Source organism: Pantoea coffeiphila (genome assembly GCF_016909495.1).
GTDB classification, from domain to species: Bacteria; Pseudomonadota; Gammaproteobacteria; order Enterobacterales; family Enterobacteriaceae; genus Erwinia; species Erwinia coffeiphila.
In genome coordinates, this window is the sequence record NZ_JAFBFW010000007.1 from 1 (window position 1) to 228,173 (window position 228,173).

The window sequence follows — 228,173 nt, forward strand, 5'->3', positions numbered from 1 at the left end:
TGCTACGAAATCGGCTGGTCGCCTGTGATGGTGGCAAATCTTGGTGGCGGCGGCACCCCGGCCTACGGGTGTCAGGCGGTGTACTACTTCCCGTACACCTCGCGTAACGCGTTGCAGATTCGGAAGGTCAACGGCAAGCGGGGCGGGATAGAATCGCACATGAGTCCGCTGTCATCTGATCCGGGTGTCAGCACGTCAGTGACAGTGTATTACGGCATTTCAGACGGAGACTATAACGGCTACTGGTCGGGAGATACGGCTGATGCGTCAGTGCGCGCAACGCTGAACGCTATTGGCTGTATCGCTATCGACCCGGTGAATTATGGATTTGCGGTCACGCACATGATGGACTGCCGACATACCGGCAGCGGAACACCCCGTAAGCCGGGCACCAATGCACCGGTTAATACCACAATAGTAAATTAATAACCCTGCCAATCATCGTATTAGTAAAAACACCCCACCACCAACTTGATCCCTCCCCGAAAATGATAATACTGTATGTATATACAGTCATCGTTTAACGGGAGGGCGTCATGCCTCGCTACTATGAAATCCCCATCGCATTCAGAAACAGCATCGTTCATGAGCCTGGCGGCCGCCGCATCGTTCGCACCACGGACTTTGTGCGCGAGCTGGCAGCGCTCAACCATCACTGGTCGCTGAAGGAAGCCAACCTCTGGATCGAAAATTACCAGCACGGCTTTAAAGACATCTCAACTGAAGAGGGTGAGCACCGGACATTCTTTTTCTTTAACTCGAATAACGGGAGGATCTGATTATGGGCTTTCCATCACCGGCAAAGGATTACATCGAGACGCGGATTGACCTTAACGAGTTGCTGGTTTCGCACCCATCCTCGACGCTGATTATCAATGACGTGGGGCGCGTGGTGATCGTTGACCGGTCGCTAAGAGCAGGCCAGGGTGACACAGTGGCTTTTGAGTTGTTCGGGGAAGGGCAGCTCGGAAAGTTGTCGGGCAGGGCACTGATAACGGAGGACGGTGAGGCGATCGAGGGAGATGCGCTGGACGAGGTGACGATTATTGGCCGGGTAACTCACATCGCGCTGGAAATCACGCCGGAACATCGGCCAACGATCTGAGCGAAAAATAGCGTCGCGTACAAAACCCTGTACAGAATTGGGGTGGTTTTCTGATTAACTTTTAAAAATCAGTTAATTGAAAGTGGTGTTTAGTAATCGTGGAAGAGGAAGGTAGGCTGTGCGCGATCGTTTTTCAAAGTTTATATCCGTTCACTTTTGTTCATATGGCCCTGAGCGATGCAGAACGATGTTTCAGATATGGTAAACCATTATCCCCCTGCTCTGAAGTGACGAATGCCGCCGTTCACCGCCGAAGAAAAAATGCGACCACGCATTTCCAGACTGTCGCACGCTATACTGTGTTACCAACTCTCGCCTGACGGACGGTTAAGCGTTACACTGAAGCAGGGTTACTGTCTGAAATCGGGGAATAAATTGCCTGTAAATCTGTTAGCCATTCCGCCCGTTGCGTTGAGCAGCTCGAAAGCCGCTGGCATCCTGTTGATTAATGAAGGGCCGGGCCCGGTGCGGTCAAAAGCCCTGTACACCCAGGGTGACCGCGATCTGCAACAAATGGCGTCGATGACTAAAATATTGACCGCAATGGTTCTGGCGGACCTGAAACCTGATTTAACCACGCTGCTGACCCGCACCGATGCTGATTCCGCGCTGGGTTCTGGCGCAAACCTCAACGTCAGTGAATCCATCTCGGTGAATGATGCTTTCTATAATCTGATGCTGCCATCCTCCAACGTGACTGCCAATATGATTGCCAGAATCTGGGGCGGAAAACTGCTGCAGGCCGAAGGGATAACCGACTACACCGACAGACAGGCCTTGGTGCGCTGGGTTCGCCAGATGAATGCGAAATGCCGTTCTATCGGCATGGGATCGGCTCTGTTTACCACGCCTTCCGGGCTGGGAAACAATCATGCCAGCGTGATCGGTGCCCTGAAAATGGTGGCACGCGCCACGCGCTATCCGATGATTATGCGCAGCTGGAAGACGCAGAACTACCGTCTGAAAGTGTTTGGCGATACCCCGCGTATTGAAACCATCTCAAACACCAACAACCTGCTGTTCTCCGATCTGGAAGTGATTGGCGGTAAAACCGGCACGCTGGCGCCAATCTACAACCTGGCCTGCGTGGTATCGATGCCGAACAACCAGCTGCTGCTGGTAGTTACGCTGGGTGCTGAGCGGGCGGAAGATCGCTTTACCGACTGCAAGGCGATGATCGATGCGGTGAAAGTGCAGTACCAGACGCCGAAAGCCAGCTAGTGCGCTAATTCTCTGATTATTCATATTTTCTTGCAATTTAATTACACTTTGCCACGCGATATCTCGTACAACATCCGCAGTTTTTGTTGGTTAATTCGAGGATTTAGCGGTGAAGAAGCGTCAGCTTGGAAGTGTATGCCTGGTTTTATTACTGAGTACGGTTGCCCGTGCTGAAGATCTCCCCGCAGAGAACGCTCTGGCGTTCCCGCTTACCCCTCCGGCTATTGATGCCGCCTCCTGGGTACTGATGGATGCCACCACCGGGCAAATCCTGACGGCCGGTAATCCGGATGAGCGCCGCAACCCGGCCAGCCTGACCAAGCTGATGACCGGTTACGTGGTGGATCGCGCCATCGATAAAAAGCGCATCAGCCGCGATGATATTGTTACCGTCGGTAAAGATGCCTGGGCTGCCGGCAACCCGGTATTTAAGGGCTCCTCGCTGATGTTCCTCAAACCTGGCGATAAAGTCACCGTGCGCGATCTCAGCCGGGGAGTGATTATCGACTCCGGCAATGATGCCTGCGTGGCACTCGCCGACTACGTGGCGGGCAGCCAGTCCAGTTTTGTCGATCTGATGAATCAGTACGTGGGCAAATTAGGCATGGCTAACAGTCATTTCGAAACCGTTCACGGGCTGGATGCCCCGGGTCAGTACACCACCGCTCGCGATCTGGCGATCCTGTCCCGGGCTATTATTAGCGGCGAGCCGGACTTCTATCAGATGTACAGTGAAAAATCGCTGACCTGGAACGGCATTACCCAGCAGAACCGTAACGGCCTGCTGTGGGACAAAACTCTGCACGTGGACGGCCTGAAAACCGGGCATACCGAAAGCGCAGGGTTTAACCTGATTGCCTCCAGCGTTGATGGTCAGCGCCGTCTGATCGCGGTGGTAATGGGCGGGAAAAGTCCGAAAGGGCGTGAGGAGCAGGCTCGCAAGCTGCTGACCTGGGGGCAGAGCAACTTTGATACCGTGCAGCTGTTCCATGCTGGAAAAGAGATCGGCCATGAAAAAGTGTGGTACGGCAGCCCGCGCAGCGTTCCTCTGGGCAGCGAAAAAGATATTTACCTCTCCCTGCCGCGTGATGAAGTTCAGAAAATCAAAGCGCGCTATGTGGTTGAAAATAAAAATCTGGAAGCGCCGCTGAAGCTGCACGAGCAGGTTGGCACCATTCAGCTGGTGGACGGCGATAAGCTGCTGACCAGCTATCCGCTGGTAACTCTCCAGTCGGTAGAACAGGCCGGCATTTTTACCCGCATCAGCGATTACATTCAGCGTAAGCTCTAAAAAGTGACGTCGCCGATCCGCCCGCTTACAGCGCTAAACGCAGCCGCGGCTCTTCATATCGCCATTTGCAATCTGTCCTGGTTTTAGCGGGCAGATAACTGTATTTATCAACGCAGTATGCAAGAATGGAAATGAATTGTTTCCATAAAATTGAGAATGGTGATGTTAAAAGATCTGCGTGATGTGGCATTGTTCAATGCAATAGCCAGTGGCGGAACATTATCGGCGGCCGGGCGTCAGCTCGGGATCTCGCTGGCCGTCGTCAGCAAACGGCTGACGCAAATGGAACAGCAGCTTGGCGTAAGGCTGTTTCACCGTACCACGCGGCATGTTTCGCTGACCGATGAAGGGCTGGTTTTTGCTGAACATGCGGCGCGGTTGCAGCAAGAGCTGGAGGCGATTGACAGCGCACTGGCCAATCGCCTGGGGCGTGCCAGCGGGACCCTGCGGATCACCGCATCACACAGTATGGGGCAGCGCTGGCTTGCGCCGATCCTTAATGAATTTATGATTGAGCACCCCGGAGTTAAGCTCCAGCTGCATCTTAGCGACCGGGTTATCGATCTGGCAGCCAGCGGCTATGACCTGGCAATCCGCTACGGTGCGCTGGCGGATTCCCGGCTGGTGGCGCGGGAGCTGGTTGGCAATCGGCGGGTGCTGTGTGCCTCGCCGGGCTATGCGGCAAGGCATGGCCTGCCGCAAACGCTGGAAGAGTTGAGCGCCCACTGCTGCATCGTTACCGGAGATGCACCGATGACCGAGTGGCGTTTTGGCAGCGATGAAGAGCAGCGCAGCGTGCCGATAAATTCACGGCTGCAGGTCAACACCGGAGAAGCGGCGCATGCGCTGGCGCTGAATGACGCGGGGATCGCGATGAAATCAATCTGGGACGTCGCAGGAGACCTGCGTGATGGGCGTCTTCTGACGGTTCTGGGGGACTATCCGCTACCTGCGGCACCGCTGCATGCCATCTGGCTGAGTGGTCTTCACCAGCCGCCGCGAGTCAGGCTGTTTGTTGAGAAACTCAGACTGCAACTGGCGCAGCACTGGAATGATTTTTAACCCGAGACATGTGAGGTCCCGGGTCTACGCTGGCGCGGCGGTCATATTCCGCTGCGCCGGACATCGTAACACCACAACGCGAAAAGGAATGAAATGTGATGAGAGTAGAAATACAGGAGTTACCGGCCAGTCAGATGGCGGGATATCGGCTTGAAGGTGCGTGGGAAATGACCGTTCCGCAGGGTTTTTCCCGACTGAGCGAGTGGGTAAACCGCAATCGACTGAAGGGCGAATGGCTGGCGGTTTACCATGGTAATCCACAGCAGATGTCGGTAGATCAGCTCAAAGTGGACACCGGTATCAGCGTGTCTACAGAGTTTATTTTACCGCTCGACAGTGAAGGTGTGCAGCTGCGACCGATTCCGGCCGCGCGTTACGCCGTATCACATGTGCAGGTCAGGGATGGTGATTTTACCAAACCGTGGCGTAAGTTTTTTGATGACTGGCTACCGGGCAGCGGTTATCAGCAGGCGGAAGGTCCATGCTACGATCGATATCTGAACGATGGTTCTGAAACCGGCATCTGGGAATTCCTGATTTGCGCCCCGATTGAAAAGCGCCAGGCTTGATGTGAATTTTTTATTGGAATTTTGTAATTAAATTGCACACAAAAAAACCAGTGCGTTAAAGTTTTGCTACCGTGCGGTAATCACAGTGGTTAATGTTGTTTACCGCACGGAAATGGCCTGAAAAACTGTCTAAAATCAGCCATGTCCGTCTGTCCATCTTCCGCGCTTCAGGTATTATTAGCCGCTATTTCTGATCTTTTTCGGAGCCTGTTTTGCGACCCGACACGCCGCTTTCGGCCCTGCATTTTAGCGTTTATCGCAACTACCGTATTGTTCACGGCATTCGCATTGCCGTGGCCTTTGTGCTCACCTTTCTGCTGGTGCGTCTGCTGGATATTCCGGAAGGCAGCTGGCCGCTGATCACCCTGGTTGTGGTGATGGGGCCAATCTCATCCTGGGGCAACGTGTTTCCTCGCGCGGTGCAGCGTATAGGCGGCACGATATTTGGCTCCATCTCCGGATTGATAGCGTTGAAGCTGGAACTGTTCAGCCTGCCGGTGATGCTGGTGTGGTGTGCCGTCGTGATGTTTATTTGCGGCTTCCTTACGCTGGGTAAGCATCCTTATATGGCGCTGCTGATCGGCATTACCCTCGCCGTGATCTGCGGGGGTACGCCGGGAGATATCCATTCCGCGCTCTGGCGTGGCGGGGATGTCATTCTCGGCTCACTGCTGGCGTTACTGTTTACCAGCATCTGGCCGCAGAAAGCCTATACCCACTGGCGCATTCAGCTGTCTGATTCCCTGCTGGAGACGGCAAAAATCTATCATGCCGGCTTTTCGCCAAATCTGGTCGAACAGCCACGCCTGACGCGCCCGCTACAAAGACTGTTGGGCAAGGTGGTGAAAATGCGCTCGCTGATCGATCCGGCCAGTAAGGAAACGCGCACGCCCCGCTCGGTATTCGAAGCCATCCAGACCCTTAACCGCAATATCGTTTGTACCCTGGAGTTGCAGTTAAACGCCTGGTGGGCCTCGCGGCAAAGTCATCTTATTCTGCTTAATGCGCCAACCCTGCGGCGCACGCAGCAGATGACGGAAGATATGCTGCGCACGCTATCGAAAGCCATCGTTGACGGCAACACTGAGCAAATGGCGGCCAACAGTGCAGAACTGGCATCAATCAGTCGCGAACTGCGCCAGCTGATCGCCGAAGCCGGCGGTGATGAACAGGTGGAAACGCCCATTCACGGTTATGTCTGGCTGAGCCTGGAAATGGCTCGTCAGCTGGAGCGACTGTCCGAGCTTTTGCGCCTCGCGCTGCGAAAATAAAACGATTCAGCAACTACTTACTGCGGGATGCTCAGCGCCAGGGTAAGATAGTGCTATTCGGTTGAGCAGATTTAACATTGCCATCGGCAGCGGTGTGCCGCTAAGCTGGTAGCCACGACAGTGATGCCTGTGCAACAGGCCCAAAAGAAAGGTGTCTTCATGGAAAATGCAAAGCAATCATTTCAGGACGTACTGGAGTTCGTGCGTATGTTCCGTCGCAAAAACAAACTGCAGCGTGAAATCGTCGATAACGAAAAGAAAATCCGCGACAACCAGAAACGCGTGCTGCTGCTTGATAACCTGTCCGAGTACATTAAGCCGGGCATGAGCGTAGAAGCCATCCAGGAAATCATCGCCAGCATGCGTAGTGACTATGAAGACCGCGTTGATGACTACATCATCAAGAATGCTGACCTGTCGAAAGAACGTCGCGACCTGTCGAAAAAACTGAAAGCGATGGGCGAGCCGAAGTAACGCCCGGCGAAAGGTGGAACCGTTCTGCGGTCTTCACCGATACTGTTTCAGAGGCCACTATGCATATAGTGGCTTTTTTTTGCCTGGGGGAAGGGCTACGGCTCCGAACCCTGTGCCAGAACGCGCGCCAGGCGGCGAAGTTCTGCGGCGACTTTAGCACTCCCGTTTTTACCATTGAACACCGGCGCAGTGCTGTTTCGCACCACCAGCTCCGTAGTAAAGATTTCACCCGCCCTCGGGTTTTGTGGCTGCTCCACGCGACTGATTAACCAATCAACGCTGCGCGCTCCCAGCAGACGCATGTCCTGGCGAACCGTAGTCAGCGGTGGCTGATACCAGGCACTGTCGGCGGTATCGTCATAGCCCACCACTGAAATCTCTGTCGGAACCACGATGCCGCGCTGATGCAGCGCCTGCATGGCACCCAGAGCCATCTGATCGTTGGCGACCAGCAGTGCCGAGGGTAAATCCTGGTCGGCCAGCTGCATGACCGCCTGAAAGCCCGAGCTGGCGCTCCAGTCTCCAAACAGTTCGGCCTGCGCAACCAGCTGATGCTGTTGCAGTACCTGCCGCCAGGCATCTGCCCGCGCGCGCGCAGCAACCGATGACGATGGTCCGTTGAGCAAGACAATGCGGCGATGTCCCAGCGCCAGCAGGTGCTCTGCGCCCTGGCGTGCTCCGGCTCGTGCGCTAAAACCGCAGCTGGACACCGGCGCTTCTTCCGCCACATCAAGGAACAGGCAGGGCAGGGAACCGGCCATCGTTTCAATCTGCTGCGCCGCATCGGTTTCCAGCGGCAGATTAATCAGCAACGCATCTACCCGCTGCGCCAGCAGATCGCTGACCGCCGCCTGTGCACCGTCCGCACCTGCCATTGCCATGACCAGATGCCATCCCAGCTGACTGGCACGCTGCTGCATCGCCGAGGCAATCTGCGCCGGAGCCAGCAGCGCCAGATCGCTGGTCGCCAGCCCGAGTGTGCGGGTGTTCTTTCCAGCCAGCTGCTGGGCAACGCGATTTGGCACATAGTTAAGTGCAAGCATCGCAGCCTCAACCCGACTGCGGGTCGATTCGGCCACCTGGCTGGAGTGATTCAGCACCCGGGAAACGGTCTGATAGGAGACGCCGGCTGCCTGAGCAACATCATCCAGCGTCACGGAACGGGATTTCATGATTAGCTCCTTTAAAGATGGCGCAGTGTAACAGTAAACACCGTGGCTCTGTTGACCTCCGGTTTAATTAATTCTGGCTCTGCGCCATATAATCAGCCGTCAGAAGCTCACTATTTATCCCGCAGTCATTAACGTGATTACACTTTATTTAGACAACGGCGGCGTGCTGGAAGCCGGTTCTCGCTGCAAGGAAATAAGGATATCAAATGTCTGAACGCCCACTCTCACACGATATGGTGATTCGCTCGCTGGCGATGCGCCACTGGAACGAAACCGTCGATGATGCTCGCGCCGTTGATGCGCTGGAACAGGGGAAAGTGTTATTTCTCCCCTCGCTGGCTTTCCCGCTCAGCACGGAAGAACTGGCGCTGTTAACCCCGGATCTGGTCGATCCTAAACGCAAAAATATCAGTTTTAATGCGCAAAACGGCAAGCTGAACGGCGTTGCTCAGGCGGAGAAAAAACCGCAGGTGCAGGCACTGCTGCAGCGTCATCATGATTATGCCTGCCAGCTGGTCAGCAGCCTGCTGCCGGAATACAAATCAGCGCTGCATTCGCCGGTTAACTCGCTGCGCCTGCATCCGATCGCCGTCTGGCGCGACGCCACATCATGGCGAAAGGATGATACCCGCCTGCATGTCGATGCGTTCCCATCACGTCCCAATCACGGCGAGCGTATTCTGCGTATCTTCACCAATATTAATCCACACGGTGAAAGCCGCTGCTGGCGCGTAGGGGAACCTTTCCCCGTGCTGGCCAAACGCTTTATGCCACGCCTGAAGCGTTTTTCACCGTTCAGCAGCTGGTTGCAGAATCGCCTTGGTATCACCAAAAGTTATCGCAGCCATTATGATCATCTGATGCTGCAACTGCACGACACCATGAAAGGTGACGAGAACTACCAGCAGCAGGGGCCGCAGGTCACGCTGGAACTGCCCGCGGGCAGCAGCTGGATTTGTTTTGCCGATCAAACGCCCCATGCGGCGATGAGCGGGCAGTTCATGCTGGAGCAAACCTTCCTGCTGCCGGTGGCGGCGATGAAAAACCCCGATAATGCGCCGCTTAAAATTTTGCAGAAACTCACTCAGCGAACCCTGGTCTAACCCTTAATGGTGCAGGCGCAGGTCTGCACCCCCCCTGTAAAGTACTTTGAAACATAAAAAGACTTTGCATAACTCGCCTGCTTTAACCATCATAAATAAGTCCTCTCTCTCCCTGATAAAAAAGCTGGAATGACCTTGCAAAACCTCAGAGTTTCTCTGCAGCAGGCTATTCAACGTACCGCGTGGTATCCCAAAAGACGCTCCTGGCGAGTGTTGTTCTGGCGTGAAGTCACACCGCTGGCCGTCCCGATTTTTTTTGAGAACCTTTGCGTTCTGCTGATGGGGGTGCTCAGCACCTTCCTGGTGAGCTGGCTGGGTAGTGAAGCGATGGCCGGTGTTGGCCTTGCGGACAGCTTTAATATCGTGATTATCTCCTTTTTTGCCGCCATCGATCTCGGCACCACGGTGGTGGTAGCTTTCAGTCTCGGCAAGCTGAATCGGGAAAGAGCGGTAGCGGCCGCCCGCCAGTCGCTGGTTATCATGACAATTTTTGCGGTACTGCTGGCGATTGCCATCGAGTTTATCGGGCCGCAGATTATCGACCTCATTGCCGGTAAAGCGGAGCCGGAAGTTAAAGCGCTGGCGCTCTCCTATCTGCAAACCACAGCGTGGAGCTATCCGGCGGCGGCCATTGCGCTGATCGGCTGCGGCGCACTGCGCGGAGCGGGTAATACCAAAATTCCGATGCTGATTAACGGCGGGATGAATATCCTTAATATTGCCATCAGCAGCGTGCTGATTTACGGCTGCTTCTCATGGCACGGGCTGGGGTTTATCGGTGCCGGGCTGGGGCTGACCATTTCCCGCTACATCGGCGCGGCGGCGGTGATTTATGTGTTGGTGATTGGCTTTGTCCCGGCGCTGAAAATATCACTTAAAAGCTATTTTACCCGGTTGAACCTCGGCATCGTGCGTGAGGTGTTGGGTATCGGCGTTCCCGCCAGCATTGAGTCTGTGTTATTCAACGGCGGCAAGCTGCTCACTCAGATTTTTGTTGCTGGCATGGGGACAGACGTGATTGCCGGCAACTTTATCGCCTTCTCAATCGTGTCGCTGATTAACCTGCCGGGTAACGCACTGGGTTCCGCCTCGACGATTATTGTCGGTACCCGGCTTGGGCGCGGTCAGCTGGGCCAGCCGGAGCGGCTGCTGCGTTACATCTTCTGGCTGTCGAATATTGGCCTTTGTACGTTGGCTCTGCTGACGGTGCCGTTTGCCGGTGTGCTGGCGGCGTTTTACACCCAGGACCCGCAGGTGATCCACGTGGTGAAAATGCTGGTATGGCTGAATGCCGCCTTTATGCCGTTCTGGGCTGCATCGTGGGTGCTGCCGGCCGGGCTGAAAGGCGCGCGCGATGCGCGTTACACTATGTGGGTGTCGCTACTCAGCATGTGGGGTGGGCGCATCGTTGCCGGGTATTTGCTCGGGATTGTACTCGGCATGGGTGTGGCCGGGATCTGGCTGGGCATGGCGCTGGACTGGATCATTCGCGGGGTCTGCTTCCGCCGCCGCTTTAACAGCGGTCGCTGGCTGTGGAAGTATCGCCCGGTCGCGAAGTAACGTTCCGACCCGGGTAAACCCGGCAGTTTTCGACCCAAAACGCACAGATTGTTACTTTTTACCGCTCGTCTTAGCAGATTGCTGCTTGCGATGAAGATATATCATAGATATATTTTTATGCGTTAATACGAATCATTACCAGTTCAGCCATTGCCAAAAATGTGGAGAACGTTATGACAGTCACATCGGTAACAGAAACAGCACAGGCAGCATCACGAACTCAGCTGACCATCACCCTTACGGGCGCGCGCAATGCTATCGCTGCCGCACAGCAGAAAGCGCTGGAAAACGGCTGGCATATCAGTGTGGCGGTGGTTGACCATGCCGGTCAGCTGGTGGCACTGGAACGCAGCGACAGCGCGATAGGCATCAGCCCGGATGTGGCGATCGGCAAGGCGCGGACGGCTGCGCTGCTGCAGGCTCCTTCACAGGAATTTGAGCAGTTTATCAACAGCGGTCGGCCAAGTTTTCTGGCCACGCCCGGCGTCACGCCGCTGGAGGGCGGGGTACCCGTCTGGCTGAACGGAATGGTGATTGGTGCCGTTGGCGTTAGCGGGGCGCACGGTGCCAATGATTCGCTGGTGGCGGAAACCGCCGTGCTGGCAGTTAGCGTCTGACGCATACCCCGATTACACATCATCTATTGCTCCCGGCGGGCGTTGCCTGCCGGTGTTACGTTGCCGGATCTCAACCGGTAGCCCAAGGAGAATAATCTTGTCCGAGAATAAAAGCCGCGCGCCGAAGCGCGTACGTAATGAACTGCGCTTCCGTCAGATTACGGTGGCAGCAAAAACGCTTGTTGCTGAAAATTTCTGGCGTATTGATTTTATCGGTGACGACCTGGCCGGGTTCGTTTCGCCGGGTTTCGACGACCATATCAAAGTGTTCTTCCCGGATGCCGCCACCGGCGAACTGCATCTGCCGGAAGTGACATCCGACGGCGTGGTGTGGAAAGAGGGCATCCGCCCGGTTTCCCGCGACTATACGCCGCTGTGGTTTGACGGCGTGGAAAAAACGCTCACTCTGGACTTCTATATCCACGACGGCGGCGTCGCCAGCAGTTGGGCGGCACAGGCACAGGTCGGCGACCCGCTGGCAATTGGCGGCCCGCGCGGCTCGATGATCGTGCCGGAAGATTATGCCTTCCAGCTTTACGTCTGTGACGAAAGCGGCCTGCCAGCGTTCAAGCGCCGTAAAGAAACCGTGCAGGGCGGGGTGCGTAAACTGTTTGCCTTTGCTGATGAAGCCAGCGGTAGTCTCTATCTGGACGGACTGAACGGCATCGATGTCAGCTGGCTGGGCAGCGGCAATATGCACGGCGATCGTCTGCTGGCGCTGATTAGCGAACTCGACAGCATGCAGCTACCGCACGATGATTACTTTATCTGGCTGACCGGTGAAGGCGAAGCGGTAAAACAGCTTAATGACTACTTTGTCCTCCAGCGCGGCTGCGACGACAACTTTGTGCGTGCCGTAGCCTACTGGCACCAGAAGTAACCCTGTGGGCCGCCGCGCCGGTTGTGTTTCGCCGGGTGGCGGTCTACTATCATCCCCCTTATTTTTCCGCACGGGCAGGCGATGAAACGACCGCAATTTCCCTTTACTTCCTCAGACAGCGAACCTCGTACCGCCTGCGTCAGCCAGCGCAAAAAGCGCCGGGAAAAAATGCTCGACGGCAGCGATATTCGCCTGCTGGTACTGCATTTTCTCAGCCAGGGTGATGCCCATGGCTACGAGCTGATTAAAGCTATTGAGGATTTGTCGAAAGGGGAATACACGCCCAGCCCGGGAATAATCTATCCCAGCCTGACGCTGCTGGAAGAAACGGCGATGATTGCCGCCATCGATCCGCAGGCGGCGCGTAAAGCCTATCGACTGGAGCCGCAGGGCCGCGACTGGCTACAGCAAAATCAGTCCGACTTGGTTACCATCGTGCAGCGGCTTTCCTCACTGGCGGTGCTGGTGCATAACCGCAGCGTGCCGGAAGTCGAACGGGCGATCCACAATATGAAAACCGCGCTCAACTCTCGGCTGTCACAGCAGGATATCTCGCAGGAAACCCTCTACGCGATCGTTGATGCGCTGGACGAGGCGGCGAAAAAGATCGAACGCAGCTAGTTTAGTTGCCAGAGCCAAAGCCAGAGCCAGAGCCACAGTCAGAGCCTGCATGTCAGGCATCGCTGGCTTTGCAGGTAAATGCATGCCACATCCCCCATCGGCAGTTCCGCCCAGCTATCTACCCGGTGTATGCAGATTGCCGTTGCCGCCGGTGGCCCCCTGTTGATGATGTCTGCCTGTTGCCTGTTGCCTGTTGCCTGTTGCCTGTTGCCTGTTACCTGTTACCTGTTAGTCGGAGTGCGGATTCCGAGCGATCATCGTTGCCCGTATCCGTGCGCATATGCATGCGAAACACGGCCCTTGCGCGTAGGAGAGAGAGCGCTCGCCACCGATCCTTCACCGCGTTGTCTATTCGCGATCCATTATTTAAATCCGTTTCCTAATCTATTTTTACCCACACTGAGTTTTGTATTGAAATAATTGTGAGGAAATTGTGTAGAGAGTGAAAGTTTTTCGAAAGCAGGTATCTGGTTTATTTAACGGTCTTAACGCTATTCTGCGAAATTAATTATTCTTAATAATAAAGTGAACTTTCTGCTCGGTGCTCTATTGATAAAGATAATCATTCCTATTAATATCCCGCCGCCTTAAAAATATAATAATATTAGTGAAACTTAACTAAGTTCGTATTCTTTTTATCGAAGCAATTCGTGAGCCAATACTAATAACAAGCTAAGGGTAATTAAATGCTCACCACGTCAAAATTACAGGGAATCAGTGCGCCGGTAATGAAATGGGCGGTGCTGGCCGCAGCGATTCACTGTGCCTGCGGCTATGCGCAGGCTGAAACTTCTGCTACAGCGAATACCGCAGCAGAAATCAGCAATGAACAGGGCACCATGACCGTTACCGCCCAGGCTCCGCTTCAGGGTGGCAGCAAAACCACCATTACCGCCGAGCAGATGCAGAAGAACGGCACTACCGATTTCGGTTCGGTAATGCGTTATCAGCCGCTGATTAGCGCAACGGGCGTGAGCGGCGGTTCCACCGCAGGGAAAAGCGGCTTCGACCGCAGCGGCTACACCGGATTTAATATTCGAGGACTGGAAAGCAACCGCGTTGGTTTAGACGTGGATGGTATTCCGTTGCCGGATGCGACCGGGCGCAGCTACGTCAGCCGCGCGGGATTAAATACCTTTGGTATTGGCCGGGATTATATCGATCCTTATATGTACGGCAGCGTGGATATTGATGCTGGTGCCACTTCCGTCGATCAGCCAAATACCTCTATTGGTGGTAACGTCTCGTTCCGCAGTAAATCAGCGGATGATTATCTTTCCCCGGAACGCTCCACCTGGTTTGGCTACCAGAGTGATTACGACTCTGCCACTCGCGGCTGGCATAACGGTATTACCGCCGCAGCTGGCGACAGTACTCTGCGTGGCGTTTTCGTGCTTAGCCGCCGCGACGGTCAGCAGACCAGCAACAACAGCGATGAAGTTAGCGCTTATCCGGCTAACTGGCACTCGACTGCGCTGATGACCTCCGGGATCTGGCAGCCGAACGACGAACACAAATTCAGCGCCACGCTGGACTACTATCACAAGGTTAACCACACCCATTACGATACCTGGAACACCGCAGGGACCAGCACCATCGGCGACAGCCAGCAGCAGAGCGATACCCGTCGCTGGGGCGTGAGCCTGGCGGATGAGTACACCCCGGACAACGGTTTTGTTGACAGCCTGTCGAGCCGCGTTTACTACCAGCACACCGAGGCGCATGACAATACCTACATGCCAACCGACAGCAGCGGCACCATGCAGCATGTCTACTCGGACTACAACGTTGATACCTGGGGCTTTGACACCCACGGCAATAAAACGCTTGGCCGTCACGATCTGAGCGCCGGAATCAACGGCCGCATCACCGACACCGAGCGTCCATTCCGGCAGGACCCGGCACCAAGCGTCTACAGCGTGATCATGCAGCCGCAGGCCGACAGCCGCAGCTACACCGCCGGTGGATTCGTACAGGATAAGATCAACTTCGATCTGAACGGCAGCCGTTTCGCGGTGATCCCGGGCGTGCGTGCGGTATATCAAAATACCAAGCCGCAGAACCTGTCCAGCCTGACCACCGGCAGCACCGTACTGACCGCATCTGAGCTGGAAACTCTGTATGGCTCGGCGAACAGCGACAGCCAGATCCTGCCGTCGCTGATGCTGCAATACGATCTGACCCCGCAGATGATCACTTATCTGCAGTACAAGCGCGGCGCGCAGTTTGCTAACGCCAGCCAGCTTTACGGTTCATGGAACCTGGGTTCATCCTATGCCGGTACCGCGCAGTACGCGCTGATTGGTAATCCGGATCTGGAAACCGAAACCAGTAATAACCTGGAGTGGGGCGTGAAGGGCAACGTAACCGACGGCGTAATGCTGAACGGTTCCCTGTTCTACAACACCTACAAGAACTTTATCGCCTACAGCCGTTACACGCGTTCCGGCAGCCCGGATAAGTTCACCAACGTACCGTCGAACATTTACACCATTTATCAGGCTGAAAACCGCGATAAGGCCTACATCTGGGGCGGAGAGCTGAGCAGCAAGGTGAACTTCGGTACCTGGTTCGAAGAGGTTAACGGCCTGAGTGCCACCTTTGCTCTGGGCTACAGTGAAGGTAAATCCAAGTCCAGCTACGACGGCGACAAATATGTTGATATCGACAGCGTAGCACCGATGAAAGCGGTGGTCGGCATGGCGTGGGACGATCCGGCTAAGCGCTACGGTGCGGCGGTGGTGGCGACCTTCGTGAAGGGCAAGCAGGCCAGCGCAACCAACCGCGAAAGCTACACCAACAGCGGTACGGCGTTGACCGATTCCAGCACTGAGTACAATCGTATCCCTGGCTACGGCATGGTGGATATGACCGCGTACTGGCAGGTGGCGAAGAACGTGAAGCTGAGCGGGGGTATTTATAACCTGACCGATCGTAAATATTGGGATTATCTCAGCAGCCGCGATCTGACCGGCAGCACGGCTCAGGATGCCTACGAGAAGGCATTGGCAGTGATGCCTGGCCGTACGTTCCAGGCGGGGATTAACGTCGATTTCTGATGATGTCGGTCAGTTATCGGGTTAGGTCTTTGCTCGTTTAGTGAAGTTTGAAGCCGCTATCTCTTTTGGGATGGCGGTTTTTTTGTGTGCGATAACGAGGATGTCGGTATCGGTGCCGGTGCTTCGTTGCTTCGTGCCCGGGTGATTTCGGCCCGGCCTCTGCGGTTACCGGGCGGTCCTCGCGTCGCGCCGTGCGCGATGCCTTCGGTTGCGGCTCTGTGCCGTCATGGCTTGTTGCTTCGTGCCCGGGTGATTTCGGCCCGGCCTCTGCGGTTACCGGGTGGTCCTCGCGTCGCGCTGTGCGCGATGCCTTCGGTTGCGGCTCCGTGCCTCCCGGACCGGCCTGGAGCGGGCGTCCTGCCCGCGCCACGCCTGACGCCAACGTCCTGTTGGCGTCTCCTGGCACGTAGCCTCCACCTCAGCTCTGTGGATTACCCGGTAACCGCAGAGGCCGGGCCTTTAATACATTGTGCTGGCTGCTTAATTCCCGATTCTCCTCTTGAAGTGACAGGCTTCTAATCCTGAAAGCGATTGGATAAGCGGACGCTTTTTAAATAACTGTGGAGATAAACCCTGGATCTACTTTGCTGGATCTCGAAAATCGAAGTTGTGAGTTCTGAGTTCTGATTCCGGAATTGATCGCTGCAATCGTCGTTCGCCTTTTTCTACCAGACAACACTAAAGCAAAAAGCTGACGGGGTGTTCCCCAGAACGGGCAACCCCCAACGCTGAACGGAGAGAAGAGGACTGGATTCACTTTTCAGGCAACGCGGAAGTCAGAAAGCAGGCTGGTTGTGCCCCCGGTCGGACAATCCGCAGCGCTGAGCGGAGGGAGGAAGCCAGGATTCGCCTGCAAGGACGCAGGCGAAAGGCCCAGCCGCGCAGGACGCGCGTCTGGGCCGGTCCGTCAGGCTGACGATCGAAGCGAAGGCACCGCAAAGCGGCGCGAGGACCGTCCGACCGGGGGCACAACCAGCCAGCACCAACACCAGACTTTGCAAACGACCCTGCAAAAAAGTCTGCGCCAATATCTGACTTTACAAACGGCCCTGCACAAATGTCTGCGCTGTTTAATCAGCTAAACGATAACGCGCCAGCCAGTGCGCATACGGCGCAGGCAGCACCCACGACGGATCTTCAACGTTCAGCTTCTTCGCCAGAGAATACGGATAATGCGGATTCGCCAGATGTGCACGGCCAATCATCACCAAATCCATCTGCTGCTCGGCAATCACCCGCTCCGCCACTTCCGCCTGCTCCACGCCCCAGGACGACGCCACCGGCAGGCCCGCCTCACGACGTACCCGCTCGGCAATCGGTGCCAGGAAGCCCGGACCCCACGGAATGTTGGTTTCCGCAATAGTAAAGCCCACGCTCACGTTCAGCAGATCCAGCCCGCCCTGATGCATCAGGCGCGTCAGCTCAATCGACTCGCTCAGCGTCTGCTCGTCCTGGCCATCAAACTCCAGCACGCCGAAACGGGCTGTCAGCGGCAGATTCTCCGGCCACACCTCACGAACGGCGGCCAGGGTTTCCAGCAGGAAGCGGCTGCGGCCGGCAAAATCGCCGCCGTAAGCGTCGGTGCGCTGGTTGGAATGCGCGGAGAAGAAGCTCTGCGCCAGATAACCGTGGGCAAAATGCAGCTCCAGCCACTCAAAACCGGCATCGCGCGCGCGGCGGGCGGCGGCAACGAAGTCACTTTTCACCCGGTTAATATCATCCAGCGTCATCGCCTGCGGTACGTTTGGCAGATGATGGCCGAACGCAATCGCGGAAGGGGCAATGGTCTGCCAGCCGCGGCTGTCGCCTTCGGCAATATGATCGTCGCCTTCCCACGGACGGTTAGCGCTGGCCTTGCGACCGGCGTGACCAATCTGAATGCCAGGGACGGAACCCGCCGCCTTAATCGATGCTGCAATACGCGCCATGCCTTCAGCCTGCTCATCGTTCCACAGCCCGGTACAGGCCGGAGTAATGCGGCCCTCCGGTGAAACGGCGGTGGCTTCCACAATCACCAGACCCGCGCCGCCACGGGCGATCGCCGGATAGTGAACCTGGTGCCAGTCGTTAGTCAGGCCGTCAACGGCGCTGTACTGGCACATTGGCGGCACTGCAATGCGGTTACGCAGCGTAACGTCTTTCAGTTTAAATGGGGTAAAAAGCGCGGACATAGAAAACCTCAGTCATAGACGATCGAAGAACACGTGGCCTGTCGATAAGTGGCGATCACGGTAAGCGATGGCCACCGATAATCACTAAGCCGTATGTGCGATACGCACTGGCCGATCACAGCGTGCTGGCGTCCAGCTCCAGAGTGGTAAACAGCAGGGAACGCAGCCAGCGGTGGCCGGGATCGCGATGGCTGCGTTCATGCCAGACCAGGGTTTTACTGAAGCCCGCCACCGCGACCGGAGGCGGCACCCACACCAGACCGTCGGCAGATTCTGCCAGCCTGCACGGCACCACGGCAATCAGATCGCTGCTGCGCAGGATCTGCGGCAGCACCAGAAAACTGTTTACCGCCAGCGTTACCCGCCGATGACGACCGATTGCGGCCAGCGCCTGGTCGGTCGCGCCGCGAAACTCGCGACCGCTGTGCGAAACCAGCGCGTGGTCCAGCGCACAGAAGCTATCCAGCGACAGCGCACCGTGCCGCAGGGCAGTGTGGTCCGGGCGCAGCAGGCAGACGTACTGCTCGTCAAACAGATGGCGAGCGTGCAGATCGGCAGGCGTGGTGTCCGGGGTGAGCAGCGCCATATCAATTTCGCCGCGCTCCATTTGCACCGCCAGCCGATCGTTTTCCACCGGCTGCACGCTCACCTGCACGCCGGGAGCCTGCTGGCGCAGTGCGGCAATAAACGGCACCGCCACCGCGCTCAGCGCATAATCGGTTGCGGCAATGCTCAGCGACATCTGCGAACTGGCCGCATCAAAGACCTGCGGCTGCAACAGCTGGTCGATATCACCGAGGATCTGTTTGACCGACGCGGCCAGCGCCAGCGCCCGCAGCGTCGGGTTAATGCCGTGCTGGCCACGGGTAAACAGCGGATCGTCAAAATGCTCGCGCAGGCGGTTGAGCATGGCGCTTACCGCCGGTTGAGTGAGCGACAGGCGCTGGGCGGCCCGCGTCACGCTGCGTTCATCCAGCAGCGCATCCAGCGTTTTTAACAGATTCAAATCCAGCGTACGTAGGTTGCTGCTCATCGGTTCCCCGGCGGTGAGTGGGTCAGATATCAGAAATTATAATATCTGAAATAAAAAATGCTGATTGGTTTTATATCACCGTGCCGCACATCATGCAGTGGTTTTCGGCAGGCGCATCCCGCGCTCTGGCCGACCAGACTCACCGAGAGGCAGCATCATGAACGCAATTCACTGGCCGCAGGGCTACATTCCTGGCTTCAGCGACAACTTCGCCAGCAACGAAATGATTATTACCGGCGTCAGCGTCGCGGCGCTGTGGGACAAACTGATCGATACCGCCGCCTGGCCGGTTTATTACAGCAACGCCAGCGACATTCATTTCCACAACGGCAGCGGCCCGTATTTGACCGAGGGGACACGTTTCCGCTTCACCACGTTCGGCTTTGTGGTGGAAAGCGAAGTTAACGAGTTCGTCGCACCGGAAACCGGCAGCGCGGCGCGCATTGCGTGGCACGGCTGGTGCGGCGAGGGCGACAGTCGGCTTGACGTGCATCATGCCTGGCTGATTGAGGCGTTGCCGGGTGGCCGCGTGCGCCTGCTGACCCAGGAAACCCAGAACGGCAAACCGGCGGTTGAGCTCGCTAACGCCCGACCTGACCCGATGATCAACGGCCATCAGCAGTGGCTGGACGGAATGATCGCCGCGGCGCGAGCGTAATAAGCGAATCCTATCTGACGATAAGCGTAACCTTGCGGGTGCCGCGGCGGAATTCCGCTAGTTTATTAACGTTCTGAACCCTACGTTAATAAGGATGCCCGCAATGAAACAACAGATACTGATTATTCAGCCGCTGATGCCCGCGCTGAGCGAAATGCTGCACCGCGACTACCAGTGCCATCGTCTGTACGAACAGCCCGATGCGGCGGCCTGGCTACAGCAGCACGGCCAGGCTATTCGCGCGGTCGCCACCCGGGGCGACGTCGGGCTGGCGGCGGAGGTGATGGCCGCGCTACCGGCACTGGAGGTGATTGCCGTCTTCGGCGTGGGCACCGACGCTATTGATCTGGCCGCCGCCCGCGATCGTGGGATTACCGTGACCGTCACCGCCGATATTCTGACCGACGACGTCGCCGACCTTGCGCTGGGGCTGATGCTCAGCGTCTCGCGGCAGATCGTGGCACAGGATGCCTTCCTGCGCGCGGGCGAGTGGGCAAACCGACCGCCGGTGCTGGGCAGCAAACTCAGCGGCAAGCGCGTCGGCATCCTCGGGCTGGGGCGCATCGGCTCGGCGATTGCCCGACGCTGTGCCGCCTTCGATATGTACATCGGCTACTGCAACAGCCGCCAGAGTGATGAACCCGGCTGGCAGCGCTTTAGCGATCTGCATCAGCTGGCGCTGTTCAGCGATGTGCTGGTGCTGGCGGTGCCTGGCGATGCGCGTAACTATAAGGTGGTCGATCGCGAAGTGCTGAACGCGCTGGGATCGCAGGGCGTGCTGATTAACGTCGCGCGCGGGGCGGTAGTTAATGAAGACGACCTGATCGCCGCGCTGGAAAATCACACCATCGCCGGAGCGGGGCTGGATGTGTTCGAAGGTGAACCGGCGATTGACCCGCGCTTTTTCGCGCTGGAAAATACGGTGCTGACACCGCATATCGCCAGCGCCACCGCCGAAACGCGGCAGGCGATGGCGCAAAACGTGGCGGATAATCTGGCTTCGTGGTTCGCTCACGGCAAAGCCATTACGCCGGTTGCATAACGAAAAAGGCACCCGCTATGGGTGCCTGTTATCAATGCAGGATAGTGTTCTTTTACCGCCTAGAATCGCCCGTCAATAATCTCCACCTGCTTGCTCTTCAGCGTTTCATCAATCCAGCCGCGCTCCAGCTCGCCGCGCTTCGCCAGCTCGAAGTTGCGTTCGTCGACGATCAGATACGCCTGCGCCGCTTCCAGAATCTGTGCCGCATCGCCGTGAGGGATGACGATCACCCCGTCGTGATCGCCGAGAATGATGTCACCCGGTGACACGTGAATATTGCCGCAGGCGATCGGCACGTTGATTTCACCCGGGCCATCTTTATACGGGCCGCCGGGCGTGATGGCGGCGGCATAAAGGTGGTAATCCATCTTGCCGATGCCTTCGATATCGCGGATCGGCCCATCCAGCACCAGCCCCTCAATGCCGCGCTGGCGGGCCCAGGTGGTCATCACTTCGCCCATCAGCGCCTGGCTGCGATCGCCCTCGTTGGAGACCACAATCACATCGCCTTTACCGGCCATATCCATCGCCTTGTGCAGCATCAGATTGTCGCCGGAGCGGGCCTTAACGGTGACCGCCAGGCCGCACATCACCGCGTTACGCGGCGCGCTCATCAGGCGAATTTCGCCGGACAGCGCGGGCAGGCGGCTCATGCAGTCTGCCACCACGGCTGCGGGCAGCGCGCGGAACGCTTCGACGTAGCCGGCGGCTTCAAGATTACGTTGTAAGAAAATACGGTTTCCTGCGGACATAGCGATTCTCCTGATCGATTATTTCAGCTGGCTGACGGCGGCGGCAATCTGGGCGGCCCCGGCCTGAAGCGTGGCAAGGTCTGTGGCAATAGAAAGTCGGAAGTAGGGCGAAAGTCCGTAGGCGGCACCGGCAACAACCGCCACGCCCGCGCTCTCCAGCAGCCACAGCACCACCTCACTGTCGTTTTTCAGCACCTGACCCTGCGCGGTGGTTTTACCCAGCAGCCCGCCGCAGTTGACGTAAAGGTAGAACGCCCCTTCCGGCACGCGGCAGCTCAGGCCCGGCACGGCATTCAGGCGGGCGGCGATGTCGTCGCGGCGCTGGCGATACACTTCGCGGCTGTGGGTGATAAAGCCGGTGCCGCTGTTCAGCGCGGCTAAGGCGGCGGCCTGGCTGACCGAGCTGGCATTGCTGGTGGACTGCGATTGCAGCGTGCCCATCGCGGTAATCAGCACTTTTGGCCCGGTGGCATAGCCGATGCGCCAGCCGGTCATGGCATAGGTCTTCGACACGCCGTTCACCACCAGCGTACGGTCGGCCAGGCGCGGCTCCACCTCCAGCAGATGGACGTTCGGGCTGTCGTCGTAGCGCAGATGCTCGTAAATATCGTCGGTCATAATCGCCAGATGCGGATAGTCCAGCAGCACATCCGCCAGCGCGCGCAGCTCGGCGCGGCTGTAGCTGGCACCGCTTGGATTGGACGGCGAATTGAGGATCAGCCAGCGGCAGCGGCTGGTAATCGATGCCCGCAGCTGCTCGGCGGTCAGGCGGAAACCGGCTTCTTCCTGGCAGGTAATCACCACCGGACGGCCGTCGCAGGCCAGCACCATATCCGGGTAGGAAACCCAGTACGGCGCGGGGATCAGCACCTCGTCGCCGACTTCCAGCGTGGCGGCCAGCGCGTTGAAGATCGCGCTCTTCGCGCCGTTAGTGACGATAATGTCTTCCGGCTTCACCGTCAGATGATTCTCGCGCAGGAACTTGGCGGCAATGGCCTCGCGCAGCGCGGGGGTGCCGTTATTCTGCGTGTAGCGGGTTTCGCCGTTGCGGATCGCGGCGCAGGCCGCCTCGCAGATTTCCGGCGGGGTGGCGAAATCAGGTTCACCGACCACCAGGTTAATGATGGCTTTACCTTCACGCTTCAGGGCGTTGGCGCGATCGGACGCGCTGCTGCTGGGAGAAGGTTTAATACGCGTAACGCGGGCGGCAATGCGGATAGCACTCATGATCACTCCAGTCTGTTCCGGGATGTCTCTACGTTACGAATAAGCGGCGGGCGACGGTTAAGAGGAGTTTGTTCTGATTCAAGAGCAAAAGCTTATGGATGGGGCCCAACGATAAGTAAAACTCCCCGCAATGGTGCAGAACGCTGCTGAAAGCAAACGCTTGATAAATGGATGGATAGCGAAATAACACGATCTATCTCACTGTTTTACATATTAACTTTTTAGCTGTCCGGCTTTGCGGGGCAGTTAACACTCAGGCTGGTCCGGATCTTGCTACACTTCCGTTCACTTTTTCTTAACATTCTGTCCGGTGACGAGAGGTATGACTATGAATCTCAGGCGGCTACGCTACTTCATCAAAATTGTCGACGTCGGCAGTTTGACCCAGGCGGCCGATATTCTGCATATCGCCCAGCCAGCCCTCAGCCAGCAGCTGGCTTCGCTGGAAAGCGAGGTCAAACAGCAGCTGCTGATCCGCACCAAACGCGGCGTTACGCCGACCGAAGCGGGCAGCATTCTTTATGCTCACGCCCAGGCGATACTGCGCCAGTGCGAGCAGGCGCAAAGCGCCATTGACGGCGCGGGCCTGGCGCTGAGCGGACAGGTGTCCGTCGGGCTGGCACCGGGTACCGCCGCCTCGCTGCTGGCGCTGCCGCTGATGGAGGAGGTACGTAAACAGCATCCCGGCATCCTGCTCTACTTTAACGAGAGCTTTGGCACCACCCTCAGCGAGCTGATCATGAGCGGGCGCATGGATATGGCGGTGCTGTACGGCAACCGTCAGATCCACGGACTGGCCTTTATTCCGCTGATGAAAGAGGATCTCTATCTGGTGACGCCGCAGAGCGAAATCAGCTTCGGTAAAACCGTCACCCTGGAGCAGATCGCCCATCTTGAGCTGTTCCTGCCGCGCCCGTACAACATCATGCGCAAGCTGGTTGACGAAGCCTTCGTGCAGAAAAACCTCTCCTATAAAGTGAAGTGCGAAATCGAATCGGCCACCACCCTGGCGCAGGCGCTGGAGGGCAACCTTGGCGCGACCATTCTGCCGGAGTCCATCGCACGCAATATGGTGAAACAGTCCCGCGCGCGGATGTCGAAAATCGTTGAGCCGGGCATTCAGGCACCGCTGTCGTTCTGTACCTCCGATCATCTGCCGCTGTCCCAGCCTGCCGAAGCGGTGAAGAAAATCCTGCTGTCGCTGATGGCCGAACGCACCCACGACAACCGACCGCTGACCCTGGTCAGCTGACATCACATAGCGGCCACCAGCCCGTTTCGACGGGTGGCCGCAGTCACCACGCCGCCGTTTTTCAGTAATAAGTCTGCCTTATCCCCCTAAAGCGAAACCCTCTTACAGACCGCCTGAAACGGCGGGATACAGTGTGGCTATCGCATTTTTCCGTTAGCGGATATGAAGTTGAGGATGAGGAATGGACCCAGCACGTCAGTTACAGGCTCCGCAAATCAGCTGGCTCGGCACCCACGCGGTGCTGTTTGAAGCCCCCGGCGAGATCACCCTGGAAAACCAGCAGCGCATCTGGGCGCTGGCCGATTACGCCAGCGGGCTGGCCGCCATTCGCGGTGTGGTGCCGGGCATGAATAACCTGATGATGGTGTTTGGCCCGCAGATGAGCGGCGGTGAACAGCTGTTCGATCGTCTGCGCCAGCAGTGGCAGCGCGGCGAAAGCAAAACCTTCTCCGGCCGGGTGATTGAGCTGGATGTGACCTACGGCGGCGAGCCGGGGCCGCATATCTGCGACGTGGCCGAACACACCGGCATGACCATTCAGGAGATCGTGCAGCGCCACACCGAACCGCTCTACCCGGTGTATGCCCTCGGCAGCCATCCGGGCTACTGCTACCTCGGTAATATGGACCCGCAGCTGGCAACGCCGCGCCGCGCCAGCCCGGTACAGAGTATTCCCGGCGGTTCGGTCTCCATCGGCGGCGTACAGACCGGCGTTTCTGCCTCTCCCGGCCCCAGCGGCTGGAACACCATCGGCCGCACCGATTTCGTTTTCTTTGATGCCCACGCCACACCGCCGGTGCGGCTCCATCCCGGCGACAGCATTCGCTTCCGGGTAAGCAGGGTACTGGCATGATCGTTATTGAACGCACTACCGCGCTGTCCAGCGTGCAGGACGAAGGCCGCTTCGGCGCACTGCACTACGGTGTGGGAACCGCAGGCGTGATGGACCCGCTGGCGCTGCGGCTGGGTAACGCGCTGCTCGGCAACCAGCCGGACGATGCGGTCATTGAGATCCCGCTGTTCCCGTTCCGCCTGCGTTTCACCCGCGACTGCGCGTTTGCCATCAGCGGCGGCGACAGCCCGGCGATGCTCGGCGATCGGCGTATTCCGGCCTGGTGGGTGGCGCAGGCGAGAGAGGGCGAAGTGCTGACCCTGCACGCGTCGCGCTTCTCGGCGCGCAGCTATCTCCATCTGCCCGGCGGCGTTGACGTGCCGCAGGTACTGGGGTCGCGCAGCACCCAGCTCAGGGGTGAGTTTGGCGGCTTCCACGGTCGTGGATTACAGCAGGGCGACAGCCTGAGCGCCGCCCGCGATGCGTATCGGGGCGCGGTGGACTTCGGCATTGCCTCGCCGCGCCTGAGCCTGTGCGACAGCCCCGACGGCGTGCCGCAGATCCGCGTGCTACCCGCGGCGGAGTACGGCGCGTTTACCGCCGAGTCGGTGGCGCGTTTCTGGCAGCAGCAGTGGCGCGTTTCACCGCAGAGCAACCGCTACGGCTACCGGCTGGACGGCGAAGGGCTGGTGGCGAAAGCGCCGCTGGAGATGCGGTCGCACGGCATTATCCCCGGGGTGATTCAGGTGACCCACAGCGGCCAGCCGATTATTCAGATGCGCGACGCCCAGCCGAGCGGCGGCTACCCGAAGCTCGGCACGGTGATCGACGCCGATATGTGGCTGCTGGGCCAGGTGCCGGTGGGCAGCAACGTCCAGTTTGTTGAGGTGAACTGGACGCAGGCCGACGAGGCGGAACGTGACCAGCAGCGGTGGCTGGCGGGGATCTGCCAGCGTATTGACGACTACCGCCGCTGCCCGCTTTAACCGCAAGGAGAGAAGATGCCGACCATTCGTGAACTACAGGCCATTACCCGCCGTCTGCGGCGCAGTGGCATAGACAGTATTGAGATTAAAGGCGACGGCTACAGCGTGCGTATCCGCTGCGGCGCTGAAGAAGCATCGTGTCGCGGTGCGTATTCCGCCAACGGGGCGATCCCCGAGGGGCTGGCGGCCTGTCCCGCACCAGCCGGATACGCCGCATCCGTCGGCGATCCCGCTTCTCCCGCCCCGGCTGATGCCGCACTCGCATTCCATACAGCACCGTCAGCTGTGGCTGCTTATCCGGCATCTCCACCGCCCAATATCGTTGAGCTGGGCGCGCCGATGCCGGGGCGCATCTGGCTGCAGGACCCGCTGACCGGCAAGAACATTGCCGCCGACGGGCGCACGGTGAAAACCGGCGATCTGCTGGCGCTGGTTCAGGCTGGGCCGATCTGCCTGCCGCTGCGGGCCGGGGCCGACGGGCTGCTGGATGAGTATACGGTCGCGCAGGGCGATCGGGTGGAGTACGGCCAGCCGGTGGCCCGCATAGTTAAAACGGAGGCAGCGCAATGAGAAGCATCGATTTAAACGCCGACCTTGGCGAAGGCTTTGGCGACTGGCGCATCGGCGATGACGCCGGGTTGATGGCGCTGATCAGCTCCGCTAACGTTGCCTGCGGCTTTCACGCCGGGGACGCGTCGATTATGGCCAGCAGTGTGGCGCTGGCAAAACGCTATGGCGTGGATCTCGGGGCGCACGTCGGCTTCCCCGATTTAGCCGGATTTGGCCGACGGCGCATGCAGATCGACACGCAAACCCTGGCGCACTACGTCACCTATCAGCTCGGCGCGCTGGCCGCTTTTGCCCGCGTGGCGAACTACCCGCTGAGCCACATGAGCTTCCACGGTGCGCTGGGCAATATGGCTGCCGAGGACGAGTCGCTGGCGAGGCCGCTGCTGGCGGCGGTGAAGGCGTTTGACCCGAATCTGATTATCAGCACCACCGCCGCCAACGCGGTGGAGCGCTGCGCCCGCGAGCTGGGGCTGCGCGTGGCCTGCACGTTTCTGGCCGACCGCGCCTATCAGGCCAACGGTCTGCTGGTGCCGCGCGGCACGCCGGGCGCGGTGATCCACGACCCGCAGCAGGTCAGCCTGCGGGTGATCGATCTGCTGAAATCCGGCTGCGTCACGGCGATTGACGGCACGCGGCTGCCGATGGCGGTTTCCTCGATTTTAATGCACGGCGACACGCCAGGCGCGCTGGCGCTGATTGAACAACTGCGGGCTGATATTACGGCTCAGGGCGGAGAAATTCGCCCGATATCGAAACATTTCATTGAATAAACAGAGAGATAACTTAGATTATCTGGCTCTATAAGATCGGCTTATTGCCACAAAGACTTTACCTCTTACCCCTCGGCGCGGTGAGGGGATACAGTCAAAGACAGAGCAAAAATAACAACAGGAGAAGTCAATGCCATTTTCAGATTATAAAACCGCACTGGTGACCGGCGCTTCCGCCGGAATGGGTGAAGCCATCGTTGAGCGTCTGTGCCAGGAGGGTATCGTGGTTCACGCGGTGGCCCGCCGTCATAACGAACTGGAACAGCTGGCGGCGAGAACCGGCTGTATTCCTCACGCCATCGACGTTTCCGATGTGCAGGCACTGAATGACCTGTGCCGCGACCTGCAGATCGACATTCTGGTGAACAACGCCGGGGTGTCCCATCCGGGCTCGATTCTGCAATCGCAGGAGTCGCAGATTGAAACCCAGGTCGACGTTAACCTGCGTGCGGTACTGCACCTCTGCCGTCTGCTGGTGCCGGGTATGGTCGAGCGCGATCGCGGCCACGTGATTAACATCACCTCCATCGCCGCCATCTACAACTTCGGCGGCAACTCGATTTATCACGCCACCAAAGCGGGGGTGCACGCGCTCTCACGCCAGCTGCGCGTGGACTGCTATGGCAAACGTGTGCGTATCACCGAGATCTGTCCGGGCCGTGTCGCCACCGATATCTTCGGCAATGTGACCGGGGATAAAGAGGCTGCGCGCCGCGAGTTTATCGACGGCTTCGAGCTGCCGACGGCGAAAGATATCGCCGATACCGTGGCGTTCGCCATCTCTGCGCCAGTGGCGGTGAATATCGGCAACATCGAAATCACCCCGACGCTACAGGTACCGGGCGGTCTGTCCACCATGCGCCCCGGTGATGTTGCGCGTTAATCTGAGCTGAGTGAGGGCGATCGACGATGAACGGTTCACTTGATTTTAGCGTCATTCTGCACGGCCAGTACGGACAGATGATCGTCGATGGCGTCGCGTTAACGCTGAAGCTGGCGGTGGGTTCCTGGCTGCTGGCGATGATCCTGGCGATGGTGCTGGTGGTGATCCGGCTGACTCCGCTGAAGCCGCTGCAATGGCTGGTGGCGGCTTACGTCTCCTGGCATCGCAATGTGCCCACGCTGATCCAGCTGATGATTTGGTACTTCGCGGTGCCGACGCTGCTGCCGGAGTCCGCGCAGATCTGGCTGAACGACTACAACGCGGAGTTTCTGTTCTCGATGGTGGCGCTGGGGCTGTGCCAGGCCGCTTACTTCTCGGAGGATATTCGCAGCGGCCTGCGCGCCACGCCGGACGGCCAGCGCGAGGCGGCACGGGCGCTGGGCATGGGCTATGTCCAGTCGATGCGGCTGATTATCCTGCCGCAGGGCATCCGTAATGCGCTCCCTGCGTTGATTAACCACACGGTGCTGCTGTTTAAAAATACCAGCCTGGCAATGGTGATCGGCGTGGCGGATCTCACCTACGTCACCCGCGAGATCGAAAACTACACCTTCCGCACCTTTGAAGCTTATCTGGTTTCGACGCTCTGTTACCTGTTCTTCTCCCTGCTGTTGATGGCCGCCGGTGCGCTGCTGGCACAGCGTTTCCACCGCGTCTACGCGAGGTAAGCTGAATGAGTGAAATGCTGACGATTTTACAGCAGAACGGCATGCTGTTCCTGATGGGCCAGTATCCCAACGGCCCGCTTGGCGGGGTGCTCTGCACGCTGCTGGTGTCGCTGATGGCGATTGTGCTGGCGCTGCCGCTGGGCGTGCTGCTGGGCGTGGCGCGTATCTCGCCGTATCGCATTCTGCGCTGGCCTGCCACCGCCTGGGTCTATGTGCTGCGCGGCGTGCCGCTGCTGATGGTGATCTTCTGGACCTACTTCTGCGTGCCGCTGCTGCTGGGCCACACGCTGAGCGGCTTCGGCACCATGCTGGTCACGCTGGTGATCTATGAAAGCGCCTATATTGCCGAAATTGTCCGCGCCGGAATTCAGGCGCTGCCGCAGGGGCAGTACGAAGCCTCTCGTGCGCTGGGGATGAGCTACACCCGCACCTTCCGGCTGGTGATCCTGCCGCAGGCGCTCTACAACATGCTGCCGAGCCTGGTCAGCCAGCTGGTTTCGATTATTAAAGACAGCACCCTCGGCTACGTGATCAACGTACCGGAGCTGACCTTTGCCGCCAATCAGGTGAATAACCAGCTGCTGACCAAGCCGTTTCAGGTGTTCGCGATTGTGGCCATCAGCTACTACATCATCTGCTTCAGCCTGACGTGGCTGGCCGGTTATCTGGAGCGGCGCATTGCCGCTAAAAGACGCGGCCCCGCCGTCAGCACGGCACCACAGCGCGCCGCGCTGCTGGTCAACAAACCCGCTATCGAGGAGTAAGGCATGAATCCGATTATTCGCTTTAACCAGGTTAATAAATGGTACGGCGCCTATCACGCGCTCGCCGACCTCAATGCGGAAGTGAACAGCGGCGAGGTGGTGGTAGTCTGCGGACCGTCCGGCTCCGGCAAGTCCACGCTGATCCGCACCGTTAACCGGCTGGAGCCGATCCAGCAGGGGCAGATCGTCTTCGACGGTCTGGATATTCACGGGGCCAGCACCCAGCAAAACCGGCTGCGCGCGCGTATCGGCTTCGTCTTTCAGAGCTTTAATCTGTTTCCGCACCTGTCGGTGATCGACAACGTGATGCTCTCTCCGGTGAAGGTACTCGGCGAGCGGCGCAGCGAGGCGAAGCAGCATGCGCTGGCGCTGCTGGAGCGGGTGGGGCTGGCGCACAAGGCGAACGCCTGGCCCGCGCAGCTCTCGGGCGGTCAGCAGCAGCGCGTGGCGATTGCCCGGGCGCTGGCGATGAAGCCGCCGGTGATGCTGTTTGATGAACCGACTTCGGCGCTGGACCCGGAAATGGTTGGCGAGGTGCTCAACGTGATGCGCAGCCTGGCGAACGAGGGGATGACCATGATGTGTGTGACTCACGAAATGAACTTTGCCCGTGAGGTGGCGGATACCATCTGGTTTATGGATGAAGGAAAAATCCTGGAGAAAGCCGCGCCGGAAACCTTCTTTAACCGCCCACAGCATCCACGCGCGCAGCGTTTCCTCACCGACCTGCGTCAGCACTGAAATCGAAACGGAGCCTGAAACCATGAGAAAAATTACTACACCGCTGCTGTCACTCTGTCTGCCGTTAATGCTCAGTGCCGCACTGCCCGCCAGTGCCGATACCCTTGCCGATATCAGCAGCCGCGGCCAGCTGAACTGCGGCGTGTATGCCGACGTGCCGCCGTTCTCCTCGCCGGATGTCAAAACCCGCCAGCTGGCCGGGATGGATGTTGACCTGTGCAACGCGCTGGCGCAGCAGCTGGGGGTAAAAGTCAACCTGATGCCGGTATCGGTGGAAGCACGCATTGCGGTGCTGACCACCGGTCGGGTTGACGTGCTGATTGCCAACCTCGCCTACACCAAAAGCCGCGCCGCACAGATCCAGTTCAGCGATCCGTACTACATCGCTAAAGAAGTGCTGGTGGTGAAGGAAGCCAACGCGGCGAAAACCCGCGCCGATTTCAAAGGCAAACGCCTCAGCTCCACCAAAGGCTCCACCTCCGAGCAGTCGATCCGCCTGGCGCAGGCGAAGCCGGTCACTTTCCAGGATACCGCTTCGGCGTATCTGGCTTTGCAGCAGAATAAATCGGTGGGCTTTGTCACTAACGGCATGACCGCCACCCAGCTGGTTAACCGCGCCAAAGCCGACGGCGTTAATCTGGCGATCCTGAAAGAGCCGATGGCGCTGGAGCCGGTGGCGGTAGGGATGCAGAAGGGCGACGAGGCGCTGCTGGCTAAAGTGAACGACAGCCTGGCGAAGATGGAGCAGAGCGGAGAAATCGATACCATCTGGAACCGCTGGCTGGGGCCGGACACCGAATACAAAATGGTGCGTGAGGATAAGGTGCAGCCGCTCAGCCAGCTGAAGTTTGAGGCGCTGGAGTAAAGTTTGTATTTGCACTTCTGTTTGCCGCGCGGAGTAAAGTTTACATCTGTCCGGCGGCCTGAAGTTCTGGGACAACGCTCACCTTTTCCCTCAGTGCTAAGCAAAGGGTGACGTTTTATCTCTGCCCCCCGGCCAGCTGGCGGGCAGAATCTATACGGGTCGCGGACAGTGCCGCTACGTCGGTCAGCAGCGCAATCAGCGCGGTCGACGGCGGCAGATGACCGGCGATATTCCGCCGCGCCTTGGCGATAATCTCCGCTTCGTCCATCGGGCGATCGGCGCTGCCGAGCGGCGTATAGCGCTCCTGCTGTACGCTGGCTCCGCTACGATGATGCACGATAACCCGCGCCCCCGGCTGCCGTGCCGGGCCGCACATGCGCTCACTAAACGCGTCATCAATCTGCGCCGTCACCTTCGCCACTAGTGCCGACATCTGCGCCGATCCGCGCGTCTGCGGGCTGTACCACTCTGCGCCCGGTGGCAGGCGCAGCGCAACGGCGGCCAGCGTCCACGGCAGGCTGAACTGGGCGTCGGTGGCGTTGCGCGGCGCACGGTCCATCATATCGTCAACCAGCCGGGGGAAAGTCTGCACCTCGATGTGTTCAATCTCATCGGCCCGCCAGCCGGTCTGTGCCATCACGGCGTCCATACTTTCCAGCGCGCAGGCCAGCCAGCGGCAGGCCGGATAGCGCTTAAAGCTGCCGAATCCGGCATACCAGTGCTTGCCTAACTCCGTGGTAAGAACGTCAGGCCGGAAGCGATCCGAGCCGATCATCCGCCAGAACCCTTGCTCACCGTCCAGTACATCCCGGCTGCCGCTGATGCTGCAGTGGGCCATAATCGCCGCCTGCACGCCCGCCTGCGCCGCCGGGGCCACCGCGTCCTTCAGCGCCAGCAGCGGGCGCTGCTGCCAGTTGTACTTATGCAGGCTGGGCAGGGGGGTCAGCGCCGCCGCCAGTCCGACGGCATGATGCAGCCGCTCCGCGTCCAGTTCCAGCAGCAGTCCGGCGACCAGCGCCGCGCCAATCGACTGATGCTGCGCCACGCCGTACACCTGATTAAAGCGCGCCACCGACGGCTGGATCGCCTGAATCAGCCGGTTGTTAACCTCAAAGCCAACGGTCAGGGCGGTAATCAGCTCCGCCCCGGCGATCGGTGATTCGCGCAGATCCAGCGCCGTCAGCGCCGCCGCCACCAGCGTTGCGCCGGGGTGGCCCAGCCCTTTGCCGTCGATCTCCACGCCGTCGTCGTGATCCAGGCCGTTAATCAGACTGGCGTTAGCGAAGGCGGCGGCCAGCGGACTAAAGCCGTCGGCCTGGCCGAACACAAAGCTGCCGCCGCTGCCGGCGGAAAGTTTTGCGGCGGCGAGGATTGGCTGCATCACCGGGCTGTCGCAGGCCGCCCAGCCGCAGGCGAGGGCGTCAAGCAGATGCAGGCTGACTTTATGTTGGATGGATTCAGGGATGTCCTGAGCGCGAAGCGCGGTGGCAAAGGCCACCAGCTCGCCGGTTACGGAAGTTGTCATAGCGATTAACGTTTAAAATAGCGGGTACGGATCTTTCTCTCGGCGTAGCTCGCCAGCAGGGAAAGGGGAAGAATGGTCACCACGAAGAACAGGGCGACAAAGGTCAGCGTTTCCAGCGGGCGGAAGGTGGCGGTACTGAGCCTCTGCCCCTGATAGAGCAGTTCGCCGGTGGCGATATAGCTGGCCAGCACCGAGTTCTTAATCGACATCACGCACTGGCTGACAAATGCGGGCAGTATGCGTAAAAACGCCACCGGTCCGGTCACGCGCAGCAGCACCTTCAGCGGCGTCATGCCCACCGACAGCCCGGCTTCCACCAGCCCGTGATCGACCGACTGTAAACCTGAGCGAAAGATCTCGGCAAAAAACACGCTGCCATATAGTGCTATCGCCAGCACGCAGGTCCAGTAGGAGGAGAAGGTCAGGCCAAACAGGATCGGCAGGCAGTAGTAGGCCCAGACGATCAGCACCAGCGGCGGCACGGAGCGGACCACTTCAATCAGCCCCTGAGCGGGGAAGCGCACCAGACGGCTGGACGCACCGCGCAGCGGAGCGAGGATCATACCGCCGATAATGCTCAGCGTGACCGATGCCGCGACGATTTTGCCGGTCATCAGCATGCCGTCCAGCAGAATGGCGTGATATTGCAGCAGGACGGAGAAATCCCAGTGATAAACCGGCATCAGAGAATGTCCTCCGCAGACACCCCGGAAAGGGTCATAAAATTACGGATCTGCGTATGGCTATCGTCCGCCCAGATCTGCTGCGGCGTGGCTTCGTCGACCAGCCTGCCGCCGTCCAGCAGCAAGAGTCGGCTGCACACCTGTAGCGCGAAACGCATTTCGTGGGTCACCACAATCAGCGTGGTGCCGCTTTTAGCCAGTTCGGCAATCACCGCCAGTACTTCGCCGACGGTTTCCGGGTCCAGCGCGGAGGTCGGTTCATCAAACAGAATCACCTCCGGCTCCATCGCCAGCGCGCGGGCGATAGATACCCGCTGCTGCTGCCCGCCGGAAAGCTGCACCGGGAAGCTGTGGGCCTTATCGGCCAGCCCTATCCGTTCCAGCAGCTGCATGGCGCGGGCGCTGGCCTGCTGTTTCGGCTGCTTCAGTACCTGTACCGGGCCTTCAATGACGTTTTGCAGCACCGTGCGGTGCGGCCACAGATTGAAATGCTGAAACACCATTGCCATTCTGGCGCGCTGGCGGGCGAGAACCCGGCGGCTAACCGGCCTGCGCGACGTGCCCTGAAAGCCGATCTCCTCATCCGCCAGCCGGATATAGCCGCCGTCCGGCGTTTCCAGCATATTCAGGCAGCGCAGCAGCGTGGATTTCCCCGCGCCGCTGCGGCCAATCAGCCCGATTACCTCCGAGGGGCGAACCTCGAAGGAGACATCATCGATAATGGTATTTCCGGCGAAGGACTTTTTCAGCCCGTCGACTACCAGCAGCGGTGCAGAGACGTTATTACGCATTACTTCTGCGTCGCCGACAGGGTGTATTTCTTCCAGATGGCGTTCAGCGTGCCGTCTTTTTCCAGCTGTTCCAGACGGCTATCCAGCCAGGCCTTCAGCTCGGGGCGCTGCTGGCGCAGGCCGATATTGGTCGGCTGCTCTTTCACCGGCGTGGGGATAATCACCGTACCCTGATGCCGCTTGCTGACGTACTGCGCCATCTGGATATCGTTGTTGACCACCGCATCCGCGCGGCCGCTCTCCATCTGCAGCAGCATATTGTCGCTGTCCGGTACGATGATCCACTGCGCTTTCGGCGCCTGCGGCTGCAGCAGCGTTGCCGCCGCCGAGCCGTCAATCGCCGCCAGCTTCACGTCCGGGCTGTTGATGGTGTCCCACTTTTCGAACTTTTTGGTCTCTTTTTGCAGGGTCAGAATGCCCATCTGGTGTGAACCCATTGGACGGGTAAAGTCGGCGGCTTTGGCTCTTTCCGGCGTTTTATTAAAGCCGCCTAAAATATCGAAACGGTCCGACTGCAAACCGGCCACGGCGGTGCCCCATTGCGTATCGACGTACTCGATTTTAATATCGGTGCCCTTAGTCAGCGCCTGCACCACATCGGGAACCAGTCCGACCCACTGATTGGTCAGCAGATCCTTCTGATACCACGGCGGGGCGTTGACCGCGCCCACGCGCAGCGTGTGGGAAGGCAGAATGGTGTCAATGCTGACGGCATCCGCCGCCGAAGCCTGACCGAAAAAGAACCCTGGTATCAGCAAAAACGCCGACATCAAACGTGATGTAAAAAGTTTCATTTTATACTCCTGAGTGAATATAATTATGGATTCTATAACCCGTAGTGCATATATCCCAAATGCATAATACGCATATCGTTAGCAGGTTTATTCATGACGCCGAAGCAGATGGAAGTGTTCATCCACGTGGTCCAGTCGGGTTCGGTTACCGCCGCCGCACAGCAGTTAGCCATGTCCCAGCCCTCGGTCAGTAAAAGCCTGGCCCTGACCGAACAGCAGATGGGTTTCAGCCTTTTCGACCGCTATAACGGCAAGATGCAGCCGACCGCAGAGGCCGCCCAGCTGTATGAGGAAGCGCTGCGCGTGCATCAGGATCGGGTGCGGTTCGACCGCTTCGTGGAACATCTGCGCCGCTACCGCGTCGGGCAGCTGCGGGTGTGCGCCACCCCGGCGCTGGCGCTGAACCTGCTGCCGCAGGCGCTGGCCCGCTTTCGCGAGGCGTTCCCGGACTTCGGCGTGGTGGTCGATATGTGCGTCAATCATGAAATCGAACAGGCGGTTGAAGAGGGGCGCTACGATCTTGGCTTTGTGGTTAAACCGGGCCACGGCGCGCCGGACGATCCGCTGCGGGTGAGCGCAGGGGAAATGGTCTGCGTGCTGCCGGAAGGGCATCCGCTTGCGCAGCAGGTGGAAGTGAACTGGCAGGACATTGCCCCGCACGAGCTGATCTTTATCACTACCGATACCCGGCTGGTGGCGATGATTGCCGAGGTGGTGCCGGAGTTTCGCCAGCGGCAGGTGGCGGCGGTAGAAACCAACCGCTACAGCATGGCGATTAATCTGGTGAAGCACGGCGGCGGTGTGACCATCGTGGATCGCTTCTCGCTGCTGGAGATCGATACCCGGGGGCTGGCGGTGCGGCCTTTCCGCCCGTCGCTTGAGGTTTCGGTTATGGCGGCGGTCACGGCGCGGAGCCTGGGGTCGCGCCCGGCGGAGGAATTTATTGCCGCGATGAAGGGGCTGATGAACTGAACTCAGCCCCGTTAGCGGGTTAACCTCAGAACCAGGTTTCCAGCTGGGTGCCGAACATCAGCGAACCGCCGCTGTGATAGCCCGCGTTGCCGAAGGTATCGGTTGAAGAGTAGTTATCCAGATTTTTGTCCCAGTTCATCCAGGTGACGAAGAAACGGATCTCCGGCCGCTCGAAGAAGTCGGTGACGTTCTGCATTTTAAAGGTCGGCGCGAAGGTCAGCTTGTAGTAGCTGCCGGACACCGGCTTATTGCCGTTAAAGCCCTTCGGATCGATGTCCATATACTGATAGCTGGCCTCGTACTGTAGCGCAAAGTTCTGATTGATCTCCTGAATCAGCCGCGAGTTGAGCGTAACCCAGTCATAGTGGTCGGATTCGATGTAGCGGCTGTTGCTGCTCTGCGCCACCAGCAGCGGGGCAATGCTCAGCCTGTCGCTCAGCCGGGTCATGCCGTAGGTGGCGAACTTCACCGTCCAGGCATCGTCGATCAGATAGCCATCCGATCCCGGCCCGCGCACCTCGGCCCCCAGCCCCTTACCGTACAGCAGCACGGTTTTGGTCGAACCTTCGTTAAGGCCGTAGAAGCTGTCGCCGTGCCACGCCAGCATGGTGTTGAAGCCGTGCGAGGCGGCATTATCCTGCGCCAGACCGTCGTTGATCCGCTTGTCGTTCTCCTTCGAGTACAGGCCGTTCAGCATCCACTGCCAGCCGCCGACGCGGTTGTTCAGCGAGAAGGTGTAGTTCTGGATAAAGGTATTATCGGCCCCGGTCATGTTGTTGTATTCAACGTTTTCCATCGCGTCGATGTCGTTGAAGTTACGCCCGTAAACCGACAGGTTGGTTTTCACGTCGCCGAAGAAATTCACGTCGTAAATCCCCGCACCGGTGCCGATCAGGTTCATCATGTCCGAGTCCAGCCAGTGGATATCGAAGTTGTCCCGGTCCTCGCGCTTGCCCGCCCACAGCGTTGAGCCGCTGAATGCGCCGGTGAAGGTGGGCAGATCGCTCATCTCCACAAACGCCTGGCGCAGGTTCATCTGGCCGTTAAACGCGCTGTCGGTGTTATAGGTTTTGTCCCACTCGGCAATTTTCATGTAGTAGCGGAAGCTCGAATCGTTGGCGTAGTGGCGCTTGTAGTCGAAGTCGGCGGTGACGTAGGTGTCGGCTTCGTTACCCAGGCGGCCCACGCTGCCGCCGGTGCTGCCCGCGGGCGTCAGTGAAGGACCGACGGTGGTGGTGGTGCCCTGTTTGCCGCTCAGGATGCCGGTGCGGGCGTAGCCGCCGAATTTAATTTCGGTATCGTCACTAATAATATCACTCTTGCTATTTTTATTTTTTAATTCCGCATCGCTGGCTCGTTTCTCCGCGACGGCTATTTTATTTTCAGCCTGCGTTAATTTATTTTGTGAAAGTTTGAGCTCCGCCTCGACTTTTTCCAGTCGGGCGTTAATTTCCGCCAGGGTTAATTCAGCTGCGTGCGCAGGTAAAGTACAGGCCAGGGTACAGAAAGTAAGAAGTGCTATTTTCATCATTTATACCTGTGAGTCACCCTGCTCCGAATATCAGTATTCAGGGCATAGGGGTTGCCATTAATAAGGTTTACAGCAAAGGATTACGGCAAAGGGTTTATGGCAGCGGTCTGCGATTTATTATCGTTTTTTATTATCCACCCTGACCAACAGCAGCGTGCAGATAAAGGCGAAGACGGCCACGGCCACGCCGACGGTGATATAGGTAATAAACTGATAGCGGTCATACAGGTACATCAGCGGCGACAGCAGTACCGCCAACCCGTAGGAGTTCGCTTTAATCGACAACAGGGAGAGCACCATGCCGCCCAGCGCCGAGCTGCACAGCATTACCGCAATGGCCCGCATACCGGACTGCATGACGATACCAAACAGCGCAGGTTCCGAAACGCCCAGCAGCTGTGTCACGGTTGCCGAGATCCCGGCGGTCTTAAACGCCACGTTTTTCGACTTCAGGGAGATCGCCAGGCACACGGCGGCGTTGGCGAAGCCGTACATCGCGCAGACGGTAATCAGTGGGTTGAAGCCCGTACCGGCGATCAGCGAGGTTTCAATCATTATGAACATATGGTGCATGCCGGTCATCACCGCAATCGGATAGATAAAGCCGATCAGCAGACCGCCGATACCGGCAGGCAACGCGAGGAACTGCTGGATAGCCATCACCGCATAGTGCTCAAAGCCGTGCACCAGCGGGCCGAGCACCAGCAGCGCAATCGCCACGGCGCAGAGGATCACCAGGAACGGGGTGAAGATCAGATCCATCGAGTCAGGCATAATCCGGCGGAAAACCTTCTCCAGCTTCGCACCGATAATGCCGGTGATCAGCGCGGTCAGTATCGATCCCTGATAGCCGACCAGCGGAATAAAATCGAAGAGATAAATCGGCTGCGCGTTACCGTAGGCCACCGAATAGGCGTTGGGCAGGGCGGGGGAAACCAGCATCAGCCCGATCAGGAAACCGATAATCGGCGTACCGCCAAACTTCTTAAACGCCGACCAGCAGATAAACGCCGCAAGGAACGCAAACGCCGTATCGCACAGCACGGTCATCAGGGTGGTCACCGAAGCGGGCAGAGCGAGGGTGCTGGCACCAAACCACGCCAGCACCGTATCGTTAAACAGCACGCCCTTCAGCCCGAGGAACAGGCCCGTTGCACCCAGCACCGGTACGATCGGCACAAACACATCCGAGAGGTGGCGGATACCCGCCTGTAGTGAGCTGCTGCCCTGGCGGCTCATTTCATCCTTGCTGACTTCACTGATATTAAACGCCTGCATAAACTCGGCGTAAACCTTATTCACAATTCCGGTGCCGAGAATAACCTGATATTGCCCCGAGTTGAAAAATACGCCTTTGACTTCATCGACGTTTCTTATTTTTTCATCGTCTATCAGGCCGCGATCTTTTATCTGTAATCGCAGGCGGGTGGCACAATGGGTTGCAGAAATAATATTTTCCCGGCCAATGATATTCACCAGTTCAACGGCAATGTTTTTATATTTATTCATGTTGGGTGGTTCCCTTAATAAGAATGCTTTGATAAGGCTTTAATGATGAGCTGAGCTGCGGATAGTTATTAACGATAATATCGCCCTCCGGTATTTTATAATCAACTGCGTGGTGACTGAGGTTAGTGACAGAAGTAAAGCATTCACTCGCCGTGCGGCGCTGATAGCTGATGATTTCCGGCGAGGCGGTTTCCAGCGGGATAAAATCGCCCCAGATCAGCGCATCGGAATACGCTTTGCGCAGGCGAATCAGCTGCTGGTAGAAGGCAAACACCGAATCCGCATCCTGCTGCTGCGCGGCGGCGTTAATCAGTGCATCCTCTGCCGACAGCGCCAGCCAGGGTTTCGCCCCCTGATTAAATCCGCTGTTCACCGAGTTGTCCCACGGGAACGGCGTGCGCGAGTTGTCCCGCGAGCGGTGATTGACGAACGCCAGCGACTGCCGCTCGGAGAAGCCTTCCGCCAGCGCGCGATGGTAGTTATCAATGCTGGAAATATCGTCGAATTCGCTGATATCGCTGCGGCAGAAGTTGGTCATGCCCAGCTCCTGGCCCTGATAGATGTACGGCGTGCCGCGCAGGAAGAAGTACATCGCCGCCAGGCATTTCGCCCCGATATCGTTCTGATAATCCGGGTGAACCAGTTTCGACAGCGCTCGCGGCTGGTCGTGATTCTCAATAAAGCTGGTGCCCCAGCCGCACTGCGCAAAGGCGCTCTGGCTGTCGAACAGCGCCTCGCGAAACTCGGCTACCGTCCAGTCGCGGCGGCGGAACCACTCCGAGCCGTTTTCCACATCGATATCCGCCGCGTGGAAGTCAAAAATCATATCGAAGTAGCCGTTCTTGCCGATAAACTGGCCGTACTCCGCATAGGGAACGCCCGGCGCTTCGCCGACGGTAACGCAGGCATAGTTATCAAAGGTGTTTTCCTTCAGCTCGTTCAGAAACACGTCAATGCCGGGGCGGTTGCGCGCCTTGCTTTTGATCGACCCCAGCCCGTCAACGCCGTCGACCGGCACGGAGGCGTAGTCGGCATCTTTCTTGATAAAGGTAATCGCATCCACGCGGAATCCGGCCACGCCTTTCTCCAGCCACCAGTTAATCATCCGGTAAATCGCCTCGCGCATCTGCGGATTTTCCCAGTTCAGGTCGGGCTGCTTCTTGTGGAACACGTGCAGGTAATACGTCTCTTCCCCCGGCACTTTTTCCCACGCGCTGCCGCCGAAAATCGAGCGCCAGTTATTCGGCGGCAGGCCGTTGACCGCCGGGCGGAACAGATAATAATCGCGATAGGGGGAATCCGCATCGGCCAGCGCCTGCCGGAACCACTGATGCTCATCGCTGGTGTGATTCACCACCAGGTCGATCATGATTTTAATCCCCAGCTCGGCGGCTTTGTCGATCAGCGTATCCACATCGCGCATCTCGCCGAACTCCGGGTTCACCGCGTAGTAATCGGCGATGTCATAGCCGTTATCGGCCATCGGCGACAGATAAAACGGCGAAATCCACAGCATCGTCACGCCCAGCGACTGCAAATAGGGCAGCTTTTCGATAATCCCCGGCAGATCGCCAATCCCGTCGTTATTACTGTCCTTAAAGCTCCTTGGATAGATTTGGTAAATCACGGATTCCTTCCACCAGCGATTATCCTGGCCTGCTTGCTGCTTTAACATGTCCACCTCTGTGATGTGGTATCGATACCACATTGTGATAAAAAAATTTACGCCGACTTTCTGAGCACCAGTTCCGCTTTCAGATCGTCACTGTTGTAGCGGTAGGGTTTACCCGCGATAAGGGCAATCAAATATTCCACCGAGAACTGCCCCAGCTTGTCTACCGGCTGGTTCACCGTGGTAATCGGCACGCTGACCATTTCGGAAACCGGCAGGTTATCGAAACCGACCACCGCGATATCCTGCGGCACCCGAATGTCATGGTTGGTCAGCCAGGTGACCAGGCCGCAGGCCACATCGTCACTGCCGGTAAACACCACGTCGGGCCGTGCGGAAGGGGGCAGCGCCGCCAGCTGTTCCGCCAGGCGGATGCCGTCTTTGTAGGTGTGCAGCCTGCGGAAAATCAGCGCGTCATCAACGGTTCTGCCCGCCACCGCCATCGCCTTCAGAAAGCCCCGGTTACGGCGCTCGCCGTGGCCTTTTTGCAGGAAATCACCGCCGGTGCAGTAGGCGATTTTCTGGTAACCCTGTTCCAGCAGATAGCCGATGGCGCTAAACGTTGCTTCTTCATCATCCACCCGCACCACCGGCAGAGTCGAACCGTCCACGCGGGTGTTGCACAGCAGAATAGGGCCGTGCTGCTGATATTTTTCCAGCACCGCTTTATCGCTCTCCACCGAGCAGAGGATCAGGCCATCAATAATCTTTTTCTTCAGCAGGTCGAGGCAGTTGGCCTCTTCCCCCACGCTATCGTGGTTCTGCACGATCAGCACCGAATAGCCGTTTTTGCGCGCCGTTACCTCCAGTGCATCCACCAGATTGGCGAAAAAGGGGTTGGTGATCCGCGACACCAGAATGCCGATGCGGTGCGACTTCACCCCGCGCATCTGCTGGGCGGCGGTGCTTGGCTCGTAGTCCAGCGCCTTCATCGCCGCGAGGATACGCACTTTCTTATCTTCGGAGATGTAAGGGTGATTGTTCAGAAAGCGCGAGACGGTAGTGACCGACAGTCCGGCGTGCTCTGCCACATCTTTAATGGTTGCAGTCATAATGTATGAAATCGATATCAGAATGCCGCTACGCTATTTTTTAGCGGCAGTATTGTCAATCGCAACCTTCCAGAATTTGATCGCAATCACATGAAAGCGGTCAGAAATTTCCAGAAGGCGGCAAAGGAGGTGCGGTGTGAAGTGAAAGTTGCGAGCCAGATCGCATTACTGCATTCCGGAGATTGCCAGCCTGCACCGGCTCTGCTGATAATCGCCACGCAACGAGCTTTACAGGTTGCCGTGATTTTTATTAAGGCGTGTCACTGGTAAAGCAGGCAAGACCAAAATAAAAATGCTCCTCCACCGCGAGGCGCATTTTTTATTTTGGTCTTTTTTTTTGGTTTTTTTCCGGGGAAAACAGTGGATTATAAACAGCTCGCCCATCAAATCCTGTCGCTCGGCGGCGGCAAAAACAACATCAGCAGGCTCACCCACTGCGCGACGCGGCTGCGCATGGAATTCAACGATCGCGCCAAAGTTGACGCGCAGGCGATTGAAAAACTGCCGGGGGTGATCGGCGTGGTGGAAAGCGGCGGCCAGTTTCAGATTGTGGTCGGCAATCAGGTGCAGCAAACGTATCGCACGCTGATGTCGGAAATCGGCACGCTGAACGCGCAGCCCGCTGGCGGAAGCACGGCGGCGAAAAAAAGCGGCATCTTCAGCCAGATTATCAGCGTGATCTCCACCACCTTCACCCCGGTGATCCCGGCAATTACCGGCGCGGGGATGATCAAGGCGCTGCTGGCGATCCTCAAGCTTTGCGGGGTAATCAGTGCCAGCAGCACCACCTATCAGCTGCTGGATACCATTGCTGACGCCGCGTTCTTCTTCCTGCCGGTGCTGCTGGCCTACGGCGCGGCGATTAAATTTGCCTGTAGCCCGATTCTGGCGATGACCATCGCCGGGGCGCTGCTGCACCCGAACCTGGCACAAATGCTGGCAAAAGGTGGCGACATTACCTTTATCGGCATTGATGTGCGGCTGGCGGACTATGCCGGTTCGGTGCTGCCGATTATTTTCACCGTCTGGCTGATGTCGTGGGTGGAGCGCTTCGCGGAGAAAGTCTCGCCGTCGATGCTGGTGTTCTTTATCAAGCCGATGATTGTTCTGCTGGTGACGGCACCGCTGGCGCTGGTGGTGGTGGGGCCGTTTGGCATCCTGCTTAACGATCTGGTCGCTGCGGGCGCGGCGGTGATTAACGGTAAGGCCAGCTGGCTGATCCCGATGCTGATGGGCGGTCTGCAACCCTTCCTGGTGATCACCGGCACCGCGTGGGCGATGACGCCGATTGCCACCGCCCAGCTGACCCGCCAGGGCTTTGAAACCATCAACGGTCCCGGCATGCTGGCTTCCAACATTGCGCAGGGTGCGGCGACGCTGTGTGTGGCGCTGAAAACTAAAAATAAAGATCTGAAGCAGCTGGCGTCTTCCGCCGGTTTCACCGCGCTGCTGGGGATCACCGAACCGTCACTGTACGGCGTAACGCTGAAGCTGAAGCGCCCGCTGATTGCCGCGATGATCGGCGGCGGCTGCGCCGGAATTTATGCCGGGCTGAGCGGCGTTGTGCGCTATGCGTTTGTTTCGCCGGGCCTGGCCGCGCTGCCCGCATTTATCGGCGACAATCCGATGAATATCGTGCATGCGCTGATCACCTGCGCCATCGCCATCGTGGTGACCTTTGCGCTGACCTGGTTCCTCGGCTTTGACGATCCGCAGCCGGAAGGGGGGGATGATTTATCGCCTTCTGATGGCACCCCTTCAGCCGGGGCGAAACCTGCCGTTAGCGGAGCATCTCCGGTGTCCAGGGCAGCAGTATCAGGTTCCGCTACAGCCGAATCGGGACAGGCCAGCTCTACGACAGCGGCTCACCTGCAGTCGGAAACGCTGCGCAGCCCGCTCAGCGGCCGTATTGTGCCGCTCTCCTCGGTGCCGGACGACGTCTTCTCCCTCGGCCTGCTGGGCCAGGGCGTGGCGATTATCCCGGATCGCGGCGTGCTGCTCTCCCCGGTAGCGGGGGAAGTGGTGACCTTCCTGCCGTCTAAGCACGCGGTGGGCATCAAATCGGATGAGGGGGCAGAAATTCTGATTCATATCGGTATTGATACGGTCAATCTGGCCGGTCAGCACTTCACCTCTTCGTTACAGGTTGGCGACCGCGTCAGCCCGGGTGACGAACTGGTGAGCTTCGATCTGGCGGCGATTATTGCCGCCGGTTATGACCCGATCACCCCGGTACTGGTGGTCAACAGCGAGGGGTATCGGGCGGTTGAAGCCCTTGCTGACGGCCAGATCGCCACGGGGGCCGATCTGCTGGCCCTGAACAGTCAACACGGAGAGACCACAGCATGATTTATCGTCAGACAGCACCGTTTCCAGCCGATTTTTTATGGGGCGCTTCGACCTCGGCCTATCAGGTTGAGGGCGCGTGGAACGAAGACGGCAAAAGCCCGTCGGTGATTGATATGTGTCAGCACGCGGCGGAAACGGCGGATTTTACCGTGGCCAGCGATCACTATCATCGCGTGATGGAGGACATTGCGCTTTTCGCCGAGCTGGGGCTGAAGGCCTACCGCTTCTCGATTGCGTGGACGCGCATCCTCCCCGGTGGCGTCGGGGAAGTGAATCCGGCCGGGCTGGCGTTCTATGAACGGCTGATCGATGAGCTGAACCGCCACGGCATTGAACCGATCGTCACCCTGTACCATTTCGATCTGCCGTGGTGCCTTGAGCAGCAGGGCGGCTGGAACAACCGGGCAACCATCGACGCCTTCGTGGAGTACGCGCGTACGCTGTTTACGCACTTTGGCGAAAAGGTTCGCTACTGGCTGACCATCAACGAACAGAACACCATGATCCTCCATCCGGGGGCGATTGGCCTGCCGGAGGGCGGCGTAATGCCCACGGCAAAATCGCTGTGGCAGCAGAACCACCATATGATGCTGGCCCAGGCGCAGGTGATGGCGCTCTGTCACCGCCTGCTGCCGACGGCGAAAATCGGCCCGGCGATCAACACCACGTCGATGTATGCGGAAACCTGTAAACCGGAAGACGCCATTGCGGCGCATAACTGGGAAACCCTGCGCGGCTGGAATTTCCTCGACGTGGCGGTGCACGGCCGTTACAACTCGCTGGCCTGGCGCTACCTGCTGGACCGCGATATTGCGCCGGAGGTTGCGGAAGGGGATGCGGCGATCCTGCTGCAGGGCAGGCCGGACTACGTGGCAATCAACTACTACTCCACGGCCACCATCGCCGCCAGCCGTGGCGACGCTTCGGATATCAGCGCCCGCGCCGGGGATCAGCAGATTATGCTGGGCGAACCCGGCGTGTATCGCGCGGCGGAAAATCCTTTCGTTGGCAAAACCCAATACGGCTGGGTGGTCGATCCGGTGGGGCTGCGCCTGACGCTGCGCAAAACCTGGGAGCGCTACAACCTGCCGATCCTGATCACCGAAAACGGCATCGGCGCGCCGGACGAGCTGGAAGCGGGTGAGGTGATTAACGACGACTACCGCATTGACTTTTTACGCCAGCATATTGCGCAGCTTCAGCTGGCGCTGGCGGATGGCGTTGAGGTGATCGGCTACTGTCCGTGGTCGGCGATTGATGTGGTCAGCACCCATCAGGGCTACGGCAAACGCTACGGGTTTATCTACGTTAATCGCGGCGAGCACGATCTGAAAGATCTGAAGCGCATTCGCAAGCAGAGCTTCGGCTGGTATCAGCAGGTGATTGCCAGCAACGGGCAGAGCCTGTAAAACAACACGCAGCAGACAATGGCCGGGTGGCAACAATGGAAAAAATGACGGTAGTGAAGGTACTGAATAACAGTCTGGTGTTAGCCAGTACCCCCGGCCATGAAGATGTGATTGTGATGGGTAAAGGGCTGGGCTTCAGCAGCCGGCCCGGCGACGTTCTCGATCCGCAGAAAATTGAGAAAATCTATGCGGTGCAGAACAGCCAGGCCGCACGCGATTATCTGCGGGTGATTGAGAATTCGCCGGAATATCTGCCGCCGCTGGTGCAGTCGCTGATCGACCAGGCTAACGTCGGGCTGAACGGTCGCCTCAGCGAGCAGCTGTTCTTCACCCTGATGGATCACCTCAGCTTTGCCATTGAGCGTTTCCACAAGGGCATTGCCATCCAGAACCGGCTGCTGTTTGAGGTTAAACGCTTTTATCCGCGTGAATTCGCGCTGGCACAGCAGGCGGTCAACACGCTGAATCAGCGGCTGTCCATCACCCTGCCGGAAGAGGAGGCGGGCAATATCGCCTTCCATCTGGTGAACGGGCAAACCGACGTGCTGAATATGGAATCCACGCTGCTGTCGGTGAAGATGCTGAAAGATATCTTTAACATCATCAAATATCATTTTCGCGTGGAGATCGATCGCGACTCGCTGAACTATCAGCGTTTTCTGACCCACCTGCAGTTCTTCATCCAGCGGATGATCGAACGGCGGCAGATCGCCACCAAAGACGATTTTATCTTTGAACAGGTTCGCGGCGAGTACCCCGACCACTATCGCGCCAGTCAGCTGATCGCCGAGTATGTGCTGAATCTGTTGCAGGTGACCCTGACCAGCGACGAACTGCTGTACCTGATGATCCATCTGGTGCGGGTGGTGCCACCGGCAGGGGAGCTGGCCGACGACTAACATGATTCAACCGCACGGCCGGTTTACGATGTTTTGCCGATGCGCGATACTCAGAACTCCTTCTTTTCAGTCCGACAGGACCGGCAGACACGAACAGGACCGCAACGTGTACTTCGAAAAACGGAACAGGATCTATCATCTCTTTATCGCGGGAATGTGCCTCTGGCTGGTCTGGATGATGGTCTGCCTGTGGCTGACGCGCCGGGTCTGGCTGCGCGAAGGGGAGTATAACGGGCTGATAACCGTCTCCGTGGCCTGCGGTATCGGGCTTTTTGCTGCGTGGCGGCATTTTCTCCGTGGCCCGGAGGTGGATGAAGGCAATGTGGCGCTGCTGAAAACCTTTGCCGGTGTGACCGTATTTGCCTTCATTACCCTGTTTAATGTGCCGGATATGTGGGTATATCTGACCGCCAGCCGTCCGGTGCAGAGCGAAGTGGCGTATACGGTGGAGCATCCCGGCCCCGCCAGTTCGCGATTCAGCCGCTGCCCGGCGGGGATTCGTTACTATGATGTAGACCTGCGGCGTCATATCGAATTCTGCGCCAGCGACAGTGACATTCCGCCCGCGGCCCGCGCGCTGCGGGTGGAGAAGCGGCTCGGTAACCTCGGCGGGTATATTGTCAGCTACCGGTTTATCTGACTCGTCGGTTACGCGAGGCGGCTAAACGCTGTCGCTCAGAAAGCGTTCCTCCAGCGTTGCCTCCAGCGCCAGCATTGACGCCTCGGCGTGCTGCATATGTGCATACATAATCGCTTCCACCTCTCCGGCGTCCTTGCGGCGCATCGCATCGATCAGGCGGCGCTGGAAATCAATCCCGATCCGGCGGTCTACCGGCTCCGGGCGCTGATAAATATCTTTGCATACCGCCAGGTCTTTCAGCAGCCGCTGCAAGAAGTGGCAGAGAAACGCCAGCAGTACGTTATCGGCATAGCTGGCGACCACGCCGTGAAAATCCAGCTCCGCCATGCGCTGGGCCCAGCGCTCGTCTTCATCGGCCGGAGGATGGTCGTAAACGGCAATCAGCTGATTTAATCGCGCAAAACCGGCTTCGTCGATGGCGTGAATCGCGCTGACGGCGGCAATTGGTTCCAGCGCTTTGCGCAGGGCATAGATATTGCCGATGGACAGCTCGCGGGTGAACAGATAGTTGGACAGCAGGCTCATGGCGCGGGTCTCGGTCATCGATTCGATAAACGCGCCGCCGCCCGGCCCGGTTTTGGTGCGGATCAGCCCCTGCACCTCCAGTGATTTCAGCGCTTCACGCACCGTGCCTTTGCCTGCGGCGTAGTGCTGAGCCAGATCTTTTTCCTGCGGCAGCCGGTCGCCCGGCACCAGGTTTTCGCGAATAATGGTTTCTTTAATCGCATCGACAATTTCGTCGGTGCGCTTGCGGCGCGGAGCGTCCGGGGTGTCCTGGGTCATCAATTATTCCTTCACAGACGGGGGGCGCTGGCCAGCAGACTCTGCGTGTAGCGGTGCTGAGGTGAACGGAACAGCGTGGCGTTATCGGCACATTCTACCAAATCTCCGTGATACATCACCGCTACCCGATCGGCAATCGATTCGACCACCGCCAGATCGTGGCTGATAAACAGGTAGGAGAGGCCAAACTGTTCTTTTAACTGCTCCAGCAGCAGCAGAACCTGCGCCTGCACCGACACATCCAGCGCGCTGACCGGTTCATCCAGCACCAGAATGCGCGCTTCGGCGGCCAGCGCCCGCGCCAGCGCCAGCCGTTGGGCCTGCCCGCCGGAAAACTCGTGCGGATAGCCAATCAGCGCATCGGCGGGCATTTTCACCGCCTCCATCAGCTCCAGCATCCGCGCTTTTCTTTTGGCGCTGCCGTAGCCGCACAGCGCTTTCAGCGGCACGTCCAGCGTGTCGGCGATGGTTTTTCTCGGGTTCAGCGAGGCGACCGGGTCCTGAAAGACATACTGGATCAGCCGACCGTTCTCTTTCGCGCTGCGCCCCGGGCCTGTCTCGTTACCCATCAGGCGAATGGTGCCGGATGTCGGCGACTCCAGCCCGACCAGCATGCGCGCCAGGGTACTTTTTCCCGAGCCGCTTTCGCCCACTACCGCCAGCGTTTCCCCGGCGGCAAGATGCAGTGAGATCCCTTTCACCGCCTGCACCTGATGAGCCGCCGGGCTGAACCAGCGCGCGGCGTGGCCGAAGGTTTTCGTCAGGTTTTCCACCTCAATCACGTTGCTCATACGCGCTCCTGTTGGGGCTGGCTGCCGGGGTAAAGTACCGCGACCTGGCGCAGGAAATCACGCCCCTGGCCTGCTTTCGGCACGCTGGCGATCAGCCGCCGGGTGTAATCATGCTGCGGATTTGCCAGTACGGTGGCGGTATCGCCGCTTTCTACAATTTCGCCGTGGCGCATCACCGCCACCCGGTCGCAGATCTGCGCAATCACGCCGAAGTCGTGGGTGATAAACAGCAGCGTCAGCCCGCGCTGGCGGCGCAGGTTTTGCAGCAACTCAAGAATGCGCGCCTGCACGGTAACGTCCAGCGCGGTGGTCGGTTCATCGGCGATGATGATCTCCGGGTCGTTCGCCAGTGCCATCGCGATGCCCACGCGCTGGCGCTGGCCGCCGGAAAGCTGATGCGGCCAGGCGTTAAAGCGCGCGGCGGCATCGGGAATGCCGACGTCCTCCAGCAGGGCCACTGCTTTTTGCCGCGCCTCGCTGCGCGAAAGCGGTCTGTGCGCTTGAATCGCCTCAACGATCTGGTCACCGATACGCAGCTGCGGATGCAGCGTGCTCAGTGGGTCCTGGAAAATATAGGCCACGCGCGCGCCGCGCCGCTGGCGCAGGGCATCAGGGGAAAGCGACAGCATCTCTTCGCCGCCAACGTACACCGCGCCGCCGCTGATTTCCCCCGGCGGCGAGGCCAGCAGGCCCATGATTGACAGTGCGGTAACGCTTTTGCCCGAGCCGCTTTCGCCAATCAGCCCCAGGCATTCCCCGCGTTGCAGATGGAAGCTGATGCCCTTTACCGCCTGCTGAGTCTGTTTTCCGGCGCGGAAGCTGACCTTCAGATCCACCACCTCCAGCAGTGCGTCTTCGGTTTTTGCCGCCGGTACGGCAGGGCGGGTGACGGTGGTGACCGCCTGCGCACGCTGCAGCACGCCGGAGCGCAGGCGCGGATCGAGCAGGTCGCGGATGCCGTCGCCCAGCAGGTTAAAGCTCATCACCAGCAGGAAAATCATAATTCCCGGCACCAGCGATACGTGCGGGGCGCTGAACATCTGTGCGCGACCCTGGCCGAGCATGGAGCCGAGGTCGGCATCCGTCGGCTGGGTGCCGAGGCCGAGGAACGACAGCCCGGCGGTTTCCAGAATCATCCAGCCGATGGTGGTGGACATGGTCACCACGATCACCGGCATCACGTTGGGCAGCACTTCGGTAAACAGCACCGACGCGTGGCTTTTGCCGGAGAGTCGCGCCGCCTGCACGAAGTCGCGCTGGCGCAGGCCGACGGTCAGGCCGCGAATATTACGGGCGAAGAAGGGAATATTGACCACGGCGATGGCGTACAGCGCATTCAGCAGCCCCGGCCCCAGCACCGCAACAATCGCCAGCGCCAGCAGAATATAGGGGAAAGCCATAAGCATATCGATCAGCCGCATCAGCAGGCTGTCGGTGCGGCCGCCCGCGTAGCCCGCCAGCAGGCCGATCAGCGTGCCGAACAGCGCGGCCAGAAGCGTGGCGCTGATGCCCACCGCCAGCGACACCCGCGTTCCCCAGACCAGTCGCGAGAGCACATCGCGCCCCAGCGGATCGGTGCCCAACAGGTGCCCCGGCGACAGCGGCGGCAGCAGGCGCTGCAGCAGGTTGGTGGCATCCGGGTCGGCCAGCGGCAGCAGCGGCGCGCAGAGGGCAACGATCGCCGTCAGCAGCAGAATAATCAGCCCCAGCGTCGCCAGGCGGTTCGCCAGCAGCAGCGACCAGAGCGACGGGCGGTGGCGCGCAGAGGGCGCCGTCAGGATCTGGCTCATGATTTTAACCTCGGGTCGAGAAGCGCCTGCAGGATGTCGGCGCACAGGTTGATCAGCACATAGACCGCGGCGGCCACCAGTACGCCGCCCTGCACCAGCAGCAGATCGCGGGTGGCAACGGCTTTCACCAGCATCGCGCCCAGTCCCGGCCACTGGAAGACGGTTTCAATGTACACCGCGCCGCCCAGCACAAAACCGGCCTGAATGCCGATGACCGGGATCACCGACACCAGCGCCATGCGAAAGGCGTGGCGGTAGATCACCTTCGACTCGCTCAGGCCGTTGGCGCGGGCGGTACGGATAAAGTCCTGGCGCAGCACTTCCAGCATTGCGGTGCGGGTCAGGCGGGCGATCACCCCGGTGGCAACAATCGCCAGAGTAATGGCGGGCAGCGCCAGGTGATGTAGCAGATCCAGCCAGTCACCGCCGCCCCAGATGGCGAACATCCCTGAGGCCGGGAACCACTGTAGCTGTACGGCGAACAGCATAATCATCAGCAGGCCGATCCAGAACGAGGGCATGGAAATCCCCACCAGCACGCACAGGGTGATCAGCCGGTCGCCCCAGCCGAACTGGCGCAGCGCGGAGGCAATCCCCGCCAGCAGTCCGAGCACGGTACTCAGCAGCAGCGCGCTGCCGCCGAGGATCAGCGTGGCCGACAGCCTTTGCAGGACCTCGTCAATCACCGGGCGATTCAGCACGTAAGAGCGGCCAAAGTCGCCGTGCAGGATGTTGCCGATCCAGATCAGATACTGTTGCCACAGCGGCTTATCCAGCCCGAGATCGCGGGTGATGCGTTCGACGTTTTCCGGCGTGGCCCAGGCCCCCAGCAGTGCCTGGGCCGGATTGCCGGGGATCATCGCCATAATCAGAAAGACGATCAGCGAAAGCCCAATAAAGATGGGAACGATCGCCAGGACGCGTTTTAGCGTGTAGTGCCACATAGTCAGGCTCCTGCGTCGGCGTTACTGTTTGGTCACCCGGTTGAGTAACAGGTTAAAGTTCGGTTGCAGGGAAAAATGGTTAATGCGCGTGGAGGTCACGGCGTTCTGCTTCCAGTTGGCGACAAACAGCCACGGCGCATCGTTATGCACGATCTGCTGCACCTGGCGGTAAAGCTGCCCGCGCTCGGCGTTATCGGTGGTCAGACGGGCTTTTTCCAGCAGCGCATCTACCTGTGGATTGCTGTAGTAGCCCGAGTTAAAGCCGCCTTTTTTTGGCCAGGCTTCCGTGCGCAGGGTTAAAAACGGCAGCGTATCCGGGTCGTTGGTCATCCACGCCATTTCTGCCATATGGGTCTGCGGCGTCAGCCCGGCGTTGACCTTCGACAGATAGGTGTTCCATTCATAAGTTTCAATTTTTACGTTCAGCCCGACCGCTTTCAGATCGGCCTGAATGGCGGTGGCCATCGGCACCGGGTCGAGCATTCCCGATCCCCCTTCGGTGACGTAGAAGGTCAGGGTTGCACCTTCCGCTCCCGCTGCTTTCAGCAGATCGCGCGCCTTCTGCGGGTCGTAGGGATACGCCTTCACGTCGGGATTCGCCGCCCAGCTGAACGCCGCCGGGATCGGGCCGTCGGCCACGTCTGCCGAACCCTGGAGAATATTGTCGACCAGCGACTGCTTGTTCACCGCGTAGTTCACCGCCTGACGCACGCGGACGTCGTTAAACGGCGGTACCTGGGCATTCAGCATCACGTACCAGACGTGTGGGCCGGTGGTTTCATACAGACGGAAGCGTTTGCGCTTCTCTGCGAACAGTTTCACCGTATCCGGCGGCACTTCGACCATTGCGTCGATCCCACCCGAAAGCATTTCCGCCACGCGGGTATTGCCGTCGGTAATCGGCCGGAAGACCACGGTGTTAACCGCCGGTTTGCCGTCCCAGTAAGATGCATTCGCCGTCACCACCACGCGCTGGTTGGCCCGCCATTCAGTAAACTGAAACGCCCCGGTTCCCACCGGATGACGGCCAAAATCCTTACCGTATTTTTTCACTGCGGCCGGTGAAACGATCAGCCCCGTCGGCGTGGCCAGATTGGAGAGAAACGGCGCGAAAGGTTCTTTCAGGTGAAACACCAGCGTCTGTTCATCCGGGGTGTCAATGGACTGAATGCTGGAGAAGAAAAACGACAGCGGGAACGGGCCGGTATCGTGCCACGGGTTCTTCTCATCAATCATGCGATCGAAGGTAAACTTTGCGGCCTCGGCATTAAACGGCGTGCCGTCGTGGAAGCGCACGTTGTCGCGCAGATGAAAACGGTAGGTGAGGCCATCCGGGCTGATCTCCCAGCGGGTGGCCAGCGCCGGTTCGATATCCAGTTTGCCTTCGCCGTTGCGCACCAGTCCGTCATACATATTGACCAGAATACGCGAGTCGTTAGCGGCAGTGGCTACCTGCGGATCGAGCGATTGCGGCTCGGCCACCTGGCCTATCAGCAGCGCATCGGCGGGCGTGGCGGCCTGGGCCTGCGGTAAGCCGAGCAGCGGGCACAGCAGCAGGGCACTTCTGATTAAAACCTTGATTCGTCGCGTACTCAGCATGGTGGCCTCTTCTGCTTCGGGGAGTGAATTCCGGTTGTCCTGATTATTATTTATGCGTATAAATAGAGTTTATTGCAATAATTTATCCATATAAATTTAGTCTGACCCTGCGACTGGAGCTGACATGACTTTCTCAATCGTCGCGCGCGATCCGCGCACCGGCGCATTCGGTGCGGCCACGGCCACGGCCGGTCCGGCGGTCGGCGCGCTGGTGATCCACGGTGCCTCGCGGGTGGGGGCGATTGCTACCCAGGCGATGACCAATCCGCTGTATGGCATTCAGGGCATTGCGCGCTTGCGTGAAGGATTTACCGCCACCGAAACGCTGGCGATGCTGCTGCGGGAAGACCCGGAAGCGGCACGCAGGCAGGTGATGATCGTGGATCGCAGCGGCAGCGTGGCGCACTGGAGCGGCCCGCTGTGTGGCGTGTATGCCGACAGTCTGTCGGTGAACGACGGCGCGGTCGGGGGGAATTTACTGCTTAATGCGGAAACGCTGGCGGAGATGCGCCGGGAATACCAGCTGCGCAGCGAGCTGCCGTTTGCCGATCGTTTGCTGGCGGCGATGCGTGCCGGGGCGACGGCGGGCGGCGACAGGCGCGGCATGCATTCGGCAGCATTGAAAATCTGGTACGACCGCGAATACCCCGACGTTGACGCCCGCGCCGACTGGTCCGCCGCACCGCTGGATACTCTGCAGGAGGTGCTGCACCAGCTGCGTCAGCCGCTGTTTGCCGGGTTCTTTGCCGAGATCCCGAAAGGGGACCCGCAGTAAAAAAACAGAAAGGTTGTGATGGAGAGGAGATTATCCAAACAGGTACTTCGCCACGGCAAGGCTGACGCCAGCCACCGCGATGATGGTGGTTGCTAACCATTTCGTCTGGCTGGCAATTTCATTTTGCATATCGGTTCTGATTAGCTGTACATCTTCTTTTGTGGCGAAGCTCTTCGATCGCTCAGAGAGCGTTGCCACATCAACACGAATCTTTTCCATCATGTCCTTGTCATCCACGTCCTGTTCTCCCTTACATGGCTTCGCTGCCTGGTAAATTAATCTCGCTCGCACTTAGATGTGATTATTCTTTAACCGATTCTGCTGCTGTCAGGCGAGTTTTGCAAGACGATGGTTTTCCAGATTGAAGGAGTGCAGCAATGCCTCGCCGGTATCCCTTTCAAAGATCGATAACAATCTCCCCGGAGTGGCTGCGCGAACAGCACAGCGCGATATGCTGCGTAGGGGCAGTTTTTTCCTGTTCGGATTGCACGGTATCGCGGTGATCGATAATGCCGTCGATGACCGGCGTCAGGCAGGCACCGCACAGGCCCATCTCGCAGGAGAGCGGCACGGCCACGCCGTTTTCCATCAGCACCTGAGCAATGCTCTTATTTCCCGGTACCGGCCAGCGTTCCCCGGTTGACCCCAGCGTGACGGTAAACGTGCCGTCCTGCATTCCCGCCGCAGCCGGGGCAACGGGTTGGAAGGCTTCGCTGTGGATCTGCTCTGCCGCCCAGCCTTTCGCCCGTGCGGTTTCCGCCACCGCAGTCATAAAACCCTGCGGCCCGCAGGCGTAAAGGTGTTGATTGCCCAGCGGTGCGGCAATGGCCTGTGCCAGCCGGTGGCGCGGGCTGCCGCCTTCGTCGGAGCAGTGAACGGTACACAGCGCCTCACTGCCGCTTTCCAGCAGTTCAGCGATAAACGCGGCGCTGCGGCGGCTTTTGACAAAGTAGTGCAGTTCAAAAGGCGTGCCTGCCGCTTTAAGCCGCAACGCCATGGCATACAGCGGGGTGATGCCGATCCCCGCTGCCAGCAGCAGCACCCGCCCGGCAGGATGCAGGGGAAACAGGTTGCGCGGGGCTGAGATCATCAGCCGCTGGCCGGGGCGCAGCGTGTCGTGAATATAGCGCGATCCCCCGCGTGATGCCGCTTCACGCGCCACGCAGATCAGATAGCGGTTCGCCTCACCGGGGCCGGTCAGCGAATACTGACGGATCAGTCCGCAGGGCAGGTGGAGGTCGATATGCGCACCGGGCTGCCACGCCGGCAGCGGCGCAGCACCGGTGCCGACCAGGCTGACGGCCAGACTTTTGTCGCCCTGGCACCACAGGCCATCGACCCTCGCTTCCAGCATCTCATTCATCGCAGCCTCCGGTCAGACGAGGAAAAATTCGCCAAAGCCCATTTTTTTCAGGCCGCGACGGTAGGCAATCGAACTGCGATCGGCGGGAATATGCGCCTCCAGGGTCAGATCCAGCGGCAGTCTTTCCGGGCGCTGGGTCTCCACCATCAGCCGGTCCTCCTCAAACACCCGCAGGTTGAAGGCGTGCACGTCCTCCACCGGCACGTGCAGATCGACATTGCGGGCGATCGGCGCAAACATCCGCGTAACCCTGGCCGACACCGGCGACGCGGCGTTCATAATCACCATTCGCTCCTCGCCCGGAAAATGAATGGTCAGCGTGGCGGTAAACGGCAGGTGCATTTCAAAATGCCGCAGCCACTGGAAGTCTTCCGGCGCACGGTATTCCGAGTGCGGCGCGTAGTTGCTGACCGAACTCCAGTAGTCGGCAACGAAGCCGAACGGCGTGTCCTGCGGTTTGTAGTCCGGCACCAGCTGGTTGTCGGCGTCGGCAAAGGTATCGGTGTGTACCCAGGCAAAGTGGGCAACGTCCAGGAAACCTTCTACCTGGCGACCGGCGAAGCCGTTGACCTCAAAGCCCGGGCAGTTGATCTGCTGGTAACCCTCTGCATCCCAGAGCGGCATGGTCGGCAGCGGCGGCGGGTTTTCAGCATCAAAGTCCAGGCAGGTCCAGATCAGTCCGTAGCGCTCTTCCACCGCATAGCTCATCAGGTTGAGCTTGGCCGGCACCGGCTGGTCCGGGCTGGACGGAATGCGGTTACAGCGGCCGTCTTCGCCGAAGCGCAGGCCGTGGTACGGGCAGATAATCCCTTCCTCATCGTGAAAACCCAGCGTCAGCGGTACGCCGCGATGCGGGCAGACGTCACGTGCAACGACCACTTTGCCCTTGATACGATAGATCACCAGCTGTTCGTCCAGCAGCGTGGCTTTCACCGGCGCGGCGTCGATGTCGCACGCGCGGGCTACCGGGTGCCAGCATTTCGCCAGCTTTAGCCAGTCATCCGGTTCGAAGGTGCAATGCGCGGGGGGAGTGGGTTTGTGCGTGTTCATCGTTGGCCTTCCTGCTCACAAAAAATACTGGTTTAGTTGTTGTGGGTTTATTGTTGTCATATTAGGGTGTACGCATCCATCAGCATTAATTCACCAGGGTGTTGCAAAAAGGAGTACAGGTGCCGCATGAGTCCGTTTTCACGTTTTGCGCTCTACTTTGCCGAAGTGGCCCGCTGCGGCAGCCTGCGCCGCGCGGCGGAAAAGCTGCATATTTCCGCCTCGGCGATTAACCGCCAGATCCTGCAGGCTGAAGAAGAATTTGGTACGCCGCTGTTTGAACGCCTGCCGGAAGGGCTGCGGATGACCACGGCGGGGGAGCTGCTGTATGACAATATTCTGCGCTGGCAGAAGGAGTTTCGCCTGACCCGGCAGAAGTTTGATGAGCTACAGGGGCTGCGGCGCGGGACGGTCAACGTCGGGCTGGTGCAGGCGCTGGCCGAAGGCAGTTTTGCCAACGCGCTGTCCGACATCATCGCCGACTGCCCGTGGCTGGAGCTGGTGTTACAGGTGGCCGACAGCCATACGGTCAGCCAGCGAATACGCCAGGCCGATCTCGATTTCGGGCTGATCCTCGATCCCGAAGGGCAGGCGGGGCTGAGCGTGCTGGCGTTTGCCGAGCTGGAGATGGGCATGGTGATACGCGCGGATCATCCACTGGCATCCTCCGGGCGCATTTCGCTGGGCGAGCTGAGCGGCGAGCGCCATATCCTTCCCGGCGCGCCGCTGATCGTTCACGAGCGGGTGGCGATGCTCTACCGCCACCACGATTTTGCACCGGCGAACACCATCAGCTGTAATGATATTCGGCTGATCAAATCGCTGCTGCTGAAGGGCAGCGGCGTAACGGTGCTGAGCCTGCTGGACGTTCATGATGAAGTGAAGCGCGGCCAGCTGGCGTTTGTGCCTTTGCGCGGCACGCTGCTGCGGCCGCTGACGCTGGCGCTCTGTACCGCCCCTTCGCGGCAGCTTTCGCGCCCGGCGCAGATGGCGATTCAGAAGCTGACGGCGGTGCTGGAGGCGATGCAGCCCACAGCCGAAACCTGAGTAGCGTCAGCCCAGCGGCCCGCCCTGGATGGTTTCGCACATGCCGTTGATAATGCGTTCCCCGGTTTCCTCCTTCAGTTCCTGATACCAGGCATGGGTGAGCGCCATATCCTTGCCGTGGGTGACGTCGCAGCGCTTGCGCGCCTTGAGCACCAGGTCACGCACGCGGTCGCAGCGCTGCGCTTCATATTCGCGCAGCGCCGATTCGATATCGCGGTGCTCGCGGAAAACGGCACCGAGCACCACCGCATCCTCCATCGCCGCGCAGCCGCCCTGGCCGATATCCGGCGTGGTGCTGTGCCCGGCGTCGCCCAGCAGCGCCACTTTCCCGCGCACCAGCCGGTCAAACGGCTCGATATCGTGGATTTCAATGCGGTTGGTGGTTTCCGGGTTCAGCGCCGCGATAAGCGTCTGCACCGGTGCGGCCCAGCCGCTGAAATAGCGGCTCAGATCGGCGCGTAGCGTCGTGCGATCCTCCGGCAGCCCTGCCGGGAGCGGCACGTCAAAGAAGAAGTAGAAGCGCCCGTCGGATACCGGCATCAGCGACACGCGCTTGCCTTCGCCCACGAAGGTGGTCCACTGTTCGGCAGGGGCAATGGCTTCATCGATCTGCACCAGGCCGTTCCAGTTGACGTAGCCTGCGTAGCGGCGCTCCGGCGTGTAGCCCAGGACATAAGGCCGCAGCGCCGAGTGGCTGCCGTCGGCGGCAATCAGAAAATCGCCGTGGGCCGAGGTGCCGTCGGTAAACCAGACGGTCACCCCGTCGCTGTTTTCTTCGGTGTGGGTCACCCGCTTGCCGAACTGCACCCGATCGCGCCCCCAGAAATCCAGCATCTCGCGCTGAAGTTCAGCACGGGAAACCGGGCAGGGGCGTCCGCCGGTGCGAGAAATCAGCGGGGCGAGGCTGAACTGGGTGAGCACCTCACCGCGCAGATGATCCTGATAGGCCATGGAACGCAGCGGCCCGCCAAAAGTTTCAATAATCTCGCCCATGCCGAGGTGGTGCATGCACTTTACGCCGTTAGGCCAGATGGAAATCGCCGCCCCCACCGGTTTGATCTCTTTTACCGCTTCGTAAACTTCGCAGTCGATCCCTGCGTTCTCCAGCGCAACCGCTGCGCTCAGGCCGCCAATGCCGCCACCGATAACTAATGCTTTCATTTTTCTCTCCTGTTCAGGCTTCGTTATGGGGTTCAGCAATTTGCGTACCAGGTCAGCAAAGGCGCTGGCGGCGGCGTTTCTATCGTAAGCAGGCGGTGTTGTGCCTCTTTTTAGTGCGATACATCGCAGTCTCTGCTTTATCGTGAATCAATAATTTCTTACCTGGTCATCAGGAATCTAACGTTTCATTCGGATGCGGTGATTTACAGGCAGATAAAACGACGATATTGGTGAATTTATCTTATTGAAATTGCGTTGGTAATCGGCCGGAAAACAAATTATCCGCGCCGTTTTGGCGACTCTGGTCTGGTTTATGCAATGTGCTGATATCGCTTATTCGCAACGGGATGCAACAACCATGGCTGATGAAAAGAACGACACGCTGATTTACGGACTTGAGCAGAAGATCCCACCGCTTCCGGCGTTTTTCAGCGCGCTACAGCACGTGCTGGCCGGGCTGGTGGGGATTATCACTCCGCCGCTGATTATTGGTGCCACGCTCGGGCTGGGTGACTGGATGCCATATCTGATCAGCATGTCGCTGCTGGCCTCCGGCATTGGTACGTTTCTTCAGTCCAATCGCGTTTGGGGCATCGGGGCGGGGATGATCTGTATGCAGGGCACCAGCTTTGCCTTTCTCGGCGTGGCGATTGCCGGTGGCATCTGGGTCAAAGGCCAGGGCGGCGGACCGCAGGATATTATGGCCATGCTGTTTGGCGTGAACTTCGTTGCCGCGCTGGTGCCGGTGATCGTCAGCCGCTTTATCGAACCGCTGAAAAAAATCTTCACCCCGATTATTACCGGCAGCGTGATTGCGCTGATCGGCATCAGCCTGATTAAAGTCAGCGTAATCAACTGGTGCGGCGGCGAGCAGTCGCAGGCGTTCGGCAGCATGAGCAATATCGCCCTCGGGGCCGTTACGCTGGGCGCGATCGTGCTGCTGAGCTGCGCGAAGAACCGCTGGCTGCGCCTCTCTTCGGTGGTGGTGGGCATCGCCGTCGGCTGCGTTGCCGCCGCGCTGAGCGGGAATTTTCACCTGTCCGGCATTGGCGACACCTGGTTCCGTCTGCCGTCGCTGTTCCCGTTTGGCTTCCAGTTTAACAGCGCCATTTTCCTGCCGATCGCCTTAGTGTCGCTGGTGTGTATTCTTGAAGCGGTGGGCGATCTGACGGCTAACTGCCTGATCTCGAAACAGTCGATTGACGACGGCGCGTTCCGCTCTCGCCTGAAGGGCGGCATTCTGGCCGACGGCATCAGCTGCATGATTGCCGCTATGCTGTGTGCGTTTCCCAACACCACCTTTGCGCAGAACAACGGTGTGATCCAGATGACCGGCGTCGCCAGCCGCTACGTTGGCCGCTATATTGGGGTGATTCTGATCCTGCTGGGGCTGTTCCCGCCGTTTGGTGAGATCCTGCGGCAGATCCCCACGCCGGTGCTGGGCGGCGCGACGATGGTGATGTTTGGCTGCGTGGTGGCGGCAGGTATCCGCATTATTACCCAGGTGCCGTTAAACCGCCGCGATATGTTGATCGTCGGTCTGGCATTTGGCTTTGGCCTGGGCGTGGAGGCGGTTCCGGCGTTTCTCGCCCACTTCCCGCCGATTATCGGCAACCTGTTTGGCTCGGCGGCGACCAGCGGCGGGCTGGTGGCGATTGTCCTTAACCTGATTATCCCCGAAGAGAAAACCGCCGCGCCGGTCGCGGCAGCAAGGAGCAGTAATGACAGCGCTGAGTCACTTTAATCATCTTTCACCGCCGCAGGCGCTGGCCCTGATTGCGCCTTGCGTGGCAATCCCGGCGTGGTGCGAAGCCGTGGTTGCGGCACGCCCGTACGCCAGCCGCGAATCGCTGCTTGGTGCTGCACAGCAGGCGTCGCAGAGCTGGGGGGAAGCGGAGCTGAATCAGGCGCTGAGCGCCCATCCGCGCATCGGCGAAAAACCCTCCGGCAGCCAGGCGCACGCCGCACTGTCGCGGCAGGAGCAGGGAGCCGTTAACGACCAGGACTCGCAGCTGGCGCTGGCGCTGAAGGCGGGTAATGCCCGCTATGAGGCACGCTTTGGCCGGGTGTTCCTGATCCGCGCCAAAGGCCGCAGCGGCGAGGAGATCCTGGCCGCGCTGGCGCAGCGTTTGAACAACAGCCACGCAGAAGAAGTACAGGCGGCGCTGGAAGCGCTGCGCGAAATTACCCTGTTACGACTGGAAGGAGCAATAAGCGAATGACCACCCTCAGCACCCATATTCTGGATATTTCCACCGGTAAACCTGCCGCAGGCGTGGCGCTGCGGCTTGAGCAGGGCGAGCAGGTTATCGCCAGCGGGCTGACCAACGCCAACGGACGGCTGGGCGACTTCGCCCCCGCGCCGCTGCCGCCTGGGCGCTACCGGCTGGTGGCGGAAACCGGCGACTGGTTTGCAGCAAAGGGGCTGGAAACGCCTTTCCCCTGCGCGCAGATTGATTTCGTTATTCCAGCTGCGGCGGACGATCACTACCATCTGCCGTTTCTGATTGCCCCCGGCGGCTGGTCCACCTATCGCGGGAGCTGATCGGGCGGCGATCTACTCCGAAACGCAGGGCGATCGCCCTGCGTTTCAACGGCGGCAGCGACCAGGATTGCCGCTGCCGCCTGCTCCCGGCTCAGGCCGTTATCCGCGATATCCTCTGATTGAAATGGAGATCTACCGTAAAAATTTTTTTGCCGGGTTAAAATATTGCTCTCAATGAAAAACATAATAAATTTCATTGGGTTAATGTTTTTCTTCAATGAAAGCAACGTGTTGGAAAAGGGGGGCCGGTCAGGTTATTATCGCTTTCGGCAAACCGATACCAACGCCTTTCATAACACCTGTCTCTGGAAAGCGAAAAGTTTACGCGTTTCATTTTTGGTTATTAAAAACTAAAAAAGTAATTAAATTTTTAACAGATGAGGTTTCATTTTTCACTAGTCTGTGGGGGATGTATGACTGTTTTTATCAAAGAACTTTTGTCGGCATGCGATCGCGAATATTCCAAATTCCGGTCGGGAACGCTGAAAGAATATGATGCTGCTGTTTATAAACGCGTTGGCGACTACTGGAAAGCCATCAATATAGATAATATAGATGGAAAAACGCTGTCAAAAGATAAACACGGGAAGTTTTATAATCCGGCATGGTCATCAGCCTTTGTTTCTTTCGTTGTTAAAAATGCCGGTGCGGGCGATCTGTTTAACTACTCCTCGGCGCATTGCCATTATATCGAATCGGCAAGGAAGGCCCGGCAAAATGGGACTAAAAGCGCTTACTATGCTGTTTCACCGGATTCTGATATTCCCTCACCGGGTGATATTATTTGCTCGGGCCGAGAATATGCGAGCGAATACAGTTTTGAAAATGCCGAGTTGGCGTATAAAACGGACAGTTTCTACCCTTCACACGGTGACGTGGTTATTTATGTTAATCGGGAACAGGGATACCTAATTACCATCGGTGGAAATGTCGGTAATTCCGTAAAACAGAAGAAAATACTCATCGATGAAAAAGGGTTTTTAGTAGACAGAGTGGATGGTAATAATCTTTTACCGTGGCTGGCTCTGTTGAAATGTCAGCTGTGAAGGATAACGGAAGATAAGCGATTATGCTTATTCTGGGCCTGTAGCAATCGGTGAACCGTGATTGAGCTGTGCCTTCCCCCTCGGCAGCATCCCGGCGGGGAAGGGCCTCGCGATATCCGTATCAGCAAACCCCGTCCGGGCATCAGTTCATGATTATCATCACAGTTCCTTCAGAGGGAACTTGAGCCTGGCGGGATGATTCGTTATAACAACCCCTGGACGTTATCAGATAACACTGAGCGAAACCTGATCGCATTGAAACCGTAATGGCTTCAATGCAATCAGGTTTTTTTTTGTCTTTTTTATGAAAAAGGTCACGTGAAAGATGGCTGCAATGATAGTCGATAAGATTCTGAGCAATAACGCGGTCCTGCTGATCAACGCCAGGCATGAAGAGGTGGTGGCGATCGGGCGCGGTATTGGTTTTGGTAAAAAGCCAGGGGATACGGTGGACGCCAGCGAGATCGAAAGCCAGTTCGTGAAAAAGTCCGAGGGGCTGGCGGATGTGTTTGCGCAGTTGCTGGCGGAGATCCCGCCGGCGAACCTGGCCGTGACCCAGCGTATTATCAACCTGGCGCAGCAGCGGCTGGCGATCACCGTGCAGGACACGCTGTTCCTGGCGCTCAGCGACCATATTAATTTCGCCATTCAGCGCCACAGCAACGGCCTGGCGATTAAGAACTTCCTGCTGTGGGATATCAAACGTTTTTACGCCGAGGAGTTTGCCGTCGGACTGGAAGCGCTGGGGCTGATCGAGCAGGCGCTGAGTATTACGCTGCCGCAGGATGAGGCGGGATTTATCGCCCTGCATCTGGCCAATGCCAAAAACAACAGCGATATGCAAAGCACCATGGACAGTGCGACCATTATCAGGGATGTACTGAGCATTTTGCAGTACGATTTCAAGCTGACCTGGGATGAAGACTCGCTGGACTACCAGCGCTTTGTTACCCATCTGAAATTCTTCGCTCTGCGGCTGTTGAATCGTAAAACCGTGGCGCACGGCGACGACAGTATCTATCAGGGCATTACCGAAATGATGCCGAAGGCCTGGGCCTGCGCAAAGAAAATCTGTCACTACGTGGATAAAAACTATGGCTGCCAGCTCACCACCGATGAGGTGATGTTTCTGACCATCCATATCAATCGCCTCAGCGGCGGTTAAACTGATTTACAGGTCTTACTTCAGGGCGTAACTGAACCAATCAGGCGAAACCTGCTTCAGCAACGACATCTTACGATGCCGGTGCTGAGCAGGTTTTTTTGTTTTCAGGCCTGCACAGCAGGCACGCAGTTAAATGAGTCATAAAGGAGAAGGTAACGATGAATATGGCATTCCCGGAAGGATTTTTGTGGGGCGGTTCGGTAGCGGCCAACCAGGTTGAAGGCGCATGGAATGAGGGTGGGAAGGGCGTTTCCACCTCCGATCTGCAACCGCAGGGCATCCACGGCAAGGTCGTTGAACGCGACGCTGACAGCCGCGGCGTGAAAGATCAGGCCATCGATTTCTATCACCGCTACCCGGAAGACGTGAAGCTGTTTGCCGAGATGGGCTTTAAAGTGCTGCGCACCTCCATCGCCTGGACGCGTATCTATCCCGAGGGCGATGAAACCCAGCCAAATGAAGAGGGGCTGGCGTTTTACGACCGCCTGTTTGATGAAATGGCGCGCTACGGTATCCAGCCGCTGATCACGCTGTCGCACTATGAGATGCCTTACGGGCTGGTGAAAAAGTACGACGGCTGGGGCGGCCGTGAAGTGATTGCGCTGTTTGAACGCTATGCGCGCACGGTTTTCACCCGCTACCGCGATAAGGTGAAATACTGGCTGACCTTCAACGAGATCAATATGGCGCTGCACGCACCGTTTACCGGCGTCGGGCTGGCGGGGGAAAGAAGCAAGCAGGAGATCTATCAGGCAATCCATCATCAGCTGGTGGCCAGCGCCCGCGCGGTGAAGGCCTGCCACGAGATTATCCCGGATGCCAAAATCGGCAGCATGCTGCTGGGCGGGATTCGCTACCCGATCACCTGTAAGCCGGAAGATGTGCTGAAGGCGCAGAGCGTGAATCGCGACTGGCTGTTCTTTGGCGACGTACAGGCGCGCGGGGCTTATCCGGCGTGGATACAGCGCTTCTTCCGCGAAAACGACATTGCGCTGAATATTACCACGCAGGACGCCGCTGACCTGAAAGAGACGGTCGATTTTATCTCCTTCAGCTACTACATGAGCGGCTGTGCGGCGGCGCAGCCGGAGCTGTATCAAAGCTCGCGCACCAATATCATGAAGATGATCCCCAACCCGCACCTGCAAAGCTCCGAATGGGGCTGGCAGATCGACCCGCAGGGGCTGCGCTTCCTGCTCAACGAACTGCACGATCGCTACCTGAAGCCGCTGTTTATTGTGGAAAACGGCCTGGGGGCGAAAGACGCTCCGGCGGCGGATGGCTCGATCCAGGACGATTACCGCATCCAGTATCTGCAGGCGCATCTGGTGCAGGTGAGGGAAGCGATTGAAGACGGCGTTGAGCTGATGGGTTACACCAGCTGGGGGCCGATCGATCTGGTCAGCGCCGGTACTGCGCAGATGTCGAAACGCTATGGCTTTATCTACGTTGACCGCAATGACGAAGGCAACGGCACGCTGGAGCGCCGCCGTAAGAAAAGCTTTTACTGGTATCGCGATGTGATCGGCAGCAACGGGGCCAGCCTGAGCGATCCCGTCTAGACCGCGTTAAATTGCGTTGCCCGGGCACCCTGTGTGCCCGGGCGTGCTGCCGCTACGGCGTTACGGTGACGATTGCGCGGCGGTAGGCGAACAGCGACGGCGTGCCGTCATCCTGCACCTGCAGAATGATATGGAACGGCGTCGCTGTTTTCACCGCTGGCGCGGTAAAGCGGAGTGCCTCGCGTTCGGTATCCTCCAGCTTGAGGTCCGGGCTAAAGTGGATATTCATCGTGGTGGCGGTCGGTTCTTTGTACTGCCACCAGCGGTAGCTGAGCCGGTTATTATCCACATCGTGCGACCCCTTCGCCGACAGCTCTACCACTTCACCCGATTTCACTTTCAGCTCGACGATCCCCTGTCCCGGCTGCCCGTTCAGCACCAGCTGCGGATTGTGGTTGGCCTTTTTCACGTCCGGGGTCACGCTCCACTGCATGCGCGCGGCAAAATCATTTTGATACGCCTCGCGCCAGCGCCAGATGGTGGCACTGGCGGTGCGGTGGCTTTTGCCATCGACGCCGGTGACGGTATCGGAGGTGCTGGTGCGCAGCCCGCTGCGGCTGTCGGGCGTGACCGCCGCATAGCGCCCGCCCCAGCCGCCGTACTCCGGATGTTCCGGCGCGTTCAGTCCGTTTTGCAGCAGGTAGAGGAACGAAGGCGTATCGCCTTCCATGGTGTATTCAATGGCCGGATAGGCCGCGCCCAGCGGTCCCTGATTGCGGATGTTGCGGGCCAGCCAGTCGTTGTTGACCCGGCTCATATCGCCGCCTTCGGCAAAGCGCGACGACATGCCGCTCCAGGTGGCGATGAAGTAGTCATTCCAGGCGTGAATGCTGGTGATATAGCGCAGGGCAGGGAACTGCGCCCGTATCCATTCGCCGGTATTGTCCTGATCGGAGATCGCATAAACGCGGATTTTACTGACGAACGCCTCAACCTCTTCCGCGCTGCGGGTGGCGCGCACGTCGTACAGCGCCTGCGCGAGATCCACCGCGCCGCCCCAGACGTCGATCCACAGCGGGCGCGGGTCAGATTTATCCACCGACTTGATAATCAGCGCCGACGCCTCGGTAGATTTCCCCGCGCCAACGTAATCCATACCGTAACCGGCGCGACCGGCCCGCACCACCGATCGCAGTGCTTCGGCGCTCGGATAGCCTTCCGCGTGCCTGCGCAGATTCGGTAGCGCCTGCGCATAGGCGTCGATGCGTTTGTGCATCATCTCCGGGTTCACCCGGTCTCGCAGCCATGTTGAGGTGGTGGCTATCAGCCCCTCCACGTTAAATTCGTTGCTGTACACCAGGAAGCGCACCAGCGACTGCGAGTCGTCCGGCTCATTGCCGATATCGGACAAAATCAGAATGCGCGTTTTCTGCTGTCCTGCCTGTGCCTGCGTTTGTTCCTTTTGCTGCGTCGCTGCCTGTTCTGCTGCGGCGAGGGCGCTGGTGCTGGTGAGGGTACAGGCGAGCATCGCGCCGAGTAGTGGATTTAACCGGGCCATCATCGTTCTCCGTTGGGGATCGCCAAAAACAAAAAAACCTGCTTTCCGTTGCCGGGTAAGCAACAGAAAGCAGGTTTCGCCGAATGATCAGTAACGTCCTGAGGGCGTAGTTATAAGAACAGGGCTCGGCCGGGGCAATCACTATTCCTGATAAATGTGATGCAGCCGCCGTATTTAATTCTTTTTCACCGCGTGCAGAATGAAAATTTAGTGATGACTTTCACAAAACCGAATATATCAGTGGAATTTCTTCAGCGGTATTGTTAAAAGAAGGGCGTTCGTCAGGACGTGACCAGAATTCTCTGGGCGAGACCTGGATAAAGCAGTGTGTTTTTTCACACTATTTTATCCAGGTTTTTTTTTGCTTTTTTTCCTGCTGGCCAGCGGATACAGGCAACGATCGTAAACGCACTGCAATGACTGTCGTCGATAAAACGGGAATTATTATCATGAATACTGAAGTGCTGGCAGGAAATATACTCAAGCTGGTGGGTGGGGAGAACAACGTTGCCTCGCTGGTGCATTGCGCCACGCGGCTGCGCTTTAAAATTATCGACAACACCAAGGTCAATCAGCCGGAGCTGGAAGCGCTGGACGGCGTGATCACCGTGGTGAGAGGCTCCGGCCAGCTGCAGGTGGTGATCGGTAACCGCGTGCCGGACGTGTTCCGCGCAATCGGTGCCATCTCCGGGCTGCTGGACGACAGCAAAAGTAACAAGGCGGCACCGGAGCAGCAAAACAGCGCCTCGGTACTCGGCCGACTGATCGATCTGGTGTCGGGAATTTTTACTCCGCTGCTGGGCGCGATGGCCGCCGCCGGGGTATTGAAAGGCGCGCTGGCGATTGTGCTGGCGGCAGGCTGGATGACCAGCAAAGAAACCACCTACATTATTTTGCATGCGGCCTCGGACAGCCTGTTCTATTTCCTGCCGATGCTGCTGGCGATTACCTCCGCGCGTAAATTTGAAACCAACGTATTTGTTGCGGTGTCGATTGCCGGTGCGCTGATTTATCCCAGCATCCAGCAGCTGTTTACCGCCGGTAATCCGGTGACCTTCTTCGGCCTGCCGGTGATGATGATGAAATATACCGGCACGGTGATCCCGATTATTTTCAGCGTCTGGCTGATGTCGATTCTGGAACGCTTCCTGAACCGCCATATCCACGAAAGCGTGCGTAATATCCTGACGCCGTTCTTCCTGCTGACGCTGATGGTGCCGCTGACTCTGATGACCATCGGGCCGGTTGGGGTTTCGGCGAGCGAGGCGGTGGCGTCACTGTTTGTCAGCATCTACGGCATCAATCCGATTATTGCCAGCGCGCTGATGGCCGCATCGTGGCAGATTTTGGTGATTTTCGGCGTGCACTGGGGCTTTGTGACGGTCTTTATCAACGATATTTCGGTGATGGGCCACAGCTATCTGAAGGCGGCTTCCAGCCCGTCGGTGTTTGCCCAGTCCGGCGCGCTGCTGGCGGTGATGCTGCGTACCAAAGATAAAAAGCTCAAGGCGCTGGCGGGAAGCAGCTTTATCGCCTCTCTGTTCGGCATTACCGAGCCGGGTGTTTACGGTGTGACCCTCAAGCTGAAAAAGCCTTTTGTCTGCGCGGTGATCGCTGCCGGATTCGGCGGAGCCATCGCGGGCTATGCCAAAAGTTCCGCCATTTCCATGGGCATGCCGGGCCTGCTGACCCTGCCTATCTTCTACGGCGAAGGCTTTATCGGCTTTATTATCGGCTGCGTGGTGGCCTTTGCCGCCAGCCTGGTGCTGACGCTGCTGGTGGGGTTCGATGACCCGGCGCTGAAGACCACGGCTCAAACCGTACCTGCCGCGCCTGCTCCAGGGGAAAAACGTACCGTGAGCACGGAAACTTCTGCGGCAGCAACGGTAGCAACGGCGGCACCGGCGGCACAGGTGGTCAACGAGCAGATCGCCGCCCCGATTTCCGGCACGGTGATCCCGCTGACGGCGGTCGATGACAAGGTTTTCTCCTCCGGGATTGTCGGCCAGGGCTTCGCCATTGTGCCGGATGAAGGACGGGTGTACTCCCCGGTGGATGGCCATATCGCCAGTACCTTCGCCAGCGGCCACGCCATCGGCATTAACTCCACCGGCGGCGCGGAGATCCTGATCCACGTGGGTATCAATACCGTGCAGCTGGAAGGCCAGCATTTCCAGATGCAGGTGAAAGAGGGCGATGAGGTGAAAAAGGGCCAGCTGCTGCTGACCTTCGATCTCGATGAAATTAAGAAAGCGGGCTATGACACGGTGACGCCGGTGATTGTCACTAACAGTGAAGCGTGGCGTGAAATGCAGATTAGCGATAAACCGCATTCTCGCTCTGGCGAACCGGTGATGGCGCTGTCGCTGTAATGAATTAACGCGCAGTAGAAATAAAGTCAGTAGCGGCGTTGGGCTGTCGCCGTCGTTAATAAAACAACATTGATGGTTAATTCAAACTATCCCTTCAGGACGTGACTGATTTAATTCAGGCGAGACCTGCAACCGGCGGAAATACACTCCGCTGGCGGCGGGTCTTTTTTTTTGCGGGGATGCAATACCCTGGGGTAATAATGAAAGCGAAACAACTGAATTATAAAAAAACGATGATCGCGGCGGCGCTATTCTCTTGCTACGCCGTCAGCGGTGAAGCCGTGGCGCAAAAACTGACGCTGGAACAGCGCATGGAAATGCTGGAGGCGCAGCTGCTGGCCACCCAGCAGAAACTGCAGGCCTACGAGGATAAGGAGCAGGCGCAGGCGGCGGCATCTGGTTCAGATGCGGCAAGAATTACTGGTCGTGCTTCAGCGTCATCCGGTTCACCGGCGGGTTCTGCTGCCTATGCGGCCTCGTCTGCGGGCAGCGTTGCTGCTGGCGTTCCGGCAACCTCTGCGCCCTCTGTCGCACGGACCGCCTCCGCCGAACCGCTGGAGCTGTCGCCGGACACGCTGAAGCAGATCAGCAAATATGTGCAGGACGACACCGGCTTTAAATACTCCGGCTATTTCCGCTCCGGCTGGGCCAGCACCACCAACGGCGGGCCGAAGTCCTGGGGCGTGGGGTCGCTGGGGCGCTTTGGTAACGAATACGACGGCTGGTATAACCTGTCGCTGAAAAAACGCGCCTGGCGCGAGGGTGATAAATCCATCTGGGCTAACGTGCAGTTTGAGGGCGATTTAGGCTTAACCCAGAGCAATGAATCCTTCGAAAAGGGCATGTCCGGCGGCGGCATGGGCAAGCTCAGCAAGCTGTACGTTGAGGGTAACGGCCTGCTGCCGTTCGCGCCGGAAGCCTCGGTGTGGATCGGTAAACACACGCTGCCGCAGTATGAAATTCAACTGCTGGACTGGAAAAGCAACCGCACGCTTTCCGGCGCGGGCATCGGGATTGAGAACTGGGCGATGCCGGTGGGAGCGCTGAGCATGGCGCTGACCCGCAACGACATCGATAACTACAGCACGGTATGTGCGGCGGGTTCCTCAACCTGTAGCGATACCACCCAGGTTAACGTCAATATCGCCGAAGTTCGCTATAAAAACCTGCCGATAACCGACGGCGTGACACTGGAGCTGGGGGCGAAATACGCCTTCGCCAATCAGACCGATGAACAGAAAGAGGCGCAGGCGGATAACGACTACTACAAGGTCAAATCCTCCTGGCTTGGCCAGGCGATTCTGCGTAATCCGCTGCTCAACGGCACCAACGAACTGACGCTACAGGTGGCCGATAACTCGCTGGCCAGCCAGTTTATGAATATCTCCAGCGCCAACCCGGATTTTGACTACAACAGCTCCTACTACGGCATTCACAGTGACGGTATCGGCTGGCGACTGGTCAGCCAGGGCGAGTTTTACCTGAGCGACAAGATCATCATGGCACACGCGCTGGTCTACGGTCGCGGCCACGATCTCTACTCCACTTACACCGGCGCACACACCGACTTCGAAACCGCGCGCGCGGTGATCCGCCCGTCGTGGATCTGGAGCCGCACCATGCAGACCGCGCTGGAGCTGGGCTACTTTAACCAGCAGAACCGCGCCAACAACCTCAGTTTTGATGAGTCCGGCTATAAGGTGACGCTGGCGCAGGTCTTTAAGGTGGATACCAGCATCCTGAACTCGCGCCCGGAAATCCGCCTGTACACCACCTATCTTAAGGCGCTGGAAAACGAGATCGACAGCACCACCTTTAATGACGGTAAAGATTATCAGATTAGCTTCGGCGTGCAGGCTGAAGTGGTGTTCTGATTTTCGGACCGTCGATGCTTACAAATTAGAGTAAGAAACGATGCCTCCTGCGCAATCGGTAGGGGGCATTTTTTATATATGGCGCAATTTCATTGAAGACAGGCCTACCTGTTTACACTGCACTCCGACTACGTTTTCACTTCCTGACTTCCTGACTTCCTGACTTCCTGACTTCCTGACTTCCTGACTTCCTGACTTCCTGACTTCCTGACTTCCTGACTTCCTGACTTCCTGACTCCCTCAGCCGTTTATCCTTTTCGTTTATCACTGATTCATCACCGTGCAGTCCTGTTCACCCGTGGTGCATCCGTCGAAAGTGAGAAGAAAAACTGCAGGGTTGAACACACTTTTCGTAAGAAAATTGTAAAAAGAGTAAATGAATATTCACCCACTCCCTTTTTTTACACTAACGTTACAGCGTGGCTGCGCTGGACGAGTTTTGCATAGGGATTGCATAGTTATTCATTTCAATGCGTTGATTTCCCGTAACAAAACCTCGCTCCATCCCCTTTATGCACTCTCTGGCACGATCGATGCTTTATCCCGCAGGCTGGAAACGTGCCTTTAAATCACAATAACTCACAGGGTAATGGAATGTTTAAGAAACTCGCCGTGGCTTTAGCTCTCCTCTCGGCTCAACAGGCCGGTGCTGCCGTTGAATATGGCGACTACGCCAAAGAAACCCTCGATACATTAATCCACGATTATCCCGGTCGATATCGCGACACCGATAACTTTGTCGGCGCGGCACAGTGGATGGAGGACCGCATGTCTCCAGGTTATAACGTTCTCCGCCAGGATTTTACCTGGACCGTGCGGGGCCAGACCCGCGCCTCGCAGAACGTGATTGCTTACAATAAAGGTTTGCAGGATGACTATATTGTTACCGGCGCGCACTTCGACTCCTACTACGGCAGACCGACGCTGGAAGCGCTGGACGATAACGCCTCGGGCGCGTCACTGCTGACCGAAATTGCGCATAACCTGAGCGGCATTCAGACCGAGCGCACTCTGGTCTTTGCGGCATTTGGTGCGGAAGAGGAGGGGCTGCGCGGATCGGCGGCGATGGTTAAAGAGCTGGAGGCCAACAGCCTGACCGGCAACCTGAAAGGGATGATCAACATGGACAGTATGATCACCGGGGATATGCTCTATGCCCACGCCGGGGATAACAGCGTCAGCAATCCGGCGCTGACCAGCCTGCGCGACCAGCTGTTCCGCATATCCGAAGAGCTGGGCGTGAAGCTGTATACCAACCCGGGGCTCGATCCGCAGTATCCGGCGGGAACCGGCTGCTGTAGCGACGGCGACAGCTTTAATATTCTCGACATTCCGGTGCTGTACCTGGAAGCGACCAACTGGGACATCGGTGATAAAGACGGCTATACCCAGACCACTAATCCGGCAGTACCGGGCGGGGCAACCTGGCACAGCCCGGCCACGGATAACGAAGAATTCCTGACCAGCGTGTTTGGTCAGGAAAGAATTACCCAGCGCCTGCACGACGTGTCGTTAATCCTCACCCGGCTGCTGCTTGAGTGGTCCAATACCGACCTGCTGTACTCCGCATCCTCCGCAGGCCAGCTTCAGCGCGTGGTGGAAGAGAGCCTGCGCCGTCAGCATCAGAGCCTGAACGATCTGCACGACGGTCGCCGTCAGCTGCTCAGCCTGCAGCCTCGTGAAGCGGGCACGTGGGGAGGTGCCGTCGGTATTGAAGGCCAGTCTACCCCGGCGGATGGTTTTGATACTGTGCCGCAGGGGCGCGCGCAAAATACCATGGCCTATGCTCTGGTTGACTACCAGTTCAACGATCGCGCCGTGCTGGGATCGAGCCTGAGCTATCAGCGTAATAAAGATAAACTGGAGCGTGACGGATCGGTGAAAGGGGACACCTGGCAACTGGGGGTTTATGGCCAGCTGACCTTCGATAACCCGCTGTGGCTGACCGGTGACCTGTCTGCCGGGCGCGCCAGCCTCGACACCCGCCGCTCGGTGTATATCGAATCAGGCGATGGCCTGGCGCTGCTGGACCACACGCTTAACGGCCATACCAACGCCAACTTCTACGGCGGTCGGGTGAACGGTGGCTATGACTTCACCTTTGCTCAGCTGCGCACCGGGCCGTTTGCCGGACTGGACTACACGCACTATTCGGTTGACGGTTTCAGCGACCGCGAAGATCTGCGCACCGCCGTGGACTACCAGAAGCAGGATTTCAACTCGCTGGAAGCCTCGCTGGGCTGGAAAATTTCCTCATCATTCAGCGTTGCGCAGCATCAGACCTTACTGCCGTACGCGCATCTGTCCTGGGTGCGTGAACTCAGCGACGGCGTGAATGACCAGTTCAGCATTCGCGACCGGGCTGAAGGGGGCCTGCGCAGCGTGAGCATCGGAGCGCCGGACAAGAGCTTTGGCCGGGGCGGCGTGGGCGTGCAGTGGCTGATGGGCGATAACCTGTCGCTGTATACCGACGTCAGCAGCCGGTTCGCTAATTCTGACGGTGCGCAAACCCAGTACACCGTGGGCGGCGCGTTCCGCTTTTAACTGATGTGGCTGGTGTGAGGGGCGGTTCCTCTGTGGGATCGACATCGCGCGATGATCCGTTTGCGATGTTCACAGCTTCTCCACCAGCGTTTTTAACTGCGCAATCACCTTCTCTTTCTCATCGTCAGTTTCCCCGCTGTAAGGGCGGGTTGACTGGCGGATGATCAACCGCGTCGGCAGCAGCTCGCGGATCTTGATCTGCGGCGCGGCCATCAGCTGGATCAGCCTTTCCACCGCGCGTTTCCCCAACACATTGAAATCCTGAGCCACGGTGGTTAACGGCGGCTGGAAGTAGAGGCTGTCCGCCGTATCGTCATAGCCGGTGACCGAAACGGCCCGGCTGCCGGTGCGATTGAGCTGTGCCAGTGCGCTAAGCACCCCGAGCGCCATTTGATCGTTGGCTACCACCATCGCGCTGATCCGTGGATGCTGGTGCAGCAGTTCAAAGGTTTTCTGCCAACCGCTGGCGGCGCTCCAGTCGCCAAATACCGTCACTGCGTTGGCGATCCCCAGCCGGTGCAGCGCTTCACGCCAGCTGCTCAGGCGCATACGGGCGGAGACGGAGCTTTCCGGCCCGGCCAGCAGGCCGAACTCCCGATGCCCGGCATCCCACAGGTGCTGCACGCAGGCACCGCAGCCGTCGCGGTGATCGAAACGCACGCAGCAGACGTCGCTCTCCGGCGAGACATCCAGAAACAGGCAGGCAATATCGCTGTTTTCCGCCGCCAGCCGCTCCGCCACGCTGCTTTCCAGCGGCAGGCTGATAATCGCCCCGCGAATATGCTGAGCGCGGAACTCATTTAGTCGGTCCTGCAGCGACGAAAAATCGGCCTGAACCGGCATCGCAATCGACACTTCCAGCTGGTGCGATCCGGCGTAGCTTTTCACCGCGGCGGCAATTTGCGACGGCGCGTGCAGCGTCAGCGAGGCGGTAATCAGCCCAATCGACGGCGCGGATTTCCCCGCCAGCAGCTGCGCAGAACGGTTCGGGACATAGTGCAGCGCCTGCATCGCGCGGATCACTTTCTCACGCGTGCGTTCGGCCACTACCGCCGGATTATTCAGTACCCGGGAAACCGTCTGCTGGGAAACGCCGGCCTCGCGTGCGACATCTTCTAACGTTGCCAAATGGCGCTGCATGCGGCGCTCCTTATTGCGGTAAAGGTGAATGTCGTGCGCTAACATTTTATGTTTAACGAACGACAAAAAGCAGCCGTTTTCCCGGCGTTTCGTGACGGCGGGCGGGTTTCATTTTCGCCGTTATTGCGGCATTAACGAAAATATCTGATAACGAAATCATTCATGTCTGACGGGCGACATTTTAGTTTAGAAGCGGCTGCTGACTGAGACGGGATAACAATAACGGTTAACGATGTACTTCCAATAATAATCGGTGGCAGAAGCCCCCAACCCTACAGGAATAATACGGGACATCACCATGAAACTTTCTGAACTTGCCCCACGTGAACGGCACAACTTTATCTATTTCATGCTGTTCTTTTTCTTCTACTACTTCATCATGTCTGCCTACTTTCCGTTTTTCCCCGTGTGGCTGGCGGAAGTTAACCACCTGACCAAAACCGAAACCGGGATTGTTTTCTCCTCGATTTCCCTGTTTTCCATTGTCTTCCAGCCGGTGTTCGGCCTGATTTCCGATAAGCTCGGGCTGCGCAAGCATCTGCTGTGGACCATTACGGGGCTGTTAATCCTCTTTGCGCCGTTCTTTATCTTCGTGTTCTCACCGCTGCTGCAGATGAACATCATCGCCGGTGCGCTGGTGGGCGGGATCTACCTGGGGATGGTGTTTTCCAGCGGTTCCGGCGCGGTGGAGGCGTATATTGAACGTGTCAGCCGCGCTAACCGCTTTGAATACGGCAAGGTCCGGGTTTCAGGCTGCATCGGCTGGGCGCTGTGTGCCTCTATTACCGGCATTCTGTTCAGCATCGACCCGAATATTACCTTCTGGATCGCCTCCGGATTTGCGCTGATCCTCGGCGTGCTGCTGTGGGTATCCAAACCCGAGAGCAGCAACAGCGCCGAAGTCATCGACGCGCTGGGCGCGAATCGCCGGGCGTTCTCAATGCGCACCGCCGCCGAACTGCTGCGGATGCCGCGCTTCTGGGGCTTTATTGTTTACGTGGTGGGCGTGGCCAGCGTGTATGACGTGTTCGACCAGCAGTTCGCCAACTTCTTTAAAGGCTTTTTCTCCAGCCCGCAGCGCGGCACCGAAGTGTTTGGCTTCGTCACCACCGGCGGGGAGCTGCTCAATGCGATGATCATGTTCTGCGCGCCGTTTATTATTAACCGCATCGGTGCCAAAAATGCCCTGTTAATTGCCGGGCTGATTATGTCCATGCGCATTCTGGGGTCGTCCTTTGCCAGCTCGGCGGTGGAGGTGGTATTCCTTAAGATGCTGCATATGTTTGAACTGCCGTTTTTACTGGTCGGCACCTTTAAGTACATCTCATCGGCGTTTAACCCCAAGCTTTCCGCCACCCTGTTCCTGATCGGCTTTAACTTATCGAAACAGCTATCCGGCGTGGTGCTCTCGGCGTGGGTAGGGCGGATGTACGATACCGTCGGCTTCCACCAGGCGTATCTGACCCTGGGCTGTATTACGCTGAGCTTTACGGTGATTTCCATCTTCACCCTTAAAGGCAGTAAAACGCTGCTGCCAGCAACGGCGAAGAACAGCGTGGCGTGAGAGGGAAGGGCTGCCATGGAGGGCGGGCCTTTGTGCGTACTGAATTAGTCTTTCGCGTAATCCTCTTGCCTTCGGCGCTGCAAAGCTTTGGAAGCCGTGCCGCACTTTCCCTTCCTGAAACGTCATAACTCTTTGAGCCGGTGGTGAAGTTTTCTATCATCGGCTTTCTTTGTCATGGACTCAGCTCCTGCTTGATAACAGGCTAAACGAAGGAAATTACACAATGGAATTGATTAATAATTGCGCACGCATCGCCGACAATGTTATATTTAAATATAATTTTTGGAGGTGTTCTATGCATATTGCTCGCCTGAAAAAGGTTGGAGGCTCCGTCATGCTGGCGGTTCCTCCTGCCGTGCTTAAAACGCTGGGGCTGACTACCGATAGTGAAGTCGGCATGACCATTGATAATGGCCGCCTGATTATTGAACCCCAGAAACGACCGCATTATTCCCTTGATGAGCTGCTGGCGCAGTGCGATCCACACGCAGAAATCAGCGAAGAGGATCGGGAATGGGTTAATGCCTCAGCCCTGGGTAAGGAGGTCCTGTAAATGGACAGGGGAGAAATCTGGCTCGTCTCTCTCGATCCCACTGCGGGGCATGAACAACGCGGAACGCGGCCGGTGCTGATTGTTTCACCCGCCTCGTTTAACGCCTTCACCCGGCTCCCCGTCGTTGTGCCAATCACCAGCGGCGGTAACTTCGCCCGCACGGCAGGCTTCGCCGTTTCTCTGGATGGTGCGGGAACGAAAACCACCGGCGTGATCCGCTGCGACCAGCCCAGAACCCTTGATATGGAAGTGCGTAACGGTAAACGCCTGGAGCGTGTACCCGAGGTTATTGTCAATGAGGTGCTGGCGCGGCTGGAGGCGATTCTTGGGTGATGTTTTGGGGTGGGGAAAGTGGAGTACATCCAAAAGCCTGCTCAGGGGAACTTGAGTGGGTTTCTTTTTATGTGATGGCTTTTGAGTGGGATTTTTTGCCTGGTTAAGGAGGGCGTTGTTTGTTCGCTGGAAGGTGATCCGGGCACAGAGGATTGAAGAGTGGGGGAATAAGTGAAGAGTTGTTTAGAGAGAACGGTTAGTCCGCTATGTGCCAGGAGCGGACGTTGTGAATGTGAAAGTGCAGCACGTCGAATATCTTATGTTAGCTGTCCGCTACATCCTGTAGATGAACGTGCTGACTTGATTAGATCTGGCGCTTACTCGTTCAAGATAGGGAGCTTTTTAAGAAACTCTTTAAGATTCCAGGCATCCCACGGCAGATGTTCGGTAATACCTATAATCACAATTTCTGTTTCAGCAGAGACATCACGGATGATTCTGAGCGTCTGAGCAAGATTCAGTTTTCCAACCGGATATACTGCCTGCCAGTCAAACTCAGGTTCAGGCTCCGCGAACAGCAGCGAACGGAAGACGTCCGGATTAAGGACGTCCAGGTCCAGATGAACTGCCAGTTTGCGGATGTTCTGTTCTTTTATCCAGCGAGTGATCCTGTCACTATTTTCATAAAGCTCTTCAGGTCGGGCAATCTGCAGACCAAGATCGCTAATAACGGACGATTCCTGCTCCGTCAGCCCTTCTTCAATCAGACCAGCATACATGACGCGCGAGGGGGTTACCGGGATCTTTACTTTTGAAGCAAACTCCGGATCGCCACCGCCTAAAAGATTGCCCAGTACCATGGTATGGCCGTTGGTAAAATCGCGCGGGGTCTTCACATCAGGGTGTGAATCGATCCACAGTACGCCCATTTCGCCATTGAGCCTGGCATTCATCCAGGCAAAGGGAGCCTGGTCTACAAGGCAGTCACCGCCAAACACCACGATATGATCCGGTTCTTCTTTTTCCAGCACTGCCCAGGCCTCATCATGCTGGCTGAGTAACTGCCTGCGATAAAGCAGACCCTCTTCAGGCTCAGGTGTGTCCGGGTTAAATTCCGGCACGCTGATAGTATGCACAGGGGAGCGTGTCTCCGGAGAGAGCCAGTGCAGCAGCCGGGCACCAAACCCATAGAGCTCCTGGTTGCCACCTTGCCACTGTGGAAATAAGATCCTGATGGTTTTTTTCGACTTGTCAGTCATATTAACTCCCTGGTTTCAGCACCGCTGGTGATAACAATTAAAAACGCTCTTTTTCTTTAATGTCCGCAACCGGCGAAAGAATATCGCCAGGCAGATCGTGGAGTGGCAGACCGCTCATGACTTTTCGTGGCCAGTCAGGATTGGCAAGCGCAGCCTTGCCAATTGAAACAAAGTCAGCCCCCATACCCAGAAGCTTTTCTGCCGTTTCACCGTCATCCAGCCCACCGTTAGCAATGATAATGGTCTTCGGAGCGGCTTCACGTGCTAGCTCAACAAGGCTCTTATCTCCGTTCTCGAATGCAGGCAGCCAGGATTTGTATTCGGTCACATGGATATAGTCCACGCCGGCCTCGGCGAGCAGACCGAATATTTTCCTGGCGCCTGCCTCACCTTCTTTCCATTTATGATGAAAATCGTTTACTTTGCCCTGTGAAAGTCTGACGCCCAGCAACTTTTCTGCGCCAATTTTGCTTCGTACTGCACGGATAACTTCCAGCGTAATAGCCAGCCGGTTTTCCAGGGAACCACCCCATCCATCAGTACGCTGGTTGGTATAATCAGTCAGGAACTGGTCAAGCAGGTATCCGTTCGCCGCATGGATCTCAACCCCGTCAAATTTTGCATCACTGACGGCACGCTCCGCGCTGTCGGCAAAACTGGCGATGATGTCGTGGATCTGCTCTTCACTTAGTGCCTGGGGTGTGCGGTATTCTCCGGAACCATGATAGAACTCAAGTTGCTGACCTTTAGGTTTTACGACAGAAGGACCGGCAGAGTCCGGACGGTAGATATTTTTCTGGGACAACGCGCCAGCATGAATGAGCTGGGCTATGACTCGTGCACCATTCTGATGAGCTTTTTCGACAATATCTTTCCAGCCGGAGAGCTGTTCTTCATTCACGATACCTGGCTGAAACGCATAGGTCTGTGACCACGCCTGGTCAATATAGATACCTTCGGTGATGATGGCACCGAAACCTCCCCGGGCAAAACGGGAGTAATAATCCTGCATTTTTTTACCCGGTACGCCGTTTTCAGACGCGGAGATACGCGTCATAGGGGCAACCATAATGCGATTGCGGAACAGAGCACGGTTAATGGATGTGGATTCATATAAAGATGCGTGGTGCATGGCGACTCCTCAGTAACGATTATAATAAAAATAATTATAATTCCGTTCTTATGAACGTTACACTGGTGAGAAATGCATTGCTGTATAACAGAAAGAGATATAATGAATCTTCGGGATGTCGAGCTGTTCACTATTCTTGCAGAAACCTGCAATCTTTCACAGGCCGCACGCAGGCTTGACATGAGCGCGATGAGCGTGTCGCGACATCTGGCTCAACTGGAAAAAGATTTAGGAGCGCGTCTGTTTCAGCGTACGACCCGCGCGGTCTCACTGACCAGCGAGGGCGAAGAGTTTCTTCCCTATGCCAGAACCATGATGGAAGCAGAGCAGGGCGCGCGGATTATGTTCAGCGAGGATGCTGGCGGGGCAACGGGCCTCTTAAAGATCACGTCGCCCTCCGGCATAGGTCGGCGTTACATACTTCCCCTGCTGCCTGAACTCATGGAACGGAATCCGAAGATGAAAATCGACCTCAACCTCAGTGATGACGTGGTGGATATAGTGGGTCAGGGATACGATGTGGCCATCAGGGTCGCCCCGCTCAGGGATTCGAACCTGATTGCTCACAGACTCAGCAGCAACCCCCGGGTACTCTGTGCCTCACCAGCTTATCTTTCCCAGTACGGGATACCCACCACTATGGCAGAACTGACTAATCATCAGTGTTTGAGAACGGCAATGGTGTCTCAGTGGACATTTGTGAAAGGTGAGAACCTAGTCAGTCATCTATTTGAGCCACGGTTCATTTGTAACAATGTAGAAGGTGTCCGAAGTATGTGTAAGGCCGGAGCGGGTCTGGCACAACTAACAAAAGCAGATATTCACCCTGAACTGGCAACCGGAGAACTCGTTGAAATAACACTTAGTGATGTGGAATCCCACATGCTGGCAATATGGGCTTTGTTTCCAACAAAGCGCTACCTGCCATGCCGCGTTACTGTCTTTCTTGATGCTTTAAAGTCGTCTCTGAAGAGACTGATGTCATGAATATCTTTTCAGAAGGTTAAGAAGTCATAATGTCCGCTCGTCGCTCACAGCGGACCTTCAGCTTCGTTAACACGTCTGCTCCGTGCCAGAAGCGGACGTGGTTAGCAATGTCACTGCCAACCAGCTTATCTCGAGCTGAGAGCAAGTTTAGCCGCAAAGCATATAAACAAACCTCCGGTAGCCCTGTCCATTATCCTGACAACACGGCTTTTCTTCAGTATGGCTGATGCAAAGTGCGTAGATAAAATGAGGGTGACAGACCAAATTGTCCCTATCGCGACATGAATACTGACAAGGATAAATGTCCATATCAAAGGGGAATGCCCGACAGGTATAAACTGAGGCAAAAATGACACATAGAAAATACCCATTTTGGGATTGAGTACATTCCCTAGCATTCCTTTCACAAACCAGTTTCCGTGTGAAGAAATGTCGGCATCGTTATGACTAAAAGACGATCGTGGCCGCATTAATAGCTGCAAGCCCAGCCAGCACAGGTAAGTCGCACCACAGATTTTTAATATTGTATAAGCCAGCTCTGAAGCTGCCATTAGCGCCCCCAGACCGAGCGCGACAAGCGCTCCCCATATGAAACAGCCGCAGTCAATTCCAAGAGCAGCATGGAAAGCCTTTTTACCACCCTCTGCGCAGGTAGTTCTGAGAATGAGTGCTGTATCCAGGCCCGGCGTGAGAGTCAGCACTAGTGCTGCGAAGGAGAAAGTAAGAAGTGAATCGGTAACGGTCATTTTCTTTGTCCGAAAGGATGGAAGATACTCTTTTACCTCATTTTAATCAATGCCTTGCGAAATTTTTTTCATAACGCCTCTCGAACTAGTAGCCCATTCCCTTATCAGAAAGCTGCTAAAAATCATTGGCGTTTTCAGAGCCATTTCCTCGCTCATAAGGCACAATCATATTCAAATACCCTGTCTCCTTCATGGCAGAAGCGGATTTTTTAAAAGCCTGTGTGTAAGATATAAACGCTGCCGTTAATGACTGACTACAGGGATCAATAAGTGAAAATCGACTGGCACAGTGCCGTATTAACACGTTCCACGGTGGTGGATAAACACTATAAAAATACGCAAAACGTCCGTCGCTTCATGATTGATGAATGTGGTGCGGATTTTCGGTTCGATCGTGATTTTATGGCCTGGATACTGAATGATGCGACCAAAAACCTGGGTGACGTTGTTGATGAGTGGAAGCGCAGGCATTCATTATAAAAATGACGGTCCCTTCCTCGCCACTATCCAGTAAGCCTTAATGTGATGAAACGAATACTGACGCGGGCTGCGCAGGCGGAACGGCGAAGTGCTGCTGCATGCGTTTTATCTCCTCTGCCGGTGGCAGACCAAACAGGCGTTTGAACTCACGATTAAACTGCGATGGGCTTTCATAGCCCACGGCGTAGCTCGCGGCAGCGGCGGTGAGCTGCTGCCGCACCATCAACATCCGCGCCTGGTGCAGGCGTACCGATTTGACATACTGCATCGGGGGCATCCGGGTTATCGCTTTGAAATGGTGATGAAACGTCGGCACGCTCATTCCGGCTTCCAGCGCCAGCTGCGGCAGCGTTAACGGCTCAGCATAGGTCGCATGGATGCGTTCCAGCACTTTACCGATTTTGCCGAACTGCCCCTGCAATGCCAGCGCGGCGCGCATGGCATTGCCCTGTGCACCCGTCAACACGCGGTAATAAAGCTCACGTACCCGCCCGGGGCCGAGGATGGGCGCCTCAAGCGGATTATTCAGGGCTTCAAGCAAATTCAGCACGGCCGTTTTTACCGCGTCGTCCATCGGGCTCGACATCATGCTTTGCGGCGTAGCGGGAGGATGCGGGGTGCCATGCTGTTCAATCTGCAACATCAGTTCAGTGGCCAGCTGGAAATCCAGATGCATATAAATCGCCAGCAACGGATGTTCAGCCGAGGCGTCGGTTTCCATCACAAACGGCACAGGCACCGAAACCGCCAGGTAGTGCTGCTCATCATATAAATAGGTCTGCTGACCGAAATAGCCCCGTTTGCTACCCTGGCAGACGATCACCATACCCGGGTCATAAAGCACAGGCGTTCTGGCTAGTGGGCGGTCGGCACGCAAAATTCGCACATCAGGCAACGCTGTGAGGTTGTATCCCTCCTGCGCCGCGAGTGTTTTTACCTGAGCAATCAATTCAGACATGTCATAGCCTCATAAAATCAGGCAATAAAAAGAGAACTTCAGGCCTCAAAATGCGCCAGTGCAGAGAATACCATGCAATCTTCACTGTTTATGGGAGTTATGTTATGACATCGGCAAAAACGATTTTAATCACCGGCGTCAGCAGCGGCTTTGGTCGCGCGCTGGCGCTGGAAGCCCTCGCCGCAGGCCATCGTGTCATTGGTACGGTGCGTAACCACGAAGCACTCAACGCTTTCGAGGCGCTCGATGCACAGCGGGCTTTTGGACGCCTCCTTGATGTAACGCACTTTGAGCGCATTGATGAAGTTGTTGCGGAAATTGAGTCCAGCTTCGGTCCGATTGATGTGCTGGTGAACAATGCCGGTTACGGCCATGAAGGCATCATGGAAGAATCTTCGCTCGCTGAGATGCGCCGCCAGTTTGATGTGAATGTGTTTGGTGCCGTGGCGATGATCAAAGCCGTGCTGCCGGGCATGCGTCAGCGCCGTCGCGGCCATATTATCAATATCACCTCGATGGGCAGTTTCATTACCTTGCCCGGAATCAGCTATTACTGCGGCAGCAAATTTGCCCTGGAAGGAATATCAGAAACGTTAAGCAAAGAGCTTAACCCGTTCAACATCTGCGTGACCGCCGTGGCACCCGGTTCGTTTCGCACCGACTGGGCCGGGCGCTCAATGGTACGCAGCGCGCGTAGCATCCCGGACTATGATGCTTTGTTCGATCCTATCCGTCAGTCTCGTGAGGAAAAAAGCGGTAAGCAGCTCGGCGATCCCGTTAAAGCCGCACGCGCCATGCTGGCAATCATGGAGAGCCGGAACCCACCCACGCATTTATTGTTAGGCAGTGATGCACTGGGTTTAGTGCGGCAAAAGCTCGCGGAATTAGGTCAGGAAATAGACGAATGGGAGACACTAACCTGTTCAACGGATGGCTAGTCGGCCGCTGAGGCAGATAGCTCACTCGTTCATCGATGATGGTCGGCCGCATAAAGGGGCATTTCGCGGGCCATAATGCCGATCGCCTGACCGTTTAACGCAAAAACAAAAAGCCCGCTTAAGTTTCCTTAAGCGGGCTTCTCTAAATATGGCTCCTCTGACTGGACTCGAACCAGTGACATACGGATTAACAGTCCGCCGTTCTACCGACTGAACTACAGAGGAATCGTTTGAACGGGGCGCATAGTATCGAGCGGGGGAGGGGATGTCAAAGGCTGATTTGATGTTTCTGGTTTAACTGCTGATTAAATCGGCAGTTGATGCGTATTTTGTGCTGTAACCCGCATTTTTTTATCTTTTGCGTACCGCTTTGCAGGTTGGAATCTGCGTTGCACTGGCGGTTACATCTCTTTATGCAAGCGCGATCACGTTTATTTCATTTTCATATTGAGTTGTGTATTTTTGAAATATATATTCCAGTTAGTTTTTCATTTCGTTCCATTTTGCCACCCCTACACCCAAGGATTTGTCATGCAAAAAGTCAGAATCGGACTGATCGGCACCGGCTACATCGGACGCTGCCACGCTATCGCTTACTCTCAGGCTTCTACGGTATTTAAGCTGAAAGGCGAACTGGTACGTGAGATGGTTGCCGAGGTTAACCCGGACGTAGCGCGCGCTCAGGCCGCCGCGCTGGGCTTTAACCGATCGACCGGAGACTGGCGTGAGCTGGTGGCGGACGAAAATATCGACGTGGTGGATATCTGCGCACCGAACTTCCTGCATAAGGAAATGGCGCTGGAAGCGATTCGCCACGGCAAGCACGTTTATTCCGAAAAACCGCTGGCGCTGGATGTGGCAGATGCGGAAGAAATGGTTCGCGCAGCGGAAAAAGCCGGGGTAAAAACCCTGGTGGGCTTCAACTACATGAAAAACCCGACCAGCCAGCTGGCGAAAGAGATTATCGCTCGCGGTGAAATCGGTGAAGTCGTGCATTTCTACGGCACCCACAACGAAGACTATCTGGCTAACCCGAACACCCCGCTGGACTGGCACTGCCAGAAAGCGCTGGCCGGGCTGGGGGCACTGGGCGATCTGGCTGCGCACATCGTCAATATGGCGCACTTCCTGGTGGGCAACATCAGCGAAGTCAGCGGCGATATGATGACGGTCATCAAACAGCGTCCGGACCCGAAAGATCTGTCTACGCTGCGCGATGTGGAAAACGAAGACCAGGCCAGCGCGCTGCTGCGCTTTGCTAACGGCGCACACGGCGTGATTGAAACCTCGCGTATTGCCTGCGGCAGCAAAATGGGCCTGACCTATGTGGTCACCGGCACCAAAGGCACCATCCGCTACACCCAGGAGCGCATGGCCGAGCTTGAGCTGTATATCCACGACGAACCGGCCGGTCGCCAGGGCTTCAAAACCATCCTGACCGGGCCTGCACACCCAGACTATGCGGCATTCTGCATCTCTGCCGGTCACGGTATCGGCTTTAACGATCAGAAAACCGTTGAAGTGCGCGACCTGATTAACGGCATCGCCGCCGATGACCGCATGTGGCCGGACTTCGCGGAAGGCCTGCAGGTCTCGAAAGTGCTGGAAGCGATAGCCGTTTCCGCTGCGGAAGGCCGCTGGATGAAAGTGTAATTCAGAGCGATTTCTCTAAGTAAAACAGGCTGCTGACGCGATCGTCACGCAGCCTTTTTTATTATTCCAGCCCGGCACGGCGTGCAGCGGCTTTTGCCAGTGCCGCCATACCAATCAGTGCGCCTGCGAACGGTTCCAGACTCTCAGCTGATGTCCTGCCCTCAGTCGGTTTTTTGCCATCGGCTGGCCCATCGATCCCAGCCCGATAAATCCAATGCGCATGCGCTGTATCCATAAATGATGCGGGTGAAACCCCATGCTGATTGCCGCCCGCCTGCGGCTAAAGCGTTTAACTTCAAGGGTATTGCATGTATGATAATAATACTCATTTACAACCAAATTCTAACCATGAAACCTCAATCTTCCGTTACCCGCCTGATGTTGGTTGCCGGTGCGCTGGCGCTGGGCGTGATGCTCAGCGGCTGTGACCAGGCCTCCGACGATGCCAAGCCAGCGGCGCAGCATGATGCTGCTGCCCATCAGAACGCCGCCGAAGGTGAGCACCACGGCACCGAACATCATGACGCGGCGCACGGTGAACAGCTGCAAAATTCCGCGCCGGGTGAAACGTCTGGTTCAGATCGGCAAAACGCGGCGGTAAGCGAACCGCAAAGCTGGCCGCGCACCCTGCAAACGCCGAAAGGCGCGCTGACCCTGCAACAGGCACCGAAGCGGATCGTTTCCACCAGCGTCACCCTGACCGGTACGCTGCTGGCGATTAACGCGCCGGTGATCGGTTCCGGCGCCACCGGGCGCAACTCGACCGTGGCGGATGAGCAGGGCTTCTTTACCCAGTGGAGCGCGGTCGCGAAAGAACGTCAGGTTAAACCGCTGTACGTGACCGAGCCGAATGCGGAAGCGATTGCGGCCGAGGCACCCGATCTGATTATCATCGCCGCTACCGGCGGGGATTCGGCGATCAAGCTGTACGATCAGCTGTCGACCATTGCGCCGACGCTGGTGATTGATTACGGCAATAAAAGCTGGCAGCAGCTGGCGGTTCAGCTGGGTGATATCACCGGGCACGAGAACGATGCGAAAGCGGTGATCGATCGTTTTGAGCAGCGCGTGCAGACCGTGAAGCAGGAAATTACTCTGCCGCCGCAGCCGGTTTCGGCACTGGTTTACTATGAAGACGGGCGCGGCGTGAATCTGTGGACGCCGGAATCGGCGCAGGGCAAGCTGCTGACCGAGCTGGGCTTCAGCCTGGCGATGCCGCCCGCTGACGTTCACGGCGGTACCAGCATGGGCAAGCGCAACGACATTATCCAGCTGACCGGCGAGAATATGGCGGCGGGGCTGACGGGTAAAACTATGATCCTGTTCTCGTCCGATGATGAGACGGTGCAGAAGGTGGAGGCGAATCAGTTCCTGGCGCATCTGGAGCCGGTGAGCGCGAAGCGGGTATATTCGATGGGGCCGGATACGTTCCGTCTGGATTACTACAGCGCCAGCAATATGCTGAACAGCATTGAGCGGGATTTTAAGGCACAGTGATCGCGTTGGTAGCGCTTTAGAATCGGTGTCTGGCTTATCGGTGCAGGCCAGGTTCACGGACTCGGCGTGAATACATCCGTGTAGCCTCGACGGGCGCATCCCTGCGCCCGACGGTCCGTGAACCCGGCCTGCACCGATTGCCCGTTAACTTAGGTGTCGCGGGTATAAGCGAACTGCTTTCTGCTTTTCAGAAAATCTGAGCCAGTCGCATTTTTAAGCAGCGAATCTGAAGCCTGAAGGGTGAACGTGGTGGGGAAGATAAGCCAGGTATCTGCGGCAAGGATGCCGCAGCTAAGCCCACAGGGATGTGTTAACGGCGACCCGGCGTTATCCCCCATCACGGTCGCCCGATCACCGACTTTCTGCGCCGCAAACCAGAAACGCGACACCAGATATTTGCTACAAAACCATGTCTTGGGCTTTTAAAACAGCCACTCTAAAGTCTGAAAGGTGAACGTGGTGGGGAAGATAAGCCGGGTATCTGCGGCAGGGAGGCCGCAGCTAAGCCCACAAGGACGTGTTAACGGCGACCCGGCGTTATTCCCCATCACGGTCGCCCGGTCACCGACTTCCCGCGCCGTAAAAACAACGCCGGACTTTTGCGACCACATCACTCCGTTATTGGTTCCGACTTCTCGCAGGATTCCGCGTCCTCCGGCCCGCTCAACGAACAGCGCCGCAGAGTCTTCACCGATGCCGCCAGCACCAGAGCCACGCCCGCCGCCGCTGCGCCAAACGCAAACACGCTCATCAACGGTGCCAGCACCCGGCCGAGCACGCCCAGACCGAGCGCACCGATCGAATCCCCGCACACGTCCTGCGCCGTGCCCAGACTGTTAACCCGGCCCAGCAGCGCGTCCGGCGTATGATGCTGAATCAACATATATTGCAGCAGCGAAGCAATCGCATTGCAGTAGCCGTAAACCACCAGCGCCAGCAGGGCAGGCAGCATATGGCCGTACAGCCCCAGCGAGGCAATCGCGGCGAAAGCGCAGGTGGCGCTCACCAGCATCACCACCCCGGGGCGCGCGCTGCGCGGCACCCAGCCGCTGGTCAGCGCGCCGATCATCGCGCCCAGCGGCACCGCCGAATACATCAAACCAATCGCCGAGGCATCCGCCTGATAGCTCTCCGCCAGCGCCGGGAACAGCACCCGCACCGCGCCGACGATGCTGATCAGCAGACCCAGCAGCACCACGGAACCCACGACCTTCTGCCGACAGACAAACTGCACGCCGCTGACCAGCGCGCGCAGGGGATGCTCTGGCTCGCTCGGCTCCGGCTTCATCTGCGGCAGGCGAACCAGCGGGATCAGCGTCGCCAGCGTGCCGATGGCCGCCACGGCAAACGCCCAGCCCACGCCACCTGCGACGATAATCACCCCGCCAATCGCCGGGGAGAGAATCGCCCCCAGACGCACGGTGATCATGCTCAACGCCCCGGCCGCGCCGAGGTTCTCGCGGCCCACCAGCAGCGGGATCACCGCCATCAGCGCGGTCATGCCCAGCGCACCGAAAAAGCCGTCCCACGCGGCCAGCACATACAGCGCCCAAAGCGAGGGGGCCGGGCTGAAGGCATTCAGGCTCAGCGCCGCGAAGCCCAGCCCGCAGGTGCCGCGCGCAAACAGAATCAGCTTACGGCGGTCCAGCCGGTCGGCCAGAATGCCGCCGAGCATTAACCCAATAAACATGCCCACGCCGTCCAGCGCCACCGCCACGCCCACCAGCAGGGTGGAGCCGGTCATGGCCTGGATCTGAATAGGTACGCCCACCGCCAGCATACCCAGCGAGAAAACGGAGAGCATACGGGCGCAAAAAATGGCGCGGAAGTGAGCGTTGTGCTTGAGCAAACTGAAATCGAGGAGAATAGATGACTTAGCCATAGTGTCCATGAGGTTCGAAATGAGCCATTACCTGATGGGCGGATGGCCTCCGTCCGGTCAGGCGCGATGGATGCCGATTTTTTTCTGGCGGGCAGCATGGTAACATAATTAGTTAATAACATCAATGATAATAATAATCATATTCATTTCGAAAATTAAGAGAGGATTGTCAGGGATGTCGCTCCACCGTTCTCAGCCCGCCACGCCGCCGCAGCCGGTGGATGCGCGCTATGCTGCCCGCCTGAGCGGTGTGGCAATCTGCCTGGCGCTACTGCTGCTGGTTTCCCTTGCCAGCCTGATGATTGGCGCGCGATCGATCGCCCCCTCGGTGGTCTGGCAGAGCCTGTTTGGCCAGATGCAGGGGCCGGACAGCACGATTATCTTTAACGCCCGCCTGCCGCGTACCCTTGCCGGGCTGCTGGTGGGGCTGGCGCTCGGCGGGGCCGGAGCGGTGATTCAGGCGCTGACCCGCAACCCGCTGGCCGACCCCGGCATCCTCGGCGTGAACTCCGGTGCCAGCTTTGCCATGGCCGTCGGTATTACCCTGTTCGGGGTGAACAGCATGGCGGGCTGGCTGGGCTTTGCCTGGGGCGGCGCGCTGGCGGCCAGTATCGCCGTCTGGCTGATTGGCACCCTGAGCGGTGGCCGGGTGAATCCGATCCGCCTGACGCTGGCGGGCGTGGCGCTCAGCGCGGTGCTCGGCGGCTTTACTTCCTCACTATCCTTACTGAACCCGCAAACCTTCGATCAGATGCGCTTCTGGCAGGCAGGTACGCTGGATATTCGCGATCTGCACAATCTGGCGGTGGTCGCGCCCGCCATTCTCGCCGGTGCCGCGCTGGCGCTGGTGGCTTCGCGTTCGCTGAACAACCTCAGTATGGGGGAAGATCTGGCGGCGGCGCTGGGCACTAAAGTGGTCGCCATTCGCCTGCTGGCGCTGCTGGCGGTGATGCTGCTCTGCGGATCGGCCACCGCGCTGGTCGGCCCGATCGGCTTTGTCGGACTGATGGTGCCGCACGTGGCCCGCTGGTGGGTGGGATCGGACCAGCGCTGGATACTGATTTACTCCTTTTTAATGGCCCCGATCCTGCTGCTGACGGCGGATATTGCGGGCAGACTGATGGTGCAGGGCGAGCTGCGGGTATCGATCGTTACCGCGCTGATTGGCGCACCGGTGCTGATCTGGCTTGTTCGCCAGCGTAAGAATTAAGGACCGCGATATGCACTCCCGAACGCTACTGATTGGCCGCGCCAGCGGCTGGATAAACCTGCGGCTCAGCGTCCGCGTACTGTGGGTCAACGTGGCGCTGCTGCTGCTGGCGACGGTGCTGGCGCTTTTTGCGCTCTGCTACGGCACGCTGCGGATTTCCCCCGGCCAGGTGTGGCAGGCGCTGCTCGGCGACGGTCCGGCCGGATTTCAGACCGTGGTTAACCAGTGGCGCGCACCGCGTGTGGTGATGGCGCTGGTGCTCGGCGCCGGGCTGGGCGTCAGCGGTGCCATCTTCCAGTCCGCCATCCGCAACCCGCTCGGTAGCCCGGACGTGGTCGGCTTCAACGCCGGTGCCTTCACCGGTGCGCTGATTGTTATCATTCTGCTTAACGGCAGCTACTACCAGATTGCCGGTGGCGCGCTGCTCGGAGGCATCGCCGCCGCTGCGCTGGTCTATCTGCTGGCCTGGCGGCAGGGGATTGTCGGCTTTCGGCTGATTATCGTCGGTATCGGCATTGGCGCGGTGCTGTCGGCACTGAACAGCTGGCTGATTATCAGCGCCTCGCTGGAAAGCGCAATGAGCGCCGCCCTGTGGGGAGCCGGTTCGCTCAACGGCATTACCTGGAGCAAAGGCCAGCCCGCGCTGGTGCTGGTGCCGCTGACGATTATCGCCACGCTGCTGCTGGGCCGCCGCCTGCAGCTGATGGAAATGGGCGATGACAGCGCCCGCGCGCTGGGTATCAACGCCGAATCAAGCCGTCTGTGGCTGATGCTCGGCGGCATTATTCTTACCGCCGTGGCCACCGCGACTGCCGGGCCGATTGCCTTTATCGCACTGGCGGCACCGCAGATTGCCCGCCGCATGACGGCCGCCAGCGCGATGCCGCTATTTTCCGCCGCGACCACCGGTGCGGTACTGCTGCTGTTGGCCGATGTTATCGCCCAGCACGCCTTTAACGGGATACAACTGCCGGTCGGTGCCGTTACCGTCAGCATCGGCGGCCTGTATCTGATCTGGCTACTTATCAGGGAATCTCGTCGCTCATGACCGATACGCTTTTATCCTCCCGCCTTGCGGCGGCCGACTTAACGCTGGCCTACGATCAGAAGGTGATTGCCAGCCAGCTCAGCGTGCAGATACCGGATCGCAAATTTACGGTAATTATCGGCCCCAACGCCTGCGGAAAGTCGACCCTGCTGCGGGCGCTGTGCCGCCTTCTGAAGCCGCGCAGCGGTCAGGTGCTGCTCGACGGCAGTGATATCCATCAGATGGGCACTAAAGCGCTGGCGCGGCAGCTGGGCCTGCTGCCGCAGCATGCGATTGTGCCGGAAGGGATCAGCGTGGCCGATCTGGTGGCGCGCGGGCGCTATCCGCACCAGACGCTGCTAAAGCAGTGGAGCGAAGCGGATCGTCAGGCGGTGGAAGCCGCGATGCAGGCGACCAACGTCAGCGAGTTGGCGCAGCGCAGCGTTGATGAGCTTTCCGGCGGTCAGCGCCAGCGAGTGTGGGTGGCGATGGTACTGGCCCAGCAAACGCCGCTATTACTGCTGGACGAACCAACCACCTGGCTGGACATCGCCCACCAGATCGAGCTGCTGGATCTGTTCCGCCAGCTTAATCAGGAGCACGGCCACACTATGGTCGCGGTGCTGCACGATCTGAACCAGGCCTGCCGCTACGCCGATCATCTGATCGTGATGAAGCAGGGAGAGATTATCGCCCAGGGCGAACCCGCCGAGATTATCAGCAGCGATCTGGTGCAGCAAGTGTTCGGCATGGAGAGCGTGATTATCGACGATCCGGTGTCGCATACGCCGATGATTGTTCCCTGCGGGCGATACCATCAGGCGCGGGTGGCAGGGGAGTAGATGCGACTGCGCAGTTAAGAACGGGAATCCCCGGTGGGGTGCCGGGGAGGTCTGATCGCTTTTTATCTGTGGGGGAGGGTTAGCTGACCTGATTCCTATCAACATTAATCACCGCCCACTGACCGCCGGTATATTCGGCTGCGTTAGCGATAATATGCTCTTGCATCGGTTTAGGAGCGGGGATTTTCAACTCATTTTCTACCAGCGCTTCGAAGTGCGCTCGAATTGCGCTTGCTGCATCCGCACAGGCTTCATCGAAGTCTTTGCCGGCGAAAATACAGCCGTCAACATCGGGAAACCACCCGCTTGCCGTGCCGTCAGTATCAATTTCTATAAATGCCGGGTATCGCATTTTTCTGTTCCTTCAGTGGCTGGTATTTACTAAATTACTAGCGCATAAAAACGGCATAATCAGGTTTTTTGTTTTTCAATGAATTTCGAGGAGTATCTCTAACTGAAGGAGTGAAAAGAGATAGGGCACCGACAATCATGAGCGTAGTGGTCGCGGTCGCAAGTAAGTCTGATACACCACCGCCGAGCTAAGTTAGAATGTCCTTCCCGAACCGGATAAAGCATATTGGCAGTGTAAAATGAGCACTTTACAAAACCGCATCTTCGTCCGACTTTCCTTTTTTCTTGCAGGTCGAACAGATGATTATCCGTTATCGTAGCGATTGTTTGATCTCATGCGACTGCGTTCCTATCACTTACACTGCCTACCAGCTGATTTAAATCCTGTTTTGCCTTGTCGCGCAATCCCACCGGCGCAATAGTATTCTTTCTCGTCACGTCAGCAAGGAGCGAACATAATTGAATCATGACCACTAAATGCAGTTACATTAAAATTACGTCATTAAGCGTAAAATCGGAATGAGATTAGCATGGGGAAGATAACACTATTGCAGCACAGCTTATAGGGTATAGATATTTGATCTATACCCTAACCATCTTATTTTCCAGTGGATTTACTAGGTTTTAATCCCGGAGTATTACCGGGAGTATCCTTATTATCTCGCCGGCGTTGATCCGGTTTTCCTGTAGATTTAGCAATTGGTTTAGGACCAGGTTTAAGACCCATGATAGCTATCCTTAAGATGTTTGAGAGAAAGCCTCTCAAAGTTGGTATAAGGGAAATAGTAAAATTTATCAAGATGTATAACCCATCTCTTTATGATTCACTCGTTATTGCTTGAGCAATGTCAATTTGCTGGTGCAAAGCAGTCAAATATAGATAAATGTTATGCCGTTAACTCTGATGCAGAAACGACCGTAACTCGTGTAACGCAAGAAGCGGAACTGTAGTACCACACAGAATTTACCCACCAGTGCAGGGCTATTCCCCCCCCACACAATAAAAAAATCCACGCAGCCGCGTGGATTTTTCAGTTTTACCCGTCGTTCATAAGATCTGCTGGAACCTAATCAAACAAAGCTCATCAACCCGCCAACCTCATCCAGCCTAAAACCAGCCTTCAATCCGTACTCCTACGCGCAGCAATCACCGAATTCAGCAGCGGACCAAGCTCCACCAGCGACTCCGGCGACAGAATATCCATATGCTCACAGGGCAGGCGATGGATCGCCAGCTCGCGCAGGTACGGTGCCCAGCAGGCCGCCACGTCCATGCCTTCCGGCAGCGTTTTGCTGGCGACGAACAGCGTGGCTTCACCGTCGAACCGATCGCTGGTGGCCGCGGAGAGTCTTAGCACCGCATCGCGGTAGTTCGCCACGATGCTGCGGAACATCGCCGCTTTCTCCGCCTGTAGTAGCGGATCGCTGTCGTCGATGTTGGCGGCCATAAACTCAGCCTCCTCGCGCGCTACTTCCGCCCGGGTTTCCTCTTCCGACGGCGGTGTCCAGTCCTGGCCTTCCGGCGGGTAGGTATCCAGCAGGCCGAGGAACGCGACCTCTTCGCCCTGCTGTTGCAGGCGCGCGGCTATGCCGTGGGCGAGGGTGCCGCCCAGCGAGTAGCCGAGCAGATGGTACGGCCCCTGCGGCTGCACGCTGCGGATCGTCGCAAGATGGCGATCGCACATCTCATCGATGCTGTCGCAGTTTGCAATCACCCCGTCCGGGCGCGGTGACTGCAGGCCGACAATTGGGAAGTCGCCGTCGATGTAGCGCATCATCCCCGCGTACTGCCAGGCAAAGCCGGAAGCCGGGTGGATGCAGAACAGCGCCGGACCGCTGCCGCTGCGGAACGGCAGGCACTCGCCGTTGGCGCGGCTTTCCGCGCCGTCCGCGCTGCCGTCGTCCAGCAGGCGCGCCATCTTCTCCACGCTGCGGGCGGCCATAATCTGACCGATCGACAGCGGGCTGCGGGTACGGCGTTTCAGCTCTGCCGCCAGGCGCATTGCCAGCAGCGAGTGGCCGCCGAGCGCGAAGAAGTCGTCATCGGCATGAATTTCATAACGATCCAGCAGACGGGCGAACAGATCGGCGAGAAGACGCTCGTGCTCCGTTTCCGGCAGCCGTCCTCCGGTTCGCGGGGCCTGCGGCAGCGGCAGGGCCTTGCGGTCCAGCTTGCCGTTGGCGCTGAGCGGGAAGCTATCGGTAAATACATAGCTGACCGGCAGCATATGGGCAGGCAGCCGTTCCGTCAGCTGCTGATGCAGCTGCTCGCTGTCCGGCTGCGCGCCGGGCTCGGCAATCAGCCAGGCCACCAGCTGCCGTGCATCGGCACCGCCGGTGCTCTGGCCGCCAAGCTCGCGGGCGGCAACCACCGCCTGCGCCACGCCCGGCAGAGCCAGCAGCGCCTGCTCGATTTCACCCAGCTCGATACGCTGGCCGCGGATCTTCAGCTGATCGTCGCTGCGGCCTAGGTATTCCACCGCGCCGTTATCCAGCCAGCGGGCGATATCGCCGGTACGGTACATGCGTTCACCTGCGGCAAACGGATCGGCGACAAAGCGCTGGGCGGTGAGATCGGCTCGGTGCAGGTAGCCGTCGGCCAGCTGTATGCCGCTCAGATAGAGATCGCCCGCCACGCCCACCGGCACCGGCCGCAGCAGGGCATCGAGAATGCGCAGCTCGGTGTTCCATACCGGATAGCCGATCGGCACCCCGGCACCCTGACAGGCGGCCAGCGCATCGCCGGAAGCCGGATACCAGCTGACATCGACGGCGGCTTCGGTCGGGCCGTACAGATTGTGCAGCGGTGCGGCAACCCGTGACTGATAGTCGTTCGCCAGATCGCAGGAGAGCGCCTCGCCGCTGCAAAATACCCGGCGCAGCGTGCGGCAGTGCGGGGCATCCGTACCGCTTTCCAGCGTGGCGGTCCACGCGGCCAGCATCGACGGCACGAAGTGCAGGGTGGTGACGCCGTAATCGTTGATTAAGCGGGTCAGCGCGTCCGGGTCGCGATGCGCATCCGGCGGTGCCATCAGCAGCTGCGCCCCGGTCATCAGCGGCCAGAAGAACTCCCACACCGACACGTCAAAGCTGCACGGTGTTTTCTGTAGCACCACGTCATCCGCCTCCAGCGGGTAAGCATCCTGCATCCACCACAGGCGGTTAACGATCGCCTGATGCCCGACCACCACGCCTTTCGGCCGCCCGGTAGAACCGGAGGTATACAGCACGTAGGCCGGGCTGTCCGCACGGGCCGCAGGCAGCGAATGCTGCGGTTCGGCCTCGTCGGCCAGCCGGTCGAAGGTCAGCAGCGTGCCCAGTGCGGCGAAGCGGGATGCCAGCGCGCTTTCGGTGATGGTTAACGCCGGACGGGCATCTTCCACCATATAGCTCAGGCGATCGTCCGGGTAGCCGGTATCCAGCGGCAGCCAGGCCGCGCCGACCTGCACAATCGCGGTCAGCGCCAGGCTCAGGCGCACCGAGCGCGGCAGCGCCACGGCGACCACATCACCCGGCTTAACGCCAGCGGCAATCAGGCGATCCGCCAGCAGGCGTGCCTGCACATTCATCTGGCGATAGGTCAGACGATGCTCAACGTCCAGCAGCGCCAGCGCGTCCGGTGTGCGGGCAACCTGGCGTGCAATGGCCTGCTGGAGGGTATCGGCGGCGAGCGGATGCGCGGTAGCGTTGATCTTGGCTATCAGCGCCTGCTCATCCGGCGTTTGCAGCGTCCAGCGTGCCAGCGGCCGATCCGGCTCGGCCACCAGCTGTTCAATCAGCATCAGCAGGCGATCGGCCAGGCGCTGCGGATGGCTGACCGCATCGCGATACTCCATCAGCAGCTGTAAGCGTTCGCCCGGCAGCACCAGCAGCGTCAGCGGATAGTGGGTGTAGCCCCGGTTGCCAATTGCCTCACAGCGCAGGCCCTCGTGTGGACGGTGCAGATCGCCGTTATCCGGGTAGTTTTCCACCACCAGCAGGGTATCGAACAGCGTTCCGCTGCCCGCCAGCTGCTGTAGTTCGCCCAGACCGAGATCGTCGTGCTCAATCAGCTGGATCTGCTGCGCCTGATGTTCGGCCAGCTGGGCCATTAGCGGGCGCTGCGCGTCGAATTGCATGCGTACCGGCAGGGTGTTGCTGAACAGGCCGACGTGCTGCTGCTGGCCTTCAATCTGACCAAAACGGCCGGAAACCGGGGAGCCAAACACTACGTCCTGATGCCCGCTTTCAATAGCCAGCAGCATGCCCCAGATCCCCTGCATCACGCTGTTCAGCGTCAGGCCGCGCTGGCGGCACAGCGCCAGCAGGCCCTGCTCCAGTTCGGGCTTCAGCAGCAGCCGCCGCTCGTGTACCTCGCCCGCAGGGGCGTCAGCGCCGAACAGCAGGGTGGGGCGTACGTCCTGCAGAACCGACTGCCAGACCTGACGCGATGCGGCAGCATCCCGCGCGGCCAGCTGCCGGACAATGTCGGCATAGCTGGCCCGGTGCGGCGTCAGCGCCTGCGGCCCGTGATACAGCGCGGTCAGCAGATCGGTCAGAATCACCGGCGTGGACCAGCCGTCCACCACCAGGTGATGCGCGTTCAGCAGCAGGGTGGATCGCGGCGTATCGCCGTGGCGCACCAGCACCGCGTGCAGCATGGCGGGCTGGCTGAACAGATCGCGCGCCAGCTCGCTTTTCTCCAGCGCCAGCAGCGCGGCGTCCTCTGCTTCCGGCGTCAACTCCGGCAGCTGATGACGGTCCAGCTGCCAGCAGCCCTGCTGCGGTTCAATCACCGGGATCAGCTGTAGCGGCTGAAGGGCCAGCTCGCTGTCGAAGCGTGCCGCCAGCTGAGGATGATGGCGCACCACGGCGTTCAGCGCCGCGCGCAGGCGATCTTCATCCAGCGGGCCGCTGAAGGTCAGCCGGGTCAGCGAGTTGTAGCTGCCGCTGTCACCGGCGGTCTGGGCGTGGAACAGCAGCCCTTTTTGCAGCGGCAGCAGCGGCAGGATCGCCGCCAGCGGGCCGTGGCGTTTTGCCAGCGCCAGCACATCCGGCTGGTCTACGCCGTCCAGCGCCACTTCGGCTGCCACCAGCGTATCCGCCGCCTGCTGCGGATAGCGGCTGGCAAAGCGGCCCAGCGCGTCGGTGGCATCGGCGATGGCGCGGTGCAGGGCGTCGATATCCTGCTCGCTGAAGACCTCGCGCAGCCAGCCCCAGTTGATCGCCAGCTGCGGTTCGGCAGACTGCTCATCAACGAAGATATTGACCTCCAGCGCGTGCAGCTGCGGCATCTGCGGGTCCTGCCAGACGGCAAAGGCATCGCGGAAGCGCTGGCGGGTGCGCTGCGGGGTCCACAGCGCGCTGCCGCTGCTGAAGCGTCCAAGATAGTTAAACAGCACTTCCGGCGCGTGCCGCTGCGCCAGTTCACGCAGCTGCGGGCCGTGTTCATCGCTCAGCCAGCACAGCTGCCCGAAGCCGATACCGCGATCTTTCACCGCACGCATCACGCTTTTCACCGAGCGGACAGCATCGCGCAGATTGCCGGTGTCGCCTTCGTCCAGCGAGATCAGCAGCGGATATTCGGCGGTCAGCCAGCCGACGGTGCGGGCCAGATCGCTGTCGCCTTCCAGCTCCGCGCGGCCGTGTGATTCCAGGGTGTAGCGCAGCTCGCTGGCCTCAAAGCAGGCAATTAACGCCAGCGACAGCGCGGAGAGCAGCATCTCTTCGGTGCTGGCGCGATACTGCTGCGGCAGCGTGGTCAGCAGCGCCCGCGTCTGGCTGGCGCTGAGCAGGGTGCGTTTCTCCTTCAGCTCGCCGTGGCGATCGCGGCCGGTCAGCGCGCGCTGGCCGAGCAGCGGCACCGGCGATTGCAGCATACTTTGCCAGAACGGCAGCTCGGCGGCGCGCGCCGGGGTGGCGTTTTTCAGGACGGCGGACCAGTCGTGCAGCGAGGTCTCTTCCGCCGTCAGCTGCGGTTGCTGACCGGCCATTACCGCCTCGGCGGCCTGGCGCAGCTCGTCGAGCAGTACGCGCCACGATACGCCATCGACCACCAGATGGTGGATAACCAGTACCAGCCCGAAGGTCTGCTGATGATGCTGTAGCAGCACGGCCTGCATCATCACGCCGCTGGCCGGATCGAGGCGCTGAACGGCATCGGTATAGGCATCTTCCGCGCAGGCTTCCACCGCCTGATAGATCGGCGCGGTCTGCACCCAGCCGCTGAAACCGGCAGGCTGCGGTTCACCGACCACCAGCCGTTCGTCGCGGGTAAAGGCAGCCAGCGCGGGATGCGCCCCGGCCAGCGCACGCAGCGCCTGCTCCAGCTGCTGCGGCTGAAGCTCCGCAGGCACCTGTAGCCACACGCCGTGGGCAAAGCGCTGATTGATGCCGCCGTGCGCGGCAAAGGAGTGCAGGATCGGCAGGCCGTCAATCACGCCCTGCTGCGCCACGCGCTGCGCTTTCACCATGGTCGACAGCGGCTCCATGCTGTGCGCCATGCGGGCGGCGGTGCGCTGGGCGAAGATATCGCGCGGGCGCAGCAGATATCCGGCGCGGCGCGCGGCGGTACTCAGCCCCATCGCGGAAATACTGTCGCCGCCGAGCGAGAAGAAGTCGTCATCGGCCCCGGTGCGCTCCATCCCCAGCAGTTCAGCCACGGCCTGGCAGATCAGCGTTTCCTGTTCGGTCTGCGGCTCACGACCCGGCTTAAACACCGCCTGCTGCGGGGCAGGCAGCGCCTGGCGGTCGATCTTCCCGTTGACGTTGAGCGGCAGGTCGGCCATCACCACCAGCACCGCCGGGACCATATAGTCCGGCAGCGTCACCGCCAGCTGCGCCAGCAGGTGCGCGGAGAGATTTTCTTCGGCGCGCAGACTGTCGTCCTGTACCGAGCAGTAGCCGATCAGGCGATGGGTGGCCCCGATAGGCTGGGCGATCACCACGGCGGTGCTGACTTCGGCCAGCGCCACCAGCGCGTTTTCCACTTCGCCCAGCTCCACGCGGAAGCCGCGCACCTTGATCTGGTGATCGACGCGGCCAATAAACGCCAGCTGGCCGTCGCTGCGCCAGCGCATCAGATCGCCGCTGCGGTACATCACCTCGCCGTCGAGGAACGGGTTAGCCACGAAGCGGGCGGCGGTCAGATCCGGGCGGCGCAGGTAGCCACGGGCGATGCCGGTGCCGGAAATATACAGCTCGCCCACGCTGCCGACCGGTACCTGGCGCAGCTGGTTATCCAGCAGCCAGACGCGGGTATTGCCCACCGGGCGGCCAATCACCGGCTGGCCGGAGGCCATCACGCTGGCACCCAGCGTATCAATGGTGTATTCGGAGGGGCCGTAGTAGTTGTGGATCTCGACTTCCGGGTGCTGCTGCATCAGCTTCCACAGCGTTGGGGTAGCCGCCTCACCGCCGATCATCACAAACGCCGGGCGATGGCTTTCCGGCTCAAACAGCCCGCTGTCGATCATCTGGCTGAAGAAGGACGGGGTGATATCCAGCAGATCGACCGGCACCTGCTTCATTTTTTCCAGCAGCGCCCAGGCATCGCGGCGCAGCTCTTCGTCGAAGATCGCCAGCTCGCAGCCCATGATCATGCAGAAGACCGGCTCCCACGAGGAGTCAAACGAGAACGAAGCGGTGTGCCCGGCGCGCATGCGGCGCGGCTGCGTGCGGTGGAACTTGTCGATCGCCGGGCCAAACAGGTTTCTCTGGTGAGACAGGAACAGGTTGAGCAGCCCCTGATGGGTGCTCATCACGCCTTTTGGCCGCCCGGTGGAGCCGGAGGTGTAAATCATATAGGCCAGATGCTCGCCGCACTGGGCTTCACGGCGCTCGTCGTCGCGAACCGCCTCGCCCGGTTGCGCCGCGCAGGCCGCCAGCAGATCGATATCGTCGATGCAAAGGTGGGGCAGCGGCGGCATCTGCGCCAGGGTGCCGGTGTGGGTTAACAGCAGCTTCGGCTGGGCGTCGTCGCACATCAGCGTCAGGCGGTCGCGCGGATAGTCGAGGTCCAGCGGCATATAGGCCGCGCCGCTGGCCAGCACGCCGAAGATCGCCACCAGCGAGTCAACGGAGCGAGGAATGCCGATCGCCACCACGTCTTCCGCGCCCAGACCGCGGGCAATCAGCTCACGCGCCAGCTGCATGGCGCGGACGGAGAGTTCACCGTAGGTCAGGCTGACCGCGCCACAGGTGACGGCAACGGCATCGGGCTGCTGCGCCACGCGTTTTTGCAGCATTGCGAGGATCGACACTTCACCGGGCTGCGGTGCAACGCGGATGCCGCGTGACCAGCCGTCAATCTGCTGCTGCTCGCGCTCACCGATAAGCGACAGCGCGGCCAGCGGCAACTCAGGGTTTTCAGCCAGCTGGCGGGCAACGTGGGCGATACGCTCGGCATGCCATTGCAGCATCTGGCGGTCATATTTCTCCGCGCTGGCGACCAGCGTCAGCTGGAGTTCGCCCTGCTGGAAGCCGACTTCAAATTCGATGTCGTCCACCGGCCCCATCGCCAGCGTGCGGCTGACGGCCGCAATGCCGTCGAAGCTCAGCGAATCGTGATACACCTTCAGGTTGATCACCGGACCGTACAGCGGCTTGCTGCTGCCCACCAGGCCCAGATCGCGGCGCAGCTGCTCGGCTTCATAGCGCTGGTGGCGGCGAACCTGCTTAATTTCCCCCTGCAGGGCGAGGCTGACATCCGCCAGCGTCATCTCCGGCCGCAGATTCAGCAGCAGCGGCAGCACGTTCACTACCGGTCCGGTGGCGGCAAGGGCAGCAGAGCCCATGCGGCGCATAAACGGGAAGCCAACGCTGAGGTGATATTCCCCGCTGATGCGCGCCAGCCAGCTGACCAGCAGCGCACTGGTCAGCTCGGCGGGCGTCAGGCTGGCGGTCTGCGGTTGCTGACTGAAGGCGGTAAACAGGTCGGCGGGCAGGGTGACCGGCTGTTTCAGCGGGCCGGAAGCGTCGGCACCGCTGAACGACTCGTTTGACAGGGTTATCGCCGCCGGGAAATCCGTGCAGTGCTGCTGCCAGAACAGCGCCGCTCGCTCATACGCCGGAGAGTGCGGATAGTCGAGGTATTCGGCTACCACCTCGCCAAAGGGAATAAACGGCGAAGCCGCAGGCGTTTCCTGTGCCCGCAGCGCACGGTAAATCTCGGCAACGCGCCGCGTCAGCGCCTCAAAACTGAACCCGTCCACCAGCAGATGGTGATAGCGCTGATACCACAGCCAGCCGCCGTCTCCGATGCGCATCATCACCTGCCGGTACAGCGGACGCTCGCCGTCGGCGGCGAGGTCAGCGGCCAGATCGTCCTGCATCAGCGCCTGCGCCGCCTGGCGCGGGTCGGCGTGCTGGCTGAAGTCTATCCACTCAACCGGCTGCACCTGCTGCGCGGTACTATGCAGCGGCAGGGTTTGCACCGGCGTGCCGTCCGCCGCAAGGCCAAAACGGGCCTGCACGGTATCGGCCTCCGCCATCGTCTGGCGGATGGCGCGATCCAGCGCGTGGCGATCGATCTCACCATGCAGTTCACTGTAGTGCGCGACGGTAAAGGTGTTGCTGCGGTGGGCGATCTGGTCGGCAATCCAGATCCCCGGCTGCGCGGCGACCAGCGGATAATCGGCAAAGTCTGCCAGTACTTCGGGGGCAATATGAGTCTCGGACACGGTGACGATTCCTGTCAGCAAAACAAAAAAAAGGGTGGAACGCGGCGTGCAGGCCCGATCAGCCTGCCTGTTTCAGCGCCGCCGGGCGCATATCCTGCCAGTGCGCTTCGATATAGCTGATGCAGTCGGCGCGGCTGTCCGGCCCGGCCACGGTCTGCCAGCCGGGCGGCACGTCGGCAAAGGCGGGCCACAGGCTGTACTGCTGCTGCGCATTCAGCAGCACCAGAAAACTCAGGCTTTCATCGTCAAACGGGTTCTGTTGTTCAGTCATGGTGGGTTCCTGTTTCTGCAGGGTGTTGAGGATCGGCGAAATCGGCCAGCAGCCAGCGCAGGCCGTCAATCAGCCCGCCGCGCCAGCACAGTGAATCGTGGCCGCCGGAGAAGATGCGGAAGAAGGTACGGTGCCCGGCGGCAACCAGCGCTTCGTGCATCTGCTCGCTGAGCGGCGCCATATCGCCTTCGCGGTTGCCGGCTTCCATAAAGATGGTCAGTCGACTGGCGGGAAGATCGCGCTGAATCAGCTGCGCGGTCAGCCAGCCCATTTCACGCTGCTTCAGCTCGCCAAAGTTGCGGATCAGCTGCATATTCGGCCACCAGAACGATCCGGACTGGCTGAGCACGCGGCCAAAGCGGTGCGGGCGGTGCAGCCCGGCATAGGTCGCCGCCAGCCCGCCGTAGCTCTGGCCGGTGACCACGGTGCGGTCGGCCTCTTCGCTGAACGGCGTGCGGCCGCGCGCCAGCGGCAGCAGTTCTTCTTCTACTGCCTGCCAGAAGGCGGGGTTGCACGGCAGCTCTTTCTCGCGCCATTCCATATTAATGACGTCAATAAACAGCCAGGCCGCCGCCGGGAAATGATTGCTCTCGGTTTCGCTGTCCAGCGCGCTGAACAGCGGGCTGCCTTCCGCCCAGTTCTGGCCGTCGAGGACGATCACCAGCGGGCGGGTTTCCGGCGTGGCGGTCTGCCCGGTGGTGTAAAGCCAGATGCGGCGTTCATTGCCCAGCAGATCGCTTTGCCAGGTGAACTGTTGCAGTCGACCGGCGTCCGCCAGCGGCGTATGGCCGGAGTCCAGCAGATGCCATGAAGACTGATCCGGCGCGCCCGGCATATGGGCGGCGGAGAGGGGATGATGGCGGCTGTTAAAGTGCGGTGCGCTGTGGTTCAGCGGATCGGAAATGGCAAACGGGAACAGCGATATCCACCACTCGCGCTGCTGGCGGGCGCGGGTTTCCGCATCGCTACTGAACGCGGGAGGCAGCTGCGCGGCACCCACCGGGATCAGGCTGTAACTGCCGCGCCACTGCGGATCGATCTCGGTTGACCAGTGCCAGACATCGGTGCCCGGCACGCGATGCAGGCTCTGCGGCTGCGGGCTGTGGTGGTCGGTGACGCAGTTAATATCGGCATACACCTGACGCACCGGAGACTGCGATTCATCACCGGCGGGGTCGCGCCAGAAGTAGCTCATTTTGACCCGCTCAGCGGAATACTCTTCCACCAGCGGCGTGCCGATATGCGCCAGCTCCTGCCACCAGGCCTCTTCGCCAACGTTTTCCATTGCTAGCAATGCTGCTGCACTTCCGTACGGCTGGCGTGAGGGGCGTGGCCACATCTTTTTCGTCACGGATGTTTTCCTTTGGTTACATTATGTTACTTAAAATTAATCTTTCTAAGTACGCTTAGATTAAACAACGCTAATGCAAATATTATTGAGAACAATTTGCATTTGCAATAAGATGCCGCCCAACTTTCCAGGGGATGACGGTAAGTTACCTAGAGATAACGGTTTTCTCCTGGAAGGAGTGTGGAAAAGTACCGTCAGTCGCAGTGGCAAACGGGCTTTCTTTCTTCGTCGCGCTTATCAATTTTGCTGACAGCCGCGACTTTATGGGGATTCCCCTGAAAAGTTGTTCCGGACGAGAGAACTGAACATGTTTAAAAAGATTATAAAACAGGCAGGACCAGGCCTGGCAATACACTCTGAAAAACCTTCCATGCGTATTTTACTGGCTTCTTCTCTGTTAATGCTGCCGCTGGCCCATGCCGCCGCAGAGGACACCATTACGGTGACCGCAGAGAGCCGTGAAAGCGTCACATCCCCCCTGAAAGGCGTGGTGGCGAAAGAGAGCGCCGCCGGGACCAAGACCGGCACGCCTTTGAGCAAAACGCCGCAATCGATTTCGGTGGTCACCCGCGAGCAGATGGACGACCAGGCGTTTGAGTCGGTGGCCGATGCGCTGAGCTACACCAGCGGCGTGGTGACCAACTATCGCGGCAACTCCAACCGCAACGACGAAGTGATCAGCCGCGGCTTCCGCTATGCGCCGAAGCTGCTGGACGGTCTGCACTCCGGCCTTTCCAGCTCCAGCGGTGGAGCAGGGCAGATCGACCCGTGGCTGTTAGAGCGTGTGGAAATGGTCCACGGCCCGGCGGGCGTGCTGTACGGCCAGGTCAGCCCCGGCGGCCTGCTGATGATGACCAGCAAGCGCCCGACGGCGGAAAGCATTCACGAAGTGAAGCTCAGCACCGGTAACCATCACCTGGGCGAAGCGGCATTTGATTTCGGCGGTAAGCTGAATGATGACAACACGCTGTTCTATCGCCTGAACGGTATCGCCAGCACCAAAAATGAAACGGTGAAGCACAATAAACAGCAGCGCTGGGCGATTGCACCGGCGATCACCTGGCTGCCGAATGCCGATACCAGCTTCACCCTGCTGACAAGCTACCAGAACGATCCAAAGGCCGGGTCGCGCAACTTCCTGCCGATGGCGGGCACGCTGAAAAATACCAGCGTGGGCTACCTGCCGTATGATTTCAACATCAACGATCAGAGCTTCTACGGCAATAAGCGTGAGCAGGCCTCCATTGGTTACGAGCTGGATCACAACTTCAACGAAGCGCTTTCCTTCCAGCAGAACCTGCGCTACACCCACCGTGATGAAGACTATAAATATATGGTCTACACCACCAGTTCCAGCGTGAACGACCACACCATCAACCGCCGTCCGCAGCAGGAAACGGCGATGACCAACGAGTTCGGCGTGGATAACCATCTGAAGGGCGTGTTCGATACCGGCGAAGTCAGCCATACCGTGCTCGGCGGCCTGGATTACCGCTGGAGCCGCGTGGCCAGCACGTTGTCGCGCCATACCTCTGATAAGTACCAGCTCGACTGGGCCAACCCGACCAGCGTTGAGGTGAACAACGCCGATATTGCGCTGACCACCAGCAGCGTTAAGCAGCTGCACCAGGTTGGGCTGTACCTGCAGGATCAGCTGGAGTGGGATAACTGGAACCTGGTGCTGTCCGGTCGCAACGACTGGTCGCAGACCCGCACCATCAACCGCATCAGCGGATCGGACGTCACTCAGAACGACAGTAAGCTGACCGGCCGCGCGGGCCTGCTGTACGCCTTTGATAACGGCCTGTCGCCGTATATCAGCTACAGCACCTCGTTTGAACCGAACCTGAGCACCGGCGCGCCGGGCACCGATCCGTTTGAGCCAACCACCGGCGAACAGACGGAAGTCGGGCTGAAGTTCCAGCCGGTCGGCAGCGATACGGTGATGACCGTTTCCTGGTTCGACATCAATCAGAAAAACATCACCTCCTATAACAGCACCACCGGCTACAACGAGCAGATCGGTAAGGTGAATTCGCAGGGTGTGGAAACGGAAATTCACGCGCAGCCGATCCCGGAAGTGAAGCTGATTGCCGCCTATACCTACACCGATGCGGTAACCAAAGAAACCTATACCGCTTCGCAGCTGGGCCATACGCCGGCCAGTATTCCGCGCCATGCGGCATCGGCCTGGGGCAGCTACAGCTTCCTGAACGGTCCGCTGAGCGGCTTCACCGTCGGTGCGGGCGTGCGTTACGTGGGTGATGCGCCTGCGGACTCGACCGGCACCGACGAAGTACCGCACTACACCCTGTACGATGCGATGGTGAAGTACGAGCTGGGCCACGCCGTTTCTTCGCTGGAAGGCACCACCGTACAGCTGAATGTGCAGAACCTGACCGACGAACGCTATGTTGCCTCGTGCAGCAATACCGAAGCCTGCTTCTACGGCACCGACCGTACCGTGGTAGCGTCGGTAAACTACCGCTGGTAAAGCACGTCGGAAAGTCGCTCCGCCAGCTCTGCCGGAAACCTTTTCGTCAATGTTTCCGGCCATATTTTCACGAGATGTCCGGGAAATATCCGGCGAACGGTCAGCCTTGCTGAGCCTTCGCCAGCGGACTATTGAATCATCCCTTTGCCACCCATTCGGGTGGCATTTTTTTTACTGCTGGATTTATTTTTGATCGTTTCCTGCGCGATTTGACCATTATTGCTGCAAATGATAATGGCATTGAGAATTATTTCCATTTGCAATAATATGCACCACAGCTTTGACAGGGAAATCGCTAACTCGATATGTAGTAAGGGTTTTCATGCCATCGCCATAACAAGAACCACAGCCGAATACGGCTGATGAGATCTGTGATAGCGGTCGGGATGTTTTTTTTAACGATAAGTTCCCGGCCGGACTGGTGTTTTTTTGGCAAGCAGTTCCTGAATGGATGAAGAGATATGTTCAGTACCGTAAAAAAACAAGCAAGACCAGGCTTTGCAGTACGTTCCGATAAACACACAATGCGTCTTTTACTCGCCTCCAGCCTGCTGGTGGTGCCGATGGCTCACTCCGCGACCGTCACGGAAAATACGCTGACCGTTACGGCCCAGGCTCAGGAGAGCGTAACCGCGCCGCTGAAAGGCGTGGTGGCAAAAGAGAGCACCGCCGGAACCAAAACCGATACCCCGCTGCGCAAAACTCCGCAGTCAATCTCAGTCGTCACCCGCGATCAGATGGACCAGCAGGAACCGGCCTCGGTTGCTGATGCGTTGGCCTACACCAGCGGTGTGGTAACCACCTACCGCGGTAACTCCAACCGGAATGACGAAGTGATCAGCCGTGGCTTCCGCTACGCGCCGAAGCTGCTGGACGGTCTGCACTTCGGGCTTTCCAGCCAGAACGGCGGAGCGGGGCAGTTTGACCCGTGGCTGCTGGAGCGCGTGGAGATGGTTCACGGACCGGCAGGCGTGCTGTACGGCCAGGTCAGCCCCGGCGGCGTGGTGGTGATGACCAGCAAGCGCCCGACCGCGCAGGAGATCCGCGAAGTTAAGTTGAGCAGCGGTAACCGCCACCTGGCGGAAGCGGCGTTTGACTTCGGCGGCAAGCTGAACGACGACAACACGCTGTTCTATCGTCTGAACGGCATCGGCAGCACCAAACACGAATTCGTGAAGGACAACAAGCAGGAGCGCGTGGCCATTGCCCCGGCGCTGACCTGGTTGCCAAACGAAGACACCAGCTTCACGCTGTTAACCAGCTACCAGAACGATCCAAAAGCCGGTTCGCGTAACTTCCTGCCGCGCGCGGGTACGCTGTACTCCACCAGCGTCGGTTACGTGCCTTACGACTTCAACGTCAGCGAATCGAACTACGATAAGTCGAAGCGCGAACAGGCCTCCATCGGCTATAACCTCGACCATAACTTCAACGATGCCGTGTCGTTCACCCAGAACCTGCGCTTCACTCACCGCGATGAAGATTACAAGTATCTGGTGTACAACGTCGTCGCCCCGACCAACGACCATACGCTGACCCGCATGGCGCAGCACGAATCGCAGTTGACCAACGAATTCGGCGTGGATAACCAGCTGAAAGGCGTATTCGATACCGGTGCGGTGAAACATACCGTACTGGGCGGGCTGGACTACCGCTACAGCCATATCAATTCGAAGATGTACCGCGACCGCAACAGCGACTACCCGATCGACTGGGCGAACCCGAGCCATACCGATATTGATACCAGCAAGCTGTCGCTGGTCTCCAGCGATCAGAAAACCCTGAACCAGGTGGGCGTTTACGTACAGGACCAGCTGGAGTGGAACGACTGGAACCTGCTGCTTTCCGGCCGTCACGACTGGTCGCAGGTGAATACCCGCGACAACACCTCCGGCGGGTCTGAAGTCAGCTACAACGACAATCAGTTCACCGGGCGCGCGGGCCTGCTGTACGCCTTCGACAATGGTATTTCACCGTACGTCAGCTACAGCACCTCGTTTGAACCGACGCTGTATCAGGGCGAACCGGGCAGCCCGGCGATGAAGCCAACCACCGGCAAACAGACCGAAGTGGGCGTGAAGTATCAGATCCCGGACAGCAACACCCTGCTGACGCTTTCCTGGTTCGATATCACCCAGAAGAATGTGGCCTCGTTTAACCGCACCACCTTCTTCTACGATCAGATCGGTAAAGTGAAATCTCAGGGCGTGGAAGCGGAAGTTCACGCACAGCCAACCCCGGAAATCGCGCTGACTGCGGCTTACTCCTATACGGACGTGGAAACCAAAGATTCGCCAACCGCCGCTGAAATCGGCCACAGCCCGGCGGCTATCCCGCGCCACGCTGCGTCTGCCTGGGGCACCTACAGCTTCCAGCATGGCGTGCTAAACGGTCTGTCCGTCGGCACCGGCGTACGCTACATCGGCACCGCGCCGGGCGATGCCATCGGTGAGTACTATGTCCCGCATTACACGCTGTACGATGCAATGGTCAAATATGACCTCGGCCAGGCCACGTCATCCCTGCGCGGCACCACTTTACAGGTGAACGTACAGAACCTGAGCGATAAGAAATACGTTTCCTCCTGCAGCGGCGAAGATGCCTGCTTCTACGGCGTGGGTCGTACGATTATCGCCTCGGTTGATTATCGCTGGTAAGCAGCAGGCCTGAAGCATAAGTACTGCTGTAAGGCCCCCCGAGCCGCTGTCTGTGTTGCAGACAGCGGCTTTTTTATTGCGAGTGCGGTTGGTATGCTCAGCCGAATTCAGTAGATTGACGTATCACTCAATAAAAGAAAACGGCATGAAACATATCACCCTTAGCGGCGACAACTATCAGATCGGCTATCAGCTTGGCGAACTGGGCAGCGATGCTTACCTGCGCGAAGTGCGTGCTACCGCGCTGTGGAGCCACACCACCGCGCTGAAAAATAGCGATCGGCTGCAGGCCATGCAGCAGCAGGTGCAGCAGCATTTTCCTCTGCTGTGGCAGGAACTCCGCGGCCTGGCGGACGGATTGCAGGCACCCTTAGATGAGGTGTTTGCCTGGAACTGTCGCGGCGACCTGCTGCCGTCAACCTCCGACGGCTGCACCACCGTAACCGGTTTTACCGACGCGGGCGAAGCGTTGATTGCCCACAACGAAGACGGTTTCCCGCAGCTGCGTGAACACTGCGGCATCGTCACCGTTAGGCCCGAACAGGGGCTGGCGTTTACCAGCTTTTTCTATCCCGGTTCAATCTGCGGCCACACCGTGGCGGTTAACGAGCGCGGGCTGGTCAATACGGTAAACAATATTCGCGCATCGGAACGCCCGGCGGGGTTGCCACGGCAGATTCTGGCGCGTGCGGCGCTGGATGCGGCCACGATCGATGAAGCGGTCACGATCCTTACTTCGCAGCCGCGCGGCGGGGCGTTCCATCACAGTCTGGCGCAGTGCGGCGATGCGCGCATTGTCAGCGTAGAAGCCACCGGCACGGCGCAGCATGTGCAGATTAACCCTCGTCGCTACGGCCATGCGAACCATCTGATCCACCCGGAAATGTCAGCGGTGGCGCAAACCATCACCGGCAGCTCCGCCAGCCGACAGCAGCGCCTGCAGCAGTGGCTGACAGATAGCGAAGAGCAGCCGTTAAACCCGGCCCAGGCCCTGACCATCCTCAATGACAACCAGCACGCTGACCTGCCGATCCTGCGGCTGGACCCGGCAGATCCGGATGAAGAAAACACCCTGGCGACGGCGATTTTCGTTATCGGCGCAAGTCAGGTTAACTGGACGCTGTTTACCGACGATCGCCAGCGCGCCTGTCTCTCCGGTCAGCAGCCCTGAAGACGGCACAGAACCCGTATCAGCTCTCTTTTTGAGCAAATAAATCGGCCGCGTTTTGCGGCCGATCACAGATTGCCGCCTGATGCGGTGAAAAACTCTCCCCGGGCATTAATCTGATAAAAAATCACTGCTTATCCGTGACGGTTGGCCCGCCCCCGGGCCTGCATCGCCGTCGCAATTCAGTGTATGATATCGGTCGCTTCAGCAGCGGTTATCCCCGGCCGTCTGTGCCGCTACAGGAGAAACATCCGTGAATCAGAGCCAGCGCGAACATATTGCCACGGTGATGGCCAGTATCAGCAACAGCGCCTCTTTACTGCCCGCCAGGCCGCACGACAGAGCGATTCGCGACTCCTGGCAGCGCTGCGTGGAACATCACGGGCTCGATCCCAGCCGTATGCAGGAGGCCCGTATTCTTCCGTGGCACGAGCTGCGGGAGTACCGTCAGGAGATGGAAGAGTTTCGCCATATTGCCCACCACGGCCTGACGGTGCTGTATAAGCAGATTGCCGCTGCGGGATACGTGCTGCTGCTGACCGACGCGCGCGGCGTTACCGTCGATTATCTGGGCGATGCCGATACGGAAATCAGCCTGCGGCGGGCGGGGCTGTTTCTCGGCGCGCAGTGGACCGAAGCCTGCGCCGGAACCTGCGCCGTCGGCACCGCGCTGGCGACCGGCAAGGCGCTGACCGTTCATCAGGCTGACCATTTTGATGCCACCCATATTCCGCTGACCTGCACCGCCGTACCGCTGTTCGATCCGCAGGGGCAACTGAACGCGATCCTCGATATTTCGGCGCTTAGTTCGCCGCAGCCTAAATCCAGCCAGCAGCTGGCACTGCAAATCGCCAAGCTTTACGCCCATCAGATCGAGAATGCCTGGTTTGAACATCGCCACCGCAACGACTGGGTGCTGAAGCTCAGCCCGGCGTCGCCGTTTGTCGAGGTCAGCCCGGATTTCCTGATTGCGTTCGATGCTGGTGGAAACGTGGTAGGGCATAACCATCGTGCCCAACGCATGCTGGAAAAAGAGCTGGGAATAGGCGCACCGCCGCCGCACAGCAAAAGTACGCTGCTGGGGATGCCGATCGAGCAGCTGTTTAATACCTCGATTGACAGCCTGCCGGACTGGTTGGCCAGCGCCAACGGGCGGCAGGGCACGCTGGAACGCGCGCGCAGCGGAGAAAAGCTGTTTGTCACCGCCGTGCAGCCCACCCGCTGCCCGCCGCGCCGCCCGAGCAACCCGGATGCGATACCCGCGCCGCTGGCGGCTCTCAACGGCGGTGATGCCGTGCTGCAACAGCAGTTACAGCGCGCCTCGCGGTTGCTACAGGCCTCATTGCATCTGGTGATCCACGGGGAAACCGGCAGCGGCAAAGAGTACTTCGCCCGCGCGTTTCATCAGGCCAGCGACCGCCGCGAGCGGCCGTTTGTGGCGGTGAACTGTGCGGCTATTCCGCCAACGCTGATTGAAAGCGAACTGTTTGGTCATCTGCCTGGCAGCTTCTCCGGCGCGGGCAGTAAGGGGCGGCGCGGTCTGATTCAGGAGGCCGACGGCGGTACGCTGTTCCTGGATGAAATCGGTGATATGCCACTGGAGATGCAGACCCGCCTGCTGCGGGTGCTGGCCGAGCAGGAGGTGCTGCCGGTGGGCGCAACCCGGCCGGTGCCGGTGGATGTGCGGGTGATTTCGGCTTCGCATCACGCGCTGGATCGGCTGGTGGCCGAGGGGCGTTTCCGTACCGATCTGTTTTACCGTTTGCAGGGGGCGCGCATCACGCTGCCGCCGCTGCGCCAGCGTAGCGATCTCGACTGGCTGATTGATAAGCTGCTGGCGGGCAGGGTAGAGATGAGCGCGGCTGCACGTCGCCGTCTGCATTCGCATAGCTGGCCCGGCAATTTACGCGAGCTGAATAATGCGCTGGATTATGCCGCAGCGGTGTGCGACGGCGGTCGTATTGAGGTCGGGGATTTGCCGGATGGGCTGACAGCCGCTGTTGCATCATCACAGGTGGCGGCGGGGTTGCCTCAATCTTCTGGTGATATCGATATTGCATCTTTGTCGCATTCTGCCGTTGTGCCGTTAGCACCGACGCAGGCCGCTTTTGCCGATGCGGCTTTGCCGCCTGAAGCGCAGTTGCTGGTGCAGTATTTGCGTGCGGCGCGCTGGAATCATAGTGCGGTGGCGCGGCAGATGGGGATCAGTCGTATGACGCTTTATCGCCGGATGCAGCGGTTTGGGATTCAGTCGCCGGTGAATGAGGGGTGAGATCATTCTTGGTGACTTGGTGACTTGGTGACTTGGTGACTTAGTGACTGCGCTGACGGGGGCTGCCACGACTGGCGGGTCCTCGCGCCACGCGTGGCGTAGTGCCCTCACTGCGTTCGTCAGCCTGTCGGAGCGGCTCAGACGGCACATCCGTGTGCCGACCGAGCCTTGCGCCCGCGTCCTGCGGGCTTATCCTGGCTTCCTCTCTTCGTTCAGCGCTGTGGATTGCCAGTCGTGGCAGCCCCCGTCAGCGCCGTGATTGCAGAGCCGTGTTCAGGTAAAAGATATCCCTGCTATTGATTTGCGATATCGGATGCCAGCCAATGCTGTGCCAACCTAAGTTTGCGTCTGCTTCTTACGTTCGTACTCTGGCTTCCTTTTTTTTGTTCAGCACTCAAATTGCCAGACAGCAAAGCCAGCCTGCTCAATGGCCCTTTAAAAGCGACGAAAGAATCCAGAATGGAGCACAGCCAGGGCTGGGAACCAGTCACTGTTCCCACCGCGACAAATCCCATCACTTTACACCTGTCCACTCAACCACATACCGAACAGGTGACAGCTGTAACACTCCCCAGGCCGCGATCGCCTTCACCGTATTAATAACCACCTGAATCACAATGTTTTAACTTTTATTTTACATATATGGCACAACCCTTGCGTTATCTCTGCCAGTTGATTACGGAGATACGCAAATGATACACAGCCACGCGCCACGCCCCTGGGTCGGCATCATCGCTAACCCGGTATCCGCCCGCGACATCCGCCGTGTCGTCGGCCATGCCGGCACGCTGCCGCTGGCCGAACGCGTCAACCTGCTCCTACGCCTGATGGCCTCGCTGGCCGCCTGCGGCATCGGCGAAGTCCGCATGATGCCGGACCGTGAAGGACTGCGGGCACTGCTGCTGCGTGATCTGGCCCAGCGCCCGGACTGGCGACTGCCGCAGCTGGACTGGCTGCCCGGCACGGTCACCGCCACCGTGCAGGACACCTTCGAAGCGGCGAAATGGATGCAGCAGGCGGGCGCAGCCGCCATCGTCGTGCTCGGCGGTGACGGCACCCATCGCGCCGTGGCCCGCCACTGCGGCGAAGTGCCCATCGTCGGCCTCTCAACCGGCACCAATAACGCCTGGCCGGAAATGCGCGAACCGACGGTACTCGGCCTGGCGCTCGGGCTCTACGCCAGCGGCCGCATCCCGGTAGAAAAAGCGCTGGTGTGGAACAAATGGCTGGACATCGTTATTACCGAAGCCGATGGAACCCTGCGCCGCGATATCGCGCTGGTCGATGCCGCCATTACCGGCGAACAGTTTATCGGTGCGCGATCGATATGGAGTACCGGCGCCCTCTCCCAGCTGTTTCTCAGCTTCGCCGAACCGCAGGCAGTGGGGCTGTCGGCCATCGGCGGCCTGTTACAGCCCGTTGGCCGCCGCGAAAATGATGGCCTGCAAATCACCTTTGGGTCCGGCGGCTGCCGTCTGCTGGCCCCCGTCGCGCCCGGTGTCCTCAGCGAAGTCGACATCGCCCACTGGCAGCCCCTGCAGCACGGCGTACCGCAATCAACGCTGCTGCGGCAGGGAGTGATCGCCGTTGACGGTGAGCGCGAACTCAGCTTCAACCCGACGCAGCGCGTCATCATCTCCCTGCGCGAGCGCGCCTTCCGCTCGCTCGATATCAATGCCTGCCTGCACTACGCCGCCCAGGCTCAATTACTGCGTCACGGTGCCTGACCGGCCGCGATGCGTATCCACCCGACCATCTGGAGAACACTATGAACACCAGAGAAGCAAGCAATCCTGGCAGCCAGCTCAGCGCTGAGCAGCTGCTGAACGTTTATCGTCGTATGCGCACCATCCGCGATTTCGAAGAGCGCCTGCACGTCGACTTCTCGCGCGGCGACATTCCCGGCTTTGTCCACCTCTACGCCGGGGAAGAGGCCACCGCCGTTGGCATCCTCTCGCATCTGGGCGACGGCGATCGCATCGCCAGTACCCACCGCGGCCACGGGCATTGCATCGCCAAGGGCGTGGACGTCATTGCGATGATGAAGGAGATCTACGGTAAAACCGGCGGTGCCTGTAACGGCAAGGGCGGATCGATGCACATCGCCGATCTCAGCAAGGGGATGATGGGGGCCAACGGCATCCTCGGCGCGGGGGCACCGCTGGTCTGCGGCGCGGCGCTGGCGGCGAAGTTTCGCGGCAAGGGCGAAATTGGCATCACCTTCGCCGGAGACGGTGCGGCCAACCAGGGCACCTTCCTCGAAAGCCTGAACCTGGCGGCGGTGTGGAATCTGCCGGTGATCTTCGTGATTGAAAACAACGGTTATGCGGAGGCGACTTCGCGCAGTTATGCCACGGCGGTGGACAGCTACGTTGACCGCGCGGCGGGCTTCGGGCTGCCGGGTGTGACCGTTGACGGCACCGATTTCTTTGCGGTGTATGAAACCGCCGGAGAGCTGATCCGCCGCGCGCGGGAAGGCGGCGGACCGGCGCTGCTGGAGTGCAAAATGGTCCGTTTCTACGGCCACTTTGAAGGTGATGCGCAGACCTATCGCGGGCGCGACGAGCTGGAGTCTATCCGCGCGAATCAGGACTGCCTCAAGCTGTTTCGCGCGCAGGTGGAGGGCGCTGGTGTGGTCAGTGCGGCGGCGTTTAACGATGTTGACCGCGAGGTGGCCGCGCTGATTGAGCAGGCGGTTCAGGAAGCGAAAGCGGCACCGGAACCGGATGCCGACGACCTGTTATCCGATGTCTATGTAAGCTACTGAGGGTTCTATCATGGCGCGTAAATTAAGCATGAAAATGGCGATCAACGAAGCGATCGATCAGGAAATGGCTCGCGACCCGAGCGTGATTATGCTGGGTGAGGATATTGTCGGCGGCATGGGCGGCGACGGCGAAAAAGATGCCTGGGGCGGCGTGCTGGGGGTAACCAAGGGGTTGTATGCCAAGCACGGCGACCGGCTGCTGGATACGCCGCTGTCGGAATCGGCCTATGTGGGCGCGGCGGTGGGTGCGGCGGCCTGCGGCATGCGTCCTATTGCCGAGCTGATGTTTATCGATTTTATGGGCGTCTGCTTTGACCAGATCTTCAACCAGGCGGCCAAGTTCCGCTATATGTTCGGCGGCAAGGCCGAAACCCCGGTAGTGATCCGCGCAATGGTCGGGGCCGGATTCCGCGCTGCCGCCCAGCACTCGCAGATGCTGACGCCGATCTTTACCCATATTCCCGGCCTGAAAGTGGTCTGCCCGAGCACGCCCTATGACACCAAAGGCATGCTGATTCAGGCCATTCGCGATAACGATCCGGTGATCTTCTGCGAGCATAAAAACCTGTACGGGCTGGAAGGCGACGTGCCGGAAAAACCCTATGCCATTCCGTTTGGCGAAGCCAGCATCGTGCGCGACGGCAGCGACGTATCGATTATCACCTACGGCCTGATGGTGCACCGTGCGCTGGATGCGGCGCAGCAGCTGGCGAAGCAGGGCATCGACGTGGAAGTGGTGGATCTGCGGTCGCTGTCCCCGCTGGATGTCGATACGGTGATTGAAACGGTGGAAAACACCGGGCGGCTGGTGGTGGTGGATGAAGCCCATCCGCGCTGCAATATCGCCACCGATATTTCTGCGCTGGTGTGCCAGCAGGCATTTAGCGCATTGAAAGCGCCAATCGAGATGGTCTGCGCGCCGCATACCCCGGTGCCGTTCTCGCCTTCACTGGAGGATCGCTACATCCCCAGCGCCGAGCGGATTATTGAAGCGGTGAAACGCACCCTGGGCTACAGAGGAAAACAGTGATGAGCGAAACAACAATCACCCCGGTGGTGATGCCCAAGTGGGGGCTGTCGATGCGCGAAGGCACGGTTAACGAATGGCTGGTGGAGGTGGGCGATGAGATCGTCACCGGCATGCCGATTCTTAACGTGGAAACCGATAAAATCGCCAACGCGGTCGAGGCCACCGATGCCGGTATTCTACGGCGCAAAGTGGCGGAAGAGGGTGACGTGCTGCCGGTCAAGGCGCTGCTCGGCGTAATGGCACCGGAGGCGGTCAGCGATGCGCAGATCGACGCGTTTATTGCTGGCTGGGTGGTTCCGGCGACGGATGATGATGAAGACGAGCAGGTTTCATCCGACCGTTATATTGAGGTAAACGGCCTGCGGGTGCGCTACATCCGCCAGGGTGACGGCGATGATACGGTGCTGTTTATTCACGGCTTTGGCGGCGATCTGAATAACTGGCTGTTCAACCTCGATGCCTTCCCGGAATCGACGGTGGTGGCGCTGGATCTCCCCGCACACGGCCAGACGGAAACCCGGCTGACCGGCAGCAGCCTGAGCGATCTGGCGGCGTTTGTCGCTGACTTTATGCAGGCGCTGGACCTGCCTGCCGCACATCTGGTCGGGCATTCGCTCGGCGGTGCGATTGCCGCGCAGCTGGCGCTGGATGCGCCGCAGCGCGTGCGTTCGCTGTCGCTGATTGGCAGCGGCGGCTTTGGCGAAGAGGTCAATGAGGCCTACACTCAAGGCTTTATTGATGCCCAGTCGCGGCGCGATCTCAAACCGGTTGTGGAATTACTGTTTGCCGATACGGAATTAGTCAGTCGCCAGATGCTGGATGATTTGCTTAAATACAAGCGGCTTGATGGCGTCAGCGATTGTCTGCAACAGCTTCAGGACAGCCTGTTCTCGGGCGGGAAGCAGTCTTCACAGCCGGGTCAGCAGCTCAACGGCAGCGTGCCGCTGCTGCTGATATGGGGTGAAGACGATGCGATTATCCCGGCGCACCATGCCGATAATGCCCCAGCGGGCAGTCGGGTCGAGCGGATTAGCGGGGCCGGGCATATGCCGCAGATGGAGAAAGCGGCGGAGGTGAACCGGCTGTTACAGCAGCATACGGGTAGTGAATAAAGGTACCAGATGAAGGATGCTTCCCCGGCCGCCGATTGCGGCGGCTCGTTTTCTCTGCTTTCCCCACGGCTGATGTTCTGTGCCGATCCCACGCTGGCCGAGGCCGCGCTGTACGCCCGCGCTGCGGCTGGTGAAGCGGTGGCGCTGCTGTGGCATTCGCCGCCGTCGCTGGTCGTGCCGGGCAGCTATAAGCGCTTCGCCGGGTTGGATGAGGTGAGGGCGCAGTTTGCTGATGCCGGCTGCCCGGTGTTTTTGCGCAAGTCCGGCGGCGGGCTGGTGCCGCAGGGGCCGGGCATTATCAATATCAGTCTGGCCTACCCAATGTGGCGCACGCTGGGCGAGGCGGCGGAGGGGGTGTACGAACATCTCTGCGATATGCTGAGCGATGCGCTGCTGGATCTGGGTGTGCCGACAGGGTGGCAGGCGGTGGAGGGGTCGTTCTGCGACGGGCGGTACAATCTGGCCTGCGGCGAGGGCGATGCTGCTCGTAAGATTGCCGGTACGGCGCAGTACTGGCAGTCGGTGGCGAATCAGCCCGTCGACGGGCCGCGCTGTCATGTGGTGCTGGCGCATGCGGTGCTGCTGGTGGATGTGGATTTGGCGCAGGCGCATCAGTATGCCAATCGGTTTGAGGCGGCGCTGGGCAGCGGGCGTTTTTATCAGGCGTCGAAGACGGTGAGTGTGGCGCAGATGCTGTCGGATGCGGATATGTATTTGCGGGAGGAGATGGTGGATGCGCTGCTGGCGGCGATTGGTCGCGCGGGTGTTCCGCGGCAGCGATAGGGGTAATAATCGTTCGCTGGTTCGCTGGTTCGCTGGTGGAGCGGGGATCGCGCAGACCGGCGGGTCCCGCGGTCGGGCGGTCCTCGCGCCGCGTTGCGGTGCCTTCACTTCGTGCGTCAGCCTGTCGGACCGCCACAGACGGGCCGTCCTGGCCCGGCTGTGGCTTTCCCACGCGTCCGTGCGGGTGAATCCGGGCTTCCTTACTGCGTTCAGCGCTGTGGATTGCCCGATCGTGGTACCCGCCGATCTGCGCTTTGATGCCTGTGTCGCCTGTTCGAGGATAAAAGCTGAAAGAAGATGATCGGAATATGTGTGCTTTCTGCTTCGAAGAATTTCCGACGATCGTTGAACGTAACGTTACGAATTGAGCGTTGCAAGCAAACGAATCGGGTTTGTACCGTAATACAGCGAGCAATGTGCCAAAAGGGATGCAGTCTGTACGGTTGGCGGGTAATCCGCAGCGCTGAGGCGAAAGCAGCAGGCCAGGAGACGCCAGCAGGACGCTGGCGTCAGGCGGAGTCGGTACAGGGAAGTACCGTCTTCGCCGGTCCGACCGGCCGGATGCTGTAGCTGAAGGCACCACGCAACGCGTGGCGCGAGGACCGGCCGCCAGCCGCACAGACTGCCTCCCGAACCGCAGCCTCACCGCGAATCCCACCCGGCATCCAGCCACACGGACTGCCTCCCGACCAGCAATATCAACGCGAATCCCACACGGCCGCCAGCCACACAGACTGCCTCCCCACCCACAGCCTTACCACATAAAAAAAGCCACCGTCGCAATGACAGTGGCTTTATCAGCTCTTCAACCCACCAAACGGTGGACTAACAAAAACTTACTGCGGTGGACGCACCAGAATCTTAACCTGCTGCTTCTCTTTCACCAGCGCATCAAAACCTTGCTCAACCAGATCGGCCAAATCAATACGCTTGGTTACCAGCTTGTCCGCCTGGAAATAACCCTGAGTCATCAGATCCATCACCGCCGGGAAAATATGACGGTAGGCGATAATGCCCTTAATGTTGCGCTCGGCCAGCACCACCTTGTTCGGATGGAATGACGCTTCGCCTTCCCAGATAGACACAATAATGGTTTCGCCTTCGTAGCGGGTGCTGTCGATACACTGCTTCAGCACCACCGGCACGCCGGTCACTTCGAACGACACGTCCACGCCGCCGTTGGTCAGCTCGCGAATACGCGCAACCGCATCTTCTTTGCTCGGATCGATAACCAGACGTGCGCCCAGCTCGCGCGCTTTCTCTGAACGCTGCGGCGACAGCTCAACCACATAGATCTCTGCCGCACCGGCAGCGCGCAGCGCTTCGATCACCAGCAGGCCAATCGGACCCGCGCCGAACACCACCGCTTTATCACCGGCTTTCAGCTTGCTCATGCGCACCGCGTGCAGCGCAACGGCCGCAGGCTCAACCAGCGCACCCTGCTCGTAGGAAAGGGCGTCTGGCATACGGTGAACCATGTGCTCAGCAACCACGGTGAAGGAGGAGAAACCGCCGCCGCCGCCGGACAGGCCGTGGAAGCCCAAATCGCCACACAGGTTGTATTTGCCTTCGCGGCAGGCTTCGCACTCCTGGCAGGAGAGGATCGGCTCAACCACCACGCGGTCACCGGCTTTGAATTTGGTAACGCCGCTGCCCACTTCCACCACTTCACCCGAAAATTCATGGCCCATCACGATAGGTGCGATATCGCCGCTGATTTTATGCGGCTTTTCTACCGGCACAAAAATCGGTCCGGCAAGATATTCGTGCAGATCGCTGCCGCAGATCCCGGTCCACGCGACTTTGATTTTTACCTTCCCTGCGGAAACCGTCGGTTCCTCAATATCATCAATACGAATGTCGCGAGCCTGATACCAACGTGCTGCTTTCATAGTTATTCCCCTGAGATTGGCTTTAAACCTGTCCATTGCCGTGGTGTCAGCAGGGCCGGAGCAGGTACTCGCGCTGGAGAATGCGAAAGGCGTGCCAGAAATTTATAAAACAATAAAAATCATAAAATTCATTATCTTATTAACGCCGCTATGGCGTGGAAGGGTGTGACAGAGTGGACGGGTGTAACAGGTGCACCGTTACAGGTGTAACGCGCGCGCGAAGGAAAAACCGTAGGCGCGTTGAAAAGTCGTGGGACCATCTTGAATGGCGGATGGCGGATGGCGGATGGCGGATGGCGGATGGCGGATGGCGGATGGCGGATGGCGGATGGCGGATTCAGATGAGGGAATCTGAACATGTGGGAAGCCGGGTAAAAGTGTTGAAGGCGGAAGAGCACGTTTCACTCTCCGGCCTTCAACCGTACCCGACGGATGCCCGGCTAACGCTTAACGGAACGGCGGTTCGTTAAAGGTACGCAACTTGCGTGAGTGCAGGCGATCGCCTTCGGCGCGCAGCAGATCGATCGCGCGGATACCGATTTGCAGATGCTCGGAAATCGCCCCTTCATAGAAGCGGTTCGCCTGGCCCGGCAGCTTAATCTCCCCGTGCAGCGGCTTATCCGAGACGCACAGCAGCGTGCCGTACGGCACGCGGAAGCGATAGCCCTGTGCGGCAATGGTCGCGCTCTCCATATCCACCGCCACCGCGCGGCTGAGGTTAAAGCGCAGCGCGGAGGCTGAATAGCGCAGCTCCCAGTTGCGATCGTCGGTGGTCACCACCGTACCGGTACGCAGCCGCTGCTTGACCTCTTCGCCCGGCATGCCGCTGACCAGCTTGGTGGCGTCGTACAGCGCGCGCTGCACTTCGGCAATGCTCGGGATCGGGATATCCGGCGGCAGCACCGCGTCCAGCACGTGATCGTCGCGCAGATAGGCGTGCGCCAGCACGTAGTCGCCGATGGTCTGGCTTTCGCGCAGCCCGCCGCAGTGGCCAATCATCAGCCAGGCGTGCGGACGCAGAACCGCCAGGTGATCGCAGATGGTTTTGGCATTCGACGGGCCAACGCCGATATTCACCAGGGTGATCCCCTGGCCGTTTTTGGCGATCAGATGCCAGGCGGGCATCTGGTGCTTCTTCCACGCCAGATCGGAAACGGTCTGCTCCGGGTGCGGCGTATCGTGGGTGATGGTGATGCCACCGGCGCAGGACAGCGCCTGATACGGCGATTCGGGATCGGCGATCTGCTCGCAGGCCCACAGCACGAACTCATCGACGTAGCGGGTGTAGTTGGTAAACAGCACGTAGGGCTGGAAATCTTCGACCGGCGTGCCGGTGTAGTGGCGCAGACGCGCCAGCGAAAAGTCGGTACGCAGCGCATCGAAGTGCGACAGCGGGAAGGTTTCACCCACAGCCAGCAGGCCGTCGGCGTTTTCATCGCCAATCTGCGACAGTTCGGTGGTCGGGAAGTGCTGGGCAATGCCCGCGCTCATGCTGCGGTCCAGCGCCAGGCCGGAGCCGTCAATCACGTAAGGGAAGGGGATCTCCTGCTGCGACGGCAGTACCTCAATGGAGACGCTGTATTCGCTGCTCAGCAGTTCCAGCTGCTCGCTCAGATAGTGGCGCGCCAGCGCCGGGCGGGTGACGGTGGTACTGTAGCATCCGGCGCGGGTAAAGCGGCCAAAGGCGCGAGTCAGACGCTGGCTGGGGGCCACGCCGTCCCAGCTGACGCGCAGCTGTGGATAAACAAACAGCCCGCTGGCGCGGGCTGCGGCGTCCGGCAGGCTGCCGTCGGCAATAAAGGCGGTAATGGCGTCGCGCAGGGCGGCGACGGCGGCATCGTACTGCGCTTCCAGCTTGTCCAGCGCTTCGGTAACCGACAGCGACTGGTTCTGAGAATAAGTCATTCAATCTCCTTACATCGTTTTCCCGTATTGCCAACAGCCTAACTGAAGATAACGACAAAAGGAGGGGATGCCGGAATTATTTATTGCGCTCAGCTGCTGTCACCCGGCTCGAAGGCGAATTTAATCTGCTCTTCCAGCGGCTGCGGCGCATCGTCGAGCATCGCCATCAGCCGCTGGCCCACCTGCTGGCCCAGTTTTTCATAGTTCAGCCGCATCGAGGTCAGCGACGGGAAGGTGTGATCGCAGTCGGTCGATCCGTCCAGGCAGGCCACCGCCATATCGTAAGGCACCTTCAGCAGCCGCCGCTGGCATTCGGCCAGCACGCCGATGGCGATCTCTTCGTGGCTGCAAATAATCGCGTCCAGATCCGGCTGGTTTTGCAGCAGCTGACCGAGCGCAAAGCGGCCAAACTGCAGGCTCGGTGCATCCGGCACGGTGATCATCAGGTCGGCGTTCTGATAGTGCGCCAGCATCGCCCTGTGCCAGCCGTTCAGCTGCTGCTTATGCAGGCGGTTATCGGTCTGCGCGCCGATAAAGGCAATGCGGCGATAGCCTTTTTCCAGCAGCGTGCGGGTCAGCCGTTCGGCGGCGTCGCTGAAGGCAATATTCAGCGTCAGATCGGCGGAAAACTGCCCGGCTCCGCAGACGTTGACCGTCACCACTTCCGACGACTCCAGCATCTCGCAGGTTTTCGGTGACAGCTGGGCGGCGAACAGCACCAGCGCGGAAGGGCGGTGCTGCAGCAGTTTTTCCACCAGCGGCGTTTCGCCGTACTGATGATATTCGTGGCAGGCCATGATCAGCTGAAACGGCTGATTGCTGAGGGTGTGCTGTAGCGCCTGCACGAAGCGGGTGCTGGCACGATCGTGCTGAAAAGGATAGAGCACCGCCACGGTATGCGACTGCTGGGAAGCCAGCGCGGCGGCGGCCTGGTTGGTTACGTAGCCCAGTTCGCGCACCGCCTGTTCCACTTTCCTCAAGGAGGCTTCAGAGACCTGCGACGGGTCACGCAGCGCGCGCGATGCGGTCATCTGCCCAACCCCGGCGTGGCGGGCCACGTCCTGTAGGGTGACGCGCTGCTGCGGGCTGGCAGCAAGCTCGGCGGCGGGCGCGCTGGCTTCATAACCCAGTGCGCGGGCGGCTTTTTCAACTTCACTGCGGACTTTGTCTGACACCAGCTCCGGCGTGCGCATCACTCGCGACACCGTCATAACGCCAACGCCAACATAGTCAGCAACATCCTGTAGCGTCACGCGACCACTACTACGACGCTTTCGCATCCTGGTTCTCCTGAACGCTCTGTTACGCGGCGCTGCCGCGCAATGATTTACCCTGCTGACAGTGTGCCGTTCCGGATAAAAGACAACAACTGGTTAACCAGCAAATGATATGCCGATCACAGTTACTGATAGCTTTAACAGTTAGCGTTAACTTTTTAGATCTCTATCACATTATTTCGGGCGGTTCGACACTACTCTGCTCGGGCGAAAAGAGAGAGGTGACCGATAAATGTTGAAAGAACTCCTGACTGCTGACGTTGTGCAGATTGTACCAGCCTGTGAAGACTGGCGTCACGCAGTTGCGCTGTCCTGCCAGCCATTACGTGACAACGGTACGATCGAAGCCCGCTATGTTGAGGCTATCTACCGTTCGCATGAAGCGATTGGCCCGTACTATGTCGTTGGCCCCGGTATTGCAATGCCCCACGCTCGCCCGGAAGAAGGCGCGAATAAACTGGGCATCAGCCTGACGCTGGTGCAGCAGGGCGTGAACTTTGATTCCGAGGGCAATGACCCGGTGAAGCTGCTGTTTGTACTGGCGGCGACCGACAGCAACAGCCATATCGGCATTATCACCGCGCTCGCCGGGCTGTTTGACACGCCTGAAGATACCGACGCGCTGATGGCTGCCACCAGCGTTGAACAGATTTTATCCATTATTTCACGTTATTAAACGACCAGAGGAACAACAAATGAAAATTACCGTGGTATGCGGCAATGGCCTTGGCACCAGCCTGATGATGGAAATGAGCATTAAAAATATCGTGAAGGATCTGGGCGTTGCGGCGGAAGTCGATCACGTGGACCTGGGTTCGGCAAAAGGCACCGCCAGCGATATCTTTGTTGGCACCAGCGATATTGCTGAGCAGCTGATTGCACAGCAGGTGGGCGGCAAAATCGTCTCTCTGCAAAACATGGTAGACAAAGCGGCGATGAAAGAGCGTATCTCCGCCGCGCTGTCGGAACTCGGCGCGTTATAATCAGGAGCCATAATGGAATTCTTCCGTTTCTTAATGAGTGACGTGCTCTCCGAGCCGTCAATACTGGTTGGCCTGATTGCGCTGATTGGTTTGGTTGCACAGAAGAAACCCGCAACTGAAGTGATCAAGGGAACGGTGAAAACCGTGATGGGCTTCCTGATCCTCGGTGCCGGTGCCGGGCTGATTGTTTCTTCGCTGGGCGATTTTGCGGCGATCTTCCATCACGCCTTCGGTATTCCGGGCGTGGTGCCGAACAACGAAGCGATCGTGGCCGTGGCGCAGAAAAGCTTCGGTACAGAGATGGCGATGATTATGTTCTTCGCCATGGTGATTAACATCGCGATTGCCCGCTTTACGCCGTGGAAATATATCTTCCTGACCGGTCACCACACGCTGTTTATGTCGATGATGGTGGCAGTGATCCTGTCTACCGCCGGAATGCGCGGTGCCAGCCTGATTGCGGTCGGTTCGCTGGTGGTGGGCGTTTCGATGGTGTTCTTCCCGGCGATTATTCATCCGTATATGAAAAAAGTCACCGGTTCGGACGATGTTGCTTTCGGCCACTTCTCCTCAATCTCCCAGCTGCTGTCCGCGTTTATCGGCAGCAAGTTCGGTAATAAAGAGAAGTCCACCGAGGACATGCAGGTCCCGAAAAGCCTGCTGTTCCTGCGCGACACCCCGGTTGCTATTGCCTTCACCATGTTCTTTATCTTTATTTTCACCTGTCTGGTGGCCGGTCCGTCGGCGGTGAAAGAGATGAACGCCGGGGGTAAAAACTGGTTCATGTTCTCCCTGATGCAGTCGATTACCTTCGCCGCCGGTGTGTATATCGTTCTGCAGGGCGTGCGTATGGTGATTGCCGAGATCGTTCCGGCGTTCAAAGGCATCTCCGACAAGCTGGTGCCGAACGCCAAACCGGCGCTCGACTGCCCGGTCGTGTTCCCTTACGCGCCAAACGCGGTGCTGGTTGGCTTCCTCAGCAGCTTCGTGGCCGGGGTACTGGGCATGTTCCTGCTGTATGCGCTGAACATGACGGTGATTATTCCGGGCGTGGTGCCGCACTTCTTCGTTGGTGCAGCAGCGGGCGTGTTCGGTAACGCCACCGGCGGTCGTCGTGGTGCAATCCTCGGTGCCTTCACTAACGGTCTGCTGATCACCTTTATCCCGGTGTTCCTGCTGCCGGTACTGGGCAGCATCGGCCTGGCCAACACCACCTTCAGCGACTCTGACTTTGGTGCGGTTGGTATCCTGCTGGGACTGATTGTGCGCTAATCGCTATCAGTGCCAGACTGACCGAAAAAGAGGCGAAGTTATCTTCGCCTCTTTTTTTGCATTGGAAACCACGCGGTTAAGATAGTGAGGCGAGCGAAGACGCGGGCAAACAGAACCGTTGACGCATTTGATGCCGGGCTTAGCGCTGCTGACGTTGAATGGGCTGCGTGGTAAAAGTTGTCTCCTTTTCCTGATGGCCGGCGCGTTTCTTCCATCGCCCGCCGATTACCAGGGTCAGCGCAAACCCTGCACCGGCCATGCCGACGTCAAACCACATAATGCTGGCAATGCTGTGCTGCGACAGGCGGGCGGTGATCAGCGGGACAGTAAACGTGGCGAGGCTGCCCGCGCTGTAGTAAATCCCGGTGGCCTTTCCCTTGGCCTGCGGGAACTTCATCGCCATCACCGTCAGTCCCAGTTGCACCACGCCGCCCGCCGCCGAAAAGCCGATGACAAAGGCGAACAGCGCGATAATCCGCGCACTGGGATAAAGGCTGATCGCCAGCAGCGCCAGCAGGGAGATAAAGGTATAAAGACGCAGCAGAAGCAGCGAGTTGACCAGCCGGTTTACCAGCAGCGCGGTGATAAATACGCCGCTCAGTGACCCCACGGTATAGACGCTGAGCAGCTGAATAGAGGCCGAATATGGCATTAAAATGACAAATTCCGCAAAATGCGCCAGCCACTGGCTGACGAGGTAGAAGGTGGCCATGGAAATATAGCCAAACAGCGTAAAGCAGATGATGTCGGCCAGTGCGCGCCTGTCTTCCAGTATCAAACTTTTGCCGCCGGGGCTGGCTGCCTGTGGCGGTCGGTGAGCGGGGAATGGCCGCCGCAGCAGGAAAATCCCGTTAACCAGCATAATGGCGGCAGCAACCATAAACGACCAGCCGAACCAGCTGTGGCTCAGCATCAGCCCCCAGATGATAAACGGCAGCAGAAACTGGCCCGCAGAGACAAAGGCTTTGATCAGAATGGTGGCCGTACCGGGAGAATGAGGAAACGCTTCCATCAGCGCCGGGTAGGTACCGGCATCCAGGAAACTGTTGGCTACCCCGGCCAGCAGTCCGCAGGCAAAGGCGGTAACCACGCTTTGTGCCGAAACAATGCCGAAGAAAAAGCCGACGTAGCACAGGATACCGAGCAGGATAAACGGCCGACGGCCAAATTTATCGGAAAGCATACCGGAAACAAACAGCACCATCAGGCGGCCAAAGCCCAGTGAGGCAATCACCACCGAAACGCCTGCGGCATCGGTATGCCACTGCTGCTCAAGGTGCGGCATGTTCAGGGTGATCAGCAACACACCCATACCGTGAACCAGATAATTCAGATACAGCCCGACGGCGGTCGGGAAAAAGCGATTGGTCATGGTGAGTCTTCGGCAATACGACAAACGGAGTACGGGTGGCTCCGCGACTGAGGGCAGCATGATGCCTGCGAGGGTCAGTCAGCGGCAACCTTTTTTATCAGCGCAGCGTATTTCCCTCCTGACGCCAGCAGCGCATCATGCGTGCCGTTCTCAGCAATGACCCCGTTTTCGAGCAGCAATATCCGATCGGCCTGGCGCAGGGTGGCCGGACGATGGGCGATCAGCAAAACAGTCCGTTTTTCCCGCAGCTGGCTTAGCGCCCGGTGAAAGGCCTGTTCGTTCTCGTTATCCAGGCTGGCGGAGGCTTCATCAAGGATCAGAACGGGTGCGCCGGTCAGCAGGGCTCGGGCAATGGCGATACGCTGCCGCTGGCCGCCGGAAAAACGACTGCCGCGTTCGCCGCAGTCGCTGTCATAGCCATCCGCCAGTGCGCTGATAAAGCCGTGTGCCTGTGCCATCTTCGCGGCCTCTTCGATCTGCTGCGGGCTGGCATCGGGGCGGCCCAGGCGGATATTATCGGCAACGGTGCCGTTAAACAGATACACCTCCTGCGGCACCCAGCTGATGAGCTGGCGCAAAGCGGTCAGCGGCATTGAACGGATATCGGTGCCGCCAAGAGTTATCGCTCCGCCGTCATCCACGTCATAAAAGCGCAGCAGCAGATGAACCAGTGTACTTTTTCCCGCGCCGGAGCGGCCCGCCAGCGCCACGATTTCACCGGGTTGAATCGAGGCCGACAGCCCCTGTAGAACCGGGCGCAGTGCGGCATAGCCAAACCGCACTGCACTGAAGGCCAGATCGTGGCGCTCCGGTGGCGGTGCGCTACCGCCGTCTTTCACCCGCGCGGGATAATCGACAATACGCATAATCCGGTTGGCACCGGCCCACAGTTCACCGAGCTGGCTGACGGTCTGCGTCACATCGACAATCGGCAGCAGCGCACCCACACCGAGCACCAGTACCAGCGGCAGCCACAGCGGTGAGAGGCTGCCCGCGTGCAGTAGCGTGCTGGCAGCGGCAATCAGCGCCAGCACCGCCGCCGCGCTTAATGCATCTACCGCCGCAAATTCCAGTCCGCTGCGGGAGCCGTAGCGCTGCTGCATACTGCCCACTCGGCGGGAGCGTTTAAGCAGCCGCTGCATAAAGGCGGCTGACTGACCAAACGCCGCCAGCTCGCGCTGACCGTGGATAAACTCAGCGGTGTCGGCATTCAGCTGCCCCTGCTCGTGCATCATCTGCTGGCCCTGTAAAGCAGCCCGGCGTGCCAGCCAGACCGGCACGGTCGCGACCAGCAGTAAAAACGGCAGCAGTACGCCGGCCAGTAGCGGGTCGAGCTGCCACAGCGCGATCAGTGCGGCCAGCGGCACCACAATCGCGCCGACGTAATCCGCCAGCGTGTGGGCGTAAAAACGCTCCATCAGTTCGGCATCGGCGGTGGCAACGGTCGCCAGATCGCCCAGCCGCTGGCCGCTGGCGCTATCCGGTGCGGAACGTTCCAGCCCGTCGAAAATCGCCATTTGTAGCTTCTCGATCAGCGCAAAGGCCAGATCGTGGGAAACCCACGCCTGCCACCAGCGGACGGCGGCGGTGAACAGTACCAGCACTCCCAGCCAGCCGCATGCCCAGGGCAGTAAGACCGTCTCGCCACTTACGGCGATACCGACAATCCAGCCGCTTATTGCCATGCAGGCCAGCGTGCCACCCTGAGCCAGCACGCCGGAGATGACCGCCATGGCCAGCAGCCGATACCGGCCACGCATCATGCGCAGCAGTCCGGTGAGGCCGCCGTGCCCGCGCTGTTTCATGGTTCTTCTCCCTGTGCGGCCATCAGCTGCGCGTAGCGGCCACCGGCAGCATTCAGCTGATGATGGTTGCCCTGTTCCACCAGCTTACCCTGGTCGAATACCAGAATGCGGTCGGCGTCCTGAATGGTTTCCAGCCGGTGGGCGATGGCGATCGTTGTTCGGTGTTTGCGCAGCCGGGCCAGGGCACCGCGCAGCGCTCGTTCGCTGGCGGCATCCAGGCTGGAAGTGGCTTCATCAAGGATTAAAATAGGGGCGTCCTTCAGCAGTGCTCTGGCGATAGCCACCCGCTGGCGCTGCCCGCCGGAGAGGTTCGCGCCGCGCTCACCAATCGGCGTATCCATACCCAGCGGCAGTCTGGCAATAAACTCGCCCAGCTGCGCGGCCTTGGCGGCAGCCATCAGTTCATCAACGCAGGCGTCCGGCTTGGCCATGCGCAGATTTTCAGCCAGCGTGCCGTGGAACAGAAACACCTCCTGCGAAACGACGCCGATCATCTCCCGCAGGCTGTGCAGCGACAGCTGGCGGATATCAACGCCGCCGATATGGATCGCACCAGCATTGGCATCAAAGCAGCGCAGCAGCAGGGTAACGAAGGTGGATTTACCGGCACCCGAGGGGCCAACGAGAGCCACGAACTGCCCCTCGGCGACCGTCAGCGATACATCCGACAGCGCCAGGTTGCCCTGCGGATAGCGAAAGCTGAGGTGTTCGATGCGAATATCATGGCGCTGCGGCTTTGCCTTTGGCACCGGCGGCTCATCGACCGGCGCGGTCAACGTCAGCAGATCGTTGATCGGGCCGACGGCACCGCCCGCCGCCCAGGCGGTGTGAAAGGCGTTTTCCAGCCGGATAAGCGGGTGAAACGCTTCCCGGGCGAGGAACAGCGTCAACAGCAGGACAAACGGTGATAGATCGTTTTCCACCACGCGCCAGGCATTGAAAACCAGCACCAGCGCCATGCCGCTCAGGCTGACCAGTCGGGTAATGCCGCCGCGCATCAGGATCACCTTCAGCGCGGCCATCGACGCCTTGCGCAAATCCGATGCCTGCCCGGCGAGCCGGGCGCGCCACGCCGTTACCGCACCGAACGCCTTCAGCGTTAGCAGACCCTGTAGCGCATCCAGCAGCGTGGCGGCAAAAGCGCCCATCGCAGTAAATACGCCACTGGCTTTCGGCATCTGCCAGCGCATCCACAGCTCGTCGAGCAGCGGAAAGGCCAGGGTGAAAAATCCCAGCAGCAGGGCAGACTGCCAGTCCACAACGGCCAGCGTCAGCACAATCAGGCAGCAGCCAGACAGCGCGCTGAACAGGGCGGGGAGGTAGCGACTGTAATAGCTTTCCATCGCTTCTACGCCGCCGTTAACCGTACCCTGAATATCGCTACCGGGATGCAGCAGCGTAAGGCCGGGACCAAAGCGCACCAGCTGATTCAGTAGCCTCTCCCGCAGATGAGCCTTACAGGCCAGCGCAATACGCTGAGCGGTATACTCACTCAGCCACAGCAGCAGTGCACGCAGCAGGATCGTCACCGCCAGCATCACCAGCGCTGGAGCGATGTTGGCGGCCAGCCCCTGCTGCATCAGCATGTAAAGCGCATCGGCGGTCAGCCACGCCTGCGCGCCGTAGCAGGTAATTATCAGCAGATGAATCATCCCATTGAGCAGCAGATGAGGCAGTAAAGGGCCAGTCAGACCGGCAACTGGCTTTTGCATTTTTTACTCCTGGCCGTTCAGCGTGGTCCAGAATGAACCCTGTAGCGGGAAGGCAAGGAAGCGCTGGTTCAGTTCGTCGAAGGTTTTTGCCGGGTCGATATCGGCAAAGGCCGCCGGGTGTAGCATTTTCGCCATCTCCTCCACGCCGATAAAGAACAGCGGATTATCGAAGAAGAACAGCCAGATCCCCGCGCCCTGGCGGTTGCGGATCGCCGACAGGCTGGCGAGCGACGGATTCGAGACAATCGCCTTCAGCGAGCGGGCGCTTTCTGCTGCTGAGACGCCGGGCCCGACGTTCAGCCCCTGACGGCTGACGCTGGAACCGCCGCCGGCCAGATAGAAGTCCGGCTTCTGCGCCAGTACGTATTCCAGATTCAGTTTACCAATCGCCTGATTCAGCGTTTTCACGCCGAGGTTTTCACCGCCCGCCACGGCAATAAAGTCGCTCATATTGCCCTTGCCGGAGGTAAAGCAGCACTCTTCACCGCCGGGGTTAAGGTGGAAGAACACCGTTGGCCGCGTGGTCTCTTTCGCCACCCGCTTCGCTATTTCGTCCATATGCTGTTGGTAAAAGGCGATAAAGGCCTCGGCCTGCTTTTCATGGCCGGTCAGCCTGCCGAGCATGCGCATGCTGGGAACGGTTTTGGTCAGCGGATGACGGAAGAAGTCGACAAAAACATAAGGCACATGGGCCGCATCCAGCTTGCTCAGACCGTCCGGGATCGGGCCATAAAGTGTAAACACCACCAGGTCGGGTTTTGCTGCAATGGCCGCCTCCATTGAGAACGTTCCGCTATTCAGATCGCCAATCTCAGGGATCGATGCCGCCTGCGGGAAGCGCTGCTTCAGCGCCTGCCAGGTGGCGGGCGAATAGCGTTGCAGATCGGTGCCCCAGGCGACCACGCTGGACAGCGGATCGTTATCCAGCAGCGCCAGCGTCATGATGTGGCGGCTTTCGGCCAGCACGATGCGCTTTGCAGGCGCAGGCAGGGTTACGGTGCGGTTAAGCATGTCGGTCACCGTCACGCTGCTGTTTTCAGCGGCGCGGGCGGTGGTGAACAGCGCGCAGGCTGCAAGCAGAAATACCATTAGCAGTACGTTGAACGTACCGCGGGCAGGGGAGCCTGCCCGAAGTAACATCATCATGTTATGTCCTTACCAGCGGTAGCTGACGCTGCCCACGACGGTGCGATCGGTGCCCTGATTGCACGAGGTGGAAGAGCAGGTTGAGTAATAGTCTTTGTCGAACAGGTTGTTGACGTTAACTGCTGCGCTGACCCCTTTCAGCGAGCTGTTCAGCTGGCCGAGATCGTAATGCACGGCGGCATCCACCACGGTGTAGGACGGCACGCGGATTGTGTTAGCGGAATCGGCCCAGGTTTTGCCCACGTAGCGCACGCCCGCGCCGATGCCGAGGCTGGCCAGCGGCCCCTGCTGGATGCTGTAGTCGCCCCACAGCGATGCCATCTGTTCCGGCAGTCCGGTCGGGGTTTTACCCACTAAACTTTCGTTGGCAGATTTGCTGTTTTCCAGATCGTTCCACGTATAGCTGGCAATCACTTTAAACGCCGGGGTGATATTGGCGCTGGCGGATGCCTCAATGCCTTTAGAGGTGATCTGTTCCGACTGCAATGTATCCAGTGCGTTAAGCGGGTTGGTGATGGTGACGTTGTCCTGTTTGAGATCGAACCACGCCAGAGTAAACAGGCCGTCGAAGCTTTCCGGCTGATACTTCACCCCGGTTTCAATTTGTTTACCGGTGGTCGGCTTGAAGGTGGCTCCGGTCAGCTTATTGGTGCCCAGTACCGGCGCGAACGAGGTGGTGTAGCTGACGTAAGGGGCCACGCCGATATCGGTCAGCCACGTCAGTCCCGCACGCCAGGTGAAGTGGTGATCGTTCTGATCGGTGCTGGTGTTGCTCACCCGGTTAGCGGTGCGGACCGACGCCCAGTCTTCGCGGGCGGAGAGGTCGAGCATCAGTCTTTCGGCCAGCGCCAGCGTATTACTGAGATAAACCCCGGTTTCATCGGCGGTCTGATAGGTGCTGGTGAACGTGGTCGCTGGCGTGGTGAAGCGCCCACCGTAGGTCGGGTTGTAGATATCAACTGACGGCGCAGCACCGTAGTTCAGGTAGTAATCCTCGCCGGTGCGGCGATAGGACACGCCCACCACCGAAGTGCCGCGCACCGGGCCCGCATCCCACTCGGCCTTAAGGTTGTTATCCGTCGCCAGAATCTTGCCGATAATACCGAACTGGTAGGCACTGCGTTTCAGCGTGCGCATATCCGCCTCCAGGCCCGCGCCGGAATACGTCTGTGTCAGCAGATCGGTATAGCTGTAGCGCGCGGCGGAATGCGCCGACCAGATATTATCGAAGCGGTGATCCAGTTCGTAGCCGACGTTGAACTGGGTAATGTGGTTGTCGAGATTACTGCCGTCGAGGTACTGATTTCGCGGGATTTTTCCGTTCGGGTTGCTCAGCAGCGTACCGTAAATCGGCGTGTAGCTGCGCGGCGGGCCAAAGGTGTCGCGGCTGAATGAGGAGAGCAGCGTCAGCGAGGTATCGGTGTTTGGCTTCCAGGTCAGCGACGGTGCCAGATACATCGTGTCGTCCGGAACGTTGTTGAACTGGGTATTGCTGTCGCGGCCGACGCCAACGACGCGATAAAGCACGGTTTTGTCATCGGTCAGCGGGCCGGAGACATCAAACTGCCCCTGATAGCGGCTGTGATTGCCCATCTGAACGCCCACTTCGTGGCGCGAATCTTCGGTGGGGCGTTTGCTGACGGCGTTGACCACGCCACCGGGTGAACCGCTGCCGTACATGAACCCGGCCGGGCCGCGCAGCACGTCGATGCTTTCCATACCGTAGGGCTGATAGCGAACGTAGGACTGTGCTGAAGTGGATCGCAGGCCGTCCAGCAGTGCGCCGTTCAGCGTGGCATCAAAGCCGCGAATGCTGAAGTAGTCAAAACGAGAGTTGATTGCCGATGTAGAAGTAAAAACGCCGGGTGTGTAGCGCAGCGCTTCGGTGGTGGTTTGCACATTACGGTCGGTCAGCTCATCGCGACCGATCACGCTCAGCGACTGCGGCGTGGCGACCACCGAGCTGTTGGTACGGCTGCCGGTTCGGCTCTGTTTTGCCACATAGCCTTCGTTCGGCTTTGCGCTGTCGTCGGCGGTCACCGTCAGCGTTTGTTCATCGGCGGGCTGCTGCGCCCGGAGTGTCGCTGACAAACCGAGCGTGGCAAGGGCCACGCAGGCGGCGATCGTTGAAAATTTATGTTTGTTATAGTCAGACACCAGAGCCTCCCCGGCTTTTACTGTGAAATAAGCGCTGACTATTCTCGCTAGCGCGGGATTTTCGGCAACGCCGGAGGCTTTCGCTGGCGCGACTATTTCTTTCGATTTTTGATCGCGATGACGGTCAATAAAGGCATGTTAATTATAAGGTTACCAAAAAAAGACTTTCGTCTTGAGGTGGACGGCACGCGGTGAGGCTGGTAATGTGAGAATGAGAATCGATTTCATTAGGTGATTGCCACGCCCGGTGAAAACCCGCCTAAATTAACGGACAGTGCCATGAACAAGTTCAGCGACAGCGTGCCAGAAAGCGCGCTTCCTCTACCTGCAAGCCACGCCATGTTTGACGGCACCATTGCCATGAGCAGCGGTTCGCTGCGGCCTGAGAAAGACGAATGGCTACAGGAACAGCTAGTACCGGGCTTGAAGCTTATCGTAGTCGATCGCGGGGAGCTGCTTTGCGATCTGCCCGGCTCCGGCAGGCAGCACATCACCGGTCCCTGCGTTTGCGCGGTGTGGAATCAGCAGGAAGGGGAGAGCCGCCAGCGCTTCGAGCCTGGCCGACAGCTGGATTACACCACCATCGCCCTGACGCCAGCCGCCGTCGCCAGCCATATCGACAGTGAATTTCAACAGCAGCTGGAAGCCTCTTTTCAGTCCCGGCGCTTCAGCGGGCCGCGTCTGCTGGTGCTGGAGGCGTCCGCCACCATCAAATCGCTGCATGCCCAGGTGGCGACCTGTCCGATGCAGGGATTGTCCAGAGCGCTGTTTCTTTCCGGTAAGGCGCTGGAAATCATGGCCCACGCGCTGGATTCTTTGATCTCACGGCCGGTACAGGAAGCAGGTTCGCTGCGCCTGTCGAACAGCGATATCGACAAGCTGCATCTGGCGAGAAAGCTGCTGGCGGAACGCATGGTTAACCCGCCGTCGCTGGCCGAACTGGCGCTGAACGTAGGGTTTAACACCCGTAAGCTGACCGTCGGCTTCCGCCGTCAGTTCGGTGAAAGCGTCTTTGAGTATCTGCAAAATCTGCGCCTGGATACCGCGTGGCGGATGCTGACCGAAGGGGAAGTCAGCGTATCCACGGCGGCTTACAGCGTGGGCTACACCCCGGCGCATTTTTCCGTCGCCTTTCGCAAAAAATTTGGTGTTTCGCCAAAATCCCTGCGCGGATAACGTACCTTTAGCTGAATTTCGCCCATCGACATTCATTTTTCTTGGTGGCACTAAAATACCATCCCGCTATGTTTTAACCCTCTGAACAGGGTGATAAATAAGGGGAAGATGGTGGCTGGTGGAGAGAAAAGACGGTTAAAAACGCTGGTGGGCGCGAGCAGTGCGATTTATGCCGCTGCAGACACTCCTGTGACTTACGGTATCGATCGTGCCGTGGCGCTGGCAAAAATTGCCGAACGCGAAAAGATCACCGGGCTGTTTACCGCCGATTTGCTTCAAAGCGATCCTGCCGGGCTGGCGGGGATCACCGGTAGCCAGGACCCGATCGTCGTCCTGGCGGCGCTGAGCCAGGTGACGCGACAGATTGGCCTGATTGCTACCGTGACCACTACCTTTCAACACCCTTACAACCTTGCCCGATTAATTGGCACGCTGGATCACATCAGTGGCGGTCGTGCAGGCTGGAACGCCGTCACCTCATCTGTCGGCGAGGAAAATTTTGGCGGCGGTGAACTGCCCTCGCCGGAAAGCCGCTACGCGCGCGCCACCGAATTTATTGAAGTGATCAACGCGCTTTTTGACGCTAACGATCCGGCCGCCGTTAGCAGACTGTCCAGCGGCGGTGCGAAAGTTGATCACTCCAGGCTGCATCCGGCGAACTATCGCGGTGATTTCTTCCAGGTGGCCGGGCCACTAAACGTGCCGCCGCCGCCGCAGGGCCGACCGGTACAGTTCCAGGCCGGACAGTCGGAGGCCGGAATCACACTGGGTGCGCGCTATGCTGAGGTCATTTACACTTCGCAGCCTACGCTGAGTGCCGCCCAGGCTTTTGTCAGCGAGGTACGCCAGCGTGCGCAGCAATTCGAACGGCCTTCTGCCCCGTTAATCATGAATTCGTTCCATTCGATCATCGGTGAAAGCCCGGCGGATGTGGCGCGCAGGCTGGAAGAGAAGCACCAGCGCATCGATTATCAGCGCGGCCGCCTGCGACTGGCGGATATGCTCGGCGGCAGCGTTGATCTGCACGATTTGCCGCTTGATGGCACTATTCCTTCACACCGGCTGCCGGAGCTGGCCAGCGTTAACCGGCGTCGTGGACGGGCCGAGATTTTCACTCGTTTTGCCCGCGAAGGGCATACCCTGCGCCAGCTGATTATTGCCGCAGAGGAAACCGGGCACTGGTTTGTGGCCGGGACGCCTGAATCGCTGGCCGATGCCATTGAGGAGCGCTACCGCGCCGGTGTGCTCGACGTGATCTCACTGCACGGGCTGGGGCAGCCGGAGCAGCAGGATCTGCTGCTTAACGGCTTGCTGCCTGAGCTGCGCAAACGGCAGCTGCTGGATGAGGACTATCGCGGCGCGGATTTCCGCAGCAGTCTGGAGCTACCGCCGCTGGCAGCGTGGCGCGGCGGGGCATAGTATTCTGGCGTTGCCGTGCGGGTTGCAGAAAAGTCAGCTTGCAAGCACATCAATCTGCGCATCTGTGGTGAAGTAAAGCAGCAGGGCAGTTAACGATGTCAGTTCGGCTTTTCTGCCCCTTGTTTGCTTAGCAAAATGCCGCGGCCACGTTGCGCAGCTCAGCAAGGCCGCTGAGGTTTTTCTCCTGTACCAGATCCTGGTTGATTTTCAGGATCACCGCCTTCACCACGTCCGATATTTTGCTGAGGTTCTGCTGCTGCATCAGGGCCGTCAGCTCTGCCATTTGTCGCGGGCTGATCTTCATCGACAGGCGCTTTGACGCTTTCGCCTGCGCCAGTTCACTGCTTAACAGCGATTTCAGTTCATCCTGCGTGTAGCGGCCGCTGGTGAGTGCATGCAGATAGTATAGGATCAGCGTCTTGCTAAACTCCTCGCCAAGGGATTCGTCGATCTTCTGCGTAGCGACGTTAAGAATATCCAGAAAGTGCGCCGGAACTCTGACTTCCAGCGGCTGCCGGCTTTGATCAAACGCCTGTTTGATCTGCGGCGTGCACTGTGCCGGGATAGAAACGACCTGCTGACAACCGTTACAGACGGCCGCCAGAATATTTTTAACCGCGCCGCTGCGATCGCTGAAATCAACATCACGCAGCAGATAGGTTGCCGTTGATTTACCGCAGTTATGGCACAGGACGCTCCGTGTATCGCCTTCTTTCACAATCTTCATGATCGTTCTCCTGCTGTGCAGATATGTACGCTAATAAAAATGATGTCCGGTTCTAAAAAAAAGAATTTCACATACCAGCGTTGACCCAGCCGCCAGGGTTTAAAAATGTGGACATCAATACTGCTGTCCTGATGATGCGGCGAGCACTGGTAATGATCACCGGATGTACCGCCGATAAGATCAATGACCCATGCTTCACTGACTTGCCCGGTTGCAAACAGGTTTTTTACATCAATATTGCCCCGGGTTTGGTGATCGTATGCTCCCTCGGTGAGGCAGTGTATTGCCCTGCGTTTGACGTCCCTGAATCTCATTTTTGCGGCTCCTATTGTGTACGATGGTTTTCGTACTTGCAAGTGTTGTGCATAAATATTGCTCACGGCAGGATAACGGGAGTGTTGGGGGTTTTTCGCGCTGGGTTTGACATAAATTGTTAACAATCGAGGCCGTTCGCAAAACCCAGGTAAAGCCTGCAACGTATGGCGGAGTTTTTGGATTTAAATTCCAAAAATAAACGGTTGGGGGAGATTTAAAACTGCTCTTTTGATAAAAATAATTCCGTTGCGGAATTGTTTACGGGTATTACTAAAATTAAATTGTTTTTTTATCTTATTTTTTTAGTTAAATTAATGTGCGTTTACTGTAAGTCTACGTAAATTTTATTGAGTGCTTTCGCAACACTTTGAGGGATTATCATGGTTAATAAGCTAACCAGTATAGTCATCGCGATCGTCGGGATCGCCATGCTGTACATGGGAAGTCAGTTGCTGATGGTCGGGGGAACGCCGTTCTACGTCATTATGGCGCTGGGACTGTTGCTGACCGCAGTAACACTGTTTTTGAACAAAAAAATCGCGCTGTCTATCTATGCCGTACTGATGTGGATTGTCCTTGCATGGATGATTTATGAAGTGGGCTTTGATAAGTGGCAGTGGATTCCACGCGGCGACATCATTGGCCTGATTGGTCTGTGGCTGGCGATGCCGTGGGTTGTCCGCCCGCTGTATAAAGCACAGCAGGGCAGCCGCGCCCGCGGTTTCCATCCTTTCCTGGGGACCACCCTGATTCTGATCGTAGCCCTGGTCGTCGGCATGATGTTCTACGATCCGCTGCCGAAAGCGGGTGATATCACTAACGAGCGCAAACCTGTGCAGACCGAGCTGGCAAAAAATGACTGGTCAGCCTACGGCGGTACGACAGACGGCCTGCGTTTTTCCCAGTTAAACCAGATCACCAAAGATAACGTTAATAAACTGGACGTGGCCTGGACCTATCACACCGGTGACCTGCGCGATCCGGCCCAGGACGCCAGCGAATACACCTTCGAGGCGACGCCGCTGAAGGTGAACGGCGCACTGTATCTTTGTACGCCGCATAACGAAGTCCATGCGCTTAACCCGGAAACGGGCGAGCTGAAGTGGAAATATCAGCCGGCGAAAGATCCGTCTTATCTGCAGCAGCACCAGACCTGTCGCGGCGTGAGCTACTACGATGGTTCTGTGGCCCCGGCCGATACCACCGCAGCCAGCCCGGCAATCTGCCGTAAACGCATCTTCAATGCGACCACGGACGCACGTCTGGTGGCGCTGGATGCGGATACCGGCAAGCTGTGTGCTGACTTCGGCAACGGCGGCGTGGTGGATCTGCGTGCAAACATGGGTACCATCCGTCCACACGCGCTGATGCAGACGGCTGCACCGCTGGTAGCGGGTAATCTGGTGATTGTTGGCGGTTCCGTGATGGACAACGGCTACAACAGCGGCAACCCGTCGGGCGTGATCCGCGCCTATGACGTGATTACTGGCCGTCTGGTGTGGAACTTTGACCCGGCTAACCCGGAGCTGACCCAGCCGATCGCTGCTGACGCAACCTATCCGCAGGATACTCCGGTTGCCTGGGGCACGCTGAGCGCTGACCTGAAAAACGGTCTGGTCTACGTGCCGTTTGGTAACGCATCCCCGGATGAGCTGGGTATTGAGCGTAACGCCGACAGTAACACCGAGAAGTTCCGCGATACCCTGGTGGCGCTGGATCTGAAAACCGGTGCGTTCAAATGGCGCTTCCAGTCCTCTAAACACGATCTCTGGGACCGCGATAACCCGTCTCAGCCTTCGCTGTTGGATATCGACTATCAGGGCCAGAAACAGCCTGTCGTGATCCTGCCGACGAAAACCGGCAACCTGTTTGTCCTTAATCGCCTGACCGGCCAGCCGGTGTATCCGATTAATCAGGTGGATGTGTCTACGGAAGGCGGTGTGCCAGGCGAGAAATTCTCTGCCACCCAACCGGTGTCAAAACTGAACTTCATTCCGGACCCGCTGACTGAAAAAGCGATGTGGGGCCTGACGCCGTTCGATCAGATGGCCTGCCGTATTGATTTCAAATCGCTGCGCTATGACGGTAATCCGTGGACGCCAGCGACCGAACGCGGTTCAATCGTCTTCCCGGGCAATATTGGTGTGTTCAACTGGGGTTCTGTGGCGGTCGATCCTGAGCGCCAGATCCTGATTGCTTCACCGGTTCGTCTGGCCTATAAGTACAACCTGATCAAACGTACGCCAGAAACGGCCGACAAGCGCCTGTTCACCAAAGACGGTACGCCGTACTGGAACGAGAACTTCCAGGGTGACTACGCGATTCATATCCAGCAGCTCTCTTCAAGCCTGGGCATTCCTTGTATTGCTCCACCGTGGGGCCGTATGGTCGGTGTGGATCTGACGACGGGCAAAACCGAATGGCTGCGCCGTGTTGGCACCACTAAAAACCTGAACACCACTTTCCTGCCGGGCCGCTTCCCAATCGGTTTCCCGATGGGCATGGTGGCGCACGGTGGTCCGCTGATCACGGCGGGTGATGTGGTGTTCCATGGCGCAACGGCGGATAACTTCTTCCGCGCCTACGACATCAACACCGGTGAACTGCTGTGGCAGACCGAGCTGCCGGCCGGTGGCCAGGCAACGCCAGCTACCTATATGGGTAGCGATAACAAACAGTACGTCGTTATCGCTGCGGGTGGTCACGGTTCGCTGGGCACCCAGCAGGGTGACAGCGTTGTTGCTTATCGTCTGAAGTAATTTTTTCAGGCAATATATACAGGCTCGTACAGCAATGTGCGGGCCTTTTTTAATATTAAAAACAACACGTTTTATTGACCTTATTACCTTCCGGGATGATCTCATGCTAAAGACGTTAGCGTTGCCCTTGCTGTTAATCTGCTCGGGTTTTGCCAGTGCAGATGAATCCGACTTTCTCAAACCCCGCAATAACGACGCATTCGATAACTATATGTTGCAGGCCGCCCGCTTTGAGGCCGAGCTGTTTAAACACGATAAACCCTCCGCTTTCGACGCCTACTTTATCGGCCCGCTGAAACCCAGCGAGATCCGTGCCGCATACGAACGTAACGAACTGGCCGCTAAAAAGAAATACACCAATCACAGTATTCGTATTAAAGGGGAGATTAGCTCCATCAATGAAAATGCCTTTGGCAATGGCTATATCGTTGCCGTTGATAGTGTGTCGCGAGTGAGTGCCCTTGAGGGAATCCATTTGCAGATTAATAAAAACGATCCTGTTTATCTGGAGTTAGGTAAAGGCGACAGTATTGATGCCATTTGCCAGGTGGGAACCTATACGTTGGGGATACCGTCAATGAGCAAATGTTTTTTGACATCATCTATGTTCCGGCCAGAGGTATTTAATAATTTTACTCTTAATCTCATTGGCAATCCGTTGCTGAAAGCGAAAACCATCTCCGTTGAAAATATTGCCAAAATCAAAGTGCGCCCATTATTGAAGACGTTCATTGTTTACGCTTCAGGTTATAAAGATAACGAAGACGGGAACGAGTCGGCCTGTCGTAACGATGATGCCACCTGCGAAGCGGCCTTAATGCATAACATCGAAACGTCAACCAGTCGTTTTCCTGACGCTCATCAACAGGATTTCAACGCTCTGGGTGCGCGCTTGCGTGAGCTGTGGGAAAAGTAAGGCAGCCGATCGGGTTCGCGGCAATCCGCGCTTTGTTCCTGAGTTCCTTCCTCCCCGAACATGAACCAGAGTCGTGGCGGTGACATTTTCAACTTGTTGAAATTTTTTGTTGTTGATGACTAAAAATGACGGTTTGCGCTGCGTGCTGCATGAGATTTATTATCAATGCATACATTGATACAGCATCTTAAATTTCACGCGGAAGGTAACGATTATGAAAAAGATTGGATTTCTGTCATTTGGTCACTGGACACCTTCACCTCAGTCCGGAACCCGTTCAGCGGCTGATGCGCTGCTGCAATCCATCGACCTGGCGGTCGCAGCTGAAGAGCTGGGTGCCGACGGTGCTTACTTCCGCGTGCATCACTTTGCCCGTCAGCTGAGCGCGCCGTTCCCGCTGCTGGCCGCGGTGGGTGCCAAAACCAAAAAAATTGAAATTGGTACTGGCGTGATCGATATGCGCTATGAGAACCCGCTGTATATGGCCGAAGATGCCGGTGCGGCCGATTTAATCTCCGGCGGACGCCTGCAGCTGGGCATCAGCCGTGGGTCCCCTGAGCAGGTCGTTGACGGCTGGCGCTATTTTGGTTTCCAGCCTGGCGAAGGTGAAACCGAAGCGGATATGGCGCGCCGCCATACCGAAGAGCTGCTGGACGTGCTGCGCGGTGAAGGTTTCGGTAAGCCGAACCCACAGCCAATGTTCCCGAACCCACCGGGACTGCTGCGCCTGGAACCTTACTCTGAAGGGCTGCGCGAGCGTATCTGGTGGGGCGCAGGCTCTAACGCCACCGCCGTCTGGGCGGCAAAGCTGGGCATGAACCTGCAAAGCTCAACGCTGAAGGATGATGAAACCGGCGAACCGTTCCATATTCAGCAGGCGAAACAGATCCGCGCCTACCGTGAAGCATGGAAGGAAGCAGGGCACACCCGCGAACCGCGCGTGTCGGTCAGCCGCAGCATCTTTGCGCTGGTCAACGATATGGACCGCGCCTACTTCGGTAACAGCGGTGCAGAGGGCGACAAAGTCGGCTATCTGGATGAGAAAACCCGGGCGATCTTTGGCCGCAGCTATGCCGCCGAGCCGGACAAACTGATCAAGCTGCTTGAGAAGGATGAGGCGATTGCCGAAGCCGACACGCTGCTGCTGACCGTGCCAAACCAGCTGGGCGTGAACTATAACGTGCACGTGATTGAGTCGATTCTGAAGCACGTTGCGCCGGGTCTGGGCTGGAGAGAATAAAAACATTGCCGGGTTTGCATTAGCCCGGCAAAAGAAACACGCTGGTTAAGCGTTAAGCATAAATTTTCGCCCCGGTCGGAATCTGTTCCGTCGGGGCGATGTTTTATCCCACCTGCTATTTACCTATCTTCGACAGCATTTCCGGCCGCATAAATTTGTGGATCACCAGCATAAACAGTAAAGACGGCACCAGCAGAATCAGCGCGGTTATCGACGATATCTGGTAGTTGCCCGACATGCTGGCGTTAAACAGCAGCAGCGGCAGGGTGGAGATATCCGGCGCACCAACAAAGAAGGTGCCGGTAAACTCATCCAGCGATTCAAGGAAAACAAAAATGCTGGCGGCGATAATCCCCGGTGCCGCCTGCGGCAGCACGATATGCCAGAAGGTGTAAACGGGTCCGGCACCAAGATTACGCGAGGCGCGAGCCAGCAGCGGATCAACGGCGGCAAAGGCCGCCACGCAGATCCACACCGAATACATCAGACCGTGAACGCTGTGTACCAGCACTACGCCCGCAATCGTCCCGTTCAGTCCCCACTGATAGAACAGCCGCGCGATATTCATATACACCGTCAGATTGGGGAAAGCCTGAGGGATCAGGAACAGCAGCATAAACGCCACCCGCAGCGGCATCGCCCGGCGCGAGAGCGCATACCCCGCCGGAATAGAAATCAGCAGGCATACCAGCACCGACAGTACGGCAATAAACACGCTGGTCAGCAGCGATCCCGAAACATCGCTGTACGGGCTGAACACCTGATACCAGTATTTCAGTCCCCACTGGCTGGGCAGGCTGTGCGGGAAGAACCAGCTTTCCGCCACCGTCCAGATCAGCAGGTTAAGCAGCGGCCCAGCCATAATCAGCAGCATAAATACCAGCAGCAGCGTTTGCAGCGGCAGGCTGAGGCCAAATCGCCTGCGTTTTTTCAACGGAATTGCTGCGTCTTTCAGGATAACGTCTTTCATGCTTCGCCTCCTTTCTGGCGCAGGCTGTGGCGCAGATAAAACCAGGACAGCGCGCCGCAAATCAGCAGCGATACCACGCCCAGCGCGTTAGCCACGGCGTAGTCACTGTAGGAATTCACCCGGAAGGCCATATCCACGGTGATCATCGTCGGCGTGCCGGTGCCGATCATCATTGGAACGGAAAGCACCGACATCATGGTGACGGTGGAGAGTACCAGCGCCACGCCAATAGCCGGCAGCACCTGCGGCAGAATAATGTCAAACAGAATACGCGGGCGGGAAGCACCCAGATTGCGTGCCGCCAGAATTTGCGGCTGATCCAGTGCGGCCATCGCGCCGCAAATCAGCAGGGTGGCAAACGCCAGCTGCTTCCAGACAAAGGTAATAATAATGCCCTTCCATCCCAGCCAGGAGACGGTTTCCAGCGGGGTCAGCAGGTCGGCAGAAACCAGCGCGTTGTTCATCAGGCCGTTCTTTGCCAGGAAGGTGCGCATCATCTGCGCGGCAACGATAAAGGGAATAAACAGCGGCAGGCGGTATAAAAACGCCAGCGTGCGCACAATCGGGCGGCAGGGCGATAAGGTAATCACCGCCGACAGCGTGATGGAGATCAGCGCCAGTAGGGCGACGGAAATCAGCACGATAACCAGCGTAAACAGAATATCGCCGGAATAGAGCGAGTAAACCTTACGGAAATGGTCGAAGGTGAATTCGTGTGCATCGCGGGTAAAGGCGGCAATCAGCGAAAAGCCGAGCGGATAGAGAAACAGCACGGCAATCATCAGCGCCGCCGGGGCGACCAGCAGCAAATATTTCAGCGAAATACGCATAGCAAACCTGACATCAGCAAATAGAAAAGCTCAGGGCGGCAGGCCGCACCTGAGCATCAGAAGTCAATCAGTTAGAAACCTGGCTCTCATAGCCTTCTTTGATGTCGTCAAAATACGGGGTGATAGGGAAGCTCTTACCGTATTCTGCCAGCGCCTGCGGGGAGATTTCAGCAAACAGCTTCTGCCACGTGGCCGCATCCAGCTTCGGTTTTACGTGCTCGGCATCAATGCCCGGATACCAGTTAAACTGCTTCACAATGCCTTCTGCCTGGATTTCCGGGCTGGTGGCCAGTTCGATAAATTCCCGAGCCAGCTGCGGCTGCGCCGCTTTTGCTGGCGTGACGTAGTACATCGGCTGCCCCGGCATACCCGGTGCCAGCAGGGAAAGCTTGATGGACGGTGGCAGCTTGCCCTGATCTTTCCAGCTGTAGAACATATCCACCCACACCGGGCCCATGCTGATTTCACCACGGCTCAGCATATCCAGCGTACCCGCGTTGCCCGGCGTAAAGGTCACGTTCTTGTTAAACGCCTTCAGCTTCTGCCAGGCTTCTCCCCAGTTTTTCTCCACGCCCTTGTCGTAAGGCAGGGAGGAGAGGCGCTGCGCATCGGTGCCGTAGGCGTAAATCCAGCCTGCGACGAAGCTGACGCCGGACATGCCGTTTTTAATACCGTTATAGCCAAACGCCTGCGGATTTTTTGCCGCCCAGGCAACCAGCTCATCGTAGGATGCCGGTGGCGTTTTCACCGTGTCGCTGTTCCAGGCGATGGCGGTCTGGCTTAAGAACATTGGCATGACGTAGCCGTCCACGTTTACACCCAGCGCGTTCTTAGCGTTGTCGGCGGTCACCATCGAGCCGGTTTTAATCTGCTGGCGATATTTCTCCAGCAGCCCTTTTTCCACCAGTTCGCCACCGGCTTTTTGATGCACCACGGCAACGTCGATATCCCAGGTTTTCGCGCCGCTTTCTTTCTGTGCGCTCAGCTTTTCAATGATTTTGTTCGATCCGGCATCGCCAGGACCCGTACCCACAACCTGAACCTTAACCCCCGGATGCGCGGCTTCGAACTTCGGCCCCAGCCAGGTCTTAACGTAGTCCACCATATTCTGATCGCCCGCGGTGGCAACGTTCAGGATGGTGTCGGCCTGTGCGCCGTAGCTCAAAAACAGGGCAACAACAACGGCCGCTTTGCTTTTAGTAAACATGGTTTTTCCCCAGGATGAAAACGATGGAATTAACGAGCATAAGATGAAGTAAAAACGTGCAGTGCCGAAGCCGGAACGTGCAGTCTGACCGGCGTTTGCGGCGGCCAGCAGATACCGGCATCTGCCAGCAGCAGATGGTTATTACAGCGCACGCTGTGGCGATATAAATTGCCAAGGAACGCGCTTTGCTCAACAACGCCTTCAACGGTCAGCCCGCTGTCTTGCGGCGTGCAATTTAATTCAGACAGACTGGCATCGGCACTGCGGAAATAAACGGTTTGCTGCTGACTGGAGGCAGATAAATAATTGCCGTTAATATGCAGAGCCATGTCTGCACTGGCCTGAATATCGTTGAAGGATAATTTGTTATCGGCGCCCATAAAATCGGCGACGAACGGCGTAGCAGGGCGTTGATAAATATCTTCCGGCGTACCAATTTGTTCAATTTTTCCCTGATTTAATACCGCGATGCGGTCGGCCATCACCAGCGCTTCCTGCTGATCGTGGGTGACAATTAATGAGGTAAAGCCCAGTTTCTTTTGCAGCGCTTTTATTTCATGGCGCACGTTCAGGCGGACTTTGGCATCCAGATTGGATAACGGTTCGTCCAGCACCAGCACGTCCGGTTCAATGGCCAGCGCCCGTGCCAGTGCCACGCGCTGCCGCTGGCCGCCGGACAATTCGGTCACTTTCATCTCCGCCAGACCGCTTAAATTCACGATGTGCAGCAGTTCGTTGACCCGGCGGTCAATATCATCACGCCGCCATTTCCGCAGTTTCAGGCCGTAGCCGATATTTTTTGCTACCGTCAGATGCGGCCAAAGCGCATAGCTTTGAAATACCATGGTGATATTGCGCTGTTCCGGCGCGCTGTGGGTAATATCTCTGCCGGCAATCGAAATATCGCCAGCGTTAACGTGAATAAATCCACATAGCGCATTTAATAAGGTGGTTTTCCCGCAGCCGGACGGGCCGAGCAGGGCGATCATCTCGCCTTTCTCTACGACCAGATCGATATTATGCAGCACCACTTTTTCACCGTAGCTGATTTTCAGCCGGGAGATAGTTAAATAACTCATGTCCGTTTCCGCAATCTCTGTTTGCTGGCATTTTTTTGCTTCTGTGAACACGTGTTCATCTTGATGTAAAAAAAATGCAATGTTGGCTCGACATTATGTGAGCCTACTTTGTCGTGTCTTTGTGACAATTTAATTAAGGGCGAAAACTTTTTTGCGAGGGAACCCGTTTTGACATCGTCGTTACGTAAGCAGAGCGTTACCGCTCAGGACGTTGCCCACCGCGCGGGTGTTTCGCGTGCGGTGGTTTCCCGCGCGTTGAGCAACAACGGCAGTATCTCGCCGGAAGCCAGGGAACGGGTGCTGCGCGCCGCAGAAGAGCTGGGCTATCAGGTGAATTTTCTGGCTCAGGGGCTGAACCGTCGGCGGAGCCATCTGATTGGGGTGATTGTTTCGCGCATTGGCGATCCGTTTCGCAGCAGCCTGCTGGACGGGCTGCTCAGTGAAATTCAGCGGCGAGGCTTTCAGGCGCTGGTGGCCGAAATCCGCAGTGAAGCAGATCTGGCCGAAACGCTGCGCCGCTTCACGCAGTTTCGGGTATCCGGAGTGATCGTCACTTCCGGTAAGCCGCCGGAAGCGCTGGTGAATGAATGCGTTGAACAACAGATCCCGGTGGTGGGCATTAACCGCCAGCCGGATATCCCGTTTGTGGATTACGTTTGCTCGGATAACGCTGCGGGCGCAATCCTTGCGGCGGAACAGCTGTATCGGGCCGGTTGCCGACGATTTGGCTGGTTAAATAATCAGGATTCTACCTGGGCGGGCAGGATGCGCGGTGAAGCATTCCGGCTGGCACTGGCCGATCTGGGCATTGATACCGAATGTGATTTACTGCCGCTGATCGCGCCGGAAGAGGGCTATGACGGTGGGTTGCGGGCCGCAGCCGGGCAGGACGTTGACTCACTGGGTATCTTTTGCGCGAACGCGCAGCTGGCGCTGGGTTTTCTTGACGGTATGAAACAGCGCGGCAGGCAGGCCCCGGAAGATTTTCAGCTGATCGGTTTCGACAACACCCCGCAGACCGCGCAGTTTAGTTATCAGCTCACCACACTGCATCAGGACGTCGCTGAAATTGCCCATCAGGCTCTCGCCTGCCTGCTGGAACGGGCCAGCGACCCACAACGACCTTCACGTACCCTCTGGGTGAAGGTGGCACTTATTCACCGGCGCACGTCGCCATCCATCATATAAGGGCAAGGCATGACCGAAGAGCAGCAACAGTCATTGTGTACGTTGATTCGACAACTGGGAAAGCAGGCGCAGGTGCTGCGGGATGCGGGGCTAAAAGTCGATAAAAAAGCCCGCCAGGATTTTGTTTCCCATGCGGATCTGTTTGTGGAAGAGGAAATCAAAGGCTGGCTGCAGGCACATCGGCCTGAAGACGGTTTTCTCGGCGAAGAGAGCGGCCTGCAGGGCGGGGTGCAGGGGATCTGGGTGATCGATCCGATTGACGGCACCACTAACTATATTCTTGGTATGGATTACTGGTGCATCTCACTGGCTTATGTCCGCAAGAATGTCGTCGAGATGGGGATTATTTACGCACCGGATCGTGATGAGTTTTTCTTTTCCCGCCGCGGGCAGGGCGCTTTCCTCAATGAGAAACGATTGCGCCTGCGTGAGCCGGATGCGGAGGCAGTGGTTGTCGGTCTGGGCCGGTCCAGCCGCGCGCCGGTGGAAAGCTACAGCCGCACCATTGACGTGCTGCTTAACGCGGGCATTGAGTATCGTCGCTTCGGGGCGGGGGCGCTGATGCTGGCACATGTCGCCGCCGGGCAGGTACATGCCTACTACGAAGAGCATATGAACAGCTGGGATGCGCTGGCGGGAATGCTGCTGATTGAAGAAGCGGGAGGGAAAAGTAATGCGTTTCTAGAAGACAACGGCCTGCTGAATGGAAACCTGGTGCTGACGGGCTGTGTTGATGTGCAGCAGCGGCTTGCCAGACTGCTGCACACGGGATAATCAAACGCGGGTTATTCCTTCTGCGCCTGAATCCCGGCGGCAATTTTCTTGGGATCGAATTCGTATTTATTGATCGCTGCCGCCAGCCATTCTGCATCGGTCATTGAGTCACTTCGCTCAATAATGACAAGGAAGCTGGCCATTGGAGTGTTGAACGAGGTGCCGTTTACATAGACCGGCACCGTGCCGCTCGGGGTGTTGGTAAGGCGGAACAGCGGCTTTTGATTCAGGTCAACGCACCAGTTTTCAATCAGCCGCGCGTTCTGGTTGTAGCAATACTTCACCACCATCGGATAGAGATAGCGCTCCATATTCAGGTAAACGCCACCGCCCGGAAACGGCATGCGGGTTTTGGTGCTGTAATTTTTTTCAAGATATTCAATTGCACCGCCTTTCTTTTCATTCCCCAATTTCAGCGAGCAAGAACACAGTAAAAAGCTAAGGATTAAAACAGAAAAAGTTTTCATCAATAATGACTTCTCTTCAATAAAACTTCGTATCGTCCATAAATTTCCCGGCCTTAAGGCGAGCGGAAATATCCCGCTACCTGAAGGTGGAAAAGGTATTGTTGAGATGTTTTTGATTGTATTTTAATTGTGCAAAGTGGTTGCGCGGCAGGCTCTCACTTAAACCACGTAAATGTAATGGGTTCTCCTTAATGAGTTTTCTCGTAGTGAGTGGTATGCCCGATCTTTGAATTAGTCTGGTGAAATTAGATCATTACGTTGACTGAATCAGAGATTCGGCGTCATTGTACAGAAAATCAATCGCGGTTAAAGATAAATGTAAATTTATGTTTAACCGACGTTGTACATTAGTACCAGTGGATAATAGAAATACGGTAAGTGTGGATTCCTTAACCCTGAGACAGGGTTATTGGCCTGCTGATTACAGGGAATTAACAGCCAGTTTAATTTTTATCGACAAATAATCTTTCATGCCACTCTGCAAATAAATCCCGGATAAATAGCATGGTCACATCAATACGCGGGACGCGCCGAATATCGCTGTGGGTAATCAGATAAATATCCTGAATGAGCCGCTCTTTGCCGACCGGAATCAATTGACCCGCAAGAAAATCGGGCAGCGCCGTTAATCCTGCACCGGCCATCGCGGCTTCGGCATGCCCCTGCAGCGTTGAAGCGGTAAAAGGAGAATGCGCGGATGGCAGCTGGCCCAGAAGCCACTGCGGCAGCGGCATATCCTGGAGCGTATCATCCCAGCCAATCACCTGATGGTCTGCACCCTGTGCCGTTATTTCTGTCGGGTGCCCGGCCAGATAGGCGGCGCTGGCATACAGGCGGGTGGTCATCTGGCCGATACGTGAGACGATAAACTGGCCGTGCTGCGGTCGGGAAAGGCGAATGGCAATATCCGCCTCCCGCCGGGTGAGGTTAGCTATCCGCATGCTGGTCGCCAGCTCTATGCGCAGTTGTGGATAGCGGCGCTGGAAATCGGGCAACGCAGGGATCAGCAGATGGTTGGCAAAATTCTCCGGCAGTGCAATACGCACCGTGCCTGATACTTCCTGCGCGAAGCTGGAACTCTGCCTGAATGCGTCGTTCATTGCGGATTCTGCACGCTCTGCATGGATCAGTATGGCCTGTGCGGCTTCAGTAAGGACATAGCCCTGTGGGCTGCGCTGAAACAGTACGGTGCCGAGATCCTGTTCCAGCTGCTCGATGTGCCGGGCCACGGAGGAAGGGGCGATGTGCAGCACCTGTGCGGCCGCCGTCAGCGTACCGAGACGTGCCAGCGCAAGAAAAACGGGAATTTCTTTCCAGCCTGCCATTTTCGAATTTTCGAAATTCATCATCGCTTTTTGCCCGTACACTTACCAATTTTGCAAAGATACACTCTCTGTACACGGAATGACAACAGGGGATACGACGATGAATTATCAACAAATCGGCTGGAAGGAATTAACCGCCATTGATGGCCCTCGCGGTGAGCAGACGGTCAGCAGGGTCAGTGAAACCTCAGCGATCATTGCGGAAACGCTGATTGAACATGCTTTTGGTACGGTGTTTGCCGCCTCCACGCTTTCTCGCCGGGAACGGGAACTGGTTACCGTGGGCATGCTCGGTGCGATTGGGGGGGCGGAGCCGCAGCTGCGCATTCACCTTGAGGCAGCGCTGCGCGTGGGGGCCGATCCTGACGAACTGATTGCCCTGGCGGAACATGCCTCGGTGTATGTCGGCTATCCTCGCGCGCTGAACCTGCTGAACGCCACGCGCGCGGCGTTAACCGAAATGGAGCGCTTTCAGCCGCTGACCGCCGGTAAATTCACGCTGGACGATCACCAGACCCGGCTTTATGACAGCGGCGGTGACCGGCCCGTTCTGGTACTGGTTCATGCTCTGGGCCTGGACTGGCGGATGTGGCGGGAGGTCATTCCACTCCTTACCGACCGTTTCCGTGTGATTGCCTACGATCTGCGGGGCTTCGGTGCGGCGGCGGCGGCACCTGTCGCGAACGGTCTACAGGATTATGCGCGGGATCTGGCCGCCGTTCTGGATCGGCTTGGCATCCGCCAGGCGCATATCGCCGGTTTGTCGCTGGGTGGCTCGATTGCCCAGCAGCTGGCCTTAATGGCACCGGAACGCTTCCTGACGCTGACCATTATCGCTGCAACTGCCTGGGCGTTTGACGCTTTCCGCCAGCGTGCCGGTGCAGCAGAAGAGCAGGGAATGGATGCCCAGGTGGCACCCAGCCTGACGCGCTGGTTCCGCCCGGACGATTTAGCGGAAAATGGCTGGGCGGTGCGTTATGCCCGGGACTGCGTGCAGCGCGCCTTTGTCACCGACTGGAATGCCGGCTGGCTGGCGCTGGCCGCTATTGAAACCGGCACCCGGCTGGCGGACATTGCTGTGCCTGCACATATCATTGCCGGGGAGCGGGATGCCTCCACGCCGCCCGAGCTGATGCAGGGAATGCTGGCTATCCCCGGAGCCAGCATGGAGGTTATTGCCGATGCACCGCATATGATCGCGCTCACCCACCCGGAAGCGCTGGCACAGGCGATTCGGCGCGGTACGGCAAAAGGCAGATAACGGCGGATCAGACCTTTGCCACTGTATCTGCACGGGATCAGCCGTGAGGATAGCGTTGAAACGCGGGTTGTGTTTCAAAACGTGCGTTGACCCGCTGAATGGACGGGAATTCAGCGTCCGCGACCACCGCAGGGATCATCTGCTGAATAAAGGTCCAGACCACCGTGCTGCTGATGGCCACCTGATCGGCTTTTTCGCCGAACTGATGTTTTTCAAGTGCACGATCCCATTCCCGGCAGGCGGCCAGCAGCTGCCGGGTCACCCGTTCAATCCACGGCTGATGCTGTTTCTCCGCCGGTCGAAGATGATGCTCATACACATGCTGCACGGCTTTCTCGCTGGCCGCCAGGATCAACCCGAGCAGCCGTAAGTCCTCTGCCAGAGCCTGCGGCCGCTGCGGCAGCAGTTTGTGCGAGGCGTCGGCAACCGTTTCAAAATAGTGAAGAATCAGCGTGGAATCCATCAGCGCGGTGCCGTCGTCGAGCACCAGGGTTGGCGCTTTCACCACCGGATTCTGCTGCGAAAATTCCTCAAAGGTGCTGAATACCGAAAGCGTCTGGCTTTCAAATTCAATGTCGTACAGCGCCAGTGAAACGGCGACGCGCCGTACATAGGGGGAATCCATCATGCCAATCAGTTTCATTACCGCTCCGGGTTTACACATTCGCTAAGACCCCTAACTTACCGTAAATTTTTCCGGGCGATAATCAGCGCTTTCTAACGGCTTTGGTCAGTTTTGGTTACATCAAGGTGGCGGGGTCGTCGCCGATAACCTGTTGAAAATGCGGGGTGCATGATAAGTTAACCCGTATTGCCGGATAATCATTCAGGAGTTGCCGATGTCAGGTTTTCCCCCCATTGCCAGTTTGCGCAGCCTGGAAGCCGTTGCCCGTCTGGGCAGCGTGACCCGTGCAGCAAAAGAGCTTTGCGTGACGCATTCGGCTATCAGCCAGCAGATCAAACAGCTCGAGGAGCTGATCGGCGTGAGGCTGTTTATCCGTCACGGTCGTGGATTACAGATCAATGAGGCGGGCAGGCTGTATGCACTGCACATTCGCGATGCGCTAAGTCGCATCAGTGATGCCACCCGCCTGGTGCAGGTTAATCCGCGAAAATCCGAGCTGACCATCGCCACCGTGCCGTCATTTGGCAACCACTGGCTCACGCCAAGGCTACAGCGTTTTCGCCAGCTGCACCCGCATATTACCCTGCGCCTGACGGTGAGCCTGACCGTTAACGATATTACTGAACATCCCAGCGATATTGTTATTCGTATGGGCAACGGCGACTGGCAGGGCGTGGAGTGCCGGTATCTCTTTGGCGACGAGCTGATTGTGGTGGCTTCACCGACATTTAACGGCGGACGGCTGCCCGCCACGCCGGAAGACGTGGCGGAAAGTCAGATTATTTTCTCGTCGGAGTCCTGGAAAACCTGGTGCAGTAGCGCCGGGCTTGGCGCTGAAATCCTGCCTGCGGGGCTGTGCATTAATGACTCCAATCTGGTGCTGGAGGCAGTAAGGCGCGGGCAGGGCATTGCGCTGGAGAGGCGCACGCTGGTGCAGGATGCGCTGCTGCGTGGTGAACTGGTACAGCTGACCCGTTTTCGTGGCGACTACCCCTGGTCATACTGGCGGGTTACGCCGCTGCACGCTGAGAAACCGGCGGAAGTGGCGCTGTTCAAGGCCTGGCTGGATGAGGAAGTGGCCGCGTGGAAGCTTCAGCAACAACAGCTCCCGGCGCAATGTCAGCAAGATCCGTCAGGCTGACCGCCCGCTGGCTGTGGAATAGTGGTTGCTCAAGGAGAATGTGATGCCAGACGATAAAATTGAAGAGTATCGCCGCCGCTTTGACGGGGTGTTTGCCTATATTGAGCGCCATCTTGACGATGTGCTGCTGCTTGAAAAGTTGAGTGCGGTGGCGCATTTTTCGCCGTATCACTTTCACCGGCAGTTCGCCGCCTGCTGCGGGGTGACGCCGTGGCGATATATTCAGCTGATGCGGCTGAAACATGCTTCGTACCGGCTGGCATTCAACTCTGCGGAAAAAATCACTGATATCGCGCTGGATGCGGGCTTCCAGCATTCGGAGTCGTTCAGCCGGGCATTTAAGCAGATGTTTGGCATGACCCCGAGTGAATTTCGCCTGCAGCCTGCCTGGGTAACCTGGCACCAGCGTATGCCACAGCTAAATCTGAGACGGAGAGAGAAAATGCCCGTTGAAATTAAAACATTTCCGGCAACGCAGATCGCTATGCTGACCCATCGCGGGCAGCACGAGCGTATTAACGAAACGGCAGCGCGCTTTATTGCCTGGCGTAAAACTACCGGATTGTCGCCGGTACTCACCAGCCAGACGTTCGGAATTGCACCGGACGATCCGGCCACCACCGACCCGCAGGTATTTCAGTTTCATATCTGTGGATCGGTCACCGCACCGATCCCGGAGGATAACCCGTTCGGCGTGGTGAACGGCACAATTCCCGGCGGCCGCTGCGCGGTGCTGCGCCACTGCGGATCGCACGATGCATTAACCGAGCTGGCACAGCAGATGTATCGCGACTGGCTGCCTGCGAGCGGCGAGGAACTGCGCGATTTTCCGCTGTATATGCACTATATGAATTTTGTGCATGAGGTGCCGGAACATGAGCTGGTGACGGATATTTATCTGCCGCTGAAGACGTTGTAGTAAGAGTAAAGTACGCAGGATTTAATTCGATGCTGATGCTGATGCTGATGCTGATGCTGATGCTGATGCTGATGCTGATGCTGATGCTGGTACTGGTGCTGGTGCTGGTGCTGGTGCTGGTGCTGGTGCTGGTGCTGGTGCTGGTGCTGGTGCTGGTGCTGGCCGCAGCATCGAATCTGCCTGGCGGATAAGTGAAGAATGCCCCGCCTGCTTAACGCGGCGGGGCACTGCTTATCAGTTAAAACGCCGGGCAACAGAGGCCACGCGCTCACCGAATTTCACTGCGGTTTCCAGATCGCCGGAGGCAATCTTATCCGCGCCCGCGTCTGAAGGCGACTGCACCAGCAGGCCCACGGAGCCGCCGAGGTTGTTCACGTCTTCGCGCGTTGAGGCCAGGGTATTGGCCGGAGGGAAGCCGAGGCTGACCCAGATCCCGCCGTGCTGTGATGCCAGCGTTTGCAGGTACTGCAGGGAGACCTGCTTGTCGCCGTTCAGGCTGGCGCTGTTGCTGAAACCAGCGAAGATTTTATCCTGCCAGCCGCGGGTGAACCAGATTTTGGATGAAGCATCTGCGAACTTTTTGAACTGCCACGGCACGCTGCCCATATAGGTTGGTGCGCCAAAGATGATCGCTTTGGCCTCGTTTAGTTTCTGCCAGTCGCTCTCCTGGATATCGCCATTCTGGTCAACGGCAATCAGTTCAGCCTGTGCGCCCTCGGCCACTTTCTCTGCCACCAGCTTGGTATGTCCGTAGCCGGAAAAATAAACCACCGCAATACTCATGATAGATCCCCTTGATTAACAATCGTTATTCGGTCCGGCCCGTGAGCGTTTACGCCCCGGCCAGAAATCTCATCCACAACACTTTCTGAATTCAGCGCGTTCGCGTATGGCTTTGCTATTTCTTGCGCCTTAGTATCCAATAGAAACCACGTGCAAGTTATACCAGCGTTGTTTACAGCGCGGAAGAAGGCACCTTATCGCCACTACGTTTCCAAAAGGAAACCGGCACCAGAGGAATAAGCATATGAATAAAGAGCATTTAGCCTGGGATGTGTACAGCAATCAGTGCCCGACCCGCGAGGTGCTGGCCAGGCTGGCGGACAAATGGGCGCTGCTGATTCTGGGCCGGTTGGAAAGCGGCCCGGTGCGTTTTAACAACCTGCGCCGCGACGTACAGGGCATTTCACAGAAGGTATTAACCCAGACTTTGCGCAAGCTGGAGCGCGACGGCCTGATCGCCCGCCAGGTTTTTGCTACCGTGCCGGTCACGGTGGAATACAGCATCACCCCGCTGGGCCAGACGCTGACTAAAACCGTTTCGGTATTGATGCACTGGGCGGAAAAGAATATGGATGCGGTACTGGCGGCGCAGGCGGCTTATGATGCGGCGAATGTGGGGTGACTAACCGGTAGCCGCAAACGGCAGCAGGTTAACTGGCTCTGCAAATGATGTGACAGTGCATTCATGAGGTGGATTGAACTGTGCATCCGATAGCAGCAGTGTTGTTTGATTTTTGTACTTCAAACATGAACAAACAAAGTATAAGCTATCACCTGGTGCTAGAGTTAAGTTTACAGGATGTAAGCCAGATGCGTGTATTCAAAACCAGATGGTTTAGCAAGGTGGCTAAATCTCACGCTATCAATGATAGCGAGTTATGCAAAACTGTTAAGGCTGTAATACAGGGGAAAGCGGACGATCTCGGTGGGGGAGTCTATAAAAAACGCCTAAACCAAAATCGCGATAGGGCTATTATTTTGGCAAAAGGTGGGGAGCATTGGTATTACACTTACCTTTATGCCAAGCAGGATAAAGCCAATATCGATCGAGGCGAACTGTCTGCATTTCGTGAACTGGCCAGGCATTATGCAACGCTTGTTGATAAGAAAATTTTGGCATTGGTTGTAAGTAAAGAACTGGTGGAGATTTGCCATGACGACGAGAAGTAAATTTAAAAGCCCGGCATTCGAAGCAATCCACATTGCAGCAGCAGGATTATTCAGTGTGGATGCTATTCCTGCTGAAACAATGCGCAACTTTGATAAGGCCTGTCTTAGTAACGTGGAAAACCTTCAGCCGACTGAAATAAAGGCACTTCGTGAAAAGTTAAACGTCAGTCAGCCCGTTTTCGCCAGGTACCTGAACACCAGCGTTTCGACAGTGCAAAAATGGGAAACTGGGGTAAAACGTCCTGGCGGGCTGTCGTTGAAATTACTGAGGGTGGTCCAGAAGCATGGGCTGGAAGTGCTGATCTGATTGAAATGTTAAACAAACAGCATCGCTGTGTTGAAAAGTGAGTCACAAGCCAGTTAAGTTTGCCGATAATACTGTCTGGCAAGATATCTGTGTCATTCATCACTGAAATATTACCCTGTGATTGACTCCGTCCGCGCATCGAAATCAATGCGTAGCGGAACCCCCAGTGGAAGGGTGAGCATGGGACGCGCAAAGAAAGCGAGAGGTATTGTCATAAAGCAGTTTGGGCCAGCCGCGTCCGTTGCAAAGCCATATCGGATTCTCTTCCCTGATTACAGTGGCGCCACATTGTCCACTTCATGCTGGAAAACGTAGGGATCGGACAGCAGTTCAAAGGCTTCATCGTCCGGGTAGGTGACGGCAACGTGGTAGTCTTCACCGGCAAAGGCTTTCACCGCAGCAAGATCCTGCCAGTATGTCGCCAGGAAAAAATGTTCCCAGTCTGCCTGAGTTTCCCGGCGCACCAGCGCTCCGCAGTTCCCCGGCACGCTTTTTGAGTGTTCCACGCCGGTTTCCTCAAGGTGCTGAGCAAAACCCTCAGCGTGTTTTAGCGGCACGCAGCCGTGCCATGTCCTGACTATCATCCGCATTCCCTTTCCTGGTCAAATAATCTAACCATACTATCGTAAAAAACAGGATTGTGTAGGGGTGAAAACGGGGCCTGCAAGAGACCCCTTTGAAGAAAATGGCTGAAGAGTTCATAGGTTTAAGGCGGGCGAATCGTTAAAACTGCGCTACGACTGCGCTATGGCAGCGCCGCTATCGCTGAACATTAGCGCCCGACCCGGGCCGCCAGTGCGGCAGGATAGCGTTCGCCGGTAATCTTCACCGTTTCCAGCGCCTGTGCGATCTGGCGCAGCTCATGCTGATTCAAAGCGACATTCGCCGCCGCCAGGTTTTCATCCAGCCGGTGCAGCTTCGTCGTGCCCGGGATTGGCACAATCCACGGCTTCTGTGCCAGCAGCCATGCCAGCGCTATCTGCGCAGGGGTGATGCCTTTTTCTGCCGCGATGCCGGCCAGCAGAACCCGCAGCTGTTCATTCGCTTCCAGCGCGTCGGCGGCAAAGCGCGGAACCTTACTGCGGAAATCGTCATCACCAAAGGTGGTTCCTGCTTTAATTGCCCCGGTCAGGAAGCCTTTGCCCAGCGGGCTGAACGGAACAAACCCGATGCCCAGCTCTTCCAGCAGCGGCAGGATTTCCTGCTCGGGTTCACGCCACCACAGGGAGTACTCGCTTTGCAGCGCGGCGACCGGCTGCACGGCATGCGCGCGGCGAATGGTCTGCGCACCGGCTTCCGACAGGCCGAAGTGCTTCACCTTGCCTTCGGCAATCAGATCCTTCACCACCCCGGCAACGTCTTCAATCGGCACATCCGGATCGACGCGGTGCTGATACAGCAGGTCGATAACCTCCGTATTCAGCCGACGCAGCGATCCTTCCACGGCCTGGCGAATGTGCTCCGGGCGGCTGTTTAAAATCTGCTGCTTGTTGTCATCGCCGAAGGTAAAGCCGAATTTGGTCGCGATGACCACCCGGTCGCGAAACGGTTTTAGCGCCTCGCCAACGACTTCTTCGTTGAGATACGGGCCGTACACTTCGGCAGTATCAAAGAAGGTGACGCCGCGTTCCACGGCGGCGCGGATCAGTTCGATGGCCTGACGGGTGTCCGTTGCGGGGCCGTAGCCGTGGCTCAGGCCCATACAGCCCAGCCCGAGCGCCGAGACTTCCAGTCCGGAATGACCAAGATAACGTTTTTGCATCACGTAACTCCCTTATTTGTCAGGATGTTAAACATCAAGTTTACGGCCGGTCAGCCATTCAATTCTCGCCGGGTCGCGGTGTGAGAAGAACGCGCTGGTGGCGGTATCCAGCGCGGTAATTTGCTGCATATCCTGCGGGCTAAGCGTGAAGTCGAGGATGCTCATGTTCTCTGCCATCCGCGCCCGTTGTACGGTCTTTGCCAGCGAGACGATGCCACGCTGGAAAATCCAGCGCAGCACAACCTGGCCCACGCTTTTACCGTACTGCTCACCGATGGCGGTTAACAGCGGATGCTGGAACAGGCCGTTTCGGCCTTCGGCAAAGGGTGCCCAGGCTTCAGGCTGGATACCACGGCCCAGCATCCACGGCACCGGGTGCAGCTGTTGGTTGAAGGGGTTAACTTCAATCTGATTGACGGCGGGAACGACCGTGTTAAAAGCGATGAGGTCGGCAAGTCGGTCCGGGTGGAAGTTGCTGACGCCGATCGCCCGGATTTTCCCGGCCTGATACAGCTCCTGCATCGCCCGCCAGGCACCGTGGACGTCGCCGTAGGGCTGATGAATCAGATAGAGGTCAACATAGTCCAGCTGCAGCCGATTCAGCGAACGTTCAAACTGGGCTTTCGCGCCGTCATAGCTGGCATCCTGCAGCCACAGTTTGGTGGTGATGAACAGCTCGCTGCGCGCGATGCCGCTTTGTTTAAGCGCATTGCCGACCTGGGTTTCATTCTGGTAGGACGCAGCGGTATCAATCAGGCGATAGCCGACATCGATAGCGTCAATCACGGCACGCTCGCATTCGGCGGCGTCGGTCATCTGGAATACACCAAAGCCCAGCAGGGGCATTTTAGTGCCGTTGTTCAGTGTTACCGAGTGCATCACGATTTCCCTCAGCGGTGGTCAGAGGGAAAAGCATAACCCGGAGTGATTGATGTGATTAGAGGAGTTAATTTGCCAGGGTTTATGATTATTTTTCATAAATAATCGACCAGCTCAGCTCAGCTCAGCTCAGCTCAGCTCAGGCCAGCTCAGGCCAGATCAGCTTCGCACTGCCTCCAGCCAGTCGTTGACCGTTTCACCAGCGGCTTATCCCGGCGAGCCGCTGTCAGCGGAACAGTTGCCAGCGTCAGCCCGGCCATGGCGGAGAGCAGCATTCGGCGAGTGGGATCGGGTTTTTCTTGCCTGACGGGCGGCTAATCGGCCCGGTACACGCGATGGCTGCTGCCTGTGTGTCCGGGGAGTGGCAATCAGAGTAGCCTTAGCGAGGGAATAATATAATGGTGTCAGGCAGGCAGGGGTTATGAAGCGGATTCATAGATGATTTAATTGAAGTGACTCTGTACAATCTCTACCGTTCAAAATTGATGTCTATTATAACGTGCATTATAATGTGTATTGTTGGGTACACTAAAAGGTGAATCATGGAACGTATTCTTGCGGAAAAATCCATCAACATCACAGAGTTGAGAAAAAACCCGGCGAAATATTTTATTGATGAACCGGTCGCCGTACTGTCAAATAACCGGCCTGCGGGCTATATGGTGAGTGCACGGGTGTTTGAAGCACTGATCGATCTGTTAGAAGAGAAACAGGGCAAAACGCATATTGCCGCACGTTTTCGGCCTGCGGCTGAACGCTTGAGCCATATTGCCGATAGTGGGCAGGCGCTATTGGACAGCGCCTCGGATAAGGATCTCACTGAGTTCACGGAATGAGCATAAGGATTTTTAAATCTGCACTAATCCGCCAGCAATTGAGCCAGCAGGAACTGGATGATTTGGTTGCGGATTTTCTGATCTATAAACAGGAAGATGTACTGCCCGATACGTTTGGTCGGGACGCACTTTATGACGATGATGCCACCTCTCCCTTAGTGAAAGAGGAGCGGGTGGCACATATCCATCTCGCCGATGCAGACTCGCATTTCCCTCATTTTCTCCGCCAGTTCAAACGCACCAGCGATCTTGCTCATCTGGTTTACTGCCAGGGTGTAATGGAGCCTGACTGCTATCTTCTGATTATCATTCTCAAGCCCGACGCACACAAAATGGCAAGAAATAACAACCATATGCACAAGATTGGCGCCATGGCTGAAGCATTTAAAATGAAACATTAAAAGCGTTAATCATCAGCCCTCTTTCCGCCGCAGCATCGCCATCAGCGGCGTGACCGAAATGCCGTGTACCAGCACGCTGGCGGTGACAATGGTCAGGGCGATATCGGTCACCCGTGTGGCATCTGCCCCCTGCATACCGTGGACCCAGGCGTAAGCGATATAGTTCAGGCTGCCAATGCCGCGGATGCCCAGCCAGCCCAGACTGGCGCGATGCAGCAGCGTGGTGCCGGAACGCCAGGTCACGAAAAATACCGCCAGCGGGCGGATCACCACAAAAATAAGCAGCGCCAGCAGCAGGGCGGATGCATTCCAGTGGCCGGAAAGCGTAACGCCCAGCACGATGATCAGCCCGGCGGCCAGCAGCCGCTCCACTGTATCGCCAAAGGAGAGCGCATCGCCGATCACCAGACCGACCGATTTAATCGGCGTGCGCTCCTCAATGCCGTGGCGCGTGTGCGGGTTAATCTGCATCTCTGCCGGAAAATCGTGAATATCTTCCTCTTTGTCAGCGTGTCTTCTCTGCACGCTGATTTCAGCGCTGCGTAGCCCGATACCCGCGGCAAAAGCAGCCAGAAAGCCCGATGCGCTGAGAGACATCGCCAGTGAAAAACTCAGGCAGATAAGCGCCAGAGCAACGAAATCACTGGGTGCCATGTCCCCCTGCGCATGGCGCGATCGGGTAGCAATCAGGCCAATAAACCGGCCCAGTGCAAAACCAATCAGTAGACCTCCTGCCAGCGCCCAAACCAGATCAACGCTCACCCAGGCGAACCATTCCTCCACGGCAGGGACCTCTCCAGCTTGATACCAGATCAATGCCAGCATCAGGAAGGGCAGCGCCGTGCCGTCATTCAGGCCTGCCTCGCTGGAAAGGGCGATGCGTAACTGGTCACCGTCGCGCGCATCGTTGATCGAAACCAGGCTCGCCAGCACCGGATCGGTCGGCGCCAGAATAGCGGCCAGCGCCAGCGAAAGTGGCCAGGACAGCCCCATCAGATAGTGCGCGGCGATCATAATGCCGGCGATAGTCAGCAGCATTCCCGGTAGCGCCAGCATGATGCCGGTTTTCCAGTAGGAAAAGGTGAGCGGAAGGCGGATTTTCAGGCCGGTAATAAACAGCGACGCCGCCATGGCGATCTCGGTTATCCGGCTCGTAAGGGAGGCGTGTGCCAAGATATCAAGGTAGACGATGTTCAGCCCCAGGGGGCCGCAGCCGATGCCCACCAGCAGATAAAGGCCGAACACTGGTATCGGCGCGCGGCTGATCCAGCCATAGGACAACGACATCAAAAGTAACAGGCCGCCCGCTGCTGCCGTCCACGCCAGATATCCCATACTTCTCCACTTCAGAATAAAAATTTCATTCTTAGGTATAGTTGTTCAGGTCGGTGTTTTCCAGCCGTAGGGGCACAGCCGAACCGGTGAAGATGGTCCGACGGCGCGCAGATAAGCTAAAACTTTGCCTTCGCGGGCGACCTATTCCTGCACCCCACCAAAGGTGGAAATCACCCGTTCGATATGCAGTTTCATCGCCTGCCTGGCGGCTTTCGCATTGCGTTTTTCCAGTGCGTTCAGAATGGCAAGATGCTCATGCTCTGAAACGTTTGGCATATCGCTCGGCGTGAAGTGCGCCTGCAACATGCGGAACATGCTGCCGTAGCGGTGCCCAAGCAGGTGGCCAATGATAAATCCATAAGCAGGATTGCCGCTGGCCTGGGCGATGCGGATATGGAATAACCTGTCGCCGGGATGGGTGTGTGAATTCGCCCGGTTATCTTCACAGTTTTGTTTATAGGCTGCGCGGATCGCCTCCAGCTCGGCATCGCTGGCGTGCAGCGCGGCCAGCGCGGCGGCTTCCGGCTCAATCAGCAGACGGGCCTGTAACAGCGAGAAGGGCGGCAGCTCGGTGGAGAAGTCCAGATTAATCCCCAGCTCGTCGTCCGGCTCGTGCCACTGATCGCGTCCGGCTTCGGCCATCACCGGCTCCGCATTGCTGCGCCGCGCCTTTACGATCACGCCGTTGCCAACCTTCACATCGACCAGGCCTATCACCTCAAGTGCAATCAGCGCCTCGCGCACTGATGCCCGACTGACCTGTAGCTGTTCGGCCAGTTCACGCTCGGCGGGAAGGCGACTGCCGGGCGGAAATTCGTTATTGTCGATCAGCTTGATCAATTGATCGGCTATCTGCCTGTAAAGCCTTGGGTTTTCCATCTTTTTTATCGGCATGTCGCGCTTACCTGAAAATTAAATTTAAGTGACTGCGTGCACAAAAAAGCAACATCACACTTGCCAATGTTACGTAAATGTCAATAAAAAGTAATTCTTCTGCGGCCATCTCGGTACTTTTACGACCCTCAATGTGAGGGAAAGTTCACCTTCAATGGCCTGACCATTAGATCATTATACCAAAGGAGTTGCAATGAACCTACAGGGGAAACGCGTGCTGATCACCGCCGCCGGGCAGGGGATTGGGCTGGCTACCGCTCGCCACTTCGCCGAACTCGGAGCCGAGGTGATCGCCAGCGATATTCAGCTTTCCGCGCTGCACGATCTGCCGGGCATTACGCCCTATCAGCTGGACGTGACCGACCGGCAGGCGATCGCCCGGGCGGCAGAAGAAATCGGCACGCTGGACGTGTTGTTCAACTGCGCGGGTGTGGTGCACAGCGGCAGCCTGCTGGCGTGCAGCGAGAAGGAGTGGCAGTTCGCCCTGGATCTTAACGTGACCGCCATGTTCCACATGATTCAGGCATTTTTGCCGGCCATGCTGGCGCAGAAAAAAGGGTCGATTATCAACATGTCGTCGGTGGCCTCCAGCGTGAAGGGCGTGGCTAACCGTTTCGCCTACAGCACCACCAAGGCGGCGGTGATCGGCCTGACGCGCTCGGTAGCGGCGGATTTTATCGGCGACGGCATCCGCTGTAATGCTATCTGCCCGGGCACCGTCGATTCGCCTTCGCTGCGCCAGCGTATTGCCACGCAGGCCCAGGCCGAAGGGAAAAGCGAAGAGGAAGTCTATCGCGCCTTCGTGGCCCGTCAGCCGATTGGCCGCATCGGCACTGCCGAAGAGATCGCCGCGCTGGCAGCCTATCTGGCCTCCGACGCCAGCGCTTACACCACCGGCACCGCGCAGATTATTGATGGCGGCTGGAGCAATTAATTAAGGAGCACGGCATGAAATTAGTTCGTATTGGTGAACCCGGCCAGGAGCGCCCGGCTATCGTTGATGAAACCGGCGCGCTGCGCGATATCTCCGGCTATGTCGACGATATTGCCGGGGAGGTTCTGCTGCCGCAGTCGCTGGAAAAGCTGCGTCATCTGCCCGTGCATAGCCTGCCGAAAATTGACGGTACCCCGCGAATTGGGGCCTGCGTGGGCCGCATCGGTAAGTTTATCTGCATCGGCCTGAACTACGCCGATCACGCGGCGGAAACCGGCGCAGCGATTCCCGCCGAACCGGTGGTGTTCAGCAAATGGACCAGCTCGGTGGTCGGGCCGAACGATGCAGTGCGCATTCCACGCGGCTCGGTAAAAACCGACTGGGAAGTCGAGCTGGGCGTGGTGATCGGCAAGGGCGGCAGCTACATCAGCGAGGACGATGCCCTGGATCACGTTGCGGGCTACTGCGTGATTAACGATATCTCCGAACGCGAATACCAGCTTGAACGCGGCGGCACCTGGGACAAAGGCAAGGGCTGCGATACCTTCGGCCCGATCGGCCCGTGGCTGGTCACCGCCGATGAAATTGCCGATCCGCAGCAGTTGAATCTGTGGCTGGAAGTGGACGGTCATCGCTATCAGAACGGCAACACGCGCACGATGATCTTCACCGTGGCGCAGATTATCAGCTATCTCAGCCGCTTTATGAGCCTGCAGCCGGGTGATGTGATTTCAACCGGCACGCCGCCGGGCGTCGGGCTGGGTCAGACCCCGCCGGTTTATTTACGTGCGGGCCAGACCATGCGTCTGGGTATTGAAGGGCTGGGTGAACAGCGTCAAACCACCGTTGGAGAATCACTGTGACTACATTAACCGCCCTGCGCGTAGAAGATATCCGTTTCCCGACCTCGCAGCATCTCGACGGCTCCGATGCGATGAACCCGGACCCGGACTACTCCGCCGCCTATGTGATTATCGAAACCGATAACCCGGCGCTGAGCGGCCACGGACTGACTTTCACCATCGGGCGCGGCAACGAGATTTGCTGTGCGGCGATCCGCGCCATGCAGCATCTGCTGGTGGGGCGGCGACTGGCGGATATCACCGCCGACATGGGGCAGTTCTGGCGGGAGATCACCGGCGACAGTCAGCTGCGCTGGATCGGCCCGGATAAGGGGGCGATGCACCTGGCGACCGGCGCGGTGGTCAATGCCGTGTGGGATCTGTGGGCCAAGTCGGCAGGCAAACCGCTGTGGCGGCTGGTGGCCGATATGTCACCGCAGGAGCTGATGCGCTGCATCGATTTCCGCTATCTGACCGACTGTATTACGCCGGCCGAGGCGCTGGATCTGCTGGCCACCCGCGAAGCAGGGAAAGCGCAGCGCATCGCCGATCTGCAGGAAAACGGTTATCCCTGCTACACCACCTCGGCGGGCTGGCTGGGCTACGACGACGACAAGCTGCGTCGCCTGTGCCAGGAAGCGGTGGATGCGGGCTTTTCGCATATCAAACTCAAGGTGGGTCGCGACCTGGCCGACGACAAGCGCCGCGTGGCGATAGCCCGCGACGTGCTCGGCCCGCACCGCCAGCTGATGATCGATGCCAATCAGGTGTGGGAGGTCAACGAGGCGGTGGACTGGGTGAAGGAGCTGGCGTTTGCCGAGCCGTGGTTTATCGAAGAGCCGACCAGCCCCGACGACGTGGAGGGCCACCGCCGCATCCGCGAAGGGGTGCATCCGATTAAGGTCGCCACCGGTGAAATGTGCCAGAACCGTATTCTGTTTAAGCAGTTCATTATGCGTGAAGCCATCGACGTGGTGCAGATCGATGCCTGCCGCCTCGGGGGCGTCAATGAGGTGCTGGCGGTGATGCTGATGGCGGCAAAATACGGCCTGCCTGTTTGCCCGCACGCAGGTGGCGTTGGGCTGTGTGAATACGTCCAGCATCTGTCGATGATTGATTTCGTCTGCATCGCCGGGACGCACGAAGGGCGGGTGATCGAGTTTGTCGACCATCTTCACGAGCACTTCCTGCATCCGTGCGACATTCGCGGTGCGGCCTATATGCCGCCGACGGCACCCGGTTTCTCCATCGAAATGCATCCCGCCTCGCTGGCGCAGTACCGCTTTCAGGGCGAGGGAGCATAACGGTGCGTATTGATGCCCATCAGCACTACTGGCGCTATCGGGCGGCGGATTTTCCGTGGATTGACGAGCAGATGGTGCAGCTGCGACAGGACTTTTTGCCGGTTGACCTGACGCCGCTGCTGGTGGGGCGGGATTTTGACGGCGCGATTACCGTTCAGGCGCGGCAAAGCCTGGACGAGACGGCGCAGCTGTTGCAGTGGGCGGAGTCGCGCGGCAAGGCGGATGCGGTGGTTGGCTGGGTGGATATCACCGCCGCCGATCTGGCCCGTCAGCTGGAAACGCTGCGCCACCCGCGCCTGCGCGGCTTCCGGCACCTGGTGCAGGATGACCCGGACCCGGCCCGCTGGCTGCATCAGCCTTCGGTCGCTGCCGGGATGAGTGAGCTACAGCGGCAGGGCTACGCCTGGGACATGCTGGTGACCTGGCGGCATCTGCCGGAGTTAACCGCTTTTGCCGCGCGGCATGATGAACACTGGCTGGTGCTGGATCATCTGGGGAAGCCCGATATCGCGCGTGGCGCAACGGCCTGGGGCGAGCAGGTCGCCGAGCTGGCAGCGATGCCGCACGTGGTCTGCAAGCTGTCCGGGCTGGTGACGGAAGCCCCCGAGGGGCGGTGGAGCGCGGCACAGCTACGCCCGTTTATTGAGGAAGCGCTGGCGCGGTTTGGCCCGCAGCGCCTGATGTTCGGCTCCGACTGGCCTGTGTGCCTGCTGGCGGCGAACTACGACGAGGTCAGCCAGCTGCTGGAGGACGCAACAGACGCCCTCACGGCGGATGAGCAGGCGCAGATTTGGGGAACAACCGCGGCCCGCGTTTATGGCCTGACAGGAGGCGAAAGTGGATCTGTTTTTAAAAGATAAAGTGGTGATTGTCACCGGTGGCGGCTCCGGGATCGGGGCGGCGATATCAAAACTGCTGGCGGAGGAAGGGGCGATCCCGGTGATTGTCACCAACCGCATGCCGGACGAGATCTGGCTGGCGGATGTGCGGCGCTTGCAGCCCGCGCTGGAAACGGTGATCGCCGAACTCTGTGATGAAGAGAACTGCCGCACGGCGGTTGAACAGGTGATGAAGCGCTTTGGCCGGGTGGATGCGCTGGTGAATAACGCCGGGGTAAACGACGGCGTCGGGCTGGAGGCCGGGCGGGCAGCGTTTGTCTCCTCGCTGGAGAAAAACCTGATCCATTACTACCAGATGACCCATTTCTGCCAGCGGGCGCTGGAAAACAGCCGGGGTGCGGTGGTGAATATCGCCTCAAAAACTGCGCTGAGCGGGCAGGGCGGCACCAGCGGCTACTGTGCGGCGAAGGGGGCTATTCTGTCGCTGACCCGCGAATGGGCGGTGTCCCTGCGTGAAAGCGGCGTGCGGGTGAATGCGGTGGTTCCGGCCGAGGTGATGACCCCGCTGTACGAGCAGTGGATCGCCAGCTTTGACGATCCCGCCGCCCAGCTGGAGAAAATTAATGAACGCATTCCGCTCGGCAAGCGCATGACCACCCCGGAAGAGATCGCCAACACCGTGGTATTCCTGCTGTCGCCGCGCGCCTCGCACACTACCGGTGAGTGGCTGAGCGTTGACGGCGGCTATCTGCATCTTGACCGGGCGCTGCTGTGAGCGGCCGGACGCAGCGGTTCTGCCAGGCGCTGGACCTGGTAGACAGCGAAGAAAAAATCGCCGAATACCAGCGGCTGCATCAGCACATCTGGCCGGAGGTGGCGGCGCATATCCGGCAGCACGGCGTGGTCGATATGGAAATTTATCGCCTCGGCACCCGGCTTTTTATGATTCTGGAGGTGGACGAACGCTTTGACGGAGAACGTTTTAATCAGGCAGCGCTGAACAACCCGATCATTCAGCGCTGGGAAGAACAGATGTGGCAATACCAGAAGCCCACCCCGTGGACCGCCAGCGGCGAGAAATGGGTGGCGATGGCGCGAATATTCTCTTTGCAGGACCAATAAAAACTCTTACCACCCTACAAGTACGCTATGAGGATATAACTATGTCTACAGAACGAATCCGGATGTCATCAAGCATCGGGAGCGGCGGGAGCGTCAGTGTACGCTGGGCGTTTATGCTGATCACCACGCTGTTTTTTATGTGGGGCGTGTCATACGGCCTGCTTGACGTCCTGAACAAGCATTTCCAGGAAACGCTGCACGTGACCAAAGCGCAGTCCGGCCTGTTACAGGGTGCCTACTTTGGTGCCTATTTCCTGGTGGCAATGCCGGCGGGCTACTTTATGAGCCGCCGGGGCTACAAAGCCGGTATTCTGGCCGGTTTGATGCTGTACGCCGTCGGCGCGCTGCTGTTTGTGCCTGCGGCGATGGTGAATAACTTTATGATGTTCCTGTTTGCGCTGTTCGTACTGGCCTGTGGGCTGGGCTGCCTGGAGACGGCGGCGAACCCTTACGCCACCGTGCTGGGCGACCCGAACGGCGCGGAGCGCCGCCTTAACCTGGCGCAGTCGTTTAACGGTCTGGGCCAGTTTGTCGGGCCGATGATCGGCGGTACGCTGTTCTTCTCGCAGACCACGGCGGATGAAGCGCAGGATACGGTGAAAATGACCTATGTGGCGATTGCCTGCGTGGTGATCGGCATCGCCTTCCTGTTCAAGCGCACCGCGCTGCCGGATATCCGCGAGTCGGAAGAGGCGGCGGCTCAGCACGGTAATACTTCACTGTGGCAGCAGAAGCACTTTGTTGGCGGGGTGGTCGCGCAGTTCTTCTATGTGGCGGCGCAGGTTGGCGTCGGGGCTTTCTTTATCAACTATGCCACCGAGCACTGGCACGGCGTGACCAACCAGAGTGCATCCTACATGCTCTCGGTGGCGATGATCTGCTTTATGCTGGGCCGCTTCTTCTCCACCTGGCTGATGGGCCGCGTGGCACCGGCGCTGATCCTCGCCAGCTATGCGGCAATCAACATCGTGCTCTGTGGCGTGGTAATGCTGGGCGTGGGGGATGTCTCGGTGGTAGCGCTGGTGGCGATCTTCTTCTTTATGTCCACCATGTTCCCGACCATTTTCGCCATGGGGGTGAAAAACCTTGGTAATGCCACCAAGCAGGCCAGCTCGTTTATGATTATGGCCATCGTCGGCGGGGCGATCATGCCTTACTTTATGGGGCTGATTTCCGACAAGCTCAGCACCGCCGTTTCATACGGTCTGCCGCTGCTGTGCTTCGTGGTGGTGCTGTTCTATGCCTTAAGCCAGCGCCGGAACGCGGCTTAAGCGCGCGGGATCATGAAGAAGATGCGGAGTTATCTGCCAGCCACGGGTGCGGCAGGCTCCGTGGGGCTGTCTGTTTCAGAAGGATTTTGAAGCAGGCAGTGACCCGGCGGTTTACGCTGGCTTCGGCATCTGCCATGCTGACGGCGAAAATGGACAGATCGCCAGGAAGCTGCCGCGTGATTGATTTTAAAGACTATATTGTACAAACCGATTCGTTACGTGCAGCCCTGCCCGATAGGGCGGTGATAAGCACTGGCCAGGTGGAAGGGCTGCACTACCGGCTTTTCAGGCAGCGCGAAGAGCCTGAGGATGTGGTGGTGATTTATCATGGCGGCGGCGTAAGCGGCGATGCCGGCTACGACGTTATTGCCCGCCAGCTCTGCGCCGAAGGGCCTGTCGCGGCCTGCGTAGTCGATATTCGCGGGCACGGTTTTTCTACGGGTGAGCGCGGCACGGTCGCCCGACCTGACCGTATCTGGCAGGATGTTGATCTGCTGCTGGCCGAAATGCGCCGTCTTTTTCCCAACGCTCGTCGTCATTTGCTGGGGCACTCCAGCGGAGCCGGCATGTTGCTGAACTCCCTCACACGTTTTCCCTTCACCGAACGGGCGGACAGCCTGATTTTGCTGGCACCGGAGCTGGGGCCGTTTTCCGCTACGGCGAGGAAGACGTCAGCACCGTTTGCCCGCGTGCGGCAGTGGCCGTTTGTGGTCAATGCGCTTAGCGGTGGCAGGCTGATGGGGCAGTCGCAGGGCGTCAGCCTGCTGTTCCCTGCGGCGGTACCTGAGCCACCTGCGGGTCTGGTCCGCCACTACAGCGTTAATATGGCGAATGCCCTGACGCCGCGGCATCCGGGCAAGCAGCTGGCCGCATTGCCGATTGCCACACTGATACTGGCCGCCGAGGAAGATGAGATTATCTGCTGCCGCGCGCTGGGTGAATTAGTCGCCCGATCCGGAAATGCCAGGCTGGCGTTTCAGACGATTGATCGGGCATCGCATCTGGGCTGCGTGTTTGTTGCTTATCGCTTTATTCATGATTTTGTCACTGGTTGCAAAGCGCGCCGTTGAAGGCACAACGCCGGGTTAACTGCTGCCAGCGGAGCGATCGGCGCAGATCGCAATCAGCATCCCGATCAGTGCCGCGCCGCTCAGCACGCGGAATACTTCCTGCCAGGCGGCAATCTCCGGCTGCGTGCCGAGCAGCACTGCGATGACCGCCAGCGTTATCGCACCGGCAGTATACTGACTGGTGACGATCAGCGCGCTGGCACGGCCCTGCTGCGGTTCGGAGACGGCCGCCAGCCCGACGGCAAACATCGCCGGATAAATCAGCCCGTGACCCAGCCCGCTCAGGGCAATCCCGCTAATAAACGAAGGTGAAAGTGGATCGGTCAGATTAACGGACAGCAGCCACAGACCCAGTCCGGCGGAGGCAAAGCCCACTATTAACAGACAGGAACCGGCAAAGCGGACGCTCAGCCTGCTGTAGAACGCGTTGCCGAGCACGATCAGCAGCGCCAGCGGGGTGAACAGCAGCCCGGTGGTGACGGCATCAAGATGCTGGCTCTGCTGCCACAGCAGGGTCATGGCGAAAAACTGACTGCCGACGCTGGCCATATAGCAGGCGCTGCTGAGCCATCCCGTTTGCAGACCGGGCAGAATCCGCAGCGATCGCGGCAGCAGCGGCTGTGGCGCATAGCGTTCGTGCAGAATAAACAGCAGGATCGTCGCCGCCGCCAGGCGGTTGGCGAGGAAATCCGCCGCCCCGCTTTCCGCATAGCGCATGAGTGCCCACACCAGTGCACCCGCCGCCGCGCAGCCGATAACTGCGCCGCTGCCTTGAAGCAACAGGAAGATCGGCCTGTGTATTTTTCCTGCTGAATGGCCGCTTGAGGTTAGGCCTGGCCCCATCTTTAAGTCCGACAGGCTTGTCTGCTTGCCAGCAGCCAGAAAATGCCGTCTGACCAGCCACAGCGCCAGCAGCCCCGGCGGCAGGTTGATAAAGAAAATCGCCCGCCAGCTCAACGCGGTCAGCGCACCACCGAGGATAACACCGGCAACCAGCCCGGATGCGCCGATAGCGCTCCAGATCGCCAGCGCGCGGCGGTGTGAATCACCGCTAAACCGCTGAGCCATCAGCGCCAGCACCGTTGGTTGCAGCAGTGCGGCGGCGATCCCCTGACCAGCGCGCGCGGCCAGTAGCAGTTCACCGCTCTGCGCCAGGCCACCCAGCAGCGAGGCGAATAAAAACAGCGTCATGCCGGCGATAAACATCCGCCTGGCCCCCAGCCGATCGCAGAGTGCGCCACCGCTCAGCAGCAGGGCGGCAAACGTCAGGCCGTACAGCGATACCACCCACTGCATCTCGCTGGCTGAAAGATGAAGCCGCTGCGCCAGCGTGGGCAGGGCAACGTAAACAATGGCGTAATCCAGGGCGATCAGCGCCTGGGCGATGCCGGGTGCCAGCAGCGCGCGGTAAGGGAAATCCGTTCGGGCGCGGATAGAGTCGGGGTGTATATCGGTCATAAGCTGTTCCTGTTGAGTCTTTTGATGAATTTAATTCATCTTTTTCTGCGACAGATAACAGATTAATTCCTGTTTTATGGCACAATCAAAGTCATATTATTCAGCCATGAATGAGTTAATTTCAGCTATGAAGTCACGCCGACTGCCACCGCTTACCGCCATCCGCGCTTTTGATGCCGTTGCCCGCCACGCCAGCTTTAAACTGGCGGCAGAGGAAATTGGCGTGACGCCAACCGCTATCAGCCATCAAATCCGCGTACTGGAGGAGTCGCTCGGCCAGCGGCTGTTTATCCGCTCGGCGCGATCGGTCGCCCTGACTCCCGCCGGAGAGATCCTGTTTCGCGCCTCCGGCAACATCTTTGCTACTCTGCGCGAGGCCGTTGACACCCTTAGCGGGGCAGACCGATCGGCCGCGATGACGCTGAGCACCACCTCGAACTTTTTAACCAACTGGCTGGTGCCCCGCCTGCCGCAGCTGAACGCCGAGCTGCCGGAGCTGGAACTTCGTCTGCATAGCGGAACCGAGCTGGTGGATGTACGCGGTGATAAAGCCGACTGTGCGATTCGCTATAGTATGCGTCCGGACGATATGCTGGATAACACGCTGCTGTATGAGGATCGTTTTGTGCTGATAGCCAGCCCGACGCTGGGTATTAAACAGCCGAAAGACCTGATCGGGCAGACGCTGTTTCATATTGAAAATCGACTGATACCCACCCACGAACCCAGCTGGCAGCACTGGAAGGACGCTTTTGGCCCCGACGAGCTGTTAGTGAAGTCCGGTCTTCATTTTGATGATGAGATGCATGCGATTCAGGCGGCGATCGCCGGACAGGGCGTGTTGCTGGCCAGTGAACTGCTGGTGCAGCACGCTTTGGCGCAGAAGCTGCTGCATATTGCACTACCGGGCAGCCTGCCTGGCGGGAAATACTATTTTGTGACCAGTGCCGACAAGGCCGGGCGCGACAATATCACGGCATTTAAACGCTGGTTGCAGCAGGAGTTTCTGCGGGTTGCACAGCGATCGGGGGCATTCACATCTACACTGACTGATTAAAATTATCTCGCCACACCGTGGGTGGGACTTTATATTTATCGCGAAAGTTTTTACTAAAAATATATGAGCTGCTGAATCCGCAGCGCCAGGCAATCTGATCAATCCTGAGATGGATATCGTTTTCCAGCAGTTCACGCGCTTTAATCAGGCGTGTTTCTTTAATCAATGCCATCACCGTAGTTCTTTGTTCTTTAAACGCGCGGTCCAGACTGGAACGGGAATAGCGCAATCTCAGCGATATATGGTCGGGGGATAACGCCGGATTGGAATAATTCTGCGCGATATACGATCGGGCGGCATTATAAACGTGGCAAAGACTCCCGGTAGAAATCAGTCCGGTTTCCTTAGCGACATCCGCCAACATCAATAAGGCCATATCGTGCAGGCCATCAAGGATCAGCGAGGTTGATTTCGCATTCAGCGAGGCGGAATGGCTGTGCAGCAGCATCATATGCGATTTCATAAATGCCATCAGGTGATGGTTTTCCATAGAAAGCATCGGGCCGGGCAGTTTACCGTCAAAAATCTCCTTAACGGCTTCAATATCCGGGATCAGATACAGCTGCCGCACGTCATCGCTGCGATAGGTGTAGTAATCATTGCGCTCGTGGACCATTAGCGAGCCGGACGTCACCTCCGTAGCGGTGGATTTCTGCCTGCCGCTGATGATTTGCGATCCTTCCAGTAAAAGCGAGAAGTACAGCGAAGACTGTGCGGTTTTATGCGGATCGAAAACGGTAATATTTCGCGAGCCATAAGCGCTGCAAAAATCGCCCTTCGTGCCGGAAATGGTTTTATGCTGCGCGATAATTTCTTCCGGGCGGCGATCGTCAACAACGTCAATGCCATAGCAGCTGATATTCTGCGATATCCGCAAATAGCGCTCATCCGGTGGAATATCCGCGGCGTCAAGTTCATGGGGAACATAGAGTTTTGTTGGTCTGGACATCTTCTAAGGGCATCCTTTATTTTACGGCTAAGGCATTTTTATACACGATGTTGAGGATGCAGACCATTATTGAAAGGTAAATAAAAAGATAATGATTCCATTTTGCGCTATTAATCCCACTGTTTCACTATTTTTATAATTTATATTAATAAATTTCGGGGCTGAATACGCCCCGAAAGTTAATGTTATTTACTTATAGTCAATGAAGTTAAGAATGGCCTGGTTAAATTCTTTCGGGGCCTGAATGAACGCGAAATGGCTGGTATTCGGCAGAATAAGCAGCCCTGCACCGGGAATGGTGTCGGCAATGTATTCCAGATGTTGGCGAACAATCGCTTCATCGCGGTCGCCGTCAACGATCAGTACCGGCGCGCTGATTTTCTTCAGATCGCTGTCGCTCCAGTTCGGCTGAGAGGCCCACATATGGCTAATCTGTTCCACAAAAGCGTCATACTGAGTCGGGGTTTTGGATAGCGTGCGGTACTCATTCCCCGCACGTTCGATGTAGCGGGCAAACACCGGGTTTTTCTCGGTATCCGGCTTCACGCCGCTGGTTTTGGTATTAGGAGCAAAGGCGAAAATTTTACCGATTCGCGCCGGATAGCGAATTGCCAAATCGATGCCGATGATGCCGCCGTCGCTCCAGCCTACGATATCGGCTTTCTGGATCTTGAGCTCGTCCAGCAGCGCGACCACATCATCGCTCATCAGATCGTAGCTGTAGGGTCGGCTATCCCGCGTGCTGCGCCCGTGTCCACGACTGTCTACCACAATGACCTGATGATGCTTTGCCAGCGCCGCAACTTGCTCACCCCAGTAATCTGAGTTCGCCAGCCCGCCGTGTAACAGTACTACCGGCGAGCCTTTGCCAGTCGTCGCGTAGTAGAGCTGGATACCGTTAATACTGGCATAGTGGGGTTTGAGCGCAGCGACCGGAGCAGGCGTATTCGGTAGCTGCTGCCAGCGCTCGCTCCAGGCGATGTGGGATGACGGCCCGGCGGCGATGGCGGCTGAGCTACCGCAAACGCCGGCCATTGAGAGCAGTCCGGCAATAAGCAACGTTTTATTCCTGCGCATAGTTTTATCTCCAGATACGATAAACGGGCTGAAATCGCCCGTCGGCACGTTATTCCCAGTCGGTATTCACCTTAACGTCGTTGGCATCAGGCAGCGCATACACGTCTTCGTTGTACCACTTGCGTGACAGCTCAGCGAGCGTGCCGTCTTTCTTCAGTGCGGCGAGTTCGCTGTCCACCGCTTTGATAAGCTTCGGATCGGCGTTCTTTTTATACAGATAAACGTTCGGGAACAGACCGACGGAATCTGAGGCTTTAAGATTCAGGTTTAGCGCTTTATTTAACGCCAGCAGCGCGCCAATAGGATAGATTGCCGCATCGTATTCCCCGGAGGCCACCGCCTTAAAGATATCGGCAGCAGACTGCTCGCCGTTAGGCTGCAGGTTGATCTGCTGAGTGGGATGTTTTTGGTTGTAGTTATCGATCACCGTGTAGCGGGCATCTGAAGTGTGGATCGGCACCAGCTTTTTCTTGCCGCTCGCCAGATCGCTCAGGTTATGAATATCGTTCTCGTTTTCCCGTACGATTAAACGCAGATCGCTGAGGCCGGAAGGTTCAGCAGACCAGGCGTACTTTGCCGCGCGCTCTTTGGTCAGATAAAAGTGGTCAGCAGCCAGCGTATAGGCCCCGGTCGATAATCCGACAATCATCGCATCGCGTGATACCGCGTTATAGTGGAACTTATAGTCTTTCAGCCGCGCGTCCAGCACCTTTAACAGGTCACCGTCGTAGCCGGTGATGTTGTTATTATCATCAACGAAGCTGAACGGGAAACCGTTAGCATTGACGACCACCTCAACGGTTTCGGCATTCGGGCTTTTATCCACCGCCAGTACCGGGCTGATATTCAGCGCCAGCAGTATAGCGCTTGCCACCAGTAATTTACTTTTCAACATATTTCCCCCAAAAAGAGTAAGACGGCACCACGTTATGCGCGTGGTTCTTCCATCGACGGCTAAGAAACAGCTCCAGGCTGCGCAGTGCCCTGGCGACCACCAGACAGAGCGCGATATAAATCACCAGCACCACGCAGTAAGCTTCGACATAGTGAAACCCGCGCGCGGCGGCGATATTGGCTTTCGCCATCACATCAATCACCGTGATGGTGTAAACCAGCGACGTGTCCTTAATCAGATCGATAACCACGCTGGTGTAGTTGGGCAGGGCGGAAACGGCCGCCTGCGGCAGAATAATGCGGCGAAACTGAGTAAAGCCGGTCAGGCCAACTGACCAGGCTGCTTCACGCTGGCTTTTTTCTACCGCATTCCACGCCGAGCGAAAGGTCTCGGCGAAATAGGCGCTGAATACTACCGAAAAAGCGATAACCGCCGCGCTCAGCGGAGCCAGCTTGTAGCCATAAATCGGCTGTTGCGGGCTGCCAAACCATGCGCTGGCTATCCACGGCCAGACGTAAAAGACGAAATAGAGCATCACCAGCATGGGGACCGATCGACCAAATGAGATCATTATCTGGGCGATAGAGTGCAGCACCGGTATCCGACGAATGATTACCCACGCCAGCAGGCCGCCTAAAAGCGTAGAGAACAACAGCGATAGCAGCGTAATTGCCAGCGTGATGGGCAACGCACTGAGAATAAAAAAGGCGTTATTGCGAATAAATTCAACACTAAACATCAGTGACGGTTACTCCAGTAAATAGTGATACTTTTTCTCTATCCGTGAGGTGAGATAAAAGATGATCAGGTTAAGTAACCAGTAAACAAGAATAACGCTAACAAACGCTGCTACCTGTTTAGCGCCATAACTGTTCTGCGAAATTTTTTGCGCACGGCCAAATATATCGACAATGCCGATAATATTAACCAGTGAGGTCATTTTAACCAGGTTGATTAATAAATTACCGAAATTGGGAATGGCAATAATTAAGCCCTGTGGAAAAATGACTCGCGCTATGCCGATCGAATAGGGAATATTCAGGCTTTTCAGCGCTTCTTTCTGCCCGATATCCACTGCTTCCCACGCGGAGCGCATCATCTCGGCAAAATACGGGCTGATGCCCACCGAGATCGCCAGAATCGCAAAGGCGGTATCGCTAATTAACGCGGCAGGAAGAGCCAGCGAAGAAAGTATCAGCTTGCCGCCAAAGAAAAACAGCAGGATCAGCAGCGCCAGCGGCGCACCGCGCAGCGCGTCGGTCACGGTTTTCACCATTATCCGCAATGCTGTGGAACGACTGTAGCCTGACACGGCGAGGATCAGGCCAAGACCCAGCCCCAGCAGCAGAGAGGCCAGCGTAATACCCAGCGTGACCGTCAGGTTTTCCAGCAGTTTAGGAACAATCAGCGTCAGGTCGGCCAACGTCATCAGCGAAGGTGCGGTCATTGATCGACTCCTTAGGCGTGATAACGCAGGCGAGCGAGGAAGGACTGCGTCCGCTGATGGCGGGCCGCACCAAAAATATGCTCCGGCGGACCCTGCTCAACGATTTCTCCCTGGTCCATAAATACCACGCGTGATGCAACCTGACGGGCAAACTCCATCTCATGGGTGACGATAATCATGGTTTGCCCGCGTGCCGCAATGTCCTGAATCAGCGACAGGATCTCACCGACTTTTTCCGGGTCCAGCGCGGAGGTCGGTTCGTCCAGCAGCAGCACGGCGGGCCGGATTGCCAGCGCGCGCGCAATGCCGATGCGCTGTTTCTGCCCGCCGGAAAGACTGTTAGGGTAGCTGTCTTTTTTGTGCAGCAGGCCTACCAGCTTCAACAACCGTTCAGCGGTGGCGATGGCTTCATGGCGCGGACGCTTTTGCGCGTAGATCAGACCTTCGGTGATATTCTGTAGGGCGGTAAGATTATGAAAAAGATTCCAGGACTGGAATACCATCGCGGTTTTAGCACGCATCTTCTCAATGTCTTTCTTCGCGGCATGCTCACAGTCTACGGTAATATTATCAATGGTAATATTACCTGCGTCGGCAGGTTCAAGAAAATTGAGCGTGCGTAGCAGAGTGGTTTTTCCCGAACCGCTTGGGCCAATAATACAAATTATCTCTCCTGCCTCAATAGAAAGTGACACACCTTTTAATATCCGTTCTCCGGAAAAGCTTTTCGTTATTTTCTCTATGGCTATCATATTTTTTTCGCAGTAACCCGTCCCGTGAATCAGGGATTAAGAGTGATATTTGTGTTTTAAATATTGGCTCGAAAAGTGTTGGCGTTATTTAAAAATAATGGAGAGACGTTATCAGCAAGCTTCGCGGCAATCAATACGCGGGCTTGAGCTAATAAATCACAACATCATCATAAAAATTAATATAGTCAGGGTGAGAGGTGAGAGGAGGTTGTTGGCTTAACCGGGTCAGCCCGCTAAGGACCGACCCACGGTGTTATTCTGTGTAGCTGTGTTCCGCTGCGGGGAAGGAGCCATCCTTAACTGAAGAGACATAGCAAGCAATGGCTGCCTGAATCGTACCGCCATCCGCCATAAAGTTACGCACGAACTTCGGCACGCGGCCGCCAAGGCTCAGTCCCAGCATATCGTGAAGAACCAGCACCTGGCCGTCGGTATCCGGTCCGGCACCAATAACAATAACCGGTATATTGACCGCCAAAGCAATGGCCCTGCCAAGCGCTGCCGGCACGGCTTCAACAAGAATCATTGCTGCACCGGCTTTTTCCAGAGTCAGGGCGGTTTCAACCAGTGCGGCAGCCTGGTCCTGCCCGCGACCCTGAACTTTGAAGCCGCCCAGGACATTGACGGATTGCGGCGTCAGGCCGATATGGGCACATACCGGTACGCCATTTCTTGTCAGTTGGGTAATGGTTTCCGCCAGCCACTCACCCCCTTCCAGCTTCACCATCTGCGCACCTGCCTGCATCAACCTGCCACAGTTGTTGAGTGCGCGTTCGAGGGTGGCGCAGGTCATAAAGGAGAGGTCGGCGATAATAAAGCTGCCGCTGTTGCCGCGCTTCACGCTGGCAGTATGGTAAATCATGTCATCTATTGTGACCGGGAGCGTGCTGTCGTGTCCCTGGAGGATCATCCCCAGCGTATCACCAATCAGCAGCATATCCACACCGGCCTGAGCGGATGTGTGGGCGAAAGTGGCATCGTAGCAGGTCAGCATCGCGATTTTTTCGCCGCGCTGCTTCATGGATTTCAGTTGGCTGAGTGTGATATCAGGCATAAATAGAGTCTCAATAAGTTATGCGAATAAGCTGTTCGGTAATCAAAATGAGCGCGATAACGATCATCAGTACGCCGGAGGTGCGGCTGACCAGCCGGGCGGCGTTGGGACGCGTCTGCAGTATGGCCCTTGAGCCGTAACCTACCAGCAGGTAAACCACTGAACAGCTGACAATATGCAGCAGGCCGAGTGCGGTCATCTGCACGGGTAAGGGCCACGATCCCTGCGGGTCGGTGAACTGCGGCAGCAGGGCGAGGAACAACAGAAACACCTTTGGGTTCAGGCCGCTGACGCACAAACCCCGCAGCGCCCACTGCCATCCGGAGCTGTGTTCTGCATCTGCCGCCACCGCAGGCACAGCGGGATGTCGCAGCATACCCATCCCCAGCCAGAGAAGATAACCCGCTCCCGCTACGGTAAGAACGGCCATTGCCGAATGCATACTGGCGATAAGTGCGCCTGTGCCGATGGCCACAACGATCGTGGCGAGTAAATGCCCCGACAGCAGTCCTGCAATGGCGGGAATGATCGCCCGGCCACGTAAACCGGCGGAAATAGCGTAGGCCCAGTCTGCACCCGGCGTGATGATAAACAGTGCGGACACGGCCCAGAAGGCGATGAAGAGATGCAGGGACATTTTTCTATCTCTCTGATTTAACAGGGGGGGGGGTTATGTTTTTACGGCGAATTAAGCGATGAATTTGAGCCGCGTGCACCGCGGTATTTTGCTTATTGCCTGAAAAGGGTTCATACAGCGTTGTTCTCGTCTGAAGATGAAGTCGGGAAGAAAAGATTATCCTTTCAGCGTTGAAATGTGCTTCCATACCTGTGGTTACTTTCGGCCTTATTGGGTAAATTTTTCCAAATGGACAGAATAGACAGGAAGATTCTTGCTGAGCTGCAATCAGACGGCCGGTTGTCATTAACCGATCTGGCCGACCGCGTAGGATTAAGCCTTTCCCCCTGCCATCGGCGGGTTCGTGCGCTGGAAGAATCCGGGGTCATAAGCGGCTACCGCGCCCACATTCAACCGGAACGGCTGGGGCTGACCTTTTTTGCCATCGTTTTCGTGACGCTAAAAGAGGGCGATCGCCAGGCCGTTGCGGCGTTTGAGTCTGCGGTACAGCAGGTAAAGAATGTGACGCTGGCACAGCGACTGTTCGGCGATCCGGATTACATCCTGCATGTGATTACTGAGGATTTGGAAGCCTTCCAGCGGCTCTATGATGAGCAGTTAAGCGGAATGCCGGGAGTCCGAAGACTGACTTCAACGCTGGTGATGAAGACAGTGGTAAAAGATGGGCCAATGCCGGTGTAGGCTAAAAATATAACGATGTTGAATAGAGGTCTGGTGTGAAAATCAACCTCTTTTACCCTATGGAATATATTATTATGGTACGGATCATGGTTACGCAGGCGCTGTGTCGTGCGTTGAGATAAAAACTGATATTTTGCATTTAATATCGGTGAATCATCATAGGTGGCGACGTGTTACTCAATCTACTGCATGAATTTCGTGAGTCTAAAAATTCAAAAACGCGCAAGCTTAAAACGCTGTACAGATTGATACTGAATCACGGGCCAATAAGGGCAGAGACATTATCGTCACTGGCCCATATCCAGTCGGCAACCTGTGCAAGATTACTGGATGAATTAAGTAAAAGCGGCCTGATTTCGACCGCCGAACTTGGCGAGTCTACGGGCGGCCGTAAACCCATTCTTTACCAGATCAATTCAGCGGATGGCTATGTTATTGGCATCGAGATCAGTGATATCTACTCCACCGTGCTATTACTGAATCTGAAACTTGATATTTTAGGCATGGTGAAGGTTCAGAATAAACGTGTTGAGCCTATAGATCGGATGATTGATGGTTTACTGATTAAAGTTGATGCGCTTTTGTCGGAATATAATTTGACGACGAAGGATATTTTAGGCATCGGTATTGCGCTGGACCACATTCTTGAGCGGGATAAAACCCCACCCGATCGCTATGAGTCTGAAATTTCAGAAATTCAGAATGTTATCGCAAGCAGAGTCGGCTGCCTGGTGACTATCGGTAGCGGAATAAATTTTGCGGCTTTAGCGGAATATCGGTTACGGTATAAATCACAAAGTCAGCGATTTTTATTTACCACCTGCGATACTGAAATCCGCAGCTGCACTATTATCGACAGCGTACTTTCTCGCCTGCCCATCAGCACCGCCCAGTCTTTTGGGCACACGACAATAGATATCAATGGGCTTCACTGTGAATGTGGTTCTGAAGGTTGCCTGAAGCAGTACAGTTCATTGGCGGCAATAAAAAATCAGGTTATACAGCAGCTCCGGCTGGATAAAGAATCAGTGATTAATACGTTGGTTAAAGACGAAAGCGAAATTGATTATCATGTCATTTTTCAGGCACTGGCTATGGATGACCCTCTCTGCCAGTCTGTTTTAGCCGAAGCGGCCCGCTATTATGGTGTGGCAATTGCCAACGCGGTGCTGATATTCCAGCCCGATGTGGTTGTCTGTGGCGGTACGTTAACGCCAAAGAATAACTTTTTTGCGCTGACTAAAGAAACGATAGAAAGAAAGATATCTGCTTTTCCACATATTAAGACCCGCATATTCTCTGCCAGTGATTCTTATGAAATCGTTGCTCAAGGGGCGGGTGGGGCAGTATTAGAAAAGTACCTTGAAGAATAAAGAACGCTATCCATTGGGATTAAACTGACAGATAACTGCGGGATGTGCAGGTATCTGTCAGAGTTTTTTCTATTAGCAGGCAGATGCTTCTTCTTTGTGATGGTAGTGGAAGGTAAAGTAAAAAATAACGGACAGAACGGCAGTGTAAGCCGCGAAAACCAGCCAAATTGTCGGCCAGTCCTTCACGCCATCAATACTGAAATAGTCAACGACCCGCCCGCTCAGTATCGCGCCAAAGTAAGCGCCAACGCCATTCACCATGGTCATAAAGAGCCCCTGTGCGCTGGCTCTCATTCGGGTATCGACGGTTTTTTCGATAAAAATAGAACCTGATATGTTAAAGAAATCAAAAGCACAGCCATACACAATCATCGACAGAATTAAAAACAGTAAGCCAATTGCTGAAGGATCGCCTAAGGCGAAGAAGCCAAATCGTAGCGTCCAGGCAAGCATGCTGAGCAACATGACCGTTTTAATGCCGTAGCGTTTTAAAACAAAGGGAATCGCCAGGATAAAACAGACCTCTGCCATTTGTGAAATCGACAGCAGCAGAGAAGGGTACTGAACAATCAGGCTGTCCTGATAATCAGGATTCCGGGCGAAGTCATGCAGGAACGGGCTGCCAAACGTATTGGTAATCTGTAAAACCGCACCTAACAGCAGGGAAAAAAGGAAGAACACCACCATGATGGGTTGCTTAAACAACACCAGGGCATCCAAACCTAACTTGCTTCCTAAGCCGGAGGTGATGGCTTTTTTTACCACTGGGATGTGCGGGAGCGTCAGGGAATAGACAGCGAGTAACAAAGAACAACCGCCAGCAATGTACAGCTGATTGCTGCTTAATTCGAATTTCAACAGGCTGATCAGCCACATGGCAATGATAAAACCGACCGTGCCGTAGACGCGAACCGGGGGAAAGTTCGTTACGGAGTCGAGCTGATACTGGGATAGTGAAGAGTAGCTGATTGAGTTTGACAGAGCGATGGTCGGCATAAATGCCATCGCATTGATCATCATGACCAGGAACATCACCGTCGGGTCGGTTACCGATGCCGCGTAAAACAGTGTTCCAGCGCAAACTAGATGGCAAATCATATATAGTCGATTCGCCGGGATATATTTGTCGGCGATAATACCTATAATCCCCGGCATCAAAATAGCGGCAATGCCTTTTGAGCTGTATACGATCCCCACTTCTGCACCGGAGAAGTTTAGCGTTCTCATCATATAGGCACCCAGCGTCACCAGCCAGCATCCCCAGATAAAATACTGCATGAATAACATTATTTTTAAACGGTATCTAATGTCCATAAAAGCTCCGGCCGGGACAGTGCGCTATGTATTTTGATGGATGACTGATTAACTCAATCATCATAATGAAATGACCACAGGTGCTGTATATCTGGTGCCGTTAGCACCTGTGGATTAATTAATAAACTGCCGTCAGGGTCAGAATCGCTTAATGACCTCAGTCACCAGATTCAGGAAGGTTGATTTCACTCTTTCTGCTGTTTCAATCACCTCATCATGGCTCAGTGGCTGATCCAAAATACCGCACGCCATATTGGTCAGGCACGAAATCCCCACCGTCTTAATCTGGGAATGATGCGCAACCAGTGCCTCTGGCACCGTTGACATTCCTACCGCGTCTGCGCCAAGGGTTCTGATCATGCGGATCTCTGCCGGTGTTTCATACGTTGGGCCGGTCCACCAGGCATAAACGCCTTCACGAAGTGATACCCCTTGCTCCTGAGCGACATCCTTAATTGTCTGGCGAAGTGATTTGTTATACACCTCGCTAACGTCTAAGAAGCGGGTTCCCAGTTCCGGGTTATTCGGCCCCATCAGTGGATTCGCCGCCGTTAAATTAATATGGTCGGTGATCAGCATCAGGTCGCCAGGATTAAACGCTTTATTGACCGCACCGCAGGCATTGGTGATGATTAATTTTTCAACGCCTAACGCTTTCATTACCCGCACCGGGAAAGTGACCTGTTCCAGCGAAAACCCTTCGTAATAATGGAAACGCCCCTTCATTGCCACAACGGTTTTATCGGCAATGGTGCCGATAACCATTTCATTGGCGTGCCCAACCGCTTCTGACTTCGCAAAGTGCGGGATCGCGCTGTAAGGAATACGTACGGCATTTTGCAGCGTGTCTGCAAATGGACCCAGACCGGACCCCAAAATAATACCGACGGTGGGCTTGAGGTCGGTGTGTTCTTGAATAAATTTCAGGCTTTCTAAAATATCATCTGTCTGGTGCATGACGGCTCTCCGCAAGAGTTCGTAATTGAATTTACGGCGATTATATCGTCGGCTGGAGGAGGGGTAAGCGATCTTGATCTCATTTTAAGAAAAAGTGGTGTCAATGGACAAACCGGGGTGGGTTGTGACGCTTACCACAGCAAAAAAGGTACGCGCAGGCTGCGAATAGCGCCCTGATGCTGAATGCCAGGAGGGGTTTCACGTTGAGTTTGTGCGCCGGTATGACAGCCGCGGACAGCATCCCGGCGTTTGTTTCGCGCATAGCAAAAAACCCGCTTAAGTTTCCTTAAGCGGGCTTCTCTAAATATGGCTCCTCTGACTGGACTCGAACCAGTGACATACGGATTAACAGTCCGCCGTTCTACCGACTGAACTACAGAGGAATCGTGTGAACGAGGCGCATATTAGCGATCTGCCTGTTACCTGTCAACAGCAAAAGTAGCGGTGCTATCTGAATGGCGTAGTTTGCAGCAGTCCGTTGTTTTAATGCACAATTCCATCCGGGTTTTGCTGTTCTAACGTGAGTTCCAAACGCTGATAGGGGTCCTGGCGATAAAACTGGCGCAGCCGCGCGTAAACCTGCGGGAATCTCACCAGCAGCAGTTCCGGGGCGCTGAAGAAATACTCCGACAGCACGGCGAAGCATTCCGCGGGATCGCTGGCCGCATAGGCATCAATGGTCGCCGCGTTTTCTCCAACCAGATCGACTTCTTCCTGAATTGCGTTCATCGCCGCCAGCATATCGCGCTCCCAGCCGGCAACGTCACGGAGTGCCATGGCCGGAATACCGGTTGACTCGCCGCTGCCGTGTGCGTCCAGCTTGTGTGCCACCTCGTGGATCACCAGGTTATAACCGGAGCGGTCAAAAGAATCCTGAATATCCAGCCAGTTAAGTACGATCGGACCCTGTTCCCAGCTCTGACCGGACTGCACCATGCGCTCGCGGTGAACCAGGCCAAACTCATCCTGCCATTCGTCATCAACCATAAAAGGGGTAGGGTAAACCAGCACTTCCAGAAAGCCATCCAGCCAGTCGTAGCCGAGGTTGAGCACGGGAAGGCAAAACAACAGTGCCAGACGGCACCGCTTCAACTCGTCCAGTTCAAGATTCTGTAAGCCAACAAGACGTTTCTGACGCAAAAAGCGTGCGGCGAGCGCGATCAGTGTCTGACGTTCATCCTCATTGAGCGGAGCGAGCAGGGGGATCTCAAGCGCCTGTTGCCAGGGTAATCCACTGGTCGCTGCGTCATCATCGCTTTTCCACGGCCATTTGATCATGCTGATATTGCCCCCATGCGCTAATGAATTCCTCTTACACCATGCCGCAGCCGCACAAATGCTGCAACGGGTTAATACACATTGCATGAAATTTGAGCGGCTGACGGGTGTGATGCTGATGAAAGTTGCCAAAACTGATGGCAAATTGAGGGGGATATTCAACCAGTTATATTAGGAATTGTCTGTGACGAAGCGCAAACGACGCTGAAAAACTTCAGCGTCGCGCATCATTCACAACGGTCAGATTCGTTCAAAGTCGATGACCCAGACCCAGGGATTCACTTCCCAACTGGTACCGCCATACTGCGCGGTCCATGCCTTGCGGTAGGCTTCTTTTGGAGAGTCGGTTTCGCTCTGCATAGTAAAGAAGTTATTTAAAAAATGGCTGTCGAACTGTACGCCTTCAGCGATGATGTCATCGTCACTGATATCCTGGATTTTTTCCACACGCAGACGGGTGATCAACAGGTCAATACGGCTGGCCCAGCGCGGCATATGAATACCTGCCTGCCAGCCGGGATGGCCTACGCCATCTTCACTGCCCCAGGCGCTGGTATCGGCACGGTAGCGGCAATACTTGCGGTCTTTGAACGCCGCAGGGTCCTGCTGATAGCGTGCAACGTCTTCAGGGGCAATAACCGGCCCGCGCCAGGTTTCCCGCACCCATAACCGATCGCCCGGCTGGCCGTGCGGGCTGTGGTGGCTGATGTTCTCCATGCTCATTACCAGGTTTCCTTGCAGGTGGTTACGCTTTACATCAATGCCGTAACAGCCTTCATGATTATCCTGAACCGGTCCGAAAGGTTGGGATTTCATGATGCGCCGGGTCTGGCTTTGACGGCCAGAGAGCAGGGCGCGCACCCGTTGATCGCTGAACAAAATCGGGCGTTCTTTCATGGGATAACCTCTATATCTTTCTCAACCAAACCAGTCACATAGTTAAAATGAAAACACAATGCGGAGAACTCCTAACTTAAACCTTTAACACCAATCAGGGGCATTTATTTGGTAAAACATCAGTAAAATTTACTAAAAATAACTGCAAGGATAAATGCTGCTGATGGCGATGTACTGGCGGTAAAGTGGCCGTTTTCAGGCGGCATGCCGACGTCATTTTTGCAGCGTAACATATTTTACATGTTGCTTAATTACAATGTCTTAAAGCAGTGCGGCATTTTTAAAATATTCAGAAAAGTGTGGAGCTTACCTGGAAGGGGTAATGTAAAGCAAACGATAATCTTTGCCATGAGTCGACAGGTGAAACGTTTCGTTACCTTTGCGCTGTATTATGACTGCTTAATGATTTGCGCAAAATTAAAGCGGTATATTTAAGCCGCAGAAAGTACCAGCTTGCAATCAAGCTGTAACATAATGAATACATGTACTATATAGTGATGGAGGTCTCATTTTTACCACCATGCCACAGCTCTTTAGTCGTGGTCTGACGCCACCAGGATCTCAACAAGTCCAAAGAATGAAGGAGAGTCTATTATGCTGAACACCTGGCAATCGCGCTTCGAACAGTGGCTACATCAGAGCTGGCAGAAAGAAGATAAAGCGCATGATGTGGCTCATTTGGCGCGCGTATGGCAAACCGCACAGCGCATTATGCAGGGAAGCGAGGCCGACCCGCTGGTGGTTTTGACCAGCTGCTATTTTCACGACATTGTTAACTTACCGAAAAACCACCCGGAGCGGCATCTGGCTTCTGCCCAGGCGGCGGAAGAAGCCCGACGGGTTCTGCTGACGGAGTTTCCGGACTTTCCTTCAGAAAAAATTGCCGCCGTAATGCACGCGGTTCACGCCCATAGTTTTAGCGCCGCCGTGACGCCAGAGACGCTGGAAGCAAAAATCGTACAGGATGCGGATCGTCTGGAATCTCTGGGCGCTATTGGCCTGGCGCGCGTATTTTATGTCTCCGGCGCGCTGGGGCGTTCGCTGTTTGACAGCCATGATCCATTGGCCCGCGAAAGGCCGCTGGATGATGCCGAATGGGCGCTGGATCATTTCCAAAAAAAGCTGCTTAAGCTGCCGCAAACTATGCAGACCGCCGAAGGCAAACGTCTGGCAGAAATCAATGCAGATTTTTTGGTGGCCTATATGGCAAAACTCTGTGCGGAACTACAGGGGGATTTCTGCGGCACGGATCGACAGGTACTGGCTGAGTTTGCGGTTAGCCACTGATATATTAAATTTTTATGACAGTATGGTTAAATTTAGCTTAACAGGCTAATTTGATGTGTAAATTTATCAGGAGATTCAACAATGACTGAGACAGTAAGCCTGACGTTAAAGATCGATCCTGTATTAAAAGAAACACTGAAAGCCATTGCGCTGGAAAATCAGACTTCGGTCAGTCAGGAAGTGACCCGCCGTCTGCTGATCACGCTTGAAGGGGCAAAAGAACCGGAAGTGGATAATCAGGATACGGCTGAAGAACTGTCAGAACAGCTGAGCGCAGCAGAACTGAAGCAGGTCCGCGCGCTGCTGAAAAAGAGTAAAAAGAAAAAATAAGCGCTGAGGACGTTTCGTGTATCCGCTGCGATTAACGCCCCTTGTCGTGAGGGGCGTTATGTTTATCTCTATTTCAGTGTTTTGAACAATTCATGCACCGACGGTTTGTCGCTGTGCCTGTGCCACTTCCCTGGCGATTGTCTCACCGTTGTGACTGACAACGCTCTTACTGCGGTACCTGTCTCACTCCCGCAGCGATTATCATCATCAGGCGATAATTTATGATTTTCCCTCAGCGTCTTCATCACCGTAATACAACACGCCCAGTTTAATTAACGGACGGCCCTGGCTTTTGCGATGCAGGTTGCTGTCGCGCAGCGAATAGACGCAGCCGCAGTATTCCTGCTGATAAAACCGTTCGCGCTTGCTGATTTCGATCATGCGCGCCGCGCCGCCTTTTTTGCGCCAGTTGTAATCCCAGTAGCTGATGCCCTCATAAGGCGCGGCCGCCCGGTCACCGCAGTCGTTAATCTGCTGCATATTCTTCCAGCGTGAAATACCCAGTGAACTGGAGATGACCGGAAAACCGTTCTCATAGGCGTAAAGCGCGGTGCGCTCAAAACGCATATCAAAGCACATGGTGCAGCGCACACCGCGCTCCGGTTCCCACTCCATGCCTTTTGCCCGCGCAAACCAGTTATCGGTGTCGTAATCGGCATCGACAAACGGAATACCGTGCTGCTCGGCAAAGCGGATATTTTCCTCTTTGCGCAGTAGGTACTCTTTCTGCGGATGAATATTCGGGTTGTAGAAGAAGATGGTGTAATCAATGCCTGATGCCTGCAGGGCTTCCATCACTTCACCAGAGCAGGGGGCGCAGCAGGAATGCAGCAGCAGTTTATTCGCGCCTTTCGGCAAAGTGAGTTTATCTCGTTCAACAGTGCTCATTAAATCAGATCCACTTTAACTGGAATTTTGGCTAAGTGTAGAGGCATCCTGCGCGACAATAAAGCGCTATACTCAAACGTTGTTGCCAAAGGAAGATCAGGATGGCTGACGTACATAAACCCGACGTGCGTAGTAAAAATATGCGAGCGATCCGAACCCGCGACACCGCGATTGAACAGCGCGTGGCGGAGCTGCTGGGCGAACTGGACATCACTTTTCGCGCGCAGGACAAATCGCTGCCCGGCAGGCCCGATTTTGTTTTGCCGGACTATCGGGCAATCATTTTTGTTCACGGCTGTTTCTGGCACCATCATCATTGCCACTTATTTAAGATGCCCGCCACGCGTACGGCGTTCTGGATGGGGAAAATTGACAGTAACGTAGCGCGCGATAAACGCTATATTGCTGAGCTTACCGACGGCGGCTGGAAGGTGCTACTGGTCTGGGAGTGTTCGCTGCGCGGTAAAACGCGGCTGGAAGAACAGGCGCTGAGCGCCCGTCTTGAAGAGTGGATCTGCGCCGCTGAAGGCAACGGCGAGATCGATGAAAAAGGCATTCACCAGCTTTAACGGTTAATCCCTGCTGATGGGTTTGATCACGGGTTTTGCCGGGAACAGATATTTTCCCAATGTGACCAGCACCACCGCAAATACGATGATCGCCAGCGCCAGCCATTCACGAGAAGAGAGCGTTTCCCCGGCAAAGCCAATTCCCAACAGCACCGCCACCACCGGATTAACATAGGCATAGCTGGTCGCCACTGCCGGGGTGACATTGCGGATCAGGAACATATAGGCGTTGATGGCGATAATCGAACCAAACAGGCTGAGATAGCCCAGCGCCAGAATGCCCGGCAGTGTGGGCGTTCCGGTCAGATGCTCACCGCTCAGCGTGCTGGCAAGCAGCAGCACAATTCCCGCCGACAGCATCTCAACGGCTCCTGCCATCATTCCCTGCGGCAGCTCAATGCGTGAGCCCCAAACGGAACCGAACGCCCAGGTCATTGAACCCGCAAGAATCATCAAGGCTCCCCACGGATTACCGGCCATGTGTCCACCGCTGTTGAGCAGCAGTATCCCCACCAGCCCCACGCCGATCCCCACCCATTCAATCCAGCGCGTCTGAATGCCAAACATGCGGCTAAAGCACATCGCGAACAGCGGCACGGTCGCCACCATCACCGCTGCCAGTCCGGAAGGGACGTGCTGATGTTCGGCCACGGTGACCGCGCCGTTACCCATCGCCAGCAGTAAAACGCCGATAATCGCCGCATTTTTTGTGGCTTTCAGCGACGGCAGTTTTTCCCCGCGAAGCAGCAGAATCGCCATCAGCACAACGCCCGCCAGCAGGAATCGCAGCCCGGCCATCATCATTGGCGGCCAGCTTTCCACACCGATACGGATAACCAGATAGGTTGAACCCCAGATAAAATAGAGAGAGAACAATGCCGCCAGCAGCGGCAGCCAGGCAGGAATACGACGCAACTTCATGTTAATAGCTCAGTCCGGTTGAGTAATTGCAGCGCTAAATTCTCGTTTTTTAACGCGGAATAGGGAAATGTTTTTCTTCAGGAATGGGAATTTTTTTACAAAATTTGCACTTGTTACGCATAATTGTTTAGATCATCCCCACTTTCTACGGCGAAGCGCAGGGCGAAGATGGCCAGTGTTAAACTGACGGTAAAGCGTTTGTATCAACTAAGCGGTGAACGGATGGTCAACACCCGGGCGACGGCGCGTATTTTCGTCGGCGATCGGCTGATTGCCACGGAGGAAATTACCGGGATGACCGAAAGCCCGGTAAGCAAGTATCTGCACCACACCGAGCGACAGGGTCAGCCGGTGCGCGTTGAGTGGGACTGCGAAGGTATTGCCGATATGGCGGTGCTGGAGATTGAGCGGTGCCCCTGCTGTCAACATGATGAACATGAATAAGGAATCACACTTTGGCGGGAAGTAGCTTACTGAGCTTGCTGGATGATATTGCCACGCTGCTTGATGATATTTCGGTAATGGGAAAAGTAGCGGCAAAGAAAACCGCGGGTGTACTGGGGGATGACCTGTCTCTTAATGCGCAGCAGGTTAGCGGGGTGAAAGCCAATCGTGAGCTTCCGGTGGTGTGGGGGGTGGCCAAAGGCTCATTCCTCAATAAGCTGATCCTGGTGCCGCTGGCGCTGGTGATCAGCGCTTTTGCGCCATGGGCAATTACGCCGCTGCTGATGATTGGCGGCGCCTACCTCTGTTATGAAGGGGTGGAAAAGGTGCTGCACAGCCTGCACAAAAGCAAAAGTGATGAAACCCCGGAGGCCCGCGAGCAGCGTTTGCTGAAGGTGGCGCAGCAGGACCCGGCGGCCTTCGAGAAGAAAAAGGTGCAGGGGGCTATTCGCACCGACTTTATTCTCTCTGCGGAAATTGTGGCGATCACCTTAGGGATCGTCTCGGAAGCTCCGCTGCTGAATCAGGTTTTGATTTTGTCCGGGATTGCGATTCTGGTCACCGTCGGCGTTTACGGCATTGTGGCGGCGATTGTGAAAATTGACGACCTTGGCTACTGGCTGCAGAAAAAAAGTTCGGCACTGGCGAAATCGGTGGGCGGTGTACTGCTGGCGACGGCACCGTGGTTGATGAAAATTCTGACCGTGGTAGGAACCGTGGCGATGTTTCTGGTCGGCGGCGGCATTATCGTGCACGGTGTGCCGTTCCTGCATCATGCTATTGAAGGATTTAGCGCCGGATTGGGCGCGCTGGTTGCGGCCCTTGCGTCTAACGGGGCCAATCTGGTGATCGGGTTTATCGTGGGGTCGATTGTGCTGTCGCTGGTAAATTTGATTGCCAGAGTGCGCGGCTAATCGGTATAACGTGCGGCTTGCGGACTCGCCAGGCGGGTCCGTTTTTTTTACCAATGTGGGAGCAATGTGATGAAAGACGATATTTTTGAATTTGATATTGATGCGCAGCTGGAGCAGGCGGAAGCCAACGCAGAGAAAAAAGCCGCAGAATTGCCGGCCGACTTAGGCGATGAAGCTGACTGTGAAGGTTGCAAAATCTAAGTGTAAGTGAGAGCTGGTTCACATAAACGAAACCTGCAAAACTTATTCATTTTTTTTATTTATCGAGTTTTTAACTGCTTATTTGCATTTAACAATTTGTTTACCTCCAGTTAACAGCATCGAAATCAACAAGATGCTATAACTATTCTGTCTTTTAACCGGAAGGGAGGTGCTTTGTGATGTTTATAATCAGTAATGAAGTGCAGCACAAGGATGGTGGACCCGTGATGATTGTGACGGGTGTTGCCAGCGGTATGGTTGAATGTCGTTGGTACGATGGTTTTAGCGTAAGGCGGGAAGCATTCCGCGAGGATGAGCTGGCGGCAACGTCAGGCTCCCGCCTGGCCGGTTAAGCGCTACGACCCCCGAACAGACGTGTTGGCGCGTCTGTTCGGGAGGATCGACCGATCACAGTTCGTTCTGAATACAAAACTCTTCCCAGCTCAATCCCAGCGCTTCAGCATGCGAGCGCAGATAGGTTTCAATCGCTTCCACCATCACGGCTTTATCCGGCTCGGCCAGCTGAATGGCAAATAAAACGCCGTCCAGTTTTTTCTCGCGCACGTAGGCCGCGTAGGCGCGATCTTTTTGCAGCGCCTGAAGCTGTTCAATACTCATACCGACGCTGGCCGCCTGTTCTGCTGTGAGGTTCTCAATACCTGATTTCAGCTCCGGATGAGCTTCAAGAAACAGGTCTTTAGCAATGGCGTAATATTCTTCAACGGTTTTCATAGCGGTCCTGCCTGGGTAATTTCGGCCGCCAGTGTACACGGGGCAAGCGGGAAAAGAAAAGGTGCGGTGCGGTTGCAGGCAGGGTGAAAAGGGCAGAAATCGGTCGTGAACTGGCGATCGGGCTTGCGGCACAGCGGGAATTAATTATAACGTAGCGCGAGATTCATAAAGCAGGGAAAAACATGAAAAACTGGATTATTGCAGGGCTGGCCGTTACCGCGTTGAGCGGTTGTGCGCAGCTGGAAGGTTACAGCAGCGCGGTGAAAACGCCACCGCCGGCATCGCTGGTGGGTAGCTGGCAGACGATGGGCCCGCAGAAAGGGCTGGTCAGCCCTGAAGCGCGCGCCAGCCTGATTATTACCGCCGCGGGCGATACGCTTGACTGCCGTCAGTGGCAGCGGGTGATTGCCAAACCGGGCAAGACCACTCTGCTTGATGGTGACTGGGTGAACATTAATAATCAGTCCCGGGTGATGCCGCTGGAGCTGGAAGGCAGCGTTTTGCATTACGATAAGCTGACGTTGAGCAAGGTGAATCAGCCGACGGCAGAGTGCCAGAAGGCGCTGGCGGATAATGCTGAACCGAAAGCCGCACAGGCTGCGGGTGAGCCGACTGCTGCAAAGAGTGGTAAGCACTATAGCGGTGTGTTTAATCGGGCGAACTGATGCGGGTTGAGCCTGGTGCTTGCTGAGATAGTGTGCCAGTGCTGTGTTGTTTGCCGCGTCGGGAGTTAGCGCTGGCTGGCCGTGCCCCCCGTTCGGGCGGTCCTCGCGCCGCTAAGCGGTTCCCTCACTTCGTTCGTCAGCCGGTCGGAGCGTCACAGACGGGCGTCCTGCCCGGCTGTAACTTTCGGCCACGTCCGTGTGGCCGAATCCTGGCTTCCTCTCTGCGTTCAGCGCTGTGGATTGCCCTCTCGGGGGCACGGCCAGCCTGCTGTCAAAATTCCGTGTTGCCTGAAAATCTAAAAGCGATGAAATGATTAACGGGGACAGCCTCTGCTGCTGCGTAAGGGCATCCACAGCGCTGAGGTGGAGCCATTACGCCAGGAGACGACAACACGGATGTTGGCGTCAGGTCAGGTTTGAACAGGGACGTTCAATCCTGGCCGATCCGGTCGGCGCAATGGCGTAACCGAGGGTACCGCAACGCAGCGCGAGGACCGCCCTGAAGCAGCAGCAGAGGCTGAACCCCAACAACCAATTCAACAGCGAGAAAAGCGTGTAGTCATTGGCTGCGCGAGGAGCCGCTACACTATTCCAGTACCCAAACGCTCACGCTGCCCGGATTACAGCGGAACGTCGCGATACCGTTCTCGTCACTTTCAACCTGCTCCTCGCGGTGGCCGAGATAATCAAACCAGCGCTTACCGGCAAAATTCTCACCCAGCTCCAGCACCTTCTCCCCCTCATCCCCGTTGGACATGATCACAACGCAGCCCGGCAGTTCCTCCGTGCCGCTGCGCGCAAAGGCGACGCAGTTGGCGTGATCGAACCACTCGGTCTGCACGCCGTGCGCATACAGCTGGCGGGCACGAATCAGCGCTTCAAGCTCCGCCACCACCGGCATCTCAATCTCATACTGCTCGCCGTCGTCGCCCTCATCCTGATAGCGGGCACCGTAAAGATCGGGATAGAACAGGGCAGGGACGCCGTTTTCGCGCAGTAAAATCAGCGCGTAGGCCAGCGGTTTGAACCAGGGATCGACCGGGGCCTCCAGCGCCTGTAACGGCTGAGTATCATGGTTGGCGACAATGGTTACCGCATGCCACGGATCGGCCGCGACCAGCGTGTCGGTAAAGATCTGGCTCAGATCGTAATCGGAACCCTGCTGCGAGGCGTGATGGAAATTCATTTGCAGTGGCGCATCAAACAGCATGGTTTTGCCGTCCACCTGGTCAATATACTGCTGCAGCTTGTCCAGCTCATGCGACCAGTATTCGGCAACGATAAACAGCGGCTCGTCGTTGACCTCCTGCACGTGCTCGATCCACTCTTTGTAGAACCAGGCCGGAATATGCTTCACCGCGTCCAGCCGGAAGCCGGTGGTGGCAGGGATTTGCTCCATCACCCAGCGCGCCCAGTACTTCAGCTCCTCGGTCACCGCATGGTTGCGAAAGTCGATATTGGCACCCATCAGATAATCAAAGTTGCCCAGCTCATCGTCGACCTGTTCGTTCCAGCCCTCGCCGGTATAGTCGTTGACGATCTTGAACACGCCGTTCTCATCGGGGTTTTCAATATGATCGACGCCGCTAAAACATTTGTAATCCCAGACAAATTTTGAATATTTTCCCTCACGAGCCGGGAAGGTGAAGCGGGTCCAGGCTTCGGCTTCGATCACCTCATCATCAATCTCTTCGCGATTGTCGGGATTCACGCGGTTGATCTGCACCCGTTCCTTTTCATCCGCACCCATTTTGTGGTTAAGCACCACATCCAGAATGACCCCTATCCCATGGGACTTCAGCGCCTCGGTTGCGGCCAGCAGCTGCTCTTTATCACCGTACTTAGTGGCTCTTGAACCCTTCTGCTCGAATTCGCCTAAGTCGAACAGATCGTAAGTATCGTAACCAACGGAATACCCGCCGGACTCGCCTTTATACGCCGGGGGTAACCAGACAGCGGTTACACCCATTTCAGCCAGACTGGGGGCCTTATCAACCACTTCAGGCCACAGCTTGCCGCCATCGGGATAGTACCAGTGAAAAAACTGCAACAGCGTGGGATTGCGCATATCCTTGTTCCATTTTTCATCAGTTCGGGATCTGAATTATGGAGCAGCCGTTGTGAAAAGTGTGATCTAAGCTGTAATTTTTTTTCACCGTTATTCAGCCTGGCATTGAGTTATCACCAAATGAAAGATGACCCGATCGCTATCTTCTGCAACACTAAGGAATAATTCGAACGCACATCTCGCGGAGGCCGCGTTGTCCTTACATAATCTTGTTAATTTTCCCCGTGTTGAGCTGTTGGGTGCTCCAACGCCGTTGGAGCATTTACCCCGTCTTTCAGACTATCTGGGGCGCGATATTTTCATCAAACGTGATGACGTTACGCCAGTGGCGCTGGGGGGCAACAAGCTCAGAAAGCTGGAGTTTCTCGCCGCCGATGCGCTGCGCAATGGCGCTGACGTGCTGGTTACCGCCGGCGCTATCCAGTCTAACCACGTTCGCCAGACGGCAGCAGTGGCGGCAAAACTGGGTTTGAAATGCGTGGCGCTGCTGGAAAATCCCATCGATACTCGTGCAGAAAACTACCTCAGCAACGGTAACCGTCTGCTGCTGGAGTTGATGAATACGGAAGTGGTGATGGTGGATGCGCTGCACGATCCCGACGCGCAGCTGGAAGAGCAGGCCACGCTGCTGGAGGCTCAGGGATTCCGCCCGTACAGCATTCCGGTCGGCGGTTCGAGCGCACTGGGTGCGCTGGGCTACGTTGAATGTGCGCAGGAAATTGCCCACCAGAGCGAAGGCGTAGTGGATTTTGCGGCGGTAGTGGTGGCATCCGGCAGCGCCGGGACCCATGCCGGACTGGCGGTCGGGCTGGAGCAGCTGCTGCCGGATACCGAACTGGTTGGCGTCACGGTTTCCCGTAAAGCTGCCGCTCAGCTGCCAAAAGTGGAATTACTTCGTCAGCAGGTGGCGCAGTCGCTGGAGCTGAACAGTCGCGCGGAAATTACCCTGTGGGATGACTACTTTGCACCTAAGTACGGCGTACCGAATGAAGAAGGCCTGGAAGCGGTAAAACTGCTGGCGCGGCTTGAGGGTATTTTCCTCGACCCGGTTTACACCGGTAAGGCGATGGCGGGGCTGATTGACGGTATCGCTCAGAATCGTTTCCGTCGCGAAGGGCCGATTGTTTTTGTGCATACCGGCGGTGCCCCGGCGCTTTTTGCCTACCATCCTCTTTAAGCGTGTTCAATGTTACCGGTGCCGTGCGTACCGGTAACAATTCTACTGATTCAGGCCAGCAGAAAATCACAGACCCGTTCGCTGAATGCCTGCGGGCACTCAATATTACTCAAGTGCGAGGCGGGCAACAGCGTCAGCTCGGCACCGTGAATATGGCTCCGCAACCACTCTGAATCAGCGACCGGCGTAATCAGGTCGTTTTCACCCGCCACAATCAACATCGGCAGTCTTATACGCCTGACCTCTTCCCGCAGGTCGGCGGCGGCCAGCGCTTCGCAGCAGGCGGCATATCCCTCCGGACTCGCCTGCGACAGCGCCACGCTCATTTCACTGACCTGTTGCTGAAAATGACGAATAAAATCTTCGCCGAACCAGCGGGAAGGCGCTGAAGCTGCGATCGCGGACAGTCCTTTTTTACGGATATGGCGGACGCGCTGCAGCCAGTGGGCAGAATGGCCGATGCGGGCAGCCGTATTCGCGACGACCATGCGCCGGCAGCGATGTGCAGCAAAACGGCTGAGCCACAGTCCGGTGAGCCCCCCCAGCGAAACACCACAAAAGTGGGCCTGCTGAATGCCTTCTCTGTCCAGCAGATCGATAACATCGCGGCCCAGCAGTTCGAGGGTGACCGATGACGGAGGTAACGGCGTATTGCCGTGGCCGCGTGTGTTGTAGCGCAGCACGTTGAAATGACGGGTCAGCGCGGCCATCTGTGGCTGCCACGACGTGAAGGTGGTGCCCAGTGAATTTGATAACACCAGCACGGGGGCATCAGCCGGACCATCGAGTCGATACTCAATCTGCATGTTAACTCCTCTCAATAATCATCGCGATCCCCTGACCAACGCCGATACACATGGCACACAGCCCGTAACGGCCGTTGCTCTGCTGTAGCGCCCAGGCGGCGTTCATCACCAGTCTGCCGCCGGAAGCACCGAGCGGATGCCCGAGGGCGATGGCACCGCCATTCGGATTCACTCTGGCTTCATCGTCCGCCAACCCCAGTTCGCGGGTGACGGCCAGTATCTGGGCGGCGAAGGCCTCATTCAGCTCAATCACATCCATTTGCTCCAGGGTTAAGCCGGTGAACGCCAGCACTTTGCGGATGGCTGCCACCGGGCCCAGCCCCATAATGGTGGGTTCAATACCCGTAATTGCGCTGGCAATAATGCGCGCCAGGGGCGTGAGTTGATGTCGTTGCAGGCCCGCATCGCTGGCCAGCAACAGGGCGCACGCACCGTCGTTCAGCCCTGATGCGTTACCCGCTGTTACCGTCCCCTGTGGAAACGTTACCGGCTTCAGTTTTTCCAGCATCGACAGCGTGACGGGGCGCGGGTGTTCATCCTCAGAAAACCAGCTGGAAGGGGCGTTTTGATGCGCGATCTCCACTGCCATCAGCTGATCGCGATAAAACCCCTTGTTCTGCGCGTCGGCTGTGCGCTGCTGGCTGCGCAGGGCCAGCGCATCCATATCCTCCCGGCTGATATCGAATTTAGCCGCCAGATTTTCAGCGGTTTGCGGCATCGACTCTACGCCGTACAGTGCCTTCATACGCGGATTAATCAGCCGCCAGCCCATAGTCGTGTCTTCCAGCTGCATCTGACGGCTGAAGGCTTTATCTGCCTTGCTCATCACGAAAGGTGAGCGGGTCATATGCTCTACGCCACCCGCCATCAGCAGATGGTTTTCCCCGGTATGAATACTCCGGGCGGCCATGGCCACCGCGTCCAGGCTGGAACCGCACAGACGGTTGACGGTGCAACCGGGTACGGAAGCGGGCAACCCGGCAAGTAGCAGGGCCATGCGCCCAACGTTTCGATTATCCTCTCCGGCCTGATTCGCGCAGCCGTACAGCACGTCGTCCAGCGCGCGCCAGTCAATCTGGCTGTGCCGCTCAACCAGCGCTCGGATTGGCAGTGCGGCCAGTTCATCCGCACGGATCGTGGCGAGGCCGCCGTTCAGTCGACCAAAAGGGGTGCGTACGGCATCACAAAGCCAGGCGTTGTTCATCGTATCTTCCTCCCCGATCGCAGGCGAAAGTCAGTTCAACCGGCGTAATATCCTGGAGCTGCTGCGGCGTGATATTACTGAGGATTTCACGCACGATTAGCCCGTTCCCGGTGACATCGATGACCGCCCGATCGCTGTAGATGCGGTTGACACAGGCCATTCCGGTCAGCGGATAGCTACATTGTTCAACAATCTTGCATTCGCCGCGGCGTGTCAGATGTTCCGTCATTACCACAATGCGTCGGGCTCCAATTGCCAGGTCCATTGCGCCACCCACGGCGGGGATCGCATCGGATTTGCCTGTACTCCAGTTAGCCAGATCGCCTCGCTGGGATACCTGATAGGCCCCCAGCACACAGAGGTCGAGGTGCCCGCCCCGAATCATTGCGAAGGAATCGCCGTGATGGAAAAAGCAGCCGCCGGGGAGGAGGGTAACCGGCTGCTTGCCGGCGTTAATGAGGTCGGGGTCTTCGTCCCCGGGAGCGGGGGCCTGGCCCATCCCCAGAATGCCGTTTTCGCTGTGCAGGAAAATATCTTTATTGGCGGGAAGGCAGTTGGCGACCAGAGTGGGCAATCCGATCCCCAGATTAACGTAGGCACCATCGGGAATATCCTGCGCGATACGCATCGCAAGCGCCTCGTGGCTGATTTTTGCCATGTCCATATTCGCGTACTCCTCAGGTCAGAAGCGGGGTTGTGCGGTGATCGGTCACGACCACGCGCTGTACAAAAATTCCGGGTGTCACCACCGCTTCCGGATCAAGTTCACCCGGTGACGCCAGAAAGTGGACTTCGGCAACGGTACAGGCGGCGGCCATCGCCATAATCGGCCCGAAGTTACGTGCGGCCTTGCGGTATACCAGATTGCCCCAGCTGTCTCCGCGCTCTGCTTCGATCAGCGCAAAGTCTGCTCTGAGCGGCATTTCCAGCACGTACTGGCGACCATTGATTTCCCGCGTTTCTTTACCTGCGGCCAGTTCCGTTCCGAAACCGGTAGGCGTATAGATCCCGCCGTATCCGCAGCCGGCTGCCTGAATCCGTGCCACAAGGGTTCCCTGCGGCACCAGCTCCAGCTCAATCCTGCCGCGACGGTAAAGATCGTCAAAAATCCATGAATCGGTCTGCCGTGGAAATGAGCAAATGATTTTACCGACACAACCGGCCTTAAGCAGCGCGGCCAGGCCACTGTCGCCGTTGCCCGCATTGTTACTGATCAGCGTCAGATTACGGGGCCGATGGCGTACCAGCGCCTCCAGCAACGCATACGGCTGACCGGCGGGACCAAATCCGCCGATCATAATCGTGGCACCGTCCTGCACATCGGCGACGGCCGCGTCGGTGGCATGCAGATTCTTGTTGATCATTACTCCTCCGGTGAGTGAGTGAACGAAACGTTCCCGGCATCCGGTGCATTACCTGATGCCAGAAACACTCTAAACGCTCACTCTTTGCGCGATGTTGGTTTCAATGCTATGTTTTTTAACCCTCTGAAAAATAGTTATAAATGATAAATGTCATCGATATTTCAGGCTATTTTTCCTCCTCCCAGTGCGCCGGCAGCGGCTCCAGATAAGGGATCGCTTCTTCTTCGCAGAGCTGATAAATCATGTGTAGCAGGGCGCGGATATCCGCCGAACGGTCAAACTGGCGGATGCTGATAATAATCGGTGACACCATTTGCGGCTCACTCAGCGTTTTAAACACCACCTCGTTACGGCGCAGGCTGCTCATGCATTCCGGTACCAGTGCAATACCTTCTCCGGCGGCAACCAGCCCCAGCGCTACCTGAAGTTCGCGTACGGTTATCACGCTGTACGGCTCCAGTGACGCCTCCTGAAACAATGCCAGCACCTGATCGGCGAAGTTCGGATGGGGTGCCTGCGGATAGAGGAGCAGCGGCTCGGGCTGAAGCTCCTTTAGCGTCAGGAAAGGCTGGCCAGAGAGCGGATGGTCGGCAACCAGAGCCGCCATCAGTGGCTCATTGCGCAGGGTGATTCGGCGAATCCCCGGGCTTTCATAGCGGATGCGGCCAAACCCGAGATCGATTTTTCCTTCCTTCAGGGCCTGTAGCTGCTCCAGGCTGGTCATCTCAAGCAGCTGCAGCGCGATTTCAGGATGGCTGGCGCGAAAGCGGCGGATCATGCGCGGCAGGATGCCGTACAGCGTGGAAGCGACAAAGCCCACCGTGAGCGAGCGCCGGGCCTCGGCAATGCGCCGGGTCATGTTTTCCAGCTCAATGCCGTGAGCAAGGAACTGTACGGTCCTGTCATAGAAAAACTGCCCGGCGCGCGTCAGCTCCAGCGGGCGCGAACCGCGAACCAGTAGTTCTACGCCCAGGCTCTCCTCCAGCTGACGGATCTGACGGCTCAGCGGTGGCTGGCTGATGTGCAGGCGCTCCGCCGCCCGGTTGAAATTTCGTTCTTCGGCGACGGCCACAAAATAGCGCAGGTGACGGAGTTCCATCGGGATACCTTTTGAGTATGAAACCCATGCCGTAACGGTCTTTGACCGTAATAACACGGCGCGTATGGTCTATTTATCGCAAATCCACAAAATTCATTGGGTGAAAATATGCTGATTAGCCGCGTTGAAACACTGCTGGTCGATGTTCCGGCTATACGTCCACATCGGCTGTCGGTGGCAACGGTTAACGTTCAAACCCTGGTTCTGGTGCATCTCGTATGTGACGACGGCGTTGAGGGCTGGGGAGAGGCCACCACTATTGGCGGGTTGAGCTACGGCGAGGAAAGCCCGGAAAGTATCAAGGTCAATATTGACCGCTGGATGGCCCCGCTGCTGGTCGGCCACGATGCCAGCCAGGTGGCGCGTCTGATGGCCCGCCTGAATCGCGCCGTGCGCGGCAACCATTTTGCAAAATGCGCGCTGGAAACGGCGCTGATGGATGCGCAGGCCCGACGGCTGAACATTCCGCTCAGCGAACTGCTGGGCGGCAGGCTGCACGACGAACTGTCGGTCGCCTGGACGCTGGCCAGCGGTGATACCGCGAAGGATATTACCGAGGCGCAGAACATGCTGGCGCTGCGCCGTCACCGGATATTCAAGTTAAAAATTGGCAGCCGCAGGCCGGAGGAGGATGTCGCTCACGTGCTGGCGGTTCAACGTGAACTTGGCGATGGCGTCAGTATCAGGGTCGATGTGAATCAGGCGTGGAGTGAGTACGAGGCGGAACGTAGCATCGCGCTTCTTGAAGCGGGCGGCATAGAGGCCGTAGAGCAGCCGATTGACGCCGCTAACCGTGCCGGACTGGCGCGTCTGGCACAGCGATTTACGATCGCCATCATGGCGGATGAAGCGCTGAAGAGTCAGCTGGACGCACTTGATTTGGCCAGAGGTGCCGCCGCCGATGTCTTTTCGATCAAAATCAGTCCGCCCGGAGGCCTGACCGCCGCGCGAAGGATGGCGGATATCGCCGTTCTCTCCGGTATTGCGCTGTATGGCGGCACGATGCTGGAGGGCAGTGTCGGTACCGCTGCCTCGGCACACCTGTTTTCAACCTTTCCCAAACTGAGTTTTGGCAGCGAGCTGTTTGGGCCGCTGCTGCTGACCGAAGATATTCTGCGCGAACCGCTGGTCTACCGTGATTTTATGCTGCAGGTACCGCAAGGTGCCGGGCTGGGTATCGCCGTCGATGAAGAAAAGGTGGCGGCTTTATGCCGCCGCTAACCCCATTACCAGGGGATTTGGCGCGGTTATCGGACACATTAAAAAATCAGGCAAATTGTCGCCGTTTAGCCTGTTTATTACCGATGCCCTACAGGAGTGAATAAAATGAACCACAATGAAATAGATGCACTGGTTGACAGTTTTATCGTCAATAAAGCCAGAGGAAAGGTGGAGCCGAGGGTGCAGAAGGTGGTTGTTCGCCTGCTTCGCGACCTGTTTAAAGCGATTGAGGATTTCGATCTCCAACCCACTGAAGTGTGGAAAGGGCTGGAGTACATTGCCGACTGCGGCAGAGCCCATGAAGTGGGACTGCTGGCCGCCGGGCTGGGACTGGAACGCTTTATGGATATCCGCTCGGATGAAGCCGAAGCCAAAGTCGGCCTGCGGGGCGGTACGCCGCGCACTATCGAAGGTCCGCTGTACGTAACGGGTGCGCCGGTTTGCACCGGCAATGTTCGCCTGGATGACGGCGCGGAAGACGATCGCGCCGACGTTCTGTTCATGCAGGGCGTCGTGCGTGGCGAGAAGGGAGAGCCGATCCCCGGTGCCACCGTTGAAGTCTGGCATGCCAATACTCTCGGTAACTATTCGTTTTTCGACAAAACGCAGTCGGCATTTAATCTGCGCCGTACCATCGTCGCCGATGGTGAAGGGCATTACAGCTTTCGTACTATTATGCCCGCCGGTTACGGCTGCCCGCCGGAAGGCCCCACTCAGCAGCTGTTGAACAAGCTCGGTCGTCACGGTCGGCGGCCGGCACATATTCATTTCTTTATCAGCGCCAGTGGCTATCGCAAACTAACCACGCAGATCAATATCGCCGGCGATGAATATCTGTGGGACGATTTCGCTTTTGCCAGCCGGGAAGGGCTGGTACCGAAGGTGAATCGGATTACCGCGCCGGAGCAGATTTCGGCCCGCCATTTGAGCAAGCCTTTCTCCGCAATCGACTTTGATTTCACACTCTATCAGCAGCGGGAAGCCGTAGCGGACTCGGAAGTGGATCGCCTGCGTGCCATTGGGTAAAACCAACGTTGAGCGCATCTGAGTAACTGTGTGGGAACTGAGAGCAAACCGGCGCGGCCCGTAAAGGCTGCGCCGGTGTTGTTATCAATCGGCAGTGATTAACCGATGGTCATCAGGCTGGCGTTACCGCCGGCGGCGGCCGTATTCACACTCAGCGAGCGCTCGTGCAGCAGTCGTTCCAGCAGTAGATTAGTTTCTCCGCGGGCAAAGCCCTGAACCGACACAATCGCGCCGTCCCGCGCGGCAATGGCCTCGCAGAGCGTACGCAGCTGGTCGGCATCGCCGTGATAGATCGCCGCATCATACTCCCCCTGTTCCAGCGGTCGCTCAGCCAGCGTAATCCGCTGCTGCACAGCCGCAGGAAGCTGCTGCCACAGCGCGCGGTGCAGCTCATCATCCTGCCACAGCGCCTGGCTGCCGACGGCGGTGACCGCTGCCAGCTGAACCAGCGTATCCTGCTCGTTGTCGGCAATACACAGCACCCGTTCGCGCGGCAGGAGGGTAAAGGTATTGCGCTCGCCGGTTGGCCCAGGCAGCAGGCGTACGGTGCCGCCCTGGCCCAGTTCGGCGTAGCGTGCGCACAGCGCTGCAAAATCCTTGCGATCCGCTGCCCACTCGCTCAGTGCCTGGTGCGCGGTCAGCAGTACCGGACGCAGCTGCGTATCCGGTGGGCTGAGGCGGTCCTGGCGGTTAAGCGTGGTTTGCAGCGCATCGTCCGGGCGGTACGACAGCAGGCGATACAGATAGAGCGGCCCACCGGCTTTCGGCCCGGTGCCGGACAGACCTTCACCGCCGAACGGCTGCACGCCGACCACCGCGCCGACCATATTGCGGTTAACGTAGAGGTTACCGACGTGGGCCTTCTGCGTGACCTGGCCGATGGTTTCATCGATGCGGGTATGCACGCCCAGCGTCAGGCCGTAGCCGGAGGCATTAATCTGCTCAATCACCTGTGGAAGCGTATTGCGGGCAAAGCGCACCACGTGCAGCACCGGGCCGAAGATCTCACGCGTCAGATCGGCCACGCTGCCCAGCTCAATCAGCGTCGGCTGCACGAAGGTGCCGGTCTGCCATTCCCGGCTGTCCTGCACCTGCTGCTGCGCGGACTGGAACACGGTAAAGCCTTTGCTGCGCATCGACTGAATATGCTGGTCGATATTGGCTTTCGCCTCGGCATCGATCACCGGGCCGATGTCGGTGGAGAATCGTTCAGGGTTGCCCATACGGCATTCGGCCATCGCGCCGCGCAGCATGGTCAGGGTGTGATCGGCCACATCCTCCTGTACGCAAAGCAGACGCAGCGCGGAGCAGCGCTGCCCGGCGCTGTCAAAGGCGGAGGCAACGATATCGGTGACCACCTGCTCGGTTAGTGCCGAGGAGTCCACGATCATCGCATTCATCCCACCGGTTTCGGCAATCAGCGGCGTCGGGCGGCCCTGCGGATCGAGGCGACCGGCCAGCCCGCGCTGCAGGAGTGTGGCAACCGCCGTAGAACCGGTAAACATCACGCCGCGCACTCGGTTATCCTGGGTCAGCTGCGCACCGACGGTTTCACCGGTGCCCGGCAGCAGCTGGAGCGCGCCCTGCGGCACGCCCGCTTCATGCAGGATCGCCACTGCGCGTGCGGCGATGAGCGGGGTTTGCTCGGCCGGTTTGGCCAGCACGCTGTTACCCGCGGCCAGCGCGGCGGCAATTTGCCCGCTGAAGATCGCCAGCGGGAAGTTCCACGGGCTGATACACACCACCGGACCCAGCGGACGGTGGGTTTCATTGTCGAAGTCGTCGCGTACCTGTCCGGCATAGTAGTGCAGGAAGTCCACCGCCTCGCGCACTTCGGCGATGGCGTTGCTGAAGGTTTTCCCGGCTTCACGCACCAGAATGCCGATCAGCGTCTGCATCTGGCCTTCCATCAGGATGGCAGCGCGTTCGAGGATTGCCGCGCGCTCCTGCGGCGGGGTGGCGAACCAGATCGGGCCGACGTTGACCGCCGCATCCAGTGCGGCAGAGACTTCTCCCGGCGTGGCGTGGCGCACGTGGCCGACAATATCCAGCGGCTCTGCGGGGTTAATTACCGGCAGGCTGTCGCCGGTTTCCAGCGACGCGTCGATCAGCGGTGCGGCCTGCCAGTTCTCGCTGGCGCTGTTCAGCAGGGCGCTGGACAACGACGCCAGGCGATGCTCATTGGCCAGATCCAGTCCGGCGGAGTTCTGCCGCTGTGTGCCGTACAGCTCGCGCGGCAGCGGGATTTTAGGATGCGGCAGGCCAACGGCGCCTTCGACCTGCGCCAGTTTCTCCACCGCCTCAACCGGATCGGCAACCAGTTCATCCAGCGGCAGGCTGGTGTCGGCAATGCGGTTAACAAAGGAGGTGTTCGCGCCGTTTTCCAGCAGGCGACGTACCAGGTAAGCCAGCAGGGTTTCATGGGTGCCGACCGGGGCATAGATACGGCAGGGGCGATTCAGCTTGCCGTCCGCCACTTTACCGACAACCTGCTCGTACAGCGGTTCGCCCATACCGTGCAGGCACTGGAACTCGTACTGGCCCGGATAGTAGTTGTTGCCCGCCAGCTGATAGATGGCCGCCAGCGTATGGGCGTTATGGGTGGCGAACTGCGGATAAATCAGATTGGGCACCGCCAGCAGCTTGCGGGCGCAGGCAATATAGGCGATGTCGGTGTACACCTTACGGGTGTATACCGGGTAGCCTTCCAGTCCGTCGACCTGAGCACGTTTGATTTCGCTGTCCCAGTAAGCGCCTTTGACCAGGCGGATCATCAGGCGGCGACGGCTGCGCTGCGCCAGATCGGTCAGCGCATCGATTACCATCGGGCAGCGTTTCTGATAGGCCTGAATGACAAAGCCGATACCGTTCCAGCCTTCCAGTTCCGGCTCAAAGCACAGTTTTTCCAGCAGATCGAGCGACAGCTCCAGCCGGTCGGCCTCTTCAGCGTCGATATTAATGCCGATGTCGTAGGAACGCGCCAGCAGGGTGAGGGATTTCAGCACCGGGTACAGTTCGTCCATCACCCGCTCGTACTGCGCGCGGCTGTAGCGCGGATGCAGCGCAGACAGCTTGATTGAGATACCCGGGCCTTCATAAATACCGCGGCCGTTGGAGGCTTTACCGATGGCGTGGATCGCCTGCTGATAGGAGAGCAGGTAGGCTTTGGCATCGCGGGCGGTCAGGGCGGCCTCACCCAGCATATCGTAGGAGTAGCGGAAGCCTTTCTCTTCCAGCTTGCGGGCGTTGGCCAGCGCCTCGGCGATGGTTTCACCGGTGACGAACTGTTCGCCCATCAGCCGCATTGCCATATCCACGCCTTTACGGATCAGCGGCTCACCGCTTTTACCGATAATACGGTTCAGCGAGCGGGAGAGGTTGGCTTCATTGTGGGTCGACACCAGGCGGCCGGTAAACAGCAGGCCCCAGGTGGCGGCATTCACAAACATCGACGGGCTGCGGCCCAGATGTGAATGCCAGTTGCCATTGCTGATTTTGTCGCGGATCAGCGCATCGCGGGTGGGTTTATCGGGGATACGCAGCAGTGCTTCGGCCAGGCACATCAGCGCCACGCCTTCCTGAGAAGAGAGGGAGAACTCCTGCAGCAGGTTTTGCACCATTCCGGCGCGCCCGCCTGCACTTTTTTGGTGCCGAAGTTTATTTGCCAGCTGGTGCGCCAGCTCATAGGTCGATTTTGCCAGGGCGGCAGGAAGGCGCGCCTGATCCAGCAGCATCGGCACCGCTTCGGTTTCCGGGCGGCGCCAGGCCGAGGTGATAGCCGCACGGGCAACGGACTGAGGCAAAACGCTTTCGGCAAAGTCGAGGAACGGCTGGTGCGTCTCTTCCTGCGGGCGCTCTTCTTCCTCAGCGGGAACCTGACCGGCGACCAGCTCGGGCAGGGACTGGCCCTGCTCAACCTGCTCAAGATAGTTAAAAATGGCCTGCTTGATTAGCCAGTGTGGCGTGCGGTCAATTCGCTGGGCGGCCTGCTTAATGCGGTCGCGTGTGGCGTCATCCAGTTTTACGCCCATGGTGGTTGTGCCCATGCCTGAAAGCTCCTGAATCAGAGAGAATAAACAATAGCGAGCAATATCACTGATGTTGCAACTTTGTGCAACCTCGTTAAATGTGACCTTTTCCTCACTCTTTAAAATCGGCCTTTTGTTAACGTCAAAAAAAGCGGCATGGTTATTGCTGCAAGAATCCCGCCAGGTATGAATGCCGCGTAAACCCTGGTTTTAATGAGGTTGCTGTGCGGGTGCAACCCGCTTAAATGTGACTCAGTGCAACCTGTTGACATTTGGCGGTTGCTACCGGGTGAAATGGCTGTGTGAAGTGTGTTAAATCGATTGTGCGCCGTAGCCGTTTACGGCAGGATACCGCCCCCGGCAGGAAGCCACCCTCTTGCGATGCTGCTGTTATTGCCCCTTTGGGCAGTAAACGCCTTGCAGCCTGAACGCTACGGAAACGAATAATAAGTGGAGAACCTGAATGACTGTAAGTACGCCAATGGTGGTGACCTTTTGTGTTTATATTCTCGGCATGGTGTTGATTGGCTTTATCGCCTACCGCTCAACAAAAAACTTTGACGATTACATTCTGGGCGGGCGCAGTCTCGGCAGCGTGGTGACCGCGCTTTCCGCCGGTGCGTCTGATATGAGCGGCTGGCTGCTGATGGGCCTGCCGGGCGCGATTTTCATCTCAGGTATCTCTGAGAGCTGGATCGCCATCGGTCTGACGCTGGGCGCCTGGCTGAACTGGAAGATTGTTGCCGGACGCCTGCGCGTGCAGACCGAGCACCACGACAATGCACTGACCCTGCCTGACTTTTTCTCCAGCCGCTTTGAGGATAGCAGCAAGCTGCTGCGGGTGATCTCCGCGCTGGTTATCCTGATCTTCTTCACCATTTACTGTGCCTCCGGCGTAGTAGCCGGTGCTCGTCTGTTTGAAAGCACCTTCGGCATGAGCTACGAAACGGCGCTGTGGGCCGGTGCCGCCGCCACTATCGTTTATACCTTTGTCGGTGGTTTCCTGGCGGTGAGCTGGACCGATACCGTTCAGGCCAGCCTGATGATTTTCGCCCTGATCCTCACGCCGGTGATTGTCATCTTTGCCGTGGGTGGACTCAGCGATTCTCTGCAGGTGATTGAAGCCAAGAGTATTGAAAATATTGATATGCTGAAGAACCTGAACTTCGTGGCGGTGATTTCACTGCTGGGTTGGGGCCTGGGCTACTTCGGCCAGCCGCATATTCTGGCCCGCTTTATGGCGGCGGATTCCCATCGTTCTATCCGTACGGCGCGCCGTATTGGTATGACCTGGATGATCCTGTGCCTGGCCGGTGCGGTCGCCGTTGGCTTCTTCGGGATTGCCTTCTTCCAGAACCATCCGGAACTGGCTGCCGGGGTTAATGAGAACGGCGAACGCATCTTTATTGAGCTGACGCGTATTCTGTTTAACCCGTGGATTGCCGGGGTGCTGCTGTCGGCGATTCTGGCGGCGGTGATGTCAACGCTGAGCTGCCAGCTGCTGGTGTGCTCCAGCGCGCTGACGGAAGATCTGTACAAAAACTTCCTGCGTAAAAACGCCAGCCAGCGCGAGCTGGTATGGGTAGGCCGCCTGATGGTGCTACTGGTTGCCGTGGTGGCGATTGCGCTGGCCGCGAACCCGAACAACCGCGTACTGGGCCTGGTTAGCTACGCCTGGGCGGGCTTCGGGGCCGCGTTTGGTCCGGTGGTGCTGTTCTCACTGATCTGGCGTCGCATGACCCGTAACGGCGCGCTGGCGGGGATGATCGTCGGTGCGGTGACCGTGCTGCTGTGGAAGGACTACGGCTATGCGGAACTGTACGAAATCATTCCAGGCTTCCTGTTCGCCAGCATTGCGATTCTGGTCTTCAGCCTGATCGGCAAAGCGCCGTCCGCTGCCGCGCAGCAGCGCTTTGACGCAGCGGAAGCGGAATACCACAGCTGATAAACGGCTGAGCCATTCTGCCGTGTAGCGGGATGGCTTTCCTCTTCCTGATTGATGGGGTTCCTCGATATGGGGAACCCCGTTTACCACAAAATCCTTTACGGTCAACACGACCTAAAAGTGCGCTCATTGCGGCCTGATCCTGAGTGCCCGATCGTTGCGTGAATCAGGATGGCCAGTAGCCAGATTTACCCATCACACCTTTCAGCAATCCTCTTTTCAGGTTGAACGAAACAAGTTTCCCTCCGTTACATTTCCTTAAATAATTCCCGCTCGCAAATCAGCAATATTTCACCTGAAACGCTTGTAATTCCTTGTCCGATAATGATAATCGATATCGTTTGTATTTTACTTTTCTTTACCGCACTTGACCGTATTTAACACTTCCGAGGGTGTTGGCATGTTTGTTCCTTTTCTGATTATGTTGCGTGAAGGGCTGGAGGCGGCGCTGATTGTCAGCCTGATTGCCAGCTATCTGAAGCGCACCCAGCGCAGCCAGTGGTTTGGCGCGATGTGGGTCGGCGTGGTGGTTGCCGCCGCGCTGTGCCTTGCGCTCGGCTGGTTCATCAATGAAACCACCGGCGAATTCCCGCAGAAACAGCAGGAGCTGTTTGAGGGACTGGTGGCGGTTGTCGCCGTGGTGATCCTGACCTGGATGGTGTTCTGGATGCGCAAAGTGTCGCGCAACGTGAAGGCCCAGCTGGAAGATGCGGTGGATAACGCGCTGAAGAAAGGCAACAGCAGCGGCTGGGCGCTGGTGATGATGGTGTTTCTTGCCGTCGCCCGTGAGGGGCTGGAGTCGGTGTTCTTCCTGCTGGCCGCTTTCCAGCAGGACGTGGGCTACGGGCCGCCGCTGGGCGCGATGCTCGGCCTGGGTACCGCAGTGGTGTTGGGCATGCTGATCTACTGGGGCGGGCTGCGCCTCAACCTGGCGAGCTTCTTTAAGTGGACCAGCCTGTTTATCATTTTTGTTGCCGCAGGCCTGGCGGCGGGGGCGATCCGCGCCTTCCACGAAGCGGGGCTGTGGAACCATTTCCAGGATGTCGCGTTCGATTTTAGCAATGTGCTCTCCACCCACAGCGTATTCGGTACGCTGATGGAAGGCATGCTTGGCTACCAGGAAGCCCCGAGCGTGAGCGAAGTGGCGGTCTGGCTGATTTATCTGATTCCTGCGCTGCTGCTGTTTATGCTGCCGGCACGCGCATCCACCTCTGCGGCGCGCAGCACGCGCTGAAACTGACCGGGCAGGCAGCCGCCTGCCGGTTCAACTCTTTGACAGGGATTACACTATGACTACACACTTTCGCCGCCACGCACTGAATGCCGCTCTGCTGGCCGTTCTGACCTCCTCGGGGGCGGCGCTGGCTGCTGATATTCCGCAGGTCAAGGTTAGCGTCAACGACAAGCAGTGCGAACCGATGACCCTGACGGTGGATGCCGGTAAAACCCAGTTCATCATCAAAAACGACAGCCAGAAAGCGCTGGAGTGGGAGATCCTGAAAGGGGTGATGGTGGTGGAAGAGCGTGAAAATATCGCCCCATCCTTTACCCAGAAGCTGACCGCTAATCTGGAAGCGGGCGAATACGATATTACCTGTGGCCTGCTGAGCAACCCGAAAGGCAAGCTGATTGTGAAAGCCAACGGCAGCAAAGTGAACGACGGCAAGCCGGACGTGCTGCAGCTGGTCGGGCCGATTGCCGACTATAAAGTCTACGTGATGAAAGAAGTCGAGCAGCTGGTTGCCGGAACGAAAGCCTTCACCGATGCGGTGAAAGCAGGCGATCTGGAAAAAGCCAAAGCGCTTTTCGCGCCAACACGCCAGCACTACGAGCGTATTGAACCGATCGCCGAGCTGTTCTCCGATCTCGACGGTGCCATCGATGCCCGCGAGGACGACTTCGAGAAGAAAGCAGAAGATCCGCACTTCACCGGTTTCCACCGCCTGGAAAAAGTCTTATTTGCTGATAACACTACAAAAGGTATGGATAAATTTGCCGACCAGCTGTACAAAGATGTGCAGGATCTGCAAACCCGTATCAGCGAGCTGGCTTTCCCTCCGGGCAAAGTGGTTGGCGGCGCGGCAGGTCTGATTGAGGAAGTCGCTTCCAGCAAAATCTCCGGTGAAGAAGATCGCTACAGCCGTACCGACCTGTGGGACTTCCAGGCGAACGTTGACGGCGCGCAGAAGATTGTGAACCTGCTGCGTCCGCTGTTGCAGAAGGCGAACCCGGATCTGCTGGCGAAAGTGGACGGTAACTTCAAAAAAGTGGACACCATTCTGGCGAAGTACCGTACCAAAGACGGCTATGAATCTTACGAAAAATTGACCGATGCTGACCGCAACGCTCTGAAAGGCCCGATTACGGCGCTGGCCGAAGACCTTTCCCTGCTGCGTGGAACGCTGGGACTGGATTAATCAGATATGGCAAAACCCGTTGATGACGTGACGTCAAGTTCACGTCGTCGTTTGTTGAAAGGTGTGGGCATCCTTGGCGGTGCCCTCGCCGTGACCGGCGGCTGTCCGGTCCATGCAGCCGGTGACGGGAAAGCCTCGTCGCCGGGCACCGTTTCTCCTTCCGCCCGAAGTGAAAGCCAGCCGTTCTTTGGGCTGCGCCAGTCCGGGATCGTTACGCCGCAGCAGGCGGCAATGATGCTGGTCTCGTTTGACGTGCTGGCCTCGGATAAAAACGATCTGGTGCGGCTGTTTAAGCTGTTAACCGATCGGATCGCGTTTCTGACCGCCGGTGGTAAAGCACCGCTGGTGACCAATCCGCAGCTGCCGCCTATGGACTCCGGTATTCTCGGCGATGATATTTATCCCGACAACCTGACCATCACCGTTTCCGTCGGCGCATCGCTGTTTGATGAACGATTCGGTCTGCAGGCGCAAAAGCCGCTGAAGCTGCAGCGCATGACCCGTTTCCCTAATGATGCGCTCGATGCCAGCCTGTGCCATGGCGATCTGCTGCTGCAAATCTGCGCCAATACCAACGATACGGCAATCCACGCGCTGCGCGATATTATCAAGCACTCGCCGGATCTGCTGAGCGTGCGCTGGCGCCGCGAAGGGTTTATTTCCGATCACGCCGCGCGCAGTAAAGGCAAAGAAACGCCGATTAACCTGCTGGGCTTCAAGGACGGCACGGCCAACCCGGATACCGGCGATGCTTCACTGATGGATAATATCCTGTGGGTGAGCAAAGAGCAGGGCGAACCCGCCTGGGCGCTGAACGGCAGCTATCAGGCCGCGAGGATCATCCAGTTTCACGTGGAGTTCTGGGACCGTACGCCGCTCGGCGAGCAGCAGACGATCTTTGGCCGGGTGAAACACAGCGGTGCCCCGCTGGGGATGGAAAACGAGCACGATGTACCGGACTACGTCAGCGACCCGGAAGGGAAAATCACGCCGCTGGATGCGCATATTCGCCTGGCGAATCCGCGTACGGTGGAAACGCAAAGTAACCTGATGTTACGCCGTGGCTACAGTTATTCCCTCGGCGTGTCGAAATCGGGCCAGCTGGAAATGGGGCTGCTGTTTGTCTGCTATCAGCACGATTTAGAAAAAGGCTTTCTGACCGTGCAAAAGCGTTTAGACGGCGAAGCGCTGGAGGAGTATATCAAGCCGATCGGCGGAGGATATTTCTTCGTTCTGCCGGGCGTAGTGGATGCTCAACACTATCTCGCTCAGGGCCTGCTTGAGGCCTGATTAATAATAGCGGGTGCCGCGCGCCCGCTATTCTATGTTATGTCGCCCGCTGTTTTTTGTTTCAATATCCCTCTCCCTCATTGTTTAAAAAACGCGCCATACAATTTAATTATGACAGTAATGTTAAATAAGTATTTAATTTAATGTTATGAATTTATTGATTTTATTTTTTGACAAATAATAACAGTAAAAAATATGTTGCAATTTCGCACCGATATGCTGGAATGAAATTGTAGTATCTTTTCGCATTAAGTATCCCACTACGGAGATAGCGAATGCCCAAGTCCTCTAATGGACCCGTAATCAGAAAGTCGACCATCGCCGTAAAACGCGAGGAGTTCATTTCCTCTACAGCATTCTCTTCTTTAACAATTTATCGTTCCATCAACCCTGTTAATTGCTTTCCGGTGCACTCTGCGCCCCGGCGCGGCTTTGCATCTGTTGCAACGGCCAGACACGGCTTAAAAGGAAGCCAAAACCTCTAAAGCGTTCACGTAATCGCATCGTCGTCCTGATGCGGGAAATGAAACCAACTGTAAGGTGCCACTATGGGAAGACAGAAAGCAGTGATCAAAGCTCGTCGTGAAGCAAAACGTGTGCTTCGTAGCGATTCGCGCAGTCACCGTCAGCGTGAAGAAGAATCGGTCACCTCGCTGGTGCAAATGGGTGGACTGGATGCAATTGGTATGGCGCGTGATACCCGCGACCATTCTCCGATTGCCGCCAGAAATGAAGCTCAGGCGCACTATCTCAACGCCATAGAAACCAAACAACTGATCTTTGCTACTGGTGAAGCCGGGTGTGGTAAAACCTGGATTAGTGCCGCGAAAGCGGCGGAGGCTCTGATTCATAAGGATGTGGAAAGGATCATAGTGACCCGACCGGTGCTACAGGCGGATGAGGATCTGGGATTCCTTCCCGGGGATATCTCAGAAAAATTCGCCCCGTATTTCCGCCCGGTCTACGACGTTCTGGTTAAACGTCTCGGCTCTTCCTTTATGCAGTACTGTCTGCGTCCCGAAATCGGTAAAGTAGAGATCGCTCCCTTTGCCTATATGCGTGGCCGTACCTTTGAAAATGCGGTAGTGATCCTCGATGAGGCGCAAAACGTCACCGCCGCGCAGATGAAAATGTTCTTAACGCGCCTGGGGGAAAACGTCACCGTTATCGTTAACGGCGATATCACCCAGTGCGACCTGCCTGCCCACGTTAAGTCCGGCCTCAGCGACGCCATGGCCCGCTTTGAGGAAGATGAGATGATTGGGGTGGTGCGGTTTACCGCAGAAGACTGTGTACGTTCTCAGCTGTGCCAGCGTACGCTGCTTGCCTACGGTTAACAGGATTTAAACGTTCAAAGCCCGGCACCTGCCGGGCTTTTTTTTGCCTATTTGTCGATGCCAAAACCCTGACGCAGAATGGCCGGCTGCACGGCGGGGAAATAGATATGCTGGTAGTAGCTGGCAGTGTTGTTGCCCCAGTTATCGCCATCGGTGCGGCCGGTCTGCTGCCAGTGCTCTACCATCGTCTGGTTGTAGCTGCGGATCGTTTCAGGCAGCACATCCTGGCGGTAATGCTCTTCATGGCGGAAGCCTGCCATCGGCATACGCGGTTTTTGCGGGGCGGGCTGATCGACATAGCCCAACACCACGCCAGCTACAGGGAAGGTCAGCTCGGGCAGCTGCAGTAGTTCGACCATCGCCGTTGGGTTGATGCGAATTCCGCCGATTGGCACCACGCCTAAGCCGTGTGAACGGGCGGCGGTCATGACGGCTTCCAGCGCAATACCCACGTCGGTTGCGCCTGAAACAATACTTTCCAGGCTCTGATGGGCGATCTGCTCTTTGCCTTCGGCGGCAATCGCCAGCTGACTTTTATGCATATCCAGTACAAAGGTAAGAAACACCGGAGCCTGAGCAATCCACTTTTGCCCACCGGCCAGTTCGGCAATACGTGCGCGGGTGGCGGCATCGCGGGTGACGATTACCGAAACCTGCTGGGAGTTGACCGAAGTCGGAGCGCGCCACGCGCATTCGATGATGTCATCAAGAATCCGGTCATCAATGGGTTTGGTCAGGTAGCTACGGTCGCTGCGGTGGTCTTTCAAAAGTTGTGTTGTGCTATTCATCAATAATAAACCTGGTAAACTAATTTAAAGCGCGAAGATAACTGACACAGAACAGCACGGTTTGCCACTTTGTGCCGGAGATCACATTTTTTCACCTTTCACCGCAGATCAAACCCGATTGTTCACCACCCATGCCTGCCATGATATTTCCAGGTATTACAAATAGATAAAAAACATAAATATAGTCCTTTATATTATTTCCTGAGCCGGGTGGCTCTTGCTAGCTTATCCGCATGCAGGAATCCAACCATTCAGGAGCTTTCAATGAAACATCGCGCTTTGGTCTTAACGTTGCTCGCCAGTCTGACCGGCCTTGCTGCCGGTGCCGCCCAGGCCGACAAGCTTGATGATATCAAGCAGGCCGGTGTAGTGCGTATTGCGGTGTTCGACAGCAACCCGCCGTTCGGCTATATCGATCCGCAAAGCAAAAAGCTGGTGGGCTATGATGTGGACTTCGCCGATGCCATCGGCAAGGCGCTGGGCGTGAAAGTGGAACTCCGCGCTACCAACCCGGCTAACCGCATTCCGCTGCTGGTCTCGAAGAAGGTGGATCTGATTGCCGCTAACTTCACCATCACCGACGAGCGCGCCAAAGAAGTGAATTTCAGCGTGCCGTACTTTGCCACCGGCCAGAAATTTATTGCCCGCAAAGGCGTGCTGAAAACCCCGGATGACATTAAAACCCTGCGCATCGGCGCGGACAAAGGCACGGTGCAGGAGATAACCCTGCGTGAGCGCTATCCTACCGCCAAAGTGATCTCCTACGATGATACCCCGCTGGCTTTCGTGGCGCTGCGTAACCGCAACGTACAGGCGATTACTCAGGACGACGCAAAACTGGTCGGCCTGCTCGGCAATCTGCCAGTCGCTCAGAAGGCGGAATTTGAAATTTCTCCGTTCAGCCTGACCAAAGAGTATCAGGGCGTCGGTATTCCAAAAGGTGAGGATCGCCTGACCGATGCGGTGAACGACACGCTGATCAAGCTGGAAAAAGACGGTGAGGCGGTTAAAATTTACGACCGCTGGTTCGGGCCGCAAACTAACGCCGCACAGCCGCGCGGCGATTTCAAAATCGGGCCATTGGATCAACAGCCGAAAGCCTGAAGCACGGTTTTCAGGTAACAGATAAGAGGGGCGCAGCTTGCTGCGCCCCTGATGCATTTTATAAAACAAGGACAGAACATGAACCTGGACTGGCTGCTGGCACCGCAGTACCTTGACTGGCTGTGGCACGGTTTTTTGCTCACCCTGTGGCTTTCGGCCTGTGCGGGGCTGGCCGCCACGCTGATGGGATTTGTGCTGGCCGCAATGCGCGACAGCAGCCTGGAACCGCTGCGCTGGCTGGCGATGGGCTACAGTTCCCTTTTTCGTAATACCCCGCTGCTGGTGCAGCTGTTCTTCTGGTACTTTGCCGCCGGGCAAATCCTGCCGGGTGCGGCAATGGACTGGCTGAACATGCCCCATCAGGCGGGTCCGTTTAGCTGGCCATCGTTCGAATTTCTTGCCGGTTTCTTTGGACTGACCGTGTATTCCTCCGCCTTTATTGCAGAAGAGATCCGCTCCGGGATTCGCGGCGTCGCGACCGGGCAGAAGGCTGCTGCGCTGGCGATGGGGCTGACCGGCTGGCAGGCGATGCGCTATGTGGTGCTGCCGCAGGCGCTGAAAATTGCGCTGCCGCCGCTGCTGGGCCAGTACATGAATGTGATTAAAAACTCGTCGCTGACCATGGCGATTGGCGTAGCCGAACTGTCTTATGCTTCCCGCCAGGTGGAGACCGAAACGCTGCGAACTTTCCAGGCATTCGGCGTGGCCACGGTATTGTACATCGCCGTTATTGCGCTGCTGGAAGGCTGGGGAATGTGGCGGCAGCAGCGTAAGCCGCTGGGAGGGCACTAAAATGGATTTCAGTATTATTCGCGATAATCTGGGCTATATGCTGTGGGGCACCTGGCCGGACGGGCCGCTGGGCGGGGCAGCGCTGACCCTGGCAATCAGCCTGATGGCCGGAGTGGCCTCAGCGGTACTTGGCACGGTGCTCGGCGTGGCGCTGGCGATGTCGCGCGGCGTGGCCGCCGGGCTGCTGGCGGCGGTGCTGGGTTTTTTCCGCGCGATCCCGGTGATTATGCTGATCTTCTGGACCTACTTCCTGCTGCCAATGGTGTTTGGCGTTGAGATCCCGGAAATCACAACGGTGGTGTGCGCGCTGGCGCTGATCGCGTCGGCCTATCTGGCCCATGCGGTTAAGGCCGGTATTGCGGCGATTCCTGCCGGGCAGTGGCAGGCAGGCCTTTCGCTGGGGCTGACCCGCTGGCAGACGCTGCGAATGATTGTTCTGCCGCAGGCGCTGCGGATGATGGTGCCTTCCTTTATTAACCAGTGGATCTCGCTGATCAAAGACACCTCGCTGGCCTATATTGTTGGGGTGGGGGAGCTGACCTTTCTGGCGACTCAGGTGAACAACCGCAGCATGGTTTACCCGATGGAGGTGTTCCTGTTTGTGGCGCTGGTCTATTTTATCTTCTGCCTGTCGCTGGATATCCTGGCCAATGCGGCAAATCGTCGCTTTAGTGCGCAGGGCCGGGTGCAGAAGCGCTCGTGGCTCGGGTGGAGAAAACAAAAAAGCGCCTTAACGTGAGGCGCTTTCTTAAATATCGTGCAAAACGTCATTCCTGCCGTTTTGTCGAACCCTGTCGAGGCTTCTCGGCCCTCTCTCCGGGAATTATGCATAAAAAAAAGCCTGAACTTTCGTTCAGGCTTTCTCTTTGAATATGGTGGTGAGAGAGGGGTTCGAACCCTCGATACGTTGCCGTATACACACTTTCCAGGCGTGCTCCTTCAGCCACTCGGACACCTCACCATATTGTCAAATCATCACCCGCTGGGGGGCAACGGGGCGCTACTATAGGCAGTCAGCTGTTACCGGTCAAGCAGTATTTTTCCCTGCGCTTCCGTTCGGTTAACTCCTGAGCAGCTGATTCACTTCATCCTGTTCAGCGTTATCGTTGTCATCTTAGTGTCACAGAGTGGACACAAAACTGACATTGTTGTATCGCAGACTGACTCCCTGAAATCTTTAGAAAAATTTATTCATGGAGATCGTAACAATGAAACAGAAAGCCTTTGCCCTCTCGCTGCTGACCGCGCTGGTGTGCTCTACCGCCACGGCGGACCTTGCCACATGGAACCGCGCCGCGCAGGGCGATATCACCGAACCGGGCGGTGCGCGCCGCCTGACCGGCGATCAAACCGAGGCGATTAAAGCCTCGCTGAGCAATAAGACCGCGAAAAACGTGATTTTGCTGATCGGCGATGGCATGGGTGATTCTGAAATTACCGCCGCGCGTAACTATGCCGAAGGCGCGGGCGGTTTCTTTAAGGGAATTGATGCGCTGCCGCTGACCGGCCAGTACACCCACTATGCGCTGGATAAAAAGAGCCACAAGCCGGACTACGTGACCGACTCCGCCGCTTCCGCTACCGCCTGGGCCACCGGCGTAAAATCCTATAACGGTGCGATTGGCGTTGATGTGAACGGCAAGGACCATCCATCTCTGCTGGAACTGGCAAAAGCCGCCGGTAAGGCCACCGGTAACGTCTCTACCGCCGAGCTGGAAGATGCGACTCCGGCGGCACAGATTGCGCACGTCACCTCACGTAAGTGTTACGGCCCGGAGAAAACCAGCGAGCTGTGCCAGAGCAACGCGCTGGAGAAAGGCGGTAAAGGCTCAATTGCCGAGCAGCTGCTGAACGCGCGTGCTGACGTTACGCTGGGCGGCGGCGGTAAAACCTTCGGTGAAGCGGCGAAAGCCGGTGAGTGGCAGGGGAAAACTCTGCTGGAGCAGGCTAAACTGCGCGGCTATCAGCTGGTTAACGATCTGGACGGCTTGAATGCCCTTACCGTGGCCGACGACAGCAAACCGGTGCTGGGCCTGTTCGCTGACGGCAACATGCCAGTACGCTGGAAGGGGCCAAAGGCAACTTATCACGGCAACCTTGATGGCAAGCCGGTGACCTGTGAAGTGAATGCCGAACGCCCGGCCTCAACGCCAACGCTGGCGCAGATGACCGAGAAAGCCATTCAGCTACTGGAAGATAAGCCGCAGGGCTTCTTCCTGCAGGTGGAAGGTGCATCGATCGATAAGCAGGATCATGCGGCGAATCCGTGCGGCCAGATCGGCGAAACCGTGGATCTGGATGAAGCCGTGCAAAAAGCGCTGGAGTTCGCGGCAAAAGACGGCAACACGCTGGTGATTGTTACCGCCGACCATGCCCACTCCAGCCAGATTATTGCCAATGACAGTAAGGCACCGGGCCTGACGCAGACGCTGAACACCCGCGAAGGCGGGCTGATGACCATCAGCTACGGTAACTCAGAAGAAGATTCGCAGGGGCACACCGGTACTCAGCTGCGTATTGCTGCTTACGGGCCACATGCGGCCAATGTGGTGGGCCTGACCGATCAGACCGATCTGTTCTACACCATGAAATCAGCGCTGGATATTAAGTAAATATTCACCTGTCTGGGGAGCTTCGCTACTATTTAAGCGACGCTCCCTTTCAGGAATCTTCCTATGCCGCAAAGCCTGCTGCGCACCCGTGATGGTCACGGTGCTACGGTCACGTTTTCCGAACTGCTGTTTGATCTGATCTACGTTTTTGCCGTTACGCAACTTTCACACTATCTTCTGCATCATCTGACGCTGGTCGGCGCACTGGAAACCCTGCTGCTGTGGTTCGCCGTCTGGCTGGGCTGGCAGTACACCACCTGGGTCACCAACTGGTTCGATCCGGAAACCCGCCAGATCCGTCTGCTGCTGTTTGTACTGATGCTGCTCGGCCTGTTTGCTTCCTCGGCGATGCCGCAGGCGTTTGGCGAGCGCGGCTGGATGTTTGCCCTGTGCTATGTGGCGCTCCAGGTGGGGCGCAGCGCGGTGACGCTTTGGCTGCTGCCGAAAGGGCATCTGCTGCTGCGTAATTTCCAGCGCATTCTCGGCTGGATGTGCATCTCCGCCGTATTCTGGATACTCGGCTGCTTCTTTGAGGGCGCGGAGAGGATGGTGCTATGGGCGATTGGCGTTTGCTGCATCTATTTTTCCCCCATGCTTGGCTTCCCGCTGCCCGGACTCGGGCGCTCGGACAGCAGCCGTGAATGGACCATTGATGGCCATCATCTGGCGGAGCGCTGCCAGCTGTTTGTGATTGTGGCGCTGGGGGAAACCATTTTGATTACCGGTGCCACGCTGAGCGAGCTGGAAGTCTGGAGTATGCCGATCGTCATTGCGTCGCTGGTGGCATTCGTCGGCAGTCTGGCGATGTGGTGGGTGTACTTCGATACCAGCAGCAAGGCGGGCAGCCATGCGATCCAGAAGGCGGATAACCCCGGGCAGATGGGAGCGCGTTTTCACTATGTCCACGTGGTGCTGGTGGGGGCGATTATCGTCTGTGCAGTCGCCAACGAACTGGTCATCGTCCACCCGGATGGCCATATCACCGTTGCGGATGCGGCGGTACTGCTGTTGGGCCCGGCCGCCTACCTGCTGGCCAACGCCATCTATAAGTTTCTGGTGTACCGCCGTTTCCCGCTGTCGCATATCGGCGGGCTGGCGGCGCTGGCGGTACTCATCCCTGTAGCATTGACGACCGATCGCCTGATGGTTAACGGACTGACGACGGTGGTGATGGTCATTGTGGCCGGGTGGGAGAGCCTCTCGCGCCGCCGTAATGTCGTGTAGGCCGGCGCGATTTCCGAGGCGTTACTGATAGGTAAAGGTGACGCCGATTATCGACTGTACATTGCCCGCCGTCAGGTCTCCGCTGGTGCGCGCATAGTTGGCGGTCAATCCCAGATCGCGCGCGGCTGGACCAACGGTTCCCAGTGAAACCGGATCGTTAGCCGGAACAACAGTGCCGCTGCGGGTCATTTGCACGCCGATACCCTGGGCAGGTAACGCCGAGGCGCTGTTGGTGAAGATAGAATTACCGGCATCTTCCGTGGTGCCCGAAAGGTAATAGCTGATCTGCTGGTTCTGCGCACACCGGATGTTCAGCGGCACTGCGGTCGATGCGGGATAGTCCGGCAGCGTCACCGTCACGTTACGCGAAGAGACGTCACAGCCGCCGGTGGGCACCACCACATCATTGTTAGCATAAATATTCCACACGAACTGGAAGGAGTCGTTATCCCTGTTATTGGTCTGGTGCAGGATCAGCACGGCGACCAGCGACCCGGCTTTGATTGTGACCCCACCTGCGGTGCTGATGGGAGTCAGATACAACACGGTTGGCCATCCCTTGTCGGCTTTTGAGGTATAGGTTACCGGTGCAGTTTCCCTGGTAGTTGGAAAGGGATAGCTGGCACTATTGTATCTTACGGTGCCGGTAAAGTTGGCCAGCGCACCGCCGTAGGCCGAACCACGTTGGAGGGTAACGTAATCGATCATGGTTTCCGGATAGTCGTTATGGCAGAAAATCTGCGACGACAGATCGACGACCAGGTTCTGCCCGACGCTGACCGCCGGTGTAAGGTTAACGTAGACGCTGGCTGCGCCGCCGCCGATCGGAATGGTTGCACCGTTGGCGGTTCGGCAGGCAAAAGCGAAGACGTTGGCAGACCAGCTCAGCAGCAGCAGCGCGGTCAGCAGGGTGATTATCTTTTTCATTTATCTATTCTCCGGATTCAGGCGTAGGTGTAGGTGACGCTAATCACCGCCTGGATAGTGCCCTGAGTGGCACCGCCGTTGACCGTCAGCGCTCTGACCTTCAGCGGGAACGTGGCGGTCTGGGTGGTCCCATCGACCTGTACCGATTTTTTGGTGCCGGTATTGAGGGTGGCGCCCGCATCATCCTGTAGCTCAAGCTGGATGCTGCCCGCCGTACCCTGGTTTTTGTAGTAGCCCGTGGCATCGGCCGTGCCGCTAAAACTGGCCGTTACGCGTGAAGTTCCGGCAGGGCAGTTGCTCAGATTCAGCGTGGCATCCTGCCAGGCGGACGAAGAACCCGCGGATACCAGGCTGAAGGTGTAGAGATCGCCAAGTTCTACCGCGGCGTTTTTGGTCGAAACCGCACAGGGTTGCGCTACCACTTTGCCGTTGACGGTGATTGTCACATCGGCGGCCTGCATAGTCGGGGAGGCAACTGACAGCATCAGCGCCAGCAGCCATCCGTTCCGGGTCAATTTCATTTCAGTCTCCCGTTACAGAAATTCAAGGGTGAACGTTGCGGTGGCATTCACGTGCCCGGCGGTAACCGGGATGCGGGTGGTCATCAGCTGAGCATAAAAGTTCAGCGTATTAGCCTGACCCGGCGTCAGCGTGGTCCAGGGAATACTGGCGGAGGTGGCGTTCAGTGGCAGCATTGCCTGCTGCGCGTTAAGGATTTGAATCCCCATTCCAGCCGCCGATGCTGCGCCAGTGTTGAGCTTCAGCAGCGCGGTATTATCGTTATCCGCCACGCCGGTGAAGCCGACTTTGACCGCCGTCACCGAACTGCCGCAGGGCGACAGCAGGATACGGAACGGAACCGGAGGTGTGGTACTGCCCACCGCGTGAAACTGTCGGGCCGCGTTATTCATCAGATCGACGGTGAAGTCTTTTGATTCAGTGGCTACAGTGCAGGCGTTATCCCGCACGTAGCCGCTGATGGTAATCGTGCTGTCTGCCGCAGCGGCTCCGTTAGACGCCAGCAGCAGGCATGCGCCCAGCAGATAAAGTGTTTTTTTCATCATGGCTTCCTTAGCGGCACACCGCTGACAGCTGGCTCAATGCCTGCTCCTGATCTTCTTTCGCCACGCGGTAATCGGCCTGGCAACTGGCGTCCGCCCCGTCTCCCCATTTCACCAGCACCTTACCGGCCGCCGGCATGCCGCTGAGATACACCTGGCCACCGTCGGCGACAATGCTGCTATTCTGGCCGTCGGCAGAAGACGCCATGGCACCAAACGGCACGGGTTTACCGTTGTAAGTCAGGGTCATCAGTAGCTTCATGCCGACCTGAGCCTTAAACTCGGCGCGGACAATCGCGCCGTGTGTCGGCACCACGGTGGCAACGGCGTCATTCAGTTCAATGTTGTCCGCCAGACTGTTGGTATTCAGCGCGATGCGGTTTTCGCGATAATCCGTGGCGTAAGGCAGTACGGCGTAGCCGCGGCTGTCGGTGCGAACGCCGGTCTGATTTTCCACTTTCACATTTCCTGCACCGGGTGCCTTAATCAGCACGACCGTATCGTTCATTGGCTGGCTTAGCGTCACGCCGTTAGCATGCGCCAGTACACCGCCGCTCATGCCGTAATAAACCTGATCAATATTTTCACTCCGGCTGTAGCCGACGTTAGCGTTAGCATGGCCACCACGGTAGTTCAGTGCCGCATACCCGTTACTGCCGCTGCTGCCGTTGCCACCGCCTGCATAGCCGGTCTGCATGCTGTAGCTCAGGTTATTGTCTTCCAGCACGGTACCGTAAAGCCCGGCCAGGCTGGTCGTCCGTCCATTGAGATCGTTCGACATGCTGTAGCTTGCGCTGGCATTACGCCACGCGGATTGACTGTCGGAGCGCATCCAGTGGCTGAACGGAATCGACACGTTCAGCGCCAGCATCTGGTCGCGGCCCTGCTGCCAGGCATTTTTGGTCAGGCTATAGCTCAGCGTCCAGTTAATGTCATCAACGGCGGTGTTCACGCCGAGCTGCAGCTGCTCATCGGCGCCATCGGTTCCCCAGTAGGTCTGATGACTGCCGCTCAGATAGGCGGTCGCAGTGCGTCCTAACTGCTGGGTGATGCTGGCCTGAACTTTGCCGCGTTTGCTGTAAGCGAGGTTATAGTAGTCACTGAAGACCGGTTTCATCTCGACGATGCCATCCTGCGTTTCCACGTTGTAGCCGCTCATGCGGTTATAGGTGGTATCGGCAAAGCTAAAAAAGCCGCGGGTAGAGTAGCGATAACCCACCAGCTGAAAATTGGTGCCTGTTTCACTGAGCGATTTGTTATACAGAAAGCGTATCGACTGTCCCTGATGATCGCTGTCATCGGGCAGGGTGGCGTTGGCCTGGGTCACATCAAGCGACAGCGCGCCGAACTCGCCCATGTTTTTACCCACGCCGAGGTTAAATGCACGATAGCGATCTGCCAGCTGTGCGCCGCCGTAAATCGTAAAACCCGAGGCCAGTCCGTGTAGCAGGGTGCCCTGGACAAAATGGGGGTTTTCCTGCCGATCGTTTCCGCTGCGGTATTCCCCGGCGGTAAATGAGTAGCGGGTACGGCCTTCACGCTGCAGGATCGGAACGGAGGAGTAGGGCACGGTGAAAACCTGGCTGCTGCCGTCGGCTTCTTTAATGGTGACCTGCAGATCGCCGCCGCTTCCCGCTGCGTAGAGATCGTTGATGGTGAACGGGCCCGGTGGCACGGTACTGTGATAGATTTCGTAGCCGTTTTGTTTGATCGAAACCTGTGCCGTACCGCGGGCAATACCGTGAACGGACGGCGCAAAGCCTCGCTGACTGTCCGGCAGCATATTGTCATCGGAAGCCAGCTGGAGACCACGGAAGTTGATACCGTCGAAGATATCACTGTTGCTGTAGCTGTCGCCCAGCGTCAGGCGTGAACGCCATGAAGTGATGTCGCGCTCCAGCCAGGTGTTCACGTGCTGCCATTTATTTTCATTGCTGTTGGAGCTGCCGCTGCTGCTGTAACTCCAGGTGGTGTTATCGCGCAGGCGCCAGGCACCGATATTCAGCCCGCTTTGCAGGTTAAGATAAGCATAATTGCTGTTGCCGCCGTTCGTGTTGTGAACGCTGTTACCGGTGAAGTTGTAATTCAGCAAACCGGCATTAATACCGTTATCCCACATTTCAGGTGGAATATAGCCGCGAGCATGTCCGCCCATAAAAGCCTGAGGAATGGTCAGGTATAAACGCTGCTGACCTACGTCAAAGCGGCTGGTGGCATCGGGAATCATCTGAGCGAGTGCTACGCAGGCATCATTTCCCAGCAGCTCCATTCCGGCGATTGATGAGGTGTTCACACCCATATCGCTCAGCTGGCCGCGCGTCAGGCAGGGAATCAAACCATGACCGTCTTCACCCGGATTAAAGCTGACGTCATGAGTCGTCATGTAACCGTCGTTGAGATAGATATCGACGCGGTAGGTGCCCGCCGGGACTTCCTGTCCTTTTTCAAAGTTAGAAAGGTCCGCGACTGCTGCGGGGTCGTCTGCCAGAAAACGCGGGTTAAAGTAAATTTCTGCCTGTGTAGAAAAGGTCTGCGAAGCCAGTAAAATTGCGAGCGGGATGCGGGCGAATTTGCCGGAAGATTGCGATTCATTGCTCAGTGCGCGTCGGAAAGCCAAACGGTCGAGTCCATATTTCAGATGTGACATAGTCCCTCCGGTCCGAAGTCGCCCGGCAGTCATTTCTTTTCGTTAATTGGGGGAAGGGGAGAGCGTTTCTCCCCATCGATTTACTGCATCGTGCCTTTCATGCGAGGGGTTAAAGCACCGTAATCATTAATGGTGCGCCAGGAGATATCACTGCCTGCATCCGCAGGAAGTTTGATGCTGACTTCGCCCATTGGCGGCACGAGTGCATTTTCCAGAATTCGGGTACCGGCGTTGATCTCGGTGAGAGTCTGGTAATAAGGCGTTGGATTAATCAGCGTGAGCGTACCCGCGCTGCGGCGAAACTTAATCTTTTCTGCGGCCTGCTCTGGCGGCATGGCGAGATTAGCCGGACGATAGTAAAGCTTGATGCGGCTGATAATGGCCAGCTGTAGCGTATTTTCGCTGAGCTTTGATTTTTCCATTGACGGGATCGCTTTAACATTCATCCAGAACAGACTTTCGCGATCCTGCGGCAGCTGATTGTTGGTGGCATCCACGATGCGCAGGGTATTCTCTTTTTTACCCTGCATGGCAAACAGCGGAGGCGTGATAACGAAACGGCCGTCCTTCACTCCATCCTTATTCTCAACCCATGACTGGATAAGATAGGTGCTGCTGTCATCGTTATTTGTCACGGCCAGCTGAACCTGTTTTTGCCCGGCGGGATAAATGACCCGGGTTGCGCCCAGTGCAACGCCGGCTTCTGCCTGCGGAACCAAGCCCGCAGTGGCAACCATAAATAAGCCAGCCAACAGGCCCCGAGTGAAGTTAAGTGTTTTTTTCATGTTGTCTCCTTTAGCATTCACCGTATGTTCTGTTGGCGGTATCTATGCTGTTAATTACTGATAGGTCAGGGAGAACCAGGCCTGCGCATTCGCGATGCCGCCGGTAACCTGATTGCCCGTTGCCCGATATTTTGCGACGAAATGTAATGTGTTCAGCCCGGTATAAATTCGCGTCCATGAAGCGGGTGGTGAATTTGGACTGATCAACTGGTCATCTTTGTCGAACAGTGCAACACCGATTCCGGTTGCGATCCCTGGGCCTTCTCCGACGGAGAGAACCTCGGGGTTTTTACCATCAGCGACGCCGTGAAAGGTCACGCCCACGTGCTGACTGACTGCCGTGCTGCATTCCTGCAGCTGAATGTCGAAGGGAACGGGATTGGCATCTTCCCCTGCGGCATGAAAACGGTTACTACTGATTTGCCCCATCCTGACTGTCATTTGCCGGTCACCGGCTTCAACGCGACAGGATTCGGCGATAACGATCCCCTGGAAACGCATACTTCCGCCGGGTAAGGTGACGTGCCACTGATTTCCCGCCAGTGCCAGCGGGGGTAACAGCAACATCAACAGACCCGATTTCATCCTTTGCATTTTGTTCATCCCAGTCCCGTTGCGGATAGCGGGCCATCCTGGCCCGATTCGCTTCCCTGCGTGATGAGTGTCTTACTCGTACTGAACTTTGAAGGTGGCGTCAGCGTTCGCGGTACCTGCGGTTGCAGCATCGGTAGCGAAGTAGCGCGCCTGGAATGGAATCACGTTGGTGCCATCGTTCAGGACAGTTGCATTGCTGAAGTCAGCACCATCCAGTTTCAGTGGCGTGCCGGTTCTGTCGAGGATCTGTACGCCAACGTTGGTTGCGCTGCCCGCAGCGGAGCTTTGCAGCGCCAGTACATCCGGGTTAGCGTTATCAATGGCCGTTCCTGAGAAGGCAACGGCTGCTTTGGTCGCAACGGAGGTATCACAGTCGTTCAGCTGGATGTTGAAACCGACCGCCGAGCTGGTATCACCTAAAGCGGCGAGCTTAGCTGAACGAACCTGGCCTAACGTTACGGTCTGGTCCATTGAGCCGGCATCGACTGCACAGGCTGCGTTGACCACTTCACCTTTAAAGTGAACCGTACCGCCATTCACCGTCGTGGTTGCAGCCAGAGCAGCAGTAGAGGTCAGAGACAGGGCAGACAGAACAACAATCGCTAATTTTTTCATGATATATTTCCTTTATCATATTGGTGAGGCTATTACTCAGATGTAATGAGCCGGTTTTTTAAAAATAATTTATGGAACATAATTCTGTTTTCACACCCCAGCTTCATCATTAAATTCCGCCGGTGTGAATAAATTGTTTTTAGCTTTACGCCAAGTTTTAAAGCTATTTCCTTATTGCTTTCTCCCTTTCTTAACATGTTGAGCATCTGTTTTTCACGATGCGTTAAGTTGAATTTAATATGGTAATTCCCTGGTGTGTCTTCACTCGCAAAGAAAGAAATAATTTCTTTCAGGCTGCTTCCTTTATCTAAAACGGCTACTTCCTTATAAAGTTCGGAGTTGTAATAGGCCAAATCGCTGGAAGCGAAAGCCACCGTTTTTTTTCTGGAAGCAGGCAGGTCCTTACATTCATTTATGTCATTAAAATCCAGGTCAACAACCTGGTAAAATGCTTCAATAAAATCTGTGCCGAGCAGTTCCAGTAGGCCAAGGATAAAATATTGGTCGTGTGATAACACATTCCTTGACGGTTTAATGCCTGAATTCAATTCCATGATATCGACCCTTATTCCCTGTGTGCCCGACATATCAATAACTCCGCAATAATTTACCACCTTAAAAATCTTCAGCTATGTGATAAGGTCAAAAGCAGCTTCTTTGTCTGTGTCATGTGCAAAATCCAGTTTTAAATCCCACAAAGTGGTTTATGTGTCGATTTTTAAGTTCAATTAACCTTGTGCTTTAAGGATAATTCACTGTCTTATTGATAGGCTGTGATTATCATTTAACTGAAAAGCAATAGGCACACTCTTTATATTGGATTTTTCTTAGGTAGTATTCCTCTACATAACACTTTTTTTTAACGTTTCCCGCCGCGGTGTTGCCATGTTTCCATGTTAATCACCCGAGGTGCTGAATAACTTTTAAGATAATGTTGAGTAAGAACTTTCTAACACTAAGGTATTTCATCCCTTTTTCCGTATGTTTTTCTTTATCTAACCGTTTTTCGTATATCCGTTGTTGAAATCGGCGTTCAGACTACTAACCTGCATGGTGGCCAATTTCTGCTGTTTTTTGCTCCTCATCAATTCACGCTGTTTAAGGATTCACGTCTGCAGGCAAGCGTTTTAATCTGTGTTGCTTTAAGGCTGCTGCGTGCATCTCGTTTCGATGGGGTAAAGATTATCACCGTGATTCCAGATTGGTTATTTGTATTTGTTATTTCCATCTATTTGGGTTTTTATGCTGATTTTAAGTTAAATTATAAGTTTTTTTAGTCAAAATAACTGCTGTGTTATGGTGTATTTTTACTTTAGAGATCTGGCACTTAAATAAATCAAAGGCTGAGGCATGATCTACAGGATTCAGGAGTCGATTTTTTTCAGGAATGATGACGGGCGAGTGTGGACAGATGACGATTCCCGAGTAATTTTGACTGCCACGACGGGTCGACTGCTGACGTATCTCCTGCAGCACAAAGGTAATGTGATATCGAAAGATGAACTGCTTGAAAATGTATGGGATGCTTATGGTTTATCAACGTCAAGCAATAGCCTTTACAAGTACATTTCAGACCTGAGGGCAGTGTTTAAAAATCTTGGCTGTACGGACGAAATCATTGTTACCGTACCCAAATTGGGTTTCATGATTGCTAAATCTGTTCGCGTGGAGAGGCTTGATGACGGCGAACCCGCGGGTGGAACAGTCATTGAATCCGTTATTGAGCCGCCGGTTGAGCTCAATACCCGCCCCGCATCAGAGCCTGATAGGGCGCGGAATGTAAACAATAACAGTGCTGAAGACGCTGCTGTAGAATCTGAAATTAACGAAAGTCATTCAACTGAATCTCAATTCCTCGAAAATAAACATCGCGAAAATACCGTTGCAGAGAAAGTCCGAGCAGAAGAGTCTATTCTGGTTAAACCTTCCTTCATGCAAGTAAAGGTCGTGCTGCTTTCTATCGTTTTGACAGTATTGGTCGCCGGTATTGTTGCTTTATATATCATGGGGGATAGCGGCAGGCAGGAAGAGATGACCTGGTCTTTGGGTAATATAGATAATTGCCCGGTAAGAAGCTTTAATCCACATGAATCAGAAAAGTCTCTTGCCGTTCTGCAAAATGTTATCGCAACGAAGGGCATGTTGTGTTCCGGCAACAGCATTTTCTTTGTTCGCGTTTCTGAGCCCGTTTTGACCGATAAAAAAGGCCGAATTTTTATCTCCCGCTGCAATTATGTTGACGACAAACGTAAGAAATTCTCATCGTGCGAAAATTATTACAGAGCAGACTATGAAATCACGCGCTAAATTCCAGGGAAAATTAATTTACATACTTTCCACTGCGGTGGTCGTGGCCATATTAATTTTAGGGTACAGGGTCTTCTCTCCGACTAACAAGAGCGGTTTTGACTGCACCGGCTACCTGATCGTGGATTCTGATGCCTTCAACTTCTCTGACGGTCTCAACTCCTATCTGCTGATGGGGAATGACAACAAAGGCTACTTCAATATGTCGGGCACGGTGAAGTCGAATGCCGTTTCCTACCACGTGGAGCGCTCTTACGGATTCAGCTACCAGCAACAAAAGGAC

General features: G+C 57.4%; 205 protein-coding genes, 3 tRNA genes and 1 pseudogene (1 of these 209 running past the window's edge). 117 read left to right on the forward strand and 92 right to left on the reverse strand.

Annotated features, from left to right (window positions below; all coding sequences use genetic code 11):
• The 9 genes from JOE09_RS20850 to tmaR form a co-directional block, all read left to right on the forward strand.
• Positions 1–426 (forward strand): hypothetical protein (locus JOE09_RS20850; protein WP_205067153.1); only part of this gene is annotated, 426 nt, incomplete at its 5' end.
• 110 nt (positions 427–536) lie between these two features.
• Positions 537–779 (forward strand): DNA polymerase V, encoded by a 243-nt coding sequence (locus tag JOE09_RS20855; protein WP_205067154.1) that lies wholly within the window; start codon positions 537–539, stop codon positions 777–779.
• A gap of 2 nt (positions 780–781) precedes the next feature.
• A complete protein-coding gene (locus JOE09_RS20860) occupies positions 782–1,105 on the forward strand; it encodes a S24/S26 family peptidase (protein WP_205067155.1) in 324 nt (107 codons plus the stop codon).
• 375 nt (positions 1,106–1,480) lie between these two features.
• A complete protein-coding gene (locus tag JOE09_RS20865; protein WP_172606543.1) occupies positions 1,481–2,326 on the forward strand; it encodes a D-alanyl-D-alanine carboxypeptidase family protein in 846 nt (281 codons plus the stop codon).
• A gap of 151 nt (positions 2,327–2,477) precedes the next feature.
• Positions 2,478–3,617, forward strand: a complete 1,140-nt coding sequence (dacD, locus tag JOE09_RS20870; protein ID WP_239553242.1) for a serine-type D-Ala-D-Ala carboxypeptidase DacD — start codon at positions 2,478–2,480, stop codon at positions 3,615–3,617.
• 162 nt (positions 3,618–3,779) lie between these two features.
• The gene (locus JOE09_RS20875; protein ID WP_105591624.1) at positions 3,780–4,679 is read left to right on the forward strand and encodes a LysR family transcriptional regulator; all 900 of its coding nucleotides are present in this window, start codon (positions 3,780–3,782) and stop codon (positions 4,677–4,679) included.
• 98 nt (positions 4,680–4,777) lie between these two features.
• Entirely contained in the window at positions 4,778–5,248 is a 471-nt protein-coding gene (locus tag JOE09_RS20880) for a GyrI-like domain-containing protein (protein ID WP_205067311.1), read from the forward strand.
• Between the two features lie 212 nt (positions 5,249–5,460).
• Positions 5,461–6,519, forward strand: a complete 1,059-nt coding sequence (locus JOE09_RS20885; protein WP_200546023.1) for an FUSC family protein — start codon at positions 5,461–5,463, stop codon at positions 6,517–6,519.
• A gap of 159 nt (positions 6,520–6,678) precedes the next feature.
• A complete protein-coding gene (gene tmaR / locus JOE09_RS20890) occupies positions 6,679–6,993 on the forward strand; it encodes a PTS system regulator TmaR (protein WP_105591443.1) in 315 nt (104 codons plus the stop codon).
• A 95-nt stretch (positions 6,994–7,088) separates the two neighbouring features.
• Here the strand turns inward: tmaR and JOE09_RS20895 are convergent, their stop codons facing one another.
• Positions 7,089–8,165: a LacI family DNA-binding transcriptional regulator gene (locus JOE09_RS20895; RefSeq protein WP_205067156.1), complete on the reverse strand. Its 1,077-nt coding sequence runs from the start codon at positions 8,163–8,165 to the stop codon at positions 7,089–7,091.
• A 206-nt stretch (positions 8,166–8,371) separates the two neighbouring features.
• Here JOE09_RS20895 and JOE09_RS20900 point away from each other — a divergent pair, with 206 nt between their 5' ends.
• The 6 genes from JOE09_RS20900 (at position 8,372) to JOE09_RS20925 (ending at position 16,005) form a co-directional block, all read left to right on the forward strand.
• A complete protein-coding gene (locus JOE09_RS20900) occupies positions 8,372–9,268 on the forward strand; it encodes a Kdo hydroxylase KdoO (protein WP_205067157.1) in 897 nt (298 codons plus the stop codon).
• Positions 9,269–9,397: 129 nt separating this feature from the next.
• Positions 9,398–10,828, forward strand: a complete 1,431-nt coding sequence (locus JOE09_RS20905) for an EmmdR/YeeO family multidrug/toxin efflux MATE transporter (RefSeq protein WP_205067158.1) — start codon at positions 9,398–9,400, stop codon at positions 10,826–10,828.
• Positions 10,829–11,001: 173 nt separating this feature from the next.
• Positions 11,002–11,445, forward strand: coding sequence for a GlcG/HbpS family heme-binding protein (locus tag JOE09_RS20910; protein ID WP_200561072.1), 444 nt, complete (start codon positions 11,002–11,004; stop codon positions 11,443–11,445).
• Between the two features lie 94 nt (positions 11,446–11,539).
• Positions 11,540–12,325, forward strand: coding sequence for a siderophore-interacting protein (locus JOE09_RS20915; RefSeq protein ID WP_420830699.1), 786 nt, complete (start codon positions 11,540–11,542; stop codon positions 12,323–12,325).
• 81 nt (positions 12,326–12,406) lie between these two features.
• Positions 12,407–12,946 (forward strand): PadR family transcriptional regulator, encoded by a 540-nt coding sequence (locus JOE09_RS20920; RefSeq protein WP_205067159.1) that lies wholly within the window; start codon positions 12,407–12,409, stop codon positions 12,944–12,946.
• 686 nt (positions 12,947–13,632) lie between these two features.
• Positions 13,633–16,005 (forward strand): TonB-dependent receptor domain-containing protein, encoded by a 2,373-nt coding sequence (locus JOE09_RS20925; protein WP_205067160.1) that lies wholly within the window; start codon positions 13,633–13,635, stop codon positions 16,003–16,005.
• 1,070 nt (positions 16,006–17,075) lie between these two features.
• Here the strand turns inward: JOE09_RS20925 and JOE09_RS20930 are convergent.
• Both JOE09_RS20930 and JOE09_RS20935 read right to left on the reverse strand, forming a co-directional pair.
• A complete protein-coding gene (locus tag JOE09_RS20930; RefSeq protein ID WP_205067161.1) occupies positions 17,076–18,176 on the reverse strand; it encodes an NADH:flavin oxidoreductase/NADH oxidase in 1,101 nt (366 codons plus the stop codon).
• Between the two features lie 115 nt (positions 18,177–18,291).
• Positions 18,292–19,209 carry a LysR family transcriptional regulator gene (locus JOE09_RS20935; RefSeq protein WP_205067162.1) on the reverse strand — a complete coding sequence of 306 codons (918 nt, stop codon included), beginning with the start codon at positions 19,207–19,209 and terminating at the stop codon, positions 18,292–18,294.
• A 157-nt stretch (positions 19,210–19,366) separates the two neighbouring features.
• On the opposite strand from JOE09_RS20935, the gene JOE09_RS20940 reads away from it, so the two are divergent.
• Positions 19,367–19,867 carry an SRPBCC family protein gene (locus tag JOE09_RS20940; protein ID WP_205067163.1) on the forward strand — a complete coding sequence of 167 codons (501 nt, stop codon included), beginning with the start codon at positions 19,367–19,369 and terminating at the stop codon, positions 19,865–19,867.
• A 103-nt stretch (positions 19,868–19,970) separates the two neighbouring features.
• Complete coding sequence (locus JOE09_RS20945) at positions 19,971–20,909, forward strand: 2-hydroxyacid dehydrogenase (RefSeq protein WP_239553230.1); 939 nt, start codon at positions 19,971–19,973, stop codon at positions 20,907–20,909.
• A gap of 59 nt (positions 20,910–20,968) precedes the next feature.
• Here JOE09_RS20945 and JOE09_RS20950 read toward each other — a convergent pair whose 3' ends face one another.
• Positions 20,969–21,661 (reverse strand): RraA family protein, encoded by a 693-nt coding sequence (locus JOE09_RS20950; RefSeq protein ID WP_205067165.1) that lies wholly within the window; start codon positions 21,659–21,661, stop codon positions 20,969–20,971.
• A gap of 18 nt (positions 21,662–21,679) precedes the next feature.
• On the reverse strand, positions 21,680–22,888 hold the full coding sequence (locus JOE09_RS20955; protein ID WP_205067166.1) for an aspartate transaminase: 1,209 nt from the start codon (positions 22,886–22,888) through the stop codon (positions 21,680–21,682).
• Positions 22,889–23,216: 328 nt separating this feature from the next.
• Between JOE09_RS20955 and nac the strand changes: the two genes are divergently transcribed.
• The 10 genes from nac (at position 23,217) to JOE09_RS21005 (ending at position 31,279) form a co-directional block, all read left to right on the forward strand.
• Complete coding sequence (gene nac, locus JOE09_RS20960) at positions 23,217–24,140, forward strand: nitrogen assimilation transcriptional regulator NAC (protein WP_105591459.1); 924 nt, start codon at positions 23,217–23,219, stop codon at positions 24,138–24,140.
• 181 nt (positions 24,141–24,321) lie between these two features.
• Positions 24,322–24,993: a 5-oxoprolinase subunit PxpB gene (pxpB, locus tag JOE09_RS20965; RefSeq protein WP_205067167.1), complete on the forward strand. Its 672-nt coding sequence runs from the start codon at positions 24,322–24,324 to the stop codon at positions 24,991–24,993.
• On the forward strand, positions 24,990–25,958 hold the full coding sequence (locus JOE09_RS20970; protein ID WP_205067168.1) for a 5-oxoprolinase subunit C family protein: 969 nt from the start codon (positions 24,990–24,992) through the stop codon (positions 25,956–25,958). The genes pxpB and JOE09_RS20970 overlap by 4 nt, the downstream gene beginning before the upstream one ends.
• Positions 25,959–25,973: 15 nt before the next feature.
• Entirely contained in the window at positions 25,974–26,528 is a 555-nt protein-coding gene (locus tag JOE09_RS20975) for an acetyl-CoA carboxylase biotin carboxyl carrier protein (protein ID WP_205067169.1), read from the forward strand.
• Positions 26,525–27,298 carry a LamB/YcsF family protein gene (locus JOE09_RS20980; protein WP_205067170.1) on the forward strand — a complete coding sequence of 258 codons (774 nt, stop codon included), beginning with the start codon at positions 26,525–26,527 and terminating at the stop codon, positions 27,296–27,298. The genes JOE09_RS20975 and JOE09_RS20980 overlap by 4 nt, the downstream gene beginning before the upstream one ends.
• A 130-nt stretch (positions 27,299–27,428) precedes the next feature.
• Positions 27,429–28,181 (forward strand): SDR family oxidoreductase, encoded by a 753-nt coding sequence (locus JOE09_RS20985; RefSeq protein ID WP_105591464.1) that lies wholly within the window; start codon positions 27,429–27,431, stop codon positions 28,179–28,181.
• A gap of 26 nt (positions 28,182–28,207) precedes the next feature.
• Positions 28,208–28,909 (forward strand): amino acid ABC transporter permease, encoded by a 702-nt coding sequence (locus tag JOE09_RS20990; protein ID WP_105591465.1) that lies wholly within the window; start codon positions 28,208–28,210, stop codon positions 28,907–28,909.
• Between the two features lie 5 nt (positions 28,910–28,914).
• Positions 28,915–29,673: an amino acid ABC transporter permease gene (locus JOE09_RS20995; RefSeq protein ID WP_105591466.1), complete on the forward strand. Its 759-nt coding sequence runs from the start codon at positions 28,915–28,917 to the stop codon at positions 29,671–29,673.
• 3 nt (positions 29,674–29,676) lie between these two features.
• Entirely contained in the window at positions 29,677–30,414 is a 738-nt protein-coding gene (locus tag JOE09_RS21000) for an amino acid ABC transporter ATP-binding protein (RefSeq protein ID WP_105591467.1), read from the forward strand.
• Between the two features lie 22 nt (positions 30,415–30,436).
• Positions 30,437–31,279, forward strand: a complete 843-nt coding sequence (locus JOE09_RS21005; protein ID WP_172606544.1) for an ABC transporter substrate-binding protein — start codon at positions 30,437–30,439, stop codon at positions 31,277–31,279.
• A gap of 115 nt (positions 31,280–31,394) precedes the next feature.
• On the opposite strand, the gene JOE09_RS21010 is transcribed toward JOE09_RS21005, so the two are convergent.
• Genes JOE09_RS21010 through JOE09_RS21025 form a run of 4 tightly spaced genes read right to left on the reverse strand, consistent with a single transcriptional unit; the run spans position 31,395 to position 35,072 of the window.
• Positions 31,395–32,804 carry an MmgE/PrpD family protein gene (locus JOE09_RS21010; protein ID WP_205067171.1) on the reverse strand — a complete coding sequence of 470 codons (1,410 nt, stop codon included), beginning with the start codon at positions 32,802–32,804 and terminating at the stop codon, positions 31,395–31,397.
• Between the two features lie 5 nt (positions 32,805–32,809).
• Positions 32,810–33,487: an amino acid ABC transporter permease gene (locus JOE09_RS21015; protein ID WP_200561090.1), complete on the reverse strand. Its 678-nt coding sequence runs from the start codon at positions 33,485–33,487 to the stop codon at positions 32,810–32,812.
• On the reverse strand, positions 33,487–34,278 hold the full coding sequence (locus tag JOE09_RS21020; protein WP_239553231.1) for an amino acid ABC transporter ATP-binding protein: 792 nt from the start codon (positions 34,276–34,278) through the stop codon (positions 33,487–33,489). Before JOE09_RS21020 ends, JOE09_RS21015 begins: the two co-directional genes overlap by 1 nt.
• Entirely contained in the window at positions 34,278–35,072 is a 795-nt protein-coding gene (locus tag JOE09_RS21025) for a substrate-binding periplasmic protein (RefSeq protein WP_205067172.1), read from the reverse strand. The genes JOE09_RS21020 and JOE09_RS21025 overlap by 1 nt, the downstream gene beginning before the upstream one ends.
• A gap of 93 nt (positions 35,073–35,165) precedes the next feature.
• On the opposite strand from JOE09_RS21025, the gene JOE09_RS21030 reads away from it, so the two are divergent.
• The gene (locus JOE09_RS21030; protein WP_205067173.1) at positions 35,166–36,044 is read left to right on the forward strand and encodes a LysR family transcriptional regulator; all 879 of its coding nucleotides are present in this window, start codon (positions 35,166–35,168) and stop codon (positions 36,042–36,044) included.
• Positions 36,045–36,069: 25 nt separating this feature from the next.
• Here the strand turns inward: JOE09_RS21030 and JOE09_RS21035 are convergent, their stop codons facing one another.
• From JOE09_RS21035 to JOE09_RS21050, 4 genes are all read right to left on the reverse strand, one after another.
• Positions 36,070–37,575 (reverse strand): carbohydrate porin, encoded by a 1,506-nt coding sequence (locus tag JOE09_RS21035; protein ID WP_205067174.1) that lies wholly within the window; start codon positions 37,573–37,575, stop codon positions 36,070–36,072.
• A gap of 117 nt (positions 37,576–37,692) precedes the next feature.
• A complete protein-coding gene (locus JOE09_RS21040) occupies positions 37,693–39,084 on the reverse strand; it encodes a PTS transporter subunit EIIC (RefSeq protein ID WP_205067175.1) in 1,392 nt (463 codons plus the stop codon).
• Positions 39,077–40,759, reverse strand: coding sequence for an alpha-glucosidase (locus tag JOE09_RS21045; protein ID WP_205067176.1), 1,683 nt, complete (start codon positions 40,757–40,759; stop codon positions 39,077–39,079). Before JOE09_RS21045 ends, JOE09_RS21040 begins: the two co-directional genes overlap by 8 nt.
• A gap of 47 nt (positions 40,760–40,806) precedes the next feature.
• Complete coding sequence (locus JOE09_RS21050; RefSeq protein ID WP_205067177.1) at positions 40,807–41,808, reverse strand: LacI family DNA-binding transcriptional regulator; 1,002 nt, start codon at positions 41,806–41,808, stop codon at positions 40,807–40,809.
• 360 nt (positions 41,809–42,168) lie between these two features.
• Between JOE09_RS21050 and JOE09_RS21055 the strand changes: the two genes are divergently transcribed.
• The 4 genes from JOE09_RS21055 (at position 42,169) to JOE09_RS21070 (ending at position 47,105) form a co-directional block, all read left to right on the forward strand.
• Positions 42,169–44,157, forward strand: a complete 1,989-nt coding sequence (locus tag JOE09_RS21055; RefSeq protein WP_205067178.1) for a beta-glucoside-specific PTS transporter subunit IIABC — start codon at positions 42,169–42,171, stop codon at positions 44,155–44,157.
• Positions 44,154–45,566, forward strand: a complete 1,413-nt coding sequence (locus JOE09_RS21060) for a glycoside hydrolase family 1 protein (RefSeq protein ID WP_205067179.1) — start codon at positions 44,154–44,156, stop codon at positions 45,564–45,566. The genes JOE09_RS21055 and JOE09_RS21060 overlap by 4 nt, the downstream gene beginning before the upstream one ends.
• A 44-nt stretch (positions 45,567–45,610) precedes the next feature.
• Positions 45,611–46,465, forward strand: a complete 855-nt coding sequence (gene licT, locus JOE09_RS21065; RefSeq protein ID WP_205067314.1) for a BglG family transcription antiterminator LicT — start codon at positions 45,611–45,613, stop codon at positions 46,463–46,465.
• Between the two features lie 106 nt (positions 46,466–46,571).
• A complete protein-coding gene (locus JOE09_RS21070) occupies positions 46,572–47,105 on the forward strand; it encodes a hypothetical protein (protein WP_205067180.1) in 534 nt (177 codons plus the stop codon).
• 21 nt (positions 47,106–47,126) lie between these two features.
• On the opposite strand, the gene JOE09_RS21075 is transcribed toward JOE09_RS21070, so the two are convergent.
• From JOE09_RS21075 to JOE09_RS21095, 5 genes are read right to left on the reverse strand one after another with little or no spacing between them, the layout of a single operon-like run.
• Complete coding sequence (locus JOE09_RS21075) at positions 47,127–47,888, reverse strand: FadR/GntR family transcriptional regulator (RefSeq protein WP_205067181.1); 762 nt, start codon at positions 47,886–47,888, stop codon at positions 47,127–47,129.
• An 11-nt stretch (positions 47,889–47,899) separates the two neighbouring features.
• Complete coding sequence (locus JOE09_RS21080) at positions 47,900–48,679, reverse strand: ATP-binding cassette domain-containing protein (RefSeq protein WP_205067182.1); 780 nt, start codon at positions 48,677–48,679, stop codon at positions 47,900–47,902.
• Positions 48,676–50,469, reverse strand: coding sequence for a dipeptide/oligopeptide/nickel ABC transporter permease/ATP-binding protein (locus JOE09_RS21085; protein WP_205067183.1), 1,794 nt, complete (start codon positions 50,467–50,469; stop codon positions 48,676–48,678). The genes JOE09_RS21080 and JOE09_RS21085 overlap by 4 nt, the downstream gene beginning before the upstream one ends.
• A complete protein-coding gene (locus tag JOE09_RS21090; RefSeq protein WP_105591484.1) occupies positions 50,466–51,413 on the reverse strand; it encodes an ABC transporter permease in 948 nt (315 codons plus the stop codon). The genes JOE09_RS21085 and JOE09_RS21090 overlap by 4 nt, the downstream gene beginning before the upstream one ends.
• 21 nt (positions 51,414–51,434) lie before the next feature.
• Entirely contained in the window at positions 51,435–53,012 is a 1,578-nt protein-coding gene (locus JOE09_RS21095; protein WP_205067184.1) for an ABC transporter substrate-binding protein, read from the reverse strand.
• 124 nt (positions 53,013–53,136) lie between these two features.
• On the opposite strand from JOE09_RS21095, the gene JOE09_RS21100 reads away from it, so the two are divergent.
• Entirely contained in the window at positions 53,137–53,787 is a 651-nt protein-coding gene (locus tag JOE09_RS21100) for a DUF1028 domain-containing protein (RefSeq protein ID WP_205067185.1), read from the forward strand.
• Positions 53,788–53,817: 30 nt separating this feature from the next.
• Here JOE09_RS21100 and JOE09_RS21105 read toward each other — a convergent pair whose 3' ends face one another.
• From JOE09_RS21105 to hpxD, 3 genes are all read right to left on the reverse strand, one after another.
• Complete coding sequence (locus JOE09_RS21105) at positions 53,818–54,024, reverse strand: hemolysin XhlA (RefSeq protein WP_205067186.1); 207 nt, start codon at positions 54,022–54,024, stop codon at positions 53,818–53,820.
• A gap of 160 nt (positions 54,025–54,184) precedes the next feature.
• Positions 54,185–55,150, reverse strand: a complete 966-nt coding sequence (locus JOE09_RS21110; protein ID WP_205067187.1) for a PDR/VanB family oxidoreductase — start codon at positions 55,148–55,150, stop codon at positions 54,185–54,187.
• 12 nt (positions 55,151–55,162) lie between these two features.
• Positions 55,163–56,200 carry a molybdenum cofactor-independent xanthine hydroxylase subunit HpxD gene (gene hpxD, locus JOE09_RS21115; RefSeq protein WP_205067188.1) on the reverse strand — a complete coding sequence of 346 codons (1,038 nt, stop codon included), beginning with the start codon at positions 56,198–56,200 and terminating at the stop codon, positions 55,163–55,165.
• A 126-nt stretch (positions 56,201–56,326) separates the two neighbouring features.
• Between hpxD and hpxR the strand changes: the two genes are divergently transcribed.
• Complete coding sequence (gene hpxR / locus JOE09_RS21120; protein ID WP_205067189.1) at positions 56,327–57,244, forward strand: LysR family hpxDE operon transcriptional regulator HpxR; 918 nt, start codon at positions 56,327–56,329, stop codon at positions 57,242–57,244.
• A gap of 6 nt (positions 57,245–57,250) precedes the next feature.
• On the opposite strand, the gene hpxO is transcribed toward hpxR, so the two are convergent.
• Positions 57,251–58,405 (reverse strand): FAD-dependent urate hydroxylase HpxO, encoded by a 1,155-nt coding sequence (hpxO, locus tag JOE09_RS21125; RefSeq protein WP_205067190.1) that lies wholly within the window; start codon positions 58,403–58,405, stop codon positions 57,251–57,253.
• A gap of 358 nt (positions 58,406–58,763) precedes the next feature.
• Here hpxO and JOE09_RS21130 point away from each other — a divergent pair, with 358 nt between their 5' ends.
• From JOE09_RS21130 to JOE09_RS21155, 6 genes are all read left to right on the forward strand, one after another.
• Positions 58,764–60,149 carry a nucleobase:cation symporter-2 family protein gene (locus tag JOE09_RS21130; RefSeq protein ID WP_205067191.1) on the forward strand — a complete coding sequence of 462 codons (1,386 nt, stop codon included), beginning with the start codon at positions 58,764–58,766 and terminating at the stop codon, positions 60,147–60,149.
• Positions 60,127–60,627, forward strand: coding sequence for a 2-oxo-4-hydroxy-4-carboxy-5-ureidoimidazoline decarboxylase (uraD, locus tag JOE09_RS21135; protein ID WP_205067192.1), 501 nt, complete (start codon positions 60,127–60,129; stop codon positions 60,625–60,627). The genes JOE09_RS21130 and uraD overlap by 23 nt, the downstream gene beginning before the upstream one ends.
• Entirely contained in the window at positions 60,624–60,950 is a 327-nt protein-coding gene (gene uraH / locus JOE09_RS21140; RefSeq protein WP_205067193.1) for a hydroxyisourate hydrolase, read from the forward strand. The genes uraD and uraH overlap by 4 nt, the downstream gene beginning before the upstream one ends.
• A gap of 413 nt (positions 60,951–61,363) precedes the next feature.
• Positions 61,364–61,996, forward strand: a complete 633-nt coding sequence (locus JOE09_RS21145) for a DUF2272 domain-containing protein (RefSeq protein WP_172606545.1) — start codon at positions 61,364–61,366, stop codon at positions 61,994–61,996.
• 334 nt (positions 61,997–62,330) lie between these two features.
• Positions 62,331–63,161 carry a BglG family transcription antiterminator LicT gene (licT, locus tag JOE09_RS21150; protein WP_205067315.1) on the forward strand — a complete coding sequence of 277 codons (831 nt, stop codon included), beginning with the start codon at positions 62,331–62,333 and terminating at the stop codon, positions 63,159–63,161.
• A 158-nt stretch (positions 63,162–63,319) separates the two neighbouring features.
• Positions 63,320–64,723, forward strand: a complete 1,404-nt coding sequence (locus JOE09_RS21155) for a glycoside hydrolase family 1 protein (protein ID WP_205067194.1) — start codon at positions 63,320–63,322, stop codon at positions 64,721–64,723.
• A gap of 52 nt (positions 64,724–64,775) precedes the next feature.
• On the opposite strand, the gene JOE09_RS21160 is transcribed toward JOE09_RS21155, so the two are convergent.
• On the reverse strand, positions 64,776–66,224 hold the full coding sequence (locus JOE09_RS21160; protein WP_239553233.1) for a DUF1593 domain-containing protein: 1,449 nt from the start codon (positions 66,222–66,224) through the stop codon (positions 64,776–64,778).
• Positions 66,225–66,670: 446 nt separating this feature from the next.
• On the opposite strand from JOE09_RS21160, the gene JOE09_RS21165 reads away from it, so the two are divergent.
• The 3 genes from JOE09_RS21165 (at position 66,671) to JOE09_RS21175 (ending at position 73,011) form a co-directional block, all read left to right on the forward strand.
• Positions 66,671–68,593: a beta-glucoside-specific PTS transporter subunit IIABC gene (locus tag JOE09_RS21165; protein WP_205067195.1), complete on the forward strand. Its 1,923-nt coding sequence runs from the start codon at positions 66,671–66,673 to the stop codon at positions 68,591–68,593.
• A gap of 200 nt (positions 68,594–68,793) precedes the next feature.
• On the forward strand, positions 68,794–70,467 hold the full coding sequence (locus JOE09_RS21170; protein WP_205067196.1) for a carbohydrate porin: 1,674 nt from the start codon (positions 68,794–68,796) through the stop codon (positions 70,465–70,467).
• A 594-nt stretch (positions 70,468–71,061) separates the two neighbouring features.
• On the forward strand, positions 71,062–73,011 hold the full coding sequence (locus JOE09_RS21175) for an autotransporter outer membrane beta-barrel domain-containing protein (RefSeq protein WP_205067197.1): 1,950 nt from the start codon (positions 71,062–71,064) through the stop codon (positions 73,009–73,011).
• A 69-nt stretch (positions 73,012–73,080) separates the two neighbouring features.
• On the opposite strand, the gene JOE09_RS21180 is transcribed toward JOE09_RS21175, so the two are convergent.
• Positions 73,081–74,151, reverse strand: a complete 1,071-nt coding sequence (locus JOE09_RS21180; protein WP_205067198.1) for a LacI family DNA-binding transcriptional regulator — start codon at positions 74,149–74,151, stop codon at positions 73,081–73,083.
• A 298-nt stretch (positions 74,152–74,449) separates the two neighbouring features.
• Here JOE09_RS21180 and JOE09_RS21185 point away from each other — a divergent pair, with 298 nt between their 5' ends.
• The 3 genes from JOE09_RS21185 to JOE09_RS21195 all read left to right on the forward strand — a co-directional run bounded on the left by JOE09_RS21185 (position 74,450) and on the right by JOE09_RS21195 (position 76,601).
• A complete protein-coding gene (locus JOE09_RS21185) occupies positions 74,450–75,715 on the forward strand; it encodes an MFS transporter (RefSeq protein WP_200546068.1) in 1,266 nt (421 codons plus the stop codon).
• A 295-nt stretch (positions 75,716–76,010) separates the two neighbouring features.
• Positions 76,011–76,268, forward strand: coding sequence for an AbrB/MazE/SpoVT family DNA-binding domain-containing protein (locus JOE09_RS21190; RefSeq protein WP_205067199.1), 258 nt, complete (start codon positions 76,011–76,013; stop codon positions 76,266–76,268).
• Positions 76,269–76,601: a type II toxin-antitoxin system PemK/MazF family toxin gene (locus JOE09_RS21195; RefSeq protein WP_200561151.1), complete on the forward strand. Its 333-nt coding sequence runs from the start codon at positions 76,269–76,271 to the stop codon at positions 76,599–76,601.
• A 317-nt stretch (positions 76,602–76,918) separates the two neighbouring features.
• Here the strand turns inward: JOE09_RS21195 and JOE09_RS21200 are convergent, their stop codons facing one another.
• Entirely contained in the window at positions 76,919–77,800 is an 882-nt protein-coding gene (locus JOE09_RS21200) for an arginase family protein (protein ID WP_205067200.1), read from the reverse strand.
• Positions 77,801–77,837: 37 nt separating this feature from the next.
• The gene (locus JOE09_RS21205; protein WP_205067201.1) at positions 77,838–78,932 is read right to left on the reverse strand and encodes an NADH:flavin oxidoreductase; all 1,095 of its coding nucleotides are present in this window, start codon (positions 78,930–78,932) and stop codon (positions 77,838–77,840) included.
• 102 nt (positions 78,933–79,034) lie between these two features.
• Here JOE09_RS21205 and JOE09_RS21210 point away from each other — a divergent pair, with 102 nt between their 5' ends.
• Positions 79,035–79,919 (forward strand): LysR family transcriptional regulator, encoded by an 885-nt coding sequence (locus JOE09_RS21210; RefSeq protein WP_205067202.1) that lies wholly within the window; start codon positions 79,035–79,037, stop codon positions 79,917–79,919.
• 125 nt (positions 79,920–80,044) lie between these two features.
• On the opposite strand, the gene JOE09_RS21215 is transcribed toward JOE09_RS21210, so the two are convergent.
• Positions 80,045–80,665, reverse strand: coding sequence for a LysE family translocator (locus JOE09_RS21215; RefSeq protein WP_205067203.1), 621 nt, complete (start codon positions 80,663–80,665; stop codon positions 80,045–80,047).
• A 270-nt stretch (positions 80,666–80,935) separates the two neighbouring features.
• Between JOE09_RS21215 and JOE09_RS21220 the strand changes: the two genes are divergently transcribed.
• Positions 80,936–81,145 (forward strand): DUF6434 domain-containing protein, encoded by a 210-nt coding sequence (locus tag JOE09_RS21220; protein ID WP_205067204.1) that lies wholly within the window; start codon positions 80,936–80,938, stop codon positions 81,143–81,145.
• A 37-nt stretch (positions 81,146–81,182) separates the two neighbouring features.
• Here the strand turns inward: JOE09_RS21220 and JOE09_RS21225 are convergent, their stop codons facing one another.
• A complete protein-coding gene (locus tag JOE09_RS21225) occupies positions 81,183–82,103 on the reverse strand; it encodes an AraC family transcriptional regulator (RefSeq protein WP_205067205.1) in 921 nt (306 codons plus the stop codon).
• A gap of 104 nt (positions 82,104–82,207) precedes the next feature.
• Here JOE09_RS21225 and JOE09_RS21230 point away from each other — a divergent pair, with 104 nt between their 5' ends.
• Entirely contained in the window at positions 82,208–83,041 is an 834-nt protein-coding gene (locus tag JOE09_RS21230) for an oxidoreductase (protein WP_205067206.1), read from the forward strand.
• A 149-nt stretch (positions 83,042–83,190) separates the two neighbouring features.
• Here JOE09_RS21230 and JOE09_RS21235 read toward each other — a convergent pair.
• Positions 83,191–83,266, reverse strand: a tRNA-Asn gene (locus JOE09_RS21235).
• 306 nt (positions 83,267–83,572) lie between these two features.
• Between JOE09_RS21235 and JOE09_RS21240 the strand changes: the two genes are divergently transcribed.
• Positions 83,573–84,694: a Gfo/Idh/MocA family protein gene (locus JOE09_RS21240; RefSeq protein ID WP_205067207.1), complete on the forward strand. Its 1,122-nt coding sequence runs from the start codon at positions 83,573–83,575 to the stop codon at positions 84,692–84,694.
• 120 nt (positions 84,695–84,814) lie between these two features.
• Here the strand turns inward: JOE09_RS21240 and JOE09_RS21245 are convergent.
• A pseudogene (locus tag JOE09_RS21245) lies at positions 84,815–84,916 on the reverse strand (NAD(P)-binding domain-containing protein); the annotation flags it as partial.
• A gap of 126 nt (positions 84,917–85,042) precedes the next feature.
• Between JOE09_RS21245 and fepB the strand changes: the two are divergent.
• The gene (fepB, locus tag JOE09_RS21250; RefSeq protein ID WP_239553234.1) at positions 85,043–86,191 is read left to right on the forward strand and encodes a Fe2+-enterobactin ABC transporter substrate-binding protein; all 1,149 of its coding nucleotides are present in this window, start codon (positions 85,043–85,045) and stop codon (positions 86,189–86,191) included.
• 610 nt (positions 86,192–86,801) lie between these two features.
• On the opposite strand, the gene entS is transcribed toward fepB, so the two are convergent.
• A complete protein-coding gene (gene entS / locus JOE09_RS21255) occupies positions 86,802–88,073 on the reverse strand; it encodes an enterobactin transporter EntS (RefSeq protein WP_205067209.1) in 1,272 nt (423 codons plus the stop codon).
• A gap of 175 nt (positions 88,074–88,248) precedes the next feature.
• Here entS and fepD point away from each other — a divergent pair, with 175 nt between their 5' ends.
• Genes fepD through JOE09_RS21270 form a run of 3 tightly spaced genes read left to right on the forward strand, consistent with a single transcriptional unit; the run spans position 88,249 to position 91,152 of the window.
• Entirely contained in the window at positions 88,249–89,283 is a 1,035-nt protein-coding gene (gene fepD / locus JOE09_RS21260) for a Fe(3+)-siderophore ABC transporter permease (RefSeq protein WP_205067210.1), read from the forward strand.
• A gap of 10 nt (positions 89,284–89,293) precedes the next feature.
• Positions 89,294–90,331, forward strand: coding sequence for an iron-enterobactin ABC transporter permease (gene fepG / locus JOE09_RS21265; protein ID WP_205067211.1), 1,038 nt, complete (start codon positions 89,294–89,296; stop codon positions 90,329–90,331).
• Positions 90,328–91,152, forward strand: a complete 825-nt coding sequence (locus JOE09_RS21270; RefSeq protein WP_205067212.1) for an ABC transporter ATP-binding protein — start codon at positions 90,328–90,330, stop codon at positions 91,150–91,152. The genes fepG and JOE09_RS21270 overlap by 4 nt, the downstream gene beginning before the upstream one ends.
• Positions 91,153–91,231: 79 nt before the next feature.
• On the opposite strand, the gene JOE09_RS21275 is transcribed toward JOE09_RS21270, so the two are convergent.
• From JOE09_RS21275 to fes, 4 genes are all read right to left on the reverse strand, one after another.
• A complete protein-coding gene (locus JOE09_RS21275; protein ID WP_205067213.1) occupies positions 91,232–91,504 on the reverse strand; it encodes a type II toxin-antitoxin system HicB family antitoxin in 273 nt (90 codons plus the stop codon).
• Positions 91,505–92,624: 1,120 nt separating this feature from the next.
• Positions 92,625–101,162: a non-ribosomal peptide synthetase gene (locus JOE09_RS21280; RefSeq protein ID WP_205067214.1), complete on the reverse strand. Its 8,538-nt coding sequence runs from the start codon at positions 101,160–101,162 to the stop codon at positions 92,625–92,627.
• A gap of 58 nt (positions 101,163–101,220) precedes the next feature.
• Positions 101,221–101,433: an MbtH family protein gene (locus tag JOE09_RS21285; RefSeq protein ID WP_105591534.1), complete on the reverse strand. Its 213-nt coding sequence runs from the start codon at positions 101,431–101,433 to the stop codon at positions 101,221–101,223.
• Complete coding sequence (fes, locus tag JOE09_RS21290; protein ID WP_338049374.1) at positions 101,426–102,784, reverse strand: enterochelin esterase; 1,359 nt, start codon at positions 102,782–102,784, stop codon at positions 101,426–101,428. Before fes ends, JOE09_RS21285 begins: the two co-directional genes overlap by 8 nt.
• Before the next feature lie 370 nt (positions 102,785–103,154).
• Between fes and JOE09_RS21295 the strand changes: the two genes are divergently transcribed.
• The 9 genes from JOE09_RS21295 (at position 103,155) to JOE09_RS21335 (ending at position 117,067) form a co-directional block, all read left to right on the forward strand.
• Complete coding sequence (locus JOE09_RS21295) at positions 103,155–105,278, forward strand: TonB-dependent siderophore receptor (protein WP_239553235.1); 2,124 nt, start codon at positions 103,155–103,157, stop codon at positions 105,276–105,278.
• A gap of 461 nt (positions 105,279–105,739) precedes the next feature.
• Positions 105,740–107,935, forward strand: coding sequence for a TonB-dependent siderophore receptor (locus JOE09_RS21300; protein ID WP_205067216.1), 2,196 nt, complete (start codon positions 105,740–105,742; stop codon positions 107,933–107,935).
• A 145-nt stretch (positions 107,936–108,080) separates the two neighbouring features.
• A complete protein-coding gene (locus JOE09_RS21305) occupies positions 108,081–109,106 on the forward strand; it encodes a C45 family autoproteolytic acyltransferase/hydrolase (protein ID WP_205067217.1) in 1,026 nt (341 codons plus the stop codon).
• Between the two features lie 250 nt (positions 109,107–109,356).
• Positions 109,357–111,375 (forward strand): sigma 54-interacting transcriptional regulator, encoded by a 2,019-nt coding sequence (locus JOE09_RS21310; RefSeq protein ID WP_205067218.1) that lies wholly within the window; start codon positions 109,357–109,359, stop codon positions 111,373–111,375.
• A 692-nt stretch (positions 111,376–112,067) separates the two neighbouring features.
• Complete coding sequence (locus JOE09_RS21315; RefSeq protein WP_205067219.1) at positions 112,068–113,102, forward strand: ATP-NAD kinase family protein; 1,035 nt, start codon at positions 112,068–112,070, stop codon at positions 113,100–113,102.
• Between the two features lie 41 nt (positions 113,103–113,143).
• A complete protein-coding gene (locus JOE09_RS21320; RefSeq protein WP_205067220.1) occupies positions 113,144–114,142 on the forward strand; it encodes a thiamine pyrophosphate-dependent dehydrogenase E1 component subunit alpha in 999 nt (332 codons plus the stop codon).
• Between the two features lie 10 nt (positions 114,143–114,152).
• On the forward strand, positions 114,153–115,172 hold the full coding sequence (locus JOE09_RS21325; RefSeq protein WP_205067221.1) for an alpha-ketoacid dehydrogenase subunit beta: 1,020 nt from the start codon (positions 114,153–114,155) through the stop codon (positions 115,170–115,172).
• A complete protein-coding gene (locus JOE09_RS21330) occupies positions 115,172–116,284 on the forward strand; it encodes an acetoin dehydrogenase dihydrolipoyllysine-residue acetyltransferase subunit (RefSeq protein ID WP_205067222.1) in 1,113 nt (370 codons plus the stop codon). Before JOE09_RS21325 ends, JOE09_RS21330 begins: the two co-directional genes overlap by 1 nt.
• Before the next feature lie 9 nt (positions 116,285–116,293).
• Entirely contained in the window at positions 116,294–117,067 is a 774-nt protein-coding gene (locus tag JOE09_RS21335) for a lipoyl protein ligase domain-containing protein (protein WP_205067223.1), read from the forward strand.
• An 836-nt stretch (positions 117,068–117,903) separates the two neighbouring features.
• Here the strand turns inward: JOE09_RS21335 and JOE09_RS21340 are convergent.
• Positions 117,904–118,959 (reverse strand): 2,3-butanediol dehydrogenase, encoded by a 1,056-nt coding sequence (locus JOE09_RS21340; RefSeq protein WP_200544325.1) that lies wholly within the window; start codon positions 118,957–118,959, stop codon positions 117,904–117,906.
• 272 nt (positions 118,960–119,231) lie between these two features.
• Here JOE09_RS21340 and JOE09_RS21345 point away from each other — a divergent pair, with 272 nt between their 5' ends.
• Complete coding sequence (locus JOE09_RS21345; RefSeq protein ID WP_205067224.1) at positions 119,232–119,429, forward strand: hypothetical protein; 198 nt, start codon at positions 119,232–119,234, stop codon at positions 119,427–119,429.
• Here the strand turns inward: JOE09_RS21345 and JOE09_RS21350 are convergent.
• Positions 119,407–120,864 carry an AMP nucleosidase gene (locus JOE09_RS21350; RefSeq protein WP_200559795.1) on the reverse strand — a complete coding sequence of 486 codons (1,458 nt, stop codon included), beginning with the start codon at positions 120,862–120,864 and terminating at the stop codon, positions 119,407–119,409. The two genes, JOE09_RS21345 and JOE09_RS21350, sit on opposite strands and share 23 nt — an antisense overlap.
• A gap of 89 nt (positions 120,865–120,953) precedes the next feature.
• Positions 120,954–122,144, reverse strand: a complete 1,191-nt coding sequence (locus JOE09_RS21355; RefSeq protein WP_205067225.1) for a LacI family DNA-binding transcriptional regulator — start codon at positions 122,142–122,144, stop codon at positions 120,954–120,956.
• 229 nt (positions 122,145–122,373) lie between these two features.
• Here JOE09_RS21355 and JOE09_RS21360 point away from each other — a divergent pair, with 229 nt between their 5' ends.
• Genes JOE09_RS21360 through JOE09_RS21370 form a run of 3 tightly spaced genes read left to right on the forward strand, consistent with a single transcriptional unit; the run spans position 122,374 to position 124,396 of the window.
• Positions 122,374–122,817: a PTS sugar transporter subunit IIA gene (locus JOE09_RS21360; RefSeq protein WP_105591548.1), complete on the forward strand. Its 444-nt coding sequence runs from the start codon at positions 122,374–122,376 to the stop codon at positions 122,815–122,817.
• A 19-nt stretch (positions 122,818–122,836) separates the two neighbouring features.
• Complete coding sequence (locus tag JOE09_RS21365; protein WP_105591549.1) at positions 122,837–123,124, forward strand: PTS sugar transporter subunit IIB; 288 nt, start codon at positions 122,837–122,839, stop codon at positions 123,122–123,124.
• A 12-nt stretch (positions 123,125–123,136) separates the two neighbouring features.
• Positions 123,137–124,396, forward strand: a complete 1,260-nt coding sequence (locus JOE09_RS21370; RefSeq protein ID WP_105591550.1) for a PTS ascorbate transporter subunit IIC — start codon at positions 123,137–123,139, stop codon at positions 124,394–124,396.
• 139 nt (positions 124,397–124,535) lie between these two features.
• On the opposite strand, the gene JOE09_RS21375 is transcribed toward JOE09_RS21370, so the two are convergent.
• From JOE09_RS21375 to JOE09_RS21395, 5 genes are all read right to left on the reverse strand, one after another.
• Positions 124,536–125,768, reverse strand: coding sequence for an MFS transporter (locus tag JOE09_RS21375; protein WP_205067226.1), 1,233 nt, complete (start codon positions 125,766–125,768; stop codon positions 124,536–124,538).
• 74 nt (positions 125,769–125,842) lie between these two features.
• Positions 125,843–127,573, reverse strand: coding sequence for an ABC transporter ATP-binding protein (locus JOE09_RS21380; protein WP_205067227.1), 1,731 nt, complete (start codon positions 127,571–127,573; stop codon positions 125,843–125,845).
• Complete coding sequence (locus JOE09_RS21385; RefSeq protein WP_205067228.1) at positions 127,570–129,285, reverse strand: ABC transporter ATP-binding protein; 1,716 nt, start codon at positions 129,283–129,285, stop codon at positions 127,570–127,572. Before JOE09_RS21385 ends, JOE09_RS21380 begins: the two co-directional genes overlap by 4 nt.
• A gap of 3 nt (positions 129,286–129,288) precedes the next feature.
• On the reverse strand, positions 129,289–130,431 hold the full coding sequence (locus JOE09_RS21390; protein ID WP_205067229.1) for an ABC transporter substrate-binding protein: 1,143 nt from the start codon (positions 130,429–130,431) through the stop codon (positions 129,289–129,291).
• A gap of 9 nt (positions 130,432–130,440) precedes the next feature.
• Positions 130,441–132,588 (reverse strand): TonB-dependent siderophore receptor, encoded by a 2,148-nt coding sequence (locus tag JOE09_RS21395; RefSeq protein WP_205067230.1) that lies wholly within the window; start codon positions 132,586–132,588, stop codon positions 130,441–130,443.
• Positions 132,589–132,867: 279 nt separating this feature from the next.
• On the opposite strand from JOE09_RS21395, the gene JOE09_RS21400 reads away from it, so the two are divergent.
• On the forward strand, positions 132,868–133,764 hold the full coding sequence (locus tag JOE09_RS21400) for a helix-turn-helix domain-containing protein (RefSeq protein ID WP_205067231.1): 897 nt from the start codon (positions 132,868–132,870) through the stop codon (positions 133,762–133,764).
• 108 nt (positions 133,765–133,872) lie between these two features.
• Positions 133,873–135,183: an NtaA/DmoA family FMN-dependent monooxygenase gene (locus JOE09_RS21405; RefSeq protein ID WP_239553237.1), complete on the forward strand. Its 1,311-nt coding sequence runs from the start codon at positions 133,873–133,875 to the stop codon at positions 135,181–135,183.
• 127 nt (positions 135,184–135,310) lie between these two features.
• Here JOE09_RS21405 and JOE09_RS21410 read toward each other — a convergent pair whose 3' ends face one another.
• Positions 135,311–135,910 carry a hypothetical protein gene (locus tag JOE09_RS21410; RefSeq protein WP_205067232.1) on the reverse strand — a complete coding sequence of 200 codons (600 nt, stop codon included), beginning with the start codon at positions 135,908–135,910 and terminating at the stop codon, positions 135,311–135,313.
• Positions 135,907–136,224, reverse strand: a complete 318-nt coding sequence (locus JOE09_RS21415) for a hypothetical protein (protein ID WP_205067233.1) — start codon at positions 136,222–136,224, stop codon at positions 135,907–135,909. Before JOE09_RS21415 ends, JOE09_RS21410 begins: the two co-directional genes overlap by 4 nt.
• 381 nt (positions 136,225–136,605) lie before the next feature.
• On the opposite strand from JOE09_RS21415, the gene JOE09_RS21420 reads away from it, so the two are divergent.
• The 3 genes from JOE09_RS21420 to JOE09_RS21430 all read left to right on the forward strand — a co-directional run bounded on the left by JOE09_RS21420 (position 136,606) and on the right by JOE09_RS21430 (position 141,140).
• Positions 136,606–138,984, forward strand: a complete 2,379-nt coding sequence (locus JOE09_RS21420; RefSeq protein WP_205067234.1) for a membrane-bound PQQ-dependent dehydrogenase, glucose/quinate/shikimate family — start codon at positions 136,606–136,608, stop codon at positions 138,982–138,984.
• A gap of 103 nt (positions 138,985–139,087) precedes the next feature.
• Positions 139,088–139,900 carry a hypothetical protein gene (locus tag JOE09_RS21425; protein WP_205067235.1) on the forward strand — a complete coding sequence of 271 codons (813 nt, stop codon included), beginning with the start codon at positions 139,088–139,090 and terminating at the stop codon, positions 139,898–139,900.
• A gap of 214 nt (positions 139,901–140,114) precedes the next feature.
• Positions 140,115–141,140, forward strand: coding sequence for an LLM class flavin-dependent oxidoreductase (locus JOE09_RS21430; protein ID WP_205067236.1), 1,026 nt, complete (start codon positions 140,115–140,117; stop codon positions 141,138–141,140).
• Positions 141,141–141,255: 115 nt separating this feature from the next.
• On the opposite strand, the gene JOE09_RS21435 is transcribed toward JOE09_RS21430, so the two are convergent.
• The 4 genes from JOE09_RS21435 to JOE09_RS21450 form a co-directional block, all read right to left on the reverse strand.
• Entirely contained in the window at positions 141,256–142,110 is an 855-nt protein-coding gene (locus JOE09_RS21435; protein WP_105591566.1) for an ABC transporter permease, read from the reverse strand.
• A complete protein-coding gene (locus tag JOE09_RS21440; RefSeq protein WP_205067237.1) occupies positions 142,107–142,940 on the reverse strand; it encodes an ABC transporter permease in 834 nt (277 codons plus the stop codon). The genes JOE09_RS21435 and JOE09_RS21440 overlap by 4 nt, the downstream gene beginning before the upstream one ends.
• 67 nt (positions 142,941–143,007) lie before the next feature.
• Entirely contained in the window at positions 143,008–144,147 is a 1,140-nt protein-coding gene (locus tag JOE09_RS21445) for an ABC transporter substrate-binding protein (protein ID WP_200544283.1), read from the reverse strand.
• Positions 144,148–144,176: 29 nt separating this feature from the next.
• Positions 144,177–145,226, reverse strand: coding sequence for an ABC transporter ATP-binding protein (locus tag JOE09_RS21450; RefSeq protein ID WP_205067238.1), 1,050 nt, complete (start codon positions 145,224–145,226; stop codon positions 144,177–144,179).
• Positions 145,227–145,394: 168 nt separating this feature from the next.
• Here JOE09_RS21450 and JOE09_RS21455 point away from each other — a divergent pair, with 168 nt between their 5' ends.
• A complete protein-coding gene (locus JOE09_RS21455) occupies positions 145,395–146,414 on the forward strand; it encodes a LacI family DNA-binding transcriptional regulator (protein ID WP_205067239.1) in 1,020 nt (339 codons plus the stop codon).
• A 9-nt stretch (positions 146,415–146,423) separates the two neighbouring features.
• Positions 146,424–147,188, forward strand: coding sequence for an inositol monophosphatase family protein (locus JOE09_RS21460; RefSeq protein WP_205067240.1), 765 nt, complete (start codon positions 146,424–146,426; stop codon positions 147,186–147,188).
• Positions 147,189–147,199: 11 nt separating this feature from the next.
• Here JOE09_RS21460 and JOE09_RS21465 read toward each other — a convergent pair whose 3' ends face one another.
• On the reverse strand, positions 147,200–147,655 hold the full coding sequence (locus JOE09_RS21465) for a hypothetical protein (RefSeq protein WP_205067241.1): 456 nt from the start codon (positions 147,653–147,655) through the stop codon (positions 147,200–147,202).
• 443 nt (positions 147,656–148,098) lie between these two features.
• Positions 148,099–149,004 (reverse strand): LysR family transcriptional regulator, encoded by a 906-nt coding sequence (locus JOE09_RS21470; protein ID WP_239553238.1) that lies wholly within the window; start codon positions 149,002–149,004, stop codon positions 148,099–148,101.
• Between the two features lie 76 nt (positions 149,005–149,080).
• Between JOE09_RS21470 and JOE09_RS21475 the strand changes: the two genes are divergently transcribed.
• A complete protein-coding gene (locus JOE09_RS21475; protein ID WP_205067242.1) occupies positions 149,081–150,241 on the forward strand; it encodes an alpha/beta hydrolase in 1,161 nt (386 codons plus the stop codon).
• A 37-nt stretch (positions 150,242–150,278) separates the two neighbouring features.
• On the opposite strand, the gene JOE09_RS21480 is transcribed toward JOE09_RS21475, so the two are convergent.
• Positions 150,279–150,884 (reverse strand): glutathione S-transferase family protein, encoded by a 606-nt coding sequence (locus tag JOE09_RS21480; RefSeq protein ID WP_205067243.1) that lies wholly within the window; start codon positions 150,882–150,884, stop codon positions 150,279–150,281.
• 196 nt (positions 150,885–151,080) lie between these two features.
• Between JOE09_RS21480 and JOE09_RS21485 the strand changes: the two genes are divergently transcribed.
• Genes JOE09_RS21485 through JOE09_RS21495 form a run of 3 tightly spaced genes read left to right on the forward strand, consistent with a single transcriptional unit; the run spans position 151,081 to position 153,117 of the window.
• Positions 151,081–152,007: a LysR substrate-binding domain-containing protein gene (locus JOE09_RS21485; RefSeq protein WP_205067244.1), complete on the forward strand. Its 927-nt coding sequence runs from the start codon at positions 151,081–151,083 to the stop codon at positions 152,005–152,007.
• A 43-nt stretch (positions 152,008–152,050) separates the two neighbouring features.
• The gene (locus tag JOE09_RS21490; RefSeq protein ID WP_205067245.1) at positions 152,051–152,926 is read left to right on the forward strand and encodes an AraC family transcriptional regulator; all 876 of its coding nucleotides are present in this window, start codon (positions 152,051–152,053) and stop codon (positions 152,924–152,926) included.
• A gap of 29 nt (positions 152,927–152,955) precedes the next feature.
• Positions 152,956–153,117 (forward strand): hypothetical protein, encoded by a 162-nt coding sequence (locus JOE09_RS21495; RefSeq protein WP_205067246.1) that lies wholly within the window; start codon positions 152,956–152,958, stop codon positions 153,115–153,117.
• 43 nt (positions 153,118–153,160) lie between these two features.
• Here JOE09_RS21495 and JOE09_RS21500 read toward each other — a convergent pair whose 3' ends face one another.
• Entirely contained in the window at positions 153,161–153,709 is a 549-nt protein-coding gene (locus tag JOE09_RS21500; RefSeq protein ID WP_234479929.1) for a flavodoxin family protein, read from the reverse strand.
• A 244-nt stretch (positions 153,710–153,953) separates the two neighbouring features.
• Between JOE09_RS21500 and JOE09_RS21505 the strand changes: the two genes are divergently transcribed.
• The 3 genes from JOE09_RS21505 (at position 153,954) to JOE09_RS21515 (ending at position 155,186) form a co-directional block, all read left to right on the forward strand.
• A complete protein-coding gene (locus tag JOE09_RS21505; protein ID WP_205067247.1) occupies positions 153,954–154,331 on the forward strand; it encodes a winged helix-turn-helix transcriptional regulator in 378 nt (125 codons plus the stop codon).
• Positions 154,332–154,519: 188 nt separating this feature from the next.
• Complete coding sequence (locus tag JOE09_RS21510) at positions 154,520–154,879, forward strand: type II toxin-antitoxin system RelE/ParE family toxin (protein WP_205067321.1); 360 nt, start codon at positions 154,520–154,522, stop codon at positions 154,877–154,879.
• Complete coding sequence (locus JOE09_RS21515) at positions 154,863–155,186, forward strand: helix-turn-helix domain-containing protein (RefSeq protein WP_205067248.1); 324 nt, start codon at positions 154,863–154,865, stop codon at positions 155,184–155,186. Before JOE09_RS21510 ends, JOE09_RS21515 begins: the two co-directional genes overlap by 17 nt.
• 272 nt (positions 155,187–155,458) lie before the next feature.
• Here JOE09_RS21515 and JOE09_RS21520 read toward each other — a convergent pair whose 3' ends face one another.
• From JOE09_RS21520 to JOE09_RS21530, 3 genes are all read right to left on the reverse strand, one after another.
• Complete coding sequence (locus JOE09_RS21520; protein WP_205067249.1) at positions 155,459–155,770, reverse strand: antibiotic biosynthesis monooxygenase; 312 nt, start codon at positions 155,768–155,770, stop codon at positions 155,459–155,461.
• A gap of 188 nt (positions 155,771–155,958) precedes the next feature.
• On the reverse strand, positions 155,959–156,948 hold the full coding sequence (locus tag JOE09_RS21525) for an aldo/keto reductase (protein ID WP_205067250.1): 990 nt from the start codon (positions 156,946–156,948) through the stop codon (positions 155,959–155,961).
• 27 nt (positions 156,949–156,975) lie between these two features.
• Positions 156,976–157,827, reverse strand: a complete 852-nt coding sequence (locus tag JOE09_RS21530; protein WP_205067251.1) for an aldo/keto reductase — start codon at positions 157,825–157,827, stop codon at positions 156,976–156,978.
• A 542-nt stretch (positions 157,828–158,369) separates the two neighbouring features.
• On the opposite strand from JOE09_RS21530, the gene yafN reads away from it, so the two are divergent.
• Together yafN and JOE09_RS21540 are read left to right on the forward strand one after the other, a co-directional pair.
• Entirely contained in the window at positions 158,370–158,663 is a 294-nt protein-coding gene (gene yafN, locus JOE09_RS21535) for a type I toxin-antitoxin system antitoxin YafN (RefSeq protein ID WP_205067252.1), read from the forward strand.
• Positions 158,660–159,064 (forward strand): type II toxin-antitoxin system YafO family toxin, encoded by a 405-nt coding sequence (locus tag JOE09_RS21540; protein ID WP_239553239.1) that lies wholly within the window; start codon positions 158,660–158,662, stop codon positions 159,062–159,064. The genes yafN and JOE09_RS21540 overlap by 4 nt, the downstream gene beginning before the upstream one ends.
• Before the next feature lie 12 nt (positions 159,065–159,076).
• Here JOE09_RS21540 and JOE09_RS21545 read toward each other — a convergent pair whose 3' ends face one another.
• Entirely contained in the window at positions 159,077–160,399 is a 1,323-nt protein-coding gene (locus JOE09_RS21545) for a cation:proton antiporter (RefSeq protein ID WP_205067253.1), read from the reverse strand.
• 141 nt (positions 160,400–160,540) lie between these two features.
• Positions 160,541–161,293, reverse strand: a complete 753-nt coding sequence (locus tag JOE09_RS21550) for a FadR/GntR family transcriptional regulator (RefSeq protein WP_200544256.1) — start codon at positions 161,291–161,293, stop codon at positions 160,541–160,543.
• A gap of 193 nt (positions 161,294–161,486) precedes the next feature.
• On the opposite strand from JOE09_RS21550, the gene JOE09_RS21555 reads away from it, so the two are divergent.
• The 8 genes from JOE09_RS21555 (at position 161,487) to JOE09_RS21590 (ending at position 168,675) form a co-directional block, all read left to right on the forward strand.
• A complete protein-coding gene (locus JOE09_RS21555) occupies positions 161,487–162,227 on the forward strand; it encodes an SDR family oxidoreductase (protein WP_200544254.1) in 741 nt (246 codons plus the stop codon).
• A 14-nt stretch (positions 162,228–162,241) separates the two neighbouring features.
• Positions 162,242–163,090, forward strand: coding sequence for a fumarylacetoacetate hydrolase family protein (locus tag JOE09_RS21560; protein WP_205067254.1), 849 nt, complete (start codon positions 162,242–162,244; stop codon positions 163,088–163,090).
• The gene (locus JOE09_RS21565) at positions 163,087–164,373 is read left to right on the forward strand and encodes an enolase C-terminal domain-like protein (protein WP_205067255.1); all 1,287 of its coding nucleotides are present in this window, start codon (positions 163,087–163,089) and stop codon (positions 164,371–164,373) included. Before JOE09_RS21560 ends, JOE09_RS21565 begins: the two co-directional genes overlap by 4 nt.
• A 2-nt stretch (positions 164,374–164,375) precedes the next feature.
• Positions 164,376–165,233, forward strand: coding sequence for an amidohydrolase family protein (locus tag JOE09_RS21570; protein ID WP_205067256.1), 858 nt, complete (start codon positions 164,376–164,378; stop codon positions 165,231–165,233).
• Positions 165,211–165,987 (forward strand): L-fucose dehydrogenase, encoded by a 777-nt coding sequence (locus JOE09_RS21575; protein WP_205067257.1) that lies wholly within the window; start codon positions 165,211–165,213, stop codon positions 165,985–165,987. The genes JOE09_RS21570 and JOE09_RS21575 overlap by 23 nt, the downstream gene beginning before the upstream one ends.
• A complete protein-coding gene (locus JOE09_RS21580) occupies positions 165,984–166,334 on the forward strand; it encodes an L-rhamnose mutarotase (protein WP_205067258.1) in 351 nt (116 codons plus the stop codon). Before JOE09_RS21575 ends, JOE09_RS21580 begins: the two co-directional genes overlap by 4 nt.
• A 41-nt stretch (positions 166,335–166,375) precedes the next feature.
• The gene (gene fucP / locus JOE09_RS21585; protein WP_205067259.1) at positions 166,376–167,605 is read left to right on the forward strand and encodes an L-fucose:H+ symporter permease; all 1,230 of its coding nucleotides are present in this window, start codon (positions 166,376–166,378) and stop codon (positions 167,603–167,605) included.
• A 176-nt stretch (positions 167,606–167,781) separates the two neighbouring features.
• Entirely contained in the window at positions 167,782–168,675 is an 894-nt protein-coding gene (locus JOE09_RS21590) for an alpha/beta fold hydrolase (protein WP_338049378.1), read from the forward strand.
• Positions 168,676–168,690: 15 nt separating this feature from the next.
• Here JOE09_RS21590 and JOE09_RS21595 read toward each other — a convergent pair whose 3' ends face one another.
• Entirely contained in the window at positions 168,691–170,133 is a 1,443-nt protein-coding gene (locus JOE09_RS21595; RefSeq protein WP_205067260.1) for an MFS transporter, read from the reverse strand.
• A gap of 127 nt (positions 170,134–170,260) precedes the next feature.
• Between JOE09_RS21595 and JOE09_RS21600 the strand changes: the two genes are divergently transcribed.
• Positions 170,261–171,190 carry a LysR substrate-binding domain-containing protein gene (locus JOE09_RS21600; RefSeq protein WP_205067261.1) on the forward strand — a complete coding sequence of 310 codons (930 nt, stop codon included), beginning with the start codon at positions 170,261–170,263 and terminating at the stop codon, positions 171,188–171,190.
• Here the strand turns inward: JOE09_RS21600 and JOE09_RS21605 are convergent.
• The 8 genes from JOE09_RS21605 to JOE09_RS21640 form a co-directional block, all read right to left on the reverse strand.
• Positions 171,174–172,139: a helix-turn-helix domain-containing protein gene (locus JOE09_RS21605; protein WP_205067262.1), complete on the reverse strand. Its 966-nt coding sequence runs from the start codon at positions 172,137–172,139 to the stop codon at positions 171,174–171,176. The genes JOE09_RS21600 and JOE09_RS21605 overlap by 17 nt on opposite strands.
• Positions 172,140–172,328: 189 nt before the next feature.
• A complete protein-coding gene (locus JOE09_RS21610) occupies positions 172,329–173,216 on the reverse strand; it encodes an alpha/beta fold hydrolase (protein WP_205067263.1) in 888 nt (295 codons plus the stop codon).
• Between the two features lie 49 nt (positions 173,217–173,265).
• Entirely contained in the window at positions 173,266–174,108 is an 843-nt protein-coding gene (locus JOE09_RS21615) for a transporter substrate-binding domain-containing protein (RefSeq protein ID WP_205067324.1), read from the reverse strand.
• A complete protein-coding gene (locus JOE09_RS21620; protein WP_205067264.1) occupies positions 174,098–174,850 on the reverse strand; it encodes an amino acid ABC transporter permease in 753 nt (250 codons plus the stop codon). Before JOE09_RS21620 ends, JOE09_RS21615 begins: the two co-directional genes overlap by 11 nt.
• A 9-nt stretch (positions 174,851–174,859) precedes the next feature.
• Positions 174,860–175,558, reverse strand: a complete 699-nt coding sequence (locus JOE09_RS21625) for an ABC transporter permease subunit (RefSeq protein WP_205067265.1) — start codon at positions 175,556–175,558, stop codon at positions 174,860–174,862.
• A gap of 11 nt (positions 175,559–175,569) precedes the next feature.
• The gene (locus JOE09_RS21630; protein WP_205067266.1) at positions 175,570–176,310 is read right to left on the reverse strand and encodes an amino acid ABC transporter ATP-binding protein; all 741 of its coding nucleotides are present in this window, start codon (positions 176,308–176,310) and stop codon (positions 175,570–175,572) included.
• Between the two features lie 253 nt (positions 176,311–176,563).
• The gene (gene panB, locus JOE09_RS21635) at positions 176,564–177,364 is read right to left on the reverse strand and encodes a 3-methyl-2-oxobutanoate hydroxymethyltransferase (RefSeq protein ID WP_205067267.1); all 801 of its coding nucleotides are present in this window, start codon (positions 177,362–177,364) and stop codon (positions 176,564–176,566) included.
• Between the two features lie 10 nt (positions 177,365–177,374).
• Positions 177,375–178,001 carry a LysE family translocator gene (locus tag JOE09_RS21640; protein WP_205067268.1) on the reverse strand — a complete coding sequence of 209 codons (627 nt, stop codon included), beginning with the start codon at positions 177,999–178,001 and terminating at the stop codon, positions 177,375–177,377.
• 228 nt (positions 178,002–178,229) lie between these two features.
• Between JOE09_RS21640 and JOE09_RS21645 the strand changes: the two genes are divergently transcribed.
• Together JOE09_RS21645 and JOE09_RS21650 are read left to right on the forward strand one after the other, a co-directional pair.
• On the forward strand, positions 178,230–178,682 hold the full coding sequence (locus JOE09_RS21645) for an Lrp/AsnC family transcriptional regulator (RefSeq protein WP_105591638.1): 453 nt from the start codon (positions 178,230–178,232) through the stop codon (positions 178,680–178,682).
• 170 nt (positions 178,683–178,852) lie between these two features.
• Entirely contained in the window at positions 178,853–180,055 is a 1,203-nt protein-coding gene (locus tag JOE09_RS21650) for an ROK family protein (RefSeq protein ID WP_205067269.1), read from the forward strand.
• A 72-nt stretch (positions 180,056–180,127) separates the two neighbouring features.
• On the opposite strand, the gene JOE09_RS21655 is transcribed toward JOE09_RS21650, so the two are convergent.
• The 5 genes from JOE09_RS21655 to JOE09_RS21675 all read right to left on the reverse strand — a co-directional run bounded on the left by JOE09_RS21655 (position 180,128) and on the right by JOE09_RS21675 (position 184,501).
• On the reverse strand, positions 180,128–181,369 hold the full coding sequence (locus tag JOE09_RS21655; RefSeq protein WP_205067270.1) for a nucleoside permease: 1,242 nt from the start codon (positions 181,367–181,369) through the stop codon (positions 180,128–180,130).
• 138 nt (positions 181,370–181,507) lie between these two features.
• Positions 181,508–182,326 (reverse strand): purine-nucleoside phosphorylase, encoded by an 819-nt coding sequence (locus JOE09_RS21660; protein WP_105591598.1) that lies wholly within the window; start codon positions 182,324–182,326, stop codon positions 181,508–181,510.
• 307 nt (positions 182,327–182,633) lie between these two features.
• Positions 182,634–182,709 (reverse strand) — tRNA-Asn (locus tag JOE09_RS21665).
• A 100-nt stretch (positions 182,710–182,809) separates the two neighbouring features.
• Positions 182,810–183,604, reverse strand: a complete 795-nt coding sequence (mtfA, locus tag JOE09_RS21670; protein ID WP_205067271.1) for a DgsA anti-repressor MtfA — start codon at positions 183,602–183,604, stop codon at positions 182,810–182,812.
• Positions 183,605–183,844: 240 nt separating this feature from the next.
• Positions 183,845–184,501 (reverse strand): hypothetical protein, encoded by a 657-nt coding sequence (locus JOE09_RS21675; RefSeq protein ID WP_205067272.1) that lies wholly within the window; start codon positions 184,499–184,501, stop codon positions 183,845–183,847.
• A gap of 591 nt (positions 184,502–185,092) precedes the next feature.
• Here JOE09_RS21675 and JOE09_RS21680 point away from each other — a divergent pair.
• Together JOE09_RS21680 and JOE09_RS21685 are read left to right on the forward strand one after the other, a co-directional pair.
• A complete protein-coding gene (locus JOE09_RS21680; protein ID WP_105591639.1) occupies positions 185,093–185,788 on the forward strand; it encodes a phosphohydrolase in 696 nt (231 codons plus the stop codon).
• An 81-nt stretch (positions 185,789–185,869) separates the two neighbouring features.
• Positions 185,870–186,118 (forward strand): hypothetical protein, encoded by a 249-nt coding sequence (locus JOE09_RS21685; protein ID WP_105591602.1) that lies wholly within the window; start codon positions 185,870–185,872, stop codon positions 186,116–186,118.
• 219 nt (positions 186,119–186,337) lie between these two features.
• Here the strand turns inward: JOE09_RS21685 and JOE09_RS21690 are convergent, their stop codons facing one another.
• A complete protein-coding gene (locus tag JOE09_RS21690) occupies positions 186,338–187,006 on the reverse strand; it encodes an epoxyqueuosine reductase QueH (protein ID WP_205067273.1) in 669 nt (222 codons plus the stop codon).
• Between the two features lie 101 nt (positions 187,007–187,107).
• On the opposite strand from JOE09_RS21690, the gene JOE09_RS21695 reads away from it, so the two are divergent.
• Positions 187,108–187,575: a very short patch repair endonuclease gene (locus tag JOE09_RS21695; protein WP_105591604.1), complete on the forward strand. Its 468-nt coding sequence runs from the start codon at positions 187,108–187,110 to the stop codon at positions 187,573–187,575.
• Positions 187,576–187,578: 3 nt separating this feature from the next.
• Here the strand turns inward: JOE09_RS21695 and yedA are convergent, their stop codons facing one another.
• On the reverse strand, positions 187,579–188,496 hold the full coding sequence (gene yedA / locus JOE09_RS21700; protein WP_105591605.1) for a drug/metabolite exporter YedA: 918 nt from the start codon (positions 188,494–188,496) through the stop codon (positions 187,579–187,581).
• 168 nt (positions 188,497–188,664) lie between these two features.
• Here yedA and JOE09_RS21705 point away from each other — a divergent pair, with 168 nt between their 5' ends.
• From JOE09_RS21705 to JOE09_RS21715, 4 genes are all read left to right on the forward strand, one after another.
• Positions 188,665–188,940, forward strand: a complete 276-nt coding sequence (locus JOE09_RS21705; RefSeq protein ID WP_105591606.1) for a hypothetical protein — start codon at positions 188,665–188,667, stop codon at positions 188,938–188,940.
• A gap of 11 nt (positions 188,941–188,951) precedes the next feature.
• Positions 188,952–189,854 (forward strand): DUF808 domain-containing protein, encoded by a 903-nt coding sequence (locus JOE09_RS21710; protein WP_105591607.1) that lies wholly within the window; start codon positions 188,952–188,954, stop codon positions 189,852–189,854.
• 69 nt (positions 189,855–189,923) lie between these two features.
• Positions 189,924–190,055, forward strand: a complete 132-nt coding sequence (locus tag JOE09_RS26350) for a hypothetical protein (protein ID WP_255416823.1) — start codon at positions 189,924–189,926, stop codon at positions 190,053–190,055.
• A gap of 179 nt (positions 190,056–190,234) precedes the next feature.
• Positions 190,235–190,408, forward strand: coding sequence for a YodC family protein (locus JOE09_RS21715; RefSeq protein WP_234471717.1), 174 nt, complete (start codon positions 190,235–190,237; stop codon positions 190,406–190,408).
• A 55-nt stretch (positions 190,409–190,463) separates the two neighbouring features.
• Here the strand turns inward: JOE09_RS21715 and JOE09_RS21720 are convergent, their stop codons facing one another.
• Positions 190,464–190,787: a DUF6388 family protein gene (locus JOE09_RS21720; RefSeq protein WP_105591609.1), complete on the reverse strand. Its 324-nt coding sequence runs from the start codon at positions 190,785–190,787 to the stop codon at positions 190,464–190,466.
• A 182-nt stretch (positions 190,788–190,969) separates the two neighbouring features.
• Here JOE09_RS21720 and yedD point away from each other — a divergent pair, with 182 nt between their 5' ends.
• A complete protein-coding gene (yedD, locus tag JOE09_RS21725) occupies positions 190,970–191,452 on the forward strand; it encodes a lipoprotein YedD (RefSeq protein WP_205067274.1) in 483 nt (160 codons plus the stop codon).
• Between the two features lie 586 nt (positions 191,453–192,038).
• Here the strand turns inward: yedD and amyA are convergent.
• Positions 192,039–193,520 carry an alpha-amylase gene (gene amyA, locus JOE09_RS21730; protein WP_205067275.1) on the reverse strand — a complete coding sequence of 494 codons (1,482 nt, stop codon included), beginning with the start codon at positions 193,518–193,520 and terminating at the stop codon, positions 192,039–192,041.
• Between the two features lie 193 nt (positions 193,521–193,713).
• Here amyA and JOE09_RS21735 point away from each other — a divergent pair, with 193 nt between their 5' ends.
• Positions 193,714–194,697: a D-cysteine desulfhydrase gene (locus JOE09_RS21735; protein ID WP_105595112.1), complete on the forward strand. Its 984-nt coding sequence runs from the start codon at positions 193,714–193,716 to the stop codon at positions 194,695–194,697.
• Positions 194,698–194,747: 50 nt separating this feature from the next.
• On the opposite strand, the gene pcaD is transcribed toward JOE09_RS21735, so the two are convergent.
• The 5 genes from pcaD to JOE09_RS21760 all read right to left on the reverse strand — a co-directional run bounded on the left by pcaD (position 194,748) and on the right by JOE09_RS21760 (position 199,170).
• Complete coding sequence (gene pcaD, locus JOE09_RS21740) at positions 194,748–195,503, reverse strand: 3-oxoadipate enol-lactonase (protein WP_205067276.1); 756 nt, start codon at positions 195,501–195,503, stop codon at positions 194,748–194,750.
• A 1-nt stretch (position 195,504) separates the two neighbouring features.
• The gene (gene pcaF, locus JOE09_RS21745) at positions 195,505–196,707 is read right to left on the reverse strand and encodes a 3-oxoadipyl-CoA thiolase (RefSeq protein WP_205067277.1); all 1,203 of its coding nucleotides are present in this window, start codon (positions 196,705–196,707) and stop codon (positions 195,505–195,507) included.
• Positions 196,685–197,365: a 3-oxoacid CoA-transferase subunit B gene (locus tag JOE09_RS21750; protein ID WP_239553252.1), complete on the reverse strand. Its 681-nt coding sequence runs from the start codon at positions 197,363–197,365 to the stop codon at positions 196,685–196,687. The genes pcaF and JOE09_RS21750 overlap by 23 nt, the downstream gene beginning before the upstream one ends.
• 19 nt (positions 197,366–197,384) lie before the next feature.
• Positions 197,385–198,071: a 3-oxoacid CoA-transferase subunit A gene (locus tag JOE09_RS21755; protein WP_205067279.1), complete on the reverse strand. Its 687-nt coding sequence runs from the start codon at positions 198,069–198,071 to the stop codon at positions 197,385–197,387.
• Between the two features lie 166 nt (positions 198,072–198,237).
• Positions 198,238–199,170 (reverse strand): LysR family transcriptional regulator, encoded by a 933-nt coding sequence (locus JOE09_RS21760; RefSeq protein WP_205067280.1) that lies wholly within the window; start codon positions 199,168–199,170, stop codon positions 198,238–198,240.
• Positions 199,171–199,278: 108 nt separating this feature from the next.
• Between JOE09_RS21760 and JOE09_RS21765 the strand changes: the two genes are divergently transcribed.
• Together JOE09_RS21765 and catA are read left to right on the forward strand one after the other, a co-directional pair.
• Positions 199,279–200,391 (forward strand): muconate/chloromuconate family cycloisomerase, encoded by a 1,113-nt coding sequence (locus tag JOE09_RS21765; RefSeq protein WP_205067281.1) that lies wholly within the window; start codon positions 199,279–199,281, stop codon positions 200,389–200,391.
• Between the two features lie 105 nt (positions 200,392–200,496).
• The gene (catA, locus tag JOE09_RS21770; protein WP_205067282.1) at positions 200,497–201,417 is read left to right on the forward strand and encodes a catechol 1,2-dioxygenase; all 921 of its coding nucleotides are present in this window, start codon (positions 200,497–200,499) and stop codon (positions 201,415–201,417) included.
• A 98-nt stretch (positions 201,418–201,515) separates the two neighbouring features.
• On the opposite strand, the gene putA is transcribed toward catA, so the two are convergent.
• Positions 201,516–205,463 (reverse strand): trifunctional transcriptional regulator/proline dehydrogenase/L-glutamate gamma-semialdehyde dehydrogenase, encoded by a 3,948-nt coding sequence (gene putA, locus JOE09_RS21775; RefSeq protein WP_205067283.1) that lies wholly within the window; start codon positions 205,461–205,463, stop codon positions 201,516–201,518.
• Positions 205,464–205,908: 445 nt separating this feature from the next.
• Between putA and putP the strand changes: the two genes are divergently transcribed.
• From putP to phoH, 5 genes are all read left to right on the forward strand, one after another.
• Positions 205,909–207,390, forward strand: coding sequence for a sodium/proline symporter PutP (gene putP, locus JOE09_RS21780; protein ID WP_205067284.1), 1,482 nt, complete (start codon positions 205,909–205,911; stop codon positions 207,388–207,390).
• A 400-nt stretch (positions 207,391–207,790) separates the two neighbouring features.
• Positions 207,791–208,624 (forward strand): iron uptake transporter permease EfeU, encoded by an 834-nt coding sequence (gene efeU / locus JOE09_RS21785; RefSeq protein ID WP_205067285.1) that lies wholly within the window; start codon positions 207,791–207,793, stop codon positions 208,622–208,624.
• 55 nt (positions 208,625–208,679) lie between these two features.
• Positions 208,680–209,807, forward strand: coding sequence for an iron uptake system protein EfeO (gene efeO, locus JOE09_RS21790; RefSeq protein WP_205067286.1), 1,128 nt, complete (start codon positions 208,680–208,682; stop codon positions 209,805–209,807).
• 6 nt (positions 209,808–209,813) lie between these two features.
• Positions 209,814–211,097, forward strand: a complete 1,284-nt coding sequence (gene efeB, locus JOE09_RS21795; protein WP_205067287.1) for an iron uptake transporter deferrochelatase/peroxidase subunit — start codon at positions 209,814–209,816, stop codon at positions 211,095–211,097.
• Between the two features lie 548 nt (positions 211,098–211,645).
• Entirely contained in the window at positions 211,646–212,434 is a 789-nt protein-coding gene (gene phoH, locus JOE09_RS21800) for a phosphate starvation-inducible protein PhoH (protein WP_123329080.1), read from the forward strand.
• Positions 212,435–212,481: 47 nt separating this feature from the next.
• On the opposite strand, the gene JOE09_RS21805 is transcribed toward phoH, so the two are convergent.
• Entirely contained in the window at positions 212,482–213,222 is a 741-nt protein-coding gene (locus JOE09_RS21805) for a nitroreductase family protein (protein WP_205067288.1), read from the reverse strand.
• Positions 213,223–213,486: 264 nt separating this feature from the next.
• Between JOE09_RS21805 and JOE09_RS21810 the strand changes: the two genes are divergently transcribed.
• The 3 genes from JOE09_RS21810 (at position 213,487) to JOE09_RS21820 (ending at position 215,857) form a co-directional block, all read left to right on the forward strand.
• Positions 213,487–214,326, forward strand: a complete 840-nt coding sequence (locus JOE09_RS21810) for an ABC transporter substrate-binding protein (RefSeq protein WP_205067289.1) — start codon at positions 213,487–213,489, stop codon at positions 214,324–214,326.
• 78 nt (positions 214,327–214,404) lie between these two features.
• Positions 214,405–215,118 carry an amino acid ABC transporter permease gene (locus JOE09_RS21815; protein WP_205067290.1) on the forward strand — a complete coding sequence of 238 codons (714 nt, stop codon included), beginning with the start codon at positions 214,405–214,407 and terminating at the stop codon, positions 215,116–215,118.
• A 1-nt stretch (position 215,119) separates the two neighbouring features.
• Complete coding sequence (locus JOE09_RS21820) at positions 215,120–215,857, forward strand: amino acid ABC transporter permease (RefSeq protein ID WP_200544188.1); 738 nt, start codon at positions 215,120–215,122, stop codon at positions 215,855–215,857.
• Positions 215,858–215,991: 134 nt separating this feature from the next.
• On the opposite strand, the gene JOE09_RS21825 is transcribed toward JOE09_RS21820, so the two are convergent.
• Positions 215,992–216,079: transfer RNA gene (locus JOE09_RS21825), tRNA-Ser, on the reverse strand.
• 247 nt (positions 216,080–216,326) lie between these two features.
• Between JOE09_RS21825 and phoA the strand changes: the two genes are divergently transcribed.
• Together phoA and JOE09_RS21835 are read left to right on the forward strand one after the other, a co-directional pair.
• Positions 216,327–217,730, forward strand: coding sequence for an alkaline phosphatase (gene phoA, locus JOE09_RS21830; protein WP_205067291.1), 1,404 nt, complete (start codon positions 216,327–216,329; stop codon positions 217,728–217,730).
• Positions 217,731–217,793: 63 nt separating this feature from the next.
• Positions 217,794–218,954, forward strand: coding sequence for a low temperature requirement protein A (locus tag JOE09_RS21835; RefSeq protein ID WP_205067292.1), 1,161 nt, complete (start codon positions 217,794–217,796; stop codon positions 218,952–218,954).
• A gap of 21 nt (positions 218,955–218,975) precedes the next feature.
• Here the strand turns inward: JOE09_RS21835 and JOE09_RS21840 are convergent, their stop codons facing one another.
• From JOE09_RS21840 to JOE09_RS21875, 8 genes are all read right to left on the reverse strand, one after another.
• Positions 218,976–219,881, reverse strand: a complete 906-nt coding sequence (locus JOE09_RS21840; RefSeq protein ID WP_205067293.1) for a fimbrial protein — start codon at positions 219,879–219,881, stop codon at positions 218,976–218,978.
• 17 nt (positions 219,882–219,898) lie between these two features.
• Positions 219,899–220,402, reverse strand: a complete 504-nt coding sequence (fimG, locus tag JOE09_RS21845) for a type 1 fimbrial minor subunit FimG (RefSeq protein ID WP_205067294.1) — start codon at positions 220,400–220,402, stop codon at positions 219,899–219,901.
• Positions 220,403–220,414: 12 nt separating this feature from the next.
• On the reverse strand, positions 220,415–220,945 hold the full coding sequence (fimF, locus tag JOE09_RS21850; protein WP_205067295.1) for a type 1 fimbrial adaptor subunit FimF: 531 nt from the start codon (positions 220,943–220,945) through the stop codon (positions 220,415–220,417).
• Between the two features lie 7 nt (positions 220,946–220,952).
• Positions 220,953–223,589 (reverse strand): fimbrial biogenesis usher protein, encoded by a 2,637-nt coding sequence (locus JOE09_RS21855; RefSeq protein WP_205067296.1) that lies wholly within the window; start codon positions 223,587–223,589, stop codon positions 220,953–220,955.
• A gap of 80 nt (positions 223,590–223,669) precedes the next feature.
• Positions 223,670–224,374, reverse strand: coding sequence for a fimbria/pilus periplasmic chaperone (locus tag JOE09_RS21860; RefSeq protein ID WP_239553240.1), 705 nt, complete (start codon positions 224,372–224,374; stop codon positions 223,670–223,672).
• Between the two features lie 54 nt (positions 224,375–224,428).
• Positions 224,429–224,968, reverse strand: a complete 540-nt coding sequence (gene fimI / locus JOE09_RS21865) for a type 1 fimbrial minor subunit FimI (protein WP_205067298.1) — start codon at positions 224,966–224,968, stop codon at positions 224,429–224,431.
• 72 nt (positions 224,969–225,040) lie between these two features.
• Positions 225,041–225,583, reverse strand: coding sequence for a type 1 fimbrial major subunit FimA (fimA, locus tag JOE09_RS21870; protein ID WP_200544170.1), 543 nt, complete (start codon positions 225,581–225,583; stop codon positions 225,041–225,043).
• A gap of 32 nt (positions 225,584–225,615) precedes the next feature.
• Positions 225,616–226,170, reverse strand: a complete 555-nt coding sequence (locus tag JOE09_RS21875; RefSeq protein WP_234479927.1) for a helix-turn-helix transcriptional regulator — start codon at positions 226,168–226,170, stop codon at positions 225,616–225,618.
• Positions 226,171–226,933: 763 nt separating this feature from the next.
• Between JOE09_RS21875 and JOE09_RS21880 the strand changes: the two genes are divergently transcribed.
• Entirely contained in the window at positions 226,934–227,890 is a 957-nt protein-coding gene (locus JOE09_RS21880) for a winged helix-turn-helix domain-containing protein (RefSeq protein ID WP_205067299.1), read from the forward strand.
• A protein-coding gene (locus tag JOE09_RS21885; RefSeq protein WP_205067300.1) for a hypothetical protein crosses the window boundary here: on the forward strand, positions 227,874–228,173 show its 5' portion. It continues 189 nt past the right edge of the window; only the first 300 of its 489 coding nucleotides appear in the window; the start codon lies at positions 227,874–227,876; the stop codon falls past the right edge of the window. Before JOE09_RS21880 ends, JOE09_RS21885 begins: the two co-directional genes overlap by 17 nt.

What these genes read in the sequence shown, in the direction of transcription:
- JOE09_RS21215 (WP_205067203.1), bottom strand. Translation starts at nt 80,665, where the DNA reads ATGACCGTTACCGATTCACTTCTTACTTTCTCCTTCGCAGCACTAGTG.
- JOE09_RS21820 (WP_200544188.1), top strand. Translation starts at nt 215,120, where the DNA reads ATGGATTTCAGTATTATTCGCGATAATCTGGGCTATATGCTGTGGGGC.
- JOE09_RS21765 (WP_205067281.1), top strand. Translation starts at nt 199,279, where the DNA reads ATGCTGATTAGCCGCGTTGAAACACTGCTGGTCGATGTTCCGGCTATA.
- JOE09_RS21480 (WP_205067243.1), bottom strand. Translation starts at nt 150,884, where the DNA reads ATGAAACTGATTGGCATGATGGATTCCCCCTATGTACGGCGCGTCGCC.
- JOE09_RS20950 (WP_205067165.1), bottom strand. Translation starts at nt 21,661, where the DNA reads ATGTCCGCAGGAAACCGTATTTTCTTACAACGTAATCTTGAAGCCGCC.
- JOE09_RS21550 (WP_200544256.1), bottom strand. Translation starts at nt 161,293, where the DNA reads ATGCCGATAAAAAAGATGGAAAACCCAAGGCTTTACAGGCAGATAGCC.
- JOE09_RS21390 (WP_205067229.1), bottom strand. Translation starts at nt 130,431, where the DNA reads ATGATGATGTTACTTCGGGCAGGCTCCCCTGCCCGCGGTACGTTCAAC.
- JOE09_RS21720 (WP_105591609.1), bottom strand. Translation starts at nt 190,787, where the DNA reads ATGAAAACCGTTGAAGAATATTACGCCATTGCTAAAGACCTGTTTCTT.
- JOE09_RS21690 (WP_205067273.1), bottom strand. Translation starts at nt 187,006, where the DNA reads ATGAGCACTGTTGAACGAGATAAACTCACTTTGCCGAAAGGCGCGAAT.
- putA (WP_205067283.1), bottom strand. Translation starts at nt 205,463, where the DNA reads ATGGGCACAACCACCATGGGCGTAAAACTGGATGACGCCACACGCGAC.
- JOE09_RS21610 (WP_205067263.1), bottom strand. Translation starts at nt 173,216, where the DNA reads ATGCGCAGGAATAAAACGTTGCTTATTGCCGGACTGCTCTCAATGGCC.
- uraD (WP_205067192.1), top strand. Translation starts at nt 60,127, where the DNA reads ATGACAGCGCTGAGTCACTTTAATCATCTTTCACCGCCGCAGGCGCTG.
- entS (WP_205067209.1), bottom strand. Translation starts at nt 88,073, where the DNA reads ATGGCTAAGTCATCTATTCTCCTCGATTTCAGTTTGCTCAAGCACAAC.
- JOE09_RS21160 (WP_239553233.1), bottom strand. Translation starts at nt 66,224, where the DNA reads ATGATGGCCCGGTTAAATCCACTACTCGGCGCGATGCTCGCCTGTACC.
- uraH (WP_205067193.1), top strand. Translation starts at nt 60,624, where the DNA reads ATGACCACCCTCAGCACCCATATTCTGGATATTTCCACCGGTAAACCT.
- JOE09_RS21630 (WP_205067266.1), bottom strand. Translation starts at nt 176,310, where the DNA reads ATGATAGCCATAGAGAAAATAACGAAAAGCTTTTCCGGAGAACGGATA.
- mtfA (WP_205067271.1), bottom strand. Translation starts at nt 183,604, where the DNA reads ATGATCAAATGGCCGTGGAAAAGCGATGATGACGCAGCGACCAGTGGA.
- JOE09_RS20990 (WP_105591465.1), top strand. Translation starts at nt 28,208, where the DNA reads ATGAACGGTTCACTTGATTTTAGCGTCATTCTGCACGGCCAGTACGGA.
- fepG (WP_205067211.1), top strand. Translation starts at nt 89,294, where the DNA reads ATGCACTCCCGAACGCTACTGATTGGCCGCGCCAGCGGCTGGATAAAC.
- JOE09_RS21020 (WP_239553231.1), bottom strand. Translation starts at nt 34,278, where the DNA reads ATGCGTAATAACGTCTCTGCACCGCTGCTGGTAGTCGACGGGCTGAAA.
- JOE09_RS21495 (WP_205067246.1), top strand. Translation starts at nt 152,956, where the DNA reads ATGCTGATGCTGATGCTGATGCTGATGCTGATGCTGATGCTGATGCTG.
- JOE09_RS20880 (WP_205067311.1), top strand. Translation starts at nt 4,778, where the DNA reads ATGAGAGTAGAAATACAGGAGTTACCGGCCAGTCAGATGGCGGGATAT.
- panB (WP_205067267.1), bottom strand. Translation starts at nt 177,364, where the DNA reads ATGCCTGATATCACACTCAGCCAACTGAAATCCATGAAGCAGCGCGGC.
- pxpB (WP_205067167.1), top strand. Translation starts at nt 24,322, where the DNA reads ATGGACCCAGCACGTCAGTTACAGGCTCCGCAAATCAGCTGGCTCGGC.
- licT (WP_205067314.1), top strand. Translation starts at nt 45,611, where the DNA reads ATGACGGTAGTGAAGGTACTGAATAACAGTCTGGTGTTAGCCAGTACC.
- JOE09_RS21750 (WP_239553252.1), bottom strand. Translation starts at nt 197,365, where the DNA reads ATGGCAAAAATCAGCCACGAGGCGCTTGCGATGCGTATCGCGCAGGAT.
- JOE09_RS21510 (WP_205067321.1), top strand. Translation starts at nt 154,520, where the DNA reads ATGCGTGTATTCAAAACCAGATGGTTTAGCAAGGTGGCTAAATCTCAC.
- JOE09_RS21625 (WP_205067265.1), bottom strand. Translation starts at nt 175,558, where the DNA reads ATGACCGCACCTTCGCTGATGACGTTGGCCGACCTGACGCTGATTGTT.
- JOE09_RS21050 (WP_205067177.1), bottom strand. Translation starts at nt 41,808, where the DNA reads ATGACTGCAACCATTAAAGATGTGGCAGAGCACGCCGGACTGTCGGTC.
- JOE09_RS21095 (WP_205067184.1), bottom strand. Translation starts at nt 53,012, where the DNA reads ATGCTGAGTACGCGACGAATCAAGGTTTTAATCAGAAGTGCCCTGCTG.
- JOE09_RS21400 (WP_205067231.1), top strand. Translation starts at nt 132,868, where the DNA reads ATGAACAAGTTCAGCGACAGCGTGCCAGAAAGCGCGCTTCCTCTACCT.
- tmaR (WP_105591443.1), top strand. Translation starts at nt 6,679, where the DNA reads ATGGAAAATGCAAAGCAATCATTTCAGGACGTACTGGAGTTCGTGCGT.
- JOE09_RS21380 (WP_205067227.1), bottom strand. Translation starts at nt 127,573, where the DNA reads ATGAAACAGCGCGGGCACGGCGGCCTCACCGGACTGCTGCGCATGATG.
- JOE09_RS20920 (WP_205067159.1), top strand. Translation starts at nt 12,407, where the DNA reads ATGAAACGACCGCAATTTCCCTTTACTTCCTCAGACAGCGAACCTCGT.
- efeU (WP_205067285.1), top strand. Translation starts at nt 207,791, where the DNA reads ATGTTTGTTCCTTTTCTGATTATGTTGCGTGAAGGGCTGGAGGCGGCG.
- JOE09_RS21620 (WP_205067264.1), bottom strand. Translation starts at nt 174,850, where the DNA reads ATGTTTAGTGTTGAATTTATTCGCAATAACGCCTTTTTTATTCTCAGT.
- JOE09_RS21405 (WP_239553237.1), top strand. Translation starts at nt 133,873, where the DNA reads ATGGTGGCTGGTGGAGAGAAAAGACGGTTAAAAACGCTGGTGGGCGCG.
- efeO (WP_205067286.1), top strand. Translation starts at nt 208,680, where the DNA reads ATGACTACACACTTTCGCCGCCACGCACTGAATGCCGCTCTGCTGGCC.
- JOE09_RS20935 (WP_205067162.1), bottom strand. Translation starts at nt 19,209, where the DNA reads ATGAGCAGCAACCTACGTACGCTGGATTTGAATCTGTTAAAAACGCTG.
- JOE09_RS21485 (WP_205067244.1), top strand. Translation starts at nt 151,081, where the DNA reads ATGTCAGGTTTTCCCCCCATTGCCAGTTTGCGCAGCCTGGAAGCCGTT.
- JOE09_RS21385 (WP_205067228.1), bottom strand. Translation starts at nt 129,285, where the DNA reads ATGCAAAAGCCAGTTGCCGGTCTGACTGGCCCTTTACTGCCTCATCTG.
- JOE09_RS21500 (WP_234479929.1), bottom strand. Translation starts at nt 153,709, where the DNA reads ATGAGTATTGCGGTGGTTTATTTTTCCGGCTACGGACATACCAAGCTG.
- JOE09_RS21015 (WP_200561090.1), bottom strand. Translation starts at nt 33,487, where the DNA reads ATGCCGGTTTATCACTGGGATTTCTCCGTCCTGCTGCAATATCACGCC.
- JOE09_RS21560 (WP_205067254.1), top strand. Translation starts at nt 162,242, where the DNA reads ATGAAATTAGTTCGTATTGGTGAACCCGGCCAGGAGCGCCCGGCTATC.
- phoH (WP_123329080.1), top strand. Translation starts at nt 211,646, where the DNA reads ATGGGAAGACAGAAAGCAGTGATCAAAGCTCGTCGTGAAGCAAAACGT.
- pcaF (WP_205067277.1), bottom strand. Translation starts at nt 196,707, where the DNA reads ATGAACAACGCCTGGCTTTGTGATGCCGTACGCACCCCTTTTGGTCGA.
- fimA (WP_200544170.1), bottom strand. Translation starts at nt 225,583, where the DNA reads ATGAAAAAATTAGCGATTGTTGTTCTGTCTGCCCTGTCTCTGACCTCT.
- JOE09_RS21005 (WP_172606544.1), top strand. Translation starts at nt 30,437, where the DNA reads ATGAGAAAAATTACTACACCGCTGCTGTCACTCTGTCTGCCGTTAATG.
- JOE09_RS21475 (WP_205067242.1), top strand. Translation starts at nt 149,081, where the DNA reads ATGAATTATCAACAAATCGGCTGGAAGGAATTAACCGCCATTGATGGC.
- JOE09_RS21490 (WP_205067245.1), top strand. Translation starts at nt 152,051, where the DNA reads ATGCCAGACGATAAAATTGAAGAGTATCGCCGCCGCTTTGACGGGGTG.
- JOE09_RS21270 (WP_205067212.1), top strand. Translation starts at nt 90,328, where the DNA reads ATGACCGATACGCTTTTATCCTCCCGCCTTGCGGCGGCCGACTTAACG.
- JOE09_RS21090 (WP_105591484.1), bottom strand. Translation starts at nt 51,413, where the DNA reads ATGTGGCACTACACGCTAAAACGCGTCCTGGCGATCGTTCCCATCTTT.
- JOE09_RS21465 (WP_205067241.1), bottom strand. Translation starts at nt 147,655, where the DNA reads ATGAAAACTTTTTCTGTTTTAATCCTTAGCTTTTTACTGTGTTCTTGC.
- JOE09_RS21445 (WP_200544283.1), bottom strand. Translation starts at nt 144,147, where the DNA reads ATGTTTACTAAAAGCAAAGCGGCCGTTGTTGTTGCCCTGTTTTTGAGC.
- JOE09_RS21225 (WP_205067205.1), bottom strand. Translation starts at nt 82,103, where the DNA reads ATGTCTGAATTGATTGCTCAGGTAAAAACACTCGCGGCGCAGGAGGGA.
- JOE09_RS21045 (WP_205067176.1), bottom strand. Translation starts at nt 40,759, where the DNA reads ATGTTAAAGCAGCAAGCAGGCCAGGATAATCGCTGGTGGAAGGAATCC.
- putP (WP_205067284.1), top strand. Translation starts at nt 205,909, where the DNA reads ATGACTGTAAGTACGCCAATGGTGGTGACCTTTTGTGTTTATATTCTC.
- JOE09_RS20985 (WP_105591464.1), top strand. Translation starts at nt 27,429, where the DNA reads ATGCCATTTTCAGATTATAAAACCGCACTGGTGACCGGCGCTTCCGCC.
- JOE09_RS21685 (WP_105591602.1), top strand. Translation starts at nt 185,870, where the DNA reads ATGACTGAGACAGTAAGCCTGACGTTAAAGATCGATCCTGTATTAAAA.
- fimG (WP_205067294.1), bottom strand. Translation starts at nt 220,402, where the DNA reads ATGAAATTGACCCGGAACGGATGGCTGCTGGCGCTGATGCTGTCAGTT.
- JOE09_RS21555 (WP_200544254.1), top strand. Translation starts at nt 161,487, where the DNA reads ATGAACCTACAGGGGAAACGCGTGCTGATCACCGCCGCCGGGCAGGGG.
- JOE09_RS21525 (WP_205067250.1), bottom strand. Translation starts at nt 156,948, where the DNA reads ATGCAAAAACGTTATCTTGGTCATTCCGGACTGGAAGTCTCGGCGCTC.
- JOE09_RS21185 (WP_200546068.1), top strand. Translation starts at nt 74,450, where the DNA reads ATGAAACTTTCTGAACTTGCCCCACGTGAACGGCACAACTTTATCTAT.
- JOE09_RS21425 (WP_205067235.1), top strand. Translation starts at nt 139,088, where the DNA reads ATGCTAAAGACGTTAGCGTTGCCCTTGCTGTTAATCTGCTCGGGTTTT.
- JOE09_RS21030 (WP_205067173.1), top strand. Translation starts at nt 35,166, where the DNA reads ATGACGCCGAAGCAGATGGAAGTGTTCATCCACGTGGTCCAGTCGGGT.
- JOE09_RS21230 (WP_205067206.1), top strand. Translation starts at nt 82,208, where the DNA reads ATGACATCGGCAAAAACGATTTTAATCACCGGCGTCAGCAGCGGCTTT.
- JOE09_RS21155 (WP_205067194.1), top strand. Translation starts at nt 63,320, where the DNA reads ATGAATATGGCATTCCCGGAAGGATTTTTGTGGGGCGGTTCGGTAGCG.
- JOE09_RS21320 (WP_205067220.1), top strand. Translation starts at nt 113,144, where the DNA reads ATGAACACCAGAGAAGCAAGCAATCCTGGCAGCCAGCTCAGCGCTGAG.
- nac (WP_105591459.1), top strand. Translation starts at nt 23,217, where the DNA reads ATGAATCTCAGGCGGCTACGCTACTTCATCAAAATTGTCGACGTCGGC.
- JOE09_RS20925 (WP_205067160.1), top strand. Translation starts at nt 13,633, where the DNA reads ATGCTCACCACGTCAAAATTACAGGGAATCAGTGCGCCGGTAATGAAA.
- JOE09_RS21335 (WP_205067223.1), top strand. Translation starts at nt 116,294, where the DNA reads ATGAAGGATGCTTCCCCGGCCGCCGATTGCGGCGGCTCGTTTTCTCTG.
- JOE09_RS21855 (WP_205067296.1), bottom strand. Translation starts at nt 223,589, where the DNA reads ATGTCACATCTGAAATATGGACTCGACCGTTTGGCTTTCCGACGCGCA.
- JOE09_RS21040 (WP_205067175.1), bottom strand. Translation starts at nt 39,084, where the DNA reads ATGAATAAATATAAAAACATTGCCGTTGAACTGGTGAATATCATTGGC.
- JOE09_RS20910 (WP_200561072.1), top strand. Translation starts at nt 11,002, where the DNA reads ATGACAGTCACATCGGTAACAGAAACAGCACAGGCAGCATCACGAACT.
- JOE09_RS21035 (WP_205067174.1), bottom strand. Translation starts at nt 37,575, where the DNA reads ATGATGAAAATAGCACTTCTTACTTTCTGTACCCTGGCCTGTACTTTA.
- catA (WP_205067282.1), top strand. Translation starts at nt 200,497, where the DNA reads ATGAACCACAATGAAATAGATGCACTGGTTGACAGTTTTATCGTCAAT.
- JOE09_RS21025 (WP_205067172.1), bottom strand. Translation starts at nt 35,072, where the DNA reads ATGAAACTTTTTACATCACGTTTGATGTCGGCGTTTTTGCTGATACCA.
- JOE09_RS21195 (WP_200561151.1), top strand. Translation starts at nt 76,269, where the DNA reads ATGGACAGGGGAGAAATCTGGCTCGTCTCTCTCGATCCCACTGCGGGG.
- JOE09_RS21300 (WP_205067216.1), top strand. Translation starts at nt 105,740, where the DNA reads ATGTTCAGTACCGTAAAAAAACAAGCAAGACCAGGCTTTGCAGTACGT.
- JOE09_RS21515 (WP_205067248.1), top strand. Translation starts at nt 154,863, where the DNA reads ATGACGACGAGAAGTAAATTTAAAAGCCCGGCATTCGAAGCAATCCAC.
- JOE09_RS21175 (WP_205067197.1), top strand. Translation starts at nt 71,062, where the DNA reads ATGTTTAAGAAACTCGCCGTGGCTTTAGCTCTCCTCTCGGCTCAACAG.
- licT (WP_205067315.1), top strand. Translation starts at nt 62,331, where the DNA reads ATGATAGTCGATAAGATTCTGAGCAATAACGCGGTCCTGCTGATCAAC.
- JOE09_RS21520 (WP_205067249.1), bottom strand. Translation starts at nt 155,770, where the DNA reads ATGATAGTCAGGACATGGCACGGCTGCGTGCCGCTAAAACACGCTGAG.
- yafN (WP_205067252.1), top strand. Translation starts at nt 158,370, where the DNA reads ATGGAACGTATTCTTGCGGAAAAATCCATCAACATCACAGAGTTGAGA.
- JOE09_RS21600 (WP_205067261.1), top strand. Translation starts at nt 170,261, where the DNA reads ATGAAGTCACGCCGACTGCCACCGCTTACCGCCATCCGCGCTTTTGAT.
- JOE09_RS21705 (WP_105591606.1), top strand. Translation starts at nt 188,665, where the DNA reads ATGGCCAGTGTTAAACTGACGGTAAAGCGTTTGTATCAACTAAGCGGT.
- JOE09_RS20940 (WP_205067163.1), top strand. Translation starts at nt 19,367, where the DNA reads ATGAACGCAATTCACTGGCCGCAGGGCTACATTCCTGGCTTCAGCGAC.
- JOE09_RS21010 (WP_205067171.1), bottom strand. Translation starts at nt 32,804, where the DNA reads ATGACAACTTCCGTAACCGGCGAGCTGGTGGCCTTTGCCACCGCGCTT.
- JOE09_RS20970 (WP_205067168.1), top strand. Translation starts at nt 24,990, where the DNA reads ATGATCGTTATTGAACGCACTACCGCGCTGTCCAGCGTGCAGGACGAA.
- JOE09_RS21330 (WP_205067222.1), top strand. Translation starts at nt 115,172, where the DNA reads ATGAGCGAAACAACAATCACCCCGGTGGTGATGCCCAAGTGGGGGCTG.
- JOE09_RS21545 (WP_205067253.1), bottom strand. Translation starts at nt 160,399, where the DNA reads ATGGGATATCTGGCGTGGACGGCAGCAGCGGGCGGCCTGTTACTTTTG.
- JOE09_RS21375 (WP_205067226.1), bottom strand. Translation starts at nt 125,768, where the DNA reads ATGACCAATCGCTTTTTCCCGACCGCCGTCGGGCTGTATCTGAATTAT.
- JOE09_RS21595 (WP_205067260.1), bottom strand. Translation starts at nt 170,133, where the DNA reads ATGACCGATATACACCCCGACTCTATCCGCGCCCGAACGGATTTCCCT.
- hpxO (WP_205067190.1), bottom strand. Translation starts at nt 58,405, where the DNA reads ATGAAAGCATTAGTTATCGGTGGCGGCATTGGCGGCCTGAGCGCAGCG.
- JOE09_RS21130 (WP_205067191.1), top strand. Translation starts at nt 58,764, where the DNA reads ATGGCTGATGAAAAGAACGACACGCTGATTTACGGACTTGAGCAGAAG.
- JOE09_RS20975 (WP_205067169.1), top strand. Translation starts at nt 25,974, where the DNA reads ATGCCGACCATTCGTGAACTACAGGCCATTACCCGCCGTCTGCGGCGC.
- JOE09_RS21450 (WP_205067238.1), bottom strand. Translation starts at nt 145,226, where the DNA reads ATGAGTTATTTAACTATCTCCCGGCTGAAAATCAGCTACGGTGAAAAA.
- JOE09_RS20900 (WP_205067157.1), top strand. Translation starts at nt 8,372, where the DNA reads ATGTCTGAACGCCCACTCTCACACGATATGGTGATTCGCTCGCTGGCG.
- JOE09_RS21100 (WP_205067185.1), top strand. Translation starts at nt 53,137, where the DNA reads ATGACTTTCTCAATCGTCGCGCGCGATCCGCGCACCGGCGCATTCGGT.
- JOE09_RS21860 (WP_239553240.1), bottom strand. Translation starts at nt 224,374, where the DNA reads ATGAAAAAAACACTTAACTTCACTCGGGGCCTGTTGGCTGGCTTATTT.
- JOE09_RS21460 (WP_205067240.1), top strand. Translation starts at nt 146,424, where the DNA reads ATGACCGAAGAGCAGCAACAGTCATTGTGTACGTTGATTCGACAACTG.
- fucP (WP_205067259.1), top strand. Translation starts at nt 166,376, where the DNA reads ATGTCTACAGAACGAATCCGGATGTCATCAAGCATCGGGAGCGGCGGG.
- JOE09_RS21190 (WP_205067199.1), top strand. Translation starts at nt 76,011, where the DNA reads ATGCATATTGCTCGCCTGAAAAAGGTTGGAGGCTCCGTCATGCTGGCG.
- JOE09_RS21815 (WP_205067290.1), top strand. Translation starts at nt 214,405, where the DNA reads ATGAACCTGGACTGGCTGCTGGCACCGCAGTACCTTGACTGGCTGTGG.
- JOE09_RS21410 (WP_205067232.1), bottom strand. Translation starts at nt 135,910, where the DNA reads ATGAAGATTGTGAAAGAAGGCGATACACGGAGCGTCCTGTGCCATAAC.
- JOE09_RS21655 (WP_205067270.1), bottom strand. Translation starts at nt 181,369, where the DNA reads ATGGACATTAGATACCGTTTAAAAATAATGTTATTCATGCAGTATTTT.
- JOE09_RS21000 (WP_105591467.1), top strand. Translation starts at nt 29,677, where the DNA reads ATGAATCCGATTATTCGCTTTAACCAGGTTAATAAATGGTACGGCGCC.
- JOE09_RS20905 (WP_205067158.1), top strand. Translation starts at nt 9,398, where the DNA reads ATGACCTTGCAAAACCTCAGAGTTTCTCTGCAGCAGGCTATTCAACGT.
- JOE09_RS20980 (WP_205067170.1), top strand. Translation starts at nt 26,525, where the DNA reads ATGAGAAGCATCGATTTAAACGCCGACCTTGGCGAAGGCTTTGGCGAC.
- JOE09_RS20995 (WP_105591466.1), top strand. Translation starts at nt 28,915, where the DNA reads ATGAGTGAAATGCTGACGATTTTACAGCAGAACGGCATGCTGTTCCTG.
- JOE09_RS21275 (WP_205067213.1), bottom strand. Translation starts at nt 91,504, where the DNA reads ATGCGATACCCGGCATTTATAGAAATTGATACTGACGGCACGGCAAGC.
- JOE09_RS20955 (WP_205067166.1), bottom strand. Translation starts at nt 22,888, where the DNA reads ATGAGTGCTATCCGCATTGCCGCCCGCGTTACGCGTATTAAACCTTCT.
- JOE09_RS21240 (WP_205067207.1), top strand. Translation starts at nt 83,573, where the DNA reads ATGCAAAAAGTCAGAATCGGACTGATCGGCACCGGCTACATCGGACGC.
- JOE09_RS21640 (WP_205067268.1), bottom strand. Translation starts at nt 178,001, where the DNA reads ATGTCCCTGCATCTCTTCATCGCCTTCTGGGCCGTGTCCGCACTGTTT.
- JOE09_RS21530 (WP_205067251.1), bottom strand. Translation starts at nt 157,827, where the DNA reads ATGCACTCGGTAACACTGAACAACGGCACTAAAATGCCCCTGCTGGGC.
- JOE09_RS21305 (WP_205067217.1), top strand. Translation starts at nt 108,081, where the DNA reads ATGAAACATATCACCCTTAGCGGCGACAACTATCAGATCGGCTATCAG.
- JOE09_RS21605 (WP_205067262.1), bottom strand. Translation starts at nt 172,139, where the DNA reads ATGTCCAGACCAACAAAACTCTATGTTCCCCATGAACTTGACGCCGCG.
- amyA (WP_205067275.1), bottom strand. Translation starts at nt 193,520, where the DNA reads ATGCGCAATCCCACGCTGTTGCAGTTTTTTCACTGGTACTATCCCGAT.
- JOE09_RS20930 (WP_205067161.1), bottom strand. Translation starts at nt 18,176, where the DNA reads ATGTCCGCGCTTTTTACCCCATTTAAACTGAAAGACGTTACGCTGCGT.
- JOE09_RS21505 (WP_205067247.1), top strand. Translation starts at nt 153,954, where the DNA reads ATGAATAAAGAGCATTTAGCCTGGGATGTGTACAGCAATCAGTGCCCG.
- JOE09_RS21340 (WP_200544325.1), bottom strand. Translation starts at nt 118,959, where the DNA reads ATGAAAGCAGCACGTTGGTATCAGGCTCGCGACATTCGTATTGATGAT.
- pcaD (WP_205067276.1), bottom strand. Translation starts at nt 195,503, where the DNA reads ATGCAGATTGAGTATCGACTCGATGGTCCGGCTGATGCCCCCGTGCTG.
- JOE09_RS21165 (WP_205067195.1), top strand. Translation starts at nt 66,671, where the DNA reads ATGAATACTGAAGTGCTGGCAGGAAATATACTCAAGCTGGTGGGTGGG.
- JOE09_RS21540 (WP_239553239.1), top strand. Translation starts at nt 158,660, where the DNA reads ATGAGCATAAGGATTTTTAAATCTGCACTAATCCGCCAGCAATTGAGC.
- fimI (WP_205067298.1), bottom strand. Translation starts at nt 224,968, where the DNA reads ATGCAAAGGATGAAATCGGGTCTGTTGATGTTGCTGTTACCCCCGCTG.
- JOE09_RS21695 (WP_105591604.1), top strand. Translation starts at nt 187,108, where the DNA reads ATGGCTGACGTACATAAACCCGACGTGCGTAGTAAAAATATGCGAGCG.
- JOE09_RS21370 (WP_105591550.1), top strand. Translation starts at nt 123,137, where the DNA reads ATGGAATTCTTCCGTTTCTTAATGAGTGACGTGCTCTCCGAGCCGTCA.
- JOE09_RS21315 (WP_205067219.1), top strand. Translation starts at nt 112,068, where the DNA reads ATGATACACAGCCACGCGCCACGCCCCTGGGTCGGCATCATCGCTAAC.
- JOE09_RS21755 (WP_205067279.1), bottom strand. Translation starts at nt 198,071, where the DNA reads ATGATCAACAAGAATCTGCATGCCACCGACGCGGCCGTCGCCGATGTG.
- JOE09_RS21325 (WP_205067221.1), top strand. Translation starts at nt 114,153, where the DNA reads ATGGCGCGTAAATTAAGCATGAAAATGGCGATCAACGAAGCGATCGAT.
- yedA (WP_105591605.1), bottom strand. Translation starts at nt 188,496, where the DNA reads ATGAAGTTGCGTCGTATTCCTGCCTGGCTGCCGCTGCTGGCGGCATTG.
- JOE09_RS21200 (WP_205067200.1), bottom strand. Translation starts at nt 77,800, where the DNA reads ATGACTGACAAGTCGAAAAAAACCATCAGGATCTTATTTCCACAGTGG.
- efeB (WP_205067287.1), top strand. Translation starts at nt 209,814, where the DNA reads ATGGCAAAACCCGTTGATGACGTGACGTCAAGTTCACGTCGTCGTTTG.
- JOE09_RS21660 (WP_105591598.1), bottom strand. Translation starts at nt 182,326, where the DNA reads ATGCACCAGACAGATGATATTTTAGAAAGCCTGAAATTTATTCAAGAA.
- JOE09_RS21760 (WP_205067280.1), bottom strand. Translation starts at nt 199,170, where the DNA reads ATGGAACTCCGTCACCTGCGCTATTTTGTGGCCGTCGCCGAAGAACGA.
- JOE09_RS20855 (WP_205067154.1), top strand. Translation starts at nt 537, where the DNA reads ATGCCTCGCTACTATGAAATCCCCATCGCATTCAGAAACAGCATCGTT.
- fimF (WP_205067295.1), bottom strand. Translation starts at nt 220,945, where the DNA reads ATGATGAAAAAAACACTTTATCTGCTGGGCGCATGCCTGCTGCTGGCG.
- JOE09_RS21170 (WP_205067196.1), top strand. Translation starts at nt 68,794, where the DNA reads ATGAAAGCGAAACAACTGAATTATAAAAAAACGATGATCGCGGCGGCG.
- JOE09_RS21295 (WP_239553235.1), top strand. Translation starts at nt 103,155, where the DNA reads ATGCGTATTTTACTGGCTTCTTCTCTGTTAATGCTGCCGCTGGCCCAT.
- JOE09_RS21840 (WP_205067293.1), bottom strand. Translation starts at nt 219,881, where the DNA reads ATGAAAAAGATAATCACCCTGCTGACCGCGCTGCTGCTGCTGAGCTGG.
- yedD (WP_205067274.1), top strand. Translation starts at nt 190,970, where the DNA reads ATGAAAAACTGGATTATTGCAGGGCTGGCCGTTACCGCGTTGAGCGGT.
- JOE09_RS26350 (WP_255416823.1), top strand. Translation starts at nt 189,924, where the DNA reads ATGAAAGACGATATTTTTGAATTTGATATTGATGCGCAGCTGGAGCAG.
- JOE09_RS20945 (WP_239553230.1), top strand. Translation starts at nt 19,971, where the DNA reads ATGAAACAACAGATACTGATTATTCAGCCGCTGATGCCCGCGCTGAGC.
- JOE09_RS21430 (WP_205067236.1), top strand. Translation starts at nt 140,115, where the DNA reads ATGAAAAAGATTGGATTTCTGTCATTTGGTCACTGGACACCTTCACCT.
- JOE09_RS21060 (WP_205067179.1), top strand. Translation starts at nt 44,154, where the DNA reads ATGATTTATCGTCAGACAGCACCGTTTCCAGCCGATTTTTTATGGGGC.
- JOE09_RS21875 (WP_234479927.1), bottom strand. Translation starts at nt 226,170, where the DNA reads ATGTCGGGCACACAGGGAATAAGGGTCGATATCATGGAATTGAATTCA.
- JOE09_RS21420 (WP_205067234.1), top strand. Translation starts at nt 136,606, where the DNA reads ATGGTTAATAAGCTAACCAGTATAGTCATCGCGATCGTCGGGATCGCC.
- JOE09_RS21080 (WP_205067182.1), bottom strand. Translation starts at nt 48,679, where the DNA reads ATGAGCAACGTGATTGAGGTGGAAAACCTGACGAAAACCTTCGGCCAC.
- JOE09_RS21645 (WP_105591638.1), top strand. Translation starts at nt 178,230, where the DNA reads ATGGACAGAATAGACAGGAAGATTCTTGCTGAGCTGCAATCAGACGGC.
- JOE09_RS21805 (WP_205067288.1), bottom strand. Translation starts at nt 213,222, where the DNA reads ATGAATAGCACAACACAACTTTTGAAAGACCACCGCAGCGACCGTAGC.
- fepB (WP_239553234.1), top strand. Translation starts at nt 85,043, where the DNA reads ATGAAACCTCAATCTTCCGTTACCCGCCTGATGTTGGTTGCCGGTGCG.
- JOE09_RS21880 (WP_205067299.1), top strand. Translation starts at nt 226,934, where the DNA reads ATGATCTACAGGATTCAGGAGTCGATTTTTTTCAGGAATGATGACGGG.
- phoA (WP_205067291.1), top strand. Translation starts at nt 216,327, where the DNA reads ATGAAACAGAAAGCCTTTGCCCTCTCGCTGCTGACCGCGCTGGTGTGC.
- JOE09_RS21365 (WP_105591549.1), top strand. Translation starts at nt 122,837, where the DNA reads ATGAAAATTACCGTGGTATGCGGCAATGGCCTTGGCACCAGCCTGATG.
- JOE09_RS21210 (WP_205067202.1), top strand. Translation starts at nt 79,035, where the DNA reads ATGAATCTTCGGGATGTCGAGCTGTTCACTATTCTTGCAGAAACCTGC.
- hpxR (WP_205067189.1), top strand. Translation starts at nt 56,327, where the DNA reads ATGAGTCCGTTTTCACGTTTTGCGCTCTACTTTGCCGAAGTGGCCCGC.
- JOE09_RS21810 (WP_205067289.1), top strand. Translation starts at nt 213,487, where the DNA reads ATGAAACATCGCGCTTTGGTCTTAACGTTGCTCGCCAGTCTGACCGGC.
- JOE09_RS21180 (WP_205067198.1), bottom strand. Translation starts at nt 74,151, where the DNA reads ATGCAGCGCCATTTGGCAACGTTAGAAGATGTCGCACGCGAGGCCGGC.
- JOE09_RS21440 (WP_205067237.1), bottom strand. Translation starts at nt 142,940, where the DNA reads ATGCGTATTTCGCTGAAATATTTGCTGCTGGTCGCCCCGGCGGCGCTG.
- JOE09_RS21415 (WP_205067233.1), bottom strand. Translation starts at nt 136,224, where the DNA reads ATGAGATTCAGGGACGTCAAACGCAGGGCAATACACTGCCTCACCGAG.
- JOE09_RS20895 (WP_205067156.1), bottom strand. Translation starts at nt 8,165, where the DNA reads ATGAAATCCCGTTCCGTGACGCTGGATGATGTTGCTCAGGCAGCCGGC.
- JOE09_RS21675 (WP_205067272.1), bottom strand. Translation starts at nt 184,501, where the DNA reads ATGAAAGAACGCCCGATTTTGTTCAGCGATCAACGGGTGCGCGCCCTG.
- JOE09_RS21715 (WP_234471717.1), top strand. Translation starts at nt 190,235, where the DNA reads ATGTTTATAATCAGTAATGAAGTGCAGCACAAGGATGGTGGACCCGTG.
- JOE09_RS21345 (WP_205067224.1), top strand. Translation starts at nt 119,232, where the DNA reads ATGGCGGATGGCGGATGGCGGATGGCGGATGGCGGATGGCGGATGGCG.
- JOE09_RS21470 (WP_239553238.1), bottom strand. Translation starts at nt 149,004, where the DNA reads ATGATGAATTTCGAAAATTCGAAAATGGCAGGCTGGAAAGAAATTCCC.
- JOE09_RS21360 (WP_105591548.1), top strand. Translation starts at nt 122,374, where the DNA reads ATGTTGAAAGAACTCCTGACTGCTGACGTTGTGCAGATTGTACCAGCC.
- JOE09_RS21145 (WP_172606545.1), top strand. Translation starts at nt 61,364, where the DNA reads ATGACTGTTTTTATCAAAGAACTTTTGTCGGCATGCGATCGCGAATAT.
- JOE09_RS21435 (WP_105591566.1), bottom strand. Translation starts at nt 142,110, where the DNA reads ATGAAAGACGTTATCCTGAAAGACGCAGCAATTCCGTTGAAAAAACGC.
- JOE09_RS21835 (WP_205067292.1), top strand. Translation starts at nt 217,794, where the DNA reads ATGCCGCAAAGCCTGCTGCGCACCCGTGATGGTCACGGTGCTACGGTC.
- JOE09_RS21355 (WP_205067225.1), bottom strand. Translation starts at nt 122,144, where the DNA reads ATGCGAAAGCGTCGTAGTAGTGGTCGCGTGACGCTACAGGATGTTGCT.
- JOE09_RS20875 (WP_105591624.1), top strand. Translation starts at nt 3,780, where the DNA reads ATGTTAAAAGATCTGCGTGATGTGGCATTGTTCAATGCAATAGCCAGT.
- JOE09_RS21285 (WP_105591534.1), bottom strand. Translation starts at nt 101,433, where the DNA reads ATGACTGAACAACAGAACCCGTTTGACGATGAAAGCCTGAGTTTTCTG.
- JOE09_RS21075 (WP_205067181.1), bottom strand. Translation starts at nt 47,888, where the DNA reads ATGACCCAGGACACCCCGGACGCTCCGCGCCGCAAGCGCACCGACGAA.
- hpxD (WP_205067188.1), bottom strand. Translation starts at nt 56,200, where the DNA reads ATGAACACGCACAAACCCACTCCCCCCGCGCATTGCACCTTCGAACCG.
- JOE09_RS21205 (WP_205067201.1), bottom strand. Translation starts at nt 78,932, where the DNA reads ATGCACCACGCATCTTTATATGAATCCACATCCATTAACCGTGCTCTG.
- fepD (WP_205067210.1), top strand. Translation starts at nt 88,249, where the DNA reads ATGTCGCTCCACCGTTCTCAGCCCGCCACGCCGCCGCAGCCGGTGGAT.
- JOE09_RS21110 (WP_205067187.1), bottom strand. Translation starts at nt 55,150, where the DNA reads ATGAATGAGATGCTGGAAGCGAGGGTCGATGGCCTGTGGTGCCAGGGC.
- JOE09_RS21350 (WP_200559795.1), bottom strand. Translation starts at nt 120,864, where the DNA reads ATGACTTATTCTCAGAACCAGTCGCTGTCGGTTACCGAAGCGCTGGAC.
- JOE09_RS21085 (WP_205067183.1), bottom strand. Translation starts at nt 50,469, where the DNA reads ATGAGCCAGATCCTGACGGCGCCCTCTGCGCGCCACCGCCCGTCGCTC.
- JOE09_RS20860 (WP_205067155.1), top strand. Translation starts at nt 782, where the DNA reads ATGGGCTTTCCATCACCGGCAAAGGATTACATCGAGACGCGGATTGAC.